Consider the following 227697-nt stretch of genomic DNA (forward strand, 5'->3'; position numbering starts at 1 on the left):
CCGGAGCTGGAGCACCCTTCTTGGCACCACCCGGAGTCGGTGCGCCGCTCTTAGCGCCGCCAGGCTTTGGAGCGCCACCTGGGGTCGGAGCGCCGCCCTTGGCGGCAGCGCCTGCAGCAGCACCAGCAGCTGCGGCACCAGCGCCGGCAGCAGCAGCCTTTTCTGCCTTCTTCTTCTCGGCAGCCTCGGCCTTCTTGCGCTTAGCTTCCTCTGCCTCGAGGCGCTGACGCTCTTCCTCTTCAGCCTTCTTCGGATCGACCCAGCCACGCTCTGGCTGCTCAATCCACTCCGGCTCACGTGCCTGTGGCAGCTCGCCGTCGACCTTCACAGAGTCGCGGAGCATCTGGGCGATGTCCAGGACTTCCGGCTTCTTCTCGTCGTCCTCGATGACGTTGTTGACGCCGTCATTCATCATCGTCTTACAGAACGGGCAGCCGATGGCAATTGCCTCAGCGCCAGTGCCGACAGCCTCTTCGGTGCGGTTGACGTTGATGCGCTGACCGATGGTTTCTTCCATCCACATACGCGCGCCACCAGCACCACAGCAGAAGCCGGTGTTCTTGTTGCGCGGCATTTCGACGAGGTTAGCGCCGGACGCGCCAATCAGCTCGCGCGGAGCCTCGAAGACCTTGTTGTGACGGCCCAGGAAGCATGGGTCGTGGTAGGTGACCTGGCGGCCCTGGCCGGAAGCAACCGGCTGCAGTCGGTTAGCGCGAACCAGCTTGTTCAGCAGCTGGGTGTGGTGGACAACCTCGTACTGTCCGCCCAGCTCTGGGTACTCGTTCTTGAAGGTGTTGAAGCAGTGTGCACAGGTAACAACAATTTTGCGCTGCTTCGGCGGCACACCGTCGAAGACCTCGTCGAGCTGCTCGATGTTCTGCTCTGCCAGCATCTGGAAGAGGAACTCGTTACCAGCGCGGCGAGCGGAATCACCAGTACAACCCTCAGCCTGGGAGAGTACAGCGTACTTCACACCGGCGGTGTAAAGCATTTCTGCAACAGCCTTGGTGGTCTTCTTCGCATTGTCGTCGTAAGCACCGGCGCAACCGACCCAGAACAGGTATTCGGTGTCGTCGAAGCTCTCGACATCTTCGCCCCAAATCGGGACGACGACGCCTTCCTTGCGGACCTCGTTAATCCAGTCGGCACGAGTGGAAGCGTTCTGACCCCACGGGTTGCCCTTGGTCTCGAGGTTCTTGAACAGGCCAGCCAATTCGGTCGGGAAGTCCGACTCGACCAGAACCTGGTAGCGGCGCATATCGACGATGTGGTCGATGTGCTCAATATCAACCGGGCACTGCTCGACACAGGCACCACAGTTGGTGCAAGACCACAGGACATCCTGATCGATGACGCCTTCGTCACCGTCGCCAACCAGCGGCTTGGTCAGGAGTGCTGCGCCAGCGCCTTCGCCCTCGCGAGCGGTTTCGATGGTCTCGCCAGCCAGCAGGTACGGGGCAGAAGCGTAAGCGTGGTCACGCAGCTGGTTAACCAGCAGCTTCGGGGACAGTGGCTTGGACGTGTTCCATGCCGGGCACTGCTCCTGGCAGCGGCCACACTCAGTACAAGAGGTGAAGTCCAGCAGAGCCTTCCAGGAGTGGTCGGTGACCACACCGGTACCCATGGAGTCAACTTCTGGGTCAGCCTCTTCCAGGTTCAAAATCTCGCCGTTAGAGGTCATCGGCTTAGCACTAGCGAGGGCGTTGTAGCCATCAGCGTTGCGCTTGAGCAGGATGTTGGCGAATGCCAGGAAGCGGTGCCATGCGACACCCCAAGTCAGGTTGCGGCCAACAACGAAGAGCCAGACCATACCGGACAGCAGCTTAATCAGCGCGAAGATGGACACCATGACTTCGGAGGCCGGCAGAATCTGTGCGATACCGCCGGTGACGAAGTTCGCCCAGTTCCAGACCTCGGCGTGATGGGAGTCGCCGTAGGTAGCCAGCTTGGCTGCCTTGACGAACATCATGCCCAGGCCCTCGATGAGGACGACAGCCTCGACGAAATAAGCAGCACCAGCGTTGGAGCCGTAGAAGCGGCTCAGGCGCTCCTTGCCCAGGTTGGTCTGGCGGACGATGATTAGCGCCAGGATGCCCAGGGTGGTGCCCAGGCCGAGCAGTTCGTCGATGAAGTGCCAGGCGGTCAGATTCCTGAGGATTGGCCAACCACCGGCTGGCCAGAAGGTCTGAATGTAAGCCTCGAACCACACCAGGGAGCCGAGGAGGAAGCCCACCATGACGAACCAGTGAGCCACAGCAACGCCGGGCTTCTTGGCCATCTTGGTGTGACCGACGATCTCTCGGATCATGGTCCAAATACGGGTTCCCCATTCACCGGTGTGACCGTATGTCTTTTGGCCCACCATGATGGTCTTCACCATATGGGTGAATCCCTTGATAAAGATGAACCAGCAGGGCAGGGACAACAGGACGCCAATAACGCCGACTGCGACGGTGAATCCGGTAGATTCCGGAATCGCCGTGTCAGCCGTCGCTGCGGCGAGGTTGAGCACGCTCATAATGTTCCTTCTAGGCTGGCTCAGCCAGGGTGATGGCTGAGTGAAAATAGTTCTCTTGTGAGTTGTATCACGAGCCAAGGACGTGTACATAACTAACGCCGTAATTAGTGCTGAAATCATGGCTATGCGGTGTAACCTGCGCGTTTTCGGCGATTTTCGCAACGAATGGGTTTCTTAATTCCGTCCGCTGATCATGCTCTAAATATGTTTCATTAGAAAAATAAGGGTTTACAGTGTGGCGTGCGTCACTGTATGCTGACTTTTGCGCCCCACAGTTTTACAAACGAAACGAAATATACTAATGCAAACCGTTTTTAAAAAGCGTGGGGTTGCACGTCAGTTGTTTTCCGACCAGTCAAGGAGTTGATTGATTATGACCTCCGTGCAGCCAGACCGTGTCCGTTCTGGGCAGTCCTCCCAGTTCACTGCCGCAGTTGTTGATGAATTCGGGCCAAACCTCAATGTTCGCGACGTCGATCTGCCAAAGCCGGGGCTGAATCAGGCGCTCGTGAAATTGATTGCCTCCGGCGTCTGCCACACTGACTTGCATGCGACAGAGGGGGACTGGCCGGTGAAGCCGGAGCCGCCCTTCATTCCGGGGCATGAGGGAATCGGTGAGGTGATCGAGCTCGGTCCTGGAAAGCATTCGGTCAGCGTGGGTGACATTGTCGGCAATGCATGGCTGTGGTCCGCGTGTGGCGACTGTGAGTACTGCCGGACCGGTCGTGAGACTCAGTGCAACGACGCCGAGTATGGCGGCTATACCCAGGACGGTTCCTTTGGCGAGTACATGCTGGTCGACACGCGGTATGCCGCTCGCATACCGGAGGGCGTGGACTACCTGGAGGCTGCGCCGATTCTCTGCGCCGGCGTGACTGTATATAAGGGCCTCAAGGTTTCCGAAACGAAGCCGGGTCAGTTTATGGTGGTCTCCGGCGTCGGTGGATTGGGGCATTTGGCGATCCAGTACGCCAAGGCGATGGGTATGCGTGTAATCGCCGTGGATATCGCGGAAGACAAACTCGACCACGCAAAGGAGTGGGGTGCCGAGTTCGTGGTAAACGCCAAGGATGAGGATCCGGTCCAGGCGGTTCAGGCCTATACCGATGGTGGAGCTCACGGCATTCTGGTCACTGCTGTCCATAGGGATGCGTTCGGCCAGGCTCTTGGTATGGCGCGCCGCGATGGAACCATTGTCTTCAATGGCCTTCCGCCGGGGGAGTTCCCGGCGAGTGTGTTCGACATTGTCTTCCGCAATCTCACTATTCGTGGTTCACTTGTCGGCACGCGCCAGGATATGGCCGAGGCTCTCGACTTCTACGCCCGCGGGCTGGTCAAGCCGACCGTTAAGGAGTGCTCGCTGCATGAGATTAATGACGTCTTCGAGCTGATGCGCCAGGGCAAGATCGATGGTCGCATGGCCATTCGCTACTAGCCCCAGGAGTTAGTTGGCGCTTCTATTCCTCGACCGCCTGCCTCATCTGATCTGCAGATAGCCACACTCCGAAAAGGTCGCCGTCGGGCCTAAATCGCTTGCCGACGCTCACGTCAACGGGCACGGGTTCAAATCCGAAGGCTTCGACTGTTGCTCGTGCGGCCTCGAGGGCCGCCGGGTCAGTCGACATGACCGCGATTGCTCGGCGCGGTGCGCCCTCGGCGATCTCTTCCGGGGTTCGGTAGTCGCTAATCAGTTCTTCATAGGAGACGTGGTTTAGCGTCTTGGCGATGTGGGCCCCTGGGGATCGCTTGGCGAGGTCCGCCGTTGTTACGGACTCTGCGGAGTTGGTTCCGGTGGCCTCCCAGGGGTTGGTGGCGTCGATAATTGTTCCGCGCACTTTGGAGAGGTCGAAGTTTGCCACCTCTGTATTCGGGACCGCGAAGATGACGACGTCGGCAAGCGAAGCTAGCTCTTCATAGTCGACGACGGTGGCGGTGGGCAGCACGGTGGAGATGATTGCCTCGCGCATGGGGCCTGGGCGGGAGGTGGCGAGAATTTTGAAGCCGGCCGCGGCGCCGACCCCGCGACCGCGGACAAGGAAGCGTTGGTTATCACCGAAATCGACGGCGGTGCTACTCGGCGCACCTTCGCGGAACTGTCACGGCGCTCCGACCAGCTGGCGAACTGGCTGCTCGGGCTCGGCGCCCGCCGTGGCGACCGCGTCATGTTGATGCTGAACAACCAGGTCGAACTCTGGGAATCAATGCTCGCCTGCATCAAGGCGGGGCTGGTGCTCAACCCTGCGACCGCAATGCTCGGCACAGCGGACCTGCAAGATCGCGTGGAGCGCGCCGAGGTGCGCTGGGTGGTGGTCAACCCGGACGATGCCACGAAGTTCGACGGCGTCGACGCAGACATCACCGTCATTCAGGTCGGCTCGGAAGCGAAGCCGGCGCAAGGCGCGCACCCGACCGTCTTCTACCGTGAATCGCACACCGCACCGGAGGGCTTCACCCCGCAGCAGGAGACCGCGGCCGACGAGACGCTGCTGCTGTACTTCACCTCCGGCACGACATCCAAGGCGAAGCTTGTCGAACACACGCACACCTCCTACCCAGTGGGGCACCTGTCCACCATGTACTGGATTGGCCTGGAGCCCGGCGATGTGCACCTCAACGTAGCCGCGCCCGGCTGGGCGAAGCACGCCTGGTCGAACTTCTTCGCGCCGTGGATCGCGGGGGCGACAATCTTCCTGTACAACTACACGCGTTTCGACGCCGCCGCGCTCATGGGCAAGATGGCCGAGGAGGGCGTCACCAGCTTCTGCGCCCCGCCGACCGTGTGGCGAATGCTGGTACAGGCGGACCTGACCCGGCTCAAGACCCCGCCGAAGAAGCTCGTTGCTGCAGGTGAGCCGCTGAATCCTGAGCTCATCAACATTGTGGAGCAGGCGTGGAAGACCTCCATTCGCGATGGTTTCGGGCAGACGGAATCCAGCGTTCAGATTGCCAACACGCCGGGCCAGAAGGTCAAGCCGGGGTCGATGGGTCGCCCGCTGCCAGGCATGGATGTGGTTCTGATTGACCCCGCGACCGGCGAAATCGGAGACACCGGCGAGATCTGCCTGAACCTCGCCCCCGGCCCGTGGGCCTCACGCCGGGTTACTACGGAGCGCCGGAGAAGAATGACGAAGTCTTCGCCGATGGCTACTACCACTCGGGCGATATCGCCGAGCGCGACGCCGACGGGTACATCTCCTACATTGGGCGTGCCGACGACGTCTTCAAGGCGTCGGACTATCGATTGTCGCCGTTTGAGCTCGAATCCGTGGTGATCGAGCATCCCTCGGTGGCGGAGGTGGCGGTAGTGCCGTCGCCGGACCCGATTCGTCTGGCAGTGCCTAAGGCATATGTTGCGTTGGTGGCGTCCGCCGAGCCGTCCGCTGAGGTGGCGGAGTCGATCCTCAAGTACTGCCACGACAATCTGGCACCGTACAAGAGGATTCGCCGCCTTGAGTTCTACGAACTGCCGAAGACGGTGTCCGGCAAAATTCGCCGTGTTGACCTGCGTAAACGCGAAGGTGAGATCCACGCCAGTGATGGCGGCGAGTCCAAGGCCTCGACCGAGTACGCGGACACTGACTTCCCCGGTCTGAAGGGGTAGGGCGGTAGGCGGGAGGTCGGCGGTCAGCGTCGGCCCCTCCCTGGGCGGTCTTGGCCCCGGTGCGGCCTTGCCTCCCCCCCCCCCTTGAAATGTTTTTGCCAGCTTTTTGTAGGAAGTAACCGCGAATTCGGCGCTACTTCCTACAAAAAGCTGGCAAAAACGTGCGTGTGGTGCGCTGGTGGGCGTTCGCGCCGACATTTACCGCGCACACGTCCCGCACCCCGCACCTCCTGCACGGCACACGCCTGCGCCCCCGCGCCCCGCGCACTCTTAGGAATTGGTGAAGTTTGCCTCACGCTTTTCGGTGAAAGCGGCCATGCCTTCCTTCTGGTCATTGGAGGAGAATAGGGAGTGGAAGGTGCGACGCTCAAAGAGCAGTCCCTGCGACAGCGTCATTTCGTAGGCCTGGTTAATCTGTTCCTTAATCTGGGTAGTGGCAACCAGCGACTTCGACGCAATGGTGTCGGCGACCTTCAAGGCCTCGTCGAGAAGCGCCTCCGGTTCGACGACGCGGGCGACCAGGCCTGCGGACTCGGCCTCCTCGGCACCCATCATGCGCCCGGTCAGGCACATCTCCATGGCCTTGGCCTTGCCGATTGCGCGAGTGAGGCGCTGCGAGCCGCCCATACCCGGAGAGATGCCGAGGTTAACCTCAGGCTGGCCGAACTTGGCTTTAGCGCCAGCGATGATGAAGTCCGCCATCATGGCGACCTCGCAGCCACCGCCCAGTGCGTAGCCGTTGACGGCGGCGATAACTGGAGTGCGGACGGAAGTCAGAACATCCCAACGTGCGAACCAATCGGAGATGTACATCTCGGTGCCGGACTTGTCCGCCATCTCCTTAATGTCCGCACCTGCGGCAAACGCCTTCTCGGAGCCGGTGATGATAATCGCGCCAATGCCTGCATCGCTGTCGAAAGCGGTGGCTGCTGCGCCGATCTCTTCCATGGTCTTGTGATTGAGGGCGTTCAGCGCCTTCGGGCGGTTCAGGGTAATAATGCCGACGCGACCGCGGGTTTCGGTGAGGATGTTGGTGTACTCGGACATATTCGTGTCTCCAAAGCGGTAATAGAAATCAGGTTGTAAGCGAGGTTACCCGTGAGGCTGGATTTGGGTGGGGCTTCACGACGATTGCATCGCCGCTTTCCTGGGTGGGAAAGCGGCGGCAGGGTAGGTCAGCGCGGTCGGGAATCTATTTTGTGGCGTCTTATGGGCGGAGCTGGAGTAACGACGTTATAAGAAAGTGCCGAAAACTTATTCACCTTTTGATGCCAAATGGAAGGTTTCCTCTTATGCTTACGACGAAGCTAGCAGTCCAATCGCGACAAAAGCTCATCAGATGACCGAAAACCTACGCAAAAGTTTGCATCCGCGGGCATATGTGGGGTCCATCGAGTGAAATGACTAAGCGCCACAGGAGTATTGATATGAATCCGGAAATGGAGACACGCTCGCTTACATCATCGAGTGTCGGTTTGGTCACCGAGGGAAACGGTAAGAGGGGCAAGTCATTCAAGCAACGAGTTTGGGCTTCAACAATTGCGGCTTTGCTGGCAGTGGGGCTGACTGCATGTGATGCAGATTCTTTGAAAAACGCTATGGGGGTCGGAGAAAGCTCTGCAACATCAACTTCGCAGGGAGAAAATGCAGAGCAGTCTCAGGGCGATGACAGCCAATCTTCGACTAGTGCGCCCAGTTCGGGGATGGAAAAACCCGGTGATAGTGCCGATAAATCAGACACCGGTACAGCGGAATCGGGCACCGATGTTGAGGGGATGGGTGATGGTTCGACCAAGCTGGAGCCTAGTAATCCAGAGAATGAGAAAATCTACCGCAATAGTCAAGGATGGGAGTTCCTCGAAAACTCAGCGCTTATTGCGCCGGGAGCTCGCTTTCTTGTGAAGGGTGCTGATGATTCGACTTCATCTTGTTCTTTTGCGTGGTGGGTGTACAACAAGGATGAACCCCGGCGACACTACATTACAAGTGCTGGGCACTGCGGGAACAAGGGAGACAACGTATACGTAGAGGATGAAAAAGGGAAGTTCTATAAAGTCGGACAATTTGTCTGGAGTTCGCTCGATCTGGAGGCTAAGAACAATCCGACAGATCATGCATTGATTGAGTTGACTGTTGACCCTAAGTATGTTCACGGCACTCCCATGCTCAAGGGTGCGGAGTTAGCGGGCTGGGCAAGTCCTCAATGGCTTGAGCAAGAACAACCTCGCGTTTGCCGTCTTGGGTACCGTAGTGGGCTTTCATGTGGCCCCTACAAAGAGACTGTGGGGAGCTACATGTTCGGCTTCGGAAATATTTCGGACCATGGCGATTCTGGCGGGGCAGTTTGGGCTGTGGATCCAGAAGACCCAAACCGGATTTATGCAGTGGGGATGACAAGTTACGGCTTCCCTCATGACGCAATTTCAAATGGTGCCGCAGCTCTATCTCCGTTGATTAAGCAGTTTAATTTGACCATTCTCCAGTGACTCGCCCGCTAGGTTGAGCTGCTCCTCATGGGTTGGACCGGAGGGCCGGTAGCTTTCTAGCAGAGGGTGTTTGGTCGCGGAATGATGAAAGGGCCTGGTTCCAATTAACTATCGGAAACCAGACCCTTGAATCCTTATTCGCTTAGAAAAACCGTTTCAAAAATTCAATGGTTCGTCCGTGTCGGTGAAAGCAGGAAAGCTCTTCAAGGAACGTCAAAGCGATTTAGCCTCGCTTGCGCAGTGAAACTACCAATGCGGCAATACCGGTGAGCGCGCCCACGAGGCCGAGTCCCAGGCCCCAGCCGCCAAGCGTGCTGCTGGAATCCTCGCTGGTGGCAGCTGCGGAATGCTCGATGTCATCCGAGTGGTTATCGCTGTGCTCTGTCTCGTCGGTGCCGTGATTATTGCCGTGGTCATGACTGTGACTGTGGTCGTGACCGTGGCTATGTTCATCGTCCTCCGACTTCTCAACCAGGTCCACGGTTGGGGCCGGGTAATCGCTATCGTGGTCCTTTTCAGCCCAGTTCATCGACCCTTTTTCACAGGTCTGCAGTGTCGGCACCTTAACCGTCGACGGCTTCGCGTCATCAGCCACCTTCACGCTGAGCGTTAGAGAATCCTTCAGGTCCGATGGCAGTGGCGTCTTTGCGGTGTAGATGACCTTCTGTACTTTTTCATTTTCACCGGAGCCAGTCGACTCCTTTGTGACATCCCAGTTCGCATTCACGTTTGGCGTGACCTTTTCGAACTCCTCCGGGATGGTGAACTCTACCTTCGCCGTTGGCGAACCGTCGCAGCCATGACCGACACCGAAAGCCAGATCGGCGTAACCGCCAATTGGCGCAGACGACGGGGTTGCATGCACATGTGCGGATGCAATGGCGGGGAAGGTGAGGGTTAGTGCGGCGCTTGCCGACGCTACTGCGAGCCCACGGAAAAAGGGGAAATGGTGTCGTTGTGCATTCTGAGGCACGAAAACTCCTTGTATACGAAAAATATGGAACGAGTACGTGGCTCGACCTGCCTAAGGCATGTCGGAAATGCATTTTCGGAGTTTCCAAAAGCTGATTGACGCTGGCTCAGAGCAACGACGAAACTAATTAATTACGGTAAATGCGGGTTAGTCGTTGCAGGGGCTGGCATGGATGAGCTGGTAACCGCGGAAGCACTCACAAATTTAGCTTGTTACCTCTGCTTGGTTTTCAATTCTCTGCTTTAACCTTTTGGCTACCCCAGGGGAGAAAATTTCAAATTTTTGAACCTTTTGGCCTCCTGCGGACTCTAAGTCAGTGAAATGCAAAGCGCCTACTGAGCAGCAGGAGATAAAAATGGCTAAGCGTCTGTCTGGCAATTTCACCGAATCTGAAAATTTCGGTACCTCCTTTGACGCGGCTGATCGAAACAGCGGCAATAAATCTCGTAGCAACGGCAATGCTCGCCGAAAGCTGCGCGCTAGTGTGTTGGCTGCTGTAGGTGCTGCGTTGGTGTCGCTGACCGCGTGTGGTGAGGTAGTTGATTCAGCGCAGGATGTCGCTAGCGCGGCTGACCACTCAACCCACTCAACGGGGGCTGCTGAAATGGGCGAGAGTGGCATCGCAACGCAGGCGCCGTCGTCAAACGTGGCCGACGCATTGGATGCCTCAGCTATCGGCGGCAATCGTGATGCTCAGCGCAGTGTCGCGTCCAACCCTCTCAATCAGAATGACAACTCTCAGCGCCAGATTATGCACAGCAGTGAAGGCTGGGAGTTCCTGGAAAATGTGGGCAGCATCATGCCCGGCGGAAAGTACTCCGTTCTTCATGGAGATGGCACTGCCTCGGAGTGTTCCTTTGGCTGGTGGGTGTTCAACGAAGCTGAACCAAATCGGCATTATATGGCCACTGCAGGGCACTGCGGTGAAGGAGGGGATTTGGTGTACATCGAAGATTCCGAGGGCGAGACGTACCAGGTCGGAGAATTTGTCTGGAGTCAGTTTGACAATATTGTAGCAGGTGTTGATCACGCGTTAATCGAACTGACCGTTAATCCCGAATTTGTCACCGGTACTCCGCCGATTGAAGGGGTGCAAGTGGTTGGATCGGCTGACCCTGACTGGCTTACTGCGACGCAGCCGATGATTTGTCGACTTGGTTACCGCACCGGTATTTCCTGCGGTCAATTCCGTTCGGTGGAAAGTGGTGTGGCCTTTTCCTATGACGGCATCGTTGATCATGGTGATTCCGGTGGTGCAATCTGGGCCGTGGATCCATCGGATTCAACCAAGATTTATGCGGTGGGGATTACCGCGTACATGTTTACGGAAGATGCCACGAACTCGGGAGCGACTGCGTTGCAGCCGCTGTTGGCTCAGTTTGGTCTCACGGTGGTGGGCTAAAGGAGAGCCTGAAAACGGGAAGAGCTACCTATGTGTGGCGGGGAAGACTGGCAAAAGGGTGCCGTCGTTAAGCAAATTGAAAAATCTTTTATTGCGTTGACCTGAGTTGATGGTAAATCTTCTAGAAAAGTTGAGTCGGGTGGGAATAACTTTGCCCCATAGTCCGTTGCACAGCATGACAAACATTGAGTCGGACACACTCAAGTTTGCTTGACAGATTTTCTACGGCAATGCAGACTTGAGCGCGTAAGACTTAAGGGCAATTCTTTTACTCTTCTAGAAAGGTATTCATCATGGGACGCGCTGTTGGTATTGACTTGGGTACGACGAACTCCTGTGTCTCCGTCCTCGAGGGCGGCGAGGCTCAGGTGATTGCGAACGCTGAGGGTTCGCGCACCACTCCGTCGGTGGTTGCATTTGCAAAGAATGGTGAGGTCCTGGTTGGCCAGTCCGCTAAGAACCAGGCTGTCACCAACGTTGATCGCACTATTCGTTCGGTCAAGCGCCACATGGGTACTGACTGGAGCATCGAGATCGATGACAAGAAGTACACTCCGCAGGAGATTTCCGCTCGTACGCTGATGAAGCTGAAGCGCGACGCTGAGTCTTACCTGGGCGACGACGTCACTGATGCGGTTATTACCGTTCCGGCTTACTTCAACGATGCTGAGCGTCAGGCGACCAAGGAAGCGGGTCAGATTGCTGGCCTGAACGTTCTGCGCATTGTTAATGAGCCGACTGCTGCTGCACTTGCTTACGGCCTGGAGAAGTCCGACAAGGAGCAGACCATTCTGGTCTTCGACCTCGGTGGTGGTACCTTCGACGTTTCCCTGCTGGAGATTGGCGACGGTGTTGTTGAGGTTCGCGCAACTGCTGGTGACAACAAGCTCGGTGGCGATGACTGGGATCAGCGCATCGTTGACTGGTTGGTTGAGAAGTTCCAGTCCAGCAACGGCATCGACCTGACCAAGGACAAGATGGCTCTGCAGCGTCTGCGTGAGGCTGCTGAGAAGGCCAAGATTGAGCTGTCCTCCTCGCAGCAGGCATCTATCAACCTGCCGTACATCACCGTTGATGCTGACAAGAACCCGCTGTTCCTGGACGAGACCCTGTCCCGTACTGAGTTCCAGCGCATCACCTCCGATTTGCTTGATCGCACTCGTAAGCCGTTCCAGCAGGTCATTGCTGACGCTGATGTTCCGGTTTCCGATATCGACCACGTCGTGCTGGTCGGTGGTTCCACCCGTATGCCGGCAGTCTCTGAGCTGGTCAAGGAACTGACCGGTGGTCGTGAGCCGAACAAGGGTGTTAACCCGGACGAGGTTGTCGCAGTTGGTGCTGCTCTGCAGGCCGGCGTTCTGCGCGGTGAGGTCAAGGACGTGCTGCTGCTCGACGTCACCCCGCTGTCGCTGGGTATTGAGACCAAGGGCGGTGTCATGACCAAGCTGATCGAGCGCAACACCACTATCCCGACCAAGCGTTCGGAGACCTTCACCACTGCTGAAGACAACCAGCCGAGCGTTCAGATTCAGGTCTTCCAGGGTGAGCGTGAGATGGCTGCTGCCAACAAGCTGCTGGGCTCTTTCGAGCTGGGCGGAATCGCTCCGGCACCGCGTGGTGTCCCGCAGATTGAGGTCACCTTCGACATCGACGCCAACGGCATTGTCCACGTCACCGCTAAGGACAAGGGCACTGGTAAGGAAAACACGATCACCATCCAGGACGGCTCCGGCCTCTCCAAGGAGGAGATCGACCAGATGATCAAGGACGCTGAGAAGCACGCTGACGAGGACAAGAAGCGCCGCGAGGAGCAGGAAGTCCGCAACTCGGCTGAGTCCATGGCTTACCAGACCCGCAAGTTCGCATCGGAGAACGAGGACAAGGTCTCCCAGGACATCCGCGACCGCGTTGAAGAGGCTGCCAAGGAAGTCGACGAGGCTCTGAAGGGCTCCGACATCGAGGCCATCAAGTCCGCCGTCGAGAAGCTGTCCACTGAGAGCCAGGAGATGGGTAAGGCTATCTACGAGGCTCAGGCAGCTGAGGGTGCAACCGCAGCCGAGGGTGCTGAGGCCGCTGACGCTGACGACAACGTCGTTGACGCTGAGGTCGTCGACGAGGATGAGAAGGACAAGTAAGAATGACTGACCAGGATCAGGGAAACCAGCCCACCCCGGAGGAGCCGGCCAACCTGGCCGATCAGGTCAACGAGGTCTTCGAGCAGGCCAAGCTTGACGACGACGTGGAGCCGGCGACCGAAAATGCCGCCGGCGACACCGCCGCGGAGGAAGCTGCAGACCCAGTCGCAGCCATCCAGCGTGAGTTGGATGAGCGTACGGAGGACCTGCAGCGCCTGTCGGCGGAGTTCGCAAACTACCGTCGTCGAGTTGACCGAGACCGTGAGGCCGAGCGCGTACAGGCAAAGGCAAAGCTGGCTGGAGAACTGCTGGTTTTGGCTGATGACCTCGACCGGGCTGAAGAGCACGGCGACTTGGCAGACGGCACCCCGCTGAAGGCTTTCGCGGATAAGTTCCGCGGCGTGCTGACCGCACAGGGTGTTGAGGAGTTTGGTGCTGCAGGAGAGGAATTCGACCCGGACATCCACGAGGCTGTCCAGGATCTCTCCGAGGGGGATGACAAGGTTCTAGCCAATGTGCTGCGCAAGGGCTACCGCATTAATGACCGTGTCATCCGTACGGCGATGGTAATCATCGGCGATCCGCAGTAGCGGAGACACAAGTGACGCAGATTTCTTTGAATTAGTTTTTTGAAAGGAGGAGATGCACCATGACTCAACGGGAATGGGCAGATAAGGACTATTACGCTGACTTGGGCGTCTCTAAGTCTGCGTCACTCGACGAGATTAAAAAGGCCTACCGCAAGTTAGCCCGGGAGAACCACCCGGATAAGAACCCGGGCAACAAGGCTGCTGAAGATAAGTTCAAGCGAATCTCCGAGGCATACTCGGTGGTCGGTGACGAGGACAAGCGCCGCGAATACGATGAGCTGCGTGCAGCGCTCGCAGGTGGTTTCCGATTCCCCGGTGCCGCAGGTGCCGGCGGAGCCGGTGCTGCCGGTGGACGTGGATTCGACTTCGACGTGTCGGATCTCTTCGGCGGAGGTGCCGGATTCGGTGGCAATGCTGGTGGTGCAGGTGGCCTAGGTGATTTCCTGGGCGGCTTCGTAAACCGCAATGGTGGCGCTGGTGCTGCCGGGCGGCAGAAGGCCCGCCGTGGTGCGGATGTGGAGACAGAGATTACGCTCGATTTCCGCGAGGCCGCCCAAGGTGTCACCATCCCGCTGCAGCTCACCAACCCGTCGCCATGCACGAACTGCAATGGTTCGGGTGCAGCGCCGGGAACCTCGCCGGTGACGTGCACGACCTGTCACGGTTCGGGGTATGTCAAGGAGCAAAAGGGGGCCTTCGGCTTCTCCAGTCCGTGTGCGGACTGTGGTGGCCAGGGCACTCGCATTGAGAATCCCTGCTCGCAGTGTAACGGCACCGGTGTGACCACCCGCCGTCGTACCATCACCGTTCGCGTCCCCGCAGGGGTGGTGGACGGCCAGAAGGTTCGTCTTGCTGGCCAAGGTGAAGCGGGACTGCGAGGGCGTCCGGCCGGTGACCTCTTTGTCACCGTTCATGTTCGCCCGGATGAAGTCTTCACCCGCAGCGGCAATGACCTTGAGGTCACGGTGCCGGTGAGCTTCGGCGAACTCGCACTCGGCGGCACCATTACTGTGCCGACGTTGGGTGACAAGATTCGCGTGCGTGTGCCGGCTGGCACAGCCGATGGCCGAACACTGCGTGTGCGCGGTCGGGGTATCCCAAAGCGCAATGGCACTCCGGGTGATCTGCTAGTGACCGTGCGCGTGAAGGTACCGACCAATTTGGATGACAATGCCACTTCGACATTGCGCTCCTACGTCGAAGCGGAGCGTGCTAGCGGGTTCAATCCTCGTGAGGGTTGGGCAGGTGCGAAGTAATGTCCGACAAAACTGAGGTCTATGTCATTTCCGTAGCTGCGAATCTCGCCGGCATGCATGCGCAAACGCTGCGTAATTATGACCGACTCGGGTTAGTAACTCCGCAGCGCACCTCCGGCGGAGGTCGGCGCTACACTAAACGCGATGTGGCGCTGCTGCGTGAGATTCAGCGTCTGAGTCAGGAAGACGGCGTCAACCTGGCCGGTATTAAGGCCATCATCGACCTGACTGAGAGGGTGGATTCGCTTGAGCAGGAAAATGCAGAACTGAGAGAGCAGCTCTACCAGGCAAAGGCACAGGCTCGCCGCTCGCGTGGCGAACTGGTTCACGTCCCACGCTCTACGGCCGTGGTGATGTGGGAGCCGCGCACGCGGCGCGGGCGCAGAGGTGATCGTGTTGGGGAGGATAACCCACACGGGTGATTGAACGGACTAAGCAGCGTCGGCTGCTTAGTCCGTTTTCTCTTGGCTTGTTAATTTGGGCCGCGGATAAGCAACTGTTGATCTGAGACGCCGGTCAGCTATCAGTTAGCCACCGGTTGGTCTCGCGGGTGAAAACTTCATCGTCAAAGTAGTGTTCGATGTGTGGGTTGCCCTGAACGTGCCGATACTTTTGAGGAATATCCTGCACGGGAGTGACCATGAATTCGGCCAAGTCTCGCATGGACAGGCCACGCTCACTCAGGTTGAGTGTGTATGCGCCGAAGTCTTTATCCGCCGGGTTTTTCCCATGAATCCCCAGTTCGGCAGGAATACGAATGGGGTCCATCGGGGACGTCGCCACCGCCACACGGTGGCTATTTTCATATTCGGGTCGGGCTGTACCGTCCGGCTTGAGCAGTTTCATGTCGTTTGCACGCTCCAGTCCAGGGCCAACACCTGGCGGAGCTATGAGCAGCACCCTATCCGCGTAGAGGCCACTACCAAGAGAGGCCTGCGAGACCACCGTCGCCCCATAGCTATAGCCGGCGACAACGTGCCGCTGAGTAGGAGACTGGGCATGGGCGGTAGTGCCGCCGGCAATTGCAGTGTCACCGCTATCGACACCACCGGAACGCTCAATCAAACCGGCTTGCAAGTGCTGCAGCCGCTCTGCAGCAAAATTGTGATACTCGGTGCGTATGGCCTCACGGAGGTTGGGTGGCGCGTCATAGGAAAACAACACCACCGCCACATCCTCCGGATCTCCACCGGCGGCGTGGAAGGTCGCGGCTACACGCTCGAACTGCCTGCTAGCGTCCTCCGCGCTAGAGCTGGTACCGGGGACGAGAGTGATCACAGTCGATGCTCGCTCAACGTCACCGAACGCAATCGCAGAATGTCCAGGCGAGGACTCCAATAGTTGTCCAGGAGGCAGCCCCAAAGCCCGGGCGCGAGTGGACATGGCGGCATCTATCTCTGATAGCGGGCTACTCGAATACGCCCCAGCCAATCCGCTCCCAACTTCCAAGTCCCAACCACCGTCAATCCCTTTGTCGCTAGTGATGCCAGTACCACTACCAGCCTGCGATCGCTGCAATCTACCCGAGCCACTAGCTCCGCTTGCCACCAGTGGTGAAAGAGCTGAGATTGCGTCCGCCGCCTTCTCATCGAGTCGGTTGAGTTCAGCCAAGGCCGACTGAATCCGAAGCTGCGAGGTTGCACGCCATTCGGCCATGGTGAAAGGCCCGGAAGGAATTTTGGGATGAACGAGGCTGCGCGCAATCGTAGACAGCATGCCCTCCGGCGGAGTCACCGCACCAGAAACCAGATTCACCTGAAACCCCAGGTTGGTTGCCTGGTTTACCGCGTCGGTAAGTTCGCGGATGACGTCGTTAAGCATGGCGGCGGTATCGCTGCAGCAGGCGGCGAGACGTTCGAGCGCTACGCTGCTCCGGCGCAGACGCGTGGAGCTGCGGGTGACAGAAGCCTCGGCGGCGCTGCGGTTGTCGCCGGCGAAGTCATCCTCTGAAAGCGCGTTGAGTGCGCCCTGGGAACTGTCGGCGGAATCGGTGAGGGCGCGCGCCCCGGAACGCAGCGCCCGGGCGAGGATCTCCAGCGAATCCACACGCCACAGCAGCGCTTCGCCTACCGTGACCATGACGGCTTTTCCAAGGCGGCGGACTGGTCATGCTCGTGCGCGAGAGCGCTGACCGCGAGGGCATCGGCAGCCTGCGCAATAACGTCGATGTTTGTGCACGCGGCAAGCAATGATTCCGACCACTTCCCACAAGTAGTGGAGGCAGCGGGGACAATCCGTGAGCCGGGCAAGGCAGAGGTGAGGTCGGCACTTCCCGGGGCAGCTGCGACGATGGTGGAAAGACCATCAATACGAGTGGAAATCTGCTGGTAAGAGCGGCTTAAGGCGGATAGTTGAGCTGGATTGACTGTGATGTGTTCGGCCATGTTTTTGATTCTGCTGGGTGGCGAAAGGCAGCGGAAGAGCATCTTCAGCGAACTGTGGATAACTCTGAGCGATAGCAACGCACGGCGACGTCCTGTGGATAACTTCAGGACAGTCAATCCGGGGTAGTCGGTAGCATTTAGGCATGCGTATTGCACTGGCTCAGTTAGAATTGTCAGCATCGGTTGAAGAAAATCTAGACGCAGTGAAGGAGACCATCGCGCGGGCGGTACAGGAAAATGCCGATTTGGTAGTCTTCCCCGAGGCCACGATGAAGGCGTTCAATTCCGGTCGTCTTGACGTGGTGGCGGAGTCCAGCAGCGATAAGTTTGTAGCAGAGGTCTCGCAGGCCGCTCACGATGCCGGAATCAGCGTGGTAGTCGGCATGTTCCGCCCGGCAGATGAAGTGGAGCGCGACGGTAAGACGATGCACCGCGTCTTCAATTCGCTGCTCCTGGCTTGGCGTGATGAGGACGGCCCCGGTGTCGAGTTCTACGACAAGCTCCACCTCTTCGACGCTTTCGGGTTTCGCGAATCCGATACCGTCGCGCCGGGCAACGCGCACGTGGTGTGTGATGTCCCGCTTGCCGACGGATCGTCGGTCGCCCTCGGCCTTGCGACATGCTTTGACATCAGGTTTCCGGAGCAATTCATTCAACTGGCCATCCTGGGCGCGGAGGTCATCGCGCTGCCTGCATCGTGGAATGATGGTCCGGGCAAGGTGACGCAGTGGCAGACTCTGGTCTCGGCACGTGCCTTGGACAGCACTTGCGTGATCGCGGCCGTTGATGCGGCGCGGCCTGGTGGGGCTAAGGCCGCGGGTAAGGATGAGGGGCCTACCGGTGCGGGGCACTCCATGCTGGTCAATGCGGACGGCGGGGTTATTGCATCGGCGGGCTACGGTCCGCAGCTACTCGTGGCTGATGCGGATGTGGCGGAGGTGGAGCGGATTCGCCGCTCGATTCCGGTGCTGGAGATTCGCGATCAGGGCTAGCTGGGAAGCAATGAAGAGGGCCGAGCCGAGCTGAAAGCAGGAGTGGGGGAGCGAAGACAGCGGGTATTTAGCCGACAGTTCTACCGATTCGGGCGAAGTCCTTTATATTTCTTATCATGCTGCTCCACATCCTCTGGGTCATTGGAATTACGGCCGAAGGCGTCACCGGCGCACTAGCGGCCGGTCGAATGCGCATGGATCTCTTTGGGGTTTCAACAATTGCGTGCATGACTGCCATCGGCGGTGGCACCCTGCGAGATGTCATTCTCGGCCACTATCCGTTGGTGTGGGTTGCAAGCCCACAATATTTGCTGGTTATCGTCGGTGCCGCACTGATCACGGTGCTGTTGGCCGACTTCCTGATGAAGCACTTCCGAGTCGTGTTCTTGGTCGCTGACGCGATCGGTTTGTCGGCGTTTTCCATCATCGGTGCCCGCGTGGCCATGGAGATGGGGCACGGTGTCATCATCGCTATTGTCGGCGCCGTTCTTACCGGTGCGTTTGGAGGTGTGCTCCGCGACCTGATGTGTGACCGCGTCCCACTGGTGTTCCAAAAGGAGCTCTATGCCTCCATCGCAGTCGTCGCGGCGACGCTTTACTACGTGCTCGACATGGTTGGCCTGCACGAGAGCATCAACATTATCTGCGCTGTACTGTCGGCGCTGTTCATTCGACTAGCGGCGCTGTGGCGTGGCTGGTCGCTGCCGGTATTTGACTACCAGGGGCGCGATTAAAAAAACTCCCGCACCAAGAAAACCTGGTGCGGGAGTTTTTAGTTGCGCTAGCGGCTACCTAGAGGCGCCCACAAGCGCAGATGCACAGCGAAGCGCAAATGCACAGCGGACGATTAGGAAATCGAAGCCTCGTAGATGCCCTTGACGGACTCAGCCATGGTTGCGTTGAAGTCTTCGTCGGACTGCTGAGCAGACAGGCCCTCAGACAGTGCACGGGAGAAGGAAGCAATCATGCCGTGGTTGCGGGACAGGCGCTCGTTGGCGTCCTCGCGCTCGTAGCCACCGGACAGGGCAACGACGCGCATGACCTTCGGGTGCTCAATCAGTGGCTTGTACAGGTCATCCTTGGTGGGGATGGAAACCTTGATCATGACCTTCTGGTCATCAGCCAGGTCATCCAGACCGGCGAGCAGCTCGCGCAGGACAATGTCCTCAGCCTCTGCCTTGTCAGCAGCGTTGATGTCGACCTCCGGCTCCAGAATCGGAACCAGACCGTGGGACAGAACCTGCTTGCCGAACTCGAACTGCTGAGCAATGTTGGCCTTGATGCCCTCTTCGTTTGCCTCAGCAATGAAGGAACGCATCTTGGTGCCGAAGATGCCCTTAGCGACACCGCGCTCCAGCAGCTCATCCAGACCCGGGCACGGCTTCATAAGCTGAACGCCGTTCTCCTTGTCGGCGAGACCCTTGTCAGTCTTCAGGAACGGGACAATGCCCTTCTTTTCCCACAGGTACTGAGCGGTCGGGATTCCCTCAATGTCGCGATCCATGGTCTGCTCGAAGAGAATCGCGCCAATAATCTGCTCAGAGTTGAAGGACGGGGAAGTGATGATGCGGGTACGCATCTCGTGAACCAGGTCGAACATTTCATCTTCGTTCGAGTACTGATCCTCGTTGATGCCGTACAGGCGCAGAGCCTTCGGGGTGGATCCACCGGACTGGTCGAGAGCGGCGATGAAGCCCTTGCCCTCAGTCATCTGACGTGCCTGCTCGATGTTCATTCGAGTCCTTTCGTGAGAATGAAGGAATGTCATCTACCAGGGTAACCAAAACAGTATGAGTGCGCTGCCCGCCCATCACTCACATGGGGGAAGTCGAAGCAGGCGGGAGTGCGCTGGTGAGGGCGTCGGACGGTGTATTGGAGTGCGTCCGCGCGTGGTTTCTGGAGCTCTCCAATGTTTTCTAGTGCTTTCCGGTGCGCTACTGCGCTTAACGACGCTGCCGAGCGCAATCCTTTTCGCTGTGGATGTGGCGTGAATCACAGTATGAAATTGTAAAATTTGAAGTTGAGTGGAACAGACTCAAGGCTAAATACGTTATGGGTAGTGAATGACAAAGTTGAGTCAAAGGGGCGCAAGTTATGAGTTTTACACCAACAACTAAGACTGGAGAAGTTCTCCAGGAAGCTATGAAGGCCGCGACCAGTGCGGGTAACCCGGATATTCGGCCTGGGCACATTCTGGTAGCGCTGCTGGAGCAAAAGGAGGGTATTGCGGCTCCGCTGCTTGAGGCAGCGGGTGTTAATCCTTCCGGGGTTTTGACCCGCGCTAAGGAGCTGGTCGCGGGGTACCCGTCGGCAAGCGGGGCGAATATGGCGAACCCGCAGTTTAATAGGGATGCCGTTAATGCACTGAACGCTGCCGAGGAGCTGGCGGGCGAGCTTGGAGACGAGTATGTCTCCACGGAAATTCTGCTTATCGGTGTAGCAACTGGCCAGTCGGAGGCGGCAACTGTGCTGCAGTCGGCGGGCGCTACTGCCGAGGCATTAAAGGGCGCGCTGACTAGCGTGCGTGGATCGAGGAAGGTTACAACGGAAAATCCAGAAGAGCAGTACCAGGCTCTGGAAAAGTATGCGACGGACTTAACCGCGCGGGCACGTGAGGGCAAGATTGACCCAGTTATTGGCCGCGATGCGGAGATTCGTCGCGTGGTTCAGGTCCTAAGTCGTCGCACCAAGAACAACCCTGTGCTCATTGGTGAGCCGGGCGTTGGTAAGACGGCCATTGTAGAAGGGCTCGCACGCCGCATTGTTGCAGGTGACGTGCCGGAATCCCTGAAGGGCAAGACGCTGATGAGCCTGGATCTAGGTTCCATGGTCGCCGGTGCGAAGTACCGCGGTGAGTTCGAGGAGCGCCTGAAGGCGGTTCTGGACGAGATTAAGGAATCCGACGGTCAGATTATTACCTTCATCGACGAGATTCACACCATCGTTGGCGCTGGTGCCACAGGTGATGGCTCGATGGATGCGGGCAATATGATTAAGCCGATGCTGGCTCGTGGTGAGTTGCGCCTGGTCGGTGCGACGACTCTGGATGAGTACCGCAAGTACATCGAGAAGGATGCTGCGCTGGAGCGTCGTTTCCAGCAGGTCTTTGTCGGTGAGCCGAGCGTTGAGGACGCCATTGGCATTCTGCGTGGCCTGAAGGAACGCTACGAGGTCCACCACGGTGTTCGTATCCAGGACTCCGCGCTGGTGGCTGCAGCAACGCTGTCGGACCGCTACATCACATCCCGCTTCCTGCCGGATAAGGCTATCGACCTGGTTGATGAGGCCGCATCGCGTCTGCGTATGGAGATTGACTCCTCGCCGGAGGAAATCGACTCCGCGGAACGCATCGTGCGCCGCCTCGAAATCGAGGAAATGGCCCTGGAGAAGGAAACTGACATCGCGTCGAAGGAGCGTCTGGACAAGCTCCGTGAGGAACTTGCAGATGAGCGCGAGAAGCTCAACGCTCTGAAGACTCGCTGGCAGAACGAGAAGTCCTCGATTGATGATGTTCGCTCCGTTCGCGAAGAGCTCGATGCCCTGCGCACTGAGTCCGAAAAGGCTGAGCGCGAAGGTGACTACGGGCGCGTCGCAGAGCTGCGTTACGGGCGCATTCCTGAGTTGGAGAAGAAGCTGGAGACCGCCGAGGAATCGGTCGCTGACGCAGAGGAAAACTCCATGCTCAAGGAGGAGGTCACGCCTCAGGAAGTCGCTGAGGTTGTCTCCGCCTGGACGGGTATCCCGGCTGGCAAGATGATGCAGGGCGAAACCGAGAAGCTACTGGAAATGGAGCGCAACCTCGGCCGTCGCGTCGTTGGTCAGAATGCCGCTGTGGAGGCTGTCTCCGATGCTGTCCGCCGTTCGCGTGCGGGTGTTGCCGATCCGAACCGTCCGACTGGTTCCTTCCTGTTCCTCGGTCCAACTGGCGTTGGTAAGACGGAGCTGGCCAAGGCGCTGGCGGAGTTCCTCTTCGACGATGAGCGTGCGATGGTTCGCATCGATATGTCCGAGTACGGCGAGAAGCACTCTGTCGCTCGTCTGATTGGTGCCCCTCCCGGATACGTCGGCTACGACGCTGGCGGTCAGCTCACCGAGGCTGTTCGTCGCCGTCCGTACACCGTCGTGCTTTTCGACGAGGTTGAGAAGGCTCACCCGGACGTGTTCGATGTGCTCCTGCAGGTGCTCGATGAGGGGCGCCTGACTGATGGTCAGGGTCGAACCGTGGACTTCCGAAACACGATTCTGATTCTCACCTCCAACCTCGGTGCTGGTGGTACGCATGAACAGATCATGGATGCGGTCAAGATGGCCTTCAAGCCGGAGTTCATCAACCGTCTCGACGATGTAGTGATCTTCGATCCGCTGACCTCCGAGCAGCTGCGCGGCATTGTGGACATTCAGGTTCGCAACCTGGCGGAGCGTCTGGCTGCACGTCGTCTGGTGCTGGATGTCTCCGATGGGGCACTGGATTGGCTGTCGGAGCGCGGCTACGACCCGGCCTATGGTGCCCGTCCGCTGCGTCGCCTGGTGCAGAAGGCAATCGGCGATGAGCTGGCACGTCGACTGCTCGCGGGCGATGTTCGCGATGGTGACCGAGTAGAGGTTACGGTTGCTGACGATGGGGAGTCGCTGAAGGTTGTCGGCTATGGCGAGGACGGCGTAGCCCGGGTCTAGGGCGCCCAATCCTCAGGGCGATACCTGTTCAGCAGGCTGTCCGTTTGTTGGGGCGGTTTGGGAGATTTTTCTCCTGAACTGCCCCTTTTTTGTGCTTTTGTTGTCCGGGCTTATGTCCCTTGCGGCCGATCGCGTGGGCTTGTTGCATTCCGGTCGGCCTGGGGTGCGCCGGTATAGTGCGCAAATATGACTAACTTTCAGTGGCGACCAGCGACAGACTCCGACCGCCCCTTCATTGCCTGGATGGACGAACTAACGGAAACGTTCGGAGATGAAAGTCAGCCACTGCCGGAAGATTATGTAGTCACGAGGCGCCAATACGTCGACCAATGGGATGCGAGTCAGGGCGGGGTTATCCTTTTCGCCACTTCGCTTGACGACGCTGACCTCGAGTCGCTCAGTAGCGACATGACCCGCACTGACCCATTTGAGCCGAGAGTTTCTCGCGAGGTCGCCTACAGCGCGGCCGCCATTAAGGCGGAATGGTTGGAGCGCGGGGATTCGTCGTCAAGCGAAGAATGCGAGGGCTATGAAGTGCCGGTGGGGGCGGCCTGGCTGCGTACGTTTACGAAGGACGATCCGGGGTACGGTTTTGTGGAAAATGGGATTCCTGAAGTAGCGATTGCGCTGCGTCCGGGTGTGGTCGGACGCAGGCTGTCGCAGCCGATGATTGCGGGGCTTCTTGAGTATGCGCGTGAGCTGGGGTACCCGGGGGTTAGTCTGGCTGTCCATGATGCCAACCCGCGGGCGGCGAAAGCTTATGTGAAGGCGGGGTTTGAGCTAGTGGGGCGCTCGAGCTTCCCGGACCACGATGTGATGGTGGTGCGGTTTTAGGCTTTCGGGTGCAGTTCTTTTTTTTGGGGGGGCGGGTTGGTCGGGTTTTTAGGGCGGATGGTGGGGTATTCAAGCTCTGGAAGTGCGGCAGTGTTTCGGAAAAAGATTCGAAAAAGTTGGCTGAGGGGTTGTGGGGTGCCGAATGGGTGTGCGATAATGTGGGGGAGGGAAATTAGTTAGTCCATTTGGGGATTCGGATTGCTAGCGTTTTAAAAAGGGGGTGGGGGAAATGTCTACACCATCGGTGCCAAATGGCAGTGGACCGCTTTCGACATCTCAGGTTTTAGATGCGGTTGCGCAGTTTGAAGCTCTGTCGACAGTCATCGTAGAGAACTTCGAAGTACTTGCGCCGGATCATGCGCACGATGCATATAAGTCGATTGAGAAAGCGCGAAAACGACTCGCAGTAATTGATGCGACTTATGTGGAGACCATGAAGGGGCGGATGCCCAGCGCGGAGCATCGAAAGATTGCGTGGCTAGCGCAGGAGATGCGAATCTCGCGAGCAGAAGCGAGGCAGCGTATCAACGTCGTAGGGCGCCTGAGTAGGAATGTTGATCCGTTTGCTCCGGCGAATGAGGATGTGCGAATGCCGAACCTTCGTCAGAAAGTTGAGGAAGGTGTTGTCGGTGCGGATGCTGTTTCGAAGATTGACAAAGCCGTTCGTGAGCTGCCGGCAACGGAGCATGCACAGCTGTCTAGGCTGCTGGACAAGCACATTGCAGATTTAGTGGACAAAATCCGTGTTGATGATCTCAATAAATTGCCGAACCGCCTGCGAGCGATGTTGGGGGTTGATGACCCGTATACGGATGAGGACCGCGCTCGGAAACGAAGCCTAAAAATCGGTGCTCAGGGGCCGGACGGCATGAGCCGGTTGAGCGGTGTGGTTACGCCTTCGTTTGCAGCGGTGCTCAAAAGGCTGCAGGCGGATCATGCGAGCCCTGGCGGGTTACTCGAAGAAGGTGCCGATGACCAGAGGAATCCGGAGCAGCGTTTTCATGATGCCGTGGAAGCGGCGGTGAATGGGGGTTTTCAACCAGGCGGTGACCTTCAGCCGGCGCGGGGGACGACATCGGTGGTCACCGTCGCGCATATCGCAGATGTGGCAGCGCTAGCTGGAGTCTCCTTGCCTGATGGGAAAGATTTTGTACTTCCTGGATCGGGCAAAGCGGTCTCTGATGCGGGAGTGCGAATTTCCATTAGTCAGGCCGTGCAACAGATGGTTGATAGAAATTCGTTCCTCCAAGTCTTGGGGAATGAGGGACAGACCTTGTACTTTGGTCGGTCCCGCAGGCTGGGGACTTTGCCACAGTATCTGGCCCTTCTTGGAGAGGAAGGAGGCTCCTCCGCGCCGGGCATGGGCACTCCGGGAGCTATGTGTGATGTTCACCATGTGAAGTCGTGGTCTTCCGGTGGTGGCACTGATCTGGATAATCTCACGTTGGTTGATCCGGGTACGCATCGAAAGATCGATGATGCTCGATGTGATGAAAATGCTTGGTGGACGCTTCGGCCGGATGAGGTGCCGGAGATTCTAGGAACTGACGAAGGGGACGAGGGTAGTGGGGAGTGCGAGCCGGCCTCTACTAATCGTGTGGTCTGGGTGGCCCCGAAAGGCAAGGAAGGAAACCGAAAAGCGGAATCCAATGAGGACCCCGATACGTTCGATAGTCCGGGGCGCTGGTTGCGTCGTAAAGCGCGAGAGAAACGGGCGGGGGACACAGCGGATGGCAATGGCGAGACGGGACAGGATCCCGGTGGGTAGTCGGGTAGGGAGCGGGGTCCTGGCTTAGAGGCTGATCTTCCGTTTCGTAGTCAGCTTTGCATTAATGAAGCGGTTGAGGAAAGGGGCACCGACGCTGGCGGCATAGTGCAGCAGTTTTGTCGGCAGGCTGACGGGGAAGTCAGCCTTAGTAATCGTGCCCTGTTTCTGGTTGATGCAGTCGACGATTGCGTTGGCGACATCAGCTGGTGTGATGCGAATACCCATGCGCTTGGTGCCGTCAGTGCTGACATTTTCGAGCAGAGACGTCAACAACTCCGACGGTTTAGCCGCAGGAAAGCAGTTTTTCTGCGGTGGCACGGCCGATTCCATGGCCTGCGTTTGAGATGAAAACGGCCAGGTGGGCAGCATCTTCAGACATCTTCCCGAGCTCCTAGTTTTAATAACGTACATATCGCGCTACCAAGTCAATCGATTTAGAATCCGGGATTATGACAACATCCATCTCGGTACAAGAGCTTCGTGACAAGATTGCCGGTGGCGGTCGCATCGTCGTCGTTGACGCACGCTGGTCGCGCGCTAAAAAACCATATGACTCCTACGCTACGGCTCACATCCCTCTGGCCGTGTTTTGTGATCCCGAGTTGGATCTAGCGGGTGTTCCCAGCCGAGAAGCTGGTCGCAACCCGCTGCCGGATATCGAGCGTGTGCGCGATGCCGTCCGTCGTTGGGGAGTCCGCTCGGAGCATCTGGTGATCGTCTACGACGCGGGCGATGGGCTGTTCGCGTCACGTGCTTGGTGGATTCTGCGCTGGGCGGGTCTGGAGAATGTGCGTGTCCTCACCGGCGGGTTAGCTGCTTGGGAAGCAGATGGAAACGAGACTGCCTTCGGTCCCGGCAATCTGCCGCAGCCTGGAACGATTGCGGTGAGCGAGGGCAATATGCCTGTTGCCAGCCTCGACGACGTACGCACCTGGTCTGAACGTGGAATTTTGGTGGATGCGCGTGAGCCCAGCCGCTTTGAAGGTCGCAGTGAGCGCGTCGATCTGCAGGCAGGTCACATCCCGGGCGCCGTGAACCTGGCGGCTCGCAGTCTGCAAAATGCCGACGGCTCCTTCCTGCCTGTTGAGCAGCTCCGTGAGCGCTTTGCCTCCGTCGGTATCGAAGCCGGTCGTAATGTAGCGGTCTACTCCGGTTCCGGTCTTCATTCCTCACTGTTCATTCAGGCCATGGAAGAAGCGGGCATTACTGACGCCTCGCTGTATGTCGGAGGCTGGTCCCAGTGGGCTGGCAATCCGAGCCTGCCTATCGTCCGTTTCTAAGCGGCGCCGGACTCGCATGTGTCCGGGGCAGGGCGACCCTCCAGGGAACCCCTGATGTGTCGTCCATGTGGATATTTCCCCTCGCCCTTACGGTTCTAGAGAGTCCTGTACGCTCTCGCCTCGGGCATTGGCATTGCGCCAGACGGGGGACGGCATATTGTCGCTGACCAAATAGAACGGCTTCTGGCTTAAGCTAGGAGATTAATGATTCCCCTAGTATTCACCCTCGCAGCGATCCTCATCATCGCCGCAGTCGCGCTGTTCGTTGTCGACCGCCGCCGTCGCAGCACAAGTGAGACTGCTGTGGCGTCTCCTTCGTCGCCATCGCTTTACGACGAGCCCTCGGACTCCGCCGGCGAAGTAACCGGTGTGGCGGCAGAAGATGTTGTGCCCGAACAGCCGGATTCTTCAGAGCAGGGCAGCTCTGAGACAGCTTCTGTGGTGAGACCGAATGTCGCAGCTGGCGCTGACTCTGAGGTTGTCGCTGAGACTGATGGTGCCGCTGAAGTTGACTCTGAAACTGAGTTTTCGACGATAGAACTGGGTACTTCAGCTGGGCAAATGATGCCGGCGGAGCCTGAATCTGTCTCGGGAATCGAATCGGCGGCCCCTGCTGAAATGTCCGAAGCAACAGAAAACTCGGGGGCTTCCGAAACATCGGGAACAGCAGCTGACCTGAATGCGGGAACGGACGGGACTCTCCGAAGTGACGCGGAGTCCGGCGCGGAGTTTGGCACAGGGGCTGGCGCGGAGTCAGCCGAGTCAGTGACTGCCGAAGATACTGATACCGTGGATGAGCCCGAGACAGGTTTAGTGGGCGACACCAGTGCCACAGAGGCCAACAGCACCACCGCTGCTGACGCTCGCACTGGAACTGTTGACGGTACAGAATTCCAGGCTGCGTCGGTCGAAAATACCGAGACCGGCGAAGTGCCGCAATCATCCGATTTTGCGGCGCACGCCCAGGCCACTCAGGTCACCCAACCCGCCCAGCCCACAGAGCCCACCCAGCGCGCGCAACCGCAGCGCGCCCAGCAGAAGTCAGTGGCTCCTGTCCGTCGACGTATCAGCGGTCGCCGGGTGCGTCACTTGCGGAAGGCCTGGGCGCAGGAACGTAATTCTGTCTACAACCGTGTGGACCATGAGCTGCCGTCGTACTGGCAGCGCACGCCAGACGGCGATGCCAAGGCCGTGGTCTCCGGTTTCGCCTTTGGCCGGGAAATGCACCTCGCCGATGTCGGTGGCATCACCACCATCGCCATCCGCCGCTCTGTATCCAGCGATGAGGTTTTCGAGCTGCGCCGCAGCGGCGGCACGACGCTGCCTCACGTAGCCACCGAAGCCGGCCTGGTAGTCGCAGCTACCGACCCAGAGCTCATTCATCGCATCTTCGACGACCGTGCAACCCGCATACTTGCCGACGTGCACCCGGCCATTACCCGCATGTGGTCCGAAAACTCCTGGTCCTTGGCTCAGCTGATTGATAATTCAGTGCCAGAGGACTGGGACGGTGCACTGGCATCGCTGTCGGACTTCTCCGACATTGCGCGCAGGTTGCCACCGGCGGAAGGCGAAACTGTCGCTCCGGACACAAATCAGTGGGATCCCACTCGTTTGCAGCTCACCGAGCAGTCCGTTGACTCTGGTTCCTTGATTTCGGATGGAACCGGGCGTGGGCACTTGCACGCGGTACCAGACCAGCGTCGCAACGGTTCTGCTAACCACGAATCGCAGGATCTCAGCTCACAGAACGGGCATGCCCAGAGTCACAGCGCGCAGAATAGCAAGGGCGAAGAGCCGCTGGACGTTGAGGAAATTGTTTACGCAGATTCTCCTTCGTCCTCGTCTGCTGCCACCGTGGATGCAACCACGGATGATTCGCAGTGGTCGTCGCAAAGCAATGCACAACCCACGGTGGTGCAGGCGATTGACGGCTCGTCGTGGCGCCCTACGCGGGATATACCGCTTGATCCGACGGCGCTGCCTTCGCGGTCAACGGCACGAAAGATGGGGGCAAACGTTGGTGAGTCGGAGGACATTGGGGATTCTGGCCAGCAGATTCCTGCGCTTGGTGAGGATCCCGAACATAGCCGAATGCGCTCGAGCCGGGGACGTGTAGTGCGATCAAATGTGAAGCCCGCCAGTATTTTTACCGACGCCGCCCCAGACCTCGACAGCAGCGACAACCCCACCGAATCTGTATCCGAGGACAAAGGCGCAACCCCTGATTCCGCGGACGAGTAGAACCAGACATATCCTTGAGCACACAGTCGTTTATTTAGGAGACAACCTCAGATGAGCACCCACACGAGCAATGTCAATCAGGAGAAGCTGCAGCGTTTGGCCGAGCTGGTCAAGGAGCTGGCGGTTGTCCATGGCAAGGTCACGCTGTCGTCTGGACGTGAGGCTGACTACTACGTTGACCTGCGCCGCGCCACCCTACATCATGAGGCCTCGCGCCTGATTGGTTCCCTGCTACGGGAGCTCACTGCCGACTGGGACTACGCGCACGTCGGTGGTCTGACGCTTGGCGCGGACCCGGTGGCCACCTCTGTCATGCACGCCGAAGGACGTCCGATTGATGCCTTCGTAGTACGCAAGGAAGCCAAGAAGCACGGCATGCAGCGCCGCATTGAGGGGCCGGACATTGTGGGCAAGAAGGTCCTGGTTGTTGAGGACACCACTACGACGGGCAACTCGCCGCTGACGGCCGTAGCTGCCCTACGCGAGGCCGACGCCGAGGTTGTCGGTGTAGCCACTGTGGTTGACCGCGCGACGGGCGCCGACGAGGTCATCAAGGGTGAAGGCCTGGAGTACCGTTACCTGCTCGGTTTGGATGACTTGGGCCTGGCCTAAGAATCTGAGCGCTAGAGCTTTTACCGAGCCTCACTCAACTCACTGAGCCTCACCCAGCTCACCCGCCCCAACGCAGTCCCACGAAAAGAGGAACATCCCCATGACTACCAAGCGTGCAGGACTCTTGTCCAAGCTCACTACGACCAAACTCCCCGGCACCAAGGAAACCGTCGCTGACATGTTTGTGCGTCGCACGGGCGAGGGCCTCGGCGCACTCACCGGTATCGCCAGCGCGAGCTCCGACACCCGCCGTGCCCCGGAACGCGCCGGCTACATTGCCGCCAGTGCGGTCAACGTTGTCTCCAGCGCCTTCGGCTGGGAGACTCCACGTCGAGTTTCCAAGACTGTCCTCATGCCACTGTTAGCGGCCAATGTTTGGCGCCGTCGCCACGAGACGTCTCGCTTCACGACGACCACCCTGCTCATCGGCCTCGCCGGCGGTTGGTTGGGCGACTTGATTCTCATGCCGAACAAGCCGAACCTGAACCGCGGTTCTGTGCCGTTCGCAGTTAACCAGGTTGCCTACCACGTGCTGCTGTGGCGTGCCGGAGCTCGCATTAGCGCGCTGCGTGCTGCCATTCGCTTCCCACTGTGGGCTGGTTCGGTACCGCTGGTCGGTGCTGTAAAGCCAGAGGCGCTGCCCGCTGCAGTTGGATACGGTCCGCTGCTGGCCGTGACTTCTGCACTGGCCGATGACCCGGTACTGCTGGAGGGGGCCGGTGCTGTCGGAACTGATGAGCAGACCGGCCTGCCGATTGCCGATGCCACCTACGGCCTAGGTCACGGTGGCAACCTGTTCCTTATCTCCGACACGCTACTGATGGCTCGAAAGATGTTTGCGGAGGAGGGCGTCGTCGGCAAGCTTCTGAATGCTGCAGTGATGGACACCTACACCATGGCGCAGTTGTTCCTGGTCGAGGGGCTGTTGACTCTTGACCGCGCCTGAGCCCGGGAAGGGGCCGACGGAGTGGTTTGAGGCTCGTGTCGGGGTGGGGCCGTGGGAGCAGGAGCACCCGAACGAACCTCGGCCGACCGGCCCAGAATACGATGAGCAGCTTTTGGATGAGGGCGACCGACGCAATGTCGTCGATGCTTACCGCTACTGGACGATGGAGGCTATCGTCGCGGAGCTGGATAAGCGTCGTCATCCGTTGCACATCGCCATCGAGAATTTTGAGAATGACTCCAACATCGGCACCGTGGTACGCACCGCAAATGCCTTCCTGGTGGAGGCCGTGCACATCGTGGGGCGCAAGCGTTGGAATCGTCGCGGCGCGATGGTGACTGACCGCTACCAGCACTTGCTGCACCACGAGACGGTGTCGGAGGTCATTAGCTGGGCGCGCGAGCATGACCTGGCTGTGGTGGCCGTGGACAACGTGCCGGGCTCCGTACCCATCGAAACCGTTGAGTTGCCCGAGCGTTGTCTTTTGCTCTTCGGCCAGGAGGGGCCGGGAGTGACTGAAGAAGCACAGCAGGCGGCGGACCTGACGGTGTCGATTGCCCAATTTGGATCGACGCGTTCGATAAATGCGGGGGTAGCGGCGGGTATTGCCATGCACTCTTGGATTCGTACTCATGCAGACATCACCGCGGCCTGGTAATTGTCTGCTTAGGTGTTTTATTTCGAAAGGCTGTTTTAGAGCTGTTTCACAGCCGTTTTAAGGAGAGCCAGTGGTTCTAAAAATGTCGCGTCCGGAGGCCGAAACGTGGGCCTATCGCGCGGACGTGGCTGAGCAGGCGATTCGCAACCGTCATGCGGCGAAGCTGTGGGGTCTTCCGGGCACGAATCTGGCAATGGCTTCCTGGCCCGCGCCGCTGCGACATAAGGTCTTCATCAACTGGCATTACTGGTGGCAGGCGCAGTATCTCGACTGTCTGGTAGACGCAGCCAAGCGCGTGCCCTCTAAGGAGAAGTACCGCGCTATCCGCCAGACCACTCGGGGTATCCGCATTCGCAACCTCACGCTGCTGACCAAGAACAAGTACTATGACGATCGCGCGTGGATGGCGTTGGCGCTCGGGCGTGCCGACGCTGTCCTCGGCGCATCGGTGCCCAAGAAGACGACAGCGCGGCTGATTTCATGCTTGGGCGATGGTCGGCAGGAGTCCACGGGTGTGCTGCCGTGGCGTGAGCAGGACCTCTTTTTCAACGTCCCCTCGAACGGTCCTGCAGCCATCGCTCTGGCCCGGGCTGGTCGTATCAAGGAGGCAGAGGAACTTATCGACTGGGTTTACGCCAACCTTTTGGCGGACTCAGGTCTGCTCTACGACGGCATTCGCTTGTCCATGGCAGGTGCCGTGGTGCAGAAGGGCATGTTTACGTACAACCAGGGTGTCATGATTGGCGCTTGTCTTGAAGTGGGACTTGCGCTTCGGGCGCACGGCCAGCGTGAGCAGGCGACGAAGTATTTCACGCGCGTGCAAAACCTCATCCACGCGGTGGCAAAGGATTTGGCGACCACCGACAATGTCATCGCCGGTGCCGGTGGCGGCGATGGTGGTCTGTTCAACGGCATCCTCGTGCGATACCTCGCCGATGCGGCGGTGCGTTTGCCTGGAGACAATCGCATGAATCGCGCGGCAGCCCGCATTGCTCGCCGACTGGTTCTGGCGTCGGGGGAAAAGTGCTGGTACCACCGCCTCGAGGTCGATGGCCTGCCGCTTTTCCCCGCAGATTGGAACGACAATGCTCAGTTCCCACAGGGCGGTTCGGTTGCGCAATCAGTCGGTGGCGCGGTTCGCGGTTCGGCGATTAAGGAGCGTGACCTCTCTGTCCAGCTGTCGGGTTGGATGCTGATGGAAGCATGTGCCCGAGTGGCCGATTTTGTTGCGACCAAGCTGGAAAATGGTGAGTCGTTGGATTCGACGAAGCCGAGCTGCCCGGAGTAGTCGGGGAACGCTAGTTGGTCGTCATCTGGCGCTTGCCGACTTTGTACCACCACGCTGTGCCCGCCCCTTACCAACAGAGAGTCGCATGCCTAGATCCTGCCATCGGCACGTCATGCCTGGCACAATAGGACGCATGAAACTCAATGACATGATGGCTCCTGCTCCCGTGAAGCTCCCCGTTCTTGACGAGGCCGTTGCTGCCCGCAACGGTGGCGCAAGCCCGGAGGCCGTGGTTCGCGCATGCCCGCGCGATTCCCAGGCGTGGGCAGACTTGGCTGAAAGTGCCTTGTCCGAAGGTCAGGAGATTCAGGCCTATGCCTTCGCCCGCACTGGTTACCACCGCGGTCTGGACCTGCTGCGCGGAAACGGCTGGAAGGGGTTCGGAGCGATTCCATGGGAGCACGAGCCCAATCGTGGTGTGCTCCGCGCCTTCGCGGCGTTGGCTAAGGCTGCTAAGGCTATCGGCGAGGATGATGAATTCGGTCGCATGATGGCGTTGCTGCGTGACAGTGATGAATCCGCGCTGCCAGAGTTGGGTCTTTAATCGTGCACAGAGATTCAGCGAGCGCATAAAAGTGCACAACAGCACATCGGGTACATAAAAAGTGCACAGTTTTTCATATGAGGATGGTGACTTCGGCATGGCTGGCATCGCTGGTGGGGAAGATAAGGATGCCGCAGCTGCCAGGGATCTTGAGGACATTGCTCCCGCGCATGTCGGCGATCTCGTCGAAGCTAAGGAAACGCAATTCGTCGAGGATAATCCGCGCCCGGATTTCCAAGATTTTCGCAATACGTACCTACATCCGGCCTCCCGCGCAGCAAACAAGCTGCGTCAGAAAGTGAGGCCCCGCACGCGTTTCCTCCATGCCGTTGCCCGTGTGCGCTCCCGCTGGATGCTTATTGTCCAGGCGACGCTAGCCGCCGGGTTGGCCTACTGGTTCGCGCTTGAGGTACTGGGGCACCCCAACCCGTTCTTCGCGCCGATGGCCGCTTTCATCAGCCTCAATGTGATGACCGCAGGTCCTCGCCTGAAGCACTCTGTTGAGTTGGTGCTCGGTGCCTCGCTGGGAGTCGGCATTGGTGATGTGATTATCTCCATCCTCGGCTCGGGTATTTGGCAGCTGACCGTCGGTGTGTTTGTCGCCATGATCATCGGCGTGTTTGTCGGTCGAGGCCCGCTTGTGGTGAACCAAGCGGCATCTTCAGCCGTGCTCATCGCCACCATTATTCCGCCGGGCACCGCTGGTTCTTATTACCGAATGATCGATGCTCTCGTCGGTGGTGTGGTGGGCATTATTGTGCTCATGGTATTGCCGCGAAGCCCGCTGGCGGGTGCTCGCCGCAAGGTGGCCAAGGTCCTCGACATGGGTGCAGACGTACTTTATGACATCGGCATCGGCATGAAAGAGGGCGACACCGATCGCATCCGCACCGCACTGAGCGTGGTTCGCTCCATGCAGGCGCAGGTCTCGCTGATGGACCGCACCGTTGCCGACGCGGGCGAGCAGGTCCGCATCTCCCCGTTGCTCTGGCGCTCCCGGGATCGAATCCACTCGCTGTCACGCATGGTTCATCCTGTCGACAACGCCATGCGCAACATCCGTGTGCTCGCGCGTCGCGCTATCACAGCCCGGGAGGACCACATCGACTTCTCGCCCGAACTGTGTGGGCTTGTTCTCGGCGTATCTGAAGGCACGCGCCTGGTCAGTCATGTGCTTGACGACGAAGCCGCCGTGCGCCGAATCCCAGAGTGGGGCGAGTTGCCTTTCGAATCCGGCGACATCGCTATCGTCCAGCTTTCCGAGGGATCCGGAGAGGTCAAGCTTGAAGATGTGGTTCGGTACTTGCGTCGTCTAGCAGCGAAAATGCACCCGCGCGTCATCGAGGACGCAACGCTATCGGAGCAGGTCGTGTTTGCGCAGTCCCGCTCATTGGTGGTGGACCTGTTGCAGGTGTGTGGCCTGTCCAGACGTTCAGCCGTGGCAACGCTGCCGCCGACGACGCCGTTCCCAGCAATGCCGCCGGAGGTATGGGACGAGTAGCCGGTGAGGAGTGGGCGAGTAGCGGCTCGCTAGGCGTCAGTCGGTTACTGCGGTACGCTCTACTGCCCCGTGCTACTGCAACCTGCTCTACTGCGGTACGCGCTTGACCTCGACGCCACCGAAAGCGACAAAGCCGCGCACAATAATCTTCGGAGCCTGTCCGGCGCCAGGAGCGGGTAGGTTGCGTCCCGGTTTTCCAGTAACATCCGTGCCGCCAAAGATGGGGAGCACGTCGACATCAACCTGGTAGTGGTCGGGGACAATGACGTCGACTCCACCGAAGGCGCAGCCAATGTTGACGACAGTGGTTTCCGCGGTCAGGATGGCCTCGCGGAAATCCAAGCCAGTCCCGCCGAAGGCCGCCACCGTGGTGTGCGTGGGAGCGCACGTCCAAGGGCCTCTCTTGTCGGTGCCGCCGAAGATGCCGATGGAGAGCTTCGAACCGGTTGCCGTGGCGGAGCTATCAATCCGAGCTGGCTGATGATCGTTGGCTGCATTCGGTGCCACTGAATGGTGCTCGTCCGGGACGCTGTGCAGGTTCGGGCGCAGGTTAGGGTTTGGGCGCGTATGTGGAGTCGGCTCGGCCAGGTTCGCGGGCAGCGACAAGTCCTGTGTCAATGCGGGCAACTCATCAATGTACGTTGCCTTTTGGGCTTTCTCGGTGCGCTCCTGCAGCTCCGCAAAGTCAATCTGGCCATCGCGGAATGCCCATTCCAAGCGTTCCAGCGCAGTGTGGCGGGCTTGGTCGCCAGCGCGTAACCGTGGGGTGTTGTCAGTCATGATGCTGTCCTATCGAGGAAGTGGCTTTAACATTCAAATGTTATCTGTACTCGAACTATCGCGCAGGCCACTTTCATGCAGGCCACTTTCTCGCAGACAGACCGTGGCTATTGCCCCCCCCGACGCAGTTAGTGCACAATCTGCAAGTCGCGGAGGTGTCGGTACAGAGTTGTTTTCTCGCGCGGCTTTCGCGACTCTACGCCATCGCGTACGTAACGGAAGCTCAGGCCACCAACTTGAACTGCCCGACCCGTCATCGGGCGGTGCAGCTCGCGGGACGGGGCTTCTTTCGCTTTACGACGGCCACCGCGACCCAATCCGAGTCGGCTCAGCAGGCCTTTGTTGCCTCCATCCTCGTTACCGACTTCCGCGTCCGGCGCCGGAACTTCGGCCGCAACGATGCCCGGGGCGTCGGGGGTAGGGCGAATCTGCAGGCCGGTGGATGTGCCGGAGAACATCTGATGCTCGTCGACATAGACCTCGCCAGTAAACCCGTTTTCCGAGGACACTCCGGTAATTCCTGGCTCTGTCAGTAGGGCGTAACCAACAATTGCGTGCCCGGTGTCATCGCGGATCAGTGGCACTGGCATCGTCGGGCGTGTGAGCGCGGCCGTCGCATCGAGTCCTTCTCCTCCTTCGATGCCCCAGTTTTTGGCCGCGGTCGAGGGGGCGGTGGGGACATGTGCCAGTTCAATCCACAGGAGGTTCTTGCGCATCAGGTAGGTTGCCACGGCAGCCAGTGCCGCGTCGGTGCCAACGACCACAATTCGCAACGGCTCGCTCGGCTTTTGCGGAGCGGGTTGCGGAACGCCTAAGTGGTCGACCTTTTTCTGCTTGGAGATTTCCTCCGGCGTCGGTGCTGTATCGATAGGCAGTACGTCCTTGGCCAGGTCGTCGATGAAAGCCAGCTCCTTGCGGGCGGGGATCATCGCGACGTCGTGAAGCGCATAGGCGGGTAGTGCCGGAGTAGCTGGTGCTGATGGTGCGGACGGTGCTGATATAGACCATGATTGGCGGAGCAATTGGGAAAACGCGGGTACATCGGGGCCACACTGCAGCACAACAATACGCATAGGACTACACTCTAATGCGTCGTCTGCAATCCCAGGAGTTGAAGTAGGACTATGGCCGCAATCATTATCGTCGGTGCCCAGTGGGGCGACGAGGGCAAGGGCAAGGCAACCGATATTCTCGGTGGCCGCGTTGACTACGTCGTCAAGCCCAACGGTGGCAATAACGCCGGCCACACCGTTGTCGTCGGCGGTGAGAAGTACGAGCTGAAGCTGCTTCCGGCGGGTGTGCTGTCGGAAAACGCTGTGCCGATTATCGGTAATGGCTGTGTGGTCAACCTCGAGGCGCTTTTCGACGAGATTGATGGCCTTGAAGCTCGCGGTGCAAAGGCCTCCCGCCTGCGCGTTTCCGGCAATGCCCACATGGTTGCTCCGTACCACCAGACGCTGGACCGGGTGACCGAGCGCTTCCTGGGTAAGCGCGCTATCGGCACCACTGGCCGCGGTATTGGCCCGACGTACGCCGACAAGGTCGGCCGTACGGGCTTGCGTGTCCAGGACATTCTGGATGAGTCGATTCTGCGCCAGAAGATTGAGTCTTCGCTGGCTCAGAAGAACCAGATTCTGGTCAAGCTGTACAACCGTCGCGCCATCGATCCGGATGAGGTCTTTGATTACTTCATGGGCTTCGCCGACCGCCTGCGTCCGATGATTATCGACTCGGAGTTTGAGCTCAATCAGGCTTTGGATGCCGGCAAGCACGTCCTCATGGAGGGCGGCCAGGCCACCATGCTCGACGTCGACCACGGCACCTACCCGTTCGTGACCTCCTCGAACCCAACCGCTGGTGGTGCTTGCGTGGGCACCGGTATCGGCCCGACGAAGATCACTTCGGTGCTGGGCATCATGAAGGCCTACACCACCCGCGTCGGTGCTGGCCCGTTCCCGACGGAGCTGTTCGACAAGTGGGGTGAGTACCTGCAGACCACCGGCGGTGAGGTCGGGGTCAACACCGGCCGTAAGCGCCGCTGTGGTTGGTACGACTCGGTGCTGGCTCGCTACGCCGCGCGCGTCAACGGTTTCACGGATCTGTTCATCACCAAGCTGGACGTCCTGACCGGTATCGGCGAGATTCCGATTTGTGTCGCTTACGACGTTGATGGCGTGCGCCACGACGAAATGCCACTCACCCAGTCGGAGTTCCACCACGCTGTCCCGATTTACGAGACCATGCCTGCGTGGGACGAAGACATCACTGGCTGCCGCACCTTCGATGAGCTGCCGGACAAGGCCAAGGATTACCTGAACCGCCTGGAGGAGCTCTCCGGCGCTCGCATTTCTTACATCGGTGTTGGCCCGGGTCGTGACCAGACCATCGTTGTTCACGACGTGCTGGACAACTAGCGCTGGACACTTAATCTGGAGGCAGTGGCGAACTAACCGGAAAATAGTCCCGCTTTCGACCCGGCTTTATCGAACTGTTAGATAAAAAATCTTCGGTGCCGAAACTGCTGGCTGCTGTAAAAAAGAACATTTGCTAACCACGAGAAGGCTCTGGGAATTGTCAGTTGACCCTGGCATCTCAGAGTCATTTTTGTATCGTAGGCCTCACCGCGTGGTCCAACGACAGAAGTCCAAACGACAGAAGGCGTGTGGTTTTCATGCAAAACACAGGACACCGAGTACAACGACTGGCAAGTTCCGCCGTGCTTTCCGGCGCGATGGTTTTCTCCGCAGTAGGTGGAGCAGTTGCAGCTCCTGCGGCTCAGGCGAAACCGGCTCCAGCACCGGCTCCAGCTCCGGCGCAGGTGGATAGCTGTACCCCGAACCCGGCTGCACCTGAAATCCAGGCGGCCCTGGATAAGGTCAACAGGGAGCGTCCGAACAACCATGATGGGTGGAAGTACACTGGCACCTCCAACTTCAGCCCGTGTAGCGATTTGAGCTTTGCTCTCGCAGATCAGGCCAAGCAGGGCAACGCTCAGTCCTCCACTGTGTTGTTGATGTTCCACAAGGGTGAGTTCATTGGTACGGACTCTGACCGGCCTCAGCACATCAACAAGGTGACGCCGACCCCTGATGGTAAGAACATTTCAGTCATCTACCACGACTGGGAGGCCCAGGAGGCCGCAGGTGCGCCGAACGCTGATGCGGTGGAGTTCACCTCTAATGTTCACTTCTTCTGGAACGGCGATCACGTCGTCCACGAGGGGAAGATTCCCGGCGGCGCGAAGCCCGCTTCCTAACGGCTCCCGAGAACTCTCGAGAGCTTTCGAGAATTCTTGGGCACTCTCGGGGACTCTTGAATTTTTCCAAGTAAACTCAATTCAGAGTCGGACATGAGAAAAGTAATGCTCCGCCGTAGCTAGGTGCTTGAGAAAACTTGAGAGAACAGAAGAGGTTCCAGCCATGAGTGGTCGTTCAGTTCGTCGCGGGTCGATGCTGGTTAGCGCGGCGGTCGCAGGTGTAGTGGCTTTGTCCGGTTGCTCCACTGATGAGACTGCAGCACCGACCTCTGCTCCTCAGGTAGATGAAGAAACGACCACCATCACTACGACCACCACTGTCGAGGATGACAGTGAAAGTGCAGATACCCCCAATCCGGATGTCGATGATAACGACACCGATGGGGGTTCTTCTGCGCCAATCCAGGAAGAGTCTTTCGAAGAAGCGGTTGCCGACCTGAACTCAATGGAAGGTGGCAATGGCAGCGGTTGGACAGTCACGGACAATACGAACTGGGATACCACCAGCGAGTTGACCTTTGCCTCAGCAGTACAGAATGAAATTACCCACTCAACTACCTCTGGTGCAGTGCTGCTGTTTCATAAGGGCGAGTACGTGGGTACCGCCGGTGGTCCGCAGACAATCAACTCGGTCGAAGGCGATGGCAAAACTGTGACCGTCAATTTCTTCGATGTCAATAAAATGATTGAAGACGGCGGTGCCTTCGCCTTTAAAGACCAGTACAACGCTCCCGTTACGTACTCCTGGGATGGGGTAGAAGTTGCTCAAGAAGGTGAGATTCCAAAGGCAGAGGGAAATTAATCTCTAACCCGTGCTCTCTCCAGATGCGAGTGCTGGCAAGCCGTTTTAAAGTAGTGGCGCAACACACAGATTTCACGTAGATTTCTGTGTTCCGTAAAATCTCCGACGGTAGTTTGTCGACACTGTGTTGTCGGTACTATGCCGTCGCTATGAAGTCGCTAACATAAGTCGCTAATACTAAGCCCAAAGAGGAAAATCACCGGCCATGTCTTCTCACAACTCATCTGACTCCATCCTTGACGAACGGACCGAGCAGAGAGAGCAGCCACAGAACTCACGTGCTCACGGCACACGCCGCGCAATTGCGGCCATTGCTATGGGTGCGTTTGCTATTTCTCCTATTGCAGCCTGCAGCAATGATGCGGACAACGACGCGGTGTCGTCGTCAAGCAGTACAAGCGCGGTTAGCACTACGGCGAGCGAAGAGAAGACCTTTGAAAAGCAGCAGGTCGCTGAGCTGAATGCGTCCGCGAATGTGCGGCCGGCTGCGATGGCTAAGTTGCCGGAGGGTTTTGATCTGCAGTCGCACCGTGGTGGTCGCGGTGAGTGGACGGAGGAGTCCAAGCAGGCGATGGCCAACTCGCTGGAGCTGGGCGTTACGACGTTGGAGCTGGACATCGTTCTGACGAAGGATGGCGTGCCTATGGTCTGGCACGATCCGGAGATCCAAGACGATAAGTGCTCGGACACCGAGCCAGTGACGGAGGGGGATCCGCAGTACCCGTACGTCGGCAAGCTCGTGCATGACCTCACCTATGAGCAGGTACAAACCCTGGTCTGCGACAAGAAGCTCGAGGACTTCCCGGATGCGGAGCCAATCAAGGGCAACAGGATGATGACCCTGCCGGAGCTGTTCGAGCTAACTAAGGACAACCAGGACATCCACTTCAACATTGAGACCAAGATTGAGGGCGAAAAGCGCGCTGACTCGGCAGAACCACAGGAGTTCGTCGATGTGATTCTCGACGAGATTGACCGCGCGGGTGTGGCTGATCGAGTGATGATTCAGTCCTTCGATTGGCGCTCGCTGCCGCTGGTCGCGGAACGGAACCCGGAGATTCCACTGGTCATGCTGTGGGACGAGACCACCTGGAAGAAGGATTCTCCTTGGATCGGCGATGTCAATTACGACGAGGTCGATGGCGACATTATCGAGGCCGCCAAGCAGCTCGGCGTGCAGGTGCTCTCACCGACGCACAGCATTCCTTACGGCAAGACACCGTCGGATTCTGACTACCACCCGGTCGCCACGCCGGAGCTGATTTCCCGCGCACACGAGGCTGGCATGAAGGTGGTGCCGTGGACGGTGAATGAAAAGGAGACCATGCGCGAGCAGATTGCCGCTGGTGTCGATGGCATCATTACCGACTACCCGACGCGTCTGCGCGAGGTCTTGACCGAGCTGGCTATGCCGCTGCCGGAGTCCGCTCCGGTGGGTGATGCAGGGATGGCGACGAACTAGTAAATCCGGCTAGCACCCGCGAAAACTTGTCTGTATTCCTGTTTTGCCCGGGTTTAGCTCTGCGAGCCGAGCGTGTTTCGTGTCACACTTGACCTTATGACGCGTTTGAAAGTGCTTGCCGACGTTGACACGGGTATCGATGACAGTCTTGCTCTCGTCTACCTCGCGGGGTTGCATACCGCAGGCGAGATTGAGCTGGTGGGTGTGACCTGCGCAGGTGGTAACACCACTGCGGCATGGTCCGCTCGCAACACAAAATACATGTTGAATCTCTGCGGTTGTCCGGAGGTCCCGGTTGTCAGCGGTTTCGAGGGGCCCGCTGACCGTGAGCTGACTACCACGCCTGAGACTCATGGCCCGTACGGGCTGGGCTACAACCTGGCGCCACCGGCCGTCATCTACGAGCCGGGGCGCGGAGGAGCGACGGATCCGCTGGCGCTGTGGCGCCAGGTCATCGAGCAGGCGCGGTCGACGGGGGAGAAGGTGCACCTGCTGGTCACTGGCCCTATGACTACCTACGTGGCCGCTTTGAAGAAGTACCCAGAACTCATGCGGGAGCTCGACGGCGTAACCATTATGGGCGGTGCTGTGGAGTACCACGGTAACGTTACCGAGTTTGCGGAATGGAACTTCTGGGTCGACCCCACCGCGGTCACCGAGGTCTTCGGCACCGCGGGCGCTGTGGCAGTCGAGCGCCCGGAGGATGCCGTGCGCAGTATCGCCACCGCCGCAGGTGCGCCGGTGCCGACGTTGGTTCCACTCAATGTCACCGAGACCATCACTATCAGCGATGTTGAAATTGAGTCCTGGCGCGATGCCGGTATGAACCCGGAGCTGCTGCGTGTTCTGCGCCGTTCGCTGAAGTTCTACTTTGAGTTCCACCAGGGTGTGGGGGTCGGTTACAAGGCGCAGGTCCATGACCTCTTTGCTGCGATGGTGGCCGTCGGTGCGGTGACAGGGGAAGTGGAGAAGATGCGTCTCGTGGGCGTCGATAAGCGAACCTTTGCAGATGAGCCAGGACGCCGCGGTCAAGTGGTGGCAGACTCTGCCGGTGCTGAGGCGAACGTTGTCTTGGCTGCTGACCGGAGTGCGGCGCTGGTCGAGTTTGAGCGGGTGTTCCCGCGCTAGGTTCCCGCCCGTGCCCGCCGCGGTGAATCCGCTCGCTGTCGTATGCTGGAGACAATCAATTTCACAGCTGCTGGTTGTGCAGCGTACGTGCCGTAGACGAAAGCGAGTTTATCTCGATGTTCACCCCTGAAGTCACCGGAACCCCGTACCAGCCGGGAGCGACGCGAGTTCTGCTGCTCGGCTCTGGCGAGCTCGGCAAGGAGGTGACCATTGCTTTCCAACGTCTTGGCGTTGAGGTGCACGCTGCCGATCGCTACGAGCATGCACCGGCACACCAGGTAGCTCACCACGCCTACGTCTTGAATATGTCGGACCCCAGTGCACTGCGGGACCTGATTCTCGAGGTCAAGCCCCACTTCATCGTCCCCGAGATCGAGGCCCTGGCAACCGAGGTGCTGGAAGAGGTTGAGGAAGACGAGACGCTGGACGTCACCGTTATTCCAACCGCACGGGCGACTCAGCTGACCATGAACCGAGAGGGTATTCGCCGTCTGGCTGCGGAAGAGGTTGGGCTGCCGACTTCCCGCTATCACTTCGCCTCCAGCTTTGATGAGTTCACCGCAGCTGTTGATGAGATTGGCTTCCCGTGTGTGGTCAAGCCGGTCATGAGTTCCTCGGGCAAGGGGCAGTCCACGCTGCGTTCGCCGGAGGATGTCCAGGCCGCGTGGGATTACGCCATGAGTGGCGGCCGCGTCGAGTCCGGCCGCGTCATCGTGGAGGGCTTCGTCGATTTCGACTACGAGATCACGCTGCTGACCGTGCGCTCCGTTGATCCGGAGACCGGCGAGGGGGCAACGTGGTTCTGTGAGCCCATTGGGCACCGTCAGCAGGACGGCGACTACGTTGAGTCATGGCAGCCGGCTGCCATGAGTGAAAACGCCCTGGACAATGCGCGCTCTGTCGCCGCGCGCATCACCAACGCGCTGGGCGGTCGCGGTATCTTCGGCGTCGAGCTGTTTGTTCGCGGCGATGAGGTGTGGTTCTCCGAGGTCAGCCCGCGTCCGCACGACACCGGCATGGTCACCATGGGCACCCAGCGTTTCTCTGAGTTCGAGCTGCACGCGCGTGCAGTGTTGGGTCTGCCTATCGACGTCACGCTGGTGTCCCCGGGAGCCTCCGCTGTGGTCTACGGCGGTGCTGACATCGAGCAGCCGGGCTACACCGGGCTGACGGAGGCCATGGCTATTCCGGAGACTGATATTCGTATCTTTGGTAAGCCGGTCGCTGGCCCGCGTCGCCGCATGGGCGTTGCTGTTTCAACCGCGGATTCTGTCGATGCTGCCCGTGAGCGTGCATCGGAGGCGGCATCAAAGATTAAGGTCGTCGAACTGGGCTAGTTCGACGACGTAGTGTGCGCTGCGGTACGGCCGTAACCGGCCCCGCAGCGCACTTTTTGTTTGCCCGCTATGGTGCGTAAGCTACTTGATCTACTTGGACTTCTGTACCGGTGGCTCGGCCGACCAGGGGAAGACGATCCAGTCATCGGTGTGCTTCCAGACATAGTCCGGTGCAATCTCCGAGCGGGACTTGCCGTAGAGCACAGCGGAGCGTACTTCCGCACCGTGGGTCTTAAGCAAATCGAGCACCAGGTGCAGCGTGCGACCGGAGTCTGCGACATCGTCAACGACCAGCAGACGGCGCTCAGAAATCGATTCGATGTCCAGCAGCGGCTCCAGCAGAACCGGATCCGGCAGGGTCTCCGCCACGTCGGTGTAGAACTCGACGTTAATGGCGTCAGAGAGCTTGACGCCCATGGTGTAGCTGAGTGCACCTGCAGGTAGAAGACCACCGCGGGCCACGGCGATAATGATCTCCGGCTCGTAGCCCGAATCGACAATCTGCTGTGCCAGTTCACGGGAGGCGACGCCGAAGCCTTCCCAGGTCAGAACTTCCTTGACGTCCAGGTTGGATGAGTCTGCATGATAAGCCATGTATTAACTCTAATCCGAAGACCGACTGACGTGCACAATCAACTGCCCGGTTAGACCCGACACGCTAGCTGGCGACAGTCTCCACAACCGCTTCGTGTACAGCTTCGGCCACGTCATCGGCATCTGGCTGCTTTGCGACGACCGTGGAGGCCGCAACCATATCGGCCCACTCGACCAGCTTCTTGCGCTCGCGGCCTTCGGCTTCGCCCGCTGCACGTTCGGCGGCGTCGAGTGCGTGCCAGCCCTCCCAGGTGGTGACCTGGAGGCCCTTGTTGGCCAGGAACTCGTCGACGTCGTTATACGTGGGTTTTGCAGGTGCGACCAGGCGGCCTGCCTCCCAGTCGGCGATGAGGTTGCCGACGGTTTCGTTGGCGTCGCCCTTGGTGTTACCGATTAGGCCGACCGGGCCACGGCGAATCCAGCCGGTGGTGTACAGACCCTGGATGTGGTTGCCGTCGACGTCGTCAAGCACGCGTCCGCCGGCATCTGGGATGGTGTGGGTGCCGGTGTCGAACGGTACGCCGGTGACTGCGTCGGAGCGGTAGCCGACTGCACGGTAGACCGCACCGACCGGCCATTCGGTGAACGTGCCGGTGCCACGGACGCCACCCTCGCCGTCGAGTTCAGTGCGTTCGGTGCGGATAGCGCTGACGTGCTGTACTCCATCCTCGCCAGTCTCGCCGATGATTTCGACCGGGGACTCGAAGAAGTGGATGAAGAGCTTGTGCGGGGCGCCCTTTGGCTCGCGGATGGCGTAGTTTTCCAGAATCGTACAGACCTGATCGGTGATCTTGGACTCACGACGGGACGTTTCGGAGGCGGCATCGTACTGGATGTCCTCCGGATTCACGACAACCTCAATGGTGTCGGAGTGGTCCAATTCCTTCAGCTCCAGTGGAGTGAACTTTGCCTGGGCCGGGCCGCGGCGGCCGAAGACGTGAATTTCGCGGGCGGCATTCTTTGCCAGGCCAGCGTAGACGTTGTCGGCGATTTCGGTGACGTGCAGCTCATCGGCAGTCTTGGCGAGAATGCGGGCGACGTCGAGGCCCACGTTGCCGACACCGACCACGGCCACGGACTCAGCGGAGAGCTCCCAATCGCGGGCGAACTCCGGGTGGGAGTCGTAGAAACCTACGAACTCACCCGCGCCGTAGTGCTCCGGCAGGTCGGCGCCCGGGATATTCAGATCGCGGTCGCCGGTCGCGCCAGTGGCGAAGATGATGGCGTCGTAGAACTGGCGCAGTTCATCGACGCTGACCTGCTTACCGACGTCCACGTTGCCCAGAAGTCGGACCTGCGGCTTGTCCAGCACTCGGTGGAGGGACTTAATGATGCCCTTGATTCGCGGGTGGTCTGGCGCAACGCCGTAGCGGATGAGACCGAACGGCACTGGAAGGCGCTCGTAGAGGTCGATGGCGACGTCGCGGCCGGACTTCATCAGTGCGTCGGAGGCGTAGATACCGGCCGGGCCCGAGCCGACCACGGCTACACGCAGTGGCGTGGTGGAGTTGGCGAGATTGGGCAGTGAGGAAGCGGCCGCGTTCTGGGCTGCAGTCTGGTCGTTGGTCATTGAGTGGAATCCTTTTTCTACGTTTTCTTTGTCGCGATTGCTTATCGTAGACCAATCGGTCTATGCTTGCTGAAACAGAATATAGACAAACTGGTCTACAAAAAGCAAACACAAAACACCGCAAGAATCACTGCTTTGGCTTGAGAGGGTTTTGCTGCGTATTGCTTCTGCTGAACGAGGTCTAAAAGAGCTTGTCGTGCGGACGTCGTGGCAACGGCAGGCTCTGGTTGGGTAAGCGGGGAAGGGCTTGTCATGGAAAAACTCATAGTCTTCGTGCTAATCGGCCTTGGCGCGCAATTAGTCGATGGCACTCTGGGGATGGCATTCGGTGTCACTGCCACTTCACTTTTTATTGTTGCTGGTAGTAGTGCTGCCACTGCGTCGGCGGTAGTTCACGTAGCGGAGGTGGGCACGACGCTGGCCTCTGGTATTTCGCACTGGCGATTCGGCAATGTCGACTGGCGGCGCGCACTGAGCCTTGGTGTGCCGGGCGCTATCGGTGCCTTTGTTGGTGCGACCTTTTTGTCCAATCTGGATAGTGATGCCGCGACGCCTGTGACCTCGACAATCTTGCTTTTTCTCGGCCTGTGGGTGATTATCCGCTTCGCCTTCCTGGCTAATGTTAAGCGCAAGAAAAAGACCTGGGGAGCGAAGAAGCTCGCTCCGCTGGGGCTCTTTGGTGGTCTGCTCGATTCCACTGGTGGCGGCGGTTGGGGGCCTGTTACCACCTCTACTTTGTTGGGTGCTGAGGCTGATCAGCCGCGCAAGATTATCGGTACTGTCTCGGCGGCGGAATTTCTTGTCGCTCTAGCTTCTGTGCTGGGCTTTTTGCCAAAGCTGCGGGAGGAGTTTACTCAGCATGCCGCGCCGGTAATTGGTTTGCTGTGCGGTGGTGTGATTGCTGCACCTTTGGCTGCATACCTGGTGGGGCGTATTAATCCGCGCCTGCTTGGAATTGTGATCGGCGGCGTGTTGGTCGGGCTGAATATTCGAACACTGTTTTCGCCGCTGGTTTCTGGCGGCGTGTTGGCAACGGTGCTGCTTGTCTGGGCTTTTGGCGTTGTCGCACTGGTGCTGTGGGCGCGGTCGCATGACACTCTTCCGCGTCTGCGTCAGCGGGTCCAACTTGAGTCGACTTCTCAGTCTTCCTTGGCTGATGTGTCTAGTTCTGGATCTCCATCACCGGCTTCGGTTGATGGCGGGGCTGGGGATGCTTCTGGAGGTGTCAAAGTGGGCGCAGAAAACGGTGTCCACGTGGGCGAAGCGGGGGTTCGCTAGGTATCCGAGCATACCCCGGCTTGCACTAGCCAGACTGGTCGGTCTAATGTTGCCTGCAATACTGCATAGACCGTCCGGTCTATAAAAATTAGCAACTAATTCGTTCAGGGCTGATTCAAGCAACTCTGATTCGGTCAACGAGAACAAAAACGAAAGTGATTCGGTAGATTCCCATGAGCTCTCCTACGAAAACCGCCGAGCGTCCGGCTTCCGCAGCGGCTACCCGACGTAAGAAGCGTGCACCGAAGCCGCAGGGACAGTGGCTTATCGACGGCCGCGAGCCACTTAACGACGACGAACGCATCAAGAAAGAAGATGCTGGCTTTGCCGTTAAGCAGCGTGTTATCGACATCTACTCCAAGCAGGGGTTTGACTCTATCCCTGCGGAAGACCTAGCTCCGCGCTTTAAGTGGATTGGCCTCTACACCCAGCGCAAGCAGGGGCTTAGCGGTGAGCACACCGGTGTGAAGACTAACGCCGAGTTGCAGGACAAGTACTTTATGCTCCGCGTTCGTCTCGATGGTGGCCAGACCACCACCGAGGGTATTCGCACCATCGGGGAGATTTCCCGCGACTTCGCTCGTGACACCGCGGACTTCTCCGACCGTCAGAACGTCCAGCTGCACTGGATCCGCGTCGAGGACATGCCGGAGATTTGGGACCGCCTTGAGCGGGTTGGTCTCGACACCAACTTTGGCTGCGGCGACGTTCCCCGCGTTATCCTAGGTAGCCCGGTTGCCGGCGTTGCTGCCGATGAAATCGTCGACGGCACCAATGCTATTCGCCGCATCAAGGACGAGTACCTCTCCGGCGACGAGTTCTCCAACCTACCGCGCAAGTTTAAGTCCGCAGTTTCCGGTTCCCCGCGTCTCGATGTCACCCACGAGGTCCAGGACGTCGCCTTTGTCGGTGTCAATCACCCAGAGCACGGCCCCGGTTTCGACGTTTGGGTCGGCGGCGGTCTCTCCACCAACCCAATGCTCGCGCAGCGTCTCGGCGCCTGGATCCCAGAGGACGAGGTTCCCGAGGTATGGGCGGGCGTGTGCCGCATCTTCCGTGACTACGGCTACCGTCGCCTGCGCAATCGCGCGCGTCTGAAGTTCCTCGTTGCCGAGTGGGGTGCGGAGAAGTTCCGCCAGGTACTCGAAGACGACTACCTCAACCGCAAGCTTATCGACGGCCCCGCGCCCGAGCCTTTCGAGGGCGACCGTGACCACATCGGCGTGCACAAGCAGGCCGACGGTCTCAACTACGTCGGTGTGAAGCCCGCTGTTGGCCGTGTTCCGGGCTCTGACCTGGTCAAGCTCGCCGACATCGCCGAGCGCCACGGTGTTTCCCGCGTCCGTACCACTGTCATGAAGGAGCTCATTCTCCTCGACGTCGCCGACGACCAGGTCGACTCCCTGCTCGCTGAGCTCGACGAAATTGGCCTGTCTGCCAAGCCTTCCGCATTCCGGCGGGGCATCCTGGCCTGCACTGGCCTGGAGTTCTGCAAACTCGCACTTGTCACCACGCGCCAGCGCGCAATCGATCTGGTGGGCGACTTGGAGGAACGTCTCGGCGACCTCGATGTCCCAATCACCATTGCGCTCAACGGCTGCCCGAATGCCTGTGCCCGCACACAGATTGCCGATATTGGACTCAAGGGTCAGATTGTCACCGACGATGAGGGCAACCGTGTCGAGGGTTTCCAGGTTCACCTCGGTGGTTCGCTGGGGCTCGATGCCAACTTCGGTCGCAAGGTTCGCGGACACAAGGTCACCTCGGCAGAACTGGGTGACTACATCGAGCGCGTCGTCAATCATTTCAAGGAGCAGCGCCACGAGGGTGAACAGTTCCGCGAGTGGATTGTCCGCGCTGATGAGGAGTATCTGAAGTGAGTGAATCTTCCAACGAGGTTCGGTCGCAGGGGCCGTCGGCAAGCGAAAAAGACGAGGCGCCAGCGCGACTGGGGATCGGTGGCCGAAGCGCACACCCCAATCCGAACCGGGGTGCGGTGATGCATTGCCCTTACTGCGGCGGTGATGATCTGTGGCCCGATGTGGAAACCGATTACGCCTGGCAATGCCGCGAATGTTGCCGGGTATTCACAGTGAAACTGCATGGTCATATTGATAGGAAGGTGGCGTCATGAGCACGGGACTGAAAACCGCTGAAGTCATTAAGACTCAGGAGGCGCTCGCGCGTGAGGATGTGCTGGACAATCCGGAAACTGCTCGCCGTCTGATAGAGCTTGCACTGGAGTGGGGCTCCAAGCTGGAGACTGCCACTGCCGGGGAAGTACTGGAATGGGGTGCGGAGCACCTGCACACGCCACTGGCTGTGACCCTGTCGATGCAGGACACGGTATTGGCGGAGCTGGCTGCTCGGCACGCGCCGGAAGCCGACCTGGTTTTCCTGGATACGGGTTACCACTTCCCGGAGACCCTCGACGTGGCAGAACAGGTCGCACAGCGCTACGACAACCGACTGCTGTCGATTGAGCCGAAGCGCACCCGCGCCGAGCAGGATGCTGAAGAGGGCGTAGATCTGTACAAGACCGACCCGACGCGATGCTGCGCACTGCGGAAGGTCGAGCCGCTGTCAGCTGTGAAGCGCCCCTACGAGGGTTGGGTCACAGGTCTGAAGCGCGTCGACGCGCCGACCCGCGCACACACGCCGGTACTGGAAATCGATAAGACCGGTCGCATCAAGCTCAACCCGCTGGCCACCTGGACGGATGAGGACATTGCCCAGTACATCGAGGATAACGACCTCATTGTGCATCCGCTGACACAACAGGGGTTCCCGTCGATTGGCTGCGCGACATGCACCGCGCGAGTGGCAGAGGGTGCGGATCCGCGCTCGGGCCGCTGGGCGGGCAGCGAGAAGACAGAGTGCGGATTGCACCTCTAGTTTGAGCGGCTGGCTGCTAGACGATACCGACAGCCACTAGCTACTAGCCAATTGCCGCTCATGGCTAGCTGCGACCCGCAGCTTATACAGACAGTTTTTTAAAACAGCCGACAAGCTAACACAGCTAACACAGCCACAACAGAAAGAACCCCATGACAAGCTCAACCACCGTTTCCGTACAAAACCGCCTCGACCCGCGGCTTGCCGAACTGGAAGCCGAGGCCATCGACATTATCCGCCAAACCGCCGGCCAGTTTGACCGTCCGGCACTGCTTTTCTCCGGCGGAAAGGACTCCGTCGTCGTGCTCGAGTTGGCCAAGCGCGCCTTCGCACCGGCGGGTATCCCGCTGGAGCTGCTCCACGTCAACACCGGCCACAACTTCCCCGAAGTTATTGAATTCCGCGACAAGATTGCCGCTCAGCCGGGCATTAAGCTGCACGTAGCCAAGGTCCAAGACTGGATTGATAGCGGTGTGCTCACCGAGCGTGCTGACGGCACCCGCAACCCCTTGCAGACCGTGCCACTGGTGGAGACCATCGCCAACCGTGGTTACGACGCCGTCCTCGGTGGCGCCCGCCGCGATGAGGAGAAGGCCCGCGCCAAGGAGCGCGTGTTCTCCGTCCGCGACTCCTTCGGCGGTTGGGATCCACGCCGTCAGCGGCCGGAGCTGTGGGGGCTCTACAACGGTCGCCACGCCGCTGGAGAGAACGTTCGCGTTTTCCCAATCTCGAACTGGACCGAGGCCGACGTCTGGGCCTACATCGAAGCCCGTGACATCGAGCTGCCACCCATCTACTTTGCCCATGAGCGTGAGGTGTTCAACCGCGGCGGCATGTGGTTGGCACCGGGCGAGTGGGGTGGACCCCGCGACGGTGAGACCCTAGAGGTTCGCACTGTCCGCTATCGCACTGTCGGTGACATGAGCTGTACCGGCGCTGTCGAATCGACTGCCACCACTATTGCGGAGGTCATGGAGGAACTTCGCACATCCAAGCTCACCGAGCGCGGCGCTACCCGCGCAGATGACAAGTTGTCCGAATCCTCCATGGAAGACCGCAAGAAGGAAGGTTACTTCTGATGAGCCAGCCAAATTCCCCAGCTACCCTGATTACCGCCGACCGCGCCACTCGCGCTCGTCGCACTCTTCGCCTGTGCACCGCTGGCTCCGTCGACGACGGTAAGTCGACCTTTGTCGGGCGTTTGCTGCACGACACGAAGAACATCCTCGCTGACCAGTACGAGGCCGTCGTCGCCTCCTCGCAGGCGCGCGGTCAGGAAAATCCTGACCTCTCGTTGCTGGTTGATGGTCTGCGGGCCGAGCGTGAGCAGGGCATCACGATCGACGTTGCCTACCGCTACTTCGCCACCGACGTCCGCTCGTTCATCTTGGCCGACTGCCCTGGTCACGAGCAGTACACCCGAAACACCATCACTGGTATGTCCACCGCTGAGGCCGTCGTTTTGCTTATCGACGCACGTAACGGCGTCGTGACGCAGACCAAGCGACACGCAACTGTGGCCGGTCTGCTGGGTGTTCGCCACGTAATCTTTGCCGTCAACAAGATCGACCTGCTGGACTACAGCGAAGAAGCCTTCCGCAAGATTGAGTCGGATGTAGCAGTGCTGGCAGAGCGCTTGGGTCTGCAGAACACCTTCGTTGTTCCAGTGTCGGCTTTGGTCGGCGACAACATTGTCGATCCTTCTGAGCATACCCCGTGGTACGAGGGGCCGACTGTGTTGGAGCTGCTGGAAAACCTCAACATCGGTGCCGACCTGGAAACCGATGCCGAGGCCGACCTACGCCTGCCCATCGACTACGTCATTCGTGATCACGCCACTGAATACCGTGGTTACGCCGGCCGTATCGCCGCAGGTAGCGTGCGCGTGGGCGATGTTGTCTCCGTAGACGCCAACCGTCAGGCTACTGTCACGAAGATCACCGTGGCAGCCGCGGATGTCACTGAGGCCGTGGCCGGTCAGTCGGTTGCCATCAGCTTGGATGCCGAGTTCGACCTCGCCCGTGGTGATCTCATCAGTGGCACCCGTCCGGAGGACGTCCGCCGTTTCTCCGCCGTGGCTGTCCACCTTGCGGACAAGCCGCTGGCAGTCGGTCGTGTCGTTGAGGTGCGCTACGGTGCCGCGCTGGTGCGTGGGCGTATCGCTTCCGTCGATGCCCTTATCGACATCGAGACCGGTGAGCCCACCGGCGTTGCCGACCAGCTCGCGGTCAATGATGTCGCTGAGGTGACCATCGAGGTCGCGCAGCCGCTCCCGGTCGATGCCTACCGCGTCGGTGGTCGTGTCGGTGCCTTCCTGCTTATTGAGCCGGGCACCGGTGACACTCTCACCGCTGGCCTCGTGCGTGGCGCTGCCCAGTAGAGCTGCCAGGTAGAAAAACCAGAAAGCACAGCTAGCGAGCCTGAGGAGACCATTGATGACCGCACTGATTCTGCTTGCGCACGGTTCCCGGCACCCAGAGACCAAACCGGTGCTCGAAGAGGTGGTCGCACTCGTGCGCGAGAAGATGCCGCTCACCCGTCTGGACGCTCCCTCTCAGATTCGCCTCGCCTGGCTGGACCTCGACGAGCCCTCGCTAGATGCCGTCTGTGCCGACCTCGCCGCTGCCGGCGAGACTCGCGCACTGGCCGTACCGCTGCTGTTCACTGATGCGTTCCACTCGCGAGTCGATGTTCCCGAGCAGGTTCGACTCTGCAATCGGCATGGTGTTGACATCACAGTGGCTGAAGGACTCGGGCTTGGCGACGGCACGAAGCGCGCCGTCGTGAAGCGAATCATTGAAGCGGCGGAGAATGCATCTTTTTCCTGGCCGGTCGATGCGCTGGTGATGGGGGTCGGCTCCTCTGATGAGGAGGCCAATGCGGCGGTGCACCAATTTGCGGCAAATCTTGGCGGGATGCTGCCGGGACATGTGAGTGCAGCATTCGTGGTCGGTCCTGAGAAGATTAAGGGATCCGATGCTGTGGCCGTGGCACAGGAGCGCGCGGCCAAGCGCGGTCGCGGACTCGTAGTGGTGCCGCTGTTTACCGCGCCGGGCCTACTGTGGGATCGAGTCCTCGATGCGGGCGCTGCCGCCGGTGCTGGCCAGGTGGCTTTCGGTGAGCCATTGGCCGAGCTGTTGGCGCCGATCGTGTGCTGCCGCTGGGACTCGCGCGCTGCGTACACGGATGTGCAGGTAGTGGCGTAGCCGGCGCTTTCTATCCGCCCTCGTTACTCGCCGTTACTCGCCCTTGGAGTGGGTGACCATCTCATCCCATTCGACATACTTCTTGCGTTCGCGGCCCTCGGCCTCGCCGGCGGTGCGTTCGGCAGCATCGAGCTTGTGCCAGCCCTCCCAGTCCAGGTAGTCGATGCCCTTTGACTCCAGCAGCTCGTTGACAGCGGACAACTCCGGCTTCGACGGGGTGAATTTCTTGCCCTCTGCGGCATCGGCCAGCAGATTGGCCACGGCCTCGTTGGCATCGCCTTTGGTATTACCAATCAGACCGACCGGCCCGCGGCGAACCCAACCGGTGGTGTAGAGGCCAGTGATGGCCTCGGCTGCTTCATCCTCGGTGTTGTCGGATTCGATGACTCGACCACCGACGTTGGAAATGACATTCTTCACGTTGTCGAACGGGATACCCGGCAGTGCATCAGAGCGGTAGCCCACGGCGGAGTAGACAGCGCCGACCTTCCAGTCGGTAGTCTCGCCGGTCGGCCGCAGTCCGCCAGCACCGTCGTATTCCATGCGCTGAGTGCGCAAGCCGACCACATGCTGCTGGCCGTCGGCACCCTCCTCGCTGAGGATTTCCACTGGCGACTCGAAGAAGTGAATGTAGAGCTTGTGCGGTGCGTTCTTCGGTTCACGGATGGCGTAGTTCTCCAAGATGGTGCAGACCTGGTCAGTAATCTTGGAGTTGCGACGCATAATCTCGGATGCGGAGTCGTAGTCAATGTCGCGCGGATCGACAACGACCTCGACGTTCGGTGAGTAGTCGAGTTCCTTGAGCTCCAGCGGAGTGAACTTTGCCTGTGCCGGGCCACGGCGGCCGAAGACGTGGACTTCCTTGGCCTTATTTGTCTTCAGAACTTCGTAAACATTGTCCGGGATCTCTGTGACGTGCAGTTCCTCACCGGTCTTCGCCAGGATTCGAGAGACATCCAGCGCGACGTTGCCTACGCCAACGACGGCCACGGACTCCGCCGAGAGATCCCAGGTGCGCTCAAAGAGCGGATTGCCGTCGTAGAAGCCCACGAATTCACCTGCGCCGAAGTGCTCCGGCAGGTCTGCTCCCGGAGTCGGCAGTGCGCGGTCGCCGACGGCACCGGTGGCGAAGATGACGGCGTCGTAATGCTCCTTTAATTCGTCGAGCGTGATGTCCTTGCCGAACTCAACGTTGGAAAACAGGCGCAGCTCCGGCTTTTCCATCACACGGTGTAAGGCCATAATGATGCCCTTGATACGTGGGTGGTCGGGGGCGACACCGTAGCGGATTAGACCAAATGGAGCCGGCATCTTTTCAAACAGATCGACTTCCACGTCAGTACTGGATTTCATCAGTGCATCGGAAGCATAAACACCGGCCGGGCCAGAGCCAATTACGGCAACGCGGAGCGGGCGATTCATGAAGCGTGTCCTTCTTTCTCTAATGCTTTACGACGGCCACGAGGCCGCGGCGTAAGTAGCTGCCAGCGGTGACCTCGTGGGGAAAGGAGTTATTGGTTTATTCGACATTCCCAATGGTAGCGCCCCCAATCGTAGCGATAACTTACGAAAAATCGAGAGGCGAGCATCACATCATCGGCGAGATGCTTTTGAAGGCGGACAAAACTAAATGTGACCTTAGTCACGCCCAATGTGGGAATTTGGGCTAGTTCACTAGAAAAACCGCATAAAAGCCGCGATTATGCGGGAAAACTGTTGGAATCTGTGGGGAAAAGTGTGGCTACCAGGGGTAACCAAAGAGGTTTGAGTCCGTCGTGAGATGTAAGGTGACTCACAATAAGATGAAAATAATGATTTGGGACTCAGCGGGATTGGAAGCTCAGCATGATCTTGAGCCTCCGGCAGTCCAATGGCTCGAGCCAAGTCAACGTTCAAATAAGTCAACGATTAAGCGCAGTGCGAGAAAGGAACGTCGGTGAGCGATAAGAACGCCCAAGCGTCCACCAACAACTCCGCAGTCCTGATTACTTCAGTGGACCGCGCGGACGATCTACAGGATGTCATTACGGCATTGTCTGAGGCACTGGGTGGGGCACGTTGCCTCCACACTGTCGGTGGGGCTCACGGCGCCACTGTGGATCAGGTTGTTGTGGATCCGGAATCCGCGCTTGACACCATCGTCAGTGCTGTTGAGGCTGACCGCGCTGCTAACGAGGGGGCGGCTGTTCTGACCGGCTCCGGCAACCTCGATTTTGACTTCCGCATTGCCACCGTCGCCGGTGCCGGTGTCATCGTTGTCGCTGGTGGCGAGGGCTGCCACACAGAGGCCGCGAAGGCTCGCGTTCGTTTGGCGCTCAGCAGTGCAGCTCAGCGTCACAGCGAGGTACTCGCTGTTGTTCTCACAGGGGAGGAAGCAGCCGAGGCTGCTAAGACTTTCGAGCTCGACGTTCCCGTTGTTGCCGTTGACGATGCTGAGGGGCTTCGCAAGGTCGTAAGCCGCGAGGTCACCGCAGTGATGACTCCACAGCGTTTCCAGTGGTGGCTGTTGCAGCGCGCCAAGGCTGATAAGCGCCACATTGTGCTGCCAGAGGGGGACGATGACCGCATTCTTGAGGCCGCTGATTACCTCCTGCGCGAGGACATCTGTGAGCTCACTATCCTCGGTGACCCGGATCCTATGAAGGCGCGCGCCGCCGAACTGGGTTTTGACATCGACGCCGCCCATCTCTGGAACCCACAGACCTCCGAATATGTTGAGCAGTTCGCGGAACAGTTCGCAGAGATGCGCAAGGCCAAGGGGGTCACGCTGGAGCAGGCCCGTGAGACGATGCAGGACATCTCCTACTTTGCGACGATGATGATTCACAACGGGCTTGTCGACGGCATGGTGTCCGGTGCAGCCCACACAACTGCGCACACCATTCGTCCGTCCTTGCAAATCATTAAGACCAAGCCGTCGGCTTCCACGGTGTCGTCGCTGTTTCTCATGGTTATGGACAACTCGCTGTGGGGTTTTGCGGACTGTGCGGTGCTGCCGAAGCCGGCTCCGGAACAGCTGGGTGAAATCGCGGTAGTATCCGCCGAGACTGCAGCTTCCTTCGGTATCGACGCCCGCGTTGCCATGCTGAGCTACTCCACTGGAGCATCCGGCACAGGTGAGGATGTTGACCGTGTGAAGGCGGGCCTGGCCAAGGCCAAGGAGCTGGCTCCGGACCTCGCCGTCGATGGTCCGCTGCAGTTCGATGCTGCTATTGACCCGTCTGTGGCTGCGAAGAAGATGCCGGATTCCTCCGTTGCGGGTAAGGCAACTGTTTTCGTGTTCCCGGATCTGGACGCCGGTAACATCGGGTACAAGATTGCCCAGCGCTGTGGTGGTGCATTGGCAATCGGCCCGATTCTGCAGGGCTTGAACAAGCCGGTCAACGACCTTTCCCGTGGTGCCACGGTGCCGGACATCATCAACACGGTTGCAATTACCGCTATTCAGGCTGGAGGAAACTAATTATTATGTCCCGTCACGTACTTGTTTTGAACTCCGGTTCCTCCTCTATCAAGTTTCAGCTGGTAGATCCGGAGAAGGACTCAACGCAGCCGCCGTATGTCTCCGGTCTGGTGGAGCGCATTGGTGAAGAAGACGGCATTATTAATCTGAAGTTCTCCGGACAGAAGATTGAAATCACTGAGCCTATCGCTGACCACGCCAGTGGCCTTGACCGCGCGTTCGAGCTGATGGATGAGCACGGTGTTGGTCCGGAGTCGGTGGATATTGCCGCCGTCGGTCACCGTGTCGTTCACGGTGGTCGCCTGTTCTCTGGACCGGAGCTGATTACCGACGAGATCGTCGGCATGATCCGCGATCTTATTCCGCTGGCGCCGCTGCACAACCCGGCCAATATCGTAGGCATCGAAGAGTCTCGCAAGCTGCTTCCCGACGTGCCGCACGTCGCCGTCTTCGACACTGGTTTCTTCCACACCATGCCACCAGCTGCTGCTCTGTACCCGCTAAATGCAGAGGTCGCATCGAAGTTTGATATCCGTCGTTACGGCTTCCACGGCACCTCGCATGAGTTTGTTTCCAAGCAGGTGCCGGACCTTCTGAATAAGCCGGCAGGGGAAATCAACCAGATTACGCTGCACCTGGGTAACGGTGCGTCGTGTGCGGCTATCCGAGGTGGCCAGGCGGTGGATACCTCGATGGGGCTGACCCCGCTGGCTGGTCTGATGATGGGCACTCGTACCGGTGACATTGACCCGGGCGTCATCTTCCACCTCTACCGCAACGGCATGAGCATCGATGAGATCGACAATCTGTGCAACCGCCAGTCCGGTTTGAAGGGTGTCTCTGGTGTCAATGACTTCCGAGTCCTGCAGGAGCGCATGGATGACCACGACCCGGATGCTTGGGCTGCATACCAGATGTACGTTCACCAGCTGCGCCGCTACATCGGCTCGTACATGCTGATTCTCGGTCGCCTCGACGCTATCACCTTCACTGCCGGTGTCGGCGAGAATCACGTCGGTATCCGCCGTGACTCGATGGCTGAGCTCGAGAACTTTGGCATCAAGATCGACGACGAGCGCAACTCCCAGCCGAATGATGGCCCGCGTCTGATCTCTGCGGATGACTCGAAGGTCAAGGTCTTCGTGGTACCGACCAATGAGGAACTGGCCATTGCCCGCTACGCAATGAGCTTCGTGGACTAGTTCCTTGGACTGGAACCCTGACGAGTAGGCAGGGTTTCGGTAACCCGTAATCGACGGCCGCCGTGTCCCTCACCTGTTGAATCCGCGACTGTAACTCAACAAAAAATGAGCTCGCCCCACTGTCTTCCAAACTGGAAGAATCTAGTGGGGCGAGCTCATTTTTCACCGCCAGGGAAACTGCGCCTATGCCTCAATAGGCTCAGTCACCTGGTCATTATTTCAACGCATCAGCGCAGGTAACTACCAGATGTAGACGTCGTCGCCGACCTGCAGAGTGTTGAAGTACATCACGGCATCATCGTGATTCAGATGGATGCAGCCGTGGGACATCTGATTGACCGAACCCTCGTGGAAAGCCTCACCGTCGTTGGTGAAGTACACAGAGAACGGCATCGGACCGTTGTAAGGAACCGACCACTCATCGCGGACCTTGCGGGTAACGCTCAAGTGTCCACGGGTGGTTTCGTAACCTGGCATACCGGAGGACATGGGCACCGGGCCGTAGGTGATGTTGCCGTTTTCCTGCAGCCAGGTCTTCTGGTTAGCCAGGTCAACGCATGCGCGGGCGCTCGGCGGGCACGGGTTGTTTGGCTCTGGGCGTGGTTCAGGGCGTGGTTTCTGCTCTGGCTGTGGAGCGGGGGCAGGCGCCGGCTCAGGCTGCGAAGGCTTGTCTTGGCCCTCCAGCAAACCGAAAATCTCGTTGACGACGCGGGTGGCTTCGGCCTTCTGCGCAGCTGGCAGCGGCAGGCTGTCGATGGCGTTCAGCAGCTGAGTTTTGACCTTGTCCGCCACCTGCTTGTTGTTTTCAGCGAACTTGAAGTTTTCATTGATTAGGGTGACGACCGAATCCGGCAGCTTCACCGAAGAGGAATCCAGAACCTCAGAGAGCTCAGGAGCAAGGTCGCCCGGGTTCAGAGTCGAGATCTCCGGCAGCTTGAGGTCCCGAACACTCTGGCTGAGCGACTGCAGGTCTGGGGAAACTGGCAGGGCAACGGCAGTGCCGGCCCCAATACCAAAGGCGGTGGTGAGAGCTGCAGCGCTGATGATGACACGCTTGGCGCTGCGGAAAGAGGATTTCGAGGAGGCAAACATAGAGGACATCTTAAACCACGAACGGCAATTCTCTCTTTATTCACCAATTCTGGGGTGGCGTTCACCCCACGACCGCATGTTTGACCAGGTTCAGTAAAGAGTTGGTACAGAGCTAACGCCAAGTTCGTGGCCGAATGAGATTTGCGATATCCACCAAGTTGTAGCGGTGTCGCGGAAACTGTGAAGAGCGCGCCAGCATCCGTAAGTCTTTTTCCAGTCCTTCACGCAGGCCAGCCACGGTAAAGGGCGCATCGAAAAGACCATTGGAGCTAGCTGCATGGTCGAGGTTCGAGCTGCGCAACCAGTTCAGCGCGGACGCCATCACGGTGATGCGCAGCTGCGGCATGCGCGGTTCATTTGTTGGTAGCTCCACCAGGCGACGCGCAGCACGGCGAATTCTCGATTCGGTCAACTCGGAGGGCATCCCGGAGGTGAGCATCAGAATCGTCGTCAAACGTGCCATGCGATGGTGGCGGGAGTTACCGGGAACGCGGTCAAGCTGGGAGATAGCCATTTCGTGTTGGCGCTCAGAGGCCAGCTGACGAGCTAGCCCGAAGGCGGAGGATACCGTCGTCGGGTTGGCCGCCCACACGACGGCGTAGAGACGCAGGGTGTTGAAACGAATTGTCTGAGGCGACAGGGACTCGCTGGCCCAGGCGGGGGAGAAGATTTCGGGCGTATCGGCAGCGACATTATCCAGCGCGCTGCTCAAGTTCGCGGCGGCGCGGGCGACAGAGGGCTCGAGGAGAGATGCGTTGGCGATGCCCAAGCGCTGTTGAATCAACTCGAGAGTCGCTGCCAGCGCCAACTTCGGGGCGGGCTCACCGGGAAGCATTGTCAGCACGTGGTGGAACGAGGTGAGGGCATCGTTGAATTGGTCGAGAAGCAGATAAGTCACGCCCTCGTACCAGTGGTAACGCCAATCGCGCTGCAAGCGTTCAGAGACATCGCAGAGGCTGTCGCGGGCCTCATCAATTAATCCGAGGTCCAGTTTCGCACGCACGATGCCCAGCGGAATTTCCACCGAAGAACCATACTCGGGTTCGGACAGTGCGTTGGTCAGTGTTTCGATTAGTTCGTTGGGTTCCGTAAACGACGAGGCGCTCAGGATGCGCGCACCCGGATCTGTCGGGTTAATCAGTGGCACAGGCAGCGCGAAGGTCACTTCTTGCGGAGTGATTTCCACGCCGCGGGTGATGCCGTCGACAAGCTGGTCGGTGCGGAACACCAGGTGCTTGGTGCCGTACGTGGAACGCTGCGGCGAGAAATTCGACACCGCCTGTGGGAATTGCACGCCGTCGCGCACCGCCAGAATCTCGCGCAATACGCCGATGAGCTGCACACTCATCTCTTCGGCAGAACCGAAGCGAGCCTCCGGATCTTCGTGGCAAGCGCGCAGTAGAAAGCGGTAGAGCGAGTAAAAACGGCGGAACAGAGGCTCTTCGACAGGTGAGGGCAGTCCCGGATCGTAGACGCCGTTGGTCGCCGGCAACTTCAGAATCAGCGAGGCCAGCGTGCGGCCGACAGTGTAGATATCACTGGCAATCGTCGGTCCCGTCGTAGCAATCTCCGGCGCCTGGAATCCGGGCGTGCCGTAGATATGGCCGTAGGCGCCGATGCCGGTGACCGCGCCAACGTCGATAAGCGTGACATGGTCTTCGCTGAGCAGCACGTTGTCCGGCTTCAAATCGTTATAGACAACGCCGCGCGAGTGCAGGTAATCCAGCGCGGGTAGTAGCTCCAGGATGTAGCCAATCGCCAGGTCACAGGGCATGACGCCGTCAGGGTAGCTCCGTCGCTGTTTGCGTAACGACGGGCCGCCGACGTACTCCATCACAATGAAGCCGGTGGCGCTGTTGGCGTCCGTCTCATCGATGAAGTTGATGATCTTCACAATTCCCGGATGCGAGATTTCCGCGAGGAACTCGCGTTCTGCCTGGACTACGGCGAAATCCTTCTCGTTTTTCGCTGCCATCATGCCCTTGAGCACGACCCAGCGATCCGAGACATTGTGGTCAATCGCCAGATAAATCCAGCCGAGACCGCCGTGGGCAATCGGGCCCACAATTTCGTACTGATCCGCCACGATATCGCCGGGTTTCAGGCTCGGCGTCGGCTTATTCGTCGCGCGAATCTTCTCATCACTCATTACTGCATCGCGCGGATCCTGCGTTGTGATGTACGGCAGGTGCACCATGCCGTCGGCGACGGTGCGTCCACGGTGCGCAGTCGATCGCTTCCGGCGAAAGTCCTCCAACGCTTTCCGGTGCGAGGCCATCGACGGATCTGGTGTCTGGGTGCCGGGTTCGGTCGTCACGCTTGACGACGAGCCCCCGCGCCCCAACAATTCGGCGATATCGAACTCTTCGTCATCGTCATCATCGTCCGCAAAAGGGTCGAAGGCGACAGCGGCAGTGCCGGGCGCTTGTTCGTCGTCTTCATCGGCGAATGGGTCGAAGGCGACGGCCTGAGTGGCAGCTGCCTCTGCCTCTGCGTGAGCATCCTCCTGGGGCGCTGGCGTGTATTGCGGATGCTGGGCTTGCTGGGCTTGCTCGGAGTACTGGTTTTCATCGCTCATCGGTTATCCACCTCGCCTTCTGGAGCAGCTTCCGGTGTGGGGGAGATTCCAAGTATGTCTTCGTCGTCGCCGTACTGTGGCGATGGCTGTGTACCACTTGGTAGGAAGGGGCCGAACCAGGTGTCGTAGAGGGACTGCCAGGTGCCATCGGTTGCCATACGCTCCAGGGTCGCGTTGATTTGGCGAACTAGGCCTGGGTTCCCCTTGGATACACCGGCCGCGTAGCTTTCCTCGTTCAAGCCCCGCTGGACAATCGCGGTGGCCGGATCTTGGTCGTTGATACCAGCGAGGATGGTGTCATCGGCAACGACAATCTCTGCCTGGCTGTTTTGAAGTGAAATGAGGCAATCCGACCAGTTGCCGACCAACAGCAGCGTATTGTTCGGCGAGAGCCGTCGAATCAAATCCTCGGTAGTAGATCCCCGGGAGACGCAGATGCGACCGTCCTTGACGTCCTCGGGGGAAGCATCGCCACCCGGTGAAGAGACGAGAACTCCAGCTCGTGCTGTCAAATACGGTGCGGAGAACAGCACCTTTTCGCGCCGGGCATCGGTGACCGTCATAGTGCGCAAAACGACATCGACGGTGCCGTCTTCGAGTGCGGCGGTGCGTTCGTTGCTGTCGACGAACCGAAACTCGACAGCATCGGGATTGTCAAAGATGTCCCGGGCAATCTCCTGTGCCAGGGATACCTCAAACCCCGAAAGCTCTCCGGTGCTGAAGTCGCGGAAGCTGAGCAGGTTCAATGATTGGTCAACACCAACGATGATGCGACCGCGCTGGTAAATCTCCGGGATTCGCTCTTCCGGCGTTTGGTCATCGGGGGCGAGTGTGGACAGATCTGGCGTGTTGGCTTCTGTCGCAGGCTTCCTCGAGGAGGCTTTGTCGTAGAACGCGCCCGGTGGCAGGGGAAAGTCACCGGTGGCCTCCAGGATTGTGCGCGAGTAGGGATCGTCGGCAAGCGAATCGGTCGCGCAGGCACTGACGGTGAGGCCCGCGATGGCGAGTGCACCAAGGACGGCTCTGCGCCGCCAGCCGGCGAGACCGCGGAGCGATGGGGAGAACGGAACGATCATAGGTACTCCAGAAGCCGGTGTCGGAAGCCGAAAACAACCAGAACTGCCGCGATGACGGTCAGTGTAACCGTGGCGAGAGACAGTGCCGCGATAGCGCGACGGGATCGGTCGAGGTTCTCACGGGCGGTCAAGCGGGACTCGGCGATGGAATTCTGTAGCGACTCATCGACCTGGTTGAACGCAGCCGCCGACGAGCTGGCATTATCCACATCGGTCGCGATGCGAACCGCACCGGCGTAGTCGCCTGAACTCAAGTGCTCCATCATTAGGTTGTGACCGGACTCCCAGCTGTAGATACCGTGGATGGCGGCTCTGATATCATCGTCCGGTGCATTGGCGTCCACTCTTTCCAGCTCGCCGACCAGGGTGCGCACCGACTGCGAGAAGGACTCCGCATCCGCGGGCTGACGGCGCACTAAGCCGAGGGTTTCGCTGGCGCGTAGCTGCTGGGCATCAATGCGCACTTCGGTTAGGGCATGAACATCCGGGCGCTGCTCTCCGAAGAGAGAGTTGGACTGCCACGGCTGAGTGGTGGCAATTCCCACACCGACAAGCGCGATGGCCATCAGCATGGTTGCACCAAACAGGCCGACGTTGAATAGTCGACCGGTGCGGCGAGTCAGCCACCACTGCGTGATTAGCAGCATCAAAATTGCCGCTGCCAGGCCTGACATCGGAAAAAGAGGCGGCTTTGATAGTTGGCGCTGCTCATCATTAGTGGTGGTACTGGTGCGTTCGTAGAGCGATTTTGCAGCTGGCAGAATCTGGACCTGCATCAAGTTTGAGGCAGAGGCGAGGTACGCGACACTGACGGGATTGCCCTGGCGCGCATTCGCGCGAGCTGTCTCGACCATGCCGGTGTAGACCGGCAACAGCCGCTGTACAGTCGCGATATTCTTCATCTCTGGGGCATCGACGTTTTCAATGCCCGTAGCTGCGCGGGTAGCGGACATGGATGCTTGTGCGATGACATCGTCGAAGTTGCTGACCAAGTCCTGGCTGCTGTTGAGTGTGCCGCGGGAAAAGGCGGTGTTGGCCGACGCATCGGCAATCGTCAGCGAGGCATAGAGATTCTGCGAGGCATTGGCCATCGGCTCGCTCAGCTGCGAAATTCGGGTGAGCTGCTGCTGGCGTTGCGAGGTTGTTTGCCACATGGATAGGCCGGCGGCCAGAATAGCGACGATGAGGATGAGGGCGACTGTGGTCAATCGGCCCGGCGACGTCATCAAAAATGACGCTGACCGGCGCACATACGTGGCCGACGGGCCGAGCTTGTCATAGAGACGCTCACCGAGAAAACGTGTCAATCTCCGGTTGCGCGGGCCAATTTCCAGGGCATCCACGCGCAGGTCGGTATCACGCGGAGAGTCTGCTAGGGCTGTTGGGGTTGCGGCCGTTGCTGGGGCATTAGCCGAGGACTCTGTAGTTTCCAGAGCAGTTGATGGTGCCGCACTCTCGGTAGCCGGGGTGGTGTCGGGAGTATCTTTCGATTCCTTTGCCGCCTGAGCCGCAGTGTGTGTGTCTAAGCTTTCGCCACCGGGAGTGGTGCGACCGCTGAAACGAGTTCGGCGTGGAGCACGATTCTTGCGGTGGAATGGGTTTCGGTTTTTGTCGTGGGCACGGGAATGAGGCGCACTTGAAGTGGTTTCACCCATGTGCACGTGTCCTTCCGACGTGACCGAAGTCGCCTGCGACAATCTCTCCGCTCAGAGCAACGTTAGTTCCTTGCAAATCTTAGTCGCTCGGGCTTGTGACGGAAAACACAAGGGTATCTGGCGTAGGGTGGAGACATGCTTCAGGATGGAAATGGTTGGGCAGCCGGCCCCAGCGGTACGCGCTGCTGGGGACGCTTCGGAGCTGCAGGGCTGCTGATTGTGAGCCCTCAGCGCACTGTGCTTATGCAGCATCGAGCTGACTGGACATCGTTCCCCCTAACGTGGGGTGTTCCTGGTGGGGCTTGTGATTCTCATGAGACTCCTGAGGCGACCGCGCTGCGTGAAACGGCTGAGGAAACTGGGCTGCTGGAGCATCAGCTTCGCATCCTCGACACGCAGGTCACCACCGGTCCCTTCCCGGCCGATCCGGATCGCCCCGAGCTCGCCGGCGGCTGGAAATACCACACGGTCTACGCACTAGCTGCCGAAGAGCTGGAGACGAATCCGAACGAGGAGTCCCTAGAGTTGCGCTGGGTTCCGCTTGACGACGTCGACAGCCTCGATCTGCTGCCGCCTTTTGTGGAATCGTGGCCCCGGGTGCGCGCGCACCTCGAGAAACTGCTGGAGGCCCTTGACTAGGTGTCGGCTTCGCACCTACCGGCGCTCCCTGCGTCGACTACTTGGAGTCGGCAACTGCTGCCGCGCCAGCGGCCAGCGCGGTGACGGTTAGGACGGACGGCCATGCGCCAATCTTCTTAGCCAGCGGGTGTGAGAGGCCGAAAGCGCCGAGGTAGGCGGCCACTAGGCCAGCGGCTCCCAGGGCGCCGGTCTTTGCGTTCCAGGTGCGTGCTGCGTATGCGCCGGCGGCACCCAAGATGACGCCACCGAGCGGACGAATGCCTGTTTCGCGAGCGGTGAGCCAGCCGCCGATGAGGCCAGTGGCCACGAGCGGAGCGGTCTTTACGTCTTTTGCCTTCTTCAAAGTAATAGCCATAAGCATCATCGTACCTAGTAAGAAGGGCTTGGCGGCGCGCTTTTAGAACGGCTCCTGGCGGCGCTGGTGCTCCTCAACATAGCTTTCCGAGTGCTCCGCCAGCTTCAGTAGCGAAGGCAGTGCCTTAATTAGCGCACGAACGTCCTTTTGCGACATTGTCCGCACAATTTCGTACACCAGCGCACCCCAGTGGTCGATAAGTTGCTCCAGCAGCGTCTCGCCATCGCTGGAGACATAGAGGTTCTGCGCACGGCGATCCTTTGCATTGTTCTCGCGTTCAATCAGTCCGTTGTCGAGTAGACGGCGAACTGTTGCCGAAACGTTGGATGGGCGTAGGAAACGCAGGCGTGCAATGTCGGATACGCCGCAGCCCGGGTGGGTTGAAATAAAGTGCAGTACTTCCATTTCCGACTGGGAAATGTCCATCCTGGCATTCGGGCGCTCACCGAGGCGGCGAGTCGACGCAAGGAAGTCATACAGGCCGATGGAAATCTTCTGCACGCTTTCGCGCAGGGATTCATCGGACTCAGTCGAGTCATCCGCGGTGGGGAAGCCGCTCGCTGGCTCCGGGGTAGTGGTGCGCTGAGGGGAGCGTGCAGAAGTCATGATCTTCCTTCCCGACGTAATGAATTGATGTTCTGATTAAACACCTTATATCGTCGAAATAACTTTCTGTGGTGAAAATTTGTAGATTGAACAAAAAGTTAGGCTCATAAGTGCTGTGCGGGTGCTTTATCGCCCATTTCTGCCCCTGATTTTAGGGGCTGGCAGCAAAGACTCCGCTTTACGACGGCCCCAGCGACACCCCTAGCAGGAACTAGGCCTACGCGCTTTTCCGCCCGTTTATTTACACTTCGTAATCCACAATCACCGGAGCATGGTCGGATGCGCCTTTGCCCTGACGCTCTTCGATGTCGATGAATCCGGCGGACGCCTTTGCCGTGAGGTCGGGGGAGGCGAGCTGGAAGTCGATGCGCATGCCCTCATCCTTGAAAAAGCGGCCAGCCTTGTAATCCCAGTAGGTCCACTGGTTTGGGGTGAATTGGCGAGTCACTTCCTTCATACCCGCCTGCTCCAGCGCATAGAAAGCTGCGCGTTCAGGCGGTGTGACATGTGTTTTCCCTGCGAAGGCTGCCATTGACCAGACATCGCCGTCGGTCGGGGCAATGTTGAAGTCGCCGCCCATCATGAAGGTGGCCTCCGGGTCGTCGTCAAGCGTGGCGATGATGTGCTGACGGAGCCGCTCCAGAAATTCGAGCTTGTACTCGAAGTGCGGGTCGGTGATGTCGCGGCCGTTCGGGATGTAGAGGCTATGGACGCGCACGCCACCGCAGGTAGCGGCGATATGGCGGGCCTCCAATGCGGGAGTTGCGTCGGGGTCCTTGTTGAAACCGGGCTGACCGGGGAACTCTGCCTGGATGTCCTCAAGGCCGACGCGGGAGATGATGGCAACGCCATTCCACTGATTCAGGCCGTGGTGGGCGACTTGGTATCCCAGCTCTTCAAAAGCAGCGGTGGGGAATTGGTCGTCCTTGCACTTGGTTTCCTGGACGGCCAGGACATCAATGTCATTCCGGCGCAGCATTTCCACCATTCGGTCGAGGCGAGTTCGAGCCGAATTGACGTTCCAGACACAGATTCGCATATCAACGATTGTAAAAGGGGAACGAAACGGCGGCCTTATGCGTTGAACAAAGCAGTGACAAAATAAGCGGACAAAAGCGAACAAGGTGGGCGGAAGCCCGGTAGGAAAGGGAGTTTCGAGGTTGGCTAACTGGGACGATCGCCGTTACGGCGGCGAGTACAGTCCGGCGGATTACCTGGGTAGTAGTGGCAGGAACGTTTATCGGGAACACGACGCATATGCGGCGTACGATGCGGCAATGCCGTATCAGGAAGTGCCATATCCGGTAGCAAACATTCCGGTCGGCTATGAAAGCGGGTACCCCGCTAGCTATGGGGCGTCTTCCTTCGGTGCGCTCAGTGCTAATCCCAAAGTCGCGCCGCTGACCGCTCAAATGGCGGTACACCTCGGCTTTGACCCCAATCTGGCCAATGGCTCAGTGGCACGTCGTGGTGGTGCGCTGTTGGTGGATTCTGTCATCTACACTGCATTGATCGCCTCCATTGCAGTTCTCACTAGCATCGTGGGGGCATCGGACAGCGGCGTAATGGTGATGCTGATCAGCCTCTTCCTCGGTCCCGGTGGTTTTTACCTCTACCGCGTGGCGGGGGACTCCATCTTCGACGGGTCGCCGGGTAAACACGCCATGGGCATGAAAATCGAAGGTGCACACGGGATGCCAGTCTCAGCCCGCGATGGTTTTGTGCGCAATGCCTGGATTCTGCCGTCGATGATTCCGGTCGCCGGTTGGTTTGTCTCTGCGGGCCTGGCCGGCTGGATTGCAATGGCTGCCTCACGTGATCCACTGGGGAGAGGTCGCCATGAGCTTTCGGTCCACACCCGTGTGGTGGAAAAGCCGGAGACGCGCGAGCTGCAGCGCGGGCAGTGCCGCATGGACTATCGCATGGGCAGCAAAGAGCAGCAGGGCAAGCAGCTGAAGCGGATTAAAGGGGTTAAGCGCGGGAAGTAGGGCGATTAGGGCGAGCAGGGCAGGGCCGAAACGTGAGCCCCGAAACCTAAGCCTCTGTCAGCTCCGCATAGCGGTGTCGGTGGTGCTCGGTAAAACCGAGTGTCCGGTATAGCGCAATGCCAGCCTCATTTGAGCCCAATACCTGCAGATATGCAGAATCTGCCCCGTGTTGTGCGCCCCAGTGCATCATGTGAATTCCCAGTAGGGTGCCAAGTCCTCGGCGGCGCATATCGGCTGCGACTTCCACAGCGGAGAACCCGAGCCATACACGGCCGTCGTCCGATTCGGTCAGCGTGCCGCGCGTAATGGCTACCGTGCGTATGCCTTCAGGCGCATTGTTGTCAGGCACTTGCAGGCGTCCGAAGCACATGCGGCCATCAATTTCATTGCGCAGGAACTGCAGCGCATGCTCGGGCAGCGTGGTGCCGCGGAAATGGTAGAGCCCCAGCCAGTCGTCGTCAGGTTGATCAGCGATATCCACCTGCACGTCTGCAAGCTCGACGCTGTGCTCATCGAGCACCTGTTCGGCGCTGTGCTCATCAAGCACCTGTGCTGCGCCGTCCGATTCAGCTGCCAATTCAGCAGGCGGCAAATCCCCATCGAGTGCGCGCGTCATAACCGTAATGTCCGGCCCGACCGTCCACTCCGGCCCCGCGACCAGTGCCTGTGCCGGTTTGGCGATTCTATCCGGAATCGCAATCCGCACCGGCAAATCGTGGGAATCGTAAAACGACTTAATCTTCTCCAACGGCACCGGCTGAGTGCTGGCTCCGGGTTCGAGCGGCAGCGCAGAGTTGGAACGCTCCGTAATGCCATCGCCGGCTCGCAGCAGCCAGCCCGACTCCACCACATGCGCGATACCCGGGAAGGCCTTCGCTGTCGCAGTTTCCACGGCGCGAATATCCGAATTGCGCACCGGATGATCCGGCAGGGCCTTCACAATCAAAATGTGCTTATCGCTAAAGTCCACCGCTGCCACGGATTCGTCGGCACGCACGCCAGCACGAACCTGCGGACGCACGACGAACGGATCCATGCTGAGCACATGCCCAATGACGTCCGTAGTCTTCTTGCCGCTGGTCAGCGCCTCTTCATCGGTCAGCGCGCGCCGCACAATGACACGACGTCCCACCGCCACTTCACCGACGCCCCAGCGGGAAATCGGTAGCTTCTGTGCTGCACTTTCGCTTGCCGACGACTCCAATTGCCTATCCGCCACGATCTAATCCTCGTGGCCGAACGGGTCTGGATCCACGCCCGGCATCCAGGTCAGGCTGCCCTCGGTCCAACCGGCGCGCTTGATTTCCTTCTTGGCCATGCGCTTCCAGCGGCCCGTGAGACAGTCGGTGTAAAGGAACCCATCTAGATGGCCGACCTCGTGCTGCATGCAGCGAGCGAGGAAACCGGTGGCCTCGATGCGGACCTCTTCGCCGTTTTCATCCAGGCCGGTGACGACAGCCTTCTCCGCGCGGTTGGTGGGGAAGGACAGGCCGGGTACAGAGAGGCAGCCTTCGTCATCGGAACCGTCGTCGTTAGGCATGGTCTTCGGGATTTCACTGGTGGTCAGCACCGGATTGATGACGCAGCCGCGGTGCCAGACGTCGTCATCATCGGGGCAGTTGTAGACGAATAGACGCTTGCCGACGCCCACCTGGTTGGCAGCCAGCCCCACACCGTGGGCGCGGTCCATGGTTTCGTACATGTCCTCGATGAGCTCACGCAGCTCGGAGATGTCCTCGGTTACCGGCTGGGTAGGAGTGTGGAGAACGGGGTCTCCGGCAATCACAATGGGACGGATAGTCATGTCGATGATTCTACTCGGCGTCCATCTTTTCTAAATCGCCTGGTGATGTCTGAGTTGTGCCAGGGAGTTGTAGGTGGGGCATAGGTGAGGCTGAGTGGCTGGGCCATACTATGTATCTTCACTAAGTATCTGCATAAGTAGTGTCGTGCGGAATAGAAAATCAGGGCGAGTGAGAAGGAAAGCGGGGTGCGGAAAATGGTGAGCAAGAAACCCATAGGCGGCAGCCACGAACCTGAGACCGAGCTGCGGCCTCACTCATCCGAGCATCTCGGACTCGCGGGCGATACCAGCGGCATTGAACCCGTTTTGGCGCAGAAAATGCTGGATTTTGAGAAAGAATGGCTGAAAGTTGCCCGCCGTGGGCCGCGTATGGCCGGTGCGCGGCAGGAGGCAATTCGGCGTCGCTTTGCCGAGGACTTTGGAAACAACACAATCCGCTACCACCAGGTACTTTCTCGACTTCTCGACTCTCCGGCAGCCGAAGCAGCCGAACCCGTGTTGGTTCATCGGCTGCGTGCCGTGCGGGATAACCAAGACGCATAAGGTTCAAGTTTCACTTCACGGTTCGGCGGCAGAACATATAGGATGTGGGATGTGTCTGACCAACTAAACCCTCAGAATTCGCCGCGTCCGGGCCGTCATCGACTCGATGACGACTTCGACGACTTTGATGAGTACAGCGATTACGCGGAGGCTCCCGCTGCTGGCGGCGCTCATGCGTACTCCGAGCCGTCGGATGCTCAACACACAGCGCCAAAATCTGCGGCTCCCGCCGCTGGCGCAGCCGCTGCTGGTGCCACCGCTGCCGCCACTACCGGTGCTGGCTCTCGGGCTGCTGCTAGCAATTCCGCAGCTGCTGATGGGGTTGATGACGGCGACATCGGCGACGGTGCCGGTGATGGCCGCTACATGCGCGTTCTCGCTATCGTGCTGCTCGCTATCGGCGTGTGCCTGGTCGCCTACGGTGCCTACGCACTCAGCACACGTGGCGACGATGCCGAGAACACCGGCCAGAATGACACCTCGGCATCCGCTCCGGCTGACTCTGGTGCGCCTGCTGACTCGGCCAACGGCAGTGATCCGGCAAAGGATGGTGCTGCTGGAGACGGTGACGGCGAGGTTCCGCCGCCGCCACCGGCAAATGAGCCAGGCAAGCCGGTTCCTCCCTCAGAGAATCCACCGGCACAGGATGAGGCCAACGAAGCGCCACAGATTGACCGCAAGACTGTCAAGGTCAGTGTCCTGAATAACTCTGAGGTCGTGGGCCTCGCCGATGACCTGTCCAAGCAGATGGGCGAGCAGGGCTGGGGCGCCGGTGAGACCGGTAACGCTCCTGAAGAGGAGATGGGTGTGTGGGAGAAGACTACCGTCTACTTCGACCCGAGGAACGAAGAGGAAAAGGCCGCCGCTGAGCAGATTGCGCACGACAACGGTTGGGAAGCCGCACCTCGCGATGACCGCCTCCGGGACGCTCCGGCGGGAATCGTCGTGGTCGCAACTGATCCGGCTCACTAGACTCCCGGCCCACCGGACTTCGGTTTCTCACTAAGGTTTGCGGCCTAAGCGTCAAGACCTGCCGCCGTGGTACGAAGCCTCCCCATAGCTTTCCAAGCCCCGCGTAAGCCACACATTTCATGGCTTACGCGGGGCTTTTGCATATTTTGCAGTCTCAAACAGATCACGGTTGAAAAAGGGGTACTAGTATTCTGCTAGTAGCCAGTGAGATCTGTGAGGTTTTTATGTTCGCCGTAAAGCGTCGTCGCGTTGCTGTCGCCACCGCGTTGGGTTGTGCTGCAACACTGTTGGTTTCCTGCTCGGGGGTTGAATCCAGCAGTGACAAGGACGGGAACGCGGACGCGTCGACAAGCACTGCGCCAGTGAGCGTAGATCCGGCTGCACCGAAGCTGACCGAGCGCGTCAGCGCCTATAACTTCATCCGCACAAACGACGACGGATCAATGAAAATGCTGGCAACTGTACAGGTCATGAGCGCTAAGGGATGGATGGGCCTTTCCGACGAAAAAGGTCAGTTCACTACCTTGGATAAGGGCAAGTACACAGTGCAGGCACGCGGTGCATCTGGCTGCAGTGGCATCGGCAGCCCCGCAACCGAAGGGTTGGGTGTCATCGGCGAAGTGCACGTCGATGACAAACGGAATGCAGATGTTTGGAACGTTCCGTCCAAGGTGGATGAAGACAGTTTCACCACAGTTGCGCTTGTCGATTCCAACGGTGACCTTGCCTCGTGCGCAAAAACCGTCACCTGGACGGAGCCAACTGAGGAAAACGACTCCTAGTGTGAAAAAATAGCGGTATGACTGAGCAATTTTCCGGATCGGCGCAGCCATCTCTGGGAGTGGAATGGGAAGTGGCGTTCGTTGACCGACGAACGCGCGACACCGCTCCCGCTGCCGCCGAGGTGCTCGACATCATCGATGCGGAGCATCCCGGACATGGGCTCCAGCGCGAGTTCCTCGCCAACACCGTGGAGCTCGTCACCGGTGTGCACATGAACGTGCCCGATGCCGTAGCGGAGCTCCAAAGCCAGCTGGACATGGTTCTCGATGCCGCTGACCGCGTTGGGGTGGATGTGTGGTCATCGGGCTCGCATCCGTTCGCCCGCGGTACTGCTCAGCAGGTCAGCGCTAAGGGGCACTACTCCGAAATCATCAACCGCACTCAGTGGTGGGGCAACCAGATGATCATCTGGGGAGTCCACGTCCACGTTGGCATTAAGGACTCCGAACGCGTTTGGCCGATCATTCAGGCCCTGGCAACGAAGCTGCCGCACATGTTGGCGCTGTCTGCCTCCTCACCGGCCTGGAACGGCGAGGACATGGGTTACGCTTCCAACCGAAGCCTGCTCTACCAGCAGCTTCCCACTGCTGGTCAGCCGCCGGCGATTTACACGTGGCCCGAGTGGGAGTCCTACATGCACGACCAGTCCCGCTCCGGCGTCATCAACCACACCGGTTCGATGCACTTGGACATTCGCCCAGCATCAAAGTACGGCACCATTGAGATTCGTGTCGCTGACGCTACCTCTAACCTGCAGGAACTCGCCGCTATCGTGGCATTGACGCACTGTTTGACGGTTTACTACGACCGCATGTGGGAGGCTGGCGAGGAACTACCGTCGCTACAGTCCTGGCACATCGCCGAAAACAAGTGGCGCGCCGCCCGCTACGGCATGGACGCGTTGGTCATCGTCAATCGTGATACCGACGAGCGGTGGGTTCGCGATGAACTCCGTGAGCTTGTGGTTCAACTCGCCCCGCTTGCCGACGAACTGGGCTGCCGAGCCGAACTGGAATTCGTCAACAATATCGTGGAAATGGGCGCGGCATACGAGCGTCAGCGCACTGTGGCGGATGCGGCCGGGGCGCTGCCTTCCATGGCTACCGAGGACGACGTACGGGCGAACGAAGAGCGCATTGGCCACACCCCGTGGCGAGCCGCCGTGGATCTTGCGGTGCAGGAACTGCGCGCCGGGCATCCGATAGCGCCTGCAGATTTCCACGAGCAGATAGACGACTAGCCGTCGTTAAGCGGTGTGTGCCCAGACATAAATTAGTGACTAGGCCTATAGCACTTTTGGGGTGCATAAACCTAGCCACTAACTGAAGAAAGGCGCCCCCCTGGGCGGCCCCGGTCGAACCCGGTTCCGCTCCAGGTCGGAGTCCAATCTTGACGGGGAGTGTCCTCTCGTTATTCCCGGCTGTCATCGCGGGCGAGGCTGTCCTCGTCGACGAGCCTCTCCTTGAACGCCTCGTGGCCAACGCGGTTACTAACAATTGGCGATGTACCCAGAGCAAACAGGATAATCAGGGTCAACAGAGCCAAGTCACTACTAGTAGTTGTGTGAGCTGACGCGTGCGTGGCGACGTGCAAAAGCGAACCCGACAGCGTCAGAATTAGCCCCAGCGTTTGTGGCTTGGAGGATGCGTGCATGCGACTGATGGTGTCGCGGAAGCGTATTAATCCCACGGACGCTGCAACGCACAGTAGCATTCCGGTGATAATGAGTGCGATGGCGATAATGTCTGCCACGAGAATCATTTGGGCTCTCCCTTCACTGTTTTCGGAGCTGCTGTCGGTGTTGCCTTAGGCGCTGCTTTCTGTGCGGTTTTCTTTGTGGCGGCCTTTCCGGCTGCTTTCGCCACACCCTTTCGGGAGCCCTTCGCGGGCTGCTTTCCGTCATCCGGAACACGGAACTTGGCGACCGCCAGCGAAGACAGGAAACCGAGCAGCGCAATGATGAGCATTGGGTAGACCACCGAAGTGTCCAAGCTCCAGGCCATGAACGCAGCGAGCATGCCCTGCAACATTGCAGTCATGGACTCCAGGGCCACCAGGCGGTCCAGCGAGTTTGGTCCTGCGATCATGTGCCCGAGGGTAATCATCACCGCAATGAAATAGCCTGCAGCAGCTACGCCGAGCAGAATGTTAAAAACTTCCGGGTTCATCGACTGCTCCTTTCTCCCCTTTTTCGCTGCTCGTTTCGCCTTGCTCGTGGCTTTTCGCACTGCTCGGCTGCTCTTCGCCAGAGCCTGGCTTAGTCGGTTGCTCATGTACATCGCGGTTCTCAAACGCGCGAATCACCCGTCGCTCGATTCGGGTCAGCTGGTTGATTTGTTCAGCTACCTTGCCTGTCGACGAAGCGTCGAGAAGATGCATGGTCAGCGTCTTTTTTCGCTTATCGATGTCCACGATGATGCCGCCCGGCTGCAGATTAATTAGTGCCATTGCAGTCGTGAGCGAAATATCGTCATTGGTCCGCATGGGGACCTTGATAATGGCAGTCGGTGGCGGATCATCTCGTCGGATGGCCAGCCAGGCGACACTGATAGAGGCCTTCACGAAGTCGATTGTCCAAGAACCGAACAGTCGCACCATGCCACCGAAGTTGATGTCCAGTGCGCTGCTTGGCGGGATAGGCATGGCGAGGTTCAGCAACGTGGCTACAAGGATTCCCGAGAGCACATTGGCAAATGTCACCTCGCCCCACAGCATGACCCAAATAATCACTGTGAATAAGAAGAGCAGGATTGAAATACGTGGTGGTCGCTTTGCAGCCACCTTGGCGCGCGCTTTACTCATCAGCTTTCACCTGCTCCTTCCAGCGTGCTGGTGGCACGTTCGGTCGCTGAATCCGACTTCCATGGGCTCTTGGTGCGGCCTGGGTTTTCCAGCTGCTCCAGGCCCTTGTCATCGGCCGAGTCGATACCGAGGACCGCTGCGCGGTACTCATCAACATTCGCGACGTTGCTTGCCGCTTCGGTAGCCACATTGGACAGTGGCCCGGCCAGAACGGTAACCCCCACAGAGGCAATCACCAGCAGGGCCGTCGGCATCACCATGCCGAGTGGCATCTTGCCGACGTCGTCACGCTCTGCGATAGCAACCATCTGAGTCCTTTCCCGGAGCGCGGCTGGCTGCGCAAGCACGGTGTCGCCCTCGGGGGCGTCGGAACGGTCGCGCCAGAAGGCCTTCGACCAGACAAGAATCATGGTGTAGAGGGTCAGCAGGCTGGTGATGATAGATCCCGCAACCAGAATCCATGCGGTGGCGGATCCGTTCTGTGCGCCGGCCTCAATGAGCATGACCTTGCCCAGGAAGCCTGAGAACGGCGGGATACCACCGAGGTTGAGCGCGGGCACGAGGTATAGCAACGCCAGCAGCGGCGACGTCTTGGCCAGGCTACCGAGGCTGCGCAGGGAGGACGAGCCCGCCTGGCGCTCGATAAGCCCGACCACCAGGAACAATGCCGTCTGCACCAGAATGTGGTGGACGATGTAGAAAATCGCGCCGCCGAGTCCCAGCGTATTGCCGACGGCAATACCGAAGATCATGTATCCGATGTGGGATACCAGCGTAAAAGACAAGAGACGTTTGATGTCATTTTGGGCCATGGCACCGAGAATGCCCATGAGCATTGTCGCTAGGCCGGCCCACATCAGGACGTCGTCAAGCCTGCCGTCTGGGAAAACGACACTGCGCGTGCGGATGATCGCGTAGACACCCACCTTCGTCAGCAGCCCTGCGAAGACCGCGGTAACCATCGACGGTGCGGTGGGGTAGGAGTCTGGCAACCACGCCGACAGCGGGAACACTGCTGCCTTCACTGCGAAGGCAACGAGCAGCACTGCGAAAATCGCGGTGCGGGTGCCATCGGGGATGTCCTCCATACGCAGAGAAATATGCGCGAAGTTCACCGTGCCGACCGCTTGATAAACCAGGCCAATCGCCAGCAGGAACACCATCGAGGACAGCATGTTGACCATCACATACGACACGCCTGCGCGCGTGCGTGACGACGATGCCCCCAGCGTGAGCAGCACGTAGGAGGCTACGAGCAGAACTTCGAAACCGACATACATATTGAACAGGTCGCCAGCCAAGAAGGCCATTGAGACGCCCATGTTGAGCAGCATGTACGTCGGAACGAAGACGGAGATCGGCTCATCTTCGTCACCATCGCTAATACCCTGGCCGATGCCGAACCACATCACGGCAAAGAGGACCAGCTGAGAGACGGTAATCATCAACACTGCGAGGTTGTCGGCTACGAGCGTGATGCCGATTGGTGCGTCCCAGCCACCCACCTGGACAGTGTGGACGCCGTGCGCGTAGATGAGATACACCAAGGCGCTGGCGACTCCCAGCAGACTGCCGAGCGAAAACAGCGCGATCGCCTGCTGTGCTTTGGGGAAACGCGCCAGCAGCAGAGCAATTGCGGCGGTGGCGGCGGGGACGATGATAGGCAGCGGAATTAGTGCGAGAATTAGTTGCTCAGTCGTCATCGTCGTCACCTCCTGGGGAGTTTGATGGCGGGGTCACGGGCTTTTCGAAACTGGCCGGACCGAAGCTATCGCCGGCCTCTGTGGGTCGACCGGTGGTGGGGTCGTCGGATTTGTCGTGATCCGGAGCAGCTGATGGGTCGCTGGCCCGACGCATTGCCAGGCTGCGGTCCTCGTGGTCATCTTGCACGTGATCGCCGATGCGGTAGCGGTGCTGGCGATAGAGCAGAGCCAACAGGAATGCGGTCATGCCCATGGAAATAACAATCGCGGTGAGGATGAAGGCCTGAGGCAGCGAGTCGGCCTGGGCATCGCTGACTAGCGATTCTCTATCCCAAATCGGTGGCTGCCCCGGGGAACCGGAACCAAGCAGGATGAGCAGGTTGATACCGTTGCCCATCAGCAACAGTCCCATGAGCATCCTTGTCAACGAACGATCGAGGAACAGGTACACCCCTGTAGCGATCAGTGTGCCGACAGTAGCTAGCAGAACAAAATTGAGAATCACTGGTGAGTGTCCTTTCCTTCGGTCCTAGCTGGGGCTGTCGTTTCTGAGGCCTCTGAGGTGGCTGTGTTGGCAGAGCCTGCGGGTTTAGTGCCGGCAGGTTTAACGCTTGCGGGGTTAGCGCCTGCGGACTTAACACCTGCGGGCTTAGCCGCCGCCAACTTGCTGCGCAGCTGGCGGGACTGACCGAGTGCGGCTCGATTCACACGACGTGAACGATTGCGCTCAGCGCGAAGGTTTATCTGAGCATCGATGCCACCGCCCAAACTGCGCAGGATGTAGACAATCGTGCTAACCACAATCATGTACACACCCAGATCAAAGAGCATGGGGGAGACAACAGTGACATCGCCGAGCAGCGGAATTTCCCGCGAGCCATACGTAGAAGTTAGCGGTGCCCACCCCACAAACAGTGGCCACAACGCGCTGAGTGCCGACACCAGCAGACCGCCGCCGAGAAGTATCTCGTTAGGAATCGGCAGAGTTGCCGCCAACTCACGACGACCACCGATGAGATAACGCATGGTCAGTGCCAGCGCAGTCACGAGACCACCGGCGAAGCCACCGCCGACATCGTTATGGCCGGCAAAAAAGAGATAGAAGGAAACCACCATCATGGCGGGGAAGAGCACGCGCGATGCCACCAGCACCATGATCGGGTAGCGCAACCGCTCGGCTTCACCGGACTCATCGAGAGTGTTCAACCAACGGTTGGTGCGGCGAGCTCGATTCCGCTGCGGCTTAATCTTTGAACGCATATGCATGGTATGCGTGCGGAAGACCAGTGAGGTAATCCCCAGAGCCACCATCACCAGCACGGTGATTTCTCCAAAGGTATCCCAGGCACGGATGTCGACAAGAAGTACGTTCACCGCATTCTGGCCGTGCCCAATGTCGTGAGCCAGTGGCGGAATGTCGCCGGAGATTGGCTCAGTACGACGGGAGCCCATGGCGTAAGCGGCCAACACGGGAACCGTGACACCGACTGCAATGGCCAACCAAGCACGGTGTCGTGTCCACCTCGGGTTCGATGCCGGTGCCCGCGGGGAGAGCGTACGCAACACCAACACGAAAATAATCATTGAGATCGTCTCAACCAGCAGCTGCGTCAGAGCCAAGTCAGGTGCGCCGAACATGGCGAAGATAATGGCCAAGCCGTAGCCGGTCACGCCTACCAGGATGACTCCGGAAAGCCTGTTCTTCTGCCGGGTAGCGGCCAGCGCCGCGATAATCATGATGAGCGCAACTGCACCCTGCGGAGCTGAGTCCCACAGTTCCATTCGCAGCTCATCGCGCTCGCCGAGCAACAACGCACCGATGGACAGCACGATGAGGGTCAGCAAAATGACCGCTTCATTTAACGGGAGGGAACCACGCTGGGTCGCAGCAGTGACACGGAGAGAAAGACGGCGGGCCAAGTCCAGGATTCCGTCGTAAAGCGCATCGGCACTACCGAGAGCCGGTTGATCAAACTGCAGCTGACGCACCAGATTACGCTGCCAATGCATGATGGCACCCGCGAGCAGAATTGTGGCCGTCAGCGCCAGCGGAAGGGTGAATCCGTGCCAGAGAGCCAGGTGCGATTCTGCTTCCGTATTCGGGAATGCGCTGGTGAGGTAAGGCGAGATAATCGAGTCGAGGACGCGCGGAACCAGGCCGAAAACCAAACCTGCCAGCGCGAGCAGCCATGCCGGGCCAATCTGATCCCAGGTCGGGGAATCCATCTCGGCGACGGCAGGAGAAGTGCCACCACCGCTGGCGTGCGTGCTGGACTTGGTCGCAAAAGCGGCACGCAGTAGGTACAGAGAGTACGCCACGGTCAGAATCGATCCCACGACCAGGCCAATGGTGGTGAACACCGACGGCATTCCGTGCAGCGGCTCGGCATTGAGCGTGGCCTCCAGCGCCGCTTCCTTCGCGACAAAGCCGAAGAACGGCGGCACACCCATCATCGAGGCGGCAGCGAGAATCGAAATCACCAGCAGCTGTGGCGACTTTTTGCCCAGCCCGGAGAGCTTACGGATATCGCGCGTACCAGTCAGCCTGTCAATCGTTCCCGCGATCATAAACAGCGTGGCCTTGAACATGGCGTGGCCGAGAGTCAGCGCCAGGGCGGCCAGTAGCGTCGCGCGGGTGCCTATCGACGCTACCGTGATGATGAATCCCAACTGGCTGACAGTGCCATACGCCATGATCAGCTTGAGATCCTTCTGGCGCAGAGCCATCCAGCCGCCCATGATCATGGTCAAAAGGCCGAGCGGGATGATGATTGGTTGCCACGCGCTGGTGGCGTTGAAAGTTGGCGCGAGGCGGGCGACCAGGAACACACCGGCTTTGACCATCGCTGCCGAGTGCAGGAAGGAAGAAACCGGGGTAGGGGCAGCCATTGCGCCGGGCAGCCAGAAGTGGAAGGGCGCGATAGCGGACTTAGAAAGTGCGCCGATGACCAGCAGGATTGCGGCTGTGGAGACTGCCGTGGAGTTCAACTGCGACACGGTCAGAGCACCAGGCGAGGTGAGTTCAGAGAAGTTCCAGAACCCGGTGGTCACTCCCATCAGGACGATACCGACCAGCATGATTAGCCCGCCAAGTGTCGTGACCAGGAGCGCCTGGCCTGCTGCGCGACGGGAGGAAGCTCGCTCGGCATAGTAGCCCACCAGGAGGAAGGAAATAACCGAGGTAATTTCCCAGAAGACAAACATCAGCATGATGCTGTCGCTGATGACCAGGCCGTACATAGCCGCGGCGAAGGCAACCATCTGGGCTGCGAAGGAGCCTATGCGACGGCGTTTTCCGGGCGGCGGATTGACGAAGTATCCGGAGCAATACACCAGTACGAGAAAGCCGATGGTCAAAACCAGTGTGCCGAAGAGCGATTCAATAGGGCCTAATCGCAGGTTTACATCCAAGTGGATAATGGGCATCCACGAAAAATGCGTGACGGCGGGTTGCGTGATCGCGGAAGTTTCCCCGTTTGCATTCGCTAGAGCTAAGCGAACCAGATGGGCGCCGGTGTAGATAGCGCCGCCTGCCAGAGGGAGGCTGAGAACGAGGAACCCGCGGGTTCCGAGCCACTTAATCGTCCATGGTGCAATCGCTGCCGTAAGGAACAGGATGCACAGGAGAGAAGTCACTATTCCATAATGAATGGAACACACCAGTTCATGCAACCCCGTTTTAGGGACTTAAGTATTCAAAACGGGGTTAACCGAGTGTGAGAAAACGGGAAATTTTTTCCGGTATGGTGAAAATTCGGGGGTGAGGATGTGGGCATTTTTTGGGGCTTGGCAATCGACTGCCAAGCCCCAAGATCGGTGCACTTATTACTCGTGCGTTACTCGAATGTCACCTGTGCATTAGCCATGCAGGCGGTTAGCAGCACAGACCAAAGCGGAGAGCACGGAAGCCTCCGGAGTCTGGCCAAAGCCCATGGTCCACACATGGTCATTGTTGTGACCTGCGTAGACAAAGGTAGCCGTAGCCTCGAAAATCTCGAACTGGTGGAACTCCACGATTTCAACGCGGTAACCTGCATCAGCCAGCAAGTTGGTGCAAGCCGACACTGGCCCCATAGCGGTGATTTCCTGGGTGAAAGTGCGAGTGTGGCCGTCCTTGTCGGTCAGCGACAAATCAGCGTTGAAGTTCCAGCGGCCCAGGGTGCCACGGGTTGCGTCGAAATTCTTGATTTGGACTGGGCCGTTAGTGGGGGAGTAAGTGTCCTTGAACTTCTGCCAGTTCATGCCACGGGCTTCCTGCCTCAAGCCACGAGGCAGGCGATGTCCGAAGCGAGCCCTAAACGGATCGTCGGAATAAGTTCGCACATTGCCATTGTCCTGGTGCTCCAACGAAGGGCGCTTGCCCGTGAAGGTCGTCGAGGTGGACATGTTCTTCTGGGTGCGAGTGGAAAACATTCTTTTCTGGTCCTTTGCTTAATTGCTTTGCTGTGAGTGGCGGACCAACCAAGTGCTTCGAGAAGTTGCGGCCAGAGACCCCGCGTGGAGGGGTCAGTCCTGTCGGCCTCCACCGGGGTTCGTAGCCTTCGCTACTCGAATAAGAATGTTCTGCTGCATGGGTCGAACCTTACTACAGAAAAAAGATGTGACACAAGTCATTCAGCCAATATTTTTGGCTTTGACTTAAATTCCGTTGACGGAAGCCAAGAAAACTGCCTCGCCAATAGCGATGTCGCGAATCTCGTTCGGGTCCACCGACTCGTCGGCCGAGTGAATGCGGGCCTGTGGCTCTTCCACGCCGTAGAGCGCGATGTCAGCACCTGGTACGGCCTCCAGCAAAGTGGCGCACAGAGGGATCGAGGCGCCCTCGCCCATGCTTGCGGTTTCCTTGCCGTAGGCGGCCGACAGGCTGTCGGCAACCAGTTGCACAACCTTGCCCTCAACATTGGCCCGGAATGGGTTTGCCAACTCGTCGCGCTCAACCGTCACCTTCACGCCCCACGGAGCATGTGCGCGCAGGTGATTTTCCAGTGCGTCCTGTGCTTCGGCCGGGTCGACGCCGCCTGGGATGCGGAAGTTGATGTGCGCCATAGCGGTCGATGAGATTGCATTGACAGCATTGGTCGCTGGTGGACAATCGATTCCGGTCACAATCACAGACGGACGAGCCCAGGTCAGGTCGGAGACGGAAGTGTCCTCGTTGCTAATCAGGTCTACGCCGTCAAGCACACCAGCATCGGCGCGGAAAGTCTCTGGCGTGTAGTCCAGGCCCTCCCAGCGTTGCGAGCAGTCCAGGCCATCAATAGAGGTAAAGCCATTTTCATCGCGCAGGCTGTCGAGCATACGAATCAGCGCCGCGAGTGCATCCGGAGCCGCGCCGCCGAACATGCCCGAGTGAACAGGCTGTTCCAGCGCATCGACGCGAACTTCCACATCGGCGGTGCCGCGCAGAGTGGTTACGAGTGTCGGTTGGCTAACCTCGGCATTGCCGACATCCGCAATGAGGATAACGTCGGCGTCGAAAAGCTCCGGCTGCGTGGCGATGAGGTTGTTCAGGCCCGCCGATCCGCGCTCCTCGGAACCTTCCACGATGAGCTTGATGTTTGGCATATCGACGCGGCCTGCAAGCGCGTCGTCACGCAGCGCGCGCAGCGCAGCTAGGTGCATGACCACGTTGCCCTTGCAGTCGGCAGTACCGCGGCCGTACCAGCGACCGTCGCGCTCGTCGAGCGTCCATGGATCTGCGGTCCAAGCGGATTCGTCGCCCGCCGGCTGGACGTCGTAATGGGAGTAGAGCAGTACGGTCTTCGCGCTTTCCGACGACCCGGGGACGAAACCCGACAGAGCAATCGAGCCGTCGACGGTGTGGTGCGCCTTCAGTTCGATGTCCAGCTCTGCGTACATCTCGGTAACCGCCTGAGCTGCGTCAATGCAAGCCTGTTTGGTTTCTTCGGTGCCGTGTACGGAGGGGAAAGCCACCAGCTCGGTCAGCTGGGTGCGGATGGTCTCGCGTTGGCTGGAGATGTGGTCTCGCAGGGCGTCCGTGAGTTCCTTATTAATAATGCTCATGTGCGACAGTGTAGGCGCACAACCACGATGGCGTTGGGAGTGACGTCGGGAGTGGTATTGGCGTTGGGAGTTGCGGCGCTTAACCTTGCACTCGATGGGGTTGAGTGCTAAAAAAGTGAATTAGCACTTGCTCTAATTGAGTGCTAATAAAAACAACTTCACACCTTGTGTATGTGTGCGTTGTATGCGAGTTGCAGCAAACTGCAGCACATACTGCAGCGCAGGCTGAAACAAGTGTTGAAAAGTCGTTAAAAAGTACAGTGTTGACTCCGGTGATGGAGAGGGCGGCGCTTCCCTCGAATCACATGCCGTCGCGGGCGCCTGGGTCAACTTCCAATGTAAGTGCCACATAAATAGACGGAGGATTCTTCAAACCTCATGGCTAAGATGATTGCATTTGACGAGGAGGCCCGCCGCGGTCTCGAAACGGGTCTGAACACCCTGGCAGACGCTGTCAAGGTTACGCTGGGCCCGAAGGGTCGCAACGTAGTCCTCGAGCGCAAGTGGGGCGCACCGCTGATCACCAACGACGGTGTCTCCATTGCACGTGAAATCGAACTTGAGGATCCTTACGAGAAGATCGGCGCTGAGCTGGTCAAGGAAGTTGCCAAGAAGACCGACGATGTCGCTGGTGACGGTACTACTACCGCTACCGTTCTGGCTCAGGCTTTGGTTTCTGAGGGGCTGCGCAACGTTGCTGCTGGCTCCAACCCGATGGGCATCAAGCGCGGCATCGAGAAGGCTGTCACGGCTGTTACCGAGAAGCTCCTGGAGTCCGCTAAGGACATTGAGACCAAGGAGCAGATTGCTGCTACCGCTGGTATCTCCGCTGCTGACCCGGCTATCGGTGAGCTGATTGCCACCGCTATGGACAAGGTCGGCAAGGAAGGCGTCATTACCGTGGAAGAGGCCAACACCTTTGGTCTCGACCTGGAGCTGACCGAGGGTATGCGCTTCGACAAGGGCTACATCTCCGGTTACTTCGCCACCGACATGGAGCGCCAGGAGGCCGTTCTGGAGGATCCGTACATCCTCCTGGTTTCCGGCAAGATCTCCAACATCAAGGACCTGCTGCCGCTGCTGGAGAAGGTCATGCAGTCCGGCAAGCCGCTGCTGATCATTGCTGAGGACGTCGAGGGCGAGGCTCTGTCCACCCTGGTCGTCAACAAGATCCGCGGTACCTTCAAGTCTGTCGCTGTCAAGGCTCCGGGCTTCGGCGACCGTCGTAAGGCAATGCTGCAGGACATGGCTATCCTGACCGATGGCCAGGTCATCTCCGAGGAGGTCGGCCTGTCGCTCGAGACCGCTGACCTGCCGCTGCTGGGTCGCGCTCGCAAGGTGGTCGTCACCAAGGACGAGACCACTATCGTCGAGGGCGCTGGCGAGCAGTCCGCTATCGAGGGCCGCGTCAACCAGATCCGCGCTGAGATCGAGAACTCCGACTCCGACTACGACAAGGAGAAGCTGCAGGAGCGCCTGGCTAAGCTCGCCGGCGGTGTTGCAGTTATCAAGGCTGGCGCCGCAACTGAGGTCGAGCTCAAGGAGCGCAAGCACCGCATTGAGGATGCCGTCCGTAACGCAAAGGCTGCTGTGGAAGAGGGCATCGTCGCAGGTGGCGGTTCCGCACTGCTGCAGGTCTCGCACGTGCTTGACGACGAGCTGGGTCTGACCGGCGACGAGGCAACCGGTGTCCGCATCGTGCGTGCGGCTCTCGCAGCTCCGCTGCGCCAGATTGCTCTGAACGCTGGTTTCGAGGCCGGCGTCGTTACCGAGAAGGTTGCTTCCCTGCCGCAGGGTGAAGGCCTGAACGCTGCTACCGGCGAGTACATCGACCTGATGGAAGCTGGCATCAACGACCCGGTGAAGGTTACCCGCTCCGCACTGCAGAATGCCGCTTCCATTGCGGCTCTGTTCCTGACCACCGAGGCTGTTGTTGCTGACAAGCCGGAACCGGCTATGCCGGCAATGCCGGGTGGCGACGAGATGGGTGGCATGGGCTTCTAAACGAAGGCCATGGGCTTAAGGCATGGCTGTAGCTGGTAGCTGCAGCCGAGCCTGAACTTTTCAGCTGGCACCCAGGTTCTAACTGCTTGAGTTAGCCTAAAAAGCGCCGCTGAGGGTTGTCCCTCAGCGGCGCTTTTTCTGTGTAATTTGACGAAAGTTTTAAGTCCCCGAACCCACCCTCGTTGCATCAGACGCCTCAGCGCTTGGTAGTGAAAAATAACCGATGATCTGTACCCATGTACGCAATGCCGAGGACTGTCTGTTATTCATCCTGTTGCCTCAGTACAGAGGTGAGATCCTTGGTGCCTCTTTAAGGCCAGAGACGGGCCGTCGCGCTCGCCGACAATCTGGATGCAACTACCGACTTTTTAGATTCTACAAATCCCGCTAACGAGTCTTACTGGTTATTCCGCAATTTCCGCTCTGCCAGTTTCACTAACGGCCCTTGCTGCTTAGCTACTCGGCCGGCTTATTCTCGGCCTCTATAAGCTCCGTCGACCAGTTCGCCTGCTGAATACGGGTATCCAAGTCCCGGTATTCCTTCGCTGCCTTGTCGGCTTTCTGGCGCAGCGACCGGATATCCACGGTGGCGACATAGCGAATCTCCGAAGCTGAGTATCGATCCCGCCGCCCAGAGCCCTGATCGGCTGCGGAGGTGTAGAACCGCCGCCGTGTTAGCAGGTGGTCGCGCTTCGCAAGTGCGTCGCTAAGCGTTCCGTCCTCGAAGGCAGTAGCGGAATTCGTGGCATTAATCGAGCGCACCAGCCATTCGAAGCGCGCCATCAGACGCTCGGCTTCGGCAATAAGCGCTTGCGGATCTTCATCAGGCGTATCGCCTTCCTGCACCTGCGCCACCAGCGCGAGACGGCGATTAATCTCAGCCAGCCGGTCGGAAACTTCGGATCGTGCGGCAAGAGCCTCGGATAACAACATGGCATTTATTGTACGCGCAGTGCTTATCGACGGTCGCTGCGTGCAGTCCCACCCCCTCAATTTCGGTAAGACGGAACGTTAACTGCTGGGAAATTGCAGGTAAGGGCACCCGCATGGGGGACGTGTGGTAGAGAAATTCAGTAGGATAAGGGGTATGGCTGACAAGAATGAAGAGGAATTCCACATCGTCGATTTGGCGAAGACCGAAGGTTACGTCGTCGATGATTCTGATGAGGACGATCCGGTACTGGTCACTCCAGACGGTGAGCGGGTTGATACCTGGCGCGATGGCTACCCGTACGAGGAGCGCATGACGCGCAAGGAATACGAGTCTATTAAGAGGAAGCTGCAGATTGAGCTTCTGAAGTGGCAGAACTGGACCAAGGAAACTGGTCAGAAGCACATCATCCTCTTCGAAGGCCGTGACGCCGCTGGTAAGGGCGGTACCATTAAGCGCTTTAACGAGCACCTGAATCCGCGTGGTGCTCGTACTGTGGCTCTGGAAAAGCCGTCGCCGCGTGAGTCCACCTCGTGGTACTTCCAGCGCTACATTGAGCATTTTCCGTGCGCTGGCGAAATCGTCTTCTTCGACCGTTCTTGGTACAACCGTTCGGGCGTTGAGCGCGTGATGGGTTTCTGTACTGAGTCTCAGCATGCAGAGTTCCTGCGTGAGGTTCCGATGCTGGAGAACATGATTCTGGGCTCCGGTATTTCGCTGACCAAGCTGTGGTTCTCGGTGACCCAGAAGGAGCAGCGCACTCGCTTCGCTATTCGCCAGGTCGACCCGGTACGTCAGTGGAAGCTCTCTCCGATGGACCTCGCATCGCTGGACCGTTGGGGTGACTACACCCGCGCGAAGGAAGAGCAGTTCCGTTACACGGATACCGATGAGTCCCCGTGGATTACCATTAAGTCCAACGACAAGAAGCGTGCCCGCATCAACGCGATGCGTTATGTGCTGAGCAAGTTTGAGTACACGGAGAAGGACCACGAGCTGGTCGGTACTCCGGATCCGAAGATTGTTAAGCGTGGCCGCGACCAGATTGGTGACTAATTCGGTGGCTCGTAACTGACAAAATTCTTGTCTAGAGGTAACGCCCGCATGAGTGCTCAGGCACTCGGCGGGCGTTTTCTTATGGCTGGCGGCGGCGGGGCGATGCCCTTATGGCTCGCAGCGGCGGGGCGATGCGAGTTAGTGGCTGAGTTTATGACAAAAACGGCCAGAAATTTTGCTCGAAAGTGTCATAAACTGGGTCAGTTTCACATTTGCAGCCCGCCAGCTTTTTAGTCCGTCAGACTTTAGCCTGCCAGCTTGCAGCCTTTACCCCTCAATCAACTCCTGACCCCAGTAGGAATCTGGGGTGGTGCCAGGGGCGATCCAGTACACAGCGGAGCCGATATGGCGGTTCCACTCATTGAGCAAATCGCCGCGATCCAAACGGGCCTGGATTGCGCTGAACTGGTTGTCCGGGTTCTTCTGGAATGCAACCCAGACCAGGCCAACGTTCGGTCCTTCGAACGGGAAAGCTGGCTCACCGGGCTGGTCTTCGTATGCATAGGCGCGGCGACGCAGGGCGTCGTCAGGCTGGCCATCCTGCTCACGGGACAGTGCCAAGTGAGACTGGCGGTGGATGAGGTACTCGCCCTGGTCATCGACGGCGTCCATGTCCTCTTCATCGAACTCGTCGTTGCCGCCGGAAAGAGGAGCGCCGGTGTGGAAGTCACGACCGATAACGATGGAGCGTTCGTCGGTGCTGAGCTCCTCCCAATTGTTCAAGTCGAGCGCAATACGGCGAACAACCATCACGCAGGAGTTGTTAATCGCCTTGTCCTTGGAGTCGATCCACACCTGTTCGGACCATTCATCTGGAGTGGACGGGTTGACGGTGCCGTCGAGCTGACCCAGCGGGTTGCGTGGGGTAGCGCCGTGAGGCTGCGAACCCCAGGCGTAGGAAAAGCCTTTCTGGAACCACTTCACGCGAGCCCACGGAGCCGCCTTCTTTTCCAGTAGACGGGACGCGGCCGTAACGGTGACGAGGTCATCACCGCACAACTGCAGGGCGAAGTCAGACTGACCCCACTCAGGGCGGAGCATGTCATGCTGGAATGACGGGATATCGTGCAGACCAGCCGGCTTGCGCCCTGGTTTGCCGAGGACGTCGAAGATGCGCTCACCGAAACCGGCTGTGATAGTCAGGTTTGCAGTGGCTGCGACCATTTCCGGTTCCAGATATCCCTCGATGTCCTGGCCTTGGGTGAGGCGGCGGGCAACGTCGGTAAGCGAGGAGAACAGTTCCTTCAGATCTGCTGCGTCGATGCCGTCCTTCAAATCGAATGCGACAAGGCGAAGATGTGCCTGACCGGGCTGTTCAACGCCTGACTGGACCGGGCCATCGAACGGAATCTTGGCGCCCCTCAGAGTAATTTCGGAAGCCTGTGTCACTCGAGGTCACTCCTTGAAAAGAGGTGGGATAAATAGCTTTTATGACTACGAGCTTAATCACTTTGGCCCCAGCAGGAGAGCATCAAAGCAAAGGCTCGGGGAGGGGGCTAAGTGAATGAGATATTTGTATATTGCGATATACTTCACATCCACAGCCGCCTCGAAGGTGTTCATTAAGGAAAGTGCTGCATATCGCACGTTTTCCGCGCAAGGTGTGTTTTGAGCCTAGCGCGCATAAGGCCTTCGAGTTATGCAGGGGAATCCCGGTGCAAGTCCGGAACTGTCCCGCAACGGTAAGCATCACTGCCAGAGCTTTGGTTTATCCGACGCGTTGATAACCAATCTTTTCAGTGATGACAAGTCCGAATGCCTGCCGGTTGTGCAATTTCATACCCGATGCTGATCACGACTGACGAGGAAATCACGAGATCATGGCAATTCACGCAACCCTCGCGGGCATTCCGCGGATAGGGCGTAATCGTGAGCTCAAAAGAGCTCTGGAAAACTACTGGCGCGACCCGGCGACCGGCGGCCTGCTGGCCGCGACGGCGCGCAACACTGTCAATAGCTACATTGGCGCAGCGCTGAAGGCAGGAATCGACTCGGTTCCGACAATTGGGCGCTCGTTCTACGACTCTATGCTGGATACATCGGCGCTGCTCGGAGTGCTTCCAGCCCGCTTCCAGAATGTCCCGAAAACGGACGGTTCCAACCTACCGGAATGGATCAACCACTACTTCGCCGCCGCTCGCGGTACGAAGACGCAACCGGCATCCGCAATGACCAAGTGGTTCGACACCAATTACCACTACATTGTTCCGGAGCTGTCAGCCGATACTGAATTTACCTCTGACCTCACTGACTGGTTGGATGATTCCTGCAGCTTAAACAATGGCGCCACCACCATGCTGCGCCCTCATTTGATTGGTCCTGTGACCTACTTGAGCCTGTCGCGTACCGACGATGATTCGAACCCACTTGGCCTTTTGGAAAAGTTGACCGATGCGTACGCGGAAATCATCGCTCAACTGGGGGATAAGGGCTTTGAGTGGATTCAGCTCGATGAGCCAGTATTGGTCACTGACCTCGATGAAGTGACTCTTGCTAGGACTCGCCAGGCCTACGAGAAGTTGGCCGGCGTGGCGGAGTCTGCGAATACCAAGTTGTGGGTGCAGACCTACTTTGGTGATGGTGGTCAGGCACTGAAAACCCTTTCTGGCACAGGCGTGCAGGCCATTGGTTGCGACCTGGTAGCTGGTAGCTCCGAGCTGCCGCATTGGACTGGCAAGGAACTGCTGGTCGCGGGAATCGTCGATGGTCGTAATGTGTGGCGCACCGACTTGGATGCAGCCCTGGCGACGCTGGAGAAGCTGGCAGCTCGAGGCCCCATCGCGGTGTCGACTAGCTGTTCGCTGCTACATGTCCCGTACTCCCTGGCCTCGGAAAACCCGAGCGAAGAAGAAGCCGAGGTGCTGCAGTGGCTGGCCTTCGGCGATGAGAAAATCGCCGAGGTGACACTCTTGGCGAGGGCGCTTGATGCTAAGTTGAATGACCGCCAACTCGATGCCGCGGATTTGAAGGTGTTGAGGGAGTCCCGGGCAGCACTGGCATCGAGGGCAGAATCGAAGCGGATTGTTAAGCCTGAAGTTCGTGAAGCTTTGGCGGCAATCGAGGATAGCGACCGTAACCGTTCCCCGTTTGCAGCTCGCCAGGCGGCTCAGGCTGAGACCCTTAACCTGCCTCCGCTGCCGACCACCACAATCGGTTCCTTCCCGCAGACCAATAGCATTCGACGTGCACGTGCACAGCTGCGCTCGGGAGAGCTCACCCCAGCTGACTACGAGTCGTCAATGCTCGCTGAAATTCGATCTGCCATTGAACAGCAGGAAGAACTGGGGCTCGATGTGCTGGTTCACGGTGAACCTGAGCGCAACGACATGGTCCAGTACTTCTCGGAGCAGCTGGACGGCTACCTTGCCACCACCAATGGCTGGGTCCAAAGCTACGGTTCCCGCTGCGTGCGGCCGCCGATTCTCTACGGTGATATCACCAGGCCAGAGCCGATGACGGTGCAGTGGTACAAGGCTGCAGCAAACATGACTGACCTTCCCGTCAAGGGAATGCTCACTGGGCCAGTGACCATGTTGGCATGGTCGTTTGTCCGTGATGACCAGCCCATCGGTGACACTGCGGATAACGTTGCGCTGGTTTTGCGCGATGAGATTGCAGATCTCGTGGCCGCTGGAGCGCAGATTGTGCAGGTCGATGAGCCAGCCATTCGCGAGTTGTTGCCCCTGAATGAAGCGGACCAGTCCGCCTACCTGAAGTGGGCTGTGGGGTCCTTCCGCCTGGCTACCTCTGGCGTGGCTGACGAGATTCAGATTCACACGCATATGTGCTACTCGGACTTCAATGAGCTCATTGACACCGTCGATGAACTCAACGCCGATGTCACGTCCATCGAAGCAGCTCGCAACGGCATGCAGGTGCTCGCAGCGCTGAAGGATGAGGGATACGTTCGTGGGATTGGTCCAGGCGTCTGGGACATCCACTCGCCTCGCGTGCCGACGGACGGAGAAGTCAGCCAGCTCGTGGAAGATGCGCTCGAAAGTGTTGCCCCCAGCTTGCTGTGGATCAATCCGGACTGCGGTCTGAAGACCCGAGGTTGGGAAGAGGTTACGGCTTCACTGAAAGTATTGGTAGCCGCAGCGAAGCAGGCTCGTTTGCAGCTAGCAGAGTAAGCCGGAACCAAAAAGCCGAAAAATAAATAGCGGGTTAAGTAGCAAAAGTGTGTCCGCTCGGCGTGTCGCCGGGTGGGCACCTTTTGCTACTTAACCCTACTTAGCCCCAATGTGAGTTACTGACTGCGTTTATGGCTGGCGGCAGCGGGCCAATGTGAGTTACTGACTGCGTTTATAGCAAAAATTGCCCGAAAAATGGCTTGAAAGTGCTATAAGCTTGCACAGTTTCACATTTGCAGCCCGTTGTGCCAACAAGGTCCCAACAAGGCCCCAACAAAGCTCCTACAAAGCCCTACACAAGCCGGGCTACTTCTTCTTTGTCACTACCGGCTCAATTGGGTTACCTCGCCAGGAGGTGTGTGCAGGAACGTGGTCACCGCGCATGACGAGGGAACCGGGCTCGACGCGGCAGCCGTCGTCAAGCACAGATGCCGGCAGTGCGACCGAGTGCGGTCCCAGGACGGAGCCGTGTCCGATGTGGACGGTGTCGAGCGTCATCACGCGGTCGGTGAACAGGTGCGTCTGAACGACACAACCGCGGCCGACAGAAGCACCTCGCTCGATCGTGATCAGGTCGGTCTCGGGCAGCCAGTACGTCTCCAGCCACACGCCGTGGCCAACGTTCGCGCCGAGCAGCCGCATCGCGCGTGCGATACCGCCGGTGGCCATCGCCGGGTTCAGATACCACGGCGCGGCGACCATTTCGACGAACGTATCCTGCAGCTCATTGAGCCAGACGAACTTACTCCACAGCGGGTGGTCACCGGGCTTGTGCTTGCCGACGCACACCCACTTGGCCACGACCGTGATGAGCAGCCCCAGCGCACCAATAATCAGTAGCACGGCAGGGGAGAGCAGCCACGCGACCACCAGGCCGAGCAGGGCAGCGCCAACGCCACCTGCAGTGACCAGCTCCGCGGTGAACATACCAATTCCCTGCAGGCTAAACAGCGTGATCGTCGCCAGCATGAGAGAGACCATCGGCGCCAGGACACGCAGCGTCTCCACAATGCTGCGGGCGACCTTCAACCCCGTAGTCGGACGGTAGGTCTGCGCCGACTCATCACTGGAGACGGTTCCCACACGGCGCATGCGCTCTGGTGGCGAACCCCACCAGTTGGAACCGGACTTGGTCTTCTTCGGAGTAGAGGACAGCACGGCCACCAGCGAGTTCTTCGCCAGCTTGCGTTCCGGAAGCGTGATGCCGGAGTTGCCCAGGAAGGCGCGCTTGCCGATGCGGGAGTCGCCTACCAGCAGCCAACCGCCGCCGAGCTCGTAGCTGCCGACCATGGTGTCGTCAGCCAAGAAGGACTCGTCCTTGACGTGCAAGAACTTCGGAATACCAATCGCGGTGGAGACCTCGCTGTCGTGACCAATCTGGGCGCCCAGTGCACGCAGCCACAGTGGAGTCAGCATGGAGGCGTAGATGAAGAACAGGTCGTGACGAGCAGCATCCATCAGGCGAATTGTCGCCCAGGACTGCCAACCCACGCGCGAACGCACCGGGAACACTCCCGGCTTCAGGCCGATGCTGAACAGGCGCACGAGAATCAGCGTCAGCAGGGCATACACCGCAACACCGACGAAGGTGGCGGGAATAGCCCACAGCACGGCGCTGCCCAGCGTTGGCCAGAGATTCGAGGTGGTTAGCTCGGTGGTGCCGTCGATAAGTCCCGTGCCCCAACCGATGACAGCAGCCATCGCGACCGCAGCGGACAGCGGCACCAGCGTCAGCAAGACAGCGGTAAGACCGTAGATAGCCACCCAGTGGCGACGCGCCGGCGGGACTTCCTCCGGGAAGCGGTGCTTGGACCGGCCGACCTTGCGAGCCGGGGAACCCGACCAGCGCGCACCAGCCTTGACCTTTTTTTCACCGGTGACGGTGGAACCCGCCTCGATGTGAGCGTCATTGCCGATACGCGCGCCGGGCAGCAGCGTTGAACGGGCACCGATGCGGGCGTGCTTGCCAATAGTGACCTCGCCGACGTGGACGACATCACCATCGACCCAGTATCCGGACAGGTCTACCTCCGGCTCGATCGAGCAGTAATCATCCAGTTTGACCAGACCCGTCACCGGCGGCAGCGCGTGCAGATTCACGCCCTTACCAATGCGGGCACCCAGCATGCGGGCATACCACAGCACGAACGGAGCGCCCGCCACTGAGTGGGCGCCGGAGCTCTCTGCCAGGCGTTCAGCCGCCCATAGGCACAGATGCACCGAGCCGCCACGCGGGTAATCACCCGGGGCGATGTTGCGCGTGAGCAGGCGTGTCGTCGCCGCGTTGATGGGCATAACCCCCAGCGGGGTCAGGAACAACACGGCCAGTACAGCCACCAACCAGCCTGGTAGTGCCAGCGGCCCGCCGATAACCCAGTTGATAATCGCAAGCCACGTTACCCAGCGCATACCACGTGCCCACTGCAGCGGCACCATGAGGCCGACCTGCGCCCAACGGGTCTTGCGGGAGACAGGCGTCGGCTCGGGCACCTTTTCCAGGTGGGCGGTGGGGTCGCTGGCGTCGTCGGCAAGCATGTCGTCGCTGATGAAACCGCGAGCGACCAGTTCCTCGGCGAGGTTTCCCAGGCGTGGGTGGTCGTAGAGATCGCGCACGGCGACCTGTGGGGCGCGCTGACGAATACGCGCGATGACGCTCGCCGCCGCCAGCGACGTGCCGCCCAGGGCGAAGAAGTCCGAGGCCGCGCCGGGCGCAGGTACGGACAGCACGTCCGCCCAGATATCGGACAGCCATTTCTCCACAGGGTTCAGCTTGTCGACGTCGCCCTCCCCCGCACGCGCAGGCAGTGGCCACGGCAACGCCGCCTTGTCGACCTTGCCGGAGGTGCGTACCGGCAGCTCATCCATGATGTGCAGGCGTGGCACCATCGCGGCTGGCATGGCATCGCGGAGAGTGTCCATGCACTTGTCGTAGTCCATGGCTGCGGCGTCGCCACCGGCGCCGACGTAGCCGACCAGGATGGAGTCGCCAGCACCGGTCTTCTGCACCACGACAGTCGCCTGAGTAGCGTCGGGGAGGGCAGCCAGGTGCGCCTCGACCTCGCCGAGCTCAATACGGCGCCCGCCGATTTTCACCTGATCGTCGACGCGGCCGGTGAAGTACAGTCCGTCCTCATCCATGATGACGTGGTCGCCGGTGCGGTACGCGCGCTCCCAGCCCAGGGCTGGCAGCGGCGCGTACTTCTCGGCGTCCTTCTCCGGATCCAGGTATCGTGCGAGTCCCACACCGCCAATGACCAGCTCGCCCTTGGTGCCCGGTAGGACGGGGTTGCCCTCCTCGTCGATAACGGTGAGGTCCCAGCCGTCCAGAGGAAAACCAATGGTCACGGGCTTGCCAGGCTTCAGCTCGATGCCGGAGGCCACGACGGTGGCCTCAGTGGGGCCGTAGGTGTTCCACATTTCGCGTTCTGGGGTGGACAGTCGCTCGACCAGCTCTTGCGGGCAGGCCTCGCCGCCGACGATGAGCAGGCGCACGCTGTCGAGTGCCTCGGCGGGCCACAGGCCGGCCAGTGTCGGCACCGTGGAAACAGCGGTGATGTGGCGGGAAATCAGCCATGGGCCCAGGTCCACACCGGAGCGCACCAGCGAACGCGGGGCCGGCACCAGGCAGGCACCATTTCGCCAGGCCAGCCACATTTCCTCACAGGAGGCGTCGAAGGCGACGGACAGGCCGGCGAGAACGCGGTCGTCCGGGCCGAGCGGCCCTTCCGGGTGGTTGGCCAAGAACCATCGGGCCTCCGCATCGACAAAAGCGGCGGCGCTGCGGTGGGTGACCGCCACGCCCTTGGGCTTACCGGTGGAGCCAGAGGTGAAAATAATCCAGCAGTCATCGTCAGGAGTGGGCTCCTGCGAGATAATCTCGCGTGCGCTTGGCGGCGTCGGTTCCGTCTCTTCCTCGTCGGAGTCGGCGTCGGAGTCCAGCGGGCGGGGGCGATTACGTGCCGTGGAGCCAGCCAAATGTAGGCCTTCAGCATCGAAGTAACCGGCGATACCGGCCTCGCCGAAGACCATTTCGGCACGCTCGTCGGGGTCGTCCGCATCCACCGGAACGTAGGCGGCACCGGCAGCCATAATGGACAAAATTGCCAGGTAGAGCTCGCGGCTTCCCGACGGCATCCGCACACCAATGCGGTCGCCGCGACGGATGCCCTGTTCGTAGAGCCACGTAGCTGTGGAATCAATCTCGTTGATCAATTCCGCATACGTGACGACAACCTCGCCGTCATCGATGGCCTCAGCCTCAGGGAACCTTCGCGCGGTCGCCCGGACAATGTCAATGAGTGTGCGCTCAAGCGGCTGTTCCGTAGTGCGTAGGAACTTCGCTTCAGTGGTTGTCACTTGAGAGCCCCCTTCTTATTCTTCTTGCGCTTTTTCTTCTTCTTCGACTTCTTCCGTTTAGGACGCTGGGCATCGCTTGACGACGTCGCCTGCGTCTTATTCTCCGCCATGCCCTTGGTGTCTGTCTCAGTGGCCGTGGCCTCTGGGGTAGCGGTCTCAGGATTCTTCGCGCCGGCATTGTCAGAAAGCGGAGTACCGGTGTCATTTTCGTGGCTTGCAGCGGAGTCGTCGGCAAGCGATGCAAGCAGTGCGCGTACCTCGGGTGCACATTCGGAGACGGCGGCGCGCTCGGCTCTGCGGAGTGAGCGTCGCAGAGATGCGCGGGTGGTGTTGCCCGTTTCTGTCAGCGCGATGAGCTGGCGGCGACGATCTTTGGAGTCCCGGGTGCGCTCGACTAGATTTGCCGACTCCAGAGAGTCGATTAGGCGAACCATGTCAGAGCGATCCATGCCGAGCAGTGCGCTCAGCTCGGTTTGAGCCATGTCGCCGCCATCGGCGATGGCCTCCAGAACCCAATACCCGCGGATGGAAATCGACTCAATCTGAGTGCGGCCAAGAGCCGCGTTGACACTGGTACGGACAGCCGCGTCGAGCTTTGCCAGACACCAGGACGCGGATTTGCGCAGGGCCGCCGGTGCGACGGCGGGTTCGCTTGCGGAGCCGGGCTTGCACTTGGACTTAGTTCTGGCCTTAGCACTGGCCTTGTTTTTGGCTTTCGCCCCCTTGCGAGCCTTCTTCGCCTTGGTGCCGCTCTGTGCGTCGACAGCAGGCACCTTCGCGCCTACGTCGGCTGCCACACCACCGCTGGCGTCGGCGGAGTCTGCCGAGGAAAGTACGGATGAATCAGACATACTTCCCATACTAGACAATCTGGGGAACCATCAATAATGGGACATGGCCAACTAATAATGCCCCTGTTTGCCTGCGGATTGTTAGAAGGTCGGTGCTTTGGGGTGGGTAAATAAATGAAAAACTGCCCTGCAGGTAGGCAGGGCAGTTGTAGTTGATTTAGTTGGCCTTCTCCATCGGGCGGCCGAAGTGCTCCCAGTCGATCATGCCACCGGTGATGACGATGGTGTCGATACCGTTCTTCTCCAACCAGGAAGAAACCTGAGCGGCACGTCCACCGGAGCGGCACATCAGGTAAATGTCGGAATCCAGATCCAGCTCGCCGTAGCGGGACGGAATCTCTTCCATGGGGATGTGAATGGCGCCGGTGGCATGGCCGTCATTCCACTCCATCTGTGAGCGGACATCAATGATCTGTGCGTCTTCGGGTACTTCAGATACGTTTACGGTTTCCATAGTGCGCACTATACGCAATCTGGCCTTATCGCCGGAAGCGCAAAGGCCGCCGGAGGAAAACTCCGACGGCCGTAGCGCTGAATCACAGGAACTGCGTCAAAGGGGTGAACCCCAGGAAGGGGGGTTGGTCAGCGCAATTCTTAACTGTGGCTCTTACTTGTGGCGTTCGATAGCCTCAGCCAGGATGCGCTCAGCCTCGGCCTTGTCGCCCCAGCCCGAACCGGAAACTTCCTTGCCCGGCTCCAGGTCCTTGTAGTGGACGAAGAAGTGCTCAATCTCGTCCTTGGTGAACTGGGAGACATCGTCGATGTCCTGGTAGTGGTCAAAGCGGACGTCATCCAGGACGCACAGCAGCTTGTCGTCGCCGCCGGCCTCGTCGGTCATCTTGAAAACGCCGAGCGGACGAGCCTTGACAATAACGCCCGGGAAAACCGGCTCCGGCAGGATTACGAGAGCGTCCAACGGGTCGCCATCCTCGCCGAGGGTTTCATCGATGAAGCCGTAGTCGGCCGGGTAGGCCATTGGGGTGAACAGGTAACGGTCGAGGTAGACCTTGCCGGTCTCATGGTCGACTTCGTACTTGTTGCGCTGACCCTTCGGGATCTCAATAGTGACCTCAACGCTCACGGCGATGACTCCTTATAATCGGTGTACACTTCTCTGACGGCTATCTTATGCGAAACCCGCTCAAAACCGTTTATTTGTGCACCTTAAGTGAGGTTTTGTTTCCAGGAAGAAGGTGTTTGTGACCGTGGGGAGTACCGACTCTGACAGCTCCAAAACCGCCGCTAAGGGCACGCCAAAATCGCCCAGTTCCGTAAAATCCGGCAAATCCAAGAAGTCGCGCGGACTGAAAATCGGCGGTGCCATCGCCGGTGTTCTCGTTATTGCAGCGGGCAGCGGCGTAGCGGTTGTCGTCAATAACAATCGTCAGACTGTGGTCGATGCGCCGCCCGCCGTCAGTCATGTTTCCGCTCCTGTGACGGCTGCGCAGTCTTCGCTTGACGACGGCACTCTGGCCCAAAAAGTCAGCGCCATCATGGACGCTGCTGCGGCTGATCCAGCTTTCGGTGAGCTGCATGGAATTGTCAGCGATGCTTCGACCGGCCAGAAACTGTGGGGGATCAATGACACCGCGGTGGCCTTGCCGGCGTCCAGCATGAAGATTCTCACCGCGTCTGCCGCACTGTTGGACTTAGGTGAAGATCATCGGGTTTCCACTCGCGTCTACCGGGTTACGGGGACTAATGACATCGTTTTGCACGGCGGGGGCGACCCCACCTTAAGCAAGGACGGGGAAGGGTTCTTCCAGGACTCGGCTTCAATCGCTGAGTTGGCGAAAAAGATTTCCGTGGTCATTCCGGAGGGGGTCGGCAAGGTCTATCTCGACAACTCTCTATTCACCGAGAGTTTCCACGAGACCTGGGAGCGTGCGGGGCTGGAGGACGGCTACATCGCACCGGTGGAGTCGGTGATGATGGACGCCGGTCGTATCGATCCGACGAATGAAGAATCGCAGCGCAGCGCCACGCCGGCTGTGGATGCCGCTGATGCACTGGCCGAGGCGCTTGGTGCGGAAAACGGAGGCAGTCTGAGGGATGCGGCCAAGGATGGTCAGTCACTGCCTCTGGATCCAAACCTCATCGCGCTCGTGCAGTCAGCCCCGCTGGTTACCCGTGTGCACGAGATGATGAACTACAGCGACAACGTGCTCGCCGAGTCCATTGCCCGTGAGGTGGCTATCTCTCGCGGTCTGCCGCCGACCTTTGATGGGGCCGCACGTGCCGTGCGTGACACTCTCGCGGAGCACGGTTTTCCTCTCGATGGTGCGGTGCTGTCGGACTCCAGCGGCCTGAGCACGGATAACCGTATTTCTCCGCAGCATCTCTCCGAGGTGCTCAATTCCGCCGCGGGTCCGGTGGAATCGGCCGAGCAGGGGGGACTGGGGGAGTCACAGGAGTCGTCGGAAAGCACGTCGTTGCGCCCACTGTTGGATAGCCTGCCGGTGGCGGCGGTGTCCGGCACTCTGGCGACGCGCTTTGCCGGCCAGTCCGGGGCGGGCATCGTCCGTGCGAAGACAGGCACGCTGAATAAAGCCTCGGCGTTGGCGGGGTATGTGGTGACGAAGTCGGGACAGGTGCTGACGTTCGCACTGATTTCCAACGAGGCGAGCCTGTTGCCGGCAAGAGCTGCGTCCGATAAGGCAGCGAGCGCCCTGGCAGATATCTAAACTGAGATTCATTTACCACTGAAAATAATTTGAGGAGATGAATCCGCAATGGCCTCTCACACTTCCGCGATTAGGAACTTGCCCACCGTCCACGAGATTGCCGCGCAGGTTCGCGAGGGAAAGCTAAGCCCGGTCGACAGCGTGCAGCGCAGTCTCGACGCTATCGCCAGACTGGATGGAGGGATTCATGCCTTCCGTGAAGTGTGGGCGGATAGGGCTCTGCAGGTTGCGCGGGAACTCGAGCACAGCGAGAACCTCTCGGAGTTGCCGCTCGCAGGTGTGCCATTCGCGCTGAAGGAAAACACTGCTCTAGAGAACCCGTTTGTCCAGCAGTTGACTAGCGCCGGTGCAATCGCGGTGGGAACTACGGTGAATCCGCAGTTCTGTACGTGGGGGACGACGACGCTGCCGGGGCTGGCCGTCGATAATCCGATTCTGCCGGGGCACACCCCGGGTGGGTCCTCCGGCGGATCCGCAGCGGCTGTCGCCGCTGGGATGGTTCCTTTTGCGCAGGGCAACGACGGCATGGGGTCGCTGCGTATCCCTGCAGCGTGCTGCGGGCTTTCGACCCTGAAGGCGACCCCGGGAACAATGCCGGGGCGCGTGGGCGGCAATGACTGGTACGGAATGTCTGTCCAAGGGGTGCTCACAGTCAACAACGAGGACTTGCGCCTGATTACCAAGATCCTCACAAATGGCATGGTGGATGCGGAGGATCCGGCGAAGACCCTGCCTGAAAACTTCGCCGTCAGCGTGGACACCACTGCGCCCGTATTCGGGTTAAAGGCTGCACCGGAGTACGTCGATGCGGCGCAACAGGCGGCGAGAGTATTCGCGGACAAGGGCTTTGCCGTCACGGAAAAGAACATGCCGTACCCGCTGAACCCGCTGCCGATGCTCGCGCGCTGGACTGCGGGGGTGGCAGATCAGCTTCGTGACGAGCCGTGCCCGGATCACCTGGAGTGGCGCAACCGAGTCCACGCTGGCATTGGGCGCTTGCTGCGTTTCACAATCAATGGCCGCCAAGTGGCACGCGATGGCGCCCGCATCGAGCGTGAGCTGCCGGGTGACACCATCTTGATTACTCCGGCTCTGGCCAAGAATCCACCGCGGATCCGCGCATGGCATCGCATGCCCTGGATTGTGAACCTGTTGTCCAATCTGCGCTTCACCCCTTACGTTTCGACGTGGAATTACCTGGGATTCCCGGCCGGCATCGTTGTGGAGCCGACTTCTGGATTGCCGGTGCAGCTAATCGCGCGCCCGACTCAGGAGCGAATTCTGCTTACAGCGATGGAAACCATCGCAAGTGGTGGGCGCGTTGGCTAGACCTTTTTGGCCGGACCGCAGCCCTCATTTCCTCATCATTCGGCAAGCTGTTCGCGCGATAGTGCCGCAGGTGGGGCAGGAGTTGGGCAGCGGTATCGTCATTGGGCTTTCCGGCGGTGCGGATTCGCTCGCCCTGACCGCCGGGGCCTGTGCGGAAGCTTTCGGGTCCAAGGGGGCACTGGCCGGCCGCAACGTTCACGCCGTCGTCGTTGATCATCAGCTTCAGCAGGGCTCTGCAGAAGTCGCCGAGCGTGCCGCCACCATGGCTCGGGGGATGGGGGCTACGGCCGAGGTTATCGCGGTCGATATCAATAACGATTCCGACCGCGGTCCCGAATACGAGGCGCGTTTGGCTCGACACCGAGTCCTACGGCAGATTGCCCAATCTCGAGGTGCGGCACTGATGCTCGCCCACACGTTGGACGACCAGGCGGAAACAGTTTTGCTGCGGCTGGCCAGAGGGGGCGGCCCGCAGGCGCTGTCCGCTATCAGAGACAATCTCACGTGGTCGGACGGGACTCGGATTCTGCGTCCGCTGCTCGGTGTGCGACGCACCGACACTCAGCGCTGCTGTGAAGAGCTGGGCCTAAAAGTCTGGCACGACCCACACAATCAGGACGACCATTACGCCCGTGTCCGGGTTCGAAAGACGATTTTGCCGCTGCTGGAGCAGGAGCTGGGTCCGGGAGTTGCGGAAAATCTCGCTAAGACTGCGGGGATTGCAGCAGTCGACAATGACTTTTTGGACGCTCACGCCGAGTCGGCTCTGGATGCGCTGCTGGGGGAGGAAGTGACGTCGGCAAGCGGGAGCCTGTCTGTGCGAGGGGTCGCTGAGCTTGACGACGCCATCGCGGTGCGCGTCCTCGCTCGTTGGTTGAGGCAAGCGGGTGCCGAGCCCAGCAGTAAACAGATCGACATGGTTATGGCGCTCGTGCACCGCTATCACGGCCAGGGGGAAGTGCCGGTGACCCGCGGGCGCGATGGTGCTGACAGAAATGCCAGGTTGGTCGTTGAGCGAAAAGATGGCACTCTACAATTGGTAATGAATCGTCCTGCGGTGTCTTAAGAAAAGGTGCCGCAATCCAACTTCCGGCGGCTGAGAACTATCGGTTGCCTTAACCCTGAACTTGCACTGGGGCAGTTACGCTCCATCGACACGCCGCCATAGAAGTGCGGAAAGGAAATGCGATGCATGATGTGAAGGATTTCAACGTCCCCGCAAACCCCTACGGCGATGAGGTAGAGGCAGTTCTCATTGGCGAAGAGGAGCTGCATGCTCGCATTGCCGAGATGGCGCATCGTGTGAATGAGAAGTACAAAGATGCCGACAGCGATCTGATTCTGGTCGCAGTGCTCAAGGGCGCGGTGTTCTTCCTGACTGACTTCGCCCGTCAGCTCAGCATTCCCAGCCAGATGGAGTTTATGGCGGTTTCCAGTTACGGAAACTCCAGCTCGTCGTCAGGCGTGGTGCGTATTTTGAAGGATCTGGATCGCGATATTGAGGGACGCGATGTCGTGATCGTTGAGGACATCATTGACTCTGGTCTGACCCTGTCCTGGTTGATGAAGAACCTGCGCAACCGTAATCCGCGCTCCCTGGAGGTCATTACGCTGCTGCGTAAGCCGGAGGCTGTGCGCACCAAACTGGACGTTGCGGATGTTGGCTTCGATATTCCGAACGAGTTCGTCATCGGTTACGGCCTGGATTACGCCGAGCGCTACCGCGACCTGCCGTACGTCGGCACGCTGCACCCGCGCGTTTATCAGAACTAGGTCAATCTTCGGCACTTACTGCACAGTGCCGATGCTTTACGACGGGCATTGCGCGCGCACCCTCACGCTGTTCTAGCTGTGTTCTAGCTATGAAGAGTAGGAGTTGGAAACTTTTTTCGGTTGCGATGCGTTATGCCTACTGTGGGGTCAGGTGCCATGAGCCCTGGCCCCATGTTGTGTCATTGATGTGTCTTCGAGAAGAACTCGTTGATGCGTACAATTAATAAAAGCAACTAATAGATGTAGAGAGCGAAAAGCGAACCCACTGTATGGACAAGAAAAAGGTGTTCCGGTTTGCCACCGTTGCCGGCATCATCCTGATTATCCTCTTTGCTATTACTCAGCTGGCGGATGATTCCCGGGAATACCGCGAGGTGGATACGTCCGTTGCCCTGACCCAATTGGATAAGAGCAATGTCACGGAAGCTCAGATTGACGATCGCGAACAGCGAATTCGCCTCACCCTGAAGAAGGGCGTGGAGGTCGAGGGTACTGAGGACGTCACGAAGGTGATGACCAAGTATCCAGCGCGTGCGACCGACCAGGTCTTTGACAAGGTCGCTGCCGCCAAGGGCATGGAGAAGTTCAATACCAAGGTCACGCAGGATTCCTTCCTGATGTCCACCTTGGGTTTCCTGCTGCCGATGGTGATCTTCTTCTTCGTCATCATGTACTTCTTCAGCCGCATGCAAGGCGGCAAGAACGGCATGTTCGGCTTTGGTGGCAACCGCGCCAAGCTGCTGAACAAGGAGACCCCGACCAATACGTTCGAGGATGTTGCTGGTGCCGATGAGGCCGTCCAGGAACTCGACGAGATTAGGGATTTCCTGCAGCACCCAGCTCGCTATGAGGAGCTCGGCGCCAAGATTCCGCGTGGTGTCCTGCTCTACGGGCCTCCCGGTACCGGTAAGACCTTGCTCGCCCGCGCCGTCGCTGGTGAGGCAGGAGTGCCTTTCTACACCATCTCGGGTTCGGACTTCGTCGAAATGTTCGTCGGTGTCGGTGCCTCTCGTGTCCGTGACTTGTTTAATCAGGCCAAGGAAAACAGCCCGTGCATTATCTTCATCGACGAGATTGACGCCGTCGGTCGCCAGCGTGGTGCCGGTATGGGCGGCGGCCATGATGAGCGTGAGCAAACCCTGAACCAGCTGCTGGTGGAAATGGATGGTTTTGGTGATCGTCAAGGTGTGATCATCATGGCTGCGACCAACCGTCCGGATATTCTCGACCCGGCGCTGCTGCGCCCGGGCCGTTTTGACCGACAGATTCCGGTGGGTGCACCAGACCTGAAGGGCCGCGAGGCAATTCTGAAGGTCCACGCTCGGAACAAGCCGCTGGGGCCGGACGCGGATCTGACGTCGCTGGCCAAGCGCACCGCCGGTATGAGCGGTGCTGATCTGCAGAACGTGCTGAATGAAGCTGCGCTGCTGACCGCTCGCGTCAACGGCAATATCATTACTGCGGATGCGCTGGAAGAGGCAGTCGACCGAGTTATCGGTGGTCCGCGCCGTACCTCCAAGGTAATCTCCGAGCAGGAGAAGAAGGTCACCGCCTACCACGAGGGTGGTCACACCCTGGCTGCGTGGGCGCTGAAGGACATCGAGCGTGTTTACAAGGTCACCATCTTGGCTCGCGGTCGCACTGGTGGCCATGCGTTGACCGTCCCCGAGGACGACAAGGGCATGTATAACCTGCCAGAGCTTTTTGCTCGTCTGGTCTTCGCCATGGGTGGTCGCGCTGCCGAGGAGCTGGTCTTCGGGCTGCCGACTACCGGTGCTTCTGCCGATATTGAGCAGGCCACCAAGATTGCTCGCGCCATGGTGACCGAGTACGGAATGTCGCCGGAGCTCGGCCCGGTGAAGTACGGGGAGGAGCAGGGCGACCCGTTCGTCGGCCGCGGTGGCAGCGGCTCTCTGGACTACTCGCCAGATGTGGCGGCGAAAATTGATCAGCAGGTTCGTTTGCTGATCAATAAGGCTCATGACGAGGCCTACGCCATCTTGAAGGAAAACCGCGACACTCTCGATGTTCTGGCTGAGAAACTGCTGGAGAAGGAGACCCTACGTCGTCCGGATCTGGAAGTCATCTTCACCGATGTCGTTCCGCGTGAGCGTCTGAACTTCTTCGATAGGGACACCAAACACCCGGCCGATGGCCGCGAACCGGTGAAGACACCGGTGGAGTTGGCAATCGAGCGCGGTGAGGAACCGCCGAAGCGTGTCAACATCTTCGCGCCGGTGCGTCGCCGCGAACCGGAGAACCAGGACGCGGGCAACAACGGCAATGGTCAGGGGGCGGCAGGCTCCGCTGGTGCCGGTAATGCTAGTGCTCCGGGTCTGCCAGGCACTCAGCAGGACCGACCAAATGTTCCGGTTTACGGTGGCACCCCACCGCCGGCTGGTTGGACCGCACCAGGTTGGCCGCCGAAGGATACCGGCAGCACGCACGGTTCGGCTGCCGCACCGGCACCGGCACCGGCTCCTCGCCCGGAGGGGCAGAGCCAGCCGGGTTCGCAGGATGGCCAGGGCAACGCGCGTGGCCAGCACCCGGGCACTGCTAACTACCCGGCAGGCTCCCCGGACTTCGGCTCGAAGGCAACCGGTATTGGTAGCGACGGTGGCAACGGCCCCGCGAATATCCCTGCCCCTCCGAAGATGCCGTGGGACAGGCAGGGTGGACGTCACCACCAGGAAAACTCTGGTAGCGATGCCACCCCGACTACGGTGATGCCGTCGGCGGGACAGCAGCAGGAACTGCGCGGATTCCGCCTGCCGGATAACGAGCAGCCGGAACACACAGAACGTTCGGAAAACGCGAAGAACGCCGACAACTCCGATGACAAGGGTGCACAGATGCACGATTCGGATAAAGACAGCGTCGTCAAGCGAAACGAAGACAACAGCGCCTGGCAGGACAAGCCGGACACCAACGAGGAGCGATAAGTACACATCATGGAGCGCGAATTCGATCAGGAGCGAGCCGAGGCTGCGGTTCGTGAACTGTTGATTGCCGTCGGTGAGGATCCCGACAGGGAAGGCCTGAAGGAGACACCGGCGCGAGTGGCGCGAGCCTACCGCGAGGTTTTCGCGGGCCTGTTTGAAGATCCGTCTGAGGTGCTGGCGAAGACCTTCAACGAGGATCACCAGGAACTCGTTTTGGTCAAGGACATCCCGATTTACTCCACCTGTGAGCATCACTTGGTGCCGTTCTTTGGCGTTGCCCACATTGGTTACATTCCGGGCAAGGACGGTCGTGTGACGGGCCTGTCCAAACTCGCTCGTCTGGTCGATGGCTATGCGAAGCGCCCGCAGGTGCAGGAGCGGCTGACCAGTCAGGTTGCGGATGCCTTGGTGGAGCGGCTGGATCCGGCCTCGGCGATTGTCGTTATTGAAGCGGAGCATCTCTGCATGGCCATGCGCGGTATCCGTAAGCCGGGTGCGCGCACGGTGACATCAGCCGTCCGCGGTGGCTTCAAGACGGATGCCCGTTCGCGCGCAGAGGCAATGGCGCTGATCCGCAAGAGCTAACGCAACAGTTAAATGGTCGATTGGAAAGGCTGGACAACAAGGTGACTGAATCCCCCTTGCAAGCGCAGGCAGGACAGCAGGCGGAGATGGGTGTCGAGAATCAGCTCTGCAAGGTGATGGGCATTGTCAACGTCACCGAGGACAGCTTTTCCGATGGCGGCCTGTACAAGACCTTCGACGCGGCGATTGCCCATGCGCACGAGCTCCTCGCTGAAGGCGCACATATTCTCGACATCGGTGGCGAGTCCACTCGCCCTGGCGCACACCGCGTTTCCGAGGATGAGGAAATTGCCCGGGTCGTGCCGGTGGTCCGCGAGCTCGCGGCAGACGGGCACCTGATCAGCGTCGATACAATGCGCGCAAGTGTCGCAGAGGCAGCAATCGCCGAGGGTGCGGTATTCATCAACGATGTCTCCGGCGGTCTCGCAGACCCCAACATGTACGCAGTCTGCGCCGATGCCGATGTGCCCATCTGTCTGATGCACTGGAAGACCGATCGCTTCGGCTCCGCTTCTGGGCGCGCCGAAACTCACCCGGACGGCATTGTCGCCGATGTCCGTGAGCACCTGCTTCAGCTTGTCGACGGTGCCATGGGCGCCGGAATCGTCGAGGAAAATATTGTCCTCGACCCAGGCCTGGGCTTTGCCAAAAATGCCGATGACAATTGGGCGCTCCTCCACGACCTGCCGGAGCTTATTGACCTCGGTTTCCCCGTGTTGGTCGGTGCTTCCCGCAAGCGTTTCGTCGCCGCCGTTGGCAGTGAGGTACGCGCACCAAAGCAGGCTGATGCCGCGACTACCGCAATTTCCGCGCTGTCCGCAGCGGCGGGCGCATGGGCGGTTCGAGTTCACAATGTGGCCGACAACCTCGACGCAGTGCGTGTGGCGCAGGCATGGAACCTTGGACGTTCACTGACCGGTTACACAGCGGCCGGCGACTATCCGGAAGGTGGGTCTAACCGCGCTGCGCAGCACGACGAGTCGGCTGCGGAATCACCAGCCGAGTCGACTCTGGAAGGAGACGCGTAAACACAGTGGCTGATCGTATTGAACTCAAAGGTCTGAAAGCCCACGGCTACCACGGTTGTCTCGACTTCGAGCGCCGGGATGGCCAGGACTTCATCTGTGATGTCACCCTGTGGCTGGATTTCTCCGGTGCTGCTGCGAGCGATGAGCTGGACGACACCGTCAACTACGCCGACATTGCAGCCACAGCGCACGGGATTTTGACCGGCACTCCTCGCAACCTCATTGAAACAGTCGCGACCGAGATCGCCGAAGCAGTGCTTGCCGACGACGACGCCCGCGCCGAACGCGGATTGTCCCCACTGTTGCATGCGGTGGAAGTGACCATTCACAAACCACATGCGCCCATTCCGCTCGACTTCGATGACGCTGCGGTGACAGCTCGCCGTTCGCGGAAGAAGCGGTTGGCATGATTCGCGCAGTTCTTTCTATCGGCGCGAACATGGATCGCGCGCGAGAAAACCTAACAGGTGTGCAGGACTTCTTCGCCGATGAATTGGTCGCAGCCTCAAAAATTTATGCCACCCCGCCTTGGGGTGGGGTAGAGCAGGGTGACTTCCTCAACGCCGTACTCATTGTTGACACGCGCCGGACACCAATGGAGCTACTGAAAGCTGGTTGGAAACTGGAAAATGACGCTGGTCGAGTGCGTGAAATTCACTGGGGGCCGCGGGCGCTCGACGTGGACATTGTGCAGGTCATCGACAAGGAATCCGGCGAGGAGATTATTTCTGACGATTCGACTCTGACCCTGCCGCACCCGTGGGCAACCGAGCGTGCCTTTGTGCTGGTGCCATGGCTCGATGCCGACCCGGATGCCGAATTGGAGGGAGTTCGGGTCGCGGAACTCGTCGATAAGCTGGCACTTGAAGACGTAAACGCGGTGCGCCTAGCAGACAGCGCGGATGGAGAAGGGGCCTAGAGATGAAACCGACCTCACCAATTACGTTGGCAGCATCTGCGCTGGTTCTCGCGCTGGCGTCATGGATGATTCTGGCACAGTTTTTCGGTGCGCTCGGGCCGCGAAGTTGGTGGGACCTGGGGTTTCCCTGGTTGCTCACAGCAGTCTGTGTGGCGGCAGCGCGGTGGATTAAGTCGGTACTGAAAGAGGCGAAGGTCGGGCAGGATCGCAGTCAGGTGCAGCCGTTAACGTTGTCGCGATGGCTGGTGGTCGGTACGGCATCCGCGTGGTTGGGTGCGATTCTCGGAGGACTGTACGCCGGTGGCGTGCTGTGGGCCTTGCCGAAGTGGACGGAACTTGCGGCCGCACAGGCCGATGGACCGATCATGATTGTCGGCACAGTATCTGGCATTTTGCTCGCTGCGGCGGGGTTGTGGCTGGAAAAAGTTTGCCAATTGCCAACTGATGGCGAAAATTCTTCGCCTCCTAGCGGGGAAATGGGAACTAACTCGGTAGGGTGGGAGTTATGACTGACCTCTCCAACGCCGGTAATGACCCGAAGCGCTCGGGTGATGCCGCATATTTTCAGAGCGACGCGGCAGCTACTTCGTCGGATATGGCTGAGTCTCCGTCCCCGTCGCCTTCTTCAGCCTTCGAAAGCTACTCCGCTGGAGCTAATTCCGGGGCTGATGCGGCATATGCAGATGAGCAGAGCAATGATGTGACGAAATTTAGTTCTACCGATGGTATGACGGAGAAAACCGCCGTCATTCTCATGGTTGTGCTGCTGGTGCTCGCGGTGATTGCCAGTATCGTCATGCTCTTTGCCAGCTCTGCCGGCTGGATGAAGGTTGCCGTGCTGCTGGCGTTGTGGTCGGCAGTTATCGGGGCTGTGCTGGTGACTCGATACCGCAAGACTATTGCGCTGGAGCGCAAGCGGTTGGAGACAATCGAGGAGCTGCACAAGGTGGAGCTTGACCGCGAGCTGGCCACTCACCGTGAGCAGGAACTGATTCTCGAGCAGAACTACTTGGATTCGCTTGAGGGCAACAACGATGACAACATTGCGGCGCTGCGCGCTGAGGTCTTTGCACTGCGCGCCCAGCTTGCTGAGTTCATGGGTGAGGATTTCGACGACGAGCAGGTTGCTCTTCGCGCTCAGGCCGAGCGTCTGCGTGAGCTTGACTCGCCGCAGCAGGCTTCGCCAATGAAGAACCCGACAGGCCACGACCGGCCGACACCACGCGCGACTTCCCACCGTGCTGAAATGACCGCCAACGGCACTGTCGGTGCTCATACCCAGCACGGTGGCACTGGCTCCGCTTCGCCGGTTGAAGATGCCGAGGCCACCGACATGCGCCGTACATTCTCGCCGTCTGGTCAGCCGGTTGACGTCCCCGAAGTCGCCGACTCCAAGGATGACGAAACCGTTTCCAAGGAGAAGTTCTCCACTAACTCTTTCCGCGCCATCAACTGGCAGGAAACCCCGGCCGAGGACGCCGCAGAGGAAGATTCTCAGGGCGGTGCGCACGAGGCACACGGTGCACGGCACCCATTCGCTGCGCCGGAATCGGACGCCGCCTCGGACTCTCCGACTCGCCAGCTGCAGACCATTCGCGATGAGGACCTCGCAAAAGAGCCAGCTCAGGCTCCTGAACAGGAGCCTGCAAGCCACGGTCGGCGCCGTGCTGAGGACAACAAGGGCAGCCTGACGGTTGCCGAGCTGATGGCGCAGATGCGCAAGAAGAGGGAGCAGCGCGAGGACGAAGAAGCCTAGTCGCTTACCGAGTGTGCGCGACCTACTCACCGCACATAGCTGGTTTGGTCTAACCTAGTCAGTCATGACGCAAAGCCAGCATGATTCCCATCCCCATCGGACAACCGCTCCGCGGTTGACGGTGGGGATTATTTCTGCCGGAAAAGTCGGGGTTGCGCTCGGCCAGGCGTTAGAGCGCTGTGGACATCGTGTCACTCACGTGGTCGCGCGCTCACCAGAATCTGTCACACGAGCGCATCTACGTCTCCCGAACGCACAGGTCAGCAGCATTGCCGACACAGCTTCCACCTGCGAGCTCATCGTCATCGCTGTGCCGGATCGCGCCATCGCAGAGGTCGCCGAGGAAGTCGCCCGCCACGTTGGTCCCGGGCGCATCGTCATGCATACTTCTGGTTCCCTCGGGCGTGCCGTGCTCGATCCGGTCGCGCTCACCGGCGCGCTGACCATCGCCGCCCATCCCGCAATGACATTCGCAGGGCTTGACGACGACTCCGAGCTCCTGACCGGTTGCCCATGGGGTATCACGGTCGGGGATGAGCTCGCGAAAACAGTCAGTGAACTGCTCATTGGTGAACTCGGCGGTCGTCCGGTGTTCATCAACGAACGGCACCGCGGCCTCTATCACGCGGCCATGGCACACGGCTCAAACGGTCTGGGCGCAGTTGTGGTCGATGCAGTAGAAATGCTGGCAACCACTATCGGCGGAGATGCAGCAGCCGAAGACACCGACATAGCTGAGCTGCGTCGAGGCCAAGCCGCCGAGCTGCTCCGCCCACTGCTGGAAGCTTCATTGGACAATGCCTTGAGGTGGGGTTCCCGGGGGCTGACTGGCCCGGTGACGCGGGACGACTTGGGGACTGTCGTCAAGCACGAACGTGAAATTGAAGCGGTGGCGCCGGAAATGGGAACCGCCTACCTGGCCCTCGCCGAGCGCATCGCCGAGCTGCGCGGCGCCAACGAGGTTTTGCGGTACCTACGCCGATGACCTGAGCGGACTGGCTGTTCTGGTCATCCGGGATGTGGCGTAAGGTATTGCCGTCGGACGAAAAGCTTGGTCCGGTAGATCTGAACGCGGAGGAAACATGACGGGTTATACCGCCGGAGAGACAACTGTTCACAAGACTATTGCGGGAATCGCGCAGGTCACCCGTGCGTTGCGGAAGACCGGGCGGCCGGTGGTGCTTGTACCTACGATGGGTGCGCTGCACCAGGGGCACCTTGAACTAGTACAGGCCGCGAAGACGCTGCCGCGCGCGGTTGTGGTGGTGTCGATTTTTGTCAATCCGCTGCAGTTCGGTGAGGGGGAGGACTTTGACGCCTACCCGCGCACTCTGGAGGAAGACGTGGAGAAGCTCCGCGCTGTAGGTGCTGAGCTGGTCTTTGCTCCGAACGCGAAGGAGATGTACCCCAACGGTTTCCGTACGACCGTGCAGCCGGGTCCGCTGGCGTCGGAGCTTGAAGGCGCTACTCGCCCGGGGCATTTCGCCGGCGCGTTGACAGTGGTTAACAAGCTTTTCAACATCACCAACTGCACTGATGCTGTTTTTGGTGAGAAGGACTACCAGCAGCTGTGCCTGATGCAGCAGATGGTCACTGACCTGAATATGCCGGTGCAGCTGCACGGTGTGCCAGTTATCCGCGAGGCCGATGGGCTGGCTATGAGCTCCCGCAACCGCTACCTCTCCGAGGAGCAGCGCAATCTCGCAGTAACCCTGTCCGCTGCGCTGACTGCCGGTGCTTTTGTCGCGGACCGTGGTGCGGATGCTGTGCTGGAAACCGCGCGTGGTGTGCTCGCCAGCCAGCCTGAGGTCGAGTTGGATTACTTGGAGCTGCGTGACGCTGCGCTCGCCCCGCTTTCCGACGAGGCGTTGCGCGGCGACGGCCAGGAGACTGAAGCTCGCCTACTGGTTGCTGCGAAGGTCGGCACTACTCGTCTCATTGATAATGTTGGCTTGATTCTGGGTGCGCCGCGCCCGGATTCGGCAAACGGTTTCGGTCAGCTCGGGCAGAAGGACGCCGAAATTGCGTCAGCGGCCCTGTCGGCTGCGGGTCTGGACGGCGAGCTGACTGAGCAAGAGGCCGCTGAGTTGGCTGAGCTGCAGGAAAAGGTCCGCGCTGCTCGAGATGCCCGCCTGAAAGATGAGTCCAGCAAAGAAAACCTGAAGAACGCCGGCTTTGGCGTTGAGCAGGACAGCGAGTAGGACGGCTTTTCGAAGTAGTTTTTCGTGGCTGGGAAGTTGTCGTATTATAGTGTGCCGACTAACAACCTGCCACGCTAAGGGGTGCCGCGGTAGGCAAGCATCCAGGGGACGAATCCAGGAAGGGACCTACCTTTTTCATGTTTCGCACTATGTTGAAGTCCAAGATTCACCGTGCCACGGTGACTCAGGCTGATCTTCACTACGTTGGATCGTGCACGATTGACGCTGATTTGATGGAAGCGGCCGACCTGCTTGAAGGCGAGGCCGTCGACATTGTCGATATCAATAATGGCAACCGGCTTACCACTTACTGCATTACCGGAGAGCGCGGCTCGGGCATCATTTCCATCAATGGTGCCGCCGCTCGTCTGATTTCGCCGGGTGACCTGGTTATTATCATCGGCTACGGCATGATGGATGACGCTGAGGCGCGTACGTACAAGCCGAATGTCATTTTCGTCGATGAGAATAACAGGATTCTAGAAAGCGGCACTGACCCGGCGGATGTGCCGGAAGGCTCTGATTTGAAGAATCCGCGTAGTCCTGAGAACCAGGGCTAGTCCACGCAGCCCGCAGAGCTGGGTCTCGACTGCGTAGTTGGAGGGAAAGCCGAGCGGGAAAACCACACACCAGGGTGTTTACTTTGCGTTAAATTGTAAGCCATTAGACCGTCAGCTAAAGCTCATTGGCGAGTTGATCTTTAGAAACCGAAAGGTAACGCAACGTCCTTAGCTTCTTAGAGGATCTAAAAGTTTTAGTTTTCCATTTCCTCATCTAGTCGAAGCTATACAAAGGCGGTGTCCCCCGTGGTTCGTATTGGCAAGAATCTGCTGACAAATCCGTTTGCTACCTCTCGCAGCTCCCTGACCTGCACTTACAAGTGTGGTAATGCTTGTGCTGACGATGCTCCGAATGAGTTCTCTGACAACCAGTACTTCGGTGATGTTGCGAAGCAGGCATTCTCCCAGCGCGCATTCTCCCGTCGTGCTGCACTGAAGGTCACTGGTGCTAGTGCTCTTGCGGTCGGCGGTGGCGCCGTGCTGGCCGCTTGCTCCTCTGATGATTCGGGCAGTGCCGCAGGTGGCTCCGATGCCTCCGGTACCACTGCTGCCGGTGACGGTAGCAAGGGCGAATCGCCGGAGGGTATGCGTTTCGACGCCGTTAAGCCGAACACGGAAGACGCAGTCGTTATCCCGGACGGCTACGAGCAGAATGTTCTGATTCGCTGGGGCGACCCAATCCACGAAGGTGGCCCGGAGTTCGACTTTGACAAGCAGACTCCGGAAAACCAGCTGAAGCAGTTCGGCTTCAACAATGACTTCGCTGGCCTGATTAAGGCTGAAGACGGCACACTGCTGTACGTCTGCTCGCACGAGTACACCACTGAGCCGATGATGTTCCGTGCCTACAAGAAGGAAGATGCCACTAAGGAGCAGGTCGACATCGGACTGGCTGCCCACGGGCAGACCATCCTTGCTGTGGAAGAGGATGACAAGGGATTCCTGAAGCCGATCCTGAGCGACAAGCGTAACCGTCGTATCACTGGCTTCACCGAGTTCACAGTTGACGGTCCGGCTGCTGGTCACGATCTGCTGAAGACCAAGGCTGACCCGAGCGGTATGAAGGTCGAGGGAACTTTGAACAACTGCTCCGGTGGTGTTACTCCGTGGGGTACCTACCTGTCCGGCGAGGAGAACGTCGACCAGTACTTCGGCAACGTTGGCAAGCTCAAGGACGAGGACACAGTTAAGAAGCTCAAGCGCTACTCGGTCAAGAATGAAGAGCTGTCCGATCGCGCGTGGGAGAAGTACTACGACCGCTTCGATGTCTCCAAGGAGCCGAATGAGCCGAACCGCTTCTTCTGGCTGGTGGAGATTGACCCATCTGACCCGAACTCCACCCCGGTCAAGCACACCGCACTGGGTCGTTTCAAGCATGAAGCCGGTCAGATTTACGTCACCGACGACGGCACGGTTGTGTGCTACTCCGGCGACGACGAGCGTTTCGAGTACATCTACAAGTTCGTCTCTTCCCGCAAGGTTAAGGAAGGCGACCTCAAGCACAACATGGGCATTCTGTCCGAGGGCACGCTCTACGTCGGTAAGTTCAACGGTAATTCCGAGTCCGAGATTGACGGCTCCGGTGAGCTGCCGAAGGACGGCCGTTTCGACGGTGACATTGAGTGGCTTCCGCTGATGACCGCCAAGGCAGACGGCAAGCACGAGTCCCACGTTGATGGCATGACCGCCGAAGAGGTCTGCATCTACACCCGCATCGCCGGTGACAAGGTCGGTGCGACTCGCATGGATCGCCCGGAGGATATCGAGCCGTCCCCGAAGACCGGTAAGGTCTACGCGGCGCTGACCAACAACAAGTACCGCGGTAAGGCGAGCCCGGATAGCTCTGGCAAGACCCAGGACAACAAGGCCGCCAAGAAGACTGATGGCGCAGGGCGCCCCTATGAGGGTGCGACTGAGGTTGCACCAATCACCGAGAACAAGAATGGCCTTGTTCTGGAGATGGAAGATGACCACGCTGGTACCAAGGGCAAGTGGAACCTTCTGCTGGTCTGCGGTGACCCGAACGAGGCTTACACCTACTTCGGTGGCTTCGACAAGGAATCGGTCTCGCCAATTTCCTGCCCGGACAACGTCACCTTCGACGAGTACGGCAACCTGTGGGTTTCCACAGACGGCAACGCCCTGGACTCCAACGACGGCCTGTTCGCCGTTGCTGTCGAAGGCGAGCGTCGTGGTGAGACCAAGTGCTTCCTGACTGTTCCGGTTGCTGCTGAGACCTGTGGTCCGCAAATCTTCTCCAACCGCGTGATGGTCAACGTCCAGCACCCGGGCGAGATTGAAACGGATCAGGGCCACCCGGTCGGCGACAACCCGGACCCGACCACCAACCCGACCTCGCACTGGCCGGACGGTGGCAAGGAGCAGCCACGCCCGGCAGTCGTTCAGGTTGTACGCACTGATGGCAAGAAGATTGGTGTGTAGGTTGCCCTTGGCAAGGAGCTAAGCAAAAACGCGCGGATTAGCGCGTAGACCTATCGCGGCGCGTCTCGAACGAAAATAATGTTCGACGACGCGCCGCGACTGTATTCGGTAGAAAGTTAGTAATCGGGCGTTTTCTCAGCGCCACCACACTATCGATGGGATTAATCCTAGTGAACAGCATTGTCATAATCGGCATCATCCTCGTTGTCATCGGGGTCATCGTCGTTGTTGTAGCGCGTCGGAATACTCAGGTTCCGGGGTCTGATCGGGAGCGCTTCGTCGATCCACTGATGACTGATGAGTACCGCAAGTACGGCCCAACCTCTGTCGCACCGGGCGCAATCCTGAACTACGGTGGTGCCTCTCATGTTGTGCGCGGATCACTTGAGCTCTCTCAGGGACCGTTCCGCTGGTGGGAACATCTCGTCGACGGTGGGGCAGATGGTTCTTGGTTCGGCGTTGAGGAAGATGAGGGTGAAGTCATCCTCACCTGGTGGCGCAAGCTTCCAGGTAGCTTCAAACCAGCTAATCCCATCGTTGTCGACGGTGTGGAGTACTGGGAGGAAGAGCGGGGGACCGCCCGCTACACCGCGATTGGCACCACTGGGCTGCCGCCCGAGGGGGCTACGGACTTCGTCGACTACAAGTCCGGTGACGGTCGCTTGCTCGGACTGGAACGCTACGGTGACTCGATGTGGGAGGCATCCACCGGTATTAGGATTCTTCCCGGTGAGATTGATGTTATGGCAGCGCCGGACCATAATCCGGACACGGACAATCGCTAGTGACGGTCACTATGTCGCTGGCAATTCTAGATGTGCCGTTCAAAGACACCGCTGCGGAGCAACTCCGCGTTGCTTTTGACGGCCAAGTCCCGGACACCCTCTGCGAGGCGGTTATCTCACACCCCGACGGCAAAACACCGTCGCTGACGCTCGGTGTCCTCGGAGCGTCGCATGTGGTTTTCGTCGGTAAGCGGGAGAACCCGTGCTTTACCGAGGAGATTTCCTGTACTGCGACACACGGTGTGCCTCTGAGCGGGGCGGGCGTGATGGTGAAAGCTCGTGTGGAGAACCTCTCGCCAGAAGCCTTCGCTCAGCGCGCAAATGCTTTACGGCGTGAGTTCGGAGCGGGACATCCCCATTCGGTCGTCGCAGAGTTTCCCGGTTCTCCCGGCGCGCTGACTGTGTTGTCTGCGGAGCCGATTGAGCAGGGGTATCGCTGGGATACGTGGCACGGCTACCCGCCGGGGCAGCTCGTGTGGACGTCGAATACTTGGACTGCCGTTGCTGGTAACCATGGGGCTGAGGCAGACCGCGTAAAGGGAGGTTCCTGAGTCTATGGGACGCGGAAGTATTGGTTACGCACTGATCGTTGTCGGCATTATGGTCACGCTGGCTGGTTTCTTCGTCGGCGGGAAATCTGCGGAAGAGAGGATTAGCGAGCGCTATCAGTCCGCGCCCGGCGCAGCATCTGCGACGCAGGTCAGCAGCGGAATTGATCGACGTTGGACCTGTGGCGACCGCGACCCCATTGAGGTGGGGCGTGAGCTGAAAGAAGAGATCAAGCCACAGGCCTACAACGAAGATGGCGGGGCGGCGTACCTGAGGACGAAGAAGCACCTGTTCATCGTTTCGCGTCAGACCCCTGAGGCAGGGTCGAAGGACACGTGCCTGATAACCAGAGAATCATTTAGTGGCCGCTATTCGGGTGGGCACTTCATCTATCTCGGCCCCGGTTTCGGTCCCTCCGCCCCCTCCGGCGGTTCGGGTGGATCGGCCGGATCATTCGGAGGAGCGAAATAAACATGGGCCCAGTAACGTACATGGCCACCACCGGGACGGCTATCCTCACGGCGCAGTCGGAGACATCAGAGACAGCGCAGTCAACAGTGGGCGAGCATCTGGCCGTCGGAGTACCGGCCACCATCGGTTACTTCCTTGCGGGTGCCCTAGTGCTTGTAGTCGGATTCATTGTCCTTGATCTGATTACCCCTGGGAAACTGCGCGACCTGGTGTTTCTCGAAAACCGTGCGGGCGCCGCGATGATAGCGGGCTCACAGCAGATTGCGCTGGCCTGCATTGTCGTTTCGGTAATCCGCGCATCCGACGACGCCCTGATGATTGGCCTGGGGGAGACCCTCGTCTACGGTGCCCTCGGCATTGTGCTGCAGGCAGCATCGCTGCTGGTGCTGGAAGCCCTGATTCCGGGGCGCTTCCGTGATGTCGTGATGGACGCGAAAGTACGCCCCCGAGCGGCGTTGGCTGCGACCGCCTTCATCGTTATCAGTGTGATTAACGCGGTGGCGCTGTCATAGATGGAGACCACCACGACTTCCCGGCGTTGGCGGGCTCTCCTGCTGGGCTCTGTGGCGGCCTGCGCTGCCTGCGGCCTGGTCTATGAGCTGGCGCTACTGGCGCTGTCGGCTTCTCTTGGCCGCGGTGACGTCGTTGCGAATTCCCTGATTGTGGCCGGTTATGTCGCAGCGCTGGGTTTTGGCGCCGTCGTGGCGAAACCGTTTGTGCGCCGTGCCGCGGTGTCTTTCCTCGGTATCGAGTGTGCTTTGGGTTTGCTCGGCGGTGTGTCCGCAACCGCCCTGTACTGGGTATTTTCGGTTACAGGTGAGAGCCTAGGAGCATTGGTCGCTGCCACTTTCATAATCGGAACGCTGGTTGGCGCCGAGGTGCCGTTACTCATGACACTTCTGCAGACCGGTCGGACGTCCTCCGCAGAGGACACCGGTCGCGTGCTGGCGAATCTCAACGCCGCGGACTACTTCGGAGCCTTGGTCGGCGGTTTAATCTGGCCGTTTGTGCTCCTGCCTACAGTGGGAATGCTGAAGGCCACTGCCATCGCCGGACTGATCAACGTCACCGCGGCATTGGTAATTGCCGCGCTGCTACTGAAGCAGATGTTGTCCCGCCGGGCACTTGTCACAGCTGTCGCCGCCCTCGTCGCGGCGCTGGTTGGGTTGGTTGCGTTGCTGGCCGGAATCCGGGACATCGAGGCGACCGCCCGGCAGTCGCTCTACGCCCAACCCATTGTTTTTGCCAAGCACTCGAAGTACCAGGACATCGTCGTCACCCGATTTGGCGGGGACCGGCGGCTTTATCTCGACGGGGGACTGCAGTACTCCAGTCGTGACGAGTACCGCTACACCGAGTCGCTGGTCTACCCGGCGGTGGATAAAGACACGAAGTCGGCATTGATTCTCGGCGGGGGAGATGGGCTGGCTGCCCGGGAGCTGCTGCGGATGCCCAACATCGAGCGCATTGTTCAGGTCGATCTGGATCCGGACGTCATCGAGGTCGCCCGCACTGTGCTGCGGGAAGATAACGGCGGCAGCCTGGACAATCCCCGAGTGGAGAAGGTTACTGCGGATGCTTTCGCATGGCTCCACGATCAGGCACGTGGCAAGACCCAGACGCAAAAATTCGACGCCATCTACGCAGATCTTCCCGATCCCGACAACGCAGTGTTAGCCAAGCTTTACTCTCAGGAGTTTTACGGGTTAATCCGTACGGTGGCCGCGCCGGGCGCGAAGCTGGTGGTGCAGTCGGGTTCGCCATTTTCGACGCCGCAGGCCTTCTGGCGCACCGACAGCTCGATTCGTGCCGCAGGCTGGTCGACCACTCCGTACCATGTGCATGTTCCCACCTTCGGGGACTGGGGGTTTGTACTCGCGCAGGCCGAGCCTGAGCCTCCTACGCTCGAGCTTTACGACGGCGCCCCGCCGCTGAAATTCCTCACTCCTGACGTGGCTCGGGCTGCGGCTGTGTTCGGTGCTGATAACGGTCCGCAACAATTGGAACCGTCGACACTGGCTCATCCTCGAATTGTGGAGGATATTCGTCGAGGTTGGCGGCAGGCGGGGGAGTAGTGCGCTGAGTATTTCGCAAAGAGCCGGGCGAGTAGCAGGTCGGCGGTGTAGTCGGCTAACCTTTATAGCCGTGACTGACGCGAAGAAGACCCCTGAAAACACCGCCACCGTTCCTGAGCAGCTGCGCATTCGACGCGAGAAGCGTGACCGCCTGCTCGAGGCTGGAATTCAGCCGTACCCGGTCGAGGTTCCCCGTACGCACTCTCTCAAGGATGTCCGCGAAGAGTGGGGCCACCTCGAGGCCGGCGAGGAGACTCAGGATGTCGTGACCGTCATTGGTCGTGTCATGTTTATCCGTAATACCGGCAAGCTCTGCTTTGCCGCTCTGCAGGAGGGCGACGGCACGACCCTGCAGGCCATGCTTTCCAAGGCTGAGGTCGGCGAGGACGCCCTGGCTGCTTGGAAGTCGGACGTAGATATGGGCGACTTCGTCCTCATTACTGGCCGCGTAATTTCTTCGCGCCGCGGCGAGTTGTCCGTAATGGCTACCAAGTGGCAGATGGCCTCGAAGGCTCTGCGTCCATTGCCGGTGTCGTTCGCTGATCTGTCCGAGGACAGCCGTGTGCGTCACCGTTACACGGACCTGATTATGCGTGAGCAGGCTCGTACTAACGCACTGACTCGCATCAAGGTCATCCGCGAGCTGCGCCACGCCCTTGAACGTCGCGGTTTCCTCGAGGTCGAAACCCCGATGTTGCAGACTCTGCACGGCGGTGCAGCTGCACGTCCATTCGTGACTCATTCCAACGCTTTGGACATTGATCTCTACCTGCGTATCGCGCCGGAGCTTTTCCTCAAGCGCTGCGTCGTCGGCGGTATGGAGCGAGTCTTTGAGATTAACCGTAACTTCCGTAACGAGGGCATCGACTCCTCGCACAGCCCGGAGTTCGCGATGCTGGAGTACTACGAGGCCTTCGGCACCTACGATGACTCCGCCCGCACCGTCCGCGAGGTCATTCAGGAAATCTGCGTCGCGGTCTTCGGTTCGACGACCGTTACGCTTGCCGACGGCACGGAGTTCGATTTCGGCGGCGAGTGGAAGCAGATTGAGATGTACCCGTCGCTGAACGAGGCACTTGCTCGCAAGTTCCCTGGTCAGCCGGAAGTCACCATCGACTCGACCGTCGAGGAGCTAAAAGCAATCGCCGACGTGATTGGACTTGAGGTTCCGGAGAAGGGCGGCTGGGGCCACGGCAAGCTGGTCGAGGAAATCTGGGAGCTGCTCTGTGAAGATCAGCTCGACGGTCCTATTTTCGTCCGCGACTTCCCGGTCGAGACCTCTCCGCTGACTCGTCAGCACCGCTCCAAGCCGGGCGTGACCGAGAAGTGGGATCTTTACGTCCGTGGCTTCGAGCTGGCTACCGGCTACTCCGAGCTGGTTGACCCGGTTGTCCAGCGTGAGCGCTTCGAGGACCAGGCGCGACTGGCCGCCGGTGGCGACGACGAGGCCATGGTTCTAGACGAGGACTTCCTGCACGCAATGGAACAGGGCATGCCGCCGACGACCGGTGTGGGTATGGGCATTGACCGCCTGCTGATGGCCTTGACCGGTCTCGGTATTCGCGAAACCGTGCTGTTCCCGATTGTGAAGCCGGAAGCGTAAGCGACGCTTCTTTTTAGCATGAAGTTATTCAAGTAGTGGTCAGCCGGAAAATTACGGCTGGTCGGCGAATTCATGTGTAGTTATCCCGGTGTTATCACCGGGATTATCTTTATCCCGTAATTTCTTCACCCATGACTTCGGTAAATGGGAATAAGAAAATTAATCGGCGATCCGTATTGCGCTTGGGAGCAGCAGCGGGAGCGGTAGCGGTGGCCGTCAATAGCGTCGGGACGCGAGCAGTTGCATCGGCGGCTCCGAACCAGGCGCCGTTTCCATTAACAGGTTTGACCAGTGGCCTCGTGGTGACGGATCTGGAAGTCGTGACCGTGACCGATACGTCAGTGACATTTTCGTGGGCGACGTATGCAGGCCCACATCCAGCGTGGGGGAAGCTGGCTCCACTGGCACCGGCCGATACTGAAGTTGCGCTAGTGCCAGTCGACGCTGATGAGGGCGGCGAGCTGCCCGTGGTGTATAAGGACGAGGCGCAGGTTGGCTACCACTTTGTGACCGTCGATAAGCTGCGGCCTGGAACCACGTACCGTTTCGAATGTCGATCGAATGGGCTGGTCGCCGAGCCGGGATTAATTACCCGAAACCTCCCCGATACGCCTGAACAAACTGGACGGTTCACGACGTTGGTCGCTCCGGAGGGGGAGTATCTGACCACGATTGCCATCCTCAACGACACGCATATCGGCGAAAACGGGCACGGTATTGTTGTCGGCAATTTGCCTGCACCTATTTTCCCTGAAGCCGGTGCCGCACCGTACCCCGAGGTCATGTTGACGGCTGCCCTCGCTGAGCTTCGGGGGATGGGTATTGAAAGGGTTTTCATCAACGGTGATGCCACGTCGGAGGCACGTCCGGTGGAGGTACGTCGATTTGCCGAGATTATGAATACTTTTGGCGCTCAGGGGCAGCAGTGGTTTGTCACCCGCGGAAATCACGATCGTCCGCATAAGCCAGATGCCGATCCGTCTGCTGGCTACGACGAATTCCCGGTTTTGGAGGGCACCGAAGATCATCGCGATCCCTTCGGAGTCCTACTGGGGCGTCCGCGACAAGAACTGTGGGTCACTCAGCAGGGGCCGGTCCGCGTCATCGGTCTGGATTCGTCGAAATTGGATCAGTCCGGTGGCGAGATTAGCCCGGGACAGTTCGATGCACTAGAGCAAGAACTACAGCGCGACCCCAACAAGCCGACGGTTGTGCTGGCTCATCACCCAATTACTTCTGAGGCTGGCTGGACAAATGCTGCCGGCCCCATATTCATTCTCAATAGCGCTGATGCACGACGTTTGCAGCAGCTGCTTAACGACGCTTCGGGTGTATTCTTCGCGGGAGCAGGTCACACCCACCGTGCAAAGCGTACTCGCGGTGATTTTGGTGCCGGCGTTGATTATTTGGAGACCGGCGCGTGCAAGGCATACCCCGGTGGCTACACGCTGCTGCATGTCTATTCCGGTGGTTACCAGGTTAATTTCCATCGTTTGAGCAGTGAAGATGCGCTTGCGTGGACTGCGCGTGCCCGTTGGGCGATGTACGGCTTCGAGCCCGAGGCGCTGCTTGGTGAGCTCGCTGATCGCAACTACGTTGTTAACCGTGTTATCGCCTGACAAGTTAGAAACCTGAAAGTTTTCTGTTACTTGGCAATGTTTTTTCAATTCCTGTGACAACGGTCACGTGATTCATTTATTGTTATGCCAGTAATAGTTCTGACTCGAAAGGCCATGATCACATGAGCGAGAAGAAGAACCGCGAAGATTCGACTGTCGGCCGCAATAACCCTGGTCGCGACGCTATCGGAGCGGCAATGCGGTTCATCACGTCGATTACTGGTTCGGACTTCGCCCAGAAGTACGACCTTCAGCCAAAGATCGACCGCGTGGTGTACCAGTCCACCAAGTCCGGTTTTAAGACCCTTGGTGCCGCGAATCGTCAGTTTAAGAAGATTTCCGGTTCCGGTAAGCCGGAGCGTCCGGCTGAGGAAGCCCAGGCTGCACAGGAGGCCGCAGCCGAGGAGAAGGCAAAGAAGCTCTTCGACCTCACCCCGACCGAGGATCAGCAGATGATCGTCGAGACGGTGAAGGAGTTCGCTGAGTCTCGTCTGCGCGAGGCTGCTTACAAGTCCGACCACGAGGCAACTCCGCCGGAGAACCTCGTCTCTGAGGCTTCTGAGCTGGGCGTCACCATGATCAACGTTCCGGAGGCTTTCGAGGGCATCGCTACAGGTGAGGACGTCACCACCAACGCGCTGGTCGCAGAGGCTCTGTCTTACGGAGACATGGGTCTGGCTCTGGCTGTGCTGGCTCCGGCCGGTGTCGCTGCCACCCTGACCGCTCACGGCTCCGACTCGCAGCAGAAGACCTACCTGCCGGCATTCGCTGGCGAGAACGTCCCGGCTGCCGCTGTTGTTCTCGCAGAGCCGCGTCCGCTTTTCGACGCGCGCAAGCCTGAAACCACCGCGAAGCGCGAGGGCGATTCGCTGGTACTCAACGGTGTTAAGTCCTTCGTTCCGAACGCCGGCGCAGCTGAGCTGTTCATCATCGGTGTTGAGCTCGAGGGTAAGCCAGCTCTGGTTATCGTTGAGTCCGACACTGAGGGCCTCCACGTTGAGGCTGACCCGTCCATGGGTCTGCGCGGTGCCGCAATGGGCCGTGTCATCCTGAAGGATGTCAAGGTTCCGGCTGAGAACATTCTCGGCGGTGCTAGCACCTCTGCTGAGGATCGTGAAGAGGCATACCTCGACATTCTGCGTCGTTCCCGCCTCGGCTGGGCTGCGCTTGCAATGGGTACTTCTCAGGCAGTTCTCGACTACGTCATTCCTTACGTCAACGAGCGTCAGGCATTCGGCGAGCCGATTTCCCACCGCCAGGCAGTGGCCTTCATGGTCGCCGACATCAAGATTGAGCTCGATGGTCTCCGTATGATCACCCTCCGCGGTGCTTCCCGCGCTGACCAGGGTCGCGGCTTCGCTCGCGAGGCAGCTCTGGCTAAGACCTTCGCCACGGAAAAGGGTATGAAGATTGGTTCCGACGGTGTGCAGCTGCTCGGTGGACACGGCTTCACCAAGGAGCACCCAGTTGAGCGCTGGTACCGTGACCTCCGCGCAATTGGTGTCGCCGAAGGCATCGTCGTTCTGTAAACCGCTAGATACTTCAGCCGAAAAGAATTAAGAGGAAAGAAAATGATTAACCTCGAACTGCCGAAGTTCCTCAAGGCGGGCGCGTCCCAGTCGCATCAGGCCGCCGCTGAGATCTTCCGACCGATTTCCCGTAAGTACGATCTCGCTGAGCACGAGTACCCGAAGGAACTCGACACCCTTGCCTCCATGATGGACGGCATGGCAGATGGTGGCCGTGGCTTCTCCGGTGCTTCCGGTGGACGTGGCGATGACAAGAAAAAGAAGCGTACCGGTGTGAAAAACGGTGGCAACATGGCTTCGCTGCTCAACGTTATTGAGACTTGCTGGGGTGACGTGGGTCTGACCCTGTCCCTGCCGTACCAGGGTCTGGGTAACGCAGCTATCGCAGCTGTTGCTACTGATGAGCAGCTGGAGGCTTTCGGTAAGACCTGGGCTTCCATGGCAATTACCGAGCCGTCCTTCGGTTCTGACTCCTCCGCTGTTTCCACCACTGCCAAGCTCGATGGTGACGAGTACGTCATCAACGGTGAGAAGATCTTCGTTACTGCTGGTGAGCGTTCCGATTCCGTCGTTGTGTGGGCGACCCTGGACAAGTCCAAGGGCCGCGCTGCCATCAAGTCCTTCCTGGTGAAGAAGGGCACCCCGGGCTTCACCGTGGAGCGCCTGGAAGAGAAGCTGGGTATTCGTTCCTCGGATACTGCAGTGCTCCGCCTGGACAACGTCCGCGTTCCGAAGGAGAATCTGCTGGGTTCCCCGGAGATTGACGTTAAGAAGTCCTTCGCCGGCGCAATGGCGACCTTCGACAACACTCGTCCGCTGGTTGCGGGTATGGCCATCGGTGTCTCCCGTGCTTCGCTGGAAGAGCTGCGTCGCATTCTGGAAGAGGCCGGCATCGAGATTGACTACGATGCACCGGCACACACCCAGAGCGCTGCTGCAGCTGAGTACCTGAAGCTGGAGTCCGATTGGGAGGCTGCGTACCTCCTGGCTCTGCGCGCTGCGTGGATGGCTGACAACAAGCAGCCGAACACCCTGGAGGCTTCTGAGTGTAAGGCCAAGGCCGGCCGCGCAGGCACTGAGATCTGCTTGCGTGCCGTTCAGCTGGCAGGCACCTTCGGTTACTCCGAGCGTAACCTGCTGGAGAAGTGGTCCCGCGACGTCAAGATCCTGGATATCTTCGAGGGAACCCAGCAGATTCAGCAGCTGGTTGTTGCTCGCCGCACCCTGGGGCTGTCCTCCAAGGAACTGAAGTAATTACAGCTTCAGAGCAATCTACATACTGGTGAGCCGGTAAAAGTTCACTTGAGATGCTCAAGCCACATTTCTTAAAACACCGTCCTTCCATGACCTGGTAGGGCGGTGTTTTATTTTGCGCTGTTGTAGTCGTGTGTTTTTTGTTGTTGTGCTCCTATTTTTCCGAGATTAGAGGAAGAGTTCATCTATTTTTCATCTTTAGGTTCTAGGCTTATTGGCCATGAGCATTTCCCGCCGGGCCTACCTCTCTGTTGCAACTCTTGCTGCAAGTTCAATGGCCGTCGCGAAAACCTCGGGAGCGTACGGCCTGGAGTACGTCACGTCGGGGCTGGGGCTTACCCAGTCGGATTCCAAGTCGTGGCAGGTACTGGCTAGCGACTTGGAGGTCATTACTGTTACAGATACGTCAGTGGCATTTACATGGGCAACATATGCTCCGGGAGTGCAGACAGCGTATGGCTTTATTAAGCCGACCGTTCCTTCGGATGAGCGGGTGCTGCTTGCTCCAACGGATTCAACGCAGCTAGAGCTCGTGCACGAGGGGTACTCAGAGTCGGGCTACCACCATGTGGTCATTGACGGGTTGGAGCCGGGACGGGAGTACCGCTTTGAGTGCTGGTCCCACAACTGCCGCGCGGTCCCATCGCTGAATATCACCTTGAGCAAGACGGCGCCGGAGAAGACAGGCGTCGTAAGTACTCTGCCAGCGTTGGCGGGTGCACATTTGGCGACGTTCGCGCTGACGAATGACACACACATTGGTAAGCCCAATCATGACGGCATTCGCATTGGCAACCTCGGTCTTTCCTCTGATCCAGGAGAGCAGCCTTTCGCCTCTATGCAATTGCAGGGACTGGTGGACACGGTAAAGGCTGCCGGGTTAGATACTCTCGTCGTCAATGGCGATTGCACGGATAGCAACCGTCCTGAGGAGTATGACGAGCTCATCAGGGTTTTGGATACTTTCGGTGAGTTTGGGAAAAACTGGTTTGTCACCCGTGGTAATCACGATGTGCACCCGCCCGGACTGCCCAATATCAATGGTTTCCGGGGACGCGGAATCCGCAAGGGCAAGACCGCGGTTCCGGATTACTTCAGCCAGCGTCTTGTGCCGACGCAGCAGCACTGGTCGACTCGCGTCGGCGAAGTGCGTCTCATCGGTGTTGATACTGCCGAGTTTGGTTATGCAGGTGGGCGTATTAATGAGCGCCAGATGCGTGCATTGCGTGCTGAACTAGCAGAGGATCCAGAGCGTCCGACAATTTTGTTTGCGCACCACCCGTTTACTCAGGATGCGGTGCGTTCGCATTTCGGTGGTGAGGCATTCATGGTCGAGGCTCAGCAGGCCAAGATTTTCCAGGAGATCCTGGCTGCCACGCCGGGTGCCAAAGGTGTGTTCGCTGGTCATACGCACCGCAGCCGTCGTGGTATCGCTGACTATGGGGATACGGACTTCTGTGAGCGGGGTGCTGCACTTGGCTATCCTGGTGGATACACGCAGATTCGAGTGCACACTGACGGTTACCAGATCAGCTACCACCGCACCACAACACCGCAGTCGCTGGCCTGGTCAACGAAGACTCGTTGGTCGATGTTCGGGTTGGAGCCAGAGTTTATGCTGGGAAAGATCTCCGATCGGAACTACGTCAATTTCTTCAAGAACAAAGTGCCGCTCTGAGCTAGTGCTAGCTTCTAGCAGGGTACGCTGGGCAACGCATAGTGTTAATGGAAAATACGTAGTGGCAAGTTCCGCTGTGGGCGAAGTCGCAAGCCACCACGTTATTGGCCGAGCACAAGTGTGGCTCTGAAGAAATAAGGAATTTAGCGATGACCGACCAGTACAACCCGCGTTCGTCCTCCCCGCAGGATTGGGAGCAGGACGGTTATGCAACATCTGCCTGGGAGCAGCCGCAGGGTGGGGCTCAAGACGAGTACCAGCCTCAGTACCAGTACCAGTCGCAGGGGCCGAACCAGGGAGGTTCACCCCAGCAGTATCCGGCTTATCAGCAGGCTCCGGTACCTGAGCAGAAGAGCAACAACGGTCTGTACGTGGTTTTGGGCATCGTCGGTGTCGCACTTGCAGCGGTCGCCGGTATCGGTGGCGCGTACTACCTGAATAATTCCTCCGATAATTCCCCGCAGTCTCCCGATACGGTTGCGGCAGGGGACTCGTCGTCAAGCACTGCGTCCCCGGCGCCGGTGGAGACGTACACGGAAACCTATACCCAGACCGTCGAGCCGGAAACGACGAAGCAGCCGGAGAGCAGCGCTCCTACCACTACGCAGCGGGGAAATTTTGGTCTTCGTGCGTTCGGTATGAATCGCGATGATATCGATGCCAAAGGTTGGGTTGGCAGTACCGCTCGCTGCTCGGGTGGGTATTACGCGCGTGTGTTGGCGGAGACTTCTTCGGGTAAGGCCGTGATTTGTGAGAACTCCAATAACCGCCAGCAGCACCATTACATTGGTGACTTCGGTGAGATTTCGGATACCCCGGATGCGTACACAGTAGATAGTTTCTCCGGGAACCGTGCTGTCGCGAAAAATGGTGGCTACACGTATACCGTCACTCCGAATGCGGTAACCGTGACCCAGGACGGCGAAGAGATTTTCCGTGAGCCCGTCACGGACTACGGTGTTTTGAACGCTGGCTAATCAGCTCTAGTTCTTCCTAGGACACGCAAAAAGGACGCGGTAACTTCCATAACGGAAGTTTTTACCGCGTCCTTTTCGTGTCTGCCGTTCGCTTTACGACGGTCCCTGCGCCCTAAGCCACCTTCTCCTCGGTGACATTCTCCCACGGCTTCGGCAGGTGGCGAGGAACCACCTTGCCGACTGCGTTGCGTGGCAGTTCATCGAGGAACACGGTCTCGCGCGGAACGGCGAATCGGCTGAGGTGCTGCTTGACATATGTGCGAATCTGCTCATTAGTCAGGGCACGGCCCTCAGGGGAGTCGTCGCGGACAACCCAGGCGACCAGGGCCTGACCGAAGCGCTCATCCGGAACACCTGCGACTGCGCACTCGCGGATACCCTCGAGCTGGCTGAGTGCATCTTCGGTCTGACGTGGGAAGACGTTCTCGCCACCGGAGACAATCATGTCGTCCTCGCGACCGGAGATGTAGAGCAGGCCATTTTCCATTCGACCCAGGTCACCGGTGCAGACCATGCCGTCAATGACCTGCTTGTCCGCGCCGGGGCGGGTGTAGCCCTCGTACAACATGTTGTTGCCCACGAAGATCCGACCGGTCTCGCCATCGGCAACGCGGTTGCCGTCTTCGTCGAGAATCTGGACACGAGTGCCTAGTGGTGCGCGACCTGCCGTGGTCGGGTTTGCCTTGAGCTCATCCGGGGTAGCAATGGTTGCCCAGCTGACCTCGGTGGAGCCGTACTGGTTGTAGAGAACCGGTCCGAAACGCTCGAGGGTCTTAGTGACAATTCCCTCCGGAATGGCCGAGCCACAGGATGCGATGACCTTCAGCGATGTCGCGCCGATGTCGTAGTTCTCCGGGAGAATCTCAATCATGCGCTGCAGCATGGTCGGCACCAGGAAGATGGTGTGCGGAGAGTGCTGCTCGATAATGCGGAGACTGTCGGCAGGATCGAACTTGCGGCGCATGATCATGGTGGAACGCAGTGCGATGCACAGCTGTGCAGTTGCGAATCCCCAGGTGTGGAACAGCGGAGCCGCAAGGTAAGCCGGGCGACGCTGGCGCAGCGGAATGCGGCTCATGATGGACGATGCCGGCATCCAGCTGCGCGGCTCCGGACGCTTGGCGCCCTTTGGCGTGCCGGTGGTTCCGGAAGTCAGAATAATAACGCGGCCACGGCGTGGACGGCTTGGCAGCTCGGCGGTTGGCCACTTTGCCGGCGGTGCCGTCTTCAGCATCTCCTGCATGGAGGTCCAGCCCTCGCGAACACAGGAGGTGTCACCGTAGTTTTCGAACCACGACACTGCGACCGGGCACTCATCGAAGTCCTCCGGCAACATGTGAGTGAATTCCTCATCAATGAACAGGAAGTCAATCTTCTGCTCACGAATCACGGCCAGAGTCTGCTCGGCAGAGGCGCCGGTGTTGAGCAGTACCAGGTCGGTGCCGAGGCGACCGTGGGCACACAGCGCCATAATGAAACCGCGGTGGTTGCGAGCCAGCACGCCGATGCGGTTGCGCTGCTGAATATCACCGTGGCGGAGTGCTCGAGCCAGGGCAGTGGAGCGCTCGTGCAGTTCTTCGTAGGTCAGCGAGCCGCCGTCATCAATAATCGCGGTGTGGTGCGGGTCGCGGCCGGCTGCAATGCCGAGGAGACCAGCTGGCAGGAAGTCCCAACGGTAGATGGAATTCAATGCCTTTCCAGCAGCGCCGGGTCCCATCGAGCCGAGGACGCCAGCCTGCGTCACCGGTGCGAGTCCGAGAACGAGGTCCGAGGTAGCTCGCGAAGCTTTGCGCACCTTATTGAAAATCGAGGTCTGTGGATTAGATGTCATAGTCACTCATCTTCCGTGGTTCATGTCCTGTGGTCTTCGGAGAGGCCTAATCAGGCGAAACCTCATCGGTAGGACCGCCGATTTAGTTTCTTTTACAGTAAGAATAAGTGTCCTAGGTCACTTTTGTGTAGCTTTTTGCAAAATTTTTTTATCAGAAACGAATAGTTGTAAAGACCTGAGGTGTGACCAGGGAGTACGTTCAAAAGTGCGGGGCTTTTTCTGTCTCGAGAAATGTTGTCGCCGTACTTAGAGTCTCCGTTTTGAGGTAATTTCTCTAGAAAAAGTTCTTGAAAGATGTTCCAATCCGACTGCGTCCTCGTCGCAGTAGTGGAGGGTGGGGCCATCCGATATGACTTAGGGGAACCCATGAAGTCCAGTCTCAAGCATCAAACTTTCCTACGTATTTCGGCGACCCGAGTTGCCGTAGTCGGAGCAGTCGCAACCGGTGCGGCCTTCGGTCTTGCAGCTTGTGGCGATAGCGATGACGTCGATCCGGCACCTGTCGAGACCACTACGGTGACTTCGACCGAGAGCGTGGACGACGATCGGGACGACGATGATGACGACCGGGATGATGGCCACGACGACCGCGTGAACAACTAGGCGTCCGATCCAGGATGAAACTGCCGTTGCACCCCTCTCGACCAGTCTGTTCGCTACTGGCGTACGGCTATAGGGATTAATATGCGTCGCGTCGCGTTTAAGCTAGGTGAAACAACCTTTATTGAATTACGGCAAAAATAGACACTTGAAAGGGCAGTGATGTTCGAGAGGTTTACGGACCGAGCACGTCGCGTTGTCGTCCTGGCACAGGATGAGGCACGCGAGCTCAATCACAATTACATCGGTACGGAGCACATCCTGCTCGGCCTGATTAGTGAAGGCGACGGTGTAGCTGCCAAGGCGCTGGAGTCCATGGGTATTTCCCTGGATGCTGTGCGCTCTGAGGTAGTCGACATTATTGGTCGTGGCTCCCAGCCGCCGAGCGGTCACGTGCCGTTTACCCCGCGTGCAAAGAAGGTGCTGGAGTACTCTCTGCGCGAGGCTCTGCAGCTGGGTCACAAGTACATCGGTACTGAGCACCTGCTGCTCGGCCTGATTCGTGAGGGCGAAGGTGTTGCTGCTCAGGTCCTGGTTAAGCTCGGCGCTGACCTGCCGCGCGTACGTCAGCAGGTTATTCAGCTGCTCAGCGGTTTCCAGGGCGATGAGTCCGATGGTTCTCCGGAGCAGCGTCCGGTCGGTGCTACTTCCGGCGCTCGTGTGCAGGAGGGTAACCACCAGTCGGGTTCGCTGGTGCTTGATCAGTTCGGTCGTAACCTGACCGTTGCTGCACGTGAGGGCAAGCTGGATCCGGTTATTGGCCGCGAGAAAGAAATCGAGCGCATTATGCAGGTTCTTTCTCGTCGCACCAAGAACAACCCTGTGCTGATTGGTGAGCCTGGTGTTGGTAAGACCGCCGTCGTGGAGGGGCTTGCACTGGACATTGTCAACGGTCGTGTGCCGGAGACGCTGAAGGATAAGCAGCTTTACTCTCTCGACCTGGGCTCGCTGGTTGCGGGTTCCCGTTACCGCGGTGACTTCGAGGAGCGTCTGAAGAAGGTGCTCAAGGAGATTAACCAGCGCGGTGACATCATCCTGTTTATTGACGAGATTCACACGCTGGTTGGTGCCGGTGCCGCCGAGGGCGCAATTGATGCAGCCTCGATTCTGAAGCCGAAGCTGGCTCGCGGTGAGCTGCAGACCATCGGTGCTACCACTTTGGATGAGTACCGTAAGCACATTGAGAAGGACGCCGCTCTTGAGCGTCGTTTCCAGCCGGTGAACGTGCCGGAGCCGAGTGTGGATCTCACTATCGAGATTCTGCGCGGTGTCCGCGATAAGTACGAGGCTCACCACCGCGTATCCATCTCGGACAAGGCTCTGGTTGCCGCAGCTACGCTCTCCGACCGCTACATCAACGACCGCTTCCTGCCGGATAAGGCCGTTGACCTGATCGATGAGGCCGGTGCTCGCATGCGCATCAAGCGCATGACTGCCCCGGCTGACCTGCAGGAGATTGACTCCAAGATCGCCGATGTGCGCCGCCAGAAGGAAGCCGCCATCGACGAGCAGGACTTTGAGAAGGCAGCTGGTCTGCGCGACAAGGAGCGCAAGCTGGGCGAAGAGCGCCGCGAGCGCGAGAAGAAGTGGCGTGCGGGCGAGTCCGACACCATCGCTGAGATTGGTGAGGAGCAGATTGCGGAGGTCCTGGCTTCCTGGACTGGCATTCCGGTGTTCAAGCTCACCGAGGAAGAGTCCTCGCGTCTGCTGCGCATGGAGGATGAGCTGCACAAGCGCATTATCGGTCAGGAAGAGGCCGTCAGTGCTGTCTCCCGCGCTATTCGTCGTACCCGCGCTGGTCTGAAGGACCCGAAGCGTCCGTCCGGTTCGTTTATCTTCGCCGGCCCGTCCGGTGTTGGTAAGACCGAGCTGTCGAAGGCCCTGGCGGAGTTCCTCTTCGGTGAGGAAGACGCCCTCATTCAGATTGATATGGGTGAGTTCCACGACCGCTTCACCGCTTCGCGCCTCTTCGGTGCTCCTCCCGGATACGTCGGCTACGAAGAGGGCGGCCAGCTCACTGAGAAGGTGCGCCGTAAGCCGTTCTCCGTCGTGCTTTTCGACGAGATTGAGAAGGCCCACAAGGAGATTTACAACACCTTGCTGCAGGTCCTGGAAGACGGTCGTCTGACTGACTCTCAGGGGCGAGTGGTGGACTTCAAGAACACGGTTCTGATCTTCACCTCGAACCTGGGTACCAGCGACATTTCCAAGGCTGTTGGTATGGGCTTCTCGGGCGTCGGCGAGGCCGATGAAGACGGCAAGTACGAGCGGATGAAGGACAAGGTCCACGACGAGCTGAAGAAGCACTTCCGTCCGGAGTTCCTGAACCGTATCGACGAGATTGTGGTCTTCAAGCAGCTGAGCCAGGCCGAGATTGTTCAGATGGTCGACCTCATGCTGGCCCGCGTCAGCGACCAGCTCGGTGAGAAGCGCATCACCATGGAGATTTCCGACCGCGCCAAGAACCTGCTGGCCAAGCGTGGCTTTGATCCGGTGCTCGGTGCCCGTCCGCTGCGTCGCACCATCCAGCGCGAGATTGAGGATCAGCTCTCCGAGAAGATTCTCTACGGTGAGGTTGGTCTCGGCGAGACCGTCTTCATCGATGTCGAAGGCTGGGATGGCGAGTCCAAGGACGTCGACAAGGCGAAGTTCACCTTCACCAACAAGGGCAAGGCCGGGAACGTTGATGCCGACGGCGGTGCTCTGGGGGAGTCTGAGGAAGACAAGGACGTTCTCGGCAGCGCTGGTACCAGCGAGTCCGATATCATCACCCCGGATGTACCGGGTGACGGCGGTTCCACCGCCGCTGGAACCGACCTAGAGTCCGGTTCGGACTCCGATGACGACGGCCACAACCCGCCACCGGCTGGTGCGGGTGCTGGCCAGCCGCTCTAAGAGGTTTAGCCGCTAGCAGTACCAACGAACACTGCCGCCCCAGTTCCGACTCCATTATGGGAGGAGGAACTGGGGCGGCAGTGTGTCTATATGCGGTCTTTCCTAAAAGCGCGGAGAGTTGTAGTTCTACTTGGCCACGCCGAGGTCGACCAATGCTTTCTTTGCTACTTCAGGGTCATCATTTTTGATCATGTACTCAACGATTCCCTGGTCCTCTGGGAGGATTTCCGCAACTGTGATGAGGGACTCCACTCGCTGCGCCTTGAATGTGGAACCGCGCGTTGATTCTGCCGGAATCTCAACGGCATCCAAGACGGGCTTGCCGTCACGAACGGCGGCGGTGGCGGCAGGGTCATCGGTGAAGACTACGTAACCAACGTCGGGTGCCTTCGTAGTATCCACGGAACAGTTGGTACCCATTGCCTGTGGGGCGGGGGCACTATCCGCACCATAGTAGCTAAACACCACTTCATAGTCTGTGCAGGCCCGCACGAAACTAGCAATCGGTTCGGGTGCGTGGTCGGCAGGGGTGAGGCCGCCAGCGGTATCCCCACCAGTGGCACCGGTAGCGCCACCGTTGGAAGCGCCGGGATTGGCAGGTGCTTCAGCGGCGGACTGTGCGGGAGCAGCGGACTCGTCTGACTTGTCACTAAAGAGCGCGTCTTTAGCTGCAACGTAGGCAATCGCTAGCACCACGATGCCCGCTATCACTAAGGGGAGGAGTAATAGCTGCTTCTTTACACTGAGACCTTTCGATGCGCCGCTGGTCTGAGCACCTGTCGTGCCCGCGCTGGAGTTTGACCTGGAGGTAGCAGTCGTATTTGCCGGAGATGCTCCAGTTTCTAGTAATGAGCCATGCTTGATGTAATGGCGATAGCCATTTTCCGCAATAGCCAGGTTTTGCTCGATGTGTGATGTGTCTTCTGCCCCATTAAAGCGGTCGGGCGAACCCGGGTATGCAAGTCGAATCATTATTCAGTCCACCACCGTGAATCAATGTCGGAATACAGGGAGCGCATCGACCCTGCAAGCTCTTCCAAACTATTGCGATTGAGACGGTGCTTGTTTTCTTTCCATCGCTCAAAAAGCTCCGTCGACGACACTGCACGCGAGGCCTCCGTTCGTGCCTCTCGGCCTGCGGTCAGGGCCCACTGGGCAGCAAATTGCACACGTTTCGCAGCTTTTTCTGTGAAACCGCTCCACACTTTATATGTGTTGTAGAGCTGGGCCACGACGGCCCAGCCACCCTTGTAAGGCAGAACGATTACATTGGCGAGGTTGTCGAGTTCAAGGAACTCGAATTGAGACGGATCTTTCTTGTTGGCGGTCACGAGAATTCTTCGGTTGGTGACGAACGCTGCGCCATCGACTCCACTGGTTTTTGTAGCGGCGGCCTCGAGCACAATCTCGTCGACACCAAGACCTTCTACAACAGCGACGGCGGCAGTGCGCACAATCCCGGAATTACCGGCACGTTCAAGTGCGGCACCGAGATCTGGCCGGTCGGTCAATGCAATCTGGGATCCTGTCATGCACACGAGACTAGCAACACAATAAAAACCGCGCCTGACGTTCAGTACTATGACATAACTCATCCCAGGTGTGGGGTGGTGCGTGAAGTAACACTGACTCAACCCCGAAACCTCGGTACTTTGTGAGGATATGAGCCCTACATTCACCCCAGCAAAGTTTGATGATTCTTCGCTTTACAGGTTTGCCAAGTTCCCGTGGCCGGAACCGGCGCCGAGCAAAGATGAAGTGCGCCGCCACTCGTGGGGAATGACGTACAAGCACAATAAGGCGTTTGCGACCCCGCTAGGGGTTGAGAACATCAACGCAAGGGCGGTCAAGTACTACAAAGCATCTCTCGAGCAAAACTGGGGGGTCACCGGTGCCCAGGAAGCGCATCAGGTTATTGATGCCCTGCTTGAGGGCAACCAGCATGTGGAAAATGACCTGCTTTTACCGCTCGCATATGCAGTGAAGGACATCTCTGAGAACGAGCTCGAGGCAGAGATGGAGGAGCGGATCGAGTTTCTGAAAGACTTCTTTGTTGTCCAAGGCGTGGATCCGCGTGGTGCAGAACATAAGTTCCGCTACCTCGTACGGATGTTGCGCTCCGAAAACTTTGCCAAAGCAGCAGCCCCGGCATTGCCCGCCACTACTCGCGCATGGGACATAATCCGAATTCACAGCGTTGGTGGTGCGGCAACGGAGCTGGGATGGATCTCTCCAGAAGAGTTCCTTCAGATTTCCGATAAGGCCGTGGCGGCGTTGCAGCGCTACTTCGTGTCGTGGGCTGACGTAGCCGCAAGCTTCTGGTGGGGACGAATGATCTGGGCGAGTGATGGTGAGCCCGACGTTGCCGCTGCGATGAAAGACCAATCGCAACGGCTCACCGAGTTGCTTGCTAACAGTGAATCTCCATGGGTTCGCGTGCCCTTGCATGACATCGTGGCCGAGGAACCATTTTCATCCTTAGACGGTCTGCACTAACTAGCTGTCGTCATTGTTCGGGATGCCGTGGCAGCGGCCGGTTTCATGAGCTCATTAGAATCGGTCACAAATAACGGATTGAGGCATCTATGGCGCAGGAACGGCGAGTTCAAGGGGCATCTGCAAGGCGAAGTTACCTTCACCAATATGGGGCAAGGTCGGTAACGTTGATGCCGATGGGCGGTGCCTTGGCCGATTCTGAGGAAGATGACGGGCGTTCTCGGCAGTGCTGACGGTATCCTGAGCGTTTGTATCTGGCGACATCAAAGCTACTGTCGATCAGGCCACTGCCGAGGCAGAGACCGAATCTGATAACTCCGAGGGAGAGAACTAAATGGGGATCCAATTTCGCAAGAAGCAGAACCTGGACAAGGACACGTGGCTGAACTACTCGGGTTCGGGAGTCTCTGGTTCGAAGCGTATCGGTCCGGTGACCATTAACAGCCGTGGCGGTTACACCGTCCGACTGGGCAAGGGCTTGACCTTCCGTGGTCGCTGGAAGAAAAAGTAGCTGTACTTGCTAGATGGAGGAAAGCGGCGGTTGTCGCCGCTAGTACCCCATTTTCTGATTCACCCACGCAAGCATCTCTTCGTGGGTGAGCACGTAGGCAAGGCCGTGCGTCCCATCACCGAGGTCAGTATCGACCTCCACGTAGGTGATGTCGGAGCCGGCCTTTTGCCATTTCTGCACAAGTTCGCGTGCCGACGTCACGGGTAGCACATCATCCAATGCGTTATGGGTAACGAATACGGGCATACTGGGAGTCTTTGTCCCCAGAGCTTGTTCTTCCACGTGGCGCCGAACGACGGGGGAGAGCTCCGGCGAGCGCAGATTTTCCGCTATTCCTAAGTCGTTGGCCGTGAATGCCTTGGTGTCATTGCGAGGCCAACGTTCGACAGTGGCGCCAATGCATTCATCGGCCGTGAGCTTCAGGAAATCCTGCCCCAGCGGGCTCAGCATGCGCTCGATCGGTTCTTTTGTCTCTGGGTACTCTGCAATCAAGCCGTTCATGAAGTAACCGACGAGCCCCGCCAGCGCCGAGCCGCGAATATGCAGTGCAGTGTCGGTGAGATCGGCCGGAATAGCCCCGGCGTAAACAGCGCGGATGTTCAGCTCCGAGGCGTACGCATCGGCTAGCTCGGCGGCTGCAGCGGTGGCGCCTCCGCCCTGTGAGTAGCCGAACAGCGCAATGGGAGTATCTGCAGGTAGTTGTAAAGTCTCAATAGCCGCTCGCGCCATATCGAGCGTGTTATTCCCGGCAATCTCACGGTTGAGATACGGATGTACCCCAGGCGTGCCGAGCCCCTGGTAATCCACAATGGCAACATTCCATCCCTGTGCCAGCAGCTGAGGTGCCGGAGGCGTCGGAGGCGCTTCGTAACGCAGGGCGACCGAACTGGCACAGTTATCAGCCATGCCGAGAGTTCCAGGTGCAATTACTGCCAGTGGGCGCGGGGATTTCTCTGACCATCGGGCGTAGGGCTGCAAAATCGTGCCGGACACGGCTGTCTGGCGGTGGTCGCGTGCACCTGTGGAGGAAAACACGACCCGCTGTGCGCGTGCGGGCGTATTGACCGGAAATGGCGTCTTCGTAATTACCTGCCCCGGAGGCAATCGCTTCACCGTAGAAGAGTCAGAATCCGAAGAACCGAAGCCAGTCGCTCCTAGACCATCCACCGCCGAGCAACCACCGAGCGTTCCCACGCTAGAGCCCAGAAGAGCAACTCCAAGCACTGTGCTCAGCGCAATTCTGCGCTTACTAGCCCCAAAGAGACAGCGCTGGCGCTGAGGTCGATGGGGCGTGGCATTCATGTGTCTAATTCTAGGCAACGCACTTGTTCGAATCTGGTCTTTACCGGAGCATTGCCTCGGCTTTAACGGGGCAACTGGAAGCGGCCATCGGAGGTTTGCTCCGCAAGTCCGTCGTCAAGCAGGGAAAACAGTGCGCGGGAACGCTGATGCGCATCATCCCAGACCGCATCCAGAGCGGCCTGTTCGACGGGGGAGTCGGCGGCGCGGAGCACGTCGAGAAGCAAGCCCCGGACTTGACGGTCGGTGCCTTCGAACTTCTGCACACGCCGTTTAGCAGCGGCGATTTCGTGGTCTTCGGGTTCGGGGCGACCGGCGGCAATCCATGCGCAACTGGTGGCGATGGGGCAGACCTCGCACTCGGGTGTCGTTCGACAGACGGTAGCGCCGAGTTCCATGAGTGCGACGGAAGTCTCGGCCGCAGTCGTGGGGTCGAGTGGTAGGAACTCTTCGACGAGCGTCATGTCGGCGCGTTTGGAGATGCCGGGTAGGTACGTGCCCTGACGGTGTCGCCGGAGTACGCGGCGCACGTTGATGTCCACCACCGGCGTACGCACGCCAAAGGCAAACGCCGCTACCGCCCGAGCGGTGTAGTCTCCTACCCCCGGAAGGGCTAACAGTGTGTCCACGTCGCTCGGCACTTCGCCGTCGTGCTTTTCGACGATCTTTTCTGCGCATTCACGCAGCCGGAGTGCACGTCGGGGGTAGCCGAGTTTTCCCCACATACGTAGGACTTCATCCTTGGGCGCGACTACCAAATCGGCTGGGGTGGGCCATTTTTCCAGCCAGGCGCGCCAGGAGGGGATGACGCGGGCGACGGGAGTCTGTTGACTCATCACTTCGCTGACGAGCACAGCCCATGGTGAAGTGCCTTCTTCGCGCCAGGGAAGTGGCCGCATGTTGGTGCGATACCAATCACGTAAGGCGGCATCGACGTGTTCGTCGAAGTCGTCGGATTGGTTAATTGCAGAGCTCAATCTACATTCTCGCTTTCCCATAAACAGCAGAGTCGTTGCACAATATAGCTATGAGCAATTCTGAGAGGACTCCTGAGAGTGTATGGCAATCGATGGTGCGCGGAAACCTCCGCTTCTGCGAGAGCAAGACTGCGCATCCTCGCCAGGACTTGGTTCGTCGTAAGCAGCTGACGCAGGGGCAGAAGCCGAAGGCCGTTGTGCTGGCTTGCTCGGATTCCCGCGCTCCGGTGGAGATTATTTTCGATCAGGGCTTGGGCGATGTATTTGTAATCCGTACTGCCGGTGAGATTACTGACCTGTCGGTGCTGGCTTCGCTGGAATTCGCAGTTGATGGTCTTGGAGTTCCGCTGGTGATTGTTCTCGGTCACGAGTCCTGCGGCGCTGTGGCTGCGGCGAAGAATGCACTGGATGGTGGCGAACTGCCGGGTGGTTTCCAGCGTGTGCTGATTGAAAAGGTCACCCCGTCGCTGCTGGCGGCTCGCAAGGATGGCGAGACTGAAATCGACGAATTTGAGCGTCGCCACGTGCGCGAGATTGTTAATCACATTATTGATCGCTCTCCGGAGATTTCGTCGCGACTGGAGACCGGCGAGGTAGGCGTTGTCGGTATGCGGTACCGCTTGGAGGACGGACGCGCTGAGACCGTCGTTACCCATGGAGTCAGCGAGAACCCGCTAACCTAAATGTGTGACCAATAAGCTGCCTCCAGAAATCTACCGGCGTCGGCGTATCGCCGCGGCGGTGTTGCTCGTTATCATCCTCGTTCTCCTGGGCTGGGGTATTTCCGCACTGGTAAACCGGGACAGCGAGGATTCTGAACCGGTGAATGTCACCAGGGATGACGGGAAAGAGGTGACTCCTCCGGAACAGCCCAAGGAACCTTACGCGCCTAAGTCTGACAAGGACTCGGAGAACGACAAATCTGACAAGTCTGACAAGGACGCCAAGAAGGACGACAAGGAAAGCGAAGACTCCGCGAAGGATGACGCTCAGGCGGCGCTCGCGAGCAAAAAGGACTGTACCCTTGCAGATCTGCAGGTGACGGCCACCTCGGATCAGCCGAACTACGGCGATGAGCAGCCGACTCTGGCGATTACCGTCCACAATCCCACCGGCGGTGAATGCCGCGTGAACCTTGATGAGCAGCAGTTGCGCTTCGAGGTGTACGACCTGGCAACGTATGAGCGAGTCTGGTCGGATGTGGACTGCAATGACTCCGAAGGCCACGGTGAACTGTTATTGGCACCGGGCGAGGAAGTCAACTATGCCGCCACCTGGTCGCGTCTGACCTCGGCGCCGAACAAGTGCTCCGAAGAAGACCGGGTCCCAGTTCCCTCCGGGTCGTACATCTTCTACGGCGTGATTGGTGACAACAACTCTGACGCCTACACGTTCAACATGCGCTAGCGCTTAGCTCCTAACCCAAGCTCAATGGCCTCGGCAACGGTGCCTGCTTCCAGCAGCTGCATCCCTGTCGGGCCTTTTGCGCCTCTGGGCACAATTGCCGTGTCGAAGCCCATTCGATGAGCTTCCTTAAGGCGCCACTCCAAATCGGTCACTCGCCGCACTTCGCCGGCCAACCCCAGTTCGCCGAGTGCAATGGTTTTGTCCTGGAAGGTCCGCTTAGTCATGGATGAGGCCAGTGCCAGCGCAATCGCCAGGTCCGCGGCAGGCTCCGACAGCGTCATTCCGCCGACGGTGGACACGTACATCTCCATGCGGGCCAACTGCTTGAAGTTACCGTGTTCAGTCAGCACGGCCGCGACCATCGGCACGCGCCTCGGGTCGAGACCAGAGACATTGCGTCGTGGATTATGTGCCTCGGTGTTGATTACCAGGCCCTGCACCTCCGCCAGCAGCGGTCTGCGGCCATCCATGGCCACGGTAATTGCAGTTCCCGAGGTCGGTGTTCGGTGATGCAAAAACAGCCCCGAGGGATCCTCAACTTCCGCAATACCGCCCGCGGTCTGCTCGAAGCAGCCCACCTCATCGGTGCTGCCGAAGCGGTTTTTCAGACCCCGCAAGAAGCGTAGCCCCGAGTGTCTATCGCCTTCGAAGTTGAGTACCACATCAACGAGGTGTTCCATCGTGCGCGGGCCGGCCACATTGCCGTCCTTGGTCACGTGCCCTACCAAGAAAATCGCAGTCCCGGTCTCCTTTGCCAACGCCGCCAGGGCAGAGGTTACGGCGCGGGCCTGAGCAACACCACCGCGAGCACCTTCGACGTCGGCACGCATCGTCTGCACGGAGTCCACAATGAGCAGACCGGGGGAGAGCTCTAGCGTCAGATCGATGACGTCCTCGATATTCGACACCGCCGACAGGTACAGCGAGTCCGACAGCGCGCCAGTGCGCTCGGCACGCAGTCGCACCTGACCGACCGACTCCTCACCTGTGACGTAAAGTGTCGGCCCCAAATCGCCGTCCGCGCAGCGATAGGCCACTTCAAGCAGCAACGTCGACTTACCAACCCCCGGCTCGCCGGCCAAGAGCACCAACGAACCCGGCACAATACCCGAACCGAGCACCCGATCCAGCTCACCGATGCCCGTGCGCACCGCGTGCGCAGCTTTGGCGGAAATCCCGGTAATGGCCGTCAGCTCAGAAGAAGAAGTGGGGATTCGATCTGTTGCGGATGTCTCGGCGAGGAAACGTTCCTCCGCATCGTCGTCAAGCGCGCGCTGTGCTAAACGCTGGCTCTCAGCCGCGACGGAAGTGGAAGATGCTTTACGACGGTCACCTCGCGTGCCGGGCTCCGTTGTGGCAGCACTTCGGCGACGTTGCTTGGCTGCCCGGGTGGCGATTTTGTCCTCAAGGGTGGAGCCGGACTTCCCTCTGCTGGAGCGGATAGTGACCTTCTCCAGTGTGCCCCACTCTTTGCAGTTGGGACATTGACCAACCCATTTCGACACCTGCCAACCGCATGCCGAGCATTCGTAGGCTTCGTCTTTGGTCTTGGCCACGGTGCAACCGCCTTTGCTTCAAACGAGGGGGCGACAGACCCGACAACGTTTGGTGCGGGATGTGCGGGAAATGTCGCTAAAAAATTGCCCCAGATACGCGAGAACGGGCCAGGGCAGAGTCAATGACATGTGTCAAGGACTGACTGTACCGCCGTGGCCCGTATCAAGCGACCAATCGCCCATGCCCGCTCGATGAAGCTCCTCGCGTTATTTGCGGGACAGGACTGCGCTGTACCAGCGCTAATAGTGTGCTGCGCGTGAACAGCGCAGGAACCGCGCCGTGCTGCGCTTACTTGGATTCAATCATGGCGTCAGCACCGCGGTTCGGTGCGCCAGCTTCCAGAATGTCAGCGGAGACGGTGATGTCCAGGTCGTAGGTGTTGGTCTGGCCCTGTGGGTCAGTGAACTCGAAGGTGGCCTCGCGGTTCTGGCCGGCAGCGCTGCTCTTGTCGCCAACCAGGGTGCTCGGGTCCAGCTCATTGGTGTAGTACGCGATGCAACCGGTGTTGTCCTTAGCGGTCTTAGCCAGCGGATCGATGACGGACTTCGGGCCGGCAACGATCTGGCACTCACGCGGTAGGGAGTTCTCGCCCTTGGCAGCCTTAGCGAAGGAAGGAGTCTCAGCGACCTTCTTCAGCTCAACCTCGCCGATACCTTCAACGGTGATGGACTTCAGCGTGTAGACCGACTCGGCAGCGCGCTGCTGGTTGCTGGCGGAGAACTTCAGACCAGCGGTACCAGCCTCCGGGTCAACCAGGATGTGAGCGTCGCGGATGTTGACGAAGCCAAGAGCCGAGTTGGTGTTCTCAGCACCCTTGCCGGCAGCATCTTCGCCGCCGTTCATCGCACCGTCGACAGCCGGGTGCTGATTTGCGGTCTGCGAAATCTGACCGGCGCCACAAGCAGCAAGTGCAACTGCAGATGCTGCGGAGACGGTGACGAGGGCGCTGCGGCGAAGTACGGACTTGAAGGCCATGACTAGATTTCCTCCAGTAGCTTGAGGATGGGCGATAGGATTTTCAGTATTTAAAGAACACCTTAGTGTCTTCCTAAGATGTTCTCATACTACCCGTAAAATCATGGGGGGACATGATAGGGTGGAAGGCCGTTGGAAAGGGCGTGTGCATTACATGGAATTCAGCATTGGCGATACCGTAGTTTATCCGCACCACGGAGCTGCGAAAATCGAAAACATCATTGAACGAGAGCTTAACGGTGAGACCGTTCAGTACCTCGTACTGCAAATTCTGCAGAGTGATCTGAATATCCAGGTTCCCGCCAAGAATGCCGAGCTGGTTGGCGTCCGCGACGTTGTCGGTGAAGAGGGGCTGCTAAAGGTCTTCTCCGTTCTGCGTGAGACCGATGTGGAAGAGGCCGGCAACTGGTCCCGCCGCTACAAGGCCAACCAGGAACGACTGGGTTCGGGCGATATTAACAAGGTCGCTGAGGTAGTCCGTGACCTGTGGCGCCGCGATCAGGACCGCGGTCTGTCCGCCGGTGAAAAGCGTATGTTGAGCAAGGCTCGCCAGGTTCTCGTCGGTGAGCTCGCGCTTGCCGACGGCGTTGATGAGGCCAAGGTCGAGGAAGTCTTTGCCCGCGTCGATGCCACTATCGAACGTCACCGCACACTGGCACAGGAAGGTGCCGCTGGTGAGAAGAAGGATGAAGCCGACGATAAGCCGGTGGACCTGGACGCAGACGCATAAGTCGTTTCCCTTCCCCGGTTCCTTCCAGTAGGGATTTTCTGCACTTTTCCGGTTAACGGCTAGCGCACACACATTGCCCGTGTGCGCTAGCCGTTTTCTCTTTTTCACCCGTATCTATTTCCCCGCTATGCTCGGGGCTGTGACTTTTCAAATCTTCGATACCGCAACCCGCCAACTGAAGGATTTTGAGCCTCTCCGCGAGGGGCATGCCTCCATTTACCTGTGCGGTGCGACCCCGCAGGCTCAGCCGCACATTGGCCATGTTCGTTCCGGCGTGGCCTTTGATATCTTGCGCCGTTGGCTGATCGCCAAGGGGTATGACGTCGCCTTTGTGCGCAACGTCACCGATATCGATGACAAGATCTTGAACAAGGCCGCCGAGCACGGCCGCCCTTGGTGGGAGTGGGTCTCCCGCTTTGAACGCGAATTTACCTGGGCTTACAACCAGCTCGGTGTTCTCCCGCCGAGCGTTGAGCCGCGCGCTACCGGGCATGTCACTCAGATGGTGGAGTATATGCAGCGTCTGATGGATAACGGCTTCGCCTACGCTGTCGATGGCAGCGTCTATTTCGACGTGGATGCCTGGTCAAAGGCTGAAGGTAGTGACTACGGCAGCCTGTCCGGCAACCGCGTCGACGAGATGGAGCAGGGCGAGACCAATACTCCGGGCAAGCGTGGCGCGCACGATTTTGCGCTGTGGAAGGCCGCCAAGCCGGGCGAGCCCTCCTGGCCGACGCCGTGGGGCAATGGGCGTCCGGGCTGGCACCTGGAGTGCTCGGCCATGGCCACCTACTACTTGGGTTCGGAGTTCGACATCCACTGTGGCGGTCTCGACCTGCAGTTCCCGCATCATGAAAACGAGATTGCGCAGTCGCACGCAGCTGGCGACGGCTTTGCCCGCTACTGGATGCACAATCACTGGGTCACCATGTCCGGTGAAAAGATGTCGAAGTCGCTCGGCAACGTTTTGTCTGTGCCGCACATTTTGACCATGGTTCGTCCGGTTGAGCTGCGTTACTACCTCGGCAGTGCGCACTACCGCTCCGTGCTGGAGTACTCCGAGGAGGCTCTGCAGGAAGCGGCAGCGGGCTACCGTCGTATCGAGGCGTTTATGCACCGTGCCGTCGATAAGCTCGGCGATATCGAAATCGGTGAGTGGACGCCGGCGTTCGAAGCAGCGCTCGACGACGACCTCGCTGTCCCGCGCGCGCTCGCAGAAATCCACAACGCTGTTCGTGGAGGCAATCAGGCGCTTGCCGACGGCGACGAGACCAAGGCCAAGGAGATTGCCGGTGCTGTCCGCGCTATGGCCGCAGTCCTTGGATTCGATCCGCTGAATGAGCAGTGGGCAACCTCCGATTCCGGTTCTGATGCAGCAATGCATGCGCTCGGTGTGCTGGTTGAGCACCAGTTGGAGGAACGCACCCGGGCTCGTGCAGAGAAGGACTGGGCTACGGCTGATGCTGTGCGCGACCGCCTGAAGGAAGCGGGTATCGAGGTAACTGATACCGCGGATGGTCCAGCATGGTCTGTCGCTGACTAGGGCTGAAAAGCTGGCTTTAGGCTAAAGAAAACTATTAACAACAGGAAGCAGGTAGCTATGGCAGGCAACGGTCGTCGTGGTGCAGTGCGCAAGGCAAGCAAGAAGAACGTTGGCGGCTCCGGTGGCCAAAAGCGTGGCTTGCGTGGCAAGGGGCCGACCCCGAAAGCAGAGGACCGCGTTTATCACGCAGCTCATAAGCGGGCGAAAGAGAAGCGCCGCCGTGACTCGGGGCGTCATGAGCGCAAGGGGGATGGCACCGAGCTGGTAGTTGGCCGTAACCCGGTCGTGGAGTGCCTGCATGCAAAGGTGCCAGCGGCCGCGCTGATTGTGGCGCTGGGTACCGACAATGACGAGCGCCTGCAGGAGTCAGTGCGTATTGCTAACTCCCGTGGTATCCCGATTCGCGAGGTACCCCGCCACGAGTTGGACACCATGACCGGCAACACCATGCACCAGGGTATCGGCCTGCAGATTCCGCCGTACAAGTACGCATCTGTCGAAGATCTGATTGATTCTGTGGCCAAGACCGGTGAGCCGGGCCTTATCGTCTGCCTGGATAACATCACTGATCCGCGTAACCTGGGTGCGGTCATTCGCTCGGTGGCGGCCTTTGGTGGTCACGGTGTGGTGATTCCGGAGCGTCGCTCGGCTGCCATTACGGGCGTCGCCTGGCGTACCTCTGCTGGTACTGCTGCGCGTCTGCCGGTTGCGCGGGCGACCAACATGGTGCGCTCGCTCAAGCAGTTCCAGAAGGCTGGTTACCAGGTCGTTGGACTGGATGCCGGTGGCGATCACACTCTGGACACTTACGACGGCACCACCCCGGTGGTTGTGGTCGTCGGCTCCGAGGGCAAGGGACTTTCGCGCCTGGTGCGCGATACCTGTGACACCATCATGTCCATTCCGATGACCGGTTGGGTTGAGTCGCTCAACGCTTCCGTTGCTGCCGGCGTGACTCTGAGTGAGTTTGCCCGCCAGCGCCGGGCAAAGAGTAGCCAGTAGCGCATTTGATACCCCCGTAGGCACCATTACCAATTCGTCATAGTAATGGCGTTTACGTGGGGTATTTTGCGTTCTAAATGGCGGCCGGTACTTATGGCTACCCCCAGTAGTTCAGCGCTTTAAAGATAATTCTATTTCCGGCGTGCGCTGCAGAAATGACGGCGTTATTATCACTTCCAACAGAAAATTATCCGTAGTTTCCTGAAGGGGAGGGCGGGCAAATCATGCTCCTAGAAATGGGGGCGTAATTGGCCGTAATTTAGGGATGCTCACGGACCTAGCGGTGGCTTGTACAGCTAGCTTTTGGGTCACTGAGATGTCAGACCACGACATCCTCAGCGTTAGTTTTTCTGTCTGCCGGGTCACCCCATTTCGGCAGCCTCGCAGTCTTAAAAAGAGCGGGGGTATTGGAGTCTGCTTTTAGAGAATCCAGTAAAAATACGGGCAGCCCCTCGGTGGCGAGAGGGGAGGTGGACGCACCTTCTCCGCAATCGTCACTCGAGGAGCTGCCCGATGTTTTTGTTGTTTTAAAAGCCACTCCGAAAAGCGTATGTGCCTATTTGCTCCACTTGGCAGCCTGAACGTCGTCACGCGTTGCCTTACGCGACCGCACCGTTCCGATGGCGTAGCAAATCAGGTAGAGGACAAACGCGATTGTCGTCACTAGAACGCTGACCGGGATGCCCGGTGCGAGCGAGAGGACGATGCCGCCGACAGCCGCGACCTCGGCGAAGATGGTCGACAGGATGATGGCCTTCACCGGCGAGGCAGTGACGAATGCGGCCGCGGCACCCGGGGTGATAATCAGGGCGATGACGAGCAGGGAGCCGACAATTTGCACGCCCTGGGCGGCGACGAGACCGGTGAGAATCGCGAAGTAGATCGATAGCGCCTTGACGTTGACACCACAGGCGGCGGCCATGATGGGGTCAGCGGAGGCGAATAGCAGCGGCCGCCATTTCCAGGCAACGCCGCCGACGACGATGACCGCGACGATGGCCATCGTCCATAGAGAAGTGTCAGTCAGACCAATGATCTGGCCGGTGAGAAGTGAAAACGCGGTACTTGTCCGGCCAGGGTAGAGGTGGATAAACAGCACCGATAAGCCCATGCCGAAGCTCAAAACCACGCCCACAACCGCATCTTGGCGCCCTCGAAGCGACAGTGCTGCCAGGACTATTGCGATGAGCACCGAGCCGATAATGGCGCCGCTGCTGACACTGACACCCAGTAATAGAGCCGCGGATGCGCCCATGAGTGCCAGCTCACTGGTGCCGTGGACCGTGAAGCTCATCTGCCGCATGACAATCAGGGGCGAGATGATGCCGGAAATTAGCCCAAGCAGTGCTGCTGCAATGAGGGCATTGTGGACGAATCCGACCTGGAGTAGGGCGGCGGTGTCGGAGAAATACTGAGCCAGTAGGGTCATTAGGCGATAACCAACTTTCCCTCGACACGGGCAACCACAATTTTGGTTTGGTAGAGCTCCGAGAGCGTCTCTGAGGTGATAATTTCCTCGACCGATCCGACCGCATGTCCATGCGGCGTCAGGTAGAGCACCCGGTCACAGACGCCCAGGATGGGGTTGATGTCGTGGGTGACAAAGACGACTGCCGTGTCATTTTCCCGGCGATGCCGGTCCAGGCGCTTGACCGTGGTTCGTTGTGCCGCAGGGTCGAGGGAGAGCAGAGGCTCGTCGCAAAGCAAAAAATCCGGCGCCGAAACGAGCGCCTGTGCCTGACGGACAAGCTGCTGCTGACCGCCAGAGAGCGTGCCGACACGACGGTCCGCAATACCCGTTGCGCCGACAAACTCCAGCATCTGGTCGGTGGCGGAGCGGTTCTTGCCGGCCGCCAGCTCGACGAGGTCGCGAACCCGAATGGGCAGCGAGGGCTCGAACATCCGCTGCTGCGGAATGTAGCCCAGGTTTCCGTCGACTTTTACTGAACCGTGAGTCAGCCGTCGCATGCCAAGGGCGGTGGTCAGCAGCGTGGATTTGCCGACGCCGTTCGGACCCAGGATGGCCAAGAACTCGCTGGGCTCGATATCCAAATTCAGACCGGACCACAGCGGTTCGACGGCTGCGTCAGTAAAAGTCAGTGAGGGCAAAGTTATGCGGACTCCATATCGGAAAGGGTTTGCTTGTAGAGGTCAAAGAACGACTGGTCAGTGCTGGGTGACTCAAAAACATCGACGATTTTAACGCCCTTTGCTTTGGCTGCCTCGACGAGTCGCTGCGAGACCTGGTCGTGGGTCTGTGGCGAGTCGATGAGGTAGTCCAGCTCGCCGGACTCGATCAGCTTGAGCATTTCATTGACATCGCTTGCCGACGGCTCGGACTCATTCAGCGTGGACTGACGGTAGCCCTTCGGGGTGATGTCCTTGATCTTCGTGTCCTTCAGGATGTCATCGGCCAGCGGGTGAACCTGAGCAACCTTAGCGGCCTTGAGCTTGCTCTTGGCCTCTTCGATGTCCTTGATTTCCTTGTCGACAGCCTTGGTGTCGGCCTTGGCGCCCATCTTGGTCAGAGCTTCGGCGAGCTGCTCTGCAGTTTCTTCAACCGCATCGGTGTCGTACCAGACGTGCTCGTTGGCCTCGCCATCGTGGTGGTGCTCGTGGCCTTCGTGGTCGCCATGGTCGTGGTCGTGGCCGTCGTGGTCATGGCCTTCGTGGTCGTGATCGTGATTGTGGCCCTCTTCCTGCGGCAGCGCAGAGATGATGACCTTATCCTTTGCGTCACGCAGAGAGGAGGTCAGCCATGCGTCGTAATGCCCGCCACCTGCGACGAGAATATCGGCGTCCTCTACCTTTGCCATGTCGGCTGCGGCCGGTTCGTAGGAGTGAGGATCGATGTCGTTGGACGCGATAATCGGGTCGATGGCGACCTTCTCGTCGTCGGTGACTGCGTCGGCGACGTCCGCCCAGACCTTGGTGGAGGTGACCACCTTAATGGTGTCTTCGGACTTGTCCGCGGACGTAGCGCTGTCATCATTGCTGGAGCATGCGCCGAGACCTGCGACGAGGCCGGCGCTGGCGACTAGCGCCGCGATGCGCGTGGAAAAGCGTGCCTTCATATATGTATCCAATCCTGTTGCGGGCTGAATTATTTCCTCTATTCAGCTCCTGAGTATTAACCGCTATTGAAAACAGTTGTCTTTTAGTTCAAAGAATATAGTAGGGGCTGCGGAGACCCAGTCACAAGGCGGATCGCTGCCGGAGTGGCAGAAATGACAGTCGCGCACATTCGTTGGGTAAAGTTGTCCGCGATTAGATGCGTGTAATGCTCGTTGCAGTTCTTTTCCATAAAACTGAGGTTTTCTACCTGAGGTAGATGAGTGAAGATAGCTGAGCGCGCAGTCACTGTTGGTTTTTCAAGAAGGGTCGGTATTCCGTGCAAAGTCGGCGTCGTCGTGGCACCTTGGCTTCCATCGCAGCAGAACTTGGGGTCTCGCGCACGACTGTGTCCAATGCTTACAACCGCCCTGACCAGCTCTCAGAGAAGTTGCGCGAGCACATCCTGGAAACGGCGGAAAGGCTTGGTTATCCGGGGCCGGACCCAATGGCTCGGGGTCTGCGCATGCGCCGGGTTGGCGCCATCGGCGTGCTGTTCACCGAGCACCTCCCATTCGCTTTTGAAGACCCTGCGTCGGTGGATTTTCTCGCCGGCCTTGCAGAAGAGCTCGGCGAAATGGGCGACTCCATGTTGGTCATCCCAGCTTCCTCCGAGGAGGGCGGGGACGTAGATCTCAATCTGATTCGGCAGGCGGTGGTCGACGGCTTCGTGGTCTACTCCGTCGCGGACAACGATCCGTTCCTCGCTGCGGTGCGCGCTCGCGGCTTGCCGACGGTCGTGTGCGACCAGCCTGCAGATGCGGCGGCTCTACCGTTTGTGGGCATCGACGACCGTGAGGCCATCAAGCCCGCGGTGCGGCACCTGACTGAGTTGGGGCATAGGAAGGTGGGAATCCTTTCGGTGCGCTTGTCGCGTACCCCGAACTCGGGATATGTCACGGAGAAGCGACTGGCAGAAGCTCATCACCAGGTGCAGAAGAATCGTGTCGAAGGTGCGCTGGAAGCGCTTGCCGAGGCCGGTATTCAGCAGGCAGATGTGCCCATCATCGAGCGTCACCTCAATGACCGCGAGAACAACCGCGATGCGGCTCGCCAGCTGCTGACCGACAACCCAGATCTCACGGCGGTGGTCTGCACTACCGATACTCAGGCAATTGCGGTCTTGGAATATGCCAAGGAGAACGGAATTCGTGTTCCGGAGGATCTGTCCATCACCGGCTTTGACGGAATTGAGCGCGCCCTCTTCCACAACCTGACCACCGTGATTCAGCCGAATAGGCAGAAGGGCATTGCCGTCGGCCGCGCGCTGGCCGAGGAGCTTGAGGCCGCACACGAGGACAGCGGTCGCGCTCCGCGCGTCTTGCTAGAGACTGAGTTTGTCGTTGGAGCGACAACTGCAGCGCCGTCGGTACCGTCAGCCGGGTAGCGGGCACGAGGGTAACAACATCGTGGCGCTATCGGAGGTTCCTGGGGTGGTAAACCCCACCTCGTCTTTACTGTGTTCGGATTCAGATTAAGGTCTATTACATGACAGATTCAACAAATTCGAGCACCGACCGATCAGCTGCGGCTCTCAATAGTCCGGAAGCTACCCGCGACGACCATGTCGAACTTGGTGGCCCCGTCGAATTGGATGAAATGTCTATCCGTGGCGCGATGAGTGAGTTCACCACTGGCGTGACCATTATCGCCACCGAGGATGAAGGCGAGGCGTACGGTTTTGCCTGCCAGTCTTTTTCCTCTCTCAGCCTCACTCCACCGATGGTTCTGTTTACTGTCATGAAGACCTCGCGGTCGTGGCCGCACATACGGAACGCTGGACGTTTCTCCGTCAACGTGTTGGCTGAGGATCAGGAGGATATCTCGGCAGCCTTCGGTCGCAGTAATGGAGAAAAGTTCAAGACGGGGAAGTGGACCCGCTCTGAGCTGGGCAACCCTTTACTGCACGGCTGCTCCGTGTGGATTGATTGCACCGTCGTCGATGTTTACGAAGGCGGCGATCACTGGATTGTGACGGCGGATATTGTGGCTATCGGCAAGCGTGAAGAAATCAATCCGCTCATTTACCACCGCGGTTCTTACGCACGGGTTTCTCACCCCGGCATCGATGCGCCTGTTGATCAAAAGTGGCGTCAGCGCCCCTCGGTGTAACCCGAGGTTGTCGCAGTCCAGCCACGGCGATCCTCGCCTGGCTTGGTGTCTTTCATCTCTCGCATGCGCAGACCGTTGTTGTCCTGCTTGTAGGTGAATTCGCCCGCAACAATCTTGTGGAAGCGCTCCGAATAGGTCTGCGCCTGGTCTGAGCAGTCCAAACTGCGAGTCTGCTCCGGGGCGCCGAATTCGACCGCCTCGCCCTTCCACTGCAGCGAACCAGAGCCGTTGCCACAGGAATCAGCGAAAGTATATGTTGTCTGCCCCAGCGTAATAGTCGGTGCCTGCGTTCCGTCCGGCACACCGTGGGGCAGGTTTGGGTCATCAAAAATCGCGGTTATCTGCCACTGCTTGCCGACGATCTCCGCTGCCGGCTTTGCCTGGCATGCGGTAGCCGTCATGGACACCGCCGCAACGACAGCTACTGTGGCAACCGCCTTTTTCCCGCTCCGCCCCATGCTGCGTGACCCCGTTAGTTAGCTGCCTTCTTGGTGCTCTTCTTAGCAGCCTTCTTCGTCGTCTTCTTGGCGGCCTTCTTTGTAGCCTTCTTCGCCGTCTTACGAGTGGTCTTCTTTGCTGCCTTCTTGGCCGACTTCTTTGCAGTCTTCTTAGTGGACTTGCGTGTGCGCTTTGCGGTCTTCGGAGCGTTTTCCTTCTCGTACTCCTCGTGAACCTTCTTGAAGCTCAGGCCTTCCTTCTCCACTCCGAGCATGCACATCAGAGTGACGGCATCGTAAAAGTCCTCGGCGAAGGTAGCCACAATTCGCCGTGCGCCAGCAGCGGTCTTTTCTTCGACCTTGTGAAGAGCCTCGTTCTGAGCAGTGCGAGTGTCTGTGACCTTCGGTGGCACGAATCCTCCTGGCAAGCATGGCCTTAATTGCGCCCAATACACCTACTTCTGCCAGCCATCTCGCCATATGCTCCCGTCACTGAGCTCAACCGAGTTCAGCGGAGAAGGAATGGGATTGTGATGACGCAGTTTCGGCTTTAAGCGCTACTTACAATTCAAAAACCCAATTCTACCACGTTGTTGATAGGTCGCGCGGTGTGGACAATGCTCCCACGGTACGGCTAGTCCACGCGCGGGTTCATACCGCCCTTGAAGCGGTAGTTGCGTGGACGGCGAGGCTTGTTCCGCGGATTCACAGGACGGATGCGACGCATACCGGCCCGGATTGGACGGGTCAGGCCACTGTCTTCGCGCAGTGCGCGAGGGCGACGGAGCCTGCGCGCCATCCATTCACCGAGGACAATGCCCGCAGCTAGTGCCGTCGCAATGCCCAGCGCTGAGGCCAGCGCCGTAAACCCCTTGGTCGGGTGGTCGTGCAGCAGTGCGTGCATACCGCGGTAGATTATCATACCCGGAAGCAGTGGGGTTACGCCTGCCACTGCCGTAATTAGCGGCGGGATGGACCAACGTCGTGCCAGCAGGCCACCGATGAGACCAATCAGTGTTGCTGCCGCGCCTGCGCTGGTCACCGGATGAACTCCCAGCGGAGTCAACACGTAGTAGTAGGTCATTGACCCCAGCAGGGCGACCGTTCCGGACACTGCCAACGCAGTGAACCCAGCATTCGAGGCCAACGCAAATGCGATTGAGGCGGTAGTTCCCGCTATCACCCGCACTGTCGCCTGGGCCAGGTTGAGGTCGGAGCCCGCGATGACGTCGGGAAGCGGAATGCCCAGCATTCCAGAAAACTCGATGCCCATCGCGATGCCAGCGACGATGCCGCCGGTCAACAGCATGGTGTCGAAGAAGCGCGCTGAGCCAGTCACTGGCGCGCCGGTGATGCCGTCTTGCAGTGCTTGCACGAGGGTTAGGCCGGCGAGCATCACGATGATTCCCGAGGCAATTAGCCTGGATGGCTGCATTTCAAAGGGAAGGTATGCCTGTGCCGCATTGAGTACAGCAGCGGAGAGTGTGGCGATGAGACCGCCGACTGCGTTTTGGAAGAATGTGGGCAACTCGCGGGCGGCAAGCTCGCCAATCACAATGACAATGGCCAGTGTGACGGCAGCCGCGATGAGAGCGACCTCGAAACCAGAGCCGAGTAGCACTGTCACAGATGAGGCCAGCAACGCCCAGCCAGCGTAGATGACGCGGAGGCGGTATTTTGCGGGCTCACGCTCGACCTTGTCGATAGCCTCAATAGCCTCCTCCAGGCTCAGATGGCCCGCGCGAATTCGGCGGATGACACGGTCCGTGTGGCGCAAGCGCTCGAAGTCGGGCACTGGTGCGGTGACTACGCGCATAGCCGTAATTGGTGTGCGGCGGGCACCGATGAGGTGGTAGACCGTCACCGAGGTCAACGTGATGTCAACCTGGATCTGGGTGAGACCATAGGCTGAGGTCACGGTCTTAATCTGCAGCTCGGTGTCGCGGTTGCCCGAGCCACATGCCAGCAGCAGTCCTCCGATGCGAGCAGCGAGATCGAGTACGGCCGTAACCTGGCTGGGGTCGGAATAATCAATCGGTGCCAGCGGCAGTGGGGTAGTGGTCGAGTGCACTAGGTCGACAGTTGCCGTTGGGCCGGAAACGAAATCAATCACGCGCTGCTTGAAGGTGGACTGATTGTCGATTGCAGGAAACTGGGTCTGCGGAGTGTCGTCGTAAGAGACAGTGGGGTCAGCGGGGTAAGCGACAGCGGCTTCGGCATCGTAGGCATCATCCTTCGCAGCGGAGTTTTCTTCGGCGTTGGATTTGTTGCCACCATCGAATGGCATGTCGGCACTTCCTTTCCCCGATACTGCCTGGGGTGCGTTGCAGCGCTATTGCAAAGACGAGTTCTAGAGGCGTTGCAGCAACATAGCCCCAGTGATTTAGCGATAGTCACACTACCCCGTCGGTGACGGAGAATCTCAATTCGTTTTCGGTGGGGTGAATTTACCTATCTGAGCGGGGCTTTTAGTGTGCAGAAAAGTGTTCAAGAAGTGCGGTTGCAGTATTCCTGTGGTGTCGTTTTTAACTTCTGCTTGCCAACCTGTACAATCGCCTGTCAGCGGCACAGCTGAGTTCGATTCTCAGGTTGACTCTGATTCTTTCGAGCCAGCGACGGCTAACGCCAAAAGGGTCGCTTTAAAGTTGCCGGGATGGCGCAATTGGTAGCGCAACTGATTTGTAATCAGTAGGTTACGGGTTCGAGTCCCGTTTCCGGCTCGAATGACCAGGTAGGAGCGATTTCCTACCTGGTTTTTTCGTCGGATGGTACTTTATTGGTACTTTTTCCCAGAAGCGTCTCGATAGCGGCACGATGGTCAACGGAGCGCGGTCGGTGAACGTAGTACCGCTCTGTTGTAGAAGATCGCGAGTGACCGAGCTGCAGTGAGGCGTCGTACAAACTTTGGGTATCTGTAATGGCTGTTGCAACGGCGTGGCGGAAGTCTCGCGCAGCAATCCTCTGTGGCAGCGCCGAGCGCACCTCTGGGGAGATTGCATCCCCGGATACGTCAGGGTCGCGGGCCCACTTCAGGAACCGTGCAAAGCCTGTTTTTACCGATTCGCCCCGCATGGGGCGCGTGGGTGGGTGACCTGGGAAAATGAACTCCGTTCCGTTCTTTTTCTTCCACTCTAGGAGCTCTGCAACGAGCAAATCGGGGAGCGCGACGAGCCCGCGAGAATTCCGCTCATCTCGTTTTTTCAGCCGCGCCACGTTCAGATAAATCAGCCCATCGCGTTCCTCTAAATCGTCCCAGCGGAGGTTCACAATTTCTCCCCTGCGAAGCCCTGTACCTGCATAAGCGAGGAGTGCGGGTGCTATCCAGGGGAGATTGTAGGCATGAGCCGCAGTCAAAAGCGCTACGATCTCTTCCGCAGTAGAGGATCGGTACTCCAGAATTCGCTCAGTAGGTGCAGGAGACGTTGCGGCAACAACGTTGTATGGCACTACCCCACGACGTGTCAGCCAGCGCCAGCAGCCACTCAGGATGGCTCTGCAGGAGCGGTGGATCCCCTGGCTTCGCGAGGTTAAAAATCTTTCCACCATCGGGGTTGTGACCTCCCCGACGCACAGACTTTTCATTTCAGGTTCTATGTGTTTCCGCAGATGACGCTTATAGACGCTCTTCGTATTCTCGTTGGAGATCTCGGAGTCGAGGTACATCTCAACCGCTTGGGGTACGGGGGTGCGGCGTGTGAGGTGGTCGTCAGCGTATCCACGCCCGGCCTCTATGAGGCGGCGGGCCTCTGCCTGGGCCGCTTCAATAGCCTCGGCCTTCAACCGTCTACGGCGTTTTACCTGTGCCCGTGTTCCATTGAGGTAACGGAACCGAATGATGACTTCCCAGCCTGCGGTGGTCCGCCTTGAGATGGGTTGCCCCATACCTCCTGGCGCTATCTCGGTTTTCGGCATGATTCTATGCTCTTGGGAGTCTGTAAAAGAAACAAATACGGGGGGGGTAGAAGACTCCAGATAGAGCCTCGATGCATGATTAACGACATGACTGAGGCGAATCATGACGCACTATCTCGGGACGAGAAGAAAAGGGAATCGAATGATTCGAGTGAAGGCAGAACTTGGGGATTCACCTTGAACAATCCTATGTTTTCGGTCGTATCTAGGTTCGTCAAGACCACGTTCTTCTATTTCCTGGGCATCGCTTTACTTTGGCTGCTCGGTTATTGGTTTGTTACGAGCGGGTGGGCATTCGGCTACGGGAAAGGAATGGGGGTCAAGGACGCTATGGGTGCAACCAGTGACAATGCTGGTCTCATCTCTGGAATCATCGCGCTGGCCGCATTACTTACTGCACTTGCTTCAATGGAGCAGCGTAAACAATCTGATGAGAGGACAGCGTTCTACAACAGGCTTCACTGGGCATTGGACAAGTTAGAGTCCGCTGATGACTCTAAACGTGAAGCGGCATTTGACCTAGCAAACAAGGTTTGGAACTCGCGAGTGAATGTAGAAGATGCTGACATTATGAACGCCTACAACGAACTTATGCGCGGCTTTAACGAAAAAGCGGAGCCGAAAAATACTGCCACCCCAGATGATGATGAGGGGGCGAAAAAGATAGCAAAAGAGGACGAAAAACAAGAAAATCCCACGAGGACAGTCGCGTTTCTGGGACGGACATGTAGTATGAGGATACAGAGAAGAAAGGGGCGAAAAAGATGACTGCTGCAACGCCAGTATCCCCGCGTGATGACCTGGATCGTAAGATTCAGCAAGCATACGAGCAGAACCGAAAGAGGATTGAAGAGGTTAAGAAGGAACCCACTCCATGGGAACTTGTAAAGGCATACTGGGAGCTATTTAAGGCAGCCTAGCGTGCCGATGAAAACGCTCGGATTTGCAAGATGGCATGTTCGAGCGTTTTTGGCATACAAAAACTCCTCTCACACGACTACTGGGGAGGGCAAGGAGGGGGGCTAAACACGCAGGTCAGTCCCGCTACTCAAAAATGAGCAGCTAGGAGAGCCGGCCCTCGGCGCGCAGTTTTCTGCGGGCACGATCCACAGTAGAGGTACCGACCCCCAGCGCATCGGCAATCTCCTCGCGCGTGCGCCCCGATTGGGTCATCAGGAGCACAGCGTCTAGACCGCGGGGTGTGAGCGCCCTGGGGCGACCGAGACGCTTACCGCGGCTTTTTGCAGCACGTAGGCCTGCGACAGTCCTTTCACTAATCAAATTTCTCTCGTACTCTGCGGCAGCCACGAGAACACCGAGTAGTAGTCGCCCTGTGGGGGTGGCCGCGTCTACGCCGTCGGTCAGTGAGACGAGGTTCACTCCGCGATTGTTCAGACCGTCCACGATTTGCAAGACCTCGGCCATGGATCGACCGATGCGATCTAGTCGCCAAATCACGAGTGTGTCGCCCTCCCGGAGAGTCTCCAGCAGCTGATCGCGCAGTGGTCGGGCCCCTACGGCGTAGCCCGAACCAGTCTCTGTGATGATCTCATCACAACCCGCGGCACGGAGTGCATCCACCTGTAAATCCACGATTTGGTCGGATGTAGATACTCGTGCGTAGCCCACCTTTTTGGTGGGCTTTTTTGGTGGTGCGGCACCTGCGGAAACCGCAACCTCCCCGACCCCACCACTAACGTCCGTTTTTGACGCGGTTTTTGCCATATCAAACCTCCCAAAGAATGGCCAGTATATTGCCTCTAGTTTACCTCAAACGGGGGTAAGGGTGTGGTAAAATGTGGAACATGGATAGCAAAGAAAAAGCTCCTGGCCTGCAGATATTCGATGCCGCGGGGAATGCCGTGGGGATTGAGAGTTTTTCAGACGCGCACCTGCGCGAAGATGCCGCAGAAATGCACCGCAGAGTCGATGTACTGACCGAGGTCGCGGGTGACCTTCGAATCGCAATGGAACAAGCGATGCGCCTGGGTCAGCGATTTGTAGCCTCCCAGATTTTCAAGGCCTTCGAGAAGCTCTTGCTGCAGGATGTGGCAGATTTTCGAGCGGTAGCGATGGGTCTGGAAGCGGAACTCACACGACGGGAAAGGGAGCGCGATGAAAACTGACCAGCCTGAGACGGCAGAGAGCCTGCGAGAGGCGCTCGTAGCGTGCCGCGGACGCCTCCAGACCGTACTGCTCAGTAGCACCGCCATGCGGCATCTCGACGCCGCAATCGAGGCACTAGACAAGGAGAACGAAGAATGAAGAAGACAGTGATTGCGCTGGTGACCGTGGCGCTGGCGCTCCCTCTCGCAGCGTGCGGAGCGGACAACGCCAGTAGCAGTGGTGAGAGGAGTGGCACCGCACCCTATGCAGTGGATGTGCCTCTACGTGGAGAGGAAAGCAGCCCTACGGTGACCTACACCTACGAGGACACGCGACGCGACACTGGTGAGACAATCCCGCCCAGTACCGGCGTGCGCCCAGTGCCCCGCCAGGGCGTAATGGATCGGTCCTCCGACACACGGGAGCACTCCATCGGCGTGTCACCATGGCAGGAGCCAGAGGAGTGGGGCACCCCGCTGCTCGAAGCGGCCCAGTAACCCCCAGCCACCCAGCGCCCCGCTGGGTGGTTTTCTTTTACCCAGAACGCCGCGAATGCCCCGAAAACTCGCCAGAACGCCCGCAGGGGCGCTGTGGGGGTTTCTCTAGGCAACCACAAGGGGAAGATCGCTAAAACGCCCCAGATTTGATCCTGGCGCGCGCTGGCCACGGGGGAGGCACGCCGGATACTCTGAGGAGCATGACCATGGACCTGACTCACTCTCAGCGGATTGCTGACCGCCTTGCCCGCTACACGAAGGCCATGCGGGAAGATGCCGGACTATCCCAGGAGGAGTTCGCGGAGAAAGTCGGTGCCGTACTGGAGGAGCCAATCACGCGACTCACAGTAAGCCGAATCGAGCGAGGAACGCGGAGTATCTCAGCACCAGAACTCGCGGCCATTGCGCAGGTACTCGGTGTGAGCATCACGGACATGTACGCGGGTTCCTCCTATGCGTCACTGACGGGGCAGTTCGAGGACGTGGCGAGGGGGCTGGAGAAGCGCAAGCGGAGCCTCGATAAGGAGCTCATGGAAGTCTCGACTGATTTGCAGAGAGTCAGGCGGGCGCAGGGGGTGCTGTCAGTCGCGAAGCGGATGCGGCGCGAGGGGGTGGCAGTAGAGGGGGATGTCACGATCCTGTACGGCTTCGAGTCCCTCGAAGCCGCGGTGATTTATCTGGCTGAGGCTATCGAGTTCATTGGTATCGAGGATCCGGTGGGGGTGCTGGCGGGGGAGTTATCTACCCCCGTTGAGAATTTGTTGCCAAAAAAGGGGTACGAAACCTTAGAGAAATCCTTAGCGAATGCTGTGAGATCCTTAGCAAAGGAGGGGTAGGTAAGGGTGACAAGGGTGATCAAGGGTGATCCATTCGTGATCACCCTTAATAATCGCAGTTCGGAAAGGGTTTTTTGGCTTAAGGGTGACAGGGTGATCGGAGTGTCGGAAAAAAGTCCAAAATCGGTGTCACCCTTCCAACTGCGTGACGTGTCAACAGAATCTTAGACAGTGGAGAGGGTGTCCTAACTTGTGTAGTTTACCTCGCCTTTTGCTTAATATTTAAAATAGGTAGTTTTGTATATAAAAGTAAATTTGACTTTAGAGAGTTATTATCTCAGGTAATTCTCAGGATTATGGTTTCAGGGTGACAGGCATGGGGGCATGGATCACCCTGTCACCCTGCCCCTCAAAAAGTATCTCTCACCTGCGGCGATTAAGGGTGATCGCGAATGGATCACCCTTGATCACCCTTGTCACCCTTAAGTCGAACTTGAAGCGGGGGTGATTTTCACCCCTCAAGTGGGGTACCTCAAAAGCGTCATTTGCTCGCGTCCATGACCTAAAAACCGCCACTGACCAGGGGGTATGATGTGCCCCGACGTCGCCATGCCCTACTGTGATACAATAACGAACATCAACACATGCAGATGGTCGAAAAACGACACAGAAAGAGAGGTTTGGGCCATGCCCCACTACCTAACGACCGACGAGGCCGCAGAAATCCTCCGCGTCACCCCAGCAACGCTGCGCCGCTGGGCGCGACAGGGCCTCATTACCCCATACCGACTCCCCAGCGGAGAGGCCCGCTACACCCACGAACTCCTGGAGAAAATCATCAGTCCAGCGCCCCGCAAGCTGGCCTCATAAAACGCACAAAAAAAAGAGCCCCGAAGCACCACCTTCGAGACTCTCAACAATCCCTCGCCAGACACCTAACATGAAAGATCGTCGCTACCAATGACCATACCACAAGATCACCCCACTGCAACCGCCACCGCAGAGACCCCAGCCCTCACGTCCGAGGACGTTGAGATGCTCTCGCGCATGAGTGAAACCGAACGCGAGGCATACCTGGAGCAGCGTCTCAGCGGACCGATGCCCGATGAAGTCAGCGCCGAGCACGCAGTATGGACCTCCCGAAAAATCCTCCGCCAAATCCGCCAGGTCGCCGAGGAACAGCTAGTCTCGCCCTATGCGCTACTCGGCGGTGTAATCGCAAACGCCGCAGTGTCGATTTCTCCCCGCGTCGTACTCCCCGCAATCATCGGCGGCGTCGGTAGCCTCAACGTCTGCCTAGCGGTCGTTGGAGGCCCGAGTGCAGGTAAAACCGCAGGCTTCACCGTAGCCGACGAGCACTTTGAAATCGTCGATGCGAGCCATCGCCGCCAGTACCCACGATCCATCGACGTAACCACCGGCGAGGGCATCGTGGACATGCTCCAGCGAGAAGAGGTCGAGGTGGACGGCGGCACTGACACTGATGGAAAGCCCATCACTCAAACGGCTCGCGAGGGCGAGTACACGCGCCTACGCCTGCACGTAGACGAGGTAGGCACCCTAGCCGCCGAAATGGGACGCCCTGGATCCACCACCGCAGCCCGACTGTGCTCCGTCTGGAGCGGATCCAGCCTCTCTACCGGCAATGCAGACAAGACCCGTCGCCGTTTTGTCGCAGCCCACGAGTACCGCGCCTGCCTGAGTGTCGGTGTGCAGCCAGAACTCGCAGGCGGTCTCCTTGACCGCGAGGCGCAGGGGCTGCCCCAGCGCTTCCTCTGGCTGGATTCCCGTCTCCAGCCACAGCTCTGCGACTACCAGGCCGAGGATCACTGCGACGATCTGGTAGACCCCAACCCCTACCGCATCACCCTTCCCTCGCAGGTGCCGGCAGCGAACACCGTTGGAGGTCACGTAGTACTCCCCGTGCTGAAAGACATTCGCACCGAGATCCGCCAAGCCCGTATCACCGGCACGGGCAATGGTCACGAGATGCAGGTCCGCCTGAAAATCGCGGCACTGCTCTCCCTCATCGACGGTCGGTGGGGTGTCGAGAAGTCCGACTGGGACGACGCTGAATTCCTTATCCAGCACTCACGTGACCTCCGTGCATACTGCGCGGAGGAAATCGTGCGGGGGATCGAGCGTAAAGCCCAGCAGACAGCAGCAGCCCAGGCCGCAGCGAAGACCGCCATGCTGGAAATCCAGATGGAAGAAGCGAAGAACGCACTACTGCTCAAGCTCGATGAGAAACTCCGCGATCCCGAGTGGAGCGCCCAGGGGGAAGTTGCCGCGGCCGTAGTTCGGAAAAAGCTGAGCGCCAACCACCGACAGATCTTCTACGATGCCCTGGAACAGCTAGAGGACGTCGGACAGGTGTTCGCACGCCCAGTCACCGCCAGCAACGGTCAAAGCGGGCTGAAGCTCTCCCTCACCGCGTCGGGTCACCTGCGAGTGAAAGAGCTCCTGGCCACCCGCCCGAAGCCGCACCTCAAAATCGTCGCATAACCCCCGTCAACGAAAAATCCCCTCCCCATAGTGTTCGCAGCACATAGGGGAGGGGAGGCGAGATCCCCATCTCGCCCAGCAAATTGTTTCCTTTGCTTCGCATCTCAAATAAGGAGTCCGAGATGACCCCCACACTATACCAGGCCGCGACTACGCAGCCCGTAATCACTGGATTTGACACCGAGTGCCTGGGCGCTGGGTGCTGCCCCCTCTGCGATGAGGATGGATACATCGACGTGCCAGGCATGGCAGATCCCACGCTCATGCGGTGTACCCATGACGCACGGGCGAACGCCCGCTCGTTTCAGCGAGTCCGCGGGCGCCAGCGCTACCTGGATCTGCTGGCCGGCAGGAATCCCTACGGGTTCGCTCGCACTATCAGTGCCCACAGTGCCCGTGCGAACGCTGAGAGTGCCCGCAAAAAGCGCCAGAGTGCGCGCAGAGGCACCCACGCGACCTCCCCGCACTCCCAGCGCCTACGGAGCATGTAGCCCTCCCAAATCTCATCACAGCCCCTATAGAGAAAAGGATCACCAAAATTTTCACTCTCACCAGCCAAGATCAGGCCGGCATCGACCGCGTGGCCTACGTCCTCTCACAGCCCCATGCAACCCCCGAGGAGCGCGCTCTCGCTATTCGGGTATGCACGGAGATCCTGCGGGATCCGGCAGTGACCAGCCGTGACCTCGCGAAAATCATCTACAAGGAAATTGCCCCCTACCTCGCCGACACTCAGGAGGAAAACTAGACCATGACTAACTGGTTTGATACTCCCGAATGGCCTGTCGTCCAGCGTGTCTACGAGATGCCAGAGATACAGGTCGCGGTGTCTGATGATCTTGACCACGACAGTGCGACCTCGTGGGAGCAGGTCGTGTGGCTGGTGGCCCGCTACGGGCGCTCTCTAGTCGTTCCGTTTGTCTACGCGCCTGTGTCTGCCCTGTATCAGGAGCGCGGGGACGCCCTCGACGAGCTCTCCGACGAGGATCTTCTCGACCTCCTCAGTGTCCGCAAACGTCTCTGGGATACGGAGATCCTGGACGACGTGATCGAGAGTGCGTTACGGCACCCGCAAACGGGGGTGTAGGTGTGGTAAAATGTGGACATACATTCCCGAACCGGGGGTACTAAATCCCCCCCCTCAAACACACTAGGAGAATCGCATGACAAATCTTTTCGAGTCTATGCAGCAGTCCGCCCAGCGCCTCCAGCGCGCACAGGTCCAGTACGAGGAGGCCGCACATGCCTACGAGGTTGCCCGAGAGCAGCTCGACGAGCAGCGCGCCGAGATCAAGAGCTACCGCTCGGATCGCGTCGCGGAGCTCCGTGAACGCCAGCGCCAGGAGATGACCGCACTACGCGACGAAATCAACGCAACCGAGGCGGAGACTCTCACTGAGCCACAGGCCGCAGTGGACAGTGCTGCAGCCCAGCACAACCACGCGTTGGACGCATGGCGGGCACAGCTCGACACCGAGCTGGAGACAAAGGTCTTCACTCATGCGCACCTCGATGCCATGGGCCTGGATCGCCCGAGCAGCCACCGCCCTGTGAAGGTGCGTTCTCAGTCTGGTGCTGACCGCGCCGACGACTCCTCGGACGGGGAGGGTGGCGAGCACTCAGAGGCCGCATAACCCTCCCTGTTTTAGCTCCCACTGGCGGTTGCTGGTGGGGGTTATTTTTGTGCCTATCGGAGGGGGTGGGGAGGTGTTGAAAAAACTCCTCTCTAGTCGCTCCTGGTATGGCGGGGGCGGGTGTTGCGTGGGTGGCGCGGTGTAGGACGCAACAGGCAGGAATCCGGGGTGTGCAGACCCCTCCGCACCGCCTTGATTTGTCACTGTGACGATAAACTCGGGGCACCTAGGGGTTGGGTGTGAAAAAGCAAGGGGGCGGAAAACTGGAATCCGGAGGGGTTGTTTTTAGAATGCGGTATGGAATGGGGCTTGGATGATCCCCTGGAGTGCTCCCTGGAGTGGTTTTGTTCATGTATTCCCCCAGCGGAAGTCGGACTTTTAGGGTAGGAAGTTGAACTTTTCGCCTAGGAAGCTCGACTTTTGAGGTGGGTAAAGCCCTAGGAAGCTCGACTTGCAAAACACGAAAAACCCCTCCGGGAGAGACAAAACCCAAGGTCAGCCCCCGCAGGGGGCTTTCTTTTTTATGCAGTAGCCGCCATCGCCTGCCGGTAGTGCTGACCGAGGACCGCCGCGCGGGCACGAACCGTCACCCCCGACATTCCCAGGTAGGAGCCAATGCTGCCAGCACTCATACCACCCACATGTAGAGCCGAAATGATCGCAGATATAGTCATCTCCATCTCGGGTGTCCGGCGCGCGACATGCAGCACTCGGGTCAGCGTCACAATGTCGTCGTTTCCACGGTCGTCGAGAACTCCCAGCGTGGTCGCTATCGCCTTGATTTTCTGCTCAAGATCGGGGAGAAAATAACCAAGAAAATCGCGACCCGATGCTTCCCTCTCCCGGCCGACATTTTCGCTCCTGTACACCCCCTCTGCGCGAGGTTTTGCGGGCTGTCGGCACCACTCTGTGATGCCCTTACTGCCAACCCCCGCGGCTAGCCCTACGGTGAGCTGTGGGAGTCCCCGTGCGAGGAGAATAGCGGCGATTCGGCGGCGCCACTGTCCGCGCTGAGGATCAGTTGCCTCCCACGCGTACTGCGCGGCGGTGGCGGCCTTCGTTGCGACCGTCTGCCAGGGGACGTCGTCGTCTAGCTTGCGGGCGTCCTGTATTGCCATGAGTGCAGCGTCGGCTGCGAGTCGTGCTTCGTGTATGTCGTGACTAGGCATGGTGTGCGTCCTCCTGTGGTGTGGGGTTAGTGGTAGGTGGTGTAGGTATTGTCGTCTGGGGTGTCGTCGCCCGCGTATGCGGAACTCAGCGAGTCGTAGCGTGCAGACTCGGGGAGGGGCGGCCCGGCAAGGTCGGTGGCTCCCACCCGTACCCAGGGCAGCTGGGCGAGTTCCTGGCATGCGTAGGCGTGCCAGTCGGAGGGCAGCTCGTCGTCTTTTTTGCGACCTGCGGGCTGCACTGGCGCGTCAAAAACGGGTGCGATACGGGGAGTGAGCGCGGGGATAGCCTCATATGCGGGTTGGAGGGTGCCCCATGCGTCGCGAGTGATCCGGTTGGGGGCTTTGCGACCCGGCACAAAACCGAAGGGAATCGCTACTCGGCGGGCCGTAGCCTCGCCGTCGCTGCCAGTAGTGACCGCGACACCCTGCCCAGGGCGACCGCGGGGGATCTGGGCACTCAGGCTCTTTGCCTCGTCGTAGACGTCACCTGCGACGATTTGGAGTGTGTGCGACTCTGGTACACCCAGGCTCAACCGACACTGAACGTTTCCCCGCATCTTGCCGGGGAAGGTGGACGCGTAGAGAGTCTGGGACACGAAAACGCAGTGGATCCGGACGGCGCGCGCTTTCTGTAGCACCTGCGTGAGCTGCGCCTGTACACCCTCCCAGCCCGCGTTCTGCGGGTGAGCCTTATCGCTGATTCCCTCTACGAAGGCTCCGAACTCGTCAAAAAGCAGCACGATGGGTCGTGGCTCGTATGCCTCTCCGTGAGTGGCAGCAGTCTTCTGCTGGCAGTATCGGGAGTCCATCTCTGCGTGGATCCACTGCAGCGCCCTCACGTGCTCGGCATCGCATGACGTGTACATAAGCACGTTGGGGAGCGCCTGCACCAATCCCACGTAGTCGCTGGAGCCTTTTCCGTCGCAGATGATCAGATCCGCGCCCGCCAGTGCGCAGGAGGTCGCGAGCCACGAGGCCCAGGTGCTCTTGCCGCTTCCTGTGCCACCGCCGACCATGGCGTGTGGTACCCGTGCCATGGGCTGAGAGAGGATCTGCCCGTCTGCGGCGCGTCCCTGCACCCACGCCATGTGTGGGTAGGCTGCGAGAGCGCCTGCCACAAACGCGCCTGGGGAGGGAGCCGCGATGTGTAGCTGCTCGCTGGCTGTGGGGATCCATGGAGTGAGCTCCTGGGGTTTCGCGGGCGAGGCTAGACCGACGATGTTCGGGGCGATGTCCACTAGGTCTACCTGGCGCTTCATTTTCGCCCGGATCGCCGAAAGCTTCGATTCCCAGGCTTTGAGTGGCTTGGTGACGGGGGTGCGGAGCAGCATACAGCCGCGCCCGTCGGGGAGTAGCCGGAACCCGACAGGATTCGGGATAGTGATCGTCTCCGAGCTGTCCTGCCTGCGGGATACCTCACTGAGTCCCAGGCGGTGCCACGTCCTGCCCCAGTGCTCCTCTGTGCCGCAGTACAAGTCGATGAGCTGTGGTACCGCGGTGGAGAGGAGTCGGTAGGCGAGAGCACCAGCGAAATCCCCCTCTGCGACCCCAGAGGAGGCCACGTTCGGGATACCTGATGCGCGGAGCGCCCTGCCTGCGGCGACCCTGTCCTGCCCCTCGATCTCCAGTAGCAGGTGCTCGCTGGTGACCTCTAGGCGTGTCACGCTGCCTACCCAGGAGGCTCCAGCGGGGATGTGCCCGCCAAGGCGCTCGATCGTGTCGCGCACTTCCTTTTCTGGTACTAGACCAGTGCCAGGCGACCGCACGAAAGCACCGCCGTCAGCGGGCACGTCGAGGGCATCTACAGCGGCGCGAGCGCGGGAGAGGTCGGACACGAAACGCTCTACGGGGTCCTCCTCTTCTGACTGTGCTTCGTCGCCGACCTCGGAGGTCAACCTTAGGAGATCTTCTGCAGTGTCGGGGACAGCAACAAACTCTGTCTCTTGTTGTGATTCTTGGAATCGGTCAAAAAAATCGGACACGTCAAATCACGCTTTCGAGAATCGTGGCCCGGCGGGCTTTGGTGTTTCGGGAGCAGTCTTCGGAGGCTCCGTGATATGCACGTTGTAGTGCTGCGCGTTCATGCTGGTCAGGAAGAAAAAGAACTCGCCTGCGGTGCGCTCCGCGCCACAGATACCGGTCACGCGGAGCTCGTCGGCAGTCTCCAGGGCGAGCGCCTGGAGTTCGTCGGTGGTGAGCAGCGCCGGTACCGACAGGCCGACTATGACGTCACCCGATCCATCGTCGTCCAGCACCAGTTTTGTTACCTCGATGTCGTGCCCGAGGGGTGCGCGATCCGCTGCGAGCGCCGTGTCTGCGGCTCCGCGGATCGTGCGCTGCAGGCGGCCAGCGTCGAGACCGGCTGCCGCTCCTGTGCCGCTCCAGAGCCTGTGCGCGGGCGACTCCAATGGCACACGGTAGGAGATCTCCTCGGTGGGGTCTGCGCCGGTGCGGAGCCACCACGCGCCCCCTGCTAGCACCCAGAGGATCAGGGTTAGCCAGAGACTGACACCCATGAGCATGAGTCCAAGGACACCGCAGATGACCGCGACCCGGGCGAGCGAGGTTTTGTCGTCTGAGTCGAGAATGGGCGTGGCCGAATGCAGCTCCGTCATAGGGGCGTTGTCGGGTAGCGGGGGTGTGATGTAGTCGGGGGTGGTGGGCAGCTCCGGCATGGGGATGACGGTGGGCGGTTCGGGGGTGTGGTCAGCGCCGAACGGCTCCGGGATCAGGTGCGATGTCATTCTGTATCCTCCGTGAGATAGCGGGCATCCAGCAAATGCTCCAGCCCCTCTGTGCGCCACAGGAGCATGGATCGTATACGCAGGTCAGGCTCCCGGATTTCCCCACTGGGAAGTTCGAGCCTCTTGGCCTTGTAGAGGGTGCTGGGGTTGATCCCCAGGCATAGCGCCAGCCTGCGTGTGGACAACATTTTCGGGATGTGCGGGGTGGTCAAGTCCCCCTGTATGGGGGTGTCCATGTCTTCATTCATATTCCACATTTTACCATATGTGCCACCCCCGATGAGGGGTCTGCAAGGGGTGGAAAATCGGAACCGAGTTGGTACTTTATTGGTACTTTTTCACAATAGATTCTGTCGCGCGGAGCAAGGGGGGCACCCCTGCCAAATTCTCATATTCGCAGCTATATGGAGTGCGCGGGGGTAGTAAAAATCACCAAGTGCGCGGAGCTTGTAACAGTAGGTTACGGGTTCGAGTCCCGTTTCCGGCTCCAAAACCCCAGGCCAGGAAGTTTTCCGGCCTGGGGTTCTTTGGCTTAAAGGAGAAAAGTAGGGGGTTAAGTAGCGTGAGGGGTGAAATCGTCTAACAGAACGTCCGCATCCCTTCTGCCCCGTAAGCCGGCTTAGAAGCTGGAAGAACCACCTGAACCGGAAAACCCCGAGCTAAACCCGCTGTTGACGCCGCCGCTACTAGAAGAGCTGTCGCGGGCAGTGGTGGCATCGCTATCCCAGGTGCTCACGACATAGAAGGGCACGTAGCCGTGGTAGCCGGAGCCAGCGAAGAAATTAGAGTCGTAGATGCGCGTGCGCTCGGGGCGCTCGTCGGCCTCATTGCGCTTCTGCAGCTGGGACTGCACGTGCTCCGACAAGAGCGCGGAGCGATCCAAGAGTTCTAGGTAGCGCTCCATGAACTGCGGATGGTGTGGTTCCTTGGATAATTCAGTGGCGGCATCTTCCAACTCCTTCGCGTGGCGCTCAAGCGTCGAGTCGATGCTTGCGGCCAAGTAGCCTGCCTGTGCCAGATCCTTCCCCAGCTCGTAGAGTTCATAGCGGCGAGCATCCGCATCAGCGTTCTCAATGCGGTGCAGCTTTTCAATATTGACCTCAGCGGTTTCCACGCGCTCGCACAGTTGGCGCGCACTGGCGATGAGCTCAGAGCGTGAGCGGAATTGCTCATCTGGCGCATCCGCCGGAATCGACATGAGGGAACCAACCTGGCTATCGATCGCTAGGAAGTCATCGCGCAAACCCTCCCAGTCCTGGCGCAGGCGCTCATCCACCAGTCCTGATTGGAGCGAGTGCGCTCGAATATCAATCTCCCTTAGCCGTTGCGCCACATCGGTGTAGGTCTGCGACACGTAGTCCCAGTCCTCGCGTGCCTGCTGTGCCTTCTTCTGTCGGCTGCGGCGTATACCGCCGGCGAGGCCGACACCAGCGCCGCCAACGCTCAGGCCCGCCACCCCGAGGCCAACGGCCGCCCCCATCCGATCCTCTTTTGCGCCCTCGTACTGAGTATCCGCAGCACGGTCTACGTCGATTGCAGCCGCTGCGCCAGCAAAGAGGCCAGCAGGAATGTTGCCATCCCGCACGCCCGGCTTAATTGCTTCGATGGACTGTTTCAGATGGCTGTCATTCTTGCGTAGCTTCATTTGAGCAGCCACGTCCTCACCCGCGAAGACGAAGGCTTGGCGCGGATCAAGGCCCACGCCGACGAAGACCTGGCCATCAGCAAACTTATCCTTGCCGATGAGCTCCTGGTGGTTATCGCGCAGGTACTCCTCTACGGAGTCATTAACGTTTTCCTTGTTCTCGGCAAAGACCATGCAGTGCAGCTCTTGGACCACGTCAGGGGCGGCGATCAGGGAGACATCGCGAAGCATGCGCTCTTCTTCCTCTGGGGTGAGCACATCGTCCGGGTCCATGATGTCAGCCTGTACCTCACGCTGCGCAGTCTTCATGACGTAGTCGGAGCGCTCGGGCACATCGAGAATTGCCAAGCAGGTGCCCGCACCGACACCTCCGAGAAGTAGGCCGCTCACTGCTGCTGCGCCGATGATGGAGCCGATGGAGGTCACTTTGGAGCTGCGGTTGGCTGCAAAAGGTTTAATATCGCGAGAGTCGGTCACGGTGATTCTCCTATTCGCGAGCGATTGGCCCCGCCAATTTTATCCGGTCTAAGGGGGCCGGGGCGGGGAGCAAAGGATTCTTTTGAAGGCAGATTAAAGGGCAAATGCCTGTCGGGGGCTGGGGCGGGGGAATTTTCTGTCACTTATGCGCACGTTGTCGGAAGTCCCGGTCGACATATGGATGAGCTTTCCACTTATGGCCACGCTGCTGCGTATCGATAGGTGAATATTGCATCGATAGGACAGCGCAACACCGACAGCCGGAAAATCACAGGCCACGGAACGTTCACATCTGCAACTCTAGCCCCATGCTTCACAGGGGTTGCATGCGCATGTAAAGTGGACTTTGTTTTTAAGTCATAAGCGTCGATAGGGCTGGTCTCGGGGAAGGGCCTGCGCTATGGGCGCTTTTGGCATTTTTCTGCAAAACCTTCCAGAAAACCCCACAAGCTGGGGTGATTTCTCCGAGAAAAATATTCTACGATAGAGCCATGTCAGAGGTGCTCTTTGTCAGTAGTTCAAACATGGGACTCTCACGCGTACTCGAAGGGCTGCTGCGGCAAGCTGCCCCAGGCCTGACAGTTTTGTCAGCAGGTATCAGCATCGATGATGATGACCGCGGTCTGGATGAAGACGCGCGGCGTGCGCTCTGTGAGGTGGGGGCACGGTGCGATGGCGATCCTCATCAACTCACGCCGTCTCTCGCAGACAGTGCGGATGTGGTCATTGTTGTGGGGAAAATCGACGTTTCGGACTACATCGCGCCAGATGTAGAGACTGAGCGCTGGGAATATGATGACCCAGCTGACCGCGGGATTTATGGTTATTCCCGCTACGCGGAATTGCGGGATTTCTTCACTCTGCGCGTCAATACGCTGGCGGAACGGTTTGCTGCCTAAATAGTCGCTGAAATAGTCGCTGTCTTAATAAAAGGTGGGGCGCGGGAACCGTCGTAAAGCATGTGCTGAAGCTGACACACTTTTGTTTTCTGACAATAATGCCCGCGTTCGCCCGGTCAACACCTAATGTAAGTAGTTATGTCTATTGGTCCATCGCTGCGACGCACCCTGTACAAACTTGCTGAGAAAGAGATGTCCCCGGCTAAGGCAAAGTTCTTGCTGAACATTTGGCCGCCGCTGTTTGGCACCGGCATCCGTATCACCGAGATTGCGGATGACTGGTCTGAGGGACGATTGGAGCTGCGCCTAAACGCTCTGACTGCGAATATGCATGGCGCGGCATTTGGCGGTGCACTGTTTTCGATGACGGATGTGCTGTTTGGCACGCTGGTTATGCAGCGCCTGGATGTCAAGAAGTACGAGGCGTGGACGCGAACTGGGTCGTTTGAATTTATCCGGCCGGGTAAGAATGGTGCGTACCTCGAGGTAGAGGTGCCGGATGAGATGGTCGAAAAGCTTAAGGCCGAAACCGAAGGTGGCTATTCGACGGTCGTTCCATACACCTCTGTAATCCGAAACCGCGATGGTTCCCTGGTCGGTATTGGTCAGCAGGAGCTCTACGTGCGCCGTCGTGGTCGTAAGAAGCCGCCGGCCAATCCGAATCAGCAGGATCGTGTTGCCGGTGAGAACCTCATCTCTGCTGCTCGTACTCTTGCGCGGCTGGGGATGCGCGGGGTGGAAAACCGTGATGTGCTCGTCCAGCAGGAACGCACCGCACGACGCTGCATTTCGCCAGAGTCGCGTGCAGTCGCATGGCTCCACGGGGTCCTCGAGTACGGCGATGTCACTGTCGACGACTACCGCGCCGCAGGGCTTCCCGACGTCGTCATTGAGGCCCTCACCTCCGATAACCCCTCGCCAGCCGCGCAGCAGCTGCTTGCGGATGTCGTCACCGCGCGCGAGTCGCTGACCAAGTTCTAGGTCGAAGCCCTACGCCAATAGCCGAGTGATTAGGTCGATCACCTCGGAGTCTGTTTGCTGCTTCCAATGCGCAACAGACCTGCCCTCCAGCTCGGTTTCGAGCAAAACAGTTTGGCTGTCTGGCAGGAAGCTCTGCGCGGTATCGGACCACGGAATGACCAGGTTGTCATGGTGGCTGATGACATTAATCCAGTCAGGTGCGGCTGCCTTGCGCCCTCGGAGGTGCGGGGCAGTGTTGGCTGCAGGAAGTTCATATTTTCCTGCAGCTACCGCAATCTGATCGGCTAAAGCCTGTCCCATTAGCCAGCGGGCAGGAGCCCCATTCCACCAGCCCAAAATGCGGGAGATTCCAGTCAGATTTACACCGCCGACAGAGCCCGACACACTGATGACACGTCGAAACGAAAAACGCTCGCATTCATGGTTTGCAAGACGCGTAAACAGCAGGAAAGCCAGTAGCCCACCCTGCGAGTGAGCCACAATATCGACCGTGTCCGAGTTCGTTTCAGTGCAGACTCCGTTGATATAGGACTCGACTTCGGCGACAGAATCTACAAGGGCAGCAGTGCCACGGTCTCCGTAGGACGGTACATAGACTCGGCGGCCGAGGGTACGGAGACCGTCGGCAAGCGGTGCCCACGCGCCGGGACTATCGAGCGTGCCATGAAGTGCGATAACCGGAACGGGGTCTCTGAGGTCCCCCGACGCTGGACTCGGATTTGGTGAGGACGGATGTGCGGCTGTCGGTGGGAAAATCCGCGTTAGGAGCGGTCTATTCCGCATGCTCGATTGGGTCAAAATCCTCGCCTACCAGCTTGAATAGTGCCTCGCGAGTAAGTGCGCGGGGACGCCAATCGTGCGCCATCTGCTCATGCAAAATTATTGCTTGAGGGAACGTGTCCTGCACATAGAGATTGGTGACCATGCCTGTGTCACCATCATCCAAGAAACAGGACTGTGGCGGGGAAATGAGCTGGTCATACTTGGTGGCAATGCAGGTGTAAGTAACACCGGGACCGAGGATATCGTGGGAATTGGAGTTCAAAACCATCTTTGAACCCGTGAGCTGTTCCAAACCGGAAACGCCCCAGTAACTCTGAACGAAGTTGCTCATCAGCGACTTTGTGCCGGGGATCTTAGTGATACTGGAAGCGATGCCGCCCAGATTGGTGCCGTGATTGGGCGCGGCAAGGCAGACAACATGCTTGATGTACTTGGAAATGCGCAGAGAAAGCAGAGTGGCAATTAAGCCGCCTTGCGAGTGCCCCACGATAACGGCGTGCTTTGCGTCAGTGGCGTGCAGGACAGCCTTGATGTAAGGCACGAGCATGTCGATGGACTGGTTGATGGGGTCTGTTGCACGGTGTCCAAAATCTGGCGCGAAGACAGCCCAGCCATCCTCCCGTAACTGACCGCCGAGGGTCTCCCAAATACCCTTGACCTGGCCTGTTCCATGCAGGAGGATGACCGGCCACGGCCGGGATTTGGACACTTTGGCTCCCCAGTTATCTTCGAAAACACCGCGCAGCGGACGGAAGATGGCATAGGGGAGCGATGCTGATCCTTCAGCTGCAGCCGGTTTTTGCGCCTCCGGTTCCTGCGCTTCAGGGGCAGGAACCGGAAGTTGTTCTTCCCGAAAATCCTCGTTTGAAGCGGCGATTAGCGCACCAACTTTCCGTCTTCATCAGTCCCGAGGACCTTCCGTAGCTTAGCGGCGGCCTCATCCATGGACTCTGCGGAAGGATTGCGATCGACCGACTGGAGGTTGTAGCCGGACATGTCGTGGGCAGGGAAGATATGGATGTGGGTGTGCGGAACCTCGAAGCCGGCGATGAGGTAGCCAGCACGTGGAGCGTCAAAAGCGGAGACAACAGCCTGACCAACCTTGTGGGCAACCTCATTGAGGTGAGCCCACAGCTCAGGCGAGGCGTCTGTCCACTTGTCCACCTCTTCAATAGGGACAACCAGAGTGTGACCAGGTGCGATTGGCTCGATGGTCAAAAATGCGACGACCTTGTCATCGCGGTAGACAAAACGACCGGGGAGTTCACCGTTGATGATCTTGGTAAATACTGTGCTCATGTGCCAAGGGTAACCCGAATAGCGGATTGAGGGGGTTGGGCGCGATGAGAGTTATCCGGGCTGATTAGTAAGATGATTGCTATGCGCATCCTCGTAATTGGCTCCGGTGCCCGTGAGCACGCCCTGTTGTACGCAATGAGTAAGGACCCGCAGGCTACTGATCTTCACGTAGCCCCTGGTAATGCGGGTATGAGTGAAATTGCCACCATGCATCCACTGGTCGTGGATGACCCCGCTGGCGCTGTTGCGCTGGCCAAGGAAATTGGGGCCGATTTGGTTGTTATTGGCCCTGAGGTTCCGCTGGTCGCGGGTGTGGCAGACGCGCTGCGCGACGCTGGTTTCGCAGTCTTCGGACCGAACGCTGACGCAGCTCGGATTGAGGGGTCCAAGGCTTTCGCTAAGGACGTCATGAAGGCAGCTGGGGTAAAGACCGCCTCGGCAGAGGCCATCCAGCCGGAGGCCTCCGACGAAGACATCGAGGCCGCCATTGACCGCTTTGGCCCGAACTGGGTCGTGAAGGATGACGGTCTGGCTGCTGGCAAGGGAGTCGTGGTCACTAAGGACCGCGCTGAAGCTCTCGAACACGCAAAGGCTGTTCTGGCCGCCGGTAACCCGGTGCTGCTGGAGTCCTTCCTGGACGGCCCGGAAGTTTCCCTGTTCTGCCTGGTCGACGGCGAAATCGTCGTCCCGCTGTTGCCGGCTCAGGACCACAAGCGCGTCGGTAATAACGACGAGGGGCCGAACACCGGTGGCATGGGTGCTTACAGCCCGCTGTCCTGGCTGCCGGAAGGCGCAACTGAGCGCATTGTCACCGAGGTCTGCGAGCCGGTCGCTCGTGAGATGGCCGCTCGCGGTTGCCCGTTCCAGGGTCTGCTGTACGCAGGTCTGGCCTGGGGCGAGGACGGCCCGGCTGTCATTGAGTTCAACTGCCGTTTCGGTGACCCGGAGACCCAGGCCGTGCTGGCGCTGCTGGAGTCCCCGGTGGCGCAGCTGCTCAACGCCGCTGCTACCGGAACATTGGCGGACTTCGGTCCGCTGTCTTGGCGTGATGGTTACGCTCTGACTGTTGTGCTGGCCGCTGAAGGCTACCCGGTGTCGACGCGCACGGGTGATGTCATTGAAGGTGCAGAGCCTGGCCGTGAGGCAGATGGCATTCTCCACGCAGGTACTGCCCGCAATGCTGCGGGTGAGCTGGTCTCCGCTGGTGGCCGTGTGCTCAACGTCATCGGCGTTGGTGACACGCTGGAAGAGGCCCGCGACAAGGCGTACGAGACCATCAAGACCATTAAGCTCGAGGGCTCGCACTACCGCACCGACATTGCACTACCTGCAGTTGAGGGCCGTATTTCCATCTAAATAATGCTTGAGGTGGTCCGGCTGCACTCGGATGCCTCACTGGTGCACCCACCCGGGATGAACTGGATTTCCCGGGTGGCCTCGGCGGCTGCAAAGATGAAGGTATGCACGCCGAATCTCCGCAGTCGCCAAAGTCGTCGCAGTCACCGCAGCCGTTAAACTCCTCGCAGTCACCGCAGGCATCCCAGCCCCAGCGCGACCTAGCATCCCGCCGTTGTGAGGTCGCACCCTTCCATGTGATGGATGTTCTCGCGCTCGCACAGGAGCGTCAGCGCACTCACGGTGACGCTCTATTCCTCTGCGTGGGACAGCCCGCGACCGCGGCCCCGGCTGCCGCGATTGCCCGTGCGCGTGCTGATTTAGAAAATCAGGTTCTGGGCTACACAGCGGCCGTCGGCACGCCTGAGCTGCGTGCAACCATCGCCGCCTGGCATCGTGAAAACTACGGCACGGCCACGGAAGCCGCTGATGTTGTCATCACTACCGGTTCTTCCGGCGGTTTCGTAGCGCTCTTCCTCGCAGCCCTCGATGTTGGCGACGACATCGTGCTCGCGCGCCCGGGCTATCCCGCATACCGCAATACGCTGCAGGCGCTCGGCGCCAACATTGTCGAGATTGACTGTGGTCCTGAGACTCGTTTCCAACTCACCGCCCAACACCTGGAGGCACTTCCGCGCGTGCCCAAGGCCGTGATTGTCACCAGCCCGGACAACCCCACTGGCACCATTATCGATGCCGACGAGCTGCGTGCCATTGCGAAGTGGTGTGAGCAGCACGATTGCCTGCTCATTTCCGACGAGATTTATCACGGCATTACTTATGGCCGACAGTGTGCGTCTGCACGCGAGTTCTCCGACGCGGCGGTCGTGGTCGGCAGTGTCAGTAAGTACTTCTCGATGACCGGCTGGCGCGTTGGCTGGCTAATCGTTCCCAAGTGGCTGCGTGCGCCGCTTGATCGCCTCGAAGCCAACCTCACTGTCTGTCCACCGGCAATTTCGCAGGCAGCGGCGGTGGAAGCGTTCAGCCCCGAGTCCATTGCCGAGCTCAATTCGCACGTGACGCGTTACGCACGCAACCGCGACGTTTTGCTCGAGGGGCTGCCCCGCGTCGGTCTCGGTAATATCGCCCCACCCGACGGCGGTTTCTATATCTACGCCAATATCGCAGGGCTTTACGACGACCCGAACTCCGTCGACTCCATGACTTGGGCTCGGGAACTGTTGGCCGCAACGGGCGTGGCCGTTGCCCCTGGAATCGACTTCGACACAGAGAACGGCCATCAGTGGGTTCGCCTCTGCTTCGCCGGTGAGACGTCCGAGATGGAAGAGGCTGTTCGGCGTATTGGGGTGTTCACTGATCGTCGTTAAAACGGCTTTTAGTGGCGCTCGCGGTGTGATTTACCTCACCCTTTTAGGGGTGTTTTTCAGTCGGGCGAGATAGGGTGCTCGACGGGCGAATCGCTGCTTTAAACCCTCTACCGACGGTCGCTGGTAGAGCCGATGTTGGGGGCATTCCTGGAAGGGGCCGTTGGGGCTCTGTTTTCTTGATCGCCGGTTTGCTGTAAAGGCGGAAAAACTGCCTCAGATTGAGGGTTCTGTGGCTGCGGTCACATCAAGTGAGGCTGGGGTTGGGTCGATAGTGGGGTGGGGTGGCCTTCGCGGCAGCATCTTTGACAGCCGGCAGCTCTGTCGGTGGTCTATTTCCGCTGGCAGGGGCCCCTTTTTCTTTAATTGTCGATGGGGTTGACCTCTGAGGAACTGGCGGCTATCCCTGCGTGGGGTGACGATTGAGCGCGGTGTGTAACCCACATTCAATGTTGGCTGCAAGCGCTTTTAGTGGGGATAGTTTATGTCTGACCAAAAGAGACTTCCGCGCCCTGTTTTTGGTTGTGTAAAAGCGTGATTTTTGAAGCCGTTATCAACGGCAGTAAAGCGAGGTATGGGGCGGCGTCGAGGGGCGCTGTTTGTGGCTCAGTGCCTGAGCTAAAAAGCGTCCAAAAGTTAACAAAAGGTTAACTAAAAATAAAGTTTAGCGCTTGCCAGGTCTTGTGTTGTCGTCTACGGTTGCAAGTCATAAGTTCCAAACGATTCGATGAAACGACGTTTCAACTGCGGAATCGCAAAGAATCGGTTGGAGAAGTCCAACAATAAAGATCAAAGAGATCTTAAGAGAGGTGACCTCTGATGAACGCATTCAACGAGATTATGGATACTGTGTCCCCGATTTTCCAGGACGGCAAGGAATCCAAGCAGGATGCGCTGGCATCGCTGCTTGCCGAAGCCATCGTGGAGGCGAACCCGAAGCAGGGCATCGCCGCCGACGATCGCCGTGCTGCCTAACAAGAATTAGCTTTGGTCCGATTCCTGCTAGGCAGCTAGTGGGGAAGCAATCCCTACTGGTTATTCCTACTGGTTCAGGAACTCCCGGACCTGCTCCATATCCTTATCACCGCGACCCGACAGGTTCACGAGCAACAGCAAAGGCTCATCGCCTTCGTGAACCGGCAGCCCGAGCTCGCTAACAGCGGCAGGGTCGGTTTCACGGAGTCGCGCAATCTTAATGGCCTGCGCCAGCGCATGCGAGGATTCCATCGCCGGAATAATGCCCTCCATGCGGCTGAGCAGCTGGAACGCTTCCAGCGCCTCCTCGTCGGTAATTCCGACATAGCTGGCGCGGCCATTCTCCTTCAGCATGCCGTGCTCCGGGCCAACAGACGGGTAATCCAAGCCCGCCGAGATGGAGTGCGATGGCAACACCTCGCCGTCGTCGGAAAGCATGACAAATGAGCGCATGCCGTGAAGGACACCAGTCTTGCCCGCATTGATGGGCGCGCCGTGACGGTCGGTGTCGAGACCCTCACCTGCGGGTTCGACGCCAATGAGGGCGACATCGGAGTCGTCGATGTAGTTAGCAAATGCGCCGATGGCGTTGGAGCCGCCACCGACGGCTGCGATGACAGCGTCGGGAAGCTTGCCGTAACGCTCGGCCATCTGACTGCGTGACTCCTCCGAGATGACCTGCTGGAATTCACGCACGATAGTGGGGAATGGGTGCGGTCCGGCGGCTGTGCCCAGCAGGTAGAAAGTGGAGTCGAGAGTCTTGCTCCACTCGACCAGTGCCTCGTCAATAGCATCCTTCAAACCGGCCTCGCCGGTGGTGACGGGAACGACCTTCGCGCCCATGAGCTCCATGCGCTCGACATTGGGGTGCTGGCGGGCGACATCGTGCGCGCCCATGTAAATCTCGCACTCAAGTCCCAGCAGCGCTGCGGCCATCGCGGTGGCCGTGCCGTGCTGGCCTGCGCCCGTCTCAGCAATGAGACGGGTTTTTCCCATGCGCTTTGCCAGCAGCGCCTGGCCGACCACGTTGTTGCCCTTGTGCGCGCCGCCGTGGTTCAAGTCCTCGCGCTTGAGCACAATCGTCGTGTTCGGCGTGGATAGACGTCGGCATTCGAACAGCGGGGTTGCGCGGCCGAGGAAATCGCGACGCAGTTCTTCCAGCTCGTGCTGGAACTCCGGATCGCTCATCGCCTCGATGTAAGCCGCTTCCAGCTCATCGAGTGCTGGCAGCAGGAACTCCGGCACTTCCTGTCCACCGAAGCGACCGAAAAATGCAGGCAAGAGGGTTTCGCGCACCTCGCCCGCGCCGTTAACGCTTGCCGACGGCACCCTGGTTGCAGTCGGTGCTGAAGCCTTGGCGATGGCATCCGCGCTGGGGTTGTAATCAGTCATTGAAGAGAGCCTTTCGTTGCTGTTGTTTATTTCAGCGGGCCCTGGTTCTCTTCGTCGAACCGATAAAAGAAAAGAGCCCGCCAGATTTATCTTCTTGCGAGCTCGTACTTGACGGGTTTGCCGTCGACATTAATGAGATGACGTGACGTTGCTCGCGGACTTAAGCGAGCCACCACCACTGTGCGCCGCACGGCGCGGGTGTGTTCATCAGGGGTGTCATCATGAACCCGACCATAACTCAAGGTTTCCGCAGTAGCCAAAGCGGGGTGGGGTGTGGGGGCGGGGATTGGGCGCGAAATGTGTACGGGATATCGCAACTGTGCCTGGGGTGTAGGGTAGTTCCCCTATTAGTCGGGTACGCGTAAGGGGCAGAATTCTCGGATCCCCTCGACACCGCTGGCCACGAGGACTAACGTTCCGATGGTGATTACGCTGTCGCGGCAGACCACTAAATCACGTCGGGGAGTTCGTCCCACGACGTTGGTGGTGTGGTGCTATGTCGCCCTCATAACCGTTGGCACGGTTTTGTTAATGCTGCCGATCTCGGCAGCCAATAGCCACCCCACGGGGCACTGTGCCCCGAGCCCTGGGAATCTGTGCCTGCCCACGGCGCTGTCTGATGCTCTGTTCACAGCCACCTCGGCAACAAGCCTGACCGGCCTGATCACCGTAGATACGGCTACCCATTGGTCAACCTTCGGCAAGGTTGTCATCATGCTGTTGATTCAGCTGGGTGGCCTTGGGTTCATGACCTTGGCTTCACTTTTTGGCCTCTTCGTTGCGGGAAGACTCGGCCTTAACCGCCGTGCCGGTGCGCGCGTTGAGGGCCGCGGTATGGACATGGGCGAGATCTCATGGGTTGTCCGTGCTGCCGTTAGCTTCACGCTGTTGGTGGAGTTTGTTGTGGCAGTGGCACTTATGCTGCGGTTCCACCTAGGTTATGGGTACGGCTGGGGGAGAGCTGCGTGGGAGGGCTTGTTCCATGCCATCTCAAGCTTCAACAATGCCGGTTTTGCTCTGTATACGGACAACGTCATTGGGTTCCACAGTGATGCCTGGATACTTTTGCCGCTGGCCTTCTCTCTTATCGTTGGTGGTCTGGGTTTTTCTGTTCTGCTCGAGGCTTGGCGGCACCTGAAAGCGTGGCTTAGTGTCTGCACGCGAGGGCAGTTACCTAAACGCTGGTCTCTGACTACTCGCTTCACTATCAAAGGCACCATCCTGCTGATTGCTTTGGGCACAATAATGGTGGCATTTGGTGAGTGGTCCAATGCCATGTCTGGTTTCACTACAGGGGAGAAGATACTCAACTCATTCTTCGCTAGTGTGAGCCCGCGTACCGCGGGGTTCAACGCGCTCGATTACGCGGACTTCCACCCATCGACACTGCTGGGCACTGACTTCCTCATGTTCATTGGCGGCGGCACCGGTGGTACTGCAGGTGGCGTGAAAATCACGACGTCGGCAGTCATTCTCGCCGCCGTTCTCGCGGAGATTCGCGGTGACACCTCCGTGTCCGTGGCTCGGCGGCGCCTCAATCCAAAGGTGCTGCGTCAGGCCCTCGTCGTTCTTGCATTCGGTATTGGCCAGGTTTTTCTGGCAGTAATCGCCGTCAGTTTCCTAGCGCCACAGTTTTCTACTGACCAAATCCTTTTTGAAGTAGTCAGTGCCTTCGCCACGGTAGGCCTTTCCACAGGTATCACCGCTGACCTGCCGGTGGCAGCACAGGCAATCTTCATCGTGCTGATGTTCGCCGGACGTGTTGGCCCAATCGCCTTGGCGACGGCCTTGGCCGCCCGCCCACGCCAGCGCATCTACGAATATCCAGAAGAAAGGCCCTTCATTGGCTAACTCGAAATTCAATCCGTTTGCTGGTTTTGCAGAGCATTTCGCCGACCAAGTCAGCTCTTCTCCTGTTGTAATCCTTGGCATGGGGCGTTTCGGACAGGCGCTCGGCGAGGAGCTGGTCGCTGGCGGTATCGAGGTTCTCTGCGTAGACCATCGCGAAAAGGTGGTTCAGGAGCTGTCCTCGACCTTCGACCACGTGGTCACCGCCGACACCACCATGCCGGAAGTACTGAAGCAGCTCGGCGTCGATGAAGCCGAACGTGTGGTCATTGCAATCGGCAGTGATATCGAGGCGTCGTTGCTGACCGCGTCCGCACTGGTGGACATGGATGTGCCGCTGATTTGGGCAAAGGCCGATAACCAGGCCCACGCCAAGATTCTGGGCCAGATCGGTGTTCACCACGTCATTCGCCCGGAGGCCGACACTGGCCGTCGTATTGCGCACCTAATCGGCGGCAAGGTCCAGGACTTCCTGGAGTTCGATCGCGACTACGCAGTCGGTAAGGTCGCGCCGCCGATCCATTGCCTGGATAAGACCGTGGCGGAGATTAACCAGAGCGCACCGATTACGGTCGTCGCCGTACAAAAGCGCGGTCAGCGCTTCCGCCCCGCGCTTGCCGACGACCGCATTACCGCAGGTGACCTGTTGATTGTCTCGGGTGCCATTCGGCAGTTGGAGACGTTCGCCGGGGAGTAGGAGCTGATTGCTACTTGTCGCCGTGGCTGTCGATTCCGTCGACGCCTGTGACCGTGGTCAGCAAAAACACGGAATCCGCTAGAGCCTTCACTCCGTGCTTGACGTGGGTGAGCACTTTGAGATTGCCCTCTGAAATCGTGGTTTCATCGGCACCGGTGATTTCAACTTCGCCAACAAGAACAAGCATCGAGGCTGCGGGCGGCGAGTTATGGGCGGAAAGCTCAGTTCCTTCAGTCAACGCGATGAGAGTCTGGCGCAGCGGACCGTCGTGGACAACAATTTCCGCAGCACGGCCATTACTGTTGCTTTTGGCCTGAGCGAGAAGTTCGTCCTTGTGGGAAAGAATCCTCATGGTCCTAGCTCCTTGGTGAAACCACAGCGCGCAGAGCACGCGCTGCCTCTTCCGGATTCTCCGCCTCGGTCAGTGCGCGAACCACCACAATGCGCTCCGCGCCAGCGGCGATAACTTCGCCGGCGGTCTCGGCATTGATACCGCCGATTGCCCACCATGGCTTGACCGGGTCACTTGCGCCGCGGTCGTGCGGGCGCACAATATCGGCCACGGAATCCTGGTGGGACTCCGCAGAACCCTGTGCACGCGCCCTCCGCACGAGTGCCGCAGCTTCACGGACCATCTCGACTCCGACGGGCTGACGGTCGGGCTTTGTCGGGGTGGCATACACCGGACCGATCACCGCGTAATCGATGCCATCGTCGGCAAGCGAGGCGGCGAACATGTCCAGATTTCGGTTGGAGCGGCCGATGAGAACCTCGGGGCCAACGATCTGGCGGGCCTGCTCGGTTGTGAGGTCCTCCTGGCCCACATGCAGGATGTCTGCGCCGGTCAGTGCGGCAATGTCGGCGCGGTCATTGACGGCGAAGAGCTTGCCGTGTTCAGCGGCGACCTCGGCGAGGGTCTCCACAGCGACAATCTCGTCGCGGGTGTCGACTTTCTTGTCGCGCAGCTGGATGATGTCGGTGCCGCCTTCGTAACAGGCGTGCAGGAATTCGCGCAGATCACCGCGGGATGCGCGCGAGTCGGTGCAGAGGTACAGGCGGGCGTCGGCAAGCAGGGCGCGTCGTGTTGTGCGAGTGGCAGCTGATGAGGCGTTCATGTCCCCATGTTAGGCGAGGTTGGGGATGCGGTGTCGTGGCGGTGAGTCCGAAGTCATATGATGGGGGAGTACCACGTTCCGCGGGAGCCGTACTCGGTATCGATGAGATGCCGCTGGCTGAGAGGGCGAGTAACGCCGACCGCTTTTACCTGATGCGGGTTATGCCGCCGGAGGGAGGAATGGCAGTGGATGCTGCCGCTATGGGTGCTGCCTCGACAAGTGAGGGTGGCACAGGGGATACGTCGTCGAGCGTTGTTATCGCAGGCGCGGGCATTATCGGCTTGGCGACGGCATGGAGACTACTCCGCCAGGGATTCGATGTGACCGTCCTCGATGCCGAGCCCGTTTCCGGCGCAACCTTCGCCGCGGCTGGCATGCTGGCGCCGGTGGCCGAAGTCGTGTGGGATCAGCCGACGCTGTATCCGCTGATGGTGGAATCGGGCAAGCTCTACCGCGACTTTGCCCAGGCCATCGCCGAGGAATCGGGCCACGATGTTGGCTATATCGAGAATTCCACGTTTGTTTGTGCGGGCGATGCCGCTGACCGGCAGACACTCAGCGAGCTCGTTGAGCTGCAGCATGACATGGGCATGGAGATCAACCGCATCACCGCCACCGAGGCGCGCCGGGCAGAACCGGCACTGGGGCCGGGCTGTGTTGGTGCGGTGGATATTCCGGGAGATCACCAGGTCAATCCGCGTCTGCTCGCCGAGGCGTTGCTGAGCATTCTGGGAGACCGTGTCATCCGCACCCGCGCGGAAGAGGTCATCTACGCTTCCGACCGCGCCATCGGTCTGCGCGGTGCGGACGGAAATGATTACCTCGCCGATGAGGTCGTTCTGGCTGCGGGGTTGAACACCACCGACATCGCGGGGCTCCCGGAGAACCTGAATCTGCCCTTGCGCCCGGTCTATGGGGATGTGCTGCGTCTGCGTGTACCGGAGCGCCTGCGGCCGCTGGTCACCCGCACTATTCGCGGTGTGGTTCAGGGGCGTCCGGTTTATATCGTCCCGCGTGCTGACGGCACCGTCGTGCTCGGCGCAACCTCGCGTGAAGATGACCTGACCGGTGTCTCCGCCGAAGGAGTCCACCAGCTACTCCGCGACGCGTACCGCCTGGTGCCCGGCATTCTCGACTGCGAAATCTACGAGATGACCGCCCGCGCCCGGCCGGGTTCCCCGGACGATGTCCCCATGATTGGCCGCGTGGCTCCAGGACTGACCGTGTCCACCGGCTACTTCCGCCACGGCATTCTGCTTACGGCCATCGGTTCCAAGTTCACCGCCGATGTCGTCGCAGGTCGAGAAAATGATAACGACCCGGCGCTTCTTTCCGCCGTCGATCCATTCCGCTTCAGCGACTAGAGGAGGCTCGCTTATGTCCACCACAACACTCAATGGCGAAGGCTACACACCGGCTGCGGGGGAGATGGTTGCAGATCTCGTCGCACAGCACACGGGGCACGCGCTTAACGACGACGGCACCGCCGCGGACGGTACCCGCCTGGGGATTGCAGTAGCCGTGGATGGTGCGGTGATTCCGCGTGCCAAGTGGGCGACCACGCCCGTGGCAGGTGCAATCGACATCGTGACAGCAGTTCAGGGAGGCTAGAGATGACTGAGAAGTCCGCACAGGAAAATATGTCCGCACAAGCAAACGAAACCGGGTCGACGAGCGAACTGACGCGCGAACTTACACGGGAACCGCTGCGCATTGGCGGGTTGGAATTGAACTCCCGTCTAATTATGGGAACTGGCGGTGCGACCAGTATGGATACGCTGGAGCGCGCGCTGGTGGCTTCGGGCACCGAGCTGACTACGGTGGCGATGCGCCGCTTTACGCCCGGCACGAAGCAGAACGTTTTTGAGATTCTGCAGCGCAACAATATCGCGGCGCTGCCGAATACCGCGGGGTGCTATACCGCTCGTGACGCGGTGTTGACTGCGCAGTTGGCCCGCGAGGCGCTGGGGACCAACCTGCTGAAGCTCGAGGTCATCGCCGACGAGGACACGCTGCTGCCGGATCCAGTTGAACTAGTTGCGGCAGCGGAGCAGCTGGTGGCTGACGACTTCGTCGTTTTCGCCTACACCAATGACGATCCGGCGCTGGCCAAGCGGCTGGAGGATCTGGGCTGCGCAGCGGTCATGCCGGCGGGCTCGCCGATTGGCACTGGTCTGGGCATTCTTAACCCACACAACATCGAGCTGATTGTGGACCGCGCGAATGTGCCCATCATCCTGGATGCGGGCATCGGTACCGCGTCTGAGGCAGCTCAGGCGATGGAGCTTGGCTGCGATGCAGTGCTGTTGGCATCCGCAGTGACCCGTGCGCATGATCCGGTGGGCATGGCCACGGCGATGCGCTTCGGCGTTGAGGCAGGACTGACTGCTCGCGAGTCCGGCCGCATTCCACGGCGTCGACTAGCCCAGGCGAGCTCGTCGTTTGAGGGCATCATCACTGAGCGCGTCAGCGGCGCACGCGAGCAGGATTCTCTGTAATGGCTGAGCAGGGGGTCAATCTTTCGGACCGCGACCTGCGCCGGTACGCCCGGCACCTAACACTTCCGGGCTTTGGTGCCGAGGGGCAGCGAACTTTGCGAGCCTCCCGCGTCCTCGTCATCGGAGCTGGTGGCTTGGGATCGCCTGCGCTGTTGTACCTGGCCGGGGCAGGGGTCGGGCACATCACCATCATTGACGATGACGTGGTCGACGAGTCCAATCTTCAGCGCCAGGTCATTCACCGTGAGTCCGACATTGGTCGCCCGAAGGCCGAATCTGCCGCGGATGCCGTGCGGCGCCTTGACTCCGAGGCATCGGTGACCGCAATCGTCGGCAGGTTAAGCGTCGACAATGCTGAGGAGCTCTTCGCCACTCACGATGTAGTGCTCGACGGCGCGGACAATTTCGCCACCCGCTATCTGTCTTCCGATGCTGCGGAGCTGACCGGAACCCCGCTGGTCTGGGCCACAATCCTGCAGTTTGCAGGGCAACTGTCTGTGTTCTGGCCGGGCTGCGGTCCCATGCTTCGCGATCTCTACCCCGACATCCCCGACCCCGGCTCCGTGCCGTCGTGCGCCGCAGGTGGGGTTCTCGGCGCAATGGTCGGTCAGATTGGTTCCATGATGGTCGTCGAAGCAATCAAGGTGCTCACCGGTGTCGGCAAGGCCGCCGTCGGCAAGCTCGTGCTTATCGACGCTTTGGAGGCAACCACCCGCACACTGTCCTTTGCAACCGACCCGGAGCGCGAACCCGTTTCCGACCTGACCGAAATTGCGCAGGTGTGCGCAGCATCGTGGTCGGAAAATGAAGACGGCGCGGAGCAGAATGTGCGCAGCGTTGGTCCTCATGCAGTGCGTGAGCTTCTCGCCGAGGGCGTGCCTCTTATCGATGTACGCGAGCCCGAAGAGTATGCAGAGGCCGCCATTGCCGGATCGGTGCTTGTACCGCTCGGCGAAATTCGCAGCCGTAGGTGGGCTGCGATTCGCGAAGCGTGGGCTGAGCGGAACCTCCAGCCGAACTCCCCACGAGTTGTCATTCACTGCCACTCGGGTGCCCGTTCGCAGCAGGCAATTGAGCTGCTGGCTGGTGAGGGCGAGACTGATGGTGCCACGCCGGAGCTCATCAACTTGGACGGAGGTATTGTGGCCTGGCAGGCTGCGGGGCAGGAGACCGTCGTAAAGCGTGGTGGAACGCACTAATTAGCAGCTACCGCCATGCCCAGTTGAACAGTGTGCTTACGCCTGTGGCTTCAGTGTCGTCGACCACAACTCGGTGCCACGGGTGGTGAGCAAACGGACAGTCATCTCACGCGAGTCGCCGTCAATGTCGACTTCACCGAAGTGTTGGAAATCCTGCGTGGGGTCGGCGTTGGCGTTGTCCTTACCCGGAGCGTGGACGTATTCCACCTTCGGCCCGAAGGTCGGATCCATTTCGTTGGGGCCGAAAGCGCCCGCGTGGAGAGGACCGGAGACGAATTCCCAGAAGGGCGCGAAGTCAGTGAACTGTGCGCGCTCGGGGCTGTAGTGGTGAGCCGCGGTGTAGTGCACATCGGCGGTGAGCCAAACGACATTTGAAACATCTTTAATGGCGCTGAGCAGGCGAGCGATTTCACGCTCACGGCCTGCAGGCGTACCGGCGGCACCATTGGATACGCTTTCTTGGTCACCATCGTCGCCGTCGGGGACGATGATTCCAAGCGGTAGGTCATTAGCAACAATCTTCCACGTCGCGCGGGAGTCCTTGAGGGAGTCGATTAACCAGTTTGTCTGCTTTTCGCCAAGGATTGGTTCTTCGGTTGTTGAGCGCGGATTATTGGAAGTGTTTTCTCCCTTGTAGCTGCGCATATCCAGGATGAAGATGTCTAGCAGAGGGCCGTAGGAAACCTTGCGGTAGACGCGCCCATCCACTGTCATTTGCTGGTCAATCGGCTGCCACTCATGGAAAGCCTGGTAGGCGCGCTTGGCCAGGGTGTTGACATCGCGCTCGGTATAGCGATCATCATCGAGGACTTCGTTGGGATACCAGTTGTTGACTGTTTCGTGGTCATCCCACTGGACCAGCTGCGGAACCTGCGCATTGAAGGCCAAGTAGTTCTTGTCCATGAGGTTGTAGGAGTACTGGCCACGGTACTCTTCGAGAGTTTCAGCAACCTTGGATTTGGCTGGAGTGACATGGTTGCGCCACACAGTGCCGTCGGAAAGCGTGACAGATTCATCCAGCGGACCGTCGGCATAGCAGGTGTCGCCTGAGTGAATGAATAGGTCTGGATTGCGCTCCAGCATGGTGGAGAAGCCGGTGTAGCCACCGATTTCGTCGTTAATTCCCCAACCCTGACCTGCGACATCGCCGGACCAGTGCAATCGGATGTTGGATGCGCGGTTGGGGGCAGTACGGAAGGTGCCAATAACGGGATCAGAGCAAACTCCAGTATCTGCCTCTTCCAACGTGACGCGGTAAAAGGTTTCCTGTCCCGGCTCGAGACCGACGACACGTAGACGTCCGGTGCCGTCGGTGCCCGGAGTTAACAGAGAGTTGCTGAGGAATACCTTGGCATTCTGGAAGCTCTCAGTTGCAGCAGTTTCAACCATCATGCGGGCGGGGCGGTCTGAGCGAGCCCAAATTAATGCGCCGTCGCCGCGGATATCGCCACTCGCAACGCCGTGGGTGAGCTGTGGCCGAGAACGCAATAACCCTGGGGAGGCCAGTGACGGCGAACCCGGTGTAACTGAAGCGGCAGCTCCAGAGGTATGAGCGAGCGTGACTGAAGTAGCAAGTGCGGTGGATGCGCCTAAACGTAGAGCGCTGCGACGGGAAAGCTGCATGGAGTCGAACGATAGGTTTTCCACTTTGACGTTCAGTTAAACCAGCGTGAACTCGAAGGAAAAAGTCTCAATTACAGCACAAAGGCTTGGATATTGAGAATGGCTGGGTTTCTTTTTGTAACGTAGATAACCGACTTGGGAGGAATGTGTCTTCCGAGCTGTCTTTTCTAAGACAGACAATCTAGAAGTGAAAGGCGCTGGCCCCGATAATGGGATCTACACAAACGCCACAAGCGAACACGCAAGAAAAGAAGTCGGGTGGTTTTCTCAAGAACCTGCCGACCGATCCGTTGATTTTCACAACCGCGATGGGTTTCATTGTCCTCTTTGTGGCGGTGACCGTCGTGCTGGGGGATACAGCTCGGGATGCCTACTCAGCCGCTTCCGAGTGGGTTACTTCTAACCTGGGCTGGCTGTTCATTGGTGGTGTCTCGGCGAGCTTTATCTTCCTCATCGGCTTGTTCGTGTCCCGCTACGGGCGCATTCAGCTTGGCGATGACGACGAAGAGCCCCAATACACCATCGCCGAGTGGTTCGGCATGCTCTTCGCTGGTGGTACTGGCTCCATGCTGATGTTTTGGGGTGTGGCTGAACCACTCAACCACGCCTACAACCCGCCGCTCGGTCAAGACCCGATGACCCGCGAGGCCCAGAACACCGCGATGGCATTTACCATCTATCATCTGGGTATTCACATGTGGGTCATCATGGCGCTGCCGGGGCTCGCGCTGGGGTACTTCATCTACAAGCGTCATCTCCCGCCGCGCGTCTCCTCCATCTTCGCGCCACTGCTCGGCACCCGCATCTACTCATGGCCGGGCAAGCTTATCGACGCCGTCGCCATCATCGGTACTGTCGTCGGTATCGCGGTATCGGTGGGCATGGGTGCGCTGCAGATTAACTCCGGTGCTGCTCGTGTAATCGGTACCCCGGAAAACTCGACGGTGCAGCTGATTCTGATCGCAATCATCATCGTGATCGCGTCTATCTCCGTGGCTCGTGGTCTAGACAAGGGCATTAAGGTGCTGTCCAATGCCAATATTTGGGCCGCCATGGCATTGATGGTCTTCGTGCTGCTGATGGGCCCGACCTTGACGCTGCTGCGCCAGACCGTCGATACAGCTGGCGTCTACTTGGATACGCTGCCGCGCGTGATGTTCTGGACTGACTCCTACGACGTCAACCCGAATTGGAAGCAGGGTGCCTGGACGGTCTTCTACTGGGCTTGGACAATCTGCTGGTCGCCATTTGTGGGCATGTTCATCGCGCGTATTTCCCGTGGCCGTACCGTCCGCCAGTTCATTGCCGGTGTGATTGCACTGCCGACAATCGTGTCGATTCTGTGGTTCTCCGTCTTTGGCCGTGCCGGTTTTGAGCTGGAAAACGAGCAGCCAGGTATTCTGACTGAACCAGTTGTCGAGGGCGGAGACCCCTCACCGGCACTCTTTATTCTGTTGGAGCAGTACCCGCTGACAACGCTTGTCAGCGTGTTTGCGCTCTTTGTAATCATGATTTTCTTCGTCACCTCCATCGACTCGGCTTCGATGGTGATGGACATGATGTCTACCGGTGAGGAGAACAAGGCTCCGACCTTTTACCGCGTGCTGTGGGGCATCATGATCGGTGCTGTGGCAGCTTCTCTGCTGTTGATTTCTGGTGAAGCTGCACTGGAAGCGCTGCAATCCGCGGTGATTATCATTGGTGTGCCGTTCTTCTTCCTCCACTTCATCATGATGTACTCCCTGGTCAAGGGCATGAGTGATGACCACATGGCCGTGCGCAAGCCAGTCACGCGACAGTGGAGCAAGACCGACACTCCAGAGAAGTTGGAGAAGCACGAAGCCGCACCCGCACCGGGCTACGACGAAGAGGGCAATGAGCTACCACGCTTTGAGTACACCCACGATGACGAGGGACGCCTGGTTATTCAGTCCGATGTGGTCGTTGAAGGTGAGTTTGAGTCTGGCGAAAAGTCGGAATCGGAGGAGCCAGAGGAGTCGGGGACCAAGTCTGAGTCGTAGTAGAGCACGGTCGCAGTAGTGCCCGGCACTTGTGGCCACGCTATTCACCTATCGATGCACCGGAGCCTGTCCATCAGTGAGTAGCTCATCGATAGGAGCGAAGGAAAACCAGCAAACAAAAACGCCGCCCACGGAAAACCTCTAGCAGTTTCCATGGGCGGCGTCGCTGTACACGTCGTAAAGCGAATGTGGGTGCGTGGGTAATGCGGCGAGCTTTACTCGTGAGTGCCACGCAGATCTCGGTGGCCTTCGGCGTGCCAGTCGACATTGGTTTCATCCTTAGTGGTGACACCCACGTCGCGTTGATGCGGGACCTTCGCAATGATGTTGCGTCGAGCGCGGCCGGCGCGGAGCTGGCTTTCGATGCGCTCGGCAAGGTTGGCCAGGCCGAAGTTGATGGCGATGAGAATGATTGCCACGACGACCAGCGATGGAATCATGGCGCCGTAGTACTCGCCAAGCTGGCGACCAGAGCGGACAACCTCGACGTAGCCAATCATGTAACCCAGCGCGGAGTCCTTCAGCGCAATGACCATCTGCGAGATAATCGCCGGCAGCATTGCGGCGACTGCCTGCGGCAGCAAAATGGTGACCATCGTCTGGCGGTGGGAGAGACCCAGCGCAATCGCGGCTTCTCGCTGGCCCTTCGGCAGCGACTCGATGCCGGAGCGCAGGGTCTCGCCAATCACAGATCCGTTGTACATGGTCAGACCAAACACAACAGCGGCAAAGCCGAGGTAATTCGACGGGAACAGCTGCCAGATGGCGAACACCGAGTAGGCAAACAGCATGAGCACCAGCACCGGGATGGCGCGGAAAAACTCGACAATCACCGAGCACAGCCAGCGCACGGGTGCGATTGGACTCAGCCTGCCGACGCCCAGGAGAGCGCCAATCACCAGCGACAGAATAATAGAGGCGACAGCCGCGACAATGGTGCTGACCAGGCCGGGCAGTATGTATGTGGTCCAGGTTGTGGATTCGAGGAAGAACGACCACTTATTGGCCTCGAACTGGCCCTTGTCGGCCAGTTTCATTCCCACCCAGGCGAGGATCGCAACGGTGATTGCGGCCACGATCCAGGTGAGAATTCGGTTGAAGCGCTGAGCCTTGGGGCCTGGCGCGTCGTAAAGAACTGTTGCGCGAGTAGCCATTAGCGCTTCACCGCCCATCGCTTGCCAGCCCAGCCGAAGAACAGACCGGTCGGCAGAGTCAGAATAATAAAGCCGACAGCGATGATGCCGAAGATAATCAGGATATCGCTGGCGTAGTTTTCGGTCATGGTCTTCATCAGCAGCGACGCTTCAGCCACACCGATGACCGAAGCAATCGTGGTGTTCTTCGTCAGTGCAATCAGGGTATTGCCGAGCGGCACGATAGCGCCGCGGAATGCCTGCGGGAAGATGATGTGGCGGAAGCTCTGGCCGAAGCTTAGCCCCAGGGAGCGGGCGGCTTCGGCCTGCCCGAATGGCACAGTATTAATACCGGCACGCAGGGACTCCGCGACAAAGCACGAGGTGTAGGCAACAAAAGCCAGCACCGCCAGGCGGAAGTTCTGCTTGACAATAAAGGAGTCATTCTCCGCAGCCAGCAGCAGGCCCAAGTTGTAGTAGAGGCCCATCGCGGCCAGCAGGACAATCAACGTCAGCGGCGTATTGCGGACGATGTTGATGTACCAGGTCGACAGGGTACGCAGGATTCCCACGGGGCTCACACGCATGGCGGTGAGAAGCGTGCCAAAGATCAGGGAACCAATTGCCGAGGCAATCGTCAGTTTGATGGTCACCCAGAAAGCCGGCAGCAGTTCCGGCCCCATTTCACTCCATAGTTCTGGATTCATTGTTTGCTCGCACCCCTTCCTACTTCTTCTCTACGAACGACAAATCGCCGATTGCTGGCTTTTCGTCGAGCTCGAACTTGTCGCCCAAGTGCTTCTTGACAATCTTCTGAAGTTCACCGGTGTCGTACAGCGACTCCAGCGCCTCGTTGATGGCCTCACGGCTGGCATCATCGCCCTTGGGTAGGCCGATGCCGTAGTACTCGTTGGTCCAGTAGGAGCCATCGGGGTTACGCAGCTCAACCACACGGAAGTCATCGCCGAAGCGTTTCTTGTAGCGCTGGGCGAAGCCCGCGAGAATGGTCGCATCGGTGGTCAGGGCATCGACGACTCCCTGCTTCACACCTTCGGCGCATGCGGCGTAGGTATCGAACTCCTGCAGCTGCACCTCCGGCAGAGCGTCCTTGACCTTCTGTGCTGGGGTGGAACCGGAAACAGAACACAGGCGAGTGCCCGGGGCGACGTCGTCAAGCCCCTGGATGCCCTCGGAACCGCGCACCAACAGTGCCTGGTGCGTGACCAGGTACGGGCCGGCGAAGTCGACGGCAGCCAGGCGGCCAGCGTTGATGGAGTAGGTGGCGGCAATCATGTTGACCTCGCCGTTGTTAATTAGCGTCTCGCGCTGAGCGGACGGGGTCTCGCGCCACTCCATCTCGGGCACATTCCAACCGTTCTTGTTGGCGATGTACTCGATGACGTAGCGGGAGACATCTGTGTCGACGCCCGCGAAATCGCGATCCGGGGTGCGCTCACCGAGACCCGGCTGGTCAAACTTCGTGCCCAACGTCACGTGCCCGGCCTCGATATCGGCCAGCAGGTTTCGGGGCCCGCCGCTACCGCAAGCCGCGAGGCTCATTGTCGTGGCAACAGCTACGACAGCCGCTGCAACTCGCTTGCCGACGACGCCTCGGCGGCTCTGGTTGCGACTGCGCCCCCGGCCTCCTCGTAAGAGTGAAAACTTCATAGTGACCAGCCCTGCCTAATGTCCGACGATTTTGGCCAAGAAATCCTTGGCGCGATCGCTCTGCGGGTTGGTGAAGAAGGTCTCCGGGTCGGTGTCTTCGACAATCGCACCGTCGGCCATGAACAGGATGCGGTCGGCCACGCGGCGGGCGAAGCTCATCTCGTGGGTGACGCAGACCATGGTCATGCCGCCCTTGGCCAGGTCGGTCATGACATCGAGGACCTCGTTAATCATTTCCGGGTCGAGTGCCGAGGTGGGCTCGTCGAAAAGCATGACCTTCGGGTCCATAGCCAGGGCGCGTGCGATGGCGACGCGCTGCTGCTGACCGCCGGAGAGCTGTGCCGGGTACTTGTCGGACTGTTCCGCAATGCCGACACGGGCGAGCAGCTTGTCCGCACGCTCGCGGGCCTCGGCTTTGGAGATCTTGCGGACCTTCAGCGGGGCCAGCGTGACGTTGTCCCGAATGGTCATGTGGCTGAAGAGGTTGAACTGCTGGAAGACCATGCCAACCTCAGCGCGCAGGCGGGTGAGTTCCTTGCCCTCTTCGGGAAGAAGCTTGCCGTTGATGCGAATTTCGCCACTGTCGATGGTTTCCAGGCGGTTGATGGTTCGACACAGTGTGGACTTACCGGAGCCGGAGGGGCCGAGGATGACTACGACCTGACCAGCTGGGATTTCCAGGTTGATATCACGCAAAGCGTGGTAGTCGCCGTAGTACTTGTTCACCCCGGCAATCGAAATCATGCTCTGTGGTGTGGATGATTCAGTCATGGGGGAAAGTATAGGTGATGCACCACACATAACAGTTACCGGTGTTCCTTGTCCGATATTCACCTGTGAAAAGTGACTGCACGCCAATTAATAGTGACTGCACACCAGTTAGTTCTGAATATTTACGTGATGGCGCTGCGCAACAGGCTTGCGGCCATGTACGAACCAGTAGAAAACGGCCGCGAGAACCACCACAGCCGCCAGGCCTGCGTACATCTTGTCGAAGCCAATCGTGGCAGCTACCGAGCCCAACACGATTGGGCCGAGGCCGATGCCTGCGTCGACAAGTAAGAGCAGCGTCGAGATACCCGTGCCCAACTTGTGCGCCGGCGCCAGGTGCACGGAGATGGTCTGGCACGCCGGCATCAGCGTGCCGTAGCCCAGGCCGCAGAGCGCGCCAGCGGCGATGACGTGCCAGTCAGTGGTTGCGAAAGCCAGAACAAGCAGTGAGATGGTGAAGCACACCAGGCCGATGGCAATTACCGGGTTGTCGCCGCGGCGATCCTGTAGGCGTCCCAGCGAGAAGCGTGCTGCCATCATCGCCACCGCATAGGCGATGAAGAAGAAGCTGGCGCCCCTAGTCAGGCCGCCCAGCTGCGAGTATCGGTTCAAAAACGTAATCACGCCCGCATACGCCAGGCCGATGAGCAGCATGAACAGGCCAATTGGCACCACTCTCGGCGTCATGATGTCATCGAAGGAAAATGTGCGCTTCGTCTCGCTTGCCGACGAATCCTCGGTGGCCTCGGCCTTGGTTTCCGCAGTGGCGGGCCCGTTGTGTTGTGGCAGAACGAGTGCCAGCACCAGTCCGACAATGGACAGGCCGAGGGCTGTGGCAAAGAGGACGCTGTAGCCGACCGAGCCAATAAGGGCTAGGCCGAGAGCTGGGCCAATCGCGGTGGCCAGGGTGGTGCCGAGCGAGATGTAGCCAGTTCCCTCTGCGCGGCGCGAAGCCGGAATAGCGGTCTGGGCGGCGGCCATCACGGCGGTGGAAGCTAATGCGTAGGTCAGGCCGTGGATGATGCGGATTGCAATCAGGACCGGCAGGGATGCGGCCCAAATGTAGGCGGCACAGGCTGCCACGATGACAGCGAGCGAGCCAAGCATGATTCTGCGACCACCGAAGGTGTCCACCAAGTAGCCGGAAAAGAGACGCGCGATGGTGGCGCCGACCACGAAAGAACTGGCAGCGAAGCCACCGGCGGCATCTGAGGCGGAGAAGCGCTGGACGGCGTAGAGCGCCATGACTGTGATTGAAAGGTAGAACACCAGGTACATGCTGAAGTTAATCAGCCAGCTGATGATGAACGCGGGGGAGAAGAGCTTGTCTTGCCCGTGCTGCTCGTCCTGCTCGTTCTGTCTGCGCCTGTTCTGCGTGGTCGTATGCGTTGTCATGCTGAAAATACGGTCTCTTTTCCCGTTTGAAAACGATCGTGGAATTAGTGCTGTGGCAAAACTGCTTCCCGGCATTTGTATCGTGCAAAAATGCAGTTAGGGGTCGAATTATAACAATTGGTTTGTATGATGCAAACGCACTTTTTCGGCCTTAACCCCATCCGCGGCGCGCTAGAATAGGAGCTGTTCAGCAAACAGATACATCTCACAGGCTCATTAAAGGGCCGACAAATAGGCGACAAGAGGATTGACTGCCATCGTGCGAAACGACGACCTAGCCGCGCTCGTTTACGAGAACATGCTGCTATCTCGGGTGAGCTCCAGTGGCTACCGACCACATCGCAAGGGCATCCTGTTGGATCGCTCCGCCGCAGCACTACTGGCACGACTGGAAGCGCAGCCGGATATGACAGTCGCCGAGCTTTCCGATGCGCTGGGGCTGGACATTTCTACGGTGCACCGCCAGCTGGCCGCCGCCATGCGGCAGGGGTATATCGCGAAGAGGCCCGCGCCGTCGTCAAGCGCGAAGGTGCATAGCGCGACCGACAAGGGGCTAGAGCTGCTGCACCGGGAAATTGAGGCGCGTAAGAAAACCGTCGATGACATTACGCATGACTGGGAGGACTCGGAGCTCGTGGAGTTCGTGCGATTGATGCGCAAATTCAACGAAGGCGTGGAAGAAATGCGTGGTCATCCATGGCCTAGATAACCGCGGATGCCGTGGTCATGGAATACTTGAGGGCGTGGCTGAGAAAAAGAAGATTGCAAACGTCCTTGCTAACCGATACGCCTCTGCGACCCTGGCGGAGTTGTGGAGCCCTGAGTACAAGATCATTCTCGAGCGCAAGCTCTGGATCGCAGTTCTGAAGGCTCAGGTCGCCCGCGGAATTGAGGTTCCGGAGGGCACTATCGAGGCGTATGAGAAGGTCATCGACCAGGTTGACCTCGACTCCATTGCCGCCCGCGAGCGTATTACTCGCCACGATGTGAAGGCCCGCATTGAAGAGTTCTGTGAACTGGCTGGCACCGAGCACATTCACAAGGGAATGACTTCGCGTGACCTGACCGAAAACGTCGAGCAGCTGCAGGTTCTGCAGTCGCTGAAGGTCGTGCGTGACAAGGCCGTTGCCGTTGCCGCCCGCACTGCCGAGAAAGCCTCCGAGTACCAGTCGCTGGTCATGGCAGGTCGTTCCCACAACGTCGCCGCGCAGGCAACGACTCTGGGCAAGCGCTTCGCCTCCGCTGCGGACGAGATGCTGCTGGGTATCGAGCGCGTAGAGGACCTGATTGCCCGCTACCCACTGCGCGGCATCAAGGGGCCGATGGGCACCGCCCAGGACATGCTGGATCTGCTCGACGGCGATGAGGCCGCGCTGGCCTCCCTGGAAAACGAAATCGCTGAAGGCCTCGGCTTCGACCGCGTCTTTGACTCGGTTGGTCAGGTCTACCCGCGCACCCTCGACTTCGACGCACTGTCTGCGCTGGTTGAGCTCGGTGCAGGGCCGGCATCGCTGGCCACCACCATCCGCCTGATGGCCGGCAACGAGACCGTCACTGAGGGCTTCAAGGAAGGCCAGGTCGGCTCTTCCGCCATGCCGCATAAGATGAACGCCCGCTCCTGCGAGCGCGTCCACGGTTTCCAGGTCATCCTGCGCGGTTACATGACCATGCTCTCCGAGTACGCCGGCACTCAGTGGAACGAAGGCGACGTCTCCTGCTCCGTCGTCCGCCGCGTCGCGCTGCCGGATGCCTTCTTCGCTATGGACGGCATGTTCGAAACCTTCCTCACCGTCCTGTCTGAGTTCGGCGCATTCCCAGCCATGATTGACCGCGAGCTGGAGCGCTACCTGCCGTTCCTGGCATCTACCAAGATCCTCATGGCAGCCGTCCGCGCTGGTATGGGCCGCGAGGAAGCCCACGAGATTATCAAGGAGCACGCCGTCGCCACCGCATTGGATATGCGCGAAAAGGGCGCCGAGCAGAACCTCACCGAACGTCTCGCTGCAGATGAGCGCTTCCCGCTGGATGCCGCAGGGCTTGCCGACGCTCTGGCAGACCGCCACGCTTTCATCGGTGCCGCAGAATCTCAGGTTGACCGCGTAGTTGCGCGTGTGCAGACCGTCGTGGATAAGTACCCAGAGGCCGCGGCCTACAAGCCGGGCGAGATTCTGTAGCTTCACGTGCGTCACGCGCGAATCGCGAAACGTGAAACGCGAAACGCGCAAACGTAAGTACCTTTGAAAAACTCTGTCACGTTGGTGGCAGAGTTTTTCTTCGTTTGTTGGCGACACCACCAGTCAGCAGCCAAGTTCCTCGGTACGATGAGCGATAAGTATCGAAACCTCTACGCGAAAGGTGCCCGACGTGACATCGGCTGTTAGGACTTCGCTTTCTCGCCCAGGTGCCACATTGAATGTGCTGCGCTGGGTCCCAGAAAATGACAAGGGCGCGCCCATTACTCCTAAGGGAGTGGTGCAGATTGTCCACGGCATGGTCGAGTACGCCAACCGCTACGCTAAATTCGCCGAGTACCTCGTATCCCAAGGCTATGCCGTCGTCGCGCACGACCATCGCGGCCACGGTATGACCAAGACGGATGCTGGCATCCCGGGCTACTTCGCTGACTACGGTGGCTGGAATCTAATTCTCGAAGACCTCCACGCAGTGCGCCAGTACGTTGATGCAGAATTCCCAGGCAGCAAGCACTATATTCTCGGCCACTCTATGGGGTCGCTTCTGACTCGTAACTACATCGCCAAGTACGGCGAGGGGCTTACCGGCGTCATTATCATGGGCACCGTGTCGTGGCCAGGAGCTAAGGGAGATACGGGAATGAAGGTTGCAAACCTGCTGGCTAAGATTCGTCCTACCGCGCCGGGCAAGCTGCTCAACACCCTCACCTTTGCTGATTACAACAAGGGCTTTGAGCGCCGCACTAAGTTTGATTGGCTAACCCGCGACCACAAGATTGTCGATGCTTATATTGCGGACGACAAGTGTGGTTTCGTTCCCACCAATGCCTTTTTCCGTGACCTTCTCGTCGGCACGCACTACGCGAATTCGTCTGAAGCCTATGAGAAAGCGCCTGATGATCTGCCACTTTTCGTGGTTTCCGGTGCCGTTGATCCGGCGGGTGGCGCTGCCTGTGTGACTGAGGTCGTGGGCAAATACCTGAACGCGGGGAAGAAGGACGTGCGCTTTAAGGTCTACCCGGATGGTCGCCATGAGATTCTCAACGAGTTGAATAAGGAAGAGGTCTACGCCGACATTTTGGCGTGGTTGAAGTCCCGCTAAGGGGAGCTGGTTAATAGGCGAAAAGTGTGCCCGCTCGGCGTGTCGACCGGCGCGTCGGCGGGTGGGGGGCCTTCGATACTTACCTCAATGCGAGTTACTGACTGCGTTTATGTCAGCGACGGCGGGGGATCTGAGTTACTGACTGCGTTTATGTCAGAAATGGCCCGAAAAATGGTCTGAAAGTGTCATAAACTCGCACAGTTTTACATTTGCAGCCCGTATTCACGTGTGGAGTCCGTAATTTTTGGTGTCTGCCCAGTCATTATCTTGAGAATCAGACACACCTTTTGTCTATTAACCCAGAGGTGCTGGAAGAACGTGTGCGCTAGCTCGGGGCTCGCGCCACTAGTGGCGCTGCCTGTGTGAGACCTAGAAAGCCACCGTACTTCTAATAAGTTTCCATTGCACGGATGCTTTTGTCGGGTAACGTTCTTTTTACGCTGGAAGAAAAGGAATCGACCACATGATCAGAACAAGACAACTCTCGGCGGTCGTGCTCACCATTTCCATGTTGCTGGTGCTCGTAGGCTCTTTTGCGGGAATCACAGCAGGGCGTGCACAGGCGCAAGAGGCTGCGAGTACTATCTCGCCAACCATGGTGATCCTGGATGCTTCAGGGTCAATGCTTGCCGACGATGCGGGTGGCCAAACCCGAATGGAGGCAGCGAAGGACGCGACGAGTAAGTTCGCGGGATCTGTGTCAGAGGACTCCGAAATTGGGTTCATGGTCTACGGCACGGAAGTCGGCAATTCGCCGGAGGAGCGGGAAGCTGGCTGTCAGGACATCACCACGCTGCTGCCCGTGCAGGCTGGCAACTCGGCGAAGATTCCTGCTGAAGTAGGAAAGATCCAAGCCTCCGGCCACACCCCGATGGGGCCTGCGCTGCGTCAGGCTGCCGATGAGTTGCCGAAAGAAGGGCAACGTTCGATTGTGTTGGTCTCCGATGGTGAGGACACCTGTGCTCCGCCACCGGTGTGCGAGGTAGCCAAAGAACTCAAGCAGCAGGGCATTGATCTGGTCATCAACACAGTCGGTTTCCTCGTTGATGCGGGCGCACGTGCTGAACTGGAGTGCATTGCTGAGGCCACAGGCGGCGAGTACCTAGACGCCCAGGACTCTGATTCGCTGGCTGAGTCCATGAAGACGCTGGCGACCCGCACCGCACGCACCGCGCAGTCCAGCGCGCAAGAGATACAGGGCGGCGACGCTCCTACGAGCGCTACCCAGGTGCCTGCCGACGTGGAAACGTTCTCGACCAAGCTGCGGGAAAAGACTCCTGAGTCCGAGCGCAGCATCAGTAATCAGGAAGGCGACGGTGCTGAGTACTTCTCCGTCCCGGTCGCTGAGGGAGAGCGGCTTGCAATTAGTGCGGCCACGGTGCCGGGAGCGTCGTCAGGCGCGACTTTGATGGACCTAGATATCCGCAACTTCGCGCTCACTATGCATTTGGACGACAGCAGTTGCTTCCTTGCCAATGATTTCGGCAATGGCATCATCGACTCCAATGGCCCCTTTTTCGCATCGATAACAACCAAGCAGCCCGGAGGAGCGGAGGGGGACTGTAAGTCGGGCAATATGGTGTTCTCCGTGGCCCGAAAAGGAGGCCCCTTCGAAGGTCAGGACATTCCTGCAGAAGTGATCATCAAGCGTTTCGCCAACGAAAACCTGACTGATGTGCCGGAGGCGTTCCCGTCCGACAAGGAGAGCTTGAACCCTCCGCCCGCGACGCCGGAAGCAGATCAGGCTAAGAAGGTCACCCCAGGTTCGTGGTTCGATGACGCCACGGAACTTACTGCCGACAACATCAGCAGCGTCACGGCCGACATTGTTCCTGGTGAGACGCACGTGTACAAGATCAAGTCCGAGTATGGGCAGCAGCTCCGCGGCGCCGTCAAACTCATTGACGCCCCAGAAGCGGACAAGCTTGCACAAATCTCCGGCCTGGATATCAAGACGCTGAATTCGGCACGCCAGCTCGCCGGTAGCGAGGAAAACCGTCCGGTAAATGAACACCAGATTGGCGAAGAGACAACATTTGGTAACTCGGCCCGGATTAACTACCGCAATCGGATCGGCGAAGATGGCGAAAAGTCGGGCGATTACGAGGCTGAAAGAGCGTGGCTGGATGGTGACCAGTACATCGTTGTCTTCTTCAACAACAGTTGGGGCGCCGGTAAATCCCACGATGTCGCGGATGTTCAAAACGTCCCGGTGACTTACCAGCTGACCACGGAGTTGGTCGGCGAGAAGATCCCGGGCCCAGCTTTTGAACAGGTCGCGCACAAGTCGCCAAGTAGCGAAACCCCGACTAGTAGCCAGCAGAATCCGAAGACCACCGAAGAAAACGAGGATGACGGCTCCTCGAAGATGATGTGGTTCTCTATGGGGACAGTGCTTCTAGTCTTGGTCATCGGCGCGACAATCGCGTTGACCCGTAAGTAACGCTAGAGCGTCCAGTACACGCCGAATCGGTCAGGCTTGACGACGGCTTCCGTGCCCTCGGCAACCTCAGCGCCTGTAAGGCCAAGCGCTTGGCAGGCGCTTTCGACCTCTTCGGCAGAATCGCTGGAGAGACGCATCGCCACACCGTCGCCGAAGGTGAAATTGTGCATGCCCGGCGAGTCGAGCGTCATGAAATTCTCTGACCCGAAAAGTTGGTTGTATACCTCGGTGGCGGCGGCAGCCTGTGGTTCGTCGCCTGTCCACATGAAGTAGGGAATAACGGCGGGATTCGCTGTCTTTGCGGCAGAGTCCGTGCTTGCAGCCCCGCTGGTTAAGGAATTAATCATCAGTTGCCAGTTGACCCCATTGCCGTCGACCAACCAGCCAAAGAGCGGCGAGAAATCGTAGCTGGTCAGGGGCATGAGTGCAGCACCACCGCTGATGGTTTCATCACCCGCCATCAGATGCTCCCACAGGCTGCGTAGCTGGTTTTCCTGACCAGGGGCAAATCGCACCATAAAAGACACAGCGGGGGTTAATCGGCGGTTCCCGTTCTCAATGAGTTCGAAGTCCATCCCGCCGATGGTGAGCGTGGTGGAGTTGGGCTTGATGTTGGAGTGAAAACCTTCGGCGTAAAACCGCGCAGCGGCGCGGGGGTCGTCGTTAAGCGCGATCACGGCCGAGATAGAAACAGTCATGAAAATGAGCCTAACGACGAGCGCTTAGCCGTGCAGAGAACGCAGCGTTTGATCCTAGTCAGTGAAGAATCTTCATACGGCGATATCCCCAGTAACGCTGCGCTGATTAGGGGATTTCAGTTAGTGGCGTGGGCTCTGCTCTCGAACTAGGTCTGCAAATCTGTTGATGTAGTCGCGAACAAAGTCCTCAGTGCTTGACGACGTGAATTCTCCTTGTTCGTCAATGAGTGTTGGCGATTGTCCCAGGAAGACCTCTGGCTGACCGAGCATCGGCATGTCGAAGTACGACAGCGCGAGTCGCAAGTTCTTCTGAGAGCTATAACCTCCCATACGGCCGACGGAGTGGCTGATAATTCCCGCGGGCAGGTTCTTCCATGCCACATCACCGTTGGGCTTAGATCCGATGTCAACGGCATTCTTCAGAGCTGCAGGAATTGTGCGGTTGTTTTCTGGGGTGACAAATAGGATGCCATCGCTGGCTTTAATGGTTTCCCGGAAACTGGTGTATTCCGCGGGAGTCGCAATATCGGACACTGCGGGGTCGTCGTAGTCGAAGTTGTAGAGAGGGAGGTCACGAATCTCGACGATGTCGACTTTGAAGTCATCGGGGAAGTACGTGGCTGCCTTGAGTGCAATCTTTCGTGCATAGGAGGCTCGACGCAAGCTTCCTACCAGGATAGAAATCTGTGCAGTCATGCGAATGTTCCTTTCTTAGGATGTATGGGGAAAGACGTGGATTTAGAAATCCCAGTCTTCATCTGCGGTGTCTTCGGCTTTTCCGATGACATATGCGGAGCCGGAACCGGAGAAAAAGTCGTGGTTTTCATCTGACCCCGGGGTGAGGGCGGCGAGAATTTCGGGCTTGAAGGCGGTCTCTTCATGGTTAAACCGCTGCGGGTATCCCAAGTTCATGAGCGCTTTGTTGGCGTTGTATCGAATGAAGTTGGCAACGTCGTCGTAGAGCCCGAGTGGTTGGTATAGGGCTTCGGAGTACCTCAGTTCGAGCTGGTATAGATCATCGAGAAGTTCGAAGACGAAAGCCTTCATCTGCGTTTGCGTGGCGGTGTCGTAGGTTTCTACGCCTCGCTGGAATTTGTAGCCGGAGTAATAGCCGTGAACAGCTTTGTCACGCAGAATCAGGCGCACCATGTCGGCGGTATTGGTCAGGATGCCACGTGATGCGAAGTGCAGCGGGAGGTAGAAGCCGGCGTAGAGCGAGAAGGACGAAAGAAGCGTTGCTGCCGCCTTTCGCTTGAGTGGAACGTCGCCGTAATAGTGTTTGAGCACAGCTTTTGACCGAGCCTGCAGGATGTCATTGGCGACTGCCCATTGGTAGGCAGCGTCGATGTCAGGGGTATTGGATAGCGTAGAAAATACTGAAGAATAAGACTTTGCATGCACTGCTTGCATGAAAGCGATATTCGTGTAGACGGCCTCTTCATGTTCGGTGCGGGCATCTTGAATTTGGGAAATCTCCCCGACAGACGCCTGGACTGTGTCGAGCATGGTCAGTCCGGTGAAGACCTTCATGGTCAGCTCGCGTTCTAGATCGGTGAGACGTCGCCAGTCTGCAAGGTCATTGGACAGCGGAACTTTTTCGGGCAGCCAAAAATTTGCTGTTAGGCGATTCCACACTTCGAGATCTTTGTCATCTTGCACTCGGTTCCAGTTGATCGGCCGAAGGCGGGCAGCTGGGTCCTTTCGAAAAGACGGTGGCGTAGTTGAATAGCTGTAGATGTTCAAGAAGTAGCGCTCCTCCAGAATTTTTCCAGGCCCTCTTTGACGTTTTCCACATCGTGGTCTGTCCCCAGTAGCTCGTAGTGGTATAGCTCCGGAACCTGGCATTTTGCAGAAATGATGGCTCCGGCTATGCAAAAGTCGGTGCCGAAATTTGTGTTGCCCGAGGTGATGACACCGCGGATGAAACTCCTGTTGGTTTCGTCGTTGAGAAAAGCGATGACTTGCTTAGGTACCGCGCGGCGCCGACATCCGCCACCATAAGTCGGTGTGATCAGGACAAATGGGCTGCAAACGCGAATCATTCCGTCTTTTCGCGGATGTAACGGGATGCGTGCTGCTGGTTGAGCCAGCTTTTGGACGAACCGGTGAGTGTTTTCAGAAGCACTGGAGAAGTACACGATTCGGGGTGACTCCTCCGGTGGGAGTTCCGTGAAAGTCAGCGGCGTCTTCGATGATGAAGACACTCGATTACCTCCTATGTTCAATGGATTGAACATAAAATAGAGGAGTGAATGGGGTGTCAACAAGGCGTTGCCTACATGCGGTTGAAAAGTGCTTAGTCACGCAATTGCGAAGTAAAGCCGCGACTCTGCATTAACGGCGGAAAAACCCAGCAGCTGATCTTCAAGGCGGGAAAGTGGCGGGGTTGCCGGCCGGGGGGGGGAGAGAGGGAGGAGGCGGTGTCTCTCGGAGGGGGCTCCAGTCGTGCCCTGGGCAAAAGCACAACAGGGAAACAAAACCGCCGCGCTTTGGAAAGGCCCAGTCGATGAGGAGACTGGTTTTCCAAAGCGCGGCGGTTTTTCAGCGCTTTCGCATCAACTACTTCAGCGGACGAACACTTCCGGTGAAGTGCGGACGCTTCTTCTTGCGATCCCACGCGACAATGTTGACTGCACGGCCGATGTTGGAGCTGCCCTCAGTCAGGTTGTGAGCAGCACCTGCACCGTCACCGGTGTGGGTGAGTGCGACATTGATGGTGGTCGGCAGAACGACCGGCGCACCGAAGGAAATCTGGAACTCGTACGACTGACCCGGCAGAACCTGTGCCTCAGCCAGCGCGCGGGAGGCGGTGTACATGCCGTGTGCAATCGCTGCTGGCATGCCCAGAGCCTTCGCGGAGACAGAGGTGATGTGAATCGGGTTCCAGTCACCGGAAACCTTGGCCCACTTGCGGCCGGTGTTGCCAGCCAGCTTCCACTGAGCGGTGGGGAAGGGGACCTTAAACTGCTCACGCTTGATGGTCTCGGCGCCGGACTTGATGGCCTCACGCTGTGCCTGGACCTCTTCGAAGCCCTCGGCGTCCTTCAGGCGAACGCCCTTGGCCAGGTACACCGATTGCTCCTCGACCAAGGTGGCGCCGGATGTGGACGATGCAACAGTCGACTCCAGAACAACCTCAGTGCCCGAGCGGTGAGCGCGGAATGCGGCAACCTTCACCGCGATATCAACCTTGCCGCCGAGTGTGACAGGCGAGATTTCGCGGTAGGTGTTCTCGGTGTGGACCAGGCCCATCATCGGCAGCGGGAAATCGTCCCCAGCCATCAGCTCCATCTGAATGGGCATGATTAGGGCGTGGATGTGGCCGAAGAACGCTTGCTCAGACTTCGGGGCGCCAACGACGTCGCGGAAGTCCTGGTCGCGGTCGGCATCGACAGTGACACCCTTGACCACTAGTTCATCGACCTTGATTTCGGTGGAGTTCGGGCGCTTCTTTGCCGAACCAGCAGCTGCCTTGGCGTAGAGCGGAACCAGATTGGGAATGGCGTCCAGGGTCTTAGCCATAAGTTTTCCTCTTTCCTCCTTATCGGGAGCCTATGCGGAAGTCACGACTTCGCTTAGGCACCGACGATGTTCTGACCACAGACGCGCAGGACGTGGCCATTGACGCCGAGAGCGCGGTCGGAGACCAAGAAGGCGATTGCCTGGGCGACATCGCCCGGCTGGCCGCCCTGCTGCAGCGAGTTCACGCGTCGAGCAACCTGGCGGTTGACGAACGGAATAGCAGCGGTCATGTCGGTCTCGATGAAGCCCGGAGCAACAGCGTTGATGTTGCCGCCGCGCTTAGCGAACTCCTCAGCGTAAGCCTCGACCATTGCGATAACACCGGCCTTGGAGGTGGCGTAGTTGGTCTGACCGCGGTTACCTGCGATACCGGAGGTGGAAGCCATGGTGGCAATACGCGGAGCCTTCTCGAAGGCCTTGTGATTCAGCAGCTGTTCGTTCATCTTCAACTGAGACTCGATATTGACGGCGATGACCGAGCCCCACTTGGCGTCGTCCATGTTGGCGAACATCTTGTCGCGGGTGATACCTGCGTTGTGGATGACGATGTCCAGGCGGCCGTAGCGGGCCACAGCAGCATCGGCAATGGCGTTGCCGGCGTCGTCGGCAGTGATGTCCTGCTGCAGAGCCAGGCCACCGAGCTCGTTGGCAACCTTGGACAGCGCCTCGCCAGCCTGCGGAACGTCGATGACGATGACGTCTGCGCCGTCAGCCTTGAGCTGACGAGCGATAGCGGCGCCGATACCACGGGCGGAACCGGTGACAGCGGCAACCTTGCCAGCCAGCGGCTTATCCCAGTCAGCTGGGATCTCACCAGCGTCGGAGGAGACGCGGAGGAACTGGCCATCGATGAAGGCCGAGCGGCCGGAGAGGAAGAAGTGCAGGGAGGAAATCACGGACGGTGCGGTGACCGAGACACCCGGAGCAACGAGGATGCCGTTAGCGGTGGAGCCGCCACGAACCTCGTGGCCGAGGGAGCGGATCAGGCCCTCGATACCACCGGCGACAGCGTTCTCAGCAATCTCGGCCGGAGTTGCGTTGTGGTGAGCATCCTTGGCGCGGGAGACGGTGACGATGCGGCCACCCTTGTCCAGCTTGCGCATGTGCTTTGCAGCAGCGAGCACCGGGCCCTGCAGCTCTGCCGGGCGCTTAGCCTCGGTGGCGACGAGGACAATGGCACCAATCTTGTCGTCAGCGGCGTTGCCACGACGAACTTGCAGGCCCCACTCTGTCAGCTGAGCTGCAACTGCGTCTGCATCTGCACCCTCGCCGGTGACGAGCACCTTGTCGTTGTTCAGCAGCGGACCGCCCGGCTTGTAGCGGCGCAGGAACGGTGGCTGTGGCAGGCCAGCGGCCTTAGCCAGTCCAGTGAGCGGACCACCGTTGACGAGTTCCTGGTACTTATCGGTCATGGAAAATTCTCCTTGAAAGTAAAAGTGTCTTTATCGGTGGTGCGCTTTTAGACGCGAGCCTCGAGAACTGCGACAACACCCTGGCCGCCTGCGGCACAGACGGAGATCAGGCCGCGAGTGGTCTTGCCGGTCTCGTCTGCCTTCTGGCGCAGCATCTTGGCGAGGGCTGCCACAATGCGGCCGCCGGTAGCGGCGAATGGGTGGCCGGCTGCCAGGGAAGAGCCCTTGACGTTGAGCTTCTCGCGCGGAATGGAGCCCAGCGGGCCTTCCAGTCCGAGCTTGGTACGGCAGAACTCCTCGTCCTCCCATGCCTTCATGGTGGACAGGACGGTGCCGGCGAAAGCCTCGTGGATCTCGAAGAAGTCGAAGTCGTCGAAGGTCCAGCCGTTGCGGGCCAGCAGGCGCGGGGTGGCGTAAGCCGGAGCCATCAGCAGACCCTCGTCGCCGTGGACAAAGTCAACTGCGGCTGCCTCGGAATCGACGACGTCGGCAAGCACCGGCAGACCGCGCTCAGCGGCCCACTCCGGGGTGGAGACGAGGACGGCAGAGGCGCCGTCGGTAAGCGGAGTGGAGTTACCGGCGGTCATGGTCGGCTCTGCTTCCAGGCCGCGGCCGAAGACTGGCTTGAGCTTGGCCAGCTTCTCCGGGGTGGAGTCCGGGCGCATGTTGGTGTCACGGGAAACGCCCTTGTACGGGGTGACGAGGTCAGTGAAGAAGCCCTCGTCGTAAGCGTTTGCCATGTTTTGGTGGGAAGCGGCGGCGAGCTCATCCTGCTCAGCTCGGGTAACGCCCCACTTGGCGGTGGTGATGGCCTGGTGTTCACCCATGGACAGGCCAGTGCGGGGCTCGCCGGTCGACGGAGTGTCCGGAGCCAGGTCGGACGGACGGGTCTTCAGGAAGACCTTTGCCATGTCCAGAGTGGACTTCTGGCGGCTGGCCTCCAGCAGGATCTTGCGCAGACGGTCGTTGACAGCAATCGGAGCGTCGGAGGTGGTGTCCACACCGCCGGCGATAGCGGAGTCAATCTGGCCCAGCTTAATCATGTTGGAGACAGAGTTGAGGGCCTCCATGCCGGTGGCACATGCCATCTGAATGTCGAAAGCCGGGGTGTCCGGCGCCAGTGCGGAGCCGAGGACACACTCACGGGTGAGGTTAAAGTCACGGGAGTGCTTCAGCACAGCGCCGGCGGAGACTGCACCGAGGCGTTCGCCGCCGATACCGAAGCGGGCGACGAGACCGTCGATTGCAGCGGTCAGCATGTCCTGGTTCGACTCGTTAGCGTATTCCTTATTAGAACGAGCGAACGGAATGCGGTTACCGCCGACGACGACCGCGCGGCGCAGAGAGTTATTGTTGGCCTGAGCTGCCATGTGATTGTTCCCTTCAAAATCCTTGAAGTGTGACGTGAATTACTAAATTTAGACAATACTGGTATCGGTGTTTTCTGTCACGTTTTTAGAAATATTTTTGCCCGGTCATCTACCGAGCGGGGGAGGTGAGGGGTAAACACCGTCGTCCACCTGTGAAAAATTCGATGGGCAGCAGTCCGGAATCTCAAAATTTTTCCCGCTTGACGACGGTAATTGCGTCAATCCCCACTAGTTGGGGTGGCGGCCGGAGGTATCAATAGAGTGCAAAGGCGTATAGGGGTTTAGACTTTATCGCCATGCGACCTGAACTTTCCTCGTATAACCATCTTTCCGCGGGCAAGGTCCGGGAAATCTACGAGATTGACCCTGAGACTCTGCTGCTTGTGGTCAGTGACCGTATTTCTGCCTTCGACCACATTCTGGAGACCCCGATTCCTGACAAGGGTCGAGTGCTCACCGCGATGAGCGTGTTCTTCTTCGACGAGATCGACTTTCCGAACCATATGGCTGGCCCGGCTGACGATGAGCGCATTCCGGAAGAGTGCCTCGGCCGTGCGCTGGTGTGCAAGAAGCTGGACATGCTGCCATTCGAGTGTGTCGCACGTGGCTACCTGACCGGCTCGGGTCTCGTCGAGTACAAGGAAAACGGCACTGTCTGTGGCATTGAGCTGCCAGAGGGCCTCGTCGAGGGCTCCAAGCTGCCAGAACCGATTTTCACCCCGGCCACCAAGGCCGAACTGGGCGAGCACGACGAGAATGTCTCCTTCGACGCCGTTGTGGAGTCCCTGGGGCAGAAGCGTGCCGAAGAACTGCGCGATGCCACCCTGCGTATCTACACCCAGGCTGCTGAGCTGGCTGCTAAGCGCGGCATCATCCTGGCCGACACCAAGTTCGAGTTCGGTTTCGACTCCGACGGCAACCTGGTGCTGGCCGACGAGGTTCTCACCCCGGACTCCTCCCGCTACTGGCCAGCCGACTCCTACCAGGAGGGTTCGGTTAACCCGAGCTTCGACAAGCAGTACGTCCGAAACTGGCTGACCTGCTCCAAGTCCGGCTGGAAGAAGGACGAGGGCACTCCGCCGCCGGCGCTGCCAGGTAGTGTTGTGGAAGCAACTCGCGAGCGGTACGTTGAGGCCTACGAACGACTGTCAGGCCGCCGCTTCTCGGACTGGATTGGAGAACCTGCGTGAGCGAAGTGACCTTGGACTCGGCATCCGTCGGCAGGCCTGCAAAAAAGGATTTGCCCGCACCCCGTGCACAACGGAAGCCGGTGACTCGGTCCTTCCACGGAAGGGACTTCACCGATAGCTTCGAGTGGCTCCGCGATAAGGAAAACCCCGAGGTTATCGAATACCTAGAGGCTGAAAATGCCTATACGGAGGCTTTTACCTCCGATCTTGATGGCACCGCGGACGCGATTTTTAAGGAAATCAAGTCACGCGTGCAGGAGACCGACATGTCGGTCCCAACTCGCCTTAATGGCTGGTGGTACTACTCACGCACGCAGGAGGGCAAGTCTTACGGGATGAGCTGTCGCGTGCGTGCGGAGGCCGGTGACGGTCTTGCCGCGTGGACTCCGCCGACCATTGCGGACGACTCTCCGGCACCAGGAGAACAGGTCATCCTGGATGCCAACGAGCTGGCCGAAGGCCACGACTTCTTCGCCCTCGGCGCAGCGAGCGTCTCCGCGGACGGCAATCTGCTGGCCTACTCCACCGACGTCACAGGCGACGAGCGCTACACGCTGCGCGTAAAGGATTTGCGCACGGGCGAACTGCTTGACGACGAAATTGCGGGCATCGCCGCAGGTGCTACCTGGGTTGGCTCGGAATGGATCTTCTATCAGAAGGTCGACGAAGCCTGGCGGCCGGATTCCGTGTGGCGTCACCGCGTAGGCACCTCTACCGAGGACGACGTCTGTGTCTTCCATGAGCCCGATGAGGCCTACTGGGTCGGAGTCGGTACGGTACGCAGCGAAAAGTACCTGATTATTGAGAGCTCCTCGAAGATTACCTCTGAGGTCTGGTACCTGGACGCCAGTGACCCGACCAGTGAGTTCACCTGCGTGCGCCCGCGCGAGTCCGGTGTTGAATACGACATCGATCACGCCGTCATTAGCGGCCAGGATATGTGGCTGATTACACACAATATAACTGGCTCGAACTTCGCACTGGCCATGGTGCCGGTGGGGTCTTTCGACAGTATTTCGGATCTCACTGAGCTGGTTGCTCACCGCGATGACGTCCGTGTTGAGGGCGTTGACTGCTTCGCTGGGCACATCGCGTTTGGGTACCGTCGCGGCGGTATTGGTCGTGTGGCGCTGGCGGTATTGGCGCAGGACGAGGATGGTGCTGGCTCCGCTGAGACGGGCGATGCTGCCGACCCAGTGCCAGCGTCCGCTGTGAACTTCGTCGAGCTCGAATTCGACGAAGAGCTCTACTCCGCAGGCACTACCGGCAACGCTGAATGGGACACCCCGGTGTTGCGCTACGCCTACGGCTCCTTCACCACGCCGTCGCAGCTCTGGCAGATTGATATTGCCTCGGGCAAGCGGGTGCTGCTCAAGGAGCAGAAGATTCGCGGGGAGTTTAATCGCGGTGATTACGTCGCCAAGCGTGAATGGGTGAGTGCAAGCGATGGTGCCCAGATTCCGGTGTCGATTATTTACCGCGCGGATTTGGATTTGGATGCGCCGAATCCGACGCTGCTCTACGGCTACGGTTCCTACGAATCCTCGATGGATCCGGGCTTTTCCATCGCCCGGCTGTCGCTGCTGGATCGTGGGATGATCTTTGTCATTGCACACGTCCGCGGTGGCGGCGAGATGGGTCGTGGCTGGTGGGAGAACGGTCGCGCAACCACGAAGAAGAACACATTCACTGACTTCGTCGCCGTCGCTGACTACCTGCTGGATTCTGGTTGGACCACGCGCCAGCAGTTGGTAGCGCTCGGCGGTTCAGCGGGCGGCATGCTGATGGGTGTGGTCGCAAACATTGCTGGCGATAGGTTCGCGGGCATTCAGGCCGTGGTCCCGTTTGTCGACTGCCTGACGTCCATGCTGATGCCAGAGCTGCCGCTGACCGTGGTGGAGTGGGATGAGTGGGGCGATCCGTACCACGACCCGGAGGTCTACGACTACATGGCCTCCTACGCGCCGTACGAGAACATCTCGGCCGATGTGAAGTACCCGAAGATTCTCGCGACTACTAGTTTGAACGACACTCGCGTGCTCTACGTGGAGCCGGCAAAGTGGATCGCCAAGCTGCGCGAAGTTGTCGGCGGCGAGCCGGGCCAGTTCCTGCTCAAGACCGAGATGTCCGCTGGTCACGGTGGTGTTTCTGGCCGTTACGAACGCTGGCATCAGACTGCCTTCGAGTATGCCTGGATTGTCCACACTGCTGGTGCGGTGGAGTAACGGCATGGATATGCGCACGCTGCTGTCCGCGCAGGGTTTTGACACCGATTCGCTTTCCGACGATCAGTTGGCCGTCTACCACACGCTTTTTCGGCGGCGGGATGTCCGCCGCGAATTCGCCGGAGAAAAGTTGGACAGGGAGCGATTGATGCGCGTGTTGGCGGCCGCTCACGCCGCTCCTTCGGTGGGGCTGTCCCAACCATGGGGCTTTCACATCATTCAGGATTCGGCTCGCCTGCAGCAGTTTGCCGACCATGTAGCCGGACGCCGCGCTGAATTCGCAGCCAAACTCGAAGGCGAGCGGCGCGAGACTTTCAATCCGATTCAGATTGAAGGAATTGTGGACTCGGGAACGGGCATCGTCGTCACTTATGACCCGACCCGTGGCGGCAAGAACATTCTCGGCCGCGACACCGTCGATGACACCGGGTTAATGTCAGTCGCGCTGGCTATTCAGAATCTGTGGCTGGCTGCTACGGCAGAGGGGCTCGGCGTCGGTTGGGTCAGTTTCTACCATGAGGATTTCCTGGCCAACTTTGTCGGTGTCGAGGCGCCCGTGCGGCCGGTGGCCTGGCTGTGCATTGGTCCGGTAACGCACCTGGCCGCGGAGCGTGACTTGGAGAAGTTTGGTTGGCGCAAGGGTTTGGCGCTCGATGAGGTTGTGCACTGGGGATAATCTGAACTCTTACTTGAAAGGCCTCTGAGTATTCTCCAAGCTTTGTCCTCTCCGTTACCAAAAATTTACATACGCCTGTTTTTGTTGAATCCATGGCAGGCAGCGGGGTGCAAGAACAGATTCGGACGACAGACCAGGTCGTTCGTCCAGCGGGCAAAGAGCTCGTAACTATTGACGGTGGTGTGGTCGGTTCGCCGCTTTTGGTGTCGGTGTCGGGTTTGCGCGATGGCACATTGCTCGATGTCGCTCGTTTCGTGGCAGCGATGGAACAGCGCGGTATTACGCCGTCTCTGCTGGTAGCGCCGCATGCGGGTAAGAACTGGTCGTTGCGGGAAGCTCCGGCGGTGCTGGATTGGCTCCGCCGTCGTAGCGATGACGGCATCGAGATTGTTCTCGCGGGGTTCGATCAGTCGGTTCGAGGCCGAGGCGCGGAATTTGCGTCGTTGAGCGAACATGAAGCGCGCTTGCGCCTGATTGCCGCAACGCGCCAGATGCGTGCGATGGGTTTTGAGACGGATGTCTTTGCACCGCCGAAGTGGACCATGTCGCCAGAGACCATGAATGTGTTGCCGGAGCTGGGCTTCCGTGTTGCAGCGGACCGAAATGGGGTCCGCGACCTGATCACTGGTGCTGTTGATCCAACTCGCGTGCTGGCTATCGGCGAGGGCTTCGGCGGCGCCGGTTGGTGGCGCCGCGCGGTGCGCTCCTCAGTGCAGCGCTCGCTGGAGAAGGGCCGCGCGGTGCGTATCTCCGTTAACGCTTCGAAACTGCGGGAGCACAAGCTGCGCCAGGATGTTGTCGGCATCATTGACCAGGCGGTCGATGGGGGTGCGCAGCCGGTCAACCACTCTTCGGTGCCGCTGGGCCGCGAGTTCTTTGAAGGCATGGAGCAGGTCGGCTAGTCGTCACCTCTGACGGCTATCGTGGGACTGCCCTAGTGTGGGGTTTATGAGCAATCTCTTCGACATCCCAGTGACCACTATCGACGGCAACGAAGCAACGATGAACGACTGGGCAGGCCACGTTCTGCTTATCGTCAACACCGCCTCGGAGTGCGGTTTCACGGATCAGTACGACGATCTGCAAGGACTTTTCGACGAACTCGCACCCCGAGGCTTCTTCGTCCTCGGCTTCCCCTGCAACCAGTTCGGCGGGCAAGAGCCCGGCAGTGCCGAGGAAATCAAGCAGTTCTGCCAGCGCGAATTCAGCGTTACCTTCCCGCTCTTCCAAAAGACGGAGGTCAACGGCGACAGCGCTCACCCACTCTACAAGCTGCTGAAGGAAACCCCGGACGCCGACGGCGAGGCTGGGGACGTGAAGTGGAACTTCGAAAAGTTTGTTATCTCGCCCGAGGGGGAGGTCATCGGCCGTTTCCGCTCCAAGGTCTCACCTGACGACGACGCTCTGCGCGACCTCATCGAGGAAAACTTGCCTATTTAAACTTGGCTATTTGCTGGCGTCCAGCGGTGCTTGCTCGAAGTAGCCCGTGGTGCCGTAGCCCACGATGCCACCTCGGTTCCGCAAGGTCATGCTAGCTAGACCGACCTTGCCAAGCTCATCGCCACCGATGGTGACCCAGTCACCCTGAACCGCGACAACCATGTTGGCGTGCACCCCAAGGCCTGCGGGGTAGCGGTAGAAAATGATGTCACCCACCTGAGGAGAGAAGTCCTTGTCGGTGACGAAAGCATCATGTGCCTTGTAGGCATCCATGAGCTGTTCGACATCCGCAACCAGCCATGGGTTCTCGGTTGTGGCAGTGCTGTTCTGCGCTGTTCTGTTCTGCGCAGTGTTGTACTGCTCTGTGCTGTTGTTGTCGGTGGCACTATTGGCAGCCGAATTCTCGGGCGTATCAAAGACCGGAACACCCGCGGATGCGAGTAGGAATGACAAGAATGGCGCAGTCCAGGAACCGGAGCAGTCGACCGTGTCTCCGAATGCGTCAAGGTTTGGATTCAGCTTCGATGTCTGGTTCGTAGCCGCAGGTGCAGAACCCGGCCTGGTAGCAGCAGCGGCGGTGACGGCATCTTCATCAGCGGTTGGGTCTGCGTCTGAATTCGGGTGCTCGCCGACCTTGGGGATAACGCTGCGGATGTCGGCATCAGTAGCGCCACACGCCAGGCCGAAGTAAACCTCAGGGGAGGGCTGCTCCTCGTACTGATAGCGCGCAACATCCTTCAGAGCCTGCTGATAGTAGGGGCGGTCTGCCTCGGTGCGGGGGAACGTGCCACCACGCCAAGCCAGAACATTGATAGGACCGAAGAGCGTGAACCACCCGGCGAAGAGGAATACCGCCGTCAGTACCAGGATGGACACAGGCGGGATAGCGGCGCGAACACGTTGCAGCATGCTCGGTGAGGATGCGTTCTCCTGGCCGTCGTCAAGCGATGGTGAGGAAGACTCAGACCGTGGTGCGTGAGGCTGCTGTGCGGGCACAGGCGCGGGTGAATCGGTGGTCATATCTTCCCAGGATAGTAGGCGGCACTGCGGTCGTCCTTGGCGAGTGCGTCTGAGCCGTACGTAATGGCATAGTCTGCGGCTCCTGCTGCGGAAGGAGTCGTGCAGTTAGACTGTGGTTCATGACTTCACCCGACATGCGTAACGAGGCCGAGCACGACCCTCGTGAGGATCTGCCGAGCTTCCTGCGTGAGCCGGACAAAATAGACAAGCTTCTCTATGCATCGCTGATGCTGGTTGCCGTGTACGGCTTTGCAATTATCCCGTTCCGCGCGGTTTTGCTGCTCAAGTACACGTTTTTGCATACGTGGCTGACGGGCTCGAATCTCTCGGTGCTGATTCTCGCGTCGGAAAACGAGGATAGGCCGCTCTTCCTCTTCGCTGTTGTGGTGATTGCGGCGCTGTCGACAATTAAGTTCATGCCGTTCTTCTACTGGATGGGCAAGAAGTGGGGCACGGAATTCATCACGATGAGTTTCGGCGGCCATCCACCGCGATGGTTTAAGAAGATGGAGAACTTCATCTATGAACGCATCGGGCTGAGTGTGCTGGCATCGTTTGTGCCATTCTCGCCGATTCCGGCCACGATCGTCGTGGCCATCGGTGGTATTGCGAAGGTGCGCGGCTGGGTAGTAGGTGTGTACCTCTTCCTCTGTGCCGCAATGCTCAAGTGCTTCTACCTGTACTTGGGCCTGAAGTTTGGCCCAAGTATCCAGGGCTCCCTGCAGACGATTGACCGGTACGTCACCTACATCACCTTCGCGCTGATTGGCTGGATGTTCCTATCCATCTGGTGGAAAAACAGGAAGCCGGGCGGCCAGGCGGCTTAATCCTGTTCGCGCTCAATCAGCGGTAGCGGGCTGTACTTGTCACGCAGCGCCTTCAGCGACAGATCGTGAGCGTGCAGGCGCTTGTCCTCATCCGTCGTCGGCTGGAAGTGCGGTACCGGCTGTGGGTTGAAATCGTCGTCAATTGCGACATAAGTCATGGTCGAGTGCAGAGCCTTGCGCAGTCCGCCGACACCCTTGCGGGGCTCACAGCAGTAGACCTGCACCGACAGGTGCATCGAGGTCGTGCCGGTGCGCAGGATGCGTGCGCGCACCTCAACTAGGTCGCCAATGTGGATTGGGTTGTAGAAGCGAATACCACCTGCGTACACGGAAATAGTCTGGCGTCCCGCCCAGTTGGTGGTAACTGCCGTCGCAGCCTCATCAATCCACTCCATGGCGGTACCGCCGTGGACGTTTCCGCCCCAGTTAACATCGGTCGGCTTTGCCAGGAAACGTGTGGTCAGCTCGGGTGCAGAGGAATCCGCGGAGTACGTTTGCGCGCGCATGCTGGCTTCGATGTCGCGGCGGAGCTCAAAACGGGAAAGAGCGGCCTTTTCAACACGCTCTTCTTCCTCCGTTTGCGGCACCCACTTCGGAACCGGTGTCGACTTACCATTTTCATCCATGGCCACGAAGATCACTAGGCAGTCAGCTGCGCGGGTGAACTTGCCCTCGCGCGGATCAGCTGAGAGCACCTCGTTGACGATGTGCATAGAACTGCGACCGGTATGCGCAATCTTGGAGCGCACCTCAACAATGTGGCCGCTGGGAATCGGGCGAGTGAAGTGAATGTGACCGAAGTACGCAGTCACGCAGTAGCGTCCCGACCAGCCGGTCGCACAGGCGTAAGCGGCCTTGTCAATCCACTGCAACACACGGCCGCCGTGGACGGAATTGGTTCCGGCCATAATGACATCGGTCGGCGACGCCATAAAACGGAGTACAAGAGATGGTGACGCTGGAGCGTGCACCTGTTCAGCTTTTTCAGTTGACTGCGTATCCATATATGAAAGCATAACTCTAGGATGAGGTTATGGTATCCAAAATCTCGCCTTTCGACGTTCGCAGCGCTCTTTCCACCGCCGCACCCTGGGCGGCGCAACGTCTTCTCGGCCGCGAATTGCTATCTGACCAAAAGGCTGCCTCCTTCGCCGGGGCAGATGGGGCGCAGGGGCCGTCGTTAAGCCGTGCGAGCCTCGCCAAAGCGGTGCGTCTGTCCGTGCGGATGCTCGCCCAAGAGGCGCCGGGGCATAGCGTCGAGGTGCGCGTGCCGCCCTTCGTCGCGGTCCAGTGCATTGAGGGGCCCAGGCACACACGCGGTACGCCGCCCAATGTCGTGGAGATGTCGCCGGAGATTTGGCTGGGACTCGCGTGCGGAATGATCACGTTAGAGCAGGTGCAGGCGCACATCGATATGTCGGGCACGCGTGCGGCGGAAATCGGGAATCATCTGCCGGTGGCGCGCATTTCTTAAAACCCGTTGGGGGGATGCTGAATTGGTGCCCGGGCGGGTGGGGCTATTAGTGTGAATGTCGTGGCCGATACCAACATTTCAGGTGCACCAAAGACCAAACTGTTGCCAATTTCGCCTTACGACGATCTGGGGGAGACATCCCCGCGTGAAGAATGTGGCGTCTTTGGCGTTTGGGCACCTGGCGAAGACGTGTCCAAACTCACCTACTATGGCTTGTTTGCCCTGCAACATCGCGGCCAGGAAGCCGCCGGTATCGCAGTCGGCGACGGCGACCAAATTCTCGTATTCAAGGATCTCGGGCTTGTTTCCCAGGTTTTTGATGAGCAGACGCTCGACGCTCTGAAGGGGCACGTAGCCGTCGGGCACACGCGCTACACCACCGCTGGAGCTCCTGCGTGGGAGAATGCACAGCCGATGTTCCAGATGGCTTCCGACGGCACGGACATCGCGCTGGGGCACAACGGCAACCTGACCAACCACCTCACGCTGTTCCGTGAGGCAGTGGATAAGGGGCTGATGCGCGATCAGGGAGAGTTGCCTAGCGACTCCGCAATTATGACCGCACTGCTTGCCGACGAAACCGGCAAGGTTGATCACCCAGAAGACCACGGCTGCAGCACCAACGTGGAAGCGGCTGCGCTGACGCTTCTGCCGCGCCTGAAGGGGGCCTTCTGCCTTACTTTCACCGATGGCGAAACGCTGTACGCTGCGCGTGACCCACACGGTGTGCGTCCGTTGTGCTTGGGCCGCCTGTCCGGTGGCTGGGTAGTTGCGTCTGAGACCTGTGCGCTGGATATCGTCGGTGCATCATTCGTCCGCGAGATTGAGCCGGGCGAGATGGTGGCCATTGATGCCTCCGGTGTCCGTTCGCAGCGTTTCGCCGAAACTACCCACGCAGGATGCATTTTCGAGTACGTCTACCTGGCGCGCCCGGACTCCAACATCCGTGGTCGCTCTGTCAATGCCGTGCGCCTTGAGCTAGGTCGCCAGTTGGCGCGTGAGTTCCCGGCTGACGGTGACCTAGTAATGCCGGTGCCGGAATCCGGAACCCCGGCGGCGGTTGGCTATGCCCAGGAATCGGGCATTCCGTTTGGTCAGGGGCTGACCAAAAACGGTTACGTGGGCCGTACCTTCATTCAGCCTTCGCAGACGATTCGTCAGCTGGGCATCCGACTGAAGCTGAACCCGCTGAAGGAAGTTATCGCCGGTAAGCGCTTGGTCGTGGTTGATGACTCCATCGTCCGCGGCAACACTCAGCGTGCCCTGATTCGCATGCTGCGTGAGGCCGGTGCGAAGGAAGTGCACGTGCGCATCGCCGCGCCGCCGGTGAAATGGCCGTGCTTCTACGGCATTGACTTCGCCTCTCCGGGCGAGCTGTTGGCCAACGGCGTGGATGAAAATGACATCGTCGCCGGTATCGCAACCGCGATTGGTGCCGACAGCCTGGGATTTGTCTCCATCGATGGCATGGTCGCCGCTTCCGAGCAGGCAAAGACCGAAGTCTGTTGTGCCTGCTTCGATGGCAAGTACCCGCTGGGTCTGCCGGAGGGCAATCCGAATGCGGCAGCTGTGGAGAGGATGCAGGCAGCCCAGGCTGCCAAAGCCGCAACGAGCAATTAGCTTCGAAACCTCCTTAGAATGAACTACGAGAACTGAACCGAGAACAAGGCGTAAGCGGTGCTGTGGATTGCAGCCGTTGCTTTGTTCCCGGTCCGCCAATACTCCCGGATACGGCAGTAACGCCGCCCGGGGGAGAAAGTTTAAAGCGAGAGCCTCTAATGACCGAGAACGTTTCTGGTGCTTCCTACGCTGCAGCCGGCGTCGACATCGAAGCCGGCGACCGCGCCGTTGAACTATTCGCCCCGATTGCCAAGAAGGCCACTCGCCCAGAGGTCCGTGGCGGGCTCGGCGGTTTTGCCGGCCTGTTTGCACTGGGCAACTACGAAAAGCCGCTGCTGGCCGCATCCTCCGATGGTGTGGGGACCAAGTTGGCCGTGGCGCAGGCCGTCGGCAAGCACGACACCATCGGCCTGGACCTGGTCGCCATGGTCGTCGATGACCTGGTCGTGTGCGGCGCCGAGCCGCTGTTCCTGCAGGACTACATCGCAATTGGCAAGGTCGTGCCGGAGCACGTCGCCGAGATCGTTTCCGGCATCGCCGAGGGATGCGTCCAGGCGGGTTGCGCCCTCCTGGGCGGCGAGACTGCAGAGCACCCGGGTGTGATGGAACCAGGCGAGTACGATGTCTCCGCTACCGGCGTCGGTGTCGTGGAAGAGGACAAGCTTCTCGGCCCGGACCGCGTGCGTGAGGGCGATGTCATTATCGCCATGGAGTCCTCTGGACTTCACTCCAATGGCTACTCGCTGGCTCGCTACGTTCTCCTGGAGAAGGCCGGTCTGGAGCTCGACGGTTACGTCGAAGACTTCGGACGTACCCTCGGTGAGGAGCTGCTGGAGCCAACCAAGATCTATGCGAAGGACTGCCTGGCTCTCATGAACGAGGCAGAGGTCCGCACTTTCTGCCACGTCACCGGTGGCGGATTGGCTGGCAACATGGTTCGCATCATGCCGGAAGGCCTGACCGCTGACATGAGCCGCGCAACATGGACCCCGGGCCCGATCTTCAAGACCATTGCTGAGCTCGGCAACGTCTCCCGCGAGGAGATGGAGAAGACCTTCAACATGGGTGTTGGTATGGTTGCGATTGTTTCTGCAGAGGATCGCGATCGTGCACTGGCTCTGCTGACTGCCCGCCACATCAACGCTTGGGAGCTGGGTACTGTCCGCAAGAGCGAGGCCGGCGAGGATAGGGCTGTTTTACGCGGCAGCCACCCGCGCTTCTAAGCTTTGGCCTTCGGCTGGTCGGGACTGGGGCGGCTGGTCTACTGTGGAGGGTGGCCGACTGCTGAGCCGCCTACATCCGGGTTGAGCAGCTGAGATCCCCAAAACCACGGGCTGCAAATGTGAAACTGTGCGAGTTTATGGCACTTCCGAGCCGTTTTTCGGGCTATTTTTGTCATAAACGCAGTCAGTAACTCGGATCGATCCGCCACGGCCGAGCATAATCGGCCGAGCATAAACGCGGTCACTAAGCAAAAACAAGCACCCACCAACGGAATCGTTGGCGGGTGCTTGTTTTATTGAAATAGAAACGCTTTGCGGAAAATACGACAGCGGTTAGCTTACGCTAGCTGTCGCGACCAGCGCCTGAGGCCCATTCCTCCCAGTCAGAGTAATAGTCGTCTCGATCGGACTCGTTCGACTTGCCGACGAGTTCCCGCTGCAGACGCTCCAAGTCCATTTCTGGTGAATCGTACTTGAGCTGACGGGCAACCTTCGCCTGCTTTGCTTTCGCACGGCCGCGACCCATGGCCTGACCCCCTTGTGTAATCCGTGGGACGGCACGGGGATACGGCCGACCCACTTATGTCTTATTGCGTTAATTCCTGTAAGACACCATAGCTGATTTTTAGACGAAGGGGTTACGCGGGGAGGCCCATAGTGGGTTGTGTCCTCGCGCTCAGGCAACTCAATATGTACTGTGAACTGGGGGAATAACCTTTCTGAAAAAGAATGGAAAAAGTTATTTTTTCACCACTCTGTCTGGTGGCTTTACCTATTTCCCGTTACTTATTTCCCACGCAGGCGGTTGATGGCCACACGACCCGGTGGCAGCTGCTCGACGCGGTCGATGGAGGAAGGGTCGACGGCCACGGCGCAGTCACCCACCACAAGGCCCTCGCGTTCCTGCGCCGAGCGCTTAAGCAGAGCCAATGCAATCGGGCCGTAATCGGCATGTTGCACGACGGTGCCTACGCGGCCCACGGCGCGCTTGCCCATCATCACTGGATCGCCGGTTTCCGGCAGAGTAGCTGAGCCGTCGAGCTGCAGCATCACCAAAACTCGGGGGGAGCGACCAACATTGTGGACTCGAGACACAGTCTCTTGGCCGCGATAGCAGCCCTTGTCCAAGTGCACGGCAGCCGTGTCGAATTCAGAGGCAATCCAGCGCGGAGCCTCATGCGGAATCATCTTCTCATCTACATCGATTCCCAGCTCCGGCCGCAAGGAGACTACGCGTTCGGCCTCCCATCCCATCAGTCCAACTGGGGAGGCGCCAGCGGCCATCAGCGCTTCCCAAGCACCGACTAAATCCTGTCGGCGCACGAGCACATCCACACGTCCGCCGCGTGGCCAAGGCAGGTGTCGGACATAGGAATGCCCCACCGTCGTAGCCTTGCCCACCTGCGGGAATGCGAGGCCGGCGGACACCAGTACCTCAGGGGCATCCGGCCCCATGACGGAAATAACCGCCCGTTCTATCTCAGCAATTTCCACCTTGGACCAGAACACCATCATGTTCAGGTACTTCAGCAGGGAGTCGAAGCCAACAGGGGGCACGTCGATAAGCACAGAATCGTCCAAAACAGTCAGCGTCATGTGGTGGAGAACGTGACCGTTGGCATCCAGGTTCAGGGCTTCAGTGACAGTGCCGGGGGTGGCATCGTCGACCTTCTGTGAAAAAAGTGTGTTGAGGTAGGTCAGGCGATCCTCGCCAGTAACCTCAATAACGCGGTAGTACGAGCGATCTACTACTCCGCAGTCCTCTTGTAGATGACGTTGCTCTACCAGTGGACGGCCGTAGTGCCATGCCACGCTAGCTTGCCCTGTGGTTTGCTCGACGTTTTTCGCTGAGGTTCCGTCTGGGGCGTTCTCTGAGGCCTTCTCTAAACCTACCGTCTGTCCGCCCAATTCGAGGGCAGCGGCACCAGCCACGTGAGACATCAAAGGACTTACATACTCAACACTCACTCCCTCATGTTAACCAGAAATCCCCAAATTAAGCATGGATTAAGCTTGTGTGTATGACGGATTCGCTTTCTTCTCTAGTGCTTATCGACGTCTTCGCAGACGGTGGCCCGATTGCTGTCGAGGCAGGACAGCCGTTCCTCTACGCGGACGATCTCGGAGCTATTCGCGGCGACGGAGTTTTTGAAACACTACTGGTCAGGGGTGGTCATACCTGCAATACTGACCGGCACGAGAAGCGGTTCGCATCGTCAGCGCTAATGCTGGATTTGCCAACCCCGGACCTGGAGCAATGGCGGGCGGCTACCGAGGTTGCACTACGGGAGTTGCGCGATAGGTCAATTGAGGGGGATGCGACGTTGCGGTGGGTTTACTCGCGTGGTCGCGAGTCCACTGGAAGGCCGACTGGCTACGTTTTGGCAAGCTCCGCGAAAAAGGTGGCGGAAAATCGCCTGAAGCCGGTATCAGTCATGCTTGCAGAGCGTGGTTTCTCGCTCGACCTTGGCTCCCGTGCACCGTGGGCGCTCATCGGCGCGAAAACGTTGTCATACGCGGCTAATATGGCCGCATTACGCTATGCCAAGTCCAAGGGTTTTGACGATGTCATCTTCACCTCCGCAGAGGGAAAGCTCCTGGAAGGCCCGACATCGACCATCATCGTTCAGCGCGGCAATGAGCTGCTGACCCCCAACCCCGGTGAAGGAGTGCTGCCGGGCACGACTCAGGCAGCGCTGTTTGAAACAGCTGCCAACTGCGGCTGGAAAGTCACTCCGACGGTTCTGGTACCAAGGGACCTATTCACCGCTGATGCGGTGTGGCTAGTGTCCTCGGTGCGCATCGCGGTCGTGGTTAAGTCCATCGATGGTGAGCCCATTCCGCAGCCGGATGTAGCTGCGGAAAAGGAATTCCGTGACCTGTGTGACGAGGCGCTGGCGACGCAGTAGGGCTTGTCGCAGTAGGGCGCCAAGCCGTAGTGCGCAAAGTAATAGGGCCCCGCAGCCAGGCCACACAGCGCCCGTCGTAAAGCGGGGGAGAACCTAGCCTGCGTAACGCTTGAGCTGCGCGGACATACGGGGAGTGAATTCCTCATCCCGCAGGCGTTCGTCCACCCAGCCGAGATCGTTGTTCGGCATCAGGCCGTAGAGGCGCTTGCCCGGGCCAAGTGATGCTGGACCGGTAGCAGTGACCATTGTGGAGGCTGCCTGCAGCTCCCATGCGCGCTCGGAGACCGGCTTGCCGTAGTAAATCTCAGTGACGCCGGTGGAGTGGACGCAGATGAACTCAATCTCGTCATCGTTGTTGATGCGCCAAAATCCCGTTTCGCGCTGGTCAGGGCCGGTTGGTTTGCCTTCTTCATCCAGCTTCCAGATGCGCGACTCATACTTCAGGTAGTTCTCGCCATCGTGGCTGAAGATAACCTGCTGGCCGAAGTTGTACTCACCGTCGACGACGGTGTTTGCCTGCCCCTCACCGCGCCACACGCCGACCAGCGGCAGTAGTGCCAGCAGGCCGTCGTGAATATTCGGGCCGAAGCGCAGGTTAGCGGTCTCGTCAGGGATCGGGAGCCCCTCAAGCTCAGTGATGTTGCGCGTAGCGGTGCTCTTGGCCTGCTCGGCCGCGCGGTTAATGGCCTCGTTGCCGTCGAGGCGAGGGGCTGCCGCAGCTGCAGGCTCCTGTGCAGCGGCGTCTGTCTGGTTGCTGCCATTGTTCTCGGTCATGCTTCACACTCTACCGCTGAAGCTCTTGTGGCCATGTATGGGCTGTTGGCGCATGGTGCCAACGCTGCAACGACGTTTAACGGCGATGCTTGACGACGGCCTTAGCGACGCACCCGACAGTTCTTCTCCGGCAGCTTCTCCGTGGATTGTGCTGACGCCTCGGCATCCTGTTGTGATGTCGGCGGCATGAAGTTCGTTGGCGACACGGTGCACAGAATCTGTTCGCCTTCGATGGTGATAGAACCGCCCGACACGTACACGCGAGTCGCCGGCATGCCCATCGGTATATCCGAATCTCGCAGTGTCAGAGCGAAGGTGTTCATGATGTGCTGCGTATCAGCCTCAGACAGCTCAGGTTTGACGTGGCTCTTAGAATCCGTTGGGGACGAGGGCGCAGAAATAATCTCCATCGGCGTAATGACCACGTCGCGGCTGACAATGCGCAACTTCGCCGTGACCTGAGTTTTTCCCTGCCATCCGGCTGGTGTGGCCTCGAAAATTGCCTCGGTCTCCCAGCCGCCGGTGGGGGAGGAGTCCTTCAGACTCTGGATGCTCAAGTCCGTCAGCCCCAGCTTGTTGCCCAGAGAGACGCCGTCGAGCGAGAGCTTGGTGAAGTACTGCTTCGTCGGCGACTCTGGGAAATCTCCGCTGAGCACTGCCGATGCTGGGACCTTAACGTTGGACGCTCCGTACTCCAGAGATACCAAGCCGAAGTCGGGTACCTCCACATCGCGGATGCGCGAAGTTACGGAGCTCCACTTACCCGTAACAAAAGAGGACAAGTAGGCCTTGCCACCGATGGCGACGTATGGGGTCATCTCCAGTTGTGCAGTCTCTTGAATATGCTCGGAGAGCTTGTACTCCGCATGGCTGGCGAAGCCCATGTCGGTGGCGATCACCAGCGCGGCAACGGCGAGGATGGAGCCACCGATTTTCTTCTGTCGTCGGGAAATGGACACACTCTATTAGTACCCCATCGCTTTTGGCCCAGCGGACATCGGGGAAGTGTTGAATCCGCGGCTGTGTATAGGGTGGGGCGTATGAACGTAACCGAACTGCTTGACGTAGACACCACCGCCGCCAGTACGCTACTGCAGCGCGCCCACTCCACCGACGGCGTGGAGGCGTTCGGCGAGGCTTTCGTCCGAGGGCTTGACGACGACTCTTTCGGGCATCGACACTTTGCGATTATCGAGAACGACCGTTATTTGGGCCTGGCAGCCGTTGCGCCAGATGCTATGGAGATGGTTGTTGATCCGGAGTTTCGCAGGCAAGGCGTGGGAGCGAAGCTGCTTGCGCACATCGATGCTGAAGTCGGTGAGCGTCTGCCTATCTGGGCTCACGGTGATGTCGCCGGTGCCAGCCGCTTGGCAGAGTTGACGGGACGCAAGGTTGTCCGCGAGCTGTTGCAGATGTCCGTTTCGGGCTCAGCGTTGGAGAAGGCGGCGGGGGACGTCGATAAGCGTGATGATGTTGAAGCCTTGACCCTGACTGCGGCACGTGCGAAGTGGGGCGCGGCAGCGGTAGATCGAGCGTGGTTGGCAGTGAATAACGAGGCGTTTGATTGGCATCCGGAGCAGGGGGGTTGGTCACAGCCACAACTCGATCGCGCTCGGGATGTGCAGTGGTTCGACCCGGAGGGCGTGTTCTTTGCTGCGGATGTGGCCGGGGCGCGCGACAGTGCGGAGGAGATTTGTGGTTTCCACTGGACGAAGTGGCACGCTGAGGAGTCTGTGCCAACTGGTGAGGTCTATGTGATTGGACTGAGCTCGAAGGCGCGCGGACGCGGTCTGGGGCGATGGTTGACCAATGTTGGGCTTTCCCATCTCCGGAGCCGGGGAGCGGAAAAGGTAATTCTCTATGTCGAAGGCGACAATGCTCCGGCAGTGCGCACTTACCGTGCGGTTGGCTTTGAAGTGGCTCGCCGTGATGTGATGTACGGCGCGTAAATGTGACGGTTCGGTTTATTGGAGGCGAGTTGTTGGGGAAGGGCTGAGTTATTGGAGAGGTTATTGGAGAGGGCGAGCTTAGGTTTGTCTCAGTTTTAGGTGGTTTTCCTCTGTCGCGGGGGCAATGATACTTGTGATTTTGGGGAGATGTTGTCCAATCCTCAGTGTTTCAGGGGCGCATTTTAGGGCCTCTTACAGGGGAAATGAGGATAAATAAAGAATTACTTGCGCCGTTCACCGATTGTTAATGTTTTGAACAGGTTCCGGTTACTATCGGTAGATAGGTTCAGCGCAGTGGACCGGAGTGTGGCGGTTCCACGAGAACTGTTTCACTCATTGTGTAAACCCGGAGGATTTACTGTGCTGAAGAAGAACCGTGCGGCATCCGTCATTGGCCTGGTCGCTGTTGCAAGTCTCACCCTGGCCGCTTGTGCTGAAGGGGGAACGCTGCAGGGCGAGGGCGCTACCTCGCAGCAGCGTGCGATGGACCTGTTCGCCACCAAGTTTGAAGAGGCCGGTTCGACCCTGTCGTACAACGCATCTGGCTCTGGTTCCGGTCAAACTCAGTTCATTGCCGGTACCGTTGCTTTCGCTGGCTCCGACTCTCCGCTGAAGGAGAAGGACGGCAAGGACCAGGTTGCAGAGGCTAAGAAGCGCTGCGATGGTAACGACGCATGGCACCTGCCGATGGTTATCGGTCCGGTTGCCGTTGCCTACAACCTCGAGGGCGTTGATGTCACTCTGACCCCGGCACTGGTTGCTGAAATCTTCGACGGCAAGATCACCAAGTGGAACGACCCGAAGATTGCTGAGGTCAACAAGGACGCGAAGCTGCCGGAGAAGGACATCAAGGTTGTCTACCGCTCTGAGGAGTCCGGTACTACTGATAACTTCATGAAGTTCCTGAGCGCAGCTGCTCCGGAGCAGTGGAAGCACGAGGCTTCCAAGTCCTTCCCGACTGCTACTGGACAGGGCGCTAACGGCTCGGCTGGTGTTGTCGACGAGGTTTCCAACATCGACGGTGCTATCACCTACGTTGAGGCTGGTTTCGCTAAGGACAAGGACCTGGGCATCGCCAAGATGGACTTTGGTCATGGCCCGGTTGAGCTGAACAACGACACCGTCGGTAAGGCTCTGGATTCCGTCACGTTCAAGACTGAGGGTCACGACATGGTTGTTGACACCGACGCTCTGTTCGCAATGGATGAGAATGGCGCTTACCCGCTGATTCTGACCACCTACGAAATCGTCTGCTCCGCTGGTTACGACGAGGAGACTCGTGATCTGGTTAAGAGCTTCCTGAAGGTTGTTCTGGAAGAGGGCCAGGGCCCAGAGCTCGAAGAGCTGGGTTACATCCCGGTTCAGGGTGAGTTCAAGGACAAGTTGTCCGCAGCGGTTGACGCTATCAAGTAATTCTTTGCGTGCAACGCGGGTGAAAGCAGAGTTGGTTCTGTTGTTACCCGGTTGGCGCGAGGATTACTTCAGCCGGCCACGCAGATTTGAGCTGTAGGCCGAAAACCTGACGTAGACCGGTTGGCTTTATATATCGACACCTCAGTTGATTGGGTACCGCTCGTAGAGGGGCACTGAGGCCAATCGGTCTTCATGTGCGTTGAAGCACAAATCACTTCTACTTAGGAAATGAGATCATGAGTTCCTCGACTCCCATTGAAGGGAAGCAGGAGGCTGTAGACAGCAGTCTGTTGCAGTCCTCAGCACCGCAGGTGGATTCCTCCGGCGACGAGAGCTCGGAAGAGCAAGCCATTCAGTCCGGCGTTGTTCGTCCTGGTGACCGAATCTTCAAGATTCTGGCGGTAGGATCTTCCGCATTGGTGACTGCTGCCATCATCGCAATTGCAGTGTTCCTGCTCCTGCGCGCAGTTCCGGCAATGTCCCGTAACGAAGCGAACTTCTTCACCTACACCGAACGATGGAACCTGGCGGATACCTCCGCCATGTACTTCGGTATTCCGAACATGTTTCTGGTGACCGTCGCGGTTTCCATCCTGGCGCTGATTCTGGCGATGCCGGTTGCGCTGGGTATTGCCATCTTCCTGACTGCCTATGCTCCAAAGAAGATGGTCAAGCCGCTGGGATACCTCGTGGATTTGCTGGCCGCAGTGCCGTCGATTGTTTACGGTCTGTGGGGCTTTATGGCTCTCGGTCCGGCATTGGCCGGTCTGTACGGGTGGTTGGCTAAGACACTGGGCTTTATCCCGATGTTTGCCCTGTACCCAAACTCACCGGCCTTCGAGACCGGTCGAAACCTCTTCACCGGTGGCATTGTGCTAGCAATTATGATTCTGCCGGTTATCGCGGCTACCACCCGTGAGGTCTTTGTTCAGACCCCGCGTGGTCACATTGAGGCATCGCTGGCTCTCGGTGCGACCCGTTGGGAGATGGTCAAGCTGGCTATTCTGCCATTCGGTCGTTCTGGCTTTATCTCTGGCTCGATGCTGGGTCTGGGACGTGCCCTCGGTGAGACGATGGCTCTGTACCTCGTGATCTCCCCGTCTTCGGCATTCCGTGGTTCGCTTTTCGACGGCGGTACCACCTTCGCAACCGCGATTGCCAATGCGGCACCGGAGTTCAATGACAACCTCAAGGCCGGCGCATACATGTCCGCAGGTTTGGTGCTGTTCTTGCTGACCTTCGTGGTCAACTCCGCAGCCCGAATCATTGCGAAGAAGTAGCAAGGTCGTAGGAAAAGAAACGAGAAGTAACAATGACTAGTTCAACTACTGATTCTTCGCCTCACGGCCCCGCAGACATGGTCCCCACCACGGAGTCGGCATTCACCCAGATTAAGGGTTCCCGCAAGGTAGCGGACAACGTCTCCACGGTCCTCATTTACTGCTGCATGGCTCTTGCCCTAATCCCGCTGGTGTGGGTTCTCTTTGAGCTTGTCGTCCGAGGTACCCCGTCGCTGCTGAGTGGTGAGTGGTGGACTGCTTCCCAGCGCGGTGTCACCGTTGGTGCGTCTGCCGGCGGTGTTGCTCACGCAATCGTCGGTACCTTGGTTCAGGCTCTGGTCACAACTCTCATGACCGTGCCGTTCGGTATCTTCGTCGCCATCTACTTGGTCGAGTACGCAGGTAACTCCCGCTTGGGCAAGGTCACCACCTTCATGGTCGACATCCTCTCCGGTGTGCCGTCGATCGTTGCGTCGCTGTTCATCTACTCGATGTGGGTGGTCATGTTCGGCATGAGCCGCTCCGGCTTCGCCGTGTCGCTGGCACTGGTTCTGCTGATGCTGCCGATCGTGGTCCGCAACACCGAGGAAATGTTGCGCATCGTTCCGCACGAGTTGCGTGAAGCCTCTTACGCTCTGGGTGTTCCGAAGTGGAAGACCATTTTGAAGATTGTGCTCCCGACCGCACTGTCGGGCATCGTCACCGGCATCATGCTGGCCGTCGCCCGCGTTATGGGTGAGTCCGCACCGATGCTGATTCTGGTTGCAACCTCGCGAATCATTACCTACAACCCGTTCGGCCAGTCGCAGTCCTCGCTGCCACTGTTCATGCTGGACATGTACAAGGCCGGTAATACCGGTGCGGCATTCGACAAGATGTGGGGCGCAGCGCTCACGCTGGTTCTCATCATTGCCCTCATCAATATCCTGGCGCGCGTCGTATCCGCCAAGTTCTCCGTCAAGAGCAGTTAATGCTGGGCGCCTAACGTCCGCTATTTCAAGGAAGGTTTTCGAAAGACCATGGCTAAGCGCCTAGACCTTAACGATGTCAACATCTACTACGGCGATTTCCACGCTGTGCAGAACGTCGACCTGCACGTCCCGCCGCGTTCCGTTACCGCATTCATTGGCCCGTCCGGCTGTGGTAAGTCCACCGTGCTCCGTTCGCTGAACCGTATGCACGAGGTCATCCCGGGTGCCTACGTCACTGGCGAGGTGCTTCTCGACGGCGAAAACATCTATGGCCCGAAGATCGACCCGGTCTCCGTTCGTAACACCATCGGTATGGTGTTCCAGCGTCCGAACCCGTTCCCGACCATGTCCATCGAGGACAATGTCGTGGCTGGCCTGAAGTTGGCCGGTGTTAAGAACAAGGCTCATCTCCAGGAGGTTGCCGAGAAGTCCCTGCGCGGCGCCAACCTCTGGGATGAGGTCAAGGACCGCCTGGACAAGCCGGGCGGCGGCCTCTCCGGTGGTCAGCAGCAGCGTCTGTGCATCGCACGCGCAATTGCAGTTGAGCCGGAAGTTCTGCTGATGGACGAGCCGTGTTCCGCACTGGACCCGATTTCCACCCTGGCAATCGAGGACCTGATTCACGAGCTGAAGGAAGAATTCACCATCGTCATCGTGACCCACAACATGCAGCAGGCAGCTCGTGTGTCCGATCAGACCGCATTCTTCTCCCTCGAGGCAACCGGTAAGCCGGGTCGCCTGGTCGAGGTTGGCCCGACCAAGAAGATCTTCGAGAATCCGGACAAGAAGGAAACCGAGGACTACATCTCCGGTCGCTTCGGCTAAACGCTTTGCGTATGCCTTAATGGCCAAAATAATCAAAAAGCAAGAGCCCAGTACCTCACGCGTGTGCACGCGAGGTACGGGGCTCTTTTTGTTGTTGCGGTTTATGAGATTGCTATGTCGAGCACATGTTTTGCCACCCGATTGTCTAACCGCGGAGGTGTTTTGTGCCGGGGCACACAGTTTTTGTGGCGGGATCAAACAGTTACTGACTAGGTTTATGTCAGATGAATAACGTTTACTCGCAGTAAAGTGTCATAAACCTAGTCACTTTCTCGGGGTGGGGCGGTGTTTGGCTGGGGCGGTGTTTAGCCTGGTGTGACTTAAAAACGGCTCCACTCCGGCCTGAAACCCGCCGAGCAGTCCAACACCCAGCCCAGCTTAGCAGCACAACACCCAGCCCTCCTGAGCAACCCAACACTCACCCCAGCAGCCTGCAACTTCACGAACCTACATCCGCAGGTGACGCTCCAAGGCCTGCAGGCGTTGGTTAAAGCTGCGCTGGTCGCGCTCGTCCTCAAGCTTGTCCAGGTAGACATCGCGCTTGTAACCGGTGGCCAGGTAAACAATCCGGGCCGCAACCTCGACGGCGTGATCCGCGTAGCGCTCGTAGAAGCGACTCAGCAGGGTGACATCCACCGTCTGCGCGGGGGTGTGTGGCCAATTATCGTCGTTGGTCAGCGTAAACAGGTGCTGATGGATGTCGTCGATGCTGTCATCGGTCTTATCTAAGGCCAATGCCTGGTCAACGTTGTAGTCGATGAGTACCTGACGGGTTTCGTGCGTCATCTGCTCAGATACAGTGGCCATCTCG

Annotated in this window: 204 protein-coding genes, 1 tRNA gene, 2 pseudogenes and 2 riboswitches (1 of these 209 only partly in view); of the genes and pseudogenes, 124 read left to right on the forward strand and 83 right to left on the reverse strand. The window is 59.1% G+C overall.

The window, feature by feature from the left end; all coding sequences use genetic code 11:
- On the reverse strand, positions 1 to 2518 hold a 2518-nt coding region (locus tag HMPREF2614_RS05350), incomplete at its 3' end, for a (Fe-S)-binding protein (protein WP_070560393.1).
- A gap of 373 nt (positions 2519 to 2891) precedes the next feature.
- Here HMPREF2614_RS05350 and adhP point away from each other — a divergent pair.
- Positions 2892 to 3953 carry an alcohol dehydrogenase AdhP gene (gene adhP, locus HMPREF2614_RS05355; protein ID WP_070429398.1) on the forward strand — a complete coding sequence of 354 codons (1062 nt, stop codon included), beginning with the start codon at positions 2892 to 2894 and terminating at the stop codon, positions 3951 to 3953.
- 22 nt (positions 3954 to 3975) lie between these two features.
- On the opposite strand, the gene HMPREF2614_RS05360 is transcribed toward adhP, so the two are convergent.
- Positions 3976 to 4485 (reverse strand): NAD(P)-binding domain-containing protein, encoded by a 510-nt coding sequence (locus tag HMPREF2614_RS05360; RefSeq protein ID WP_070560395.1) that lies wholly within the window; start codon positions 4483 to 4485, stop codon positions 3976 to 3978.
- A 60-nt stretch (positions 4486 to 4545) separates the two neighbouring features.
- Between HMPREF2614_RS05360 and HMPREF2614_RS05365 the strand changes: the two are divergent.
- Positions 4546 to 6119: pseudogene (locus tag HMPREF2614_RS05365) on the forward strand (AMP-binding protein); the annotation flags it as partial.
- A gap of 270 nt (positions 6120 to 6389) precedes the next feature.
- Here HMPREF2614_RS05365 and HMPREF2614_RS05370 read toward each other — a convergent pair.
- Entirely contained in the window at positions 6390 to 7166 is a 777-nt protein-coding gene (locus HMPREF2614_RS05370) for an enoyl-CoA hydratase (protein ID WP_070560397.1), read from the reverse strand.
- A gap of 380 nt (positions 7167 to 7546) precedes the next feature.
- On the opposite strand from HMPREF2614_RS05370, the gene HMPREF2614_RS05375 reads away from it, so the two are divergent.
- Positions 7547 to 8605, forward strand: coding sequence for a chymotrypsin family serine protease (locus HMPREF2614_RS05375; protein ID WP_070560399.1), 1059 nt, complete (start codon positions 7547 to 7549; stop codon positions 8603 to 8605).
- 223 nt (positions 8606 to 8828) lie between these two features.
- On the opposite strand, the gene HMPREF2614_RS05380 is transcribed toward HMPREF2614_RS05375, so the two are convergent.
- Positions 8829 to 9578: a YcnI family protein gene (locus tag HMPREF2614_RS05380; protein WP_070560401.1), complete on the reverse strand. Its 750-nt coding sequence runs from the start codon at positions 9576 to 9578 to the stop codon at positions 8829 to 8831.
- A 355-nt stretch (positions 9579 to 9933) separates the two neighbouring features.
- Here HMPREF2614_RS05380 and HMPREF2614_RS05385 point away from each other — a divergent pair, with 355 nt between their 5' ends.
- From HMPREF2614_RS05385 to HMPREF2614_RS05405, 5 genes are all read left to right on the forward strand, one after another.
- Positions 9934 to 10980, forward strand: a complete 1047-nt coding sequence (locus tag HMPREF2614_RS05385) for a chymotrypsin family serine protease (RefSeq protein WP_070560403.1) — start codon at positions 9934 to 9936, stop codon at positions 10978 to 10980.
- Positions 10981 to 11273: 293 nt separating this feature from the next.
- Positions 11274 to 13115, forward strand: a complete 1842-nt coding sequence (gene dnaK / locus HMPREF2614_RS05390; RefSeq protein ID WP_016421564.1) for a molecular chaperone DnaK — start codon at positions 11274 to 11276, stop codon at positions 13113 to 13115.
- Positions 13116 to 13117: 2 nt separating this feature from the next.
- Entirely contained in the window at positions 13118 to 13705 is a 588-nt protein-coding gene (grpE, locus tag HMPREF2614_RS05395) for a nucleotide exchange factor GrpE (protein WP_038626795.1), read from the forward strand.
- Positions 13706 to 13764: 59 nt separating this feature from the next.
- Positions 13765 to 14961, forward strand: coding sequence for a molecular chaperone DnaJ (dnaJ, locus tag HMPREF2614_RS05400; RefSeq protein ID WP_038626794.1), 1197 nt, complete (start codon positions 13765 to 13767; stop codon positions 14959 to 14961).
- Positions 14961 to 15383, forward strand: coding sequence for a heat shock protein transcriptional repressor HspR (locus tag HMPREF2614_RS05405; RefSeq protein WP_070560405.1), 423 nt, complete (start codon positions 14961 to 14963; stop codon positions 15381 to 15383). The genes dnaJ and HMPREF2614_RS05405 overlap by 1 nt, the downstream gene beginning before the upstream one ends.
- Before the next feature lie 94 nt (positions 15384 to 15477).
- Here HMPREF2614_RS05405 and HMPREF2614_RS05410 read toward each other — a convergent pair whose 3' ends face one another.
- Positions 15478 to 17040 carry an alpha/beta hydrolase gene (locus tag HMPREF2614_RS05410; protein ID WP_038626788.1) on the reverse strand — a complete coding sequence of 521 codons (1563 nt, stop codon included), beginning with the start codon at positions 17038 to 17040 and terminating at the stop codon, positions 15478 to 15480.
- A complete protein-coding gene (locus HMPREF2614_RS05415) occupies positions 17028 to 17345 on the reverse strand; it encodes a hypothetical protein (RefSeq protein ID WP_038626786.1) in 318 nt (105 codons plus the stop codon). The genes HMPREF2614_RS05410 and HMPREF2614_RS05415 overlap by 13 nt, the downstream gene beginning before the upstream one ends.
- 143 nt (positions 17346 to 17488) lie before the next feature.
- Here HMPREF2614_RS05415 and HMPREF2614_RS05420 point away from each other — a divergent pair, with 143 nt between their 5' ends.
- Entirely contained in the window at positions 17489 to 18337 is an 849-nt protein-coding gene (locus HMPREF2614_RS05420) for a nitrilase-related carbon-nitrogen hydrolase (RefSeq protein ID WP_070560407.1), read from the forward strand.
- Between the two features lie 116 nt (positions 18338 to 18453).
- Entirely contained in the window at positions 18454 to 19071 is a 618-nt protein-coding gene (locus tag HMPREF2614_RS05425; protein ID WP_038626783.1) for a trimeric intracellular cation channel family protein, read from the forward strand.
- A 113-nt stretch (positions 19072 to 19184) separates the two neighbouring features.
- Here the strand turns inward: HMPREF2614_RS05425 and HMPREF2614_RS05430 are convergent, their stop codons facing one another.
- Positions 19185 to 20072 carry a fructose bisphosphate aldolase gene (locus tag HMPREF2614_RS05430; RefSeq protein WP_070560409.1) on the reverse strand — a complete coding sequence of 296 codons (888 nt, stop codon included), beginning with the start codon at positions 20070 to 20072 and terminating at the stop codon, positions 19185 to 19187.
- A gap of 359 nt (positions 20073 to 20431) precedes the next feature.
- Between HMPREF2614_RS05430 and clpB the strand changes: the two genes are divergently transcribed.
- From clpB to HMPREF2614_RS05445, 3 genes are all read left to right on the forward strand, one after another.
- Complete coding sequence (gene clpB / locus HMPREF2614_RS05435) at positions 20432 to 23011, forward strand: ATP-dependent chaperone ClpB (protein WP_049181753.1); 2580 nt, start codon at positions 20432 to 20434, stop codon at positions 23009 to 23011.
- A 186-nt stretch (positions 23012 to 23197) separates the two neighbouring features.
- Entirely contained in the window at positions 23198 to 23845 is a 648-nt protein-coding gene (locus tag HMPREF2614_RS05440; RefSeq protein ID WP_038626776.1) for a GNAT family N-acetyltransferase, read from the forward strand.
- A gap of 229 nt (positions 23846 to 24074) precedes the next feature.
- Positions 24075 to 25613, forward strand: coding sequence for an HNH endonuclease signature motif containing protein (locus HMPREF2614_RS05445; protein WP_049181098.1), 1539 nt, complete (start codon positions 24075 to 24077; stop codon positions 25611 to 25613).
- Positions 25614 to 25637: 24 nt separating this feature from the next.
- Here the strand turns inward: HMPREF2614_RS05445 and HMPREF2614_RS05450 are convergent, their stop codons facing one another.
- The gene (locus HMPREF2614_RS05450) at positions 25638 to 25931 is read right to left on the reverse strand and encodes an SDR family oxidoreductase (RefSeq protein WP_187402509.1); all 294 of its coding nucleotides are present in this window, start codon (positions 25929 to 25931) and stop codon (positions 25638 to 25640) included.
- Positions 25932 to 26062: 131 nt separating this feature from the next.
- Here HMPREF2614_RS05450 and HMPREF2614_RS05455 point away from each other — a divergent pair, with 131 nt between their 5' ends.
- From HMPREF2614_RS05455 to HMPREF2614_RS05490, 8 genes are all read left to right on the forward strand, one after another.
- Positions 26063 to 26893, forward strand: coding sequence for a sulfurtransferase (locus HMPREF2614_RS05455; protein WP_070560411.1), 831 nt, complete (start codon positions 26063 to 26065; stop codon positions 26891 to 26893).
- A 204-nt stretch (positions 26894 to 27097) separates the two neighbouring features.
- On the forward strand, positions 27098 to 29137 hold the full coding sequence (locus HMPREF2614_RS05460) for a type III secretion system chaperone family protein (protein WP_070560413.1): 2040 nt from the start codon (positions 27098 to 27100) through the stop codon (positions 29135 to 29137).
- A gap of 51 nt (positions 29138 to 29188) precedes the next feature.
- Entirely contained in the window at positions 29189 to 29749 is a 561-nt protein-coding gene (pyrE, locus tag HMPREF2614_RS05465; RefSeq protein WP_070560416.1) for an orotate phosphoribosyltransferase, read from the forward strand.
- 100 nt (positions 29750 to 29849) lie between these two features.
- Complete coding sequence (locus HMPREF2614_RS05470) at positions 29850 to 30695, forward strand: lysoplasmalogenase family protein (RefSeq protein WP_049181101.1); 846 nt, start codon at positions 29850 to 29852, stop codon at positions 30693 to 30695.
- Positions 30682 to 31353, forward strand: coding sequence for a TrmH family RNA methyltransferase (locus HMPREF2614_RS05475; protein WP_038626765.1), 672 nt, complete (start codon positions 30682 to 30684; stop codon positions 31351 to 31353). The genes HMPREF2614_RS05470 and HMPREF2614_RS05475 overlap by 14 nt, the downstream gene beginning before the upstream one ends.
- A 70-nt stretch (positions 31354 to 31423) precedes the next feature.
- Positions 31424 to 32641: a glycoside hydrolase family 76 protein gene (locus HMPREF2614_RS05480; RefSeq protein WP_005510131.1), complete on the forward strand. Its 1218-nt coding sequence runs from the start codon at positions 31424 to 31426 to the stop codon at positions 32639 to 32641.
- A 133-nt stretch (positions 32642 to 32774) separates the two neighbouring features.
- Complete coding sequence (locus HMPREF2614_RS05485) at positions 32775 to 33185, forward strand: DUF3151 domain-containing protein (protein WP_038626757.1); 411 nt, start codon at positions 32775 to 32777, stop codon at positions 33183 to 33185.
- Between the two features lie 97 nt (positions 33186 to 33282).
- Entirely contained in the window at positions 33283 to 34686 is a 1404-nt protein-coding gene (locus HMPREF2614_RS05490; protein WP_038629203.1) for an FUSC family protein, read from the forward strand.
- A gap of 87 nt (positions 34687 to 34773) precedes the next feature.
- On the opposite strand, the gene HMPREF2614_RS05495 is transcribed toward HMPREF2614_RS05490, so the two are convergent.
- The gene (locus tag HMPREF2614_RS05495; protein ID WP_070560418.1) at positions 34774 to 35466 is read right to left on the reverse strand and encodes a DUF1707 SHOCT-like domain-containing protein; all 693 of its coding nucleotides are present in this window, start codon (positions 35464 to 35466) and stop codon (positions 34774 to 34776) included.
- Positions 35467 to 35594: 128 nt separating this feature from the next.
- Positions 35595 to 36539, reverse strand: coding sequence for a hypothetical protein (locus HMPREF2614_RS05500; protein ID WP_224792239.1), 945 nt, complete (start codon positions 36537 to 36539; stop codon positions 35595 to 35597).
- A gap of 51 nt (positions 36540 to 36590) precedes the next feature.
- Here HMPREF2614_RS05500 and HMPREF2614_RS05505 point away from each other — a divergent pair, with 51 nt between their 5' ends.
- From HMPREF2614_RS05505 to purT, 6 genes are all read left to right on the forward strand, one after another.
- Positions 36591 to 37880, forward strand: coding sequence for an adenylosuccinate synthase (locus HMPREF2614_RS05505; RefSeq protein WP_016421542.1), 1290 nt, complete (start codon positions 36591 to 36593; stop codon positions 37878 to 37880).
- A gap of 257 nt (positions 37881 to 38137) precedes the next feature.
- A complete protein-coding gene (locus HMPREF2614_RS05510; protein WP_070560562.1) occupies positions 38138 to 38722 on the forward strand; it encodes an LppP/LprE family lipoprotein in 585 nt (194 codons plus the stop codon).
- Positions 38723 to 38885: 163 nt separating this feature from the next.
- Positions 38886 to 39524 carry an LppP/LprE family lipoprotein gene (locus HMPREF2614_RS05515; RefSeq protein ID WP_049181104.1) on the forward strand — a complete coding sequence of 213 codons (639 nt, stop codon included), beginning with the start codon at positions 38886 to 38888 and terminating at the stop codon, positions 39522 to 39524.
- Between the two features lie 205 nt (positions 39525 to 39729).
- Positions 39730 to 40986, forward strand: a complete 1257-nt coding sequence (locus HMPREF2614_RS05520) for a glycerophosphodiester phosphodiesterase family protein (protein WP_038626746.1) — start codon at positions 39730 to 39732, stop codon at positions 40984 to 40986.
- A gap of 96 nt (positions 40987 to 41082) precedes the next feature.
- Positions 41083 to 42114 (forward strand): nucleoside hydrolase, encoded by a 1032-nt coding sequence (locus tag HMPREF2614_RS05525; protein WP_070432063.1) that lies wholly within the window; start codon positions 41083 to 41085, stop codon positions 42112 to 42114.
- 116 nt (positions 42115 to 42230) lie between these two features.
- Positions 42231 to 43451 (forward strand): formate-dependent phosphoribosylglycinamide formyltransferase, encoded by a 1221-nt coding sequence (gene purT, locus HMPREF2614_RS05530; RefSeq protein WP_049181106.1) that lies wholly within the window; start codon positions 42231 to 42233, stop codon positions 43449 to 43451.
- A 90-nt stretch (positions 43452 to 43541) separates the two neighbouring features.
- Here purT and HMPREF2614_RS05535 read toward each other — a convergent pair whose 3' ends face one another.
- A complete protein-coding gene (locus HMPREF2614_RS05535; RefSeq protein WP_038626740.1) occupies positions 43542 to 44045 on the reverse strand; it encodes a phosphoribosyltransferase in 504 nt (167 codons plus the stop codon).
- 64 nt (positions 44046 to 44109) lie between these two features.
- Positions 44110 to 45615 (reverse strand): FAD-dependent oxidoreductase, encoded by a 1506-nt coding sequence (locus HMPREF2614_RS05540; RefSeq protein ID WP_049181107.1) that lies wholly within the window; start codon positions 45613 to 45615, stop codon positions 44110 to 44112.
- 252 nt (positions 45616 to 45867) lie between these two features.
- On the opposite strand from HMPREF2614_RS05540, the gene HMPREF2614_RS05545 reads away from it, so the two are divergent.
- The 6 genes from HMPREF2614_RS05545 (at position 45868) to HMPREF2614_RS05570 (ending at position 52994) form a co-directional block, all read left to right on the forward strand.
- Positions 45868 to 46893 carry a sulfite exporter TauE/SafE family protein gene (locus HMPREF2614_RS05545; protein ID WP_070560420.1) on the forward strand — a complete coding sequence of 342 codons (1026 nt, stop codon included), beginning with the start codon at positions 45868 to 45870 and terminating at the stop codon, positions 46891 to 46893.
- A 173-nt stretch (positions 46894 to 47066) separates the two neighbouring features.
- The gene (locus HMPREF2614_RS05550) at positions 47067 to 48773 is read left to right on the forward strand and encodes a nitrite/sulfite reductase (RefSeq protein ID WP_049181108.1); all 1707 of its coding nucleotides are present in this window, start codon (positions 47067 to 47069) and stop codon (positions 48771 to 48773) included.
- 250 nt (positions 48774 to 49023) lie between these two features.
- The gene (locus HMPREF2614_RS05555) at positions 49024 to 49788 is read left to right on the forward strand and encodes a phosphoadenylyl-sulfate reductase (protein ID WP_038626732.1); all 765 of its coding nucleotides are present in this window, start codon (positions 49024 to 49026) and stop codon (positions 49786 to 49788) included.
- Between the two features lie 152 nt (positions 49789 to 49940).
- Positions 49941 to 50867 (forward strand): sulfate adenylyltransferase subunit CysD, encoded by a 927-nt coding sequence (cysD, locus tag HMPREF2614_RS05560; protein ID WP_049181109.1) that lies wholly within the window; start codon positions 49941 to 49943, stop codon positions 50865 to 50867.
- A complete protein-coding gene (locus HMPREF2614_RS05565) occupies positions 50867 to 52168 on the forward strand; it encodes a sulfate adenylyltransferase subunit 1 (protein ID WP_070560422.1) in 1302 nt (433 codons plus the stop codon). The genes cysD and HMPREF2614_RS05565 overlap by 1 nt, the downstream gene beginning before the upstream one ends.
- 55 nt (positions 52169 to 52223) lie before the next feature.
- Positions 52224 to 52994, forward strand: coding sequence for a sirohydrochlorin chelatase (locus tag HMPREF2614_RS05570; RefSeq protein WP_038626726.1), 771 nt, complete (start codon positions 52224 to 52226; stop codon positions 52992 to 52994).
- Between the two features lie 33 nt (positions 52995 to 53027).
- Here the strand turns inward: HMPREF2614_RS05570 and HMPREF2614_RS05575 are convergent, their stop codons facing one another.
- The gene (locus tag HMPREF2614_RS05575; RefSeq protein WP_038626724.1) at positions 53028 to 54416 is read right to left on the reverse strand and encodes an FAD-dependent oxidoreductase; all 1389 of its coding nucleotides are present in this window, start codon (positions 54414 to 54416) and stop codon (positions 53028 to 53030) included.
- 715 nt (positions 54417 to 55131) lie between these two features.
- Here HMPREF2614_RS05575 and pta point away from each other — a divergent pair.
- Together pta and HMPREF2614_RS05585 are read left to right on the forward strand one after the other, a co-directional pair.
- Complete coding sequence (pta, locus tag HMPREF2614_RS05580; RefSeq protein WP_235191282.1) at positions 55132 to 56457, forward strand: phosphate acetyltransferase; 1326 nt, start codon at positions 55132 to 55134, stop codon at positions 56455 to 56457.
- Between the two features lie 5 nt (positions 56458 to 56462).
- Positions 56463 to 57659 carry an acetate kinase gene (locus HMPREF2614_RS05585; protein ID WP_038626720.1) on the forward strand — a complete coding sequence of 399 codons (1197 nt, stop codon included), beginning with the start codon at positions 56463 to 56465 and terminating at the stop codon, positions 57657 to 57659.
- Positions 57660 to 57899: 240 nt separating this feature from the next.
- Here HMPREF2614_RS05585 and HMPREF2614_RS05590 read toward each other — a convergent pair whose 3' ends face one another.
- The 4 genes from HMPREF2614_RS05590 to HMPREF2614_RS05605 form a co-directional block, all read right to left on the reverse strand.
- Positions 57900 to 58751 carry a L,D-transpeptidase gene (locus tag HMPREF2614_RS05590; RefSeq protein WP_070560424.1) on the reverse strand — a complete coding sequence of 284 codons (852 nt, stop codon included), beginning with the start codon at positions 58749 to 58751 and terminating at the stop codon, positions 57900 to 57902.
- 112 nt (positions 58752 to 58863) lie between these two features.
- Positions 58864 to 61329, reverse strand: coding sequence for a serine/threonine protein kinase (locus HMPREF2614_RS05595; protein WP_070560426.1), 2466 nt, complete (start codon positions 61327 to 61329; stop codon positions 58864 to 58866).
- Positions 61326 to 62405, reverse strand: coding sequence for a glutamate ABC transporter substrate-binding protein (locus tag HMPREF2614_RS05600; protein WP_070560428.1), 1080 nt, complete (start codon positions 62403 to 62405; stop codon positions 61326 to 61328). Before HMPREF2614_RS05600 ends, HMPREF2614_RS05595 begins: the two co-directional genes overlap by 4 nt.
- Positions 62402 to 64060, reverse strand: a complete 1659-nt coding sequence (locus HMPREF2614_RS05605) for a hypothetical protein (protein ID WP_070560431.1) — start codon at positions 64058 to 64060, stop codon at positions 62402 to 62404. The genes HMPREF2614_RS05600 and HMPREF2614_RS05605 overlap by 4 nt, the downstream gene beginning before the upstream one ends.
- A 135-nt stretch (positions 64061 to 64195) precedes the next feature.
- On the opposite strand from HMPREF2614_RS05605, the gene HMPREF2614_RS05610 reads away from it, so the two are divergent.
- Entirely contained in the window at positions 64196 to 64699 is a 504-nt protein-coding gene (locus HMPREF2614_RS05610; protein ID WP_038626710.1) for an NUDIX domain-containing protein, read from the forward strand.
- A 37-nt stretch (positions 64700 to 64736) separates the two neighbouring features.
- Here HMPREF2614_RS05610 and HMPREF2614_RS05615 read toward each other — a convergent pair whose 3' ends face one another.
- From HMPREF2614_RS05615 to HMPREF2614_RS05625, 3 genes are all read right to left on the reverse strand, one after another.
- A complete protein-coding gene (locus HMPREF2614_RS05615) occupies positions 64737 to 65054 on the reverse strand; it encodes a hypothetical protein (protein ID WP_172954624.1) in 318 nt (105 codons plus the stop codon).
- A 42-nt stretch (positions 65055 to 65096) separates the two neighbouring features.
- Positions 65097 to 65660, reverse strand: coding sequence for a MarR family winged helix-turn-helix transcriptional regulator (locus HMPREF2614_RS05620; protein ID WP_016421518.1), 564 nt, complete (start codon positions 65658 to 65660; stop codon positions 65097 to 65099).
- 241 nt (positions 65661 to 65901) lie between these two features.
- Positions 65902 to 66699 carry an exodeoxyribonuclease III gene (locus HMPREF2614_RS05625; RefSeq protein ID WP_049181117.1) on the reverse strand — a complete coding sequence of 266 codons (798 nt, stop codon included), beginning with the start codon at positions 66697 to 66699 and terminating at the stop codon, positions 65902 to 65904.
- Between the two features lie 121 nt (positions 66700 to 66820).
- On the opposite strand from HMPREF2614_RS05625, the gene HMPREF2614_RS05630 reads away from it, so the two are divergent.
- Entirely contained in the window at positions 66821 to 67648 is an 828-nt protein-coding gene (locus HMPREF2614_RS05630) for an RDD family protein (RefSeq protein ID WP_246815680.1), read from the forward strand.
- A 46-nt stretch (positions 67649 to 67694) separates the two neighbouring features.
- Here HMPREF2614_RS05630 and HMPREF2614_RS05635 read toward each other — a convergent pair whose 3' ends face one another.
- Positions 67695 to 68867, reverse strand: a complete 1173-nt coding sequence (locus tag HMPREF2614_RS05635) for an N-acetylglutamate synthase, CG3035 family (protein ID WP_083300202.1) — start codon at positions 68865 to 68867, stop codon at positions 67695 to 67697.
- A 3-nt stretch (positions 68868 to 68870) separates the two neighbouring features.
- Positions 68871 to 69452, reverse strand: a complete 582-nt coding sequence (locus tag HMPREF2614_RS05640) for a peptide deformylase (protein WP_038626702.1) — start codon at positions 69450 to 69452, stop codon at positions 68871 to 68873.
- A 195-nt stretch (positions 69453 to 69647) separates the two neighbouring features.
- On the opposite strand from HMPREF2614_RS05640, the gene HMPREF2614_RS05645 reads away from it, so the two are divergent.
- The 4 genes from HMPREF2614_RS05645 (at position 69648) to HMPREF2614_RS05660 (ending at position 72990) form a co-directional block, all read left to right on the forward strand.
- Positions 69648 to 69995, forward strand: a complete 348-nt coding sequence (locus tag HMPREF2614_RS05645; protein WP_070560435.1) for a DUF3263 domain-containing protein — start codon at positions 69648 to 69650, stop codon at positions 69993 to 69995.
- Positions 69996 to 70037: 42 nt separating this feature from the next.
- Positions 70038 to 70967 carry a LytR C-terminal domain-containing protein gene (locus HMPREF2614_RS05650; protein WP_222867383.1) on the forward strand — a complete coding sequence of 310 codons (930 nt, stop codon included), beginning with the start codon at positions 70038 to 70040 and terminating at the stop codon, positions 70965 to 70967.
- Between the two features lie 224 nt (positions 70968 to 71191).
- Positions 71192 to 71749: a hypothetical protein gene (locus HMPREF2614_RS05655; RefSeq protein WP_038626693.1), complete on the forward strand. Its 558-nt coding sequence runs from the start codon at positions 71192 to 71194 to the stop codon at positions 71747 to 71749.
- A gap of 17 nt (positions 71750 to 71766) precedes the next feature.
- Entirely contained in the window at positions 71767 to 72990 is a 1224-nt protein-coding gene (locus HMPREF2614_RS05660) for a glutamate--cysteine ligase (protein WP_049181120.1), read from the forward strand.
- 170 nt (positions 72991 to 73160) lie between these two features.
- Here HMPREF2614_RS05660 and HMPREF2614_RS05665 read toward each other — a convergent pair whose 3' ends face one another.
- The 8 genes from HMPREF2614_RS05665 to HMPREF2614_RS05700 form a co-directional block, all read right to left on the reverse strand.
- Positions 73161 to 73511 carry a monovalent cation/H(+) antiporter subunit G gene (locus HMPREF2614_RS05665; RefSeq protein WP_038626688.1) on the reverse strand — a complete coding sequence of 117 codons (351 nt, stop codon included), beginning with the start codon at positions 73509 to 73511 and terminating at the stop codon, positions 73161 to 73163.
- Positions 73508 to 73918 carry a monovalent cation/H+ antiporter complex subunit F gene (locus HMPREF2614_RS05670; protein WP_038626686.1) on the reverse strand — a complete coding sequence of 137 codons (411 nt, stop codon included), beginning with the start codon at positions 73916 to 73918 and terminating at the stop codon, positions 73508 to 73510. Before HMPREF2614_RS05670 ends, HMPREF2614_RS05665 begins: the two co-directional genes overlap by 4 nt.
- Positions 73899 to 74552: a Na+/H+ antiporter subunit E gene (locus HMPREF2614_RS05675; RefSeq protein WP_049181121.1), complete on the reverse strand. Its 654-nt coding sequence runs from the start codon at positions 74550 to 74552 to the stop codon at positions 73899 to 73901. The genes HMPREF2614_RS05670 and HMPREF2614_RS05675 overlap by 20 nt, the downstream gene beginning before the upstream one ends.
- Positions 74552 to 76255, reverse strand: coding sequence for a Na+/H+ antiporter subunit D (locus HMPREF2614_RS05680; protein WP_038626684.1), 1704 nt, complete (start codon positions 76253 to 76255; stop codon positions 74552 to 74554). The genes HMPREF2614_RS05675 and HMPREF2614_RS05680 overlap by 1 nt, the downstream gene beginning before the upstream one ends.
- Positions 76245 to 76760: a Na(+)/H(+) antiporter subunit C gene (locus HMPREF2614_RS05685; RefSeq protein ID WP_038626682.1), complete on the reverse strand. Its 516-nt coding sequence runs from the start codon at positions 76758 to 76760 to the stop codon at positions 76245 to 76247. The genes HMPREF2614_RS05680 and HMPREF2614_RS05685 overlap by 11 nt, the downstream gene beginning before the upstream one ends.
- Complete coding sequence (locus tag HMPREF2614_RS05690) at positions 76757 to 79891, reverse strand: Na+/H+ antiporter subunit A (RefSeq protein WP_168162093.1); 3135 nt, start codon at positions 79889 to 79891, stop codon at positions 76757 to 76759. The genes HMPREF2614_RS05685 and HMPREF2614_RS05690 overlap by 4 nt, the downstream gene beginning before the upstream one ends.
- Before the next feature lie 222 nt (positions 79892 to 80113).
- Entirely contained in the window at positions 80114 to 80668 is a 555-nt protein-coding gene (locus HMPREF2614_RS05695; RefSeq protein WP_070560441.1) for a 2-isopropylmalate synthase, read from the reverse strand.
- Positions 80669 to 80893: 225 nt separating this feature from the next.
- A complete protein-coding gene (locus HMPREF2614_RS05700) occupies positions 80894 to 82279 on the reverse strand; it encodes a dipeptidase (RefSeq protein ID WP_070560443.1) in 1386 nt (461 codons plus the stop codon).
- A gap of 378 nt (positions 82280 to 82657) precedes the next feature.
- Here HMPREF2614_RS05700 and groL point away from each other — a divergent pair, with 378 nt between their 5' ends.
- Positions 82658 to 84283, forward strand: a complete 1626-nt coding sequence (groL, locus tag HMPREF2614_RS05705) for a chaperonin GroEL (RefSeq protein ID WP_038626677.1) — start codon at positions 82658 to 82660, stop codon at positions 84281 to 84283.
- A 456-nt stretch (positions 84284 to 84739) separates the two neighbouring features.
- On the opposite strand, the gene HMPREF2614_RS05710 is transcribed toward groL, so the two are convergent.
- On the reverse strand, positions 84740 to 85216 hold the full coding sequence (locus tag HMPREF2614_RS05710; RefSeq protein WP_049181125.1) for a DIP1984 family protein: 477 nt from the start codon (positions 85214 to 85216) through the stop codon (positions 84740 to 84742).
- A 154-nt stretch (positions 85217 to 85370) separates the two neighbouring features.
- Between HMPREF2614_RS05710 and ppk2 the strand changes: the two genes are divergently transcribed.
- Positions 85371 to 86270 (forward strand): polyphosphate kinase 2, encoded by a 900-nt coding sequence (ppk2, locus tag HMPREF2614_RS05715; RefSeq protein WP_005510168.1) that lies wholly within the window; start codon positions 85371 to 85373, stop codon positions 86268 to 86270.
- A 267-nt stretch (positions 86271 to 86537) separates the two neighbouring features.
- On the opposite strand, the gene HMPREF2614_RS05720 is transcribed toward ppk2, so the two are convergent.
- The gene (locus tag HMPREF2614_RS05720; protein ID WP_070560446.1) at positions 86538 to 87659 is read right to left on the reverse strand and encodes a Dyp-type peroxidase; all 1122 of its coding nucleotides are present in this window, start codon (positions 87657 to 87659) and stop codon (positions 86538 to 86540) included.
- 209 nt (positions 87660 to 87868) lie between these two features.
- Positions 87869 to 88052, forward strand: a riboswitch (cobalamin riboswitch).
- A gap of 38 nt (positions 88053 to 88090) precedes the next feature.
- On the opposite strand from HMPREF2614_RS05720, the gene metE reads away from it, so the two are divergent.
- Complete coding sequence (gene metE / locus HMPREF2614_RS05725) at positions 88091 to 90400, forward strand: 5-methyltetrahydropteroyltriglutamate--homocysteine S-methyltransferase (RefSeq protein ID WP_070560448.1); 2310 nt, start codon at positions 88091 to 88093, stop codon at positions 90398 to 90400.
- Positions 90401 to 90706: 306 nt separating this feature from the next.
- Here metE and HMPREF2614_RS05730 read toward each other — a convergent pair whose 3' ends face one another.
- The 4 genes from HMPREF2614_RS05730 to HMPREF2614_RS05745 all read right to left on the reverse strand — a co-directional run bounded on the left by HMPREF2614_RS05730 (position 90707) and on the right by HMPREF2614_RS05745 (position 96688).
- Positions 90707 to 94756, reverse strand: coding sequence for a Pls/PosA family non-ribosomal peptide synthetase (locus tag HMPREF2614_RS05730; RefSeq protein ID WP_070560450.1), 4050 nt, complete (start codon positions 94754 to 94756; stop codon positions 90707 to 90709).
- On the reverse strand, positions 94753 to 95607 hold the full coding sequence (locus HMPREF2614_RS05735) for a MarR family winged helix-turn-helix transcriptional regulator (RefSeq protein ID WP_038626667.1): 855 nt from the start codon (positions 95605 to 95607) through the stop codon (positions 94753 to 94755). Before HMPREF2614_RS05735 ends, HMPREF2614_RS05730 begins: the two co-directional genes overlap by 4 nt.
- Before the next feature lie 157 nt (positions 95608 to 95764).
- Positions 95765 to 96061 (reverse strand): rhodanese-like domain-containing protein, encoded by a 297-nt coding sequence (locus HMPREF2614_RS05740; protein ID WP_038626665.1) that lies wholly within the window; start codon positions 96059 to 96061, stop codon positions 95765 to 95767.
- Positions 96062 to 96214: 153 nt separating this feature from the next.
- Complete coding sequence (locus HMPREF2614_RS05745) at positions 96215 to 96688, reverse strand: inorganic diphosphatase (protein WP_005510088.1); 474 nt, start codon at positions 96686 to 96688, stop codon at positions 96215 to 96217.
- Between the two features lie 124 nt (positions 96689 to 96812).
- On the opposite strand from HMPREF2614_RS05745, the gene dacB reads away from it, so the two are divergent.
- The 26 genes and pseudogenes from dacB (at position 96813) to HMPREF2614_RS05875 (ending at position 126366) form a co-directional block, all read left to right on the forward strand.
- On the forward strand, positions 96813 to 98291 hold the full coding sequence (gene dacB, locus HMPREF2614_RS05750; protein ID WP_235191271.1) for a D-alanyl-D-alanine carboxypeptidase/D-alanyl-D-alanine endopeptidase: 1479 nt from the start codon (positions 96813 to 96815) through the stop codon (positions 98289 to 98291).
- 48 nt (positions 98292 to 98339) lie between these two features.
- Complete coding sequence (locus tag HMPREF2614_RS05755; RefSeq protein ID WP_070560452.1) at positions 98340 to 99620, forward strand: amidase family protein; 1281 nt, start codon at positions 98340 to 98342, stop codon at positions 99618 to 99620.
- Positions 99613 to 100686: a tRNA lysidine(34) synthetase TilS gene (tilS, locus tag HMPREF2614_RS05760; protein ID WP_224786628.1), complete on the forward strand. Its 1074-nt coding sequence runs from the start codon at positions 99613 to 99615 to the stop codon at positions 100684 to 100686. Before HMPREF2614_RS05755 ends, tilS begins: the two co-directional genes overlap by 8 nt.
- A 122-nt stretch (positions 100687 to 100808) precedes the next feature.
- Entirely contained in the window at positions 100809 to 101393 is a 585-nt protein-coding gene (hpt, locus tag HMPREF2614_RS05765; protein ID WP_038626661.1) for a hypoxanthine phosphoribosyltransferase, read from the forward strand.
- Positions 101394 to 101662: 269 nt separating this feature from the next.
- On the forward strand, positions 101663 to 104335 hold the full coding sequence (gene ftsH / locus HMPREF2614_RS05770) for an ATP-dependent zinc metalloprotease FtsH (RefSeq protein WP_070560454.1): 2673 nt from the start codon (positions 101663 to 101665) through the stop codon (positions 104333 to 104335).
- A gap of 9 nt (positions 104336 to 104344) precedes the next feature.
- Complete coding sequence (folE, locus tag HMPREF2614_RS05775) at positions 104345 to 104920, forward strand: GTP cyclohydrolase I FolE (RefSeq protein WP_049181131.1); 576 nt, start codon at positions 104345 to 104347, stop codon at positions 104918 to 104920.
- Between the two features lie 86 nt (positions 104921 to 105006).
- On the forward strand, positions 105007 to 105948 hold the full coding sequence (folP, locus tag HMPREF2614_RS05780) for a dihydropteroate synthase (RefSeq protein ID WP_038629186.1): 942 nt from the start codon (positions 105007 to 105009) through the stop codon (positions 105946 to 105948).
- A 5-nt stretch (positions 105949 to 105953) separates the two neighbouring features.
- Complete coding sequence (gene folB, locus HMPREF2614_RS05785) at positions 105954 to 106358, forward strand: dihydroneopterin aldolase (protein ID WP_005510214.1); 405 nt, start codon at positions 105954 to 105956, stop codon at positions 106356 to 106358.
- Positions 106355 to 106867: a 2-amino-4-hydroxy-6-hydroxymethyldihydropteridine diphosphokinase gene (gene folK / locus HMPREF2614_RS05790; protein ID WP_038626655.1), complete on the forward strand. Its 513-nt coding sequence runs from the start codon at positions 106355 to 106357 to the stop codon at positions 106865 to 106867. Before folB ends, folK begins: the two co-directional genes overlap by 4 nt.
- A 2-nt stretch (positions 106868 to 106869) precedes the next feature.
- Entirely contained in the window at positions 106870 to 107376 is a 507-nt protein-coding gene (locus HMPREF2614_RS05795; RefSeq protein ID WP_038626653.1) for a DUF3180 domain-containing protein, read from the forward strand.
- Positions 107373 to 108623: a DUF6779 domain-containing protein gene (locus HMPREF2614_RS05800; protein ID WP_038626651.1), complete on the forward strand. Its 1251-nt coding sequence runs from the start codon at positions 107373 to 107375 to the stop codon at positions 108621 to 108623. The genes HMPREF2614_RS05795 and HMPREF2614_RS05800 overlap by 4 nt, the downstream gene beginning before the upstream one ends.
- A 64-nt stretch (positions 108624 to 108687) precedes the next feature.
- A complete protein-coding gene (locus tag HMPREF2614_RS05805; RefSeq protein WP_038626649.1) occupies positions 108688 to 109608 on the forward strand; it encodes a Rossmann-like and DUF2520 domain-containing protein in 921 nt (306 codons plus the stop codon).
- A 97-nt stretch (positions 109609 to 109705) separates the two neighbouring features.
- Positions 109706 to 110647 (forward strand): annotated as a pseudogene (panC, locus tag HMPREF2614_RS05810) (pantoate--beta-alanine ligase); the annotation flags it as partial.
- Positions 110648 to 110961: 314 nt separating this feature from the next.
- Positions 110962 to 111384, forward strand: a complete 423-nt coding sequence (gene panD / locus HMPREF2614_RS05815) for an aspartate 1-decarboxylase (RefSeq protein WP_038626645.1) — start codon at positions 110962 to 110964, stop codon at positions 111382 to 111384.
- 246 nt (positions 111385 to 111630) lie between these two features.
- Positions 111631 to 113826: a PhoX family protein gene (locus HMPREF2614_RS05820; RefSeq protein ID WP_049181133.1), complete on the forward strand. Its 2196-nt coding sequence runs from the start codon at positions 111631 to 111633 to the stop codon at positions 113824 to 113826.
- 170 nt (positions 113827 to 113996) lie between these two features.
- On the forward strand, positions 113997 to 114611 hold the full coding sequence (locus HMPREF2614_RS05825) for a DUF4178 domain-containing protein (protein ID WP_049181134.1): 615 nt from the start codon (positions 113997 to 113999) through the stop codon (positions 114609 to 114611).
- An 11-nt stretch (positions 114612 to 114622) separates the two neighbouring features.
- Positions 114623 to 115162 (forward strand): DUF2617 family protein, encoded by a 540-nt coding sequence (locus HMPREF2614_RS05830; protein WP_141745472.1) that lies wholly within the window; start codon positions 114623 to 114625, stop codon positions 115160 to 115162.
- 4 nt (positions 115163 to 115166) lie between these two features.
- A complete protein-coding gene (locus tag HMPREF2614_RS05835; RefSeq protein WP_070560456.1) occupies positions 115167 to 115631 on the forward strand; it encodes a DUF4247 domain-containing protein in 465 nt (154 codons plus the stop codon).
- Positions 115632 to 115633: 2 nt separating this feature from the next.
- The gene (locus tag HMPREF2614_RS05840) at positions 115634 to 116143 is read left to right on the forward strand and encodes a DUF350 domain-containing protein (RefSeq protein ID WP_083300203.1); all 510 of its coding nucleotides are present in this window, start codon (positions 115634 to 115636) and stop codon (positions 116141 to 116143) included.
- A complete protein-coding gene (locus tag HMPREF2614_RS05845; RefSeq protein ID WP_038626639.1) occupies positions 116144 to 117706 on the forward strand; it encodes a polyamine aminopropyltransferase in 1563 nt (520 codons plus the stop codon). It abuts the gene before it with no gap.
- A 70-nt stretch (positions 117707 to 117776) separates the two neighbouring features.
- Complete coding sequence (gene lysS, locus HMPREF2614_RS05850; RefSeq protein WP_038626637.1) at positions 117777 to 119309, forward strand: lysine--tRNA ligase; 1533 nt, start codon at positions 117777 to 117779, stop codon at positions 119307 to 119309.
- Between the two features lie 131 nt (positions 119310 to 119440).
- Positions 119441 to 120928 (forward strand): metallophosphoesterase family protein, encoded by a 1488-nt coding sequence (locus HMPREF2614_RS05855; protein WP_038626634.1) that lies wholly within the window; start codon positions 119441 to 119443, stop codon positions 120926 to 120928.
- A gap of 122 nt (positions 120929 to 121050) precedes the next feature.
- The gene (locus HMPREF2614_RS05860; protein WP_038626632.1) at positions 121051 to 122457 is read left to right on the forward strand and encodes an acyl-CoA dehydrogenase family protein; all 1407 of its coding nucleotides are present in this window, start codon (positions 121051 to 121053) and stop codon (positions 122455 to 122457) included.
- Positions 122458 to 122499: 42 nt separating this feature from the next.
- Positions 122500 to 123711, forward strand: a complete 1212-nt coding sequence (locus HMPREF2614_RS05865) for an acyl-CoA dehydrogenase family protein (protein ID WP_049181140.1) — start codon at positions 122500 to 122502, stop codon at positions 123709 to 123711.
- Between the two features lie 220 nt (positions 123712 to 123931).
- On the forward strand, positions 123932 to 125389 hold the full coding sequence (locus HMPREF2614_RS05870) for a purple acid phosphatase family protein (RefSeq protein WP_070560458.1): 1458 nt from the start codon (positions 123932 to 123934) through the stop codon (positions 125387 to 125389).
- A gap of 149 nt (positions 125390 to 125538) precedes the next feature.
- Complete coding sequence (locus tag HMPREF2614_RS05875) at positions 125539 to 126366, forward strand: hypothetical protein (protein ID WP_070560461.1); 828 nt, start codon at positions 125539 to 125541, stop codon at positions 126364 to 126366.
- A 112-nt stretch (positions 126367 to 126478) separates the two neighbouring features.
- Here HMPREF2614_RS05875 and HMPREF2614_RS05880 read toward each other — a convergent pair whose 3' ends face one another.
- Positions 126479 to 128197: an AMP-binding protein gene (locus HMPREF2614_RS05880; RefSeq protein WP_070560463.1), complete on the reverse strand. Its 1719-nt coding sequence runs from the start codon at positions 128195 to 128197 to the stop codon at positions 126479 to 126481.
- Positions 128198 to 128563: 366 nt separating this feature from the next.
- Here HMPREF2614_RS05880 and HMPREF2614_RS05885 point away from each other — a divergent pair, with 366 nt between their 5' ends.
- On the forward strand, positions 128564 to 128800 hold the full coding sequence (locus tag HMPREF2614_RS05885; RefSeq protein ID WP_049180939.1) for a hypothetical protein: 237 nt from the start codon (positions 128564 to 128566) through the stop codon (positions 128798 to 128800).
- Between the two features lie 159 nt (positions 128801 to 128959).
- Positions 128960 to 131692 (forward strand): ATP-dependent Clp protease ATP-binding subunit, encoded by a 2733-nt coding sequence (locus HMPREF2614_RS05890; protein WP_038626605.1) that lies wholly within the window; start codon positions 128960 to 128962, stop codon positions 131690 to 131692.
- A gap of 126 nt (positions 131693 to 131818) precedes the next feature.
- Here HMPREF2614_RS05890 and HMPREF2614_RS05895 read toward each other — a convergent pair whose 3' ends face one another.
- Positions 131819 to 132664 (reverse strand): hypothetical protein, encoded by an 846-nt coding sequence (locus HMPREF2614_RS05895; RefSeq protein ID WP_038626603.1) that lies wholly within the window; start codon positions 132662 to 132664, stop codon positions 131819 to 131821.
- On the reverse strand, positions 132664 to 133224 hold the full coding sequence (locus tag HMPREF2614_RS05900) for a hypothetical protein (protein ID WP_049180937.1): 561 nt from the start codon (positions 133222 to 133224) through the stop codon (positions 132664 to 132666). The genes HMPREF2614_RS05895 and HMPREF2614_RS05900 overlap by 1 nt, the downstream gene beginning before the upstream one ends.
- A gap of 130 nt (positions 133225 to 133354) precedes the next feature.
- Here HMPREF2614_RS05900 and HMPREF2614_RS05905 point away from each other — a divergent pair, with 130 nt between their 5' ends.
- Positions 133355 to 134188, forward strand: a complete 834-nt coding sequence (locus HMPREF2614_RS05905; RefSeq protein ID WP_070560465.1) for a DUF1266 domain-containing protein — start codon at positions 133355 to 133357, stop codon at positions 134186 to 134188.
- A gap of 334 nt (positions 134189 to 134522) precedes the next feature.
- Positions 134523 to 134699, forward strand: coding sequence for a hypothetical protein (locus tag HMPREF2614_RS11110; protein ID WP_005510144.1), 177 nt, complete (start codon positions 134523 to 134525; stop codon positions 134697 to 134699).
- Positions 134700 to 134738: 39 nt separating this feature from the next.
- On the opposite strand, the gene HMPREF2614_RS05910 is transcribed toward HMPREF2614_RS11110, so the two are convergent.
- Entirely contained in the window at positions 134739 to 136001 is a 1263-nt protein-coding gene (locus tag HMPREF2614_RS05910; RefSeq protein WP_224786627.1) for a lipase family protein, read from the reverse strand.
- Between the two features lie 62 nt (positions 136002 to 136063).
- Positions 136064 to 136996, reverse strand: coding sequence for an HhH-GPD family protein (locus HMPREF2614_RS05915; RefSeq protein WP_070560467.1), 933 nt, complete (start codon positions 136994 to 136996; stop codon positions 136064 to 136066).
- A gap of 29 nt (positions 136997 to 137025) precedes the next feature.
- Here HMPREF2614_RS05915 and HMPREF2614_RS05920 point away from each other — a divergent pair, with 29 nt between their 5' ends.
- Positions 137026 to 137658 carry a carbonic anhydrase gene (locus HMPREF2614_RS05920; RefSeq protein WP_038626595.1) on the forward strand — a complete coding sequence of 211 codons (633 nt, stop codon included), beginning with the start codon at positions 137026 to 137028 and terminating at the stop codon, positions 137656 to 137658.
- Between the two features lie 4 nt (positions 137659 to 137662).
- On the forward strand, positions 137663 to 138382 hold the full coding sequence (locus HMPREF2614_RS05925) for a hypothetical protein (protein ID WP_070560469.1): 720 nt from the start codon (positions 137663 to 137665) through the stop codon (positions 138380 to 138382).
- On the opposite strand, the gene radA is transcribed toward HMPREF2614_RS05925, so the two are convergent.
- Positions 138379 to 139938: a DNA repair protein RadA gene (gene radA / locus HMPREF2614_RS05930; RefSeq protein ID WP_070560471.1), complete on the reverse strand. Its 1560-nt coding sequence runs from the start codon at positions 139936 to 139938 to the stop codon at positions 138379 to 138381. The two genes, HMPREF2614_RS05925 and radA, sit on opposite strands and share 4 nt — an antisense overlap.
- A gap of 289 nt (positions 139939 to 140227) precedes the next feature.
- Positions 140228 to 140914, reverse strand: coding sequence for a hypothetical protein (locus HMPREF2614_RS05935; protein WP_070560473.1), 687 nt, complete (start codon positions 140912 to 140914; stop codon positions 140228 to 140230).
- Positions 140915 to 141068: 154 nt separating this feature from the next.
- Between HMPREF2614_RS05935 and HMPREF2614_RS05940 the strand changes: the two genes are divergently transcribed.
- From HMPREF2614_RS05940 to rlmB, 3 genes are all read left to right on the forward strand, one after another.
- Positions 141069 to 141644 carry a CarD family transcriptional regulator gene (locus HMPREF2614_RS05940; protein ID WP_038626586.1) on the forward strand — a complete coding sequence of 192 codons (576 nt, stop codon included), beginning with the start codon at positions 141069 to 141071 and terminating at the stop codon, positions 141642 to 141644.
- Between the two features lie 139 nt (positions 141645 to 141783).
- Complete coding sequence (gene cysS, locus HMPREF2614_RS05945; protein ID WP_049171927.1) at positions 141784 to 143187, forward strand: cysteine--tRNA ligase; 1404 nt, start codon at positions 141784 to 141786, stop codon at positions 143185 to 143187.
- A gap of 57 nt (positions 143188 to 143244) precedes the next feature.
- The gene (gene rlmB, locus HMPREF2614_RS05950) at positions 143245 to 144189 is read left to right on the forward strand and encodes a 23S rRNA (guanosine(2251)-2'-O)-methyltransferase RlmB (protein WP_038626584.1); all 945 of its coding nucleotides are present in this window, start codon (positions 143245 to 143247) and stop codon (positions 144187 to 144189) included.
- A gap of 556 nt (positions 144190 to 144745) precedes the next feature.
- Here the strand turns inward: rlmB and HMPREF2614_RS05955 are convergent.
- The 3 genes from HMPREF2614_RS05955 to HMPREF2614_RS05965 are packed head-to-tail and all read right to left on the reverse strand — an operon-like array spanning position 144746 to position 147263.
- Positions 144746 to 145618, reverse strand: coding sequence for a metal ABC transporter permease (locus tag HMPREF2614_RS05955; protein WP_070560475.1), 873 nt, complete (start codon positions 145616 to 145618; stop codon positions 144746 to 144748).
- Positions 145618 to 146298, reverse strand: coding sequence for a metal ABC transporter ATP-binding protein (locus tag HMPREF2614_RS05960; RefSeq protein ID WP_070560476.1), 681 nt, complete (start codon positions 146296 to 146298; stop codon positions 145618 to 145620). Before HMPREF2614_RS05960 ends, HMPREF2614_RS05955 begins: the two co-directional genes overlap by 1 nt.
- Positions 146299 to 146300: 2 nt before the next feature.
- A complete protein-coding gene (locus tag HMPREF2614_RS05965) occupies positions 146301 to 147263 on the reverse strand; it encodes a metal ABC transporter solute-binding protein, Zn/Mn family (RefSeq protein WP_070560478.1) in 963 nt (320 codons plus the stop codon).
- A gap of 317 nt (positions 147264 to 147580) precedes the next feature.
- On the opposite strand from HMPREF2614_RS05965, the gene HMPREF2614_RS05970 reads away from it, so the two are divergent.
- Together HMPREF2614_RS05970 and HMPREF2614_RS05975 are read left to right on the forward strand one after the other, a co-directional pair.
- Positions 147581 to 148687, forward strand: coding sequence for a LacI family DNA-binding transcriptional regulator (locus tag HMPREF2614_RS05970; RefSeq protein WP_038626578.1), 1107 nt, complete (start codon positions 147581 to 147583; stop codon positions 148685 to 148687).
- 101 nt (positions 148688 to 148788) lie between these two features.
- Positions 148789 to 149412, forward strand: coding sequence for a flavin reductase family protein (locus HMPREF2614_RS05975; protein ID WP_038626576.1), 624 nt, complete (start codon positions 148789 to 148791; stop codon positions 149410 to 149412).
- On the opposite strand, the gene HMPREF2614_RS05980 is transcribed toward HMPREF2614_RS05975, so the two are convergent.
- The 3 genes from HMPREF2614_RS05980 to HMPREF2614_RS05990 all read right to left on the reverse strand — a co-directional run bounded on the left by HMPREF2614_RS05980 (position 149394) and on the right by HMPREF2614_RS05990 (position 152136).
- Positions 149394 to 149870 carry an META domain-containing protein gene (locus HMPREF2614_RS05980; RefSeq protein WP_038626574.1) on the reverse strand — a complete coding sequence of 159 codons (477 nt, stop codon included), beginning with the start codon at positions 149868 to 149870 and terminating at the stop codon, positions 149394 to 149396. The two genes, HMPREF2614_RS05975 and HMPREF2614_RS05980, sit on opposite strands and share 19 nt — an antisense overlap.
- Before the next feature lie 14 nt (positions 149871 to 149884).
- Positions 149885 to 150262 (reverse strand): hypothetical protein, encoded by a 378-nt coding sequence (locus tag HMPREF2614_RS05985; RefSeq protein WP_038626573.1) that lies wholly within the window; start codon positions 150260 to 150262, stop codon positions 149885 to 149887.
- Between the two features lie 221 nt (positions 150263 to 150483).
- Positions 150484 to 152136: a threonine/serine exporter ThrE gene (locus HMPREF2614_RS05990; protein WP_070560480.1), complete on the reverse strand. Its 1653-nt coding sequence runs from the start codon at positions 152134 to 152136 to the stop codon at positions 150484 to 150486.
- Positions 152137 to 152496: 360 nt separating this feature from the next.
- Between HMPREF2614_RS05990 and HMPREF2614_RS05995 the strand changes: the two genes are divergently transcribed.
- A tRNA-Thr gene (locus HMPREF2614_RS05995) sits at positions 152497 to 152569 on the forward strand.
- A gap of 25 nt (positions 152570 to 152594) precedes the next feature.
- Here HMPREF2614_RS05995 and xerC read toward each other — a convergent pair.
- Positions 152595 to 153761: a site-specific integrase gene (gene xerC / locus HMPREF2614_RS06000; protein WP_070586054.1), complete on the reverse strand. Its 1167-nt coding sequence runs from the start codon at positions 153759 to 153761 to the stop codon at positions 152595 to 152597.
- 75 nt (positions 153762 to 153836) lie between these two features.
- On the opposite strand from xerC, the gene HMPREF2614_RS06005 reads away from it, so the two are divergent.
- The gene (locus HMPREF2614_RS06005; protein WP_049180930.1) at positions 153837 to 154529 is read left to right on the forward strand and encodes a hypothetical protein; all 693 of its coding nucleotides are present in this window, start codon (positions 153837 to 153839) and stop codon (positions 154527 to 154529) included.
- Positions 154526 to 154681: a hypothetical protein gene (locus HMPREF2614_RS11115; protein ID WP_153246018.1), complete on the forward strand. Its 156-nt coding sequence runs from the start codon at positions 154526 to 154528 to the stop codon at positions 154679 to 154681. Before HMPREF2614_RS06005 ends, HMPREF2614_RS11115 begins: the two co-directional genes overlap by 4 nt.
- A gap of 142 nt (positions 154682 to 154823) precedes the next feature.
- On the opposite strand, the gene HMPREF2614_RS06010 is transcribed toward HMPREF2614_RS11115, so the two are convergent.
- The gene (locus HMPREF2614_RS06010) at positions 154824 to 155486 is read right to left on the reverse strand and encodes a recombinase family protein (RefSeq protein ID WP_083300205.1); all 663 of its coding nucleotides are present in this window, start codon (positions 155484 to 155486) and stop codon (positions 154824 to 154826) included.
- An 80-nt stretch (positions 155487 to 155566) separates the two neighbouring features.
- On the opposite strand from HMPREF2614_RS06010, the gene HMPREF2614_RS06015 reads away from it, so the two are divergent.
- The 6 genes from HMPREF2614_RS06015 (at position 155567) to HMPREF2614_RS06035 (ending at position 159645) form a co-directional block, all read left to right on the forward strand.
- Positions 155567 to 155887: a hypothetical protein gene (locus tag HMPREF2614_RS06015; protein WP_141745473.1), complete on the forward strand. Its 321-nt coding sequence runs from the start codon at positions 155567 to 155569 to the stop codon at positions 155885 to 155887.
- Positions 155877 to 156026, forward strand: coding sequence for a hypothetical protein (locus tag HMPREF2614_RS11120; RefSeq protein WP_168162094.1), 150 nt, complete (start codon positions 155877 to 155879; stop codon positions 156024 to 156026). The genes HMPREF2614_RS06015 and HMPREF2614_RS11120 overlap by 11 nt, the downstream gene beginning before the upstream one ends.
- Positions 156023 to 156364, forward strand: coding sequence for a hypothetical protein (locus HMPREF2614_RS06020; protein ID WP_070560485.1), 342 nt, complete (start codon positions 156023 to 156025; stop codon positions 156362 to 156364). The genes HMPREF2614_RS11120 and HMPREF2614_RS06020 overlap by 4 nt, the downstream gene beginning before the upstream one ends.
- Before the next feature lie 200 nt (positions 156365 to 156564).
- Complete coding sequence (locus HMPREF2614_RS06025) at positions 156565 to 157200, forward strand: helix-turn-helix domain-containing protein (protein WP_070560487.1); 636 nt, start codon at positions 156565 to 156567, stop codon at positions 157198 to 157200.
- A gap of 627 nt (positions 157201 to 157827) precedes the next feature.
- The gene (locus tag HMPREF2614_RS11125; protein WP_070560569.1) at positions 157828 to 158010 is read left to right on the forward strand and encodes a helix-turn-helix domain-containing protein; all 183 of its coding nucleotides are present in this window, start codon (positions 157828 to 157830) and stop codon (positions 158008 to 158010) included.
- Between the two features lie 90 nt (positions 158011 to 158100).
- Positions 158101 to 159645 carry a hypothetical protein gene (locus tag HMPREF2614_RS06035; protein WP_070560489.1) on the forward strand — a complete coding sequence of 515 codons (1545 nt, stop codon included), beginning with the start codon at positions 158101 to 158103 and terminating at the stop codon, positions 159643 to 159645.
- Between the two features lie 134 nt (positions 159646 to 159779).
- Here the strand turns inward: HMPREF2614_RS06035 and HMPREF2614_RS11045 are convergent, their stop codons facing one another.
- A complete protein-coding gene (locus HMPREF2614_RS11045; RefSeq protein ID WP_141745474.1) occupies positions 159780 to 160097 on the reverse strand; it encodes a hypothetical protein in 318 nt (105 codons plus the stop codon).
- A 128-nt stretch (positions 160098 to 160225) separates the two neighbouring features.
- Here HMPREF2614_RS11045 and HMPREF2614_RS11130 point away from each other — a divergent pair, with 128 nt between their 5' ends.
- The 3 genes from HMPREF2614_RS11130 (at position 160226) to HMPREF2614_RS06050 (ending at position 161279) form a co-directional block, all read left to right on the forward strand.
- Entirely contained in the window at positions 160226 to 160393 is a 168-nt protein-coding gene (locus tag HMPREF2614_RS11130) for a hypothetical protein (protein ID WP_168162096.1), read from the forward strand.
- A gap of 3 nt (positions 160394 to 160396) precedes the next feature.
- A complete protein-coding gene (locus HMPREF2614_RS06045; protein ID WP_070560494.1) occupies positions 160397 to 160732 on the forward strand; it encodes a hypothetical protein in 336 nt (111 codons plus the stop codon).
- A gap of 76 nt (positions 160733 to 160808) precedes the next feature.
- The gene (locus tag HMPREF2614_RS06050; RefSeq protein WP_070560498.1) at positions 160809 to 161279 is read left to right on the forward strand and encodes a hypothetical protein; all 471 of its coding nucleotides are present in this window, start codon (positions 160809 to 160811) and stop codon (positions 161277 to 161279) included.
- A 521-nt stretch (positions 161280 to 161800) separates the two neighbouring features.
- On the opposite strand, the gene HMPREF2614_RS06055 is transcribed toward HMPREF2614_RS06050, so the two are convergent.
- The 5 genes from HMPREF2614_RS06055 to HMPREF2614_RS06075 form a co-directional block, all read right to left on the reverse strand.
- A complete protein-coding gene (locus tag HMPREF2614_RS06055) occupies positions 161801 to 162448 on the reverse strand; it encodes a hypothetical protein (protein ID WP_070560500.1) in 648 nt (215 codons plus the stop codon).
- A 26-nt stretch (positions 162449 to 162474) separates the two neighbouring features.
- Positions 162475 to 164430, reverse strand: coding sequence for a type IV secretory system conjugative DNA transfer family protein (locus tag HMPREF2614_RS06060; protein WP_070560502.1), 1956 nt, complete (start codon positions 164428 to 164430; stop codon positions 162475 to 162477).
- Between the two features lie 6 nt (positions 164431 to 164436).
- A complete protein-coding gene (locus HMPREF2614_RS06065) occupies positions 164437 to 165192 on the reverse strand; it encodes a hypothetical protein (RefSeq protein WP_070560504.1) in 756 nt (251 codons plus the stop codon).
- Positions 165189 to 165440, reverse strand: a complete 252-nt coding sequence (locus HMPREF2614_RS06070; RefSeq protein WP_070560507.1) for a hypothetical protein — start codon at positions 165438 to 165440, stop codon at positions 165189 to 165191. Before HMPREF2614_RS06070 ends, HMPREF2614_RS06065 begins: the two co-directional genes overlap by 4 nt.
- Before the next feature lie 371 nt (positions 165441 to 165811).
- A complete protein-coding gene (locus HMPREF2614_RS06075) occupies positions 165812 to 167314 on the reverse strand; it encodes a hypothetical protein (RefSeq protein ID WP_070560509.1) in 1503 nt (500 codons plus the stop codon).
- Positions 167315 to 167838: 524 nt separating this feature from the next.
- Between HMPREF2614_RS06075 and HMPREF2614_RS06080 the strand changes: the two genes are divergently transcribed.
- Together HMPREF2614_RS06080 and HMPREF2614_RS06085 are read left to right on the forward strand one after the other, a co-directional pair.
- The gene (locus HMPREF2614_RS06080; protein WP_016421434.1) at positions 167839 to 168213 is read left to right on the forward strand and encodes a hypothetical protein; all 375 of its coding nucleotides are present in this window, start codon (positions 167839 to 167841) and stop codon (positions 168211 to 168213) included.
- Between the two features lie 138 nt (positions 168214 to 168351).
- Positions 168352 to 169194: a PaaI family thioesterase gene (locus HMPREF2614_RS06085; RefSeq protein ID WP_038626554.1), complete on the forward strand. Its 843-nt coding sequence runs from the start codon at positions 168352 to 168354 to the stop codon at positions 169192 to 169194.
- A 9-nt stretch (positions 169195 to 169203) separates the two neighbouring features.
- Here the strand turns inward: HMPREF2614_RS06085 and HMPREF2614_RS06090 are convergent, their stop codons facing one another.
- The 3 genes from HMPREF2614_RS06090 to HMPREF2614_RS06100 all read right to left on the reverse strand — a co-directional run bounded on the left by HMPREF2614_RS06090 (position 169204) and on the right by HMPREF2614_RS06100 (position 171276).
- Positions 169204 to 169977, reverse strand: coding sequence for an esterase/lipase family protein (locus HMPREF2614_RS06090; RefSeq protein ID WP_070560511.1), 774 nt, complete (start codon positions 169975 to 169977; stop codon positions 169204 to 169206).
- Positions 169967 to 170686, reverse strand: a complete 720-nt coding sequence (locus tag HMPREF2614_RS06095; protein WP_038626550.1) for an esterase/lipase family protein — start codon at positions 170684 to 170686, stop codon at positions 169967 to 169969. Before HMPREF2614_RS06095 ends, HMPREF2614_RS06090 begins: the two co-directional genes overlap by 11 nt.
- A 167-nt stretch (positions 170687 to 170853) precedes the next feature.
- Positions 170854 to 171276 (reverse strand): HIT family protein, encoded by a 423-nt coding sequence (locus HMPREF2614_RS06100; RefSeq protein ID WP_038626548.1) that lies wholly within the window; start codon positions 171274 to 171276, stop codon positions 170854 to 170856.
- A gap of 81 nt (positions 171277 to 171357) precedes the next feature.
- Here HMPREF2614_RS06100 and purD point away from each other — a divergent pair, with 81 nt between their 5' ends.
- The 3 genes from purD (at position 171358) to HMPREF2614_RS11135 (ending at position 174971) form a co-directional block, all read left to right on the forward strand.
- Positions 171358 to 172632 (forward strand): phosphoribosylamine--glycine ligase, encoded by a 1275-nt coding sequence (gene purD / locus HMPREF2614_RS06105; protein ID WP_049172166.1) that lies wholly within the window; start codon positions 171358 to 171360, stop codon positions 172630 to 172632.
- Between the two features lie 239 nt (positions 172633 to 172871).
- On the forward strand, positions 172872 to 173999 hold the full coding sequence (locus HMPREF2614_RS06110) for an aminotransferase class I/II-fold pyridoxal phosphate-dependent enzyme (protein ID WP_049172167.1): 1128 nt from the start codon (positions 172872 to 172874) through the stop codon (positions 173997 to 173999).
- 816 nt (positions 174000 to 174815) lie between these two features.
- A complete protein-coding gene (locus HMPREF2614_RS11135) occupies positions 174816 to 174971 on the forward strand; it encodes a hypothetical protein (protein WP_162837147.1) in 156 nt (51 codons plus the stop codon).
- Positions 174972 to 175037: 66 nt separating this feature from the next.
- Here HMPREF2614_RS11135 and trpB read toward each other — a convergent pair whose 3' ends face one another.
- Positions 175038 to 176363, reverse strand: coding sequence for a tryptophan synthase subunit beta (gene trpB, locus HMPREF2614_RS06115; RefSeq protein WP_065428897.1), 1326 nt, complete (start codon positions 176361 to 176363; stop codon positions 175038 to 175040).
- Between the two features lie 420 nt (positions 176364 to 176783).
- Between trpB and HMPREF2614_RS06120 the strand changes: the two genes are divergently transcribed.
- Both HMPREF2614_RS06120 and HMPREF2614_RS06125 read left to right on the forward strand, forming a co-directional pair.
- Positions 176784 to 178214, forward strand: a complete 1431-nt coding sequence (locus HMPREF2614_RS06120) for a TrkH family potassium uptake protein (protein ID WP_070560513.1) — start codon at positions 176784 to 176786, stop codon at positions 178212 to 178214.
- Entirely contained in the window at positions 178207 to 178908 is a 702-nt protein-coding gene (locus HMPREF2614_RS06125) for a potassium channel family protein (protein ID WP_016421425.1), read from the forward strand. The genes HMPREF2614_RS06120 and HMPREF2614_RS06125 overlap by 8 nt, the downstream gene beginning before the upstream one ends.
- Positions 178909 to 178918: 10 nt before the next feature.
- Here HMPREF2614_RS06125 and HMPREF2614_RS06130 read toward each other — a convergent pair whose 3' ends face one another.
- Entirely contained in the window at positions 178919 to 179260 is a 342-nt protein-coding gene (locus HMPREF2614_RS06130; RefSeq protein ID WP_070560515.1) for a cupin domain-containing protein, read from the reverse strand.
- A gap of 4 nt (positions 179261 to 179264) precedes the next feature.
- Positions 179265 to 180023 (reverse strand): thiamine phosphate synthase, encoded by a 759-nt coding sequence (locus HMPREF2614_RS06135; protein ID WP_070560517.1) that lies wholly within the window; start codon positions 180021 to 180023, stop codon positions 179265 to 179267.
- 70 nt (positions 180024 to 180093) lie between these two features.
- Positions 180094 to 180216, forward strand: a riboswitch (TPP riboswitch).
- A 7-nt stretch (positions 180217 to 180223) separates the two neighbouring features.
- Here HMPREF2614_RS06135 and thiO point away from each other — a divergent pair.
- Genes thiO through HMPREF2614_RS06155 form a run of 4 tightly spaced genes read left to right on the forward strand, consistent with a single transcriptional unit; the run spans position 180224 to position 183720 of the window.
- Complete coding sequence (thiO, locus tag HMPREF2614_RS06140) at positions 180224 to 181387, forward strand: glycine oxidase ThiO (RefSeq protein ID WP_070560572.1); 1164 nt, start codon at positions 180224 to 180226, stop codon at positions 181385 to 181387.
- Between the two features lie 13 nt (positions 181388 to 181400).
- Complete coding sequence (gene thiS, locus HMPREF2614_RS06145) at positions 181401 to 181634, forward strand: sulfur carrier protein ThiS (RefSeq protein ID WP_070560520.1); 234 nt, start codon at positions 181401 to 181403, stop codon at positions 181632 to 181634.
- A gap of 2 nt (positions 181635 to 181636) precedes the next feature.
- Positions 181637 to 182521 (forward strand): thiazole synthase, encoded by an 885-nt coding sequence (locus tag HMPREF2614_RS06150; protein ID WP_210384472.1) that lies wholly within the window; start codon positions 181637 to 181639, stop codon positions 182519 to 182521.
- Positions 182521 to 183720: a ThiF family adenylyltransferase gene (locus HMPREF2614_RS06155; protein WP_070560522.1), complete on the forward strand. Its 1200-nt coding sequence runs from the start codon at positions 182521 to 182523 to the stop codon at positions 183718 to 183720. Before HMPREF2614_RS06150 ends, HMPREF2614_RS06155 begins: the two co-directional genes overlap by 1 nt.
- A 36-nt stretch (positions 183721 to 183756) precedes the next feature.
- Here HMPREF2614_RS06155 and HMPREF2614_RS06160 read toward each other — a convergent pair whose 3' ends face one another.
- On the reverse strand, positions 183757 to 185343 hold the full coding sequence (locus HMPREF2614_RS06160) for an alkaline phosphatase D family protein (protein ID WP_070560527.1): 1587 nt from the start codon (positions 185341 to 185343) through the stop codon (positions 183757 to 183759).
- A gap of 209 nt (positions 185344 to 185552) precedes the next feature.
- Here HMPREF2614_RS06160 and HMPREF2614_RS06165 point away from each other — a divergent pair, with 209 nt between their 5' ends.
- On the forward strand, positions 185553 to 187364 hold the full coding sequence (locus HMPREF2614_RS06165; protein WP_070560529.1) for a BCCT family transporter: 1812 nt from the start codon (positions 185553 to 185555) through the stop codon (positions 187362 to 187364).
- Between the two features lie 215 nt (positions 187365 to 187579).
- On the opposite strand, the gene HMPREF2614_RS06170 is transcribed toward HMPREF2614_RS06165, so the two are convergent.
- The 5 genes from HMPREF2614_RS06170 to HMPREF2614_RS06190 all read right to left on the reverse strand — a co-directional run bounded on the left by HMPREF2614_RS06170 (position 187580) and on the right by HMPREF2614_RS06190 (position 192331).
- On the reverse strand, positions 187580 to 188518 hold the full coding sequence (locus HMPREF2614_RS06170) for an amino acid ABC transporter permease (RefSeq protein WP_070560530.1): 939 nt from the start codon (positions 188516 to 188518) through the stop codon (positions 187580 to 187582).
- Positions 188518 to 189204 (reverse strand): amino acid ABC transporter permease, encoded by a 687-nt coding sequence (locus tag HMPREF2614_RS06175; RefSeq protein WP_070560533.1) that lies wholly within the window; start codon positions 189202 to 189204, stop codon positions 188518 to 188520. Before HMPREF2614_RS06175 ends, HMPREF2614_RS06170 begins: the two co-directional genes overlap by 1 nt.
- 19 nt (positions 189205 to 189223) lie before the next feature.
- Positions 189224 to 190165 (reverse strand): glutamate ABC transporter substrate-binding protein, encoded by a 942-nt coding sequence (locus tag HMPREF2614_RS06180; RefSeq protein WP_070560535.1) that lies wholly within the window; start codon positions 190163 to 190165, stop codon positions 189224 to 189226.
- A 15-nt stretch (positions 190166 to 190180) separates the two neighbouring features.
- Positions 190181 to 190909 (reverse strand): amino acid ABC transporter ATP-binding protein, encoded by a 729-nt coding sequence (locus HMPREF2614_RS06185; protein WP_070560537.1) that lies wholly within the window; start codon positions 190907 to 190909, stop codon positions 190181 to 190183.
- A gap of 135 nt (positions 190910 to 191044) precedes the next feature.
- Positions 191045 to 192331, reverse strand: coding sequence for an MFS transporter (locus HMPREF2614_RS06190; RefSeq protein ID WP_070560539.1), 1287 nt, complete (start codon positions 192329 to 192331; stop codon positions 191045 to 191047).
- A 259-nt stretch (positions 192332 to 192590) separates the two neighbouring features.
- Here HMPREF2614_RS06190 and HMPREF2614_RS06195 point away from each other — a divergent pair, with 259 nt between their 5' ends.
- The 4 genes from HMPREF2614_RS06195 to HMPREF2614_RS06210 all read left to right on the forward strand — a co-directional run bounded on the left by HMPREF2614_RS06195 (position 192591) and on the right by HMPREF2614_RS06210 (position 198068).
- The gene (locus tag HMPREF2614_RS06195) at positions 192591 to 193040 is read left to right on the forward strand and encodes a MarR family winged helix-turn-helix transcriptional regulator (RefSeq protein ID WP_070560576.1); all 450 of its coding nucleotides are present in this window, start codon (positions 192591 to 192593) and stop codon (positions 193038 to 193040) included.
- 34 nt (positions 193041 to 193074) lie between these two features.
- Positions 193075 to 194505, forward strand: a complete 1431-nt coding sequence (gene purB, locus HMPREF2614_RS06200) for an adenylosuccinate lyase (RefSeq protein WP_070560541.1) — start codon at positions 193075 to 193077, stop codon at positions 194503 to 194505.
- Positions 194506 to 194695: 190 nt separating this feature from the next.
- A complete protein-coding gene (locus tag HMPREF2614_RS06205; protein WP_070560543.1) occupies positions 194696 to 195625 on the forward strand; it encodes an alpha/beta hydrolase in 930 nt (309 codons plus the stop codon).
- A 463-nt stretch (positions 195626 to 196088) separates the two neighbouring features.
- A complete protein-coding gene (locus HMPREF2614_RS06210) occupies positions 196089 to 198068 on the forward strand; it encodes a vWA domain-containing protein (protein WP_070560545.1) in 1980 nt (659 codons plus the stop codon).
- Between the two features lie 2 nt (positions 198069 to 198070).
- Here HMPREF2614_RS06210 and HMPREF2614_RS06215 read toward each other — a convergent pair whose 3' ends face one another.
- From HMPREF2614_RS06215 to HMPREF2614_RS06245, 7 genes are all read right to left on the reverse strand, one after another.
- Positions 198071 to 198766, reverse strand: coding sequence for a VOC family protein (locus HMPREF2614_RS06215; protein ID WP_038626511.1), 696 nt, complete (start codon positions 198764 to 198766; stop codon positions 198071 to 198073).
- A 120-nt stretch (positions 198767 to 198886) separates the two neighbouring features.
- Positions 198887 to 199462 carry an NADPH-dependent FMN reductase gene (locus HMPREF2614_RS06220; protein WP_016421405.1) on the reverse strand — a complete coding sequence of 192 codons (576 nt, stop codon included), beginning with the start codon at positions 199460 to 199462 and terminating at the stop codon, positions 198887 to 198889.
- 42 nt (positions 199463 to 199504) lie between these two features.
- Positions 199505 to 200509, reverse strand: a complete 1005-nt coding sequence (nrdF, locus tag HMPREF2614_RS06225) for a class 1b ribonucleoside-diphosphate reductase subunit beta (RefSeq protein ID WP_080971523.1) — start codon at positions 200507 to 200509, stop codon at positions 199505 to 199507.
- Positions 200506 to 200970 carry a class Ib ribonucleoside-diphosphate reductase assembly flavoprotein NrdI gene (nrdI, locus tag HMPREF2614_RS06230; protein WP_080971522.1) on the reverse strand — a complete coding sequence of 155 codons (465 nt, stop codon included), beginning with the start codon at positions 200968 to 200970 and terminating at the stop codon, positions 200506 to 200508. The genes nrdF and nrdI overlap by 4 nt, the downstream gene beginning before the upstream one ends.
- Positions 200971 to 201325: 355 nt before the next feature.
- The gene (locus HMPREF2614_RS06235; RefSeq protein WP_038626508.1) at positions 201326 to 202288 is read right to left on the reverse strand and encodes a MaoC/PaaZ C-terminal domain-containing protein; all 963 of its coding nucleotides are present in this window, start codon (positions 202286 to 202288) and stop codon (positions 201326 to 201328) included.
- Between the two features lie 53 nt (positions 202289 to 202341).
- Positions 202342 to 203700, reverse strand: coding sequence for a 3-oxoacyl-ACP reductase (locus HMPREF2614_RS06240; protein ID WP_070560547.1), 1359 nt, complete (start codon positions 203698 to 203700; stop codon positions 202342 to 202344).
- Between the two features lie 47 nt (positions 203701 to 203747).
- The gene (locus HMPREF2614_RS06245; protein ID WP_038626498.1) at positions 203748 to 205070 is read right to left on the reverse strand and encodes an acetyl-CoA C-acetyltransferase; all 1323 of its coding nucleotides are present in this window, start codon (positions 205068 to 205070) and stop codon (positions 203748 to 203750) included.
- Positions 205071 to 205366: 296 nt separating this feature from the next.
- Here HMPREF2614_RS06245 and HMPREF2614_RS06250 point away from each other — a divergent pair, with 296 nt between their 5' ends.
- The 5 genes from HMPREF2614_RS06250 (at position 205367) to HMPREF2614_RS06270 (ending at position 210601) form a co-directional block, all read left to right on the forward strand.
- Complete coding sequence (locus HMPREF2614_RS06250; protein ID WP_070560550.1) at positions 205367 to 206260, forward strand: phosphoribosylaminoimidazolesuccinocarboxamide synthase; 894 nt, start codon at positions 205367 to 205369, stop codon at positions 206258 to 206260.
- Between the two features lie 5 nt (positions 206261 to 206265).
- The gene (locus HMPREF2614_RS06255) at positions 206266 to 208485 is read left to right on the forward strand and encodes a S9 family peptidase (protein ID WP_370547586.1); all 2220 of its coding nucleotides are present in this window, start codon (positions 206266 to 206268) and stop codon (positions 208483 to 208485) included.
- A 4-nt stretch (positions 208486 to 208489) separates the two neighbouring features.
- A complete protein-coding gene (gene bluB / locus HMPREF2614_RS06260) occupies positions 208490 to 209161 on the forward strand; it encodes a 5,6-dimethylbenzimidazole synthase (protein ID WP_070560551.1) in 672 nt (223 codons plus the stop codon).
- A gap of 92 nt (positions 209162 to 209253) precedes the next feature.
- On the forward strand, positions 209254 to 210063 hold the full coding sequence (locus HMPREF2614_RS06265; protein ID WP_222867384.1) for a polysaccharide deacetylase family protein: 810 nt from the start codon (positions 209254 to 209256) through the stop codon (positions 210061 to 210063).
- A 46-nt stretch (positions 210064 to 210109) separates the two neighbouring features.
- On the forward strand, positions 210110 to 210601 hold the full coding sequence (locus HMPREF2614_RS06270; RefSeq protein WP_049181154.1) for a glutathione peroxidase: 492 nt from the start codon (positions 210110 to 210112) through the stop codon (positions 210599 to 210601).
- A 6-nt stretch (positions 210602 to 210607) separates the two neighbouring features.
- Here HMPREF2614_RS06270 and HMPREF2614_RS06275 read toward each other — a convergent pair whose 3' ends face one another.
- Positions 210608 to 211621: a hypothetical protein gene (locus HMPREF2614_RS06275; protein ID WP_070560553.1), complete on the reverse strand. Its 1014-nt coding sequence runs from the start codon at positions 211619 to 211621 to the stop codon at positions 210608 to 210610.
- A 119-nt stretch (positions 211622 to 211740) separates the two neighbouring features.
- Here HMPREF2614_RS06275 and HMPREF2614_RS06280 point away from each other — a divergent pair, with 119 nt between their 5' ends.
- On the forward strand, positions 211741 to 212448 hold the full coding sequence (locus tag HMPREF2614_RS06280) for a hypothetical protein (protein WP_016421393.1): 708 nt from the start codon (positions 211741 to 211743) through the stop codon (positions 212446 to 212448).
- Here HMPREF2614_RS06280 and HMPREF2614_RS06285 read toward each other — a convergent pair.
- The gene (locus HMPREF2614_RS06285) at positions 212445 to 213452 is read right to left on the reverse strand and encodes an acyl-CoA thioesterase (protein ID WP_038626488.1); all 1008 of its coding nucleotides are present in this window, start codon (positions 213450 to 213452) and stop codon (positions 212445 to 212447) included. The two genes, HMPREF2614_RS06280 and HMPREF2614_RS06285, sit on opposite strands and share 4 nt — an antisense overlap.
- A gap of 29 nt (positions 213453 to 213481) precedes the next feature.
- Between HMPREF2614_RS06285 and HMPREF2614_RS06290 the strand changes: the two genes are divergently transcribed.
- The 3 genes from HMPREF2614_RS06290 to purM all read left to right on the forward strand — a co-directional run bounded on the left by HMPREF2614_RS06290 (position 213482) and on the right by purM (position 216765).
- Positions 213482 to 213922: a sterol carrier family protein gene (locus HMPREF2614_RS06290; RefSeq protein WP_038626486.1), complete on the forward strand. Its 441-nt coding sequence runs from the start codon at positions 213482 to 213484 to the stop codon at positions 213920 to 213922.
- A 51-nt stretch (positions 213923 to 213973) separates the two neighbouring features.
- Positions 213974 to 215542 (forward strand): amidophosphoribosyltransferase, encoded by a 1569-nt coding sequence (purF, locus tag HMPREF2614_RS06295; RefSeq protein WP_038626484.1) that lies wholly within the window; start codon positions 213974 to 213976, stop codon positions 215540 to 215542.
- A 158-nt stretch (positions 215543 to 215700) separates the two neighbouring features.
- Positions 215701 to 216765, forward strand: a complete 1065-nt coding sequence (gene purM / locus HMPREF2614_RS06300) for a phosphoribosylformylglycinamidine cyclo-ligase (protein WP_049181152.1) — start codon at positions 215701 to 215703, stop codon at positions 216763 to 216765.
- Positions 216766 to 217108: 343 nt separating this feature from the next.
- Here the strand turns inward: purM and HMPREF2614_RS06305 are convergent, their stop codons facing one another.
- Both HMPREF2614_RS06305 and HMPREF2614_RS06310 read right to left on the reverse strand, forming a co-directional pair.
- Positions 217109 to 217291: a DUF3073 domain-containing protein gene (locus HMPREF2614_RS06305; RefSeq protein ID WP_005511943.1), complete on the reverse strand. Its 183-nt coding sequence runs from the start codon at positions 217289 to 217291 to the stop codon at positions 217109 to 217111.
- Between the two features lie 260 nt (positions 217292 to 217551).
- Positions 217552 to 218706 (reverse strand): CAF17-like 4Fe-4S cluster assembly/insertion protein YgfZ, encoded by a 1155-nt coding sequence (locus HMPREF2614_RS06310; RefSeq protein ID WP_083300208.1) that lies wholly within the window; start codon positions 218704 to 218706, stop codon positions 217552 to 217554.
- A gap of 80 nt (positions 218707 to 218786) precedes the next feature.
- On the opposite strand from HMPREF2614_RS06310, the gene HMPREF2614_RS06315 reads away from it, so the two are divergent.
- Positions 218787 to 219674 (forward strand): aminodeoxychorismate lyase, encoded by an 888-nt coding sequence (locus HMPREF2614_RS06315; protein ID WP_038626480.1) that lies wholly within the window; start codon positions 218787 to 218789, stop codon positions 219672 to 219674.
- Between the two features lie 93 nt (positions 219675 to 219767).
- On the opposite strand, the gene HMPREF2614_RS06320 is transcribed toward HMPREF2614_RS06315, so the two are convergent.
- On the reverse strand, positions 219768 to 220448 hold the full coding sequence (locus HMPREF2614_RS06320; protein ID WP_038626478.1) for a heme-binding beta-barrel domain-containing protein: 681 nt from the start codon (positions 220446 to 220448) through the stop codon (positions 219768 to 219770).
- A 101-nt stretch (positions 220449 to 220549) separates the two neighbouring features.
- Positions 220550 to 221407 (reverse strand): LmeA family phospholipid-binding protein, encoded by an 858-nt coding sequence (locus tag HMPREF2614_RS06325; RefSeq protein WP_038626476.1) that lies wholly within the window; start codon positions 221405 to 221407, stop codon positions 220550 to 220552.
- A gap of 81 nt (positions 221408 to 221488) precedes the next feature.
- Between HMPREF2614_RS06325 and mshD the strand changes: the two genes are divergently transcribed.
- The 5 genes from mshD (at position 221489) to pstB (ending at position 226886) form a co-directional block, all read left to right on the forward strand.
- Positions 221489 to 222397 carry a mycothiol synthase gene (gene mshD, locus HMPREF2614_RS06330; protein WP_038626474.1) on the forward strand — a complete coding sequence of 303 codons (909 nt, stop codon included), beginning with the start codon at positions 221489 to 221491 and terminating at the stop codon, positions 222395 to 222397.
- A 360-nt stretch (positions 222398 to 222757) separates the two neighbouring features.
- Entirely contained in the window at positions 222758 to 223810 is a 1053-nt protein-coding gene (pstS, locus tag HMPREF2614_RS06335; RefSeq protein ID WP_070560555.1) for a phosphate ABC transporter substrate-binding protein PstS, read from the forward strand.
- A 236-nt stretch (positions 223811 to 224046) separates the two neighbouring features.
- The gene (gene pstC, locus HMPREF2614_RS06340) at positions 224047 to 225090 is read left to right on the forward strand and encodes a phosphate ABC transporter permease subunit PstC (RefSeq protein WP_049181149.1); all 1044 of its coding nucleotides are present in this window, start codon (positions 224047 to 224049) and stop codon (positions 225088 to 225090) included.
- Between the two features lie 77 nt (positions 225091 to 225167).
- On the forward strand, positions 225168 to 226061 hold the full coding sequence (pstA, locus tag HMPREF2614_RS06345) for a phosphate ABC transporter permease PstA (protein ID WP_049181148.1): 894 nt from the start codon (positions 225168 to 225170) through the stop codon (positions 226059 to 226061).
- A gap of 48 nt (positions 226062 to 226109) precedes the next feature.
- Positions 226110 to 226886, forward strand: coding sequence for a phosphate ABC transporter ATP-binding protein PstB (gene pstB, locus HMPREF2614_RS06350; RefSeq protein ID WP_016421380.1), 777 nt, complete (start codon positions 226110 to 226112; stop codon positions 226884 to 226886).
- Positions 226887 to 227333: 447 nt separating this feature from the next.
- Here pstB and phoU read toward each other — a convergent pair whose 3' ends face one another.
- Positions 227334 to 227697, reverse strand: partial view of a phosphate signaling complex protein PhoU gene (gene phoU, locus HMPREF2614_RS06355; RefSeq protein WP_080972852.1) — the end only. 374 nt of this gene lie beyond the right edge of the window; the window shows 364 of its 738 coding nt (coding positions 375–738); its start codon lies off the right edge, out of view — the gene reads right to left on this strand; the stop codon is at positions 227334 to 227336.

Source organism: Corynebacterium sp. HMSC074C11 (genome assembly GCF_001809455.1).
Taxonomy (GTDB): Bacteria; Actinomycetota; Actinomycetes; order Mycobacteriales; family Mycobacteriaceae; genus Corynebacterium; species Corynebacterium amycolatum.

What these genes read in the sequence shown, in the direction of transcription:
- adhP (WP_070429398.1), top strand. Translation starts at nt 2,892, where the DNA reads ATGACCTCCGTGCAGCCAGACCGTGTCCGTTCTGGGCAGTCCTCCCAG.
- HMPREF2614_RS05360 (WP_070560395.1), bottom strand. Translation starts at nt 4,485, where the DNA reads ATGCGCGAGGCAATCATCTCCACCGTGCTGCCCACCGCCACCGTCGTC.
- HMPREF2614_RS05370 (WP_070560397.1), bottom strand. Translation starts at nt 7,166, where the DNA reads ATGTCCGAGTACACCAACATCCTCACCGAAACCCGCGGTCGCGTCGGC.
- HMPREF2614_RS05375 (WP_070560399.1), top strand. Translation starts at nt 7,547, where the DNA reads ATGAATCCGGAAATGGAGACACGCTCGCTTACATCATCGAGTGTCGGT.
- HMPREF2614_RS05385 (WP_070560403.1), top strand. Translation starts at nt 9,934, where the DNA reads ATGGCTAAGCGTCTGTCTGGCAATTTCACCGAATCTGAAAATTTCGGT.
- dnaK (WP_016421564.1), top strand. Translation starts at nt 11,274, where the DNA reads ATGGGACGCGCTGTTGGTATTGACTTGGGTACGACGAACTCCTGTGTC.
- grpE (WP_038626795.1), top strand. Translation starts at nt 13,118, where the DNA reads ATGACTGACCAGGATCAGGGAAACCAGCCCACCCCGGAGGAGCCGGCC.
- dnaJ (WP_038626794.1), top strand. Translation starts at nt 13,765, where the DNA reads ATGACTCAACGGGAATGGGCAGATAAGGACTATTACGCTGACTTGGGC.
- HMPREF2614_RS05405 (WP_070560405.1), top strand. Translation starts at nt 14,961, where the DNA reads ATGTCCGACAAAACTGAGGTCTATGTCATTTCCGTAGCTGCGAATCTC.
- HMPREF2614_RS05410 (WP_038626788.1), bottom strand. Translation starts at nt 17,040, where the DNA reads ATGGTCACGGTAGGCGAAGCGCTGCTGTGGCGTGTGGATTCGCTGGAG.
- HMPREF2614_RS05415 (WP_038626786.1), bottom strand. Translation starts at nt 17,345, where the DNA reads ATGGCCGAACACATCACAGTCAATCCAGCTCAACTATCCGCCTTAAGC.
- HMPREF2614_RS05420 (WP_070560407.1), top strand. Translation starts at nt 17,489, where the DNA reads ATGCGTATTGCACTGGCTCAGTTAGAATTGTCAGCATCGGTTGAAGAA.
- HMPREF2614_RS05425 (WP_038626783.1), top strand. Translation starts at nt 18,454, where the DNA reads ATGCTGCTCCACATCCTCTGGGTCATTGGAATTACGGCCGAAGGCGTC.
- HMPREF2614_RS05430 (WP_070560409.1), bottom strand. Translation starts at nt 20,072, where the DNA reads ATGAACATCGAGCAGGCACGTCAGATGACTGAGGGCAAGGGCTTCATC.
- clpB (WP_049181753.1), top strand. Translation starts at nt 20,432, where the DNA reads ATGAGTTTTACACCAACAACTAAGACTGGAGAAGTTCTCCAGGAAGCT.
- HMPREF2614_RS05440 (WP_038626776.1), top strand. Translation starts at nt 23,198, where the DNA reads ATGACTAACTTTCAGTGGCGACCAGCGACAGACTCCGACCGCCCCTTC.
- HMPREF2614_RS05445 (WP_049181098.1), top strand. Translation starts at nt 24,075, where the DNA reads ATGTCTACACCATCGGTGCCAAATGGCAGTGGACCGCTTTCGACATCT.
- HMPREF2614_RS05455 (WP_070560411.1), top strand. Translation starts at nt 26,063, where the DNA reads ATGACAACATCCATCTCGGTACAAGAGCTTCGTGACAAGATTGCCGGT.
- HMPREF2614_RS05460 (WP_070560413.1), top strand. Translation starts at nt 27,098, where the DNA reads ATGATTCCCCTAGTATTCACCCTCGCAGCGATCCTCATCATCGCCGCA.
- pyrE (WP_070560416.1), top strand. Translation starts at nt 29,189, where the DNA reads ATGAGCACCCACACGAGCAATGTCAATCAGGAGAAGCTGCAGCGTTTG.
- HMPREF2614_RS05470 (WP_049181101.1), top strand. Translation starts at nt 29,850, where the DNA reads ATGACTACCAAGCGTGCAGGACTCTTGTCCAAGCTCACTACGACCAAA.
- HMPREF2614_RS05485 (WP_038626757.1), top strand. Translation starts at nt 32,775, where the DNA reads ATGAAACTCAATGACATGATGGCTCCTGCTCCCGTGAAGCTCCCCGTT.
- HMPREF2614_RS05490 (WP_038629203.1), top strand. Translation starts at nt 33,283, where the DNA reads ATGGCTGGCATCGCTGGTGGGGAAGATAAGGATGCCGCAGCTGCCAGG.
- HMPREF2614_RS05495 (WP_070560418.1), bottom strand. Translation starts at nt 35,466, where the DNA reads ATGACTGACAACACCCCACGGTTACGCGCTGGCGACCAAGCCCGCCAC.
- HMPREF2614_RS05500 (WP_224792239.1), bottom strand. Translation starts at nt 36,539, where the DNA reads ATGCGTATTGTTGTGCTGCAGTGTGGCCCCGATGTACCCGCGTTTTCC.
- HMPREF2614_RS05505 (WP_016421542.1), top strand. Translation starts at nt 36,591, where the DNA reads ATGGCCGCAATCATTATCGTCGGTGCCCAGTGGGGCGACGAGGGCAAG.
- HMPREF2614_RS05510 (WP_070560562.1), top strand. Translation starts at nt 38,138, where the DNA reads ATGCAAAACACAGGACACCGAGTACAACGACTGGCAAGTTCCGCCGTG.
- HMPREF2614_RS05515 (WP_049181104.1), top strand. Translation starts at nt 38,886, where the DNA reads ATGAGTGGTCGTTCAGTTCGTCGCGGGTCGATGCTGGTTAGCGCGGCG.
- HMPREF2614_RS05520 (WP_038626746.1), top strand. Translation starts at nt 39,730, where the DNA reads ATGTCTTCTCACAACTCATCTGACTCCATCCTTGACGAACGGACCGAG.
- HMPREF2614_RS05525 (WP_070432063.1), top strand. Translation starts at nt 41,083, where the DNA reads ATGACGCGTTTGAAAGTGCTTGCCGACGTTGACACGGGTATCGATGAC.
- purT (WP_049181106.1), top strand. Translation starts at nt 42,231, where the DNA reads ATGTTCACCCCTGAAGTCACCGGAACCCCGTACCAGCCGGGAGCGACG.
- HMPREF2614_RS05535 (WP_038626740.1), bottom strand. Translation starts at nt 44,045, where the DNA reads ATGGCTTATCATGCAGACTCATCCAACCTGGACGTCAAGGAAGTTCTG.
- HMPREF2614_RS05540 (WP_049181107.1), bottom strand. Translation starts at nt 45,615, where the DNA reads ATGACCAACGACCAGACTGCAGCCCAGAACGCGGCCGCTTCCTCACTG.
- HMPREF2614_RS05545 (WP_070560420.1), top strand. Translation starts at nt 45,868, where the DNA reads ATGGAAAAACTCATAGTCTTCGTGCTAATCGGCCTTGGCGCGCAATTA.
- HMPREF2614_RS05550 (WP_049181108.1), top strand. Translation starts at nt 47,067, where the DNA reads ATGAGCTCTCCTACGAAAACCGCCGAGCGTCCGGCTTCCGCAGCGGCT.
- HMPREF2614_RS05555 (WP_038626732.1), top strand. Translation starts at nt 49,024, where the DNA reads ATGAGCACGGGACTGAAAACCGCTGAAGTCATTAAGACTCAGGAGGCG.
- cysD (WP_049181109.1), top strand. Translation starts at nt 49,941, where the DNA reads ATGACAAGCTCAACCACCGTTTCCGTACAAAACCGCCTCGACCCGCGG.
- HMPREF2614_RS05565 (WP_070560422.1), top strand. Translation starts at nt 50,867, where the DNA reads ATGAGCCAGCCAAATTCCCCAGCTACCCTGATTACCGCCGACCGCGCC.
- HMPREF2614_RS05570 (WP_038626726.1), top strand. Translation starts at nt 52,224, where the DNA reads ATGACCGCACTGATTCTGCTTGCGCACGGTTCCCGGCACCCAGAGACC.
- HMPREF2614_RS05575 (WP_038626724.1), bottom strand. Translation starts at nt 54,416, where the DNA reads ATGAATCGCCCGCTCCGCGTTGCCGTAATTGGCTCTGGCCCGGCCGGT.
- HMPREF2614_RS05585 (WP_038626720.1), top strand. Translation starts at nt 56,463, where the DNA reads ATGTCCCGTCACGTACTTGTTTTGAACTCCGGTTCCTCCTCTATCAAG.
- HMPREF2614_RS05590 (WP_070560424.1), bottom strand. Translation starts at nt 58,751, where the DNA reads ATGTTTGCCTCCTCGAAATCCTCTTTCCGCAGCGCCAAGCGTGTCATC.
- HMPREF2614_RS05595 (WP_070560426.1), bottom strand. Translation starts at nt 61,329, where the DNA reads ATGAGCGATGAAAACCAGTACTCCGAGCAAGCCCAGCAAGCCCAGCAT.
- HMPREF2614_RS05600 (WP_070560428.1), bottom strand. Translation starts at nt 62,405, where the DNA reads ATGATCGTTCCGTTCTCCCCATCGCTCCGCGGTCTCGCCGGCTGGCGG.
- HMPREF2614_RS05605 (WP_070560431.1), bottom strand. Translation starts at nt 64,060, where the DNA reads ATGGGTGAAACCACTTCAAGTGCGCCTCATTCCCGTGCCCACGACAAA.
- HMPREF2614_RS05610 (WP_038626710.1), top strand. Translation starts at nt 64,196, where the DNA reads ATGCTTCAGGATGGAAATGGTTGGGCAGCCGGCCCCAGCGGTACGCGC.
- HMPREF2614_RS05615 (WP_172954624.1), bottom strand. Translation starts at nt 65,054, where the DNA reads ATGGCTATTACTTTGAAGAAGGCAAAAGACGTAAAGACCGCTCCGCTC.
- HMPREF2614_RS05620 (WP_016421518.1), bottom strand. Translation starts at nt 65,660, where the DNA reads ATGACTTCTGCACGCTCCCCTCAGCGCACCACTACCCCGGAGCCAGCG.
- HMPREF2614_RS05625 (WP_049181117.1), bottom strand. Translation starts at nt 66,699, where the DNA reads ATGCGAATCTGTGTCTGGAACGTCAATTCGGCTCGAACTCGCCTCGAC.
- HMPREF2614_RS05640 (WP_038626702.1), bottom strand. Translation starts at nt 69,452, where the DNA reads ATGACTATCCGTCCCATTGTGATTGCCGGAGACCCCGTTCTCCACACT.
- HMPREF2614_RS05645 (WP_070560435.1), top strand. Translation starts at nt 69,648, where the DNA reads ATGGTGAGCAAGAAACCCATAGGCGGCAGCCACGAACCTGAGACCGAG.
- HMPREF2614_RS05650 (WP_222867383.1), top strand. Translation starts at nt 70,038, where the DNA reads ATGTGGGATGTGTCTGACCAACTAAACCCTCAGAATTCGCCGCGTCCG.
- HMPREF2614_RS05655 (WP_038626693.1), top strand. Translation starts at nt 71,192, where the DNA reads ATGTTCGCCGTAAAGCGTCGTCGCGTTGCTGTCGCCACCGCGTTGGGT.
- HMPREF2614_RS05660 (WP_049181120.1), top strand. Translation starts at nt 71,767, where the DNA reads ATGACTGAGCAATTTTCCGGATCGGCGCAGCCATCTCTGGGAGTGGAA.
- HMPREF2614_RS05665 (WP_038626688.1), bottom strand. Translation starts at nt 73,511, where the DNA reads ATGATTCTCGTGGCAGACATTATCGCCATCGCACTCATTATCACCGGA.
- HMPREF2614_RS05670 (WP_038626686.1), bottom strand. Translation starts at nt 73,918, where the DNA reads ATGAACCCGGAAGTTTTTAACATTCTGCTCGGCGTAGCTGCTGCAGGC.
- HMPREF2614_RS05675 (WP_049181121.1), bottom strand. Translation starts at nt 74,552, where the DNA reads ATGAGTAAAGCGCGCGCCAAGGTGGCTGCAAAGCGACCACCACGTATT.
- HMPREF2614_RS05680 (WP_038626684.1), bottom strand. Translation starts at nt 76,255, where the DNA reads ATGACGACTGAGCAACTAATTCTCGCACTAATTCCGCTGCCTATCATC.
- HMPREF2614_RS05695 (WP_070560441.1), bottom strand. Translation starts at nt 80,668, where the DNA reads ATGTTTTCCACTCGCACCCAGAAGAACATGTCCACCTCGACGACCTTC.
- HMPREF2614_RS05700 (WP_070560443.1), bottom strand. Translation starts at nt 82,279, where the DNA reads ATGAGCATTATTAATAAGGAACTCACGGACGCCCTGCGAGACCACATC.
- groL (WP_038626677.1), top strand. Translation starts at nt 82,658, where the DNA reads ATGGCTAAGATGATTGCATTTGACGAGGAGGCCCGCCGCGGTCTCGAA.
- HMPREF2614_RS05710 (WP_049181125.1), bottom strand. Translation starts at nt 85,216, where the DNA reads ATGTTGTTATCCGAGGCTCTTGCCGCACGATCCGAAGTTTCCGACCGG.
- ppk2 (WP_005510168.1), top strand. Translation starts at nt 85,371, where the DNA reads ATGGCTGACAAGAATGAAGAGGAATTCCACATCGTCGATTTGGCGAAG.
- metE (WP_070560448.1), top strand. Translation starts at nt 88,091, where the DNA reads ATGGCAATTCACGCAACCCTCGCGGGCATTCCGCGGATAGGGCGTAAT.
- HMPREF2614_RS05735 (WP_038626667.1), bottom strand. Translation starts at nt 95,607, where the DNA reads ATGTCTGATTCATCCGTACTTTCCTCGGCAGACTCCGCCGACGCCAGC.
- HMPREF2614_RS05740 (WP_038626665.1), bottom strand. Translation starts at nt 96,061, where the DNA reads ATGGAAACCGTAAACGTATCTGAAGTACCCGAAGACGCACAGATCATT.
- HMPREF2614_RS05755 (WP_070560452.1), top strand. Translation starts at nt 98,340, where the DNA reads ATGGCCTCTCACACTTCCGCGATTAGGAACTTGCCCACCGTCCACGAG.
- hpt (WP_038626661.1), top strand. Translation starts at nt 100,809, where the DNA reads ATGCATGATGTGAAGGATTTCAACGTCCCCGCAAACCCCTACGGCGAT.
- ftsH (WP_070560454.1), top strand. Translation starts at nt 101,663, where the DNA reads ATGGACAAGAAAAAGGTGTTCCGGTTTGCCACCGTTGCCGGCATCATC.
- folE (WP_049181131.1), top strand. Translation starts at nt 104,345, where the DNA reads ATGGAGCGCGAATTCGATCAGGAGCGAGCCGAGGCTGCGGTTCGTGAA.
- folP (WP_038629186.1), top strand. Translation starts at nt 105,007, where the DNA reads ATGGGTGTCGAGAATCAGCTCTGCAAGGTGATGGGCATTGTCAACGTC.
- folK (WP_038626655.1), top strand. Translation starts at nt 106,355, where the DNA reads ATGATTCGCGCAGTTCTTTCTATCGGCGCGAACATGGATCGCGCGCGA.
- HMPREF2614_RS05795 (WP_038626653.1), top strand. Translation starts at nt 106,870, where the DNA reads ATGAAACCGACCTCACCAATTACGTTGGCAGCATCTGCGCTGGTTCTC.
- HMPREF2614_RS05800 (WP_038626651.1), top strand. Translation starts at nt 107,373, where the DNA reads ATGACTGACCTCTCCAACGCCGGTAATGACCCGAAGCGCTCGGGTGAT.
- HMPREF2614_RS05805 (WP_038626649.1), top strand. Translation starts at nt 108,688, where the DNA reads ATGACGCAAAGCCAGCATGATTCCCATCCCCATCGGACAACCGCTCCG.
- panD (WP_038626645.1), top strand. Translation starts at nt 110,962, where the DNA reads ATGTTTCGCACTATGTTGAAGTCCAAGATTCACCGTGCCACGGTGACT.
- HMPREF2614_RS05830 (WP_141745472.1), top strand. Translation starts at nt 114,623, where the DNA reads ATGTCGCTGGCAATTCTAGATGTGCCGTTCAAAGACACCGCTGCGGAG.
- HMPREF2614_RS05835 (WP_070560456.1), top strand. Translation starts at nt 115,167, where the DNA reads ATGGGACGCGGAAGTATTGGTTACGCACTGATCGTTGTCGGCATTATG.
- HMPREF2614_RS05840 (WP_083300203.1), top strand. Translation starts at nt 115,634, where the DNA reads ATGGGCCCAGTAACGTACATGGCCACCACCGGGACGGCTATCCTCACG.
- HMPREF2614_RS05845 (WP_038626639.1), top strand. Translation starts at nt 116,144, where the DNA reads ATGGAGACCACCACGACTTCCCGGCGTTGGCGGGCTCTCCTGCTGGGC.
- HMPREF2614_RS05855 (WP_038626634.1), top strand. Translation starts at nt 119,441, where the DNA reads ATGACTTCGGTAAATGGGAATAAGAAAATTAATCGGCGATCCGTATTG.
- HMPREF2614_RS05860 (WP_038626632.1), top strand. Translation starts at nt 121,051, where the DNA reads ATGAGCGAGAAGAAGAACCGCGAAGATTCGACTGTCGGCCGCAATAAC.
- HMPREF2614_RS05865 (WP_049181140.1), top strand. Translation starts at nt 122,500, where the DNA reads ATGATTAACCTCGAACTGCCGAAGTTCCTCAAGGCGGGCGCGTCCCAG.
- HMPREF2614_RS05870 (WP_070560458.1), top strand. Translation starts at nt 123,932, where the DNA reads ATGAGCATTTCCCGCCGGGCCTACCTCTCTGTTGCAACTCTTGCTGCA.
- HMPREF2614_RS05875 (WP_070560461.1), top strand. Translation starts at nt 125,539, where the DNA reads ATGACCGACCAGTACAACCCGCGTTCGTCCTCCCCGCAGGATTGGGAG.
- HMPREF2614_RS05880 (WP_070560463.1), bottom strand. Translation starts at nt 128,197, where the DNA reads ATGACATCTAATCCACAGACCTCGATTTTCAATAAGGTGCGCAAAGCT.
- HMPREF2614_RS05885 (WP_049180939.1), top strand. Translation starts at nt 128,564, where the DNA reads ATGAAGTCCAGTCTCAAGCATCAAACTTTCCTACGTATTTCGGCGACC.
- HMPREF2614_RS05890 (WP_038626605.1), top strand. Translation starts at nt 128,960, where the DNA reads ATGTTCGAGAGGTTTACGGACCGAGCACGTCGCGTTGTCGTCCTGGCA.
- HMPREF2614_RS05895 (WP_038626603.1), bottom strand. Translation starts at nt 132,664, where the DNA reads ATGATTCGACTTGCATACCCGGGTTCGCCCGACCGCTTTAATGGGGCA.
- HMPREF2614_RS05900 (WP_049180937.1), bottom strand. Translation starts at nt 133,224, where the DNA reads ATGACAGGATCCCAGATTGCATTGACCGACCGGCCAGATCTCGGTGCC.
- HMPREF2614_RS05905 (WP_070560465.1), top strand. Translation starts at nt 133,355, where the DNA reads ATGAGCCCTACATTCACCCCAGCAAAGTTTGATGATTCTTCGCTTTAC.
- HMPREF2614_RS11110 (WP_005510144.1), top strand. Translation starts at nt 134,523, where the DNA reads ATGGGGATCCAATTTCGCAAGAAGCAGAACCTGGACAAGGACACGTGG.
- HMPREF2614_RS05910 (WP_224786627.1), bottom strand. Translation starts at nt 136,001, where the DNA reads ATGAATGCCACGCCCCATCGACCTCAGCGCCAGCGCTGTCTCTTTGGG.
- HMPREF2614_RS05915 (WP_070560467.1), bottom strand. Translation starts at nt 136,996, where the DNA reads ATGGGAAAGCGAGAATGTAGATTGAGCTCTGCAATTAACCAATCCGAC.
- HMPREF2614_RS05920 (WP_038626595.1), top strand. Translation starts at nt 137,026, where the DNA reads ATGAGCAATTCTGAGAGGACTCCTGAGAGTGTATGGCAATCGATGGTG.
- HMPREF2614_RS05935 (WP_070560473.1), bottom strand. Translation starts at nt 140,914, where the DNA reads ATGGCCTTCAAGTCCGTACTTCGCCGCAGCGCCCTCGTCACCGTCTCC.
- HMPREF2614_RS05940 (WP_038626586.1), top strand. Translation starts at nt 141,069, where the DNA reads ATGGAATTCAGCATTGGCGATACCGTAGTTTATCCGCACCACGGAGCT.
- rlmB (WP_038626584.1), top strand. Translation starts at nt 143,245, where the DNA reads ATGGCAGGCAACGGTCGTCGTGGTGCAGTGCGCAAGGCAAGCAAGAAG.
- HMPREF2614_RS05955 (WP_070560475.1), bottom strand. Translation starts at nt 145,618, where the DNA reads ATGACCCTACTGGCTCAGTATTTCTCCGACACCGCCGCCCTACTCCAG.
- HMPREF2614_RS05965 (WP_070560478.1), bottom strand. Translation starts at nt 147,263, where the DNA reads ATGAAGGCACGCTTTTCCACGCGCATCGCGGCGCTAGTCGCCAGCGCC.
- HMPREF2614_RS05975 (WP_038626576.1), top strand. Translation starts at nt 148,789, where the DNA reads ATGACAGATTCAACAAATTCGAGCACCGACCGATCAGCTGCGGCTCTC.
- HMPREF2614_RS05980 (WP_038626574.1), bottom strand. Translation starts at nt 149,870, where the DNA reads ATGGGGCGGAGCGGGAAAAAGGCGGTTGCCACAGTAGCTGTCGTTGCG.
- HMPREF2614_RS05990 (WP_070560480.1), bottom strand. Translation starts at nt 152,136, where the DNA reads ATGCCATTCGATGGTGGCAACAAATCCAACGCCGAAGAAAACTCCGCT.
- xerC (WP_070586054.1), bottom strand. Translation starts at nt 153,761, where the DNA reads ATGCCGAAAACCGAGATAGCGCCAGGAGGTATGGGGCAACCCATCTCA.
- HMPREF2614_RS06005 (WP_049180930.1), top strand. Translation starts at nt 153,837, where the DNA reads ATGATTAACGACATGACTGAGGCGAATCATGACGCACTATCTCGGGAC.
- HMPREF2614_RS11115 (WP_153246018.1), top strand. Translation starts at nt 154,526, where the DNA reads ATGACTGCTGCAACGCCAGTATCCCCGCGTGATGACCTGGATCGTAAG.
- HMPREF2614_RS06010 (WP_083300205.1), bottom strand. Translation starts at nt 155,486, where the DNA reads ATGGCAAAAACCGCGTCAAAAACGGACGTTAGTGGTGGGGTCGGGGAG.
- HMPREF2614_RS06015 (WP_141745473.1), top strand. Translation starts at nt 155,567, where the DNA reads ATGGATAGCAAAGAAAAAGCTCCTGGCCTGCAGATATTCGATGCCGCG.
- HMPREF2614_RS11120 (WP_168162094.1), top strand. Translation starts at nt 155,877, where the DNA reads ATGAAAACTGACCAGCCTGAGACGGCAGAGAGCCTGCGAGAGGCGCTC.
- HMPREF2614_RS06020 (WP_070560485.1), top strand. Translation starts at nt 156,023, where the DNA reads ATGAAGAAGACAGTGATTGCGCTGGTGACCGTGGCGCTGGCGCTCCCT.
- HMPREF2614_RS06025 (WP_070560487.1), top strand. Translation starts at nt 156,565, where the DNA reads ATGACCATGGACCTGACTCACTCTCAGCGGATTGCTGACCGCCTTGCC.
- HMPREF2614_RS11125 (WP_070560569.1), top strand. Translation starts at nt 157,828, where the DNA reads ATGCCCCACTACCTAACGACCGACGAGGCCGCAGAAATCCTCCGCGTC.
- HMPREF2614_RS06035 (WP_070560489.1), top strand. Translation starts at nt 158,101, where the DNA reads ATGACCATACCACAAGATCACCCCACTGCAACCGCCACCGCAGAGACC.
- HMPREF2614_RS06045 (WP_070560494.1), top strand. Translation starts at nt 160,397, where the DNA reads ATGACTAACTGGTTTGATACTCCCGAATGGCCTGTCGTCCAGCGTGTC.
- HMPREF2614_RS06050 (WP_070560498.1), top strand. Translation starts at nt 160,809, where the DNA reads ATGACAAATCTTTTCGAGTCTATGCAGCAGTCCGCCCAGCGCCTCCAG.
- HMPREF2614_RS06055 (WP_070560500.1), bottom strand. Translation starts at nt 162,448, where the DNA reads ATGCCTAGTCACGACATACACGAAGCACGACTCGCAGCCGACGCTGCA.
- HMPREF2614_RS06065 (WP_070560504.1), bottom strand. Translation starts at nt 165,192, where the DNA reads ATGACATCGCACCTGATCCCGGAGCCGTTCGGCGCTGACCACACCCCC.
- HMPREF2614_RS06070 (WP_070560507.1), bottom strand. Translation starts at nt 165,440, where the DNA reads ATGAATGAAGACATGGACACCCCCATACAGGGGGACTTGACCACCCCG.
- HMPREF2614_RS06080 (WP_016421434.1), top strand. Translation starts at nt 167,839, where the DNA reads ATGGGACTCTCACGCGTACTCGAAGGGCTGCTGCGGCAAGCTGCCCCA.
- HMPREF2614_RS06085 (WP_038626554.1), top strand. Translation starts at nt 168,352, where the DNA reads ATGTCTATTGGTCCATCGCTGCGACGCACCCTGTACAAACTTGCTGAG.
- HMPREF2614_RS06090 (WP_070560511.1), bottom strand. Translation starts at nt 169,977, where the DNA reads ATGCGGAATAGACCGCTCCTAACGCGGATTTTCCCACCGACAGCCGCA.
- HMPREF2614_RS06100 (WP_038626548.1), bottom strand. Translation starts at nt 171,276, where the DNA reads ATGAGCACAGTATTTACCAAGATCATCAACGGTGAACTCCCCGGTCGT.
- purD (WP_049172166.1), top strand. Translation starts at nt 171,358, where the DNA reads ATGCGCATCCTCGTAATTGGCTCCGGTGCCCGTGAGCACGCCCTGTTG.
- HMPREF2614_RS06110 (WP_049172167.1), top strand. Translation starts at nt 172,872, where the DNA reads ATGGATGTTCTCGCGCTCGCACAGGAGCGTCAGCGCACTCACGGTGAC.
- HMPREF2614_RS11135 (WP_162837147.1), top strand. Translation starts at nt 174,816, where the DNA reads ATGAACGCATTCAACGAGATTATGGATACTGTGTCCCCGATTTTCCAG.
- trpB (WP_065428897.1), bottom strand. Translation starts at nt 176,363, where the DNA reads ATGACTGATTACAACCCCAGCGCGGATGCCATCGCCAAGGCTTCAGCA.
- HMPREF2614_RS06120 (WP_070560513.1), top strand. Translation starts at nt 176,784, where the DNA reads ATGGTGATTACGCTGTCGCGGCAGACCACTAAATCACGTCGGGGAGTT.
- HMPREF2614_RS06130 (WP_070560515.1), bottom strand. Translation starts at nt 179,260, where the DNA reads ATGAGGATTCTTTCCCACAAGGACGAACTTCTCGCTCAGGCCAAAAGC.
- HMPREF2614_RS06135 (WP_070560517.1), bottom strand. Translation starts at nt 180,023, where the DNA reads ATGAACGCCTCATCAGCTGCCACTCGCACAACACGACGCGCCCTGCTT.
- thiO (WP_070560572.1), top strand. Translation starts at nt 180,224, where the DNA reads ATGGGTGCTGCCTCGACAAGTGAGGGTGGCACAGGGGATACGTCGTCG.
- thiS (WP_070560520.1), top strand. Translation starts at nt 181,401, where the DNA reads ATGTCCACCACAACACTCAATGGCGAAGGCTACACACCGGCTGCGGGG.
- HMPREF2614_RS06150 (WP_210384472.1), top strand. Translation starts at nt 181,637, where the DNA reads ATGACTGAGAAGTCCGCACAGGAAAATATGTCCGCACAAGCAAACGAA.
- HMPREF2614_RS06155 (WP_070560522.1), top strand. Translation starts at nt 182,521, where the DNA reads ATGGCTGAGCAGGGGGTCAATCTTTCGGACCGCGACCTGCGCCGGTAC.
- HMPREF2614_RS06160 (WP_070560527.1), bottom strand. Translation starts at nt 185,343, where the DNA reads ATGCAGCTTTCCCGTCGCAGCGCTCTACGTTTAGGCGCATCCACCGCA.
- HMPREF2614_RS06165 (WP_070560529.1), top strand. Translation starts at nt 185,553, where the DNA reads ATGGGATCTACACAAACGCCACAAGCGAACACGCAAGAAAAGAAGTCG.
- HMPREF2614_RS06170 (WP_070560530.1), bottom strand. Translation starts at nt 188,518, where the DNA reads ATGGCTACTCGCGCAACAGTTCTTTACGACGCGCCAGGCCCCAAGGCT.
- HMPREF2614_RS06175 (WP_070560533.1), bottom strand. Translation starts at nt 189,204, where the DNA reads ATGAATCCAGAACTATGGAGTGAAATGGGGCCGGAACTGCTGCCGGCT.
- HMPREF2614_RS06180 (WP_070560535.1), bottom strand. Translation starts at nt 190,165, where the DNA reads ATGAAGTTTTCACTCTTACGAGGAGGCCGGGGGCGCAGTCGCAACCAG.
- HMPREF2614_RS06185 (WP_070560537.1), bottom strand. Translation starts at nt 190,909, where the DNA reads ATGATTTCGATTGCCGGGGTGAACAAGTACTACGGCGACTACCACGCT.
- HMPREF2614_RS06190 (WP_070560539.1), bottom strand. Translation starts at nt 192,331, where the DNA reads ATGACAACGCATACGACCACGCAGAACAGGCGCAGACAGAACGAGCAG.
- HMPREF2614_RS06210 (WP_070560545.1), top strand. Translation starts at nt 196,089, where the DNA reads ATGATCAGAACAAGACAACTCTCGGCGGTCGTGCTCACCATTTCCATG.
- HMPREF2614_RS06215 (WP_038626511.1), bottom strand. Translation starts at nt 198,766, where the DNA reads ATGACTGTTTCTATCTCGGCCGTGATCGCGCTTAACGACGACCCCCGC.
- HMPREF2614_RS06220 (WP_016421405.1), bottom strand. Translation starts at nt 199,462, where the DNA reads ATGACTGCACAGATTTCTATCCTGGTAGGAAGCTTGCGTCGAGCCTCC.
- HMPREF2614_RS06235 (WP_038626508.1), bottom strand. Translation starts at nt 202,288, where the DNA reads ATGGCTAAGACCCTGGACGCCATTCCCAATCTGGTTCCGCTCTACGCC.
- HMPREF2614_RS06240 (WP_070560547.1), bottom strand. Translation starts at nt 203,700, where the DNA reads ATGACCGATAAGTACCAGGAACTCGTCAACGGTGGTCCGCTCACTGGA.
- HMPREF2614_RS06245 (WP_038626498.1), bottom strand. Translation starts at nt 205,070, where the DNA reads ATGGCAGCTCAGGCCAACAATAACTCTCTGCGCCGCGCGGTCGTCGTC.
- HMPREF2614_RS06250 (WP_070560550.1), top strand. Translation starts at nt 205,367, where the DNA reads ATGCGACCTGAACTTTCCTCGTATAACCATCTTTCCGCGGGCAAGGTC.
- bluB (WP_070560551.1), top strand. Translation starts at nt 208,490, where the DNA reads ATGGATATGCGCACGCTGCTGTCCGCGCAGGGTTTTGACACCGATTCG.
- HMPREF2614_RS06265 (WP_222867384.1), top strand. Translation starts at nt 209,254, where the DNA reads ATGGCAGGCAGCGGGGTGCAAGAACAGATTCGGACGACAGACCAGGTC.
- HMPREF2614_RS06270 (WP_049181154.1), top strand. Translation starts at nt 210,110, where the DNA reads ATGAGCAATCTCTTCGACATCCCAGTGACCACTATCGACGGCAACGAA.
- HMPREF2614_RS06275 (WP_070560553.1), bottom strand. Translation starts at nt 211,621, where the DNA reads ATGACCACCGATTCACCCGCGCCTGTGCCCGCACAGCAGCCTCACGCA.
- HMPREF2614_RS06280 (WP_016421393.1), top strand. Translation starts at nt 211,741, where the DNA reads ATGACTTCACCCGACATGCGTAACGAGGCCGAGCACGACCCTCGTGAG.
- HMPREF2614_RS06285 (WP_038626488.1), bottom strand. Translation starts at nt 213,452, where the DNA reads ATGGATACGCAGTCAACTGAAAAAGCTGAACAGGTGCACGCTCCAGCG.
- HMPREF2614_RS06290 (WP_038626486.1), top strand. Translation starts at nt 213,482, where the DNA reads ATGGTATCCAAAATCTCGCCTTTCGACGTTCGCAGCGCTCTTTCCACC.
- purM (WP_049181152.1), top strand. Translation starts at nt 215,701, where the DNA reads ATGACCGAGAACGTTTCTGGTGCTTCCTACGCTGCAGCCGGCGTCGAC.
- HMPREF2614_RS06305 (WP_005511943.1), bottom strand. Translation starts at nt 217,291, where the DNA reads ATGGGTCGCGGCCGTGCGAAAGCAAAGCAGGCGAAGGTTGCCCGTCAG.
- HMPREF2614_RS06310 (WP_083300208.1), bottom strand. Translation starts at nt 218,706, where the DNA reads ATGTCTCACGTGGCTGGTGCCGCTGCCCTCGAATTGGGCGGACAGACG.
- HMPREF2614_RS06315 (WP_038626480.1), top strand. Translation starts at nt 218,787, where the DNA reads ATGACGGATTCGCTTTCTTCTCTAGTGCTTATCGACGTCTTCGCAGAC.
- HMPREF2614_RS06320 (WP_038626478.1), bottom strand. Translation starts at nt 220,448, where the DNA reads ATGACCGAGAACAATGGCAGCAACCAGACAGACGCCGCTGCACAGGAG.
- mshD (WP_038626474.1), top strand. Translation starts at nt 221,489, where the DNA reads ATGAACGTAACCGAACTGCTTGACGTAGACACCACCGCCGCCAGTACG.
- pstC (WP_049181149.1), top strand. Translation starts at nt 224,047, where the DNA reads ATGAGTTCCTCGACTCCCATTGAAGGGAAGCAGGAGGCTGTAGACAGC.
- pstA (WP_049181148.1), top strand. Translation starts at nt 225,168, where the DNA reads ATGGTCCCCACCACGGAGTCGGCATTCACCCAGATTAAGGGTTCCCGC.
- pstB (WP_016421380.1), top strand. Translation starts at nt 226,110, where the DNA reads ATGGCTAAGCGCCTAGACCTTAACGATGTCAACATCTACTACGGCGAT.